At 58.6% G+C, this 170,590-nt stretch carries 159 protein-coding genes, 1 tRNA gene and 2 pseudogenes; 53 read left to right on the top strand and 109 right to left on the bottom strand.

All coding sequences use genetic code 11. The features are described 5' to 3' along the window. Positions 1–119: 119 nt before the first annotated feature. A complete protein-coding gene (locus VF684_RS11180; protein ID WP_440174230.1) occupies positions 120–305 on the bottom strand; it encodes a hypothetical protein in 186 nt (61 codons plus the stop codon). Positions 306–458: 153 nt separating this feature from the next. On the opposite strand from VF684_RS11180, the pseudogene VF684_RS11175 reads away from it, so the two are divergent. The 3 genes and pseudogenes from VF684_RS11175 to fdhF all read left to right on the top strand — a co-directional run bounded on the left by VF684_RS11175 (position 459) and on the right by fdhF (position 10,623). After that, positions 459–4,703: pseudogene (locus VF684_RS11175) on the top strand (ATP-binding protein). After that, entirely contained in the window at positions 4,696–5,907 is a 1,212-nt protein-coding gene (locus VF684_RS11170; RefSeq protein ID WP_376899997.1) for an EAL domain-containing response regulator, read from the top strand. Before VF684_RS11175 ends, VF684_RS11170 begins: the two are co-directional and overlap by 8 nt. 525 nt (positions 5,908–6,432) lie before the next feature. Next, positions 6,433–10,623 (top strand): formate dehydrogenase subunit alpha, encoded by a 4,191-nt coding sequence (gene fdhF, locus VF684_RS11165; RefSeq protein ID WP_376899995.1) that lies wholly within the window; start codon positions 6,433–6,435, stop codon positions 10,621–10,623. Between the two features lie 172 nt (positions 10,624–10,795). On the opposite strand, the gene VF684_RS11160 is transcribed toward fdhF, so the two are convergent. After that, positions 10,796–10,871: transfer RNA gene (locus tag VF684_RS11160), tRNA-Thr, on the bottom strand. Between the two features lie 89 nt (positions 10,872–10,960). Next, the gene (locus VF684_RS11155) at positions 10,961–11,701 is read right to left on the bottom strand and encodes a phosphatase (RefSeq protein ID WP_139440121.1); all 741 of its coding nucleotides are present in this window, start codon (positions 11,699–11,701) and stop codon (positions 10,961–10,963) included. Between the two features lie 463 nt (positions 11,702–12,164). Here VF684_RS11155 and VF684_RS11150 point away from each other — a divergent pair, with 463 nt between their 5' ends. The 5 genes from VF684_RS11150 to ruvC all read left to right on the top strand — a co-directional run bounded on the left by VF684_RS11150 (position 12,165) and on the right by ruvC (position 20,138). Next, positions 12,165–12,818 carry a TetR/AcrR family transcriptional regulator gene (locus VF684_RS11150; protein ID WP_005334507.1) on the top strand — a complete coding sequence of 218 codons (654 nt, stop codon included), beginning with the start codon at positions 12,165–12,167 and terminating at the stop codon, positions 12,816–12,818. 48 nt (positions 12,819–12,866) lie between these two features. Continuing rightward, positions 12,867–15,206, top strand: a complete 2,340-nt coding sequence (locus VF684_RS11145; protein WP_005353557.1) for an acyl-CoA dehydrogenase — start codon at positions 12,867–12,869, stop codon at positions 15,204–15,206. 167 nt (positions 15,207–15,373) lie between these two features. Next, a complete protein-coding gene (locus tag VF684_RS11140; RefSeq protein ID WP_201997998.1) occupies positions 15,374–18,436 on the top strand; it encodes an efflux RND transporter permease subunit in 3,063 nt (1,020 codons plus the stop codon). A gap of 15 nt (positions 18,437–18,451) precedes the next feature. Continuing rightward, positions 18,452–19,501, top strand: coding sequence for an efflux RND transporter periplasmic adaptor subunit (locus VF684_RS11135; protein ID WP_204381648.1), 1,050 nt, complete (start codon positions 18,452–18,454; stop codon positions 19,499–19,501). A gap of 115 nt (positions 19,502–19,616) precedes the next feature. Next, on the top strand, positions 19,617–20,138 hold the full coding sequence (gene ruvC, locus VF684_RS11130; RefSeq protein WP_005334512.1) for a crossover junction endodeoxyribonuclease RuvC: 522 nt from the start codon (positions 19,617–19,619) through the stop codon (positions 20,136–20,138). A 150-nt stretch (positions 20,139–20,288) separates the two neighbouring features. Here the strand turns inward: ruvC and ascL are convergent, their stop codons facing one another. The 28 genes from ascL to aopN all read right to left on the bottom strand — a co-directional run bounded on the left by ascL (position 20,289) and on the right by aopN (position 39,606). Beyond that, a complete protein-coding gene (gene ascL, locus VF684_RS11125) occupies positions 20,289–20,954 on the bottom strand; it encodes a SctL family type III secretion system stator protein AscL (RefSeq protein WP_021229960.1) in 666 nt (221 codons plus the stop codon). Then, positions 20,933–21,559, bottom strand: coding sequence for a SctK family type III secretion system sorting platform protein (locus VF684_RS11120; protein ID WP_139440118.1), 627 nt, complete (start codon positions 21,557–21,559; stop codon positions 20,933–20,935). Before VF684_RS11120 ends, ascL begins: the two co-directional genes overlap by 22 nt. Beyond that, complete coding sequence (ascJ, locus tag VF684_RS11115) at positions 21,556–22,296, bottom strand: SctJ family type III secretion inner membrane ring lipoprotein AscJ (protein WP_179831119.1); 741 nt, start codon at positions 22,294–22,296, stop codon at positions 21,556–21,558. Before ascJ ends, VF684_RS11120 begins: the two co-directional genes overlap by 4 nt. 6 nt (positions 22,297–22,302) lie before the next feature. Then, positions 22,303–22,641: a SctI family type III secretion system inner rod subunit AscI gene (gene ascI / locus VF684_RS11110; protein ID WP_005320806.1), complete on the bottom strand. Its 339-nt coding sequence runs from the start codon at positions 22,639–22,641 to the stop codon at positions 22,303–22,305. Beyond that, positions 22,641–23,195, bottom strand: a complete 555-nt coding sequence (locus tag VF684_RS11105) for a YopR family T3SS polymerization control protein (protein ID WP_376899991.1) — start codon at positions 23,193–23,195, stop codon at positions 22,641–22,643. The genes ascI and VF684_RS11105 overlap by 1 nt, the downstream gene beginning before the upstream one ends. Next, entirely contained in the window at positions 23,192–23,545 is a 354-nt protein-coding gene (locus tag VF684_RS11100; protein WP_139440116.1) for a YscG family type III secretion system chaperone, read from the bottom strand. The genes VF684_RS11105 and VF684_RS11100 overlap by 4 nt, the downstream gene beginning before the upstream one ends. Beyond that, positions 23,545–23,802, bottom strand: a complete 258-nt coding sequence (gene ascF / locus VF684_RS11095; RefSeq protein WP_040065226.1) for a type III secretion system needle filament protein AscF — start codon at positions 23,800–23,802, stop codon at positions 23,545–23,547. Before ascF ends, VF684_RS11100 begins: the two co-directional genes overlap by 1 nt. Further along, on the bottom strand, positions 23,795–24,007 hold the full coding sequence (locus VF684_RS11090) for an EscE/YscE/SsaE family type III secretion system needle protein co-chaperone (protein ID WP_005334536.1): 213 nt from the start codon (positions 24,005–24,007) through the stop codon (positions 23,795–23,797). Before VF684_RS11090 ends, ascF begins: the two co-directional genes overlap by 8 nt. Continuing rightward, the gene (gene ascD / locus VF684_RS11085; RefSeq protein WP_139440115.1) at positions 23,970–25,274 is read right to left on the bottom strand and encodes a SctD family type III secretion system inner membrane ring subunit AscD; all 1,305 of its coding nucleotides are present in this window, start codon (positions 25,272–25,274) and stop codon (positions 23,970–23,972) included. Before ascD ends, VF684_RS11090 begins: the two co-directional genes overlap by 38 nt. Further along, positions 25,271–27,124, bottom strand: a complete 1,854-nt coding sequence (ascC, locus tag VF684_RS11080) for a SctC family type III secretion system outer membrane ring subunit AscC (protein ID WP_167555771.1) — start codon at positions 27,122–27,124, stop codon at positions 25,271–25,273. Before ascC ends, ascD begins: the two co-directional genes overlap by 4 nt. Further along, on the bottom strand, positions 27,097–27,522 hold the full coding sequence (gene ascB / locus VF684_RS11075) for a YscB family type III secretion system chaperone AscB (protein ID WP_376899987.1): 426 nt from the start codon (positions 27,520–27,522) through the stop codon (positions 27,097–27,099). Before ascB ends, ascC begins: the two co-directional genes overlap by 28 nt. 15 nt (positions 27,523–27,537) lie before the next feature. After that, positions 27,538–28,353, bottom strand: a complete 816-nt coding sequence (gene exsD / locus VF684_RS11070; protein ID WP_376899985.1) for a type III secretion system negative regulator ExsD — start codon at positions 28,351–28,353, stop codon at positions 27,538–27,540. Between the two features lie 119 nt (positions 28,354–28,472). Beyond that, positions 28,473–29,288 (bottom strand): helix-turn-helix transcriptional regulator, encoded by an 816-nt coding sequence (locus tag VF684_RS11065; protein WP_021229949.1) that lies wholly within the window; start codon positions 29,286–29,288, stop codon positions 28,473–28,475. Positions 29,289–29,632: 344 nt separating this feature from the next. Continuing rightward, entirely contained in the window at positions 29,633–30,034 is a 402-nt protein-coding gene (locus VF684_RS11060; RefSeq protein ID WP_124928885.1) for a YscW family type III secretion system pilotin, read from the bottom strand. Next, positions 30,031–30,264: a T3SS regulon translocated regulator ExsE family protein gene (locus VF684_RS11055; RefSeq protein ID WP_005334547.1), complete on the bottom strand. Its 234-nt coding sequence runs from the start codon at positions 30,262–30,264 to the stop codon at positions 30,031–30,033. Before VF684_RS11055 ends, VF684_RS11060 begins: the two co-directional genes overlap by 4 nt. A gap of 2 nt (positions 30,265–30,266) precedes the next feature. Then, on the bottom strand, positions 30,267–30,710 hold the full coding sequence (locus VF684_RS11050; RefSeq protein WP_139440113.1) for a type III secretion system chaperone: 444 nt from the start codon (positions 30,708–30,710) through the stop codon (positions 30,267–30,269). A gap of 134 nt (positions 30,711–30,844) precedes the next feature. Then, complete coding sequence (gene aopD / locus VF684_RS11045) at positions 30,845–31,741, bottom strand: type III secretion system translocon subunit AopD (protein ID WP_139440112.1); 897 nt, start codon at positions 31,739–31,741, stop codon at positions 30,845–30,847. 12 nt (positions 31,742–31,753) lie between these two features. Further along, positions 31,754–32,926 carry a type III secretion system translocon subunit AopB gene (gene aopB / locus VF684_RS11040; RefSeq protein ID WP_139440111.1) on the bottom strand — a complete coding sequence of 391 codons (1,173 nt, stop codon included), beginning with the start codon at positions 32,924–32,926 and terminating at the stop codon, positions 31,754–31,756. Further along, complete coding sequence (gene acrH / locus VF684_RS11035) at positions 32,907–33,410, bottom strand: SycD/LcrH family type III secretion system chaperone AcrH (RefSeq protein ID WP_139430270.1); 504 nt, start codon at positions 33,408–33,410, stop codon at positions 32,907–32,909. Before acrH ends, aopB begins: the two co-directional genes overlap by 20 nt. A 9-nt stretch (positions 33,411–33,419) precedes the next feature. After that, positions 33,420–34,505, bottom strand: a complete 1,086-nt coding sequence (locus VF684_RS11030) for a virulence-associated V antigen (RefSeq protein WP_058058920.1) — start codon at positions 34,503–34,505, stop codon at positions 33,420–33,422. A gap of 9 nt (positions 34,506–34,514) precedes the next feature. Beyond that, a complete protein-coding gene (gene acrG / locus VF684_RS11025) occupies positions 34,515–34,799 on the bottom strand; it encodes an LcrG family type III secretion system chaperone AcrG (protein WP_005334559.1) in 285 nt (94 codons plus the stop codon). 39 nt (positions 34,800–34,838) lie between these two features. Then, a complete protein-coding gene (locus tag VF684_RS11020) occupies positions 34,839–35,294 on the bottom strand; it encodes an LcrR family type III secretion system chaperone (RefSeq protein WP_139440110.1) in 456 nt (151 codons plus the stop codon). Further along, the gene (gene ascV / locus VF684_RS11015; RefSeq protein WP_272868880.1) at positions 35,291–37,456 is read right to left on the bottom strand and encodes a SctV family type III secretion system export apparatus subunit AscV; all 2,166 of its coding nucleotides are present in this window, start codon (positions 37,454–37,456) and stop codon (positions 35,291–35,293) included. Before ascV ends, VF684_RS11020 begins: the two co-directional genes overlap by 4 nt. After that, a complete protein-coding gene (gene ascY / locus VF684_RS11010; RefSeq protein ID WP_153227440.1) occupies positions 37,389–37,739 on the bottom strand; it encodes a type III secretion system chaperone AscY in 351 nt (116 codons plus the stop codon). The genes ascV and ascY overlap by 68 nt, the downstream gene beginning before the upstream one ends. Continuing rightward, a complete protein-coding gene (gene ascX, locus VF684_RS11005) occupies positions 37,736–38,101 on the bottom strand; it encodes a type III secretion system protein AscX (RefSeq protein WP_440174222.1) in 366 nt (121 codons plus the stop codon). Before ascX ends, ascY begins: the two co-directional genes overlap by 4 nt. Further along, positions 38,098–38,469 (bottom strand): SycN family type III secretion system chaperone Acr2, encoded by a 372-nt coding sequence (acr2, locus tag VF684_RS11000; RefSeq protein ID WP_139440108.1) that lies wholly within the window; start codon positions 38,467–38,469, stop codon positions 38,098–38,100. Before acr2 ends, ascX begins: the two co-directional genes overlap by 4 nt. After that, positions 38,466–38,747 (bottom strand): type III secretion system gatekeeper subunit Acr1, encoded by a 282-nt coding sequence (gene acr1 / locus VF684_RS10995; protein ID WP_125609384.1) that lies wholly within the window; start codon positions 38,745–38,747, stop codon positions 38,466–38,468. The genes acr2 and acr1 overlap by 4 nt, the downstream gene beginning before the upstream one ends. After that, positions 38,728–39,606: a SctW family type III secretion system gatekeeper subunit AopN gene (gene aopN, locus VF684_RS10990; protein WP_042054058.1), complete on the bottom strand. Its 879-nt coding sequence runs from the start codon at positions 39,604–39,606 to the stop codon at positions 38,728–38,730. Before aopN ends, acr1 begins: the two co-directional genes overlap by 20 nt. Positions 39,607–39,795: 189 nt before the next feature. Between aopN and ascN the strand changes: the two genes are divergently transcribed. The 12 genes from ascN (at position 39,796) to VF684_RS10930 (ending at position 51,069) form a co-directional block, all read left to right on the top strand. After that, positions 39,796–41,118, top strand: a complete 1,323-nt coding sequence (gene ascN, locus VF684_RS10985) for a SctN family type III secretion system ATPase AscN (protein WP_005334580.1) — start codon at positions 39,796–39,798, stop codon at positions 41,116–41,118. Then, positions 41,115–41,576, top strand: coding sequence for a type III secretion system central stalk protein AscO (gene ascO / locus VF684_RS10980; RefSeq protein ID WP_376899979.1), 462 nt, complete (start codon positions 41,115–41,117; stop codon positions 41,574–41,576). Before ascN ends, ascO begins: the two co-directional genes overlap by 4 nt. 6 nt (positions 41,577–41,582) lie before the next feature. After that, on the top strand, positions 41,583–42,776 hold the full coding sequence (locus VF684_RS10975) for a type III secretion system needle length determinant (protein ID WP_440174219.1): 1,194 nt from the start codon (positions 41,583–41,585) through the stop codon (positions 42,774–42,776). Continuing rightward, complete coding sequence (gene sctQ, locus VF684_RS10970; RefSeq protein ID WP_376899975.1) at positions 42,773–43,699, top strand: type III secretion system cytoplasmic ring protein SctQ; 927 nt, start codon at positions 42,773–42,775, stop codon at positions 43,697–43,699. The genes VF684_RS10975 and sctQ overlap by 4 nt, the downstream gene beginning before the upstream one ends. Continuing rightward, entirely contained in the window at positions 43,696–44,349 is a 654-nt protein-coding gene (gene ascR / locus VF684_RS10965) for a SctR family type III secretion system export apparatus subunit AscR (RefSeq protein ID WP_376899973.1), read from the top strand. Before sctQ ends, ascR begins: the two co-directional genes overlap by 4 nt. A 1-nt stretch (position 44,350) precedes the next feature. Then, positions 44,351–44,617: a SctS family type III secretion system export apparatus subunit AscS gene (gene ascS / locus VF684_RS10960; RefSeq protein ID WP_005334586.1), complete on the top strand. Its 267-nt coding sequence runs from the start codon at positions 44,351–44,353 to the stop codon at positions 44,615–44,617. After that, entirely contained in the window at positions 44,614–45,402 is a 789-nt protein-coding gene (gene ascT, locus VF684_RS10955; protein ID WP_019446797.1) for a SctT family type III secretion system export apparatus subunit AscT, read from the top strand. Before ascS ends, ascT begins: the two co-directional genes overlap by 4 nt. After that, entirely contained in the window at positions 45,399–46,457 is a 1,059-nt protein-coding gene (ascU, locus tag VF684_RS10950; RefSeq protein ID WP_005334588.1) for a SctU family type III secretion system export apparatus subunit AscU, read from the top strand. Before ascT ends, ascU begins: the two co-directional genes overlap by 4 nt. A 137-nt stretch (positions 46,458–46,594) precedes the next feature. Continuing rightward, positions 46,595–47,545 (top strand): hypothetical protein, encoded by a 951-nt coding sequence (locus VF684_RS10945; RefSeq protein ID WP_139730784.1) that lies wholly within the window; start codon positions 46,595–46,597, stop codon positions 47,543–47,545. Next, positions 47,545–47,976: a hypothetical protein gene (locus VF684_RS10940; protein ID WP_323949969.1), complete on the top strand. Its 432-nt coding sequence runs from the start codon at positions 47,545–47,547 to the stop codon at positions 47,974–47,976. The genes VF684_RS10945 and VF684_RS10940 overlap by 1 nt, the downstream gene beginning before the upstream one ends. A gap of 249 nt (positions 47,977–48,225) precedes the next feature. Continuing rightward, entirely contained in the window at positions 48,226–50,358 is a 2,133-nt protein-coding gene (locus VF684_RS10935; RefSeq protein ID WP_139440102.1) for a hypothetical protein, read from the top strand. A gap of 255 nt (positions 50,359–50,613) precedes the next feature. Beyond that, positions 50,614–51,069: a DUF3142 domain-containing protein gene (locus tag VF684_RS10930; protein ID WP_341536349.1), complete on the top strand. Its 456-nt coding sequence runs from the start codon at positions 50,614–50,616 to the stop codon at positions 51,067–51,069. Between the two features lie 13 nt (positions 51,070–51,082). Here VF684_RS10930 and VF684_RS10925 read toward each other — a convergent pair whose 3' ends face one another. Together VF684_RS10925 and malX are read right to left on the bottom strand one after the other, a co-directional pair. Further along, complete coding sequence (locus VF684_RS10925) at positions 51,083–52,273, bottom strand: PatB family C-S lyase (RefSeq protein WP_204381647.1); 1,191 nt, start codon at positions 52,271–52,273, stop codon at positions 51,083–51,085. An 87-nt stretch (positions 52,274–52,360) separates the two neighbouring features. After that, positions 52,361–53,947, bottom strand: coding sequence for a maltose/glucose-specific PTS transporter subunit IIBC (gene malX / locus VF684_RS10920; protein ID WP_376899969.1), 1,587 nt, complete (start codon positions 53,945–53,947; stop codon positions 52,361–52,363). A gap of 291 nt (positions 53,948–54,238) precedes the next feature. On the opposite strand from malX, the gene VF684_RS10915 reads away from it, so the two are divergent. The 16 genes from VF684_RS10915 to VF684_RS10840 all read left to right on the top strand — a co-directional run bounded on the left by VF684_RS10915 (position 54,239) and on the right by VF684_RS10840 (position 72,168). Continuing rightward, positions 54,239–55,276 (top strand): Mal regulon transcriptional regulator MalI, encoded by a 1,038-nt coding sequence (locus tag VF684_RS10915; RefSeq protein WP_103252222.1) that lies wholly within the window; start codon positions 54,239–54,241, stop codon positions 55,274–55,276. A gap of 202 nt (positions 55,277–55,478) precedes the next feature. Then, on the top strand, positions 55,479–55,742 hold the full coding sequence (locus VF684_RS10910) for a hypothetical protein (RefSeq protein ID WP_376899967.1): 264 nt from the start codon (positions 55,479–55,481) through the stop codon (positions 55,740–55,742). An 824-nt stretch (positions 55,743–56,566) separates the two neighbouring features. Beyond that, positions 56,567–58,108: an HNH endonuclease gene (locus VF684_RS10905; protein ID WP_376899965.1), complete on the top strand. Its 1,542-nt coding sequence runs from the start codon at positions 56,567–56,569 to the stop codon at positions 58,106–58,108. 193 nt (positions 58,109–58,301) lie between these two features. Then, positions 58,302–58,817 (top strand): AAA family ATPase, encoded by a 516-nt coding sequence (locus tag VF684_RS10900; protein WP_376899963.1) that lies wholly within the window; start codon positions 58,302–58,304, stop codon positions 58,815–58,817. An 11-nt stretch (positions 58,818–58,828) separates the two neighbouring features. Then, a complete protein-coding gene (locus VF684_RS10895; RefSeq protein ID WP_376899961.1) occupies positions 58,829–59,605 on the top strand; it encodes a phosphotransferase family protein in 777 nt (258 codons plus the stop codon). A gap of 535 nt (positions 59,606–60,140) precedes the next feature. Further along, positions 60,141–62,048, top strand: coding sequence for a PTS fructose transporter subunit IIABC (locus VF684_RS10890; protein WP_204381645.1), 1,908 nt, complete (start codon positions 60,141–60,143; stop codon positions 62,046–62,048). A 576-nt stretch (positions 62,049–62,624) separates the two neighbouring features. Continuing rightward, complete coding sequence (gene uhpT, locus VF684_RS10885) at positions 62,625–64,031, top strand: hexose-6-phosphate:phosphate antiporter (RefSeq protein WP_204381644.1); 1,407 nt, start codon at positions 62,625–62,627, stop codon at positions 64,029–64,031. A gap of 206 nt (positions 64,032–64,237) precedes the next feature. Next, positions 64,238–64,543, top strand: coding sequence for a PTS fructose transporter subunit IIB (locus VF684_RS10880; RefSeq protein WP_033114409.1), 306 nt, complete (start codon positions 64,238–64,240; stop codon positions 64,541–64,543). Next, complete coding sequence (locus VF684_RS10875) at positions 64,543–65,310, top strand: PTS sugar transporter subunit IIA (protein ID WP_319919183.1); 768 nt, start codon at positions 64,543–64,545, stop codon at positions 65,308–65,310. The genes VF684_RS10880 and VF684_RS10875 overlap by 1 nt, the downstream gene beginning before the upstream one ends. Positions 65,311–65,428: 118 nt before the next feature. Beyond that, positions 65,429–66,307, top strand: a complete 879-nt coding sequence (gene rluE / locus VF684_RS10870) for a 23S rRNA pseudouridine(2457) synthase RluE (protein ID WP_376899958.1) — start codon at positions 65,429–65,431, stop codon at positions 66,305–66,307. A 95-nt stretch (positions 66,308–66,402) separates the two neighbouring features. Further along, positions 66,403–66,906, top strand: a complete 504-nt coding sequence (locus VF684_RS10865) for an NUDIX hydrolase (protein WP_204381642.1) — start codon at positions 66,403–66,405, stop codon at positions 66,904–66,906. A gap of 150 nt (positions 66,907–67,056) precedes the next feature. Next, entirely contained in the window at positions 67,057–68,163 is a 1,107-nt protein-coding gene (mnmA, locus tag VF684_RS10860; RefSeq protein ID WP_005353619.1) for a tRNA 2-thiouridine(34) synthase MnmA, read from the top strand. A 23-nt stretch (positions 68,164–68,186) separates the two neighbouring features. Then, positions 68,187–68,801, top strand: a complete 615-nt coding sequence (gene hflD, locus VF684_RS10855; protein WP_040065290.1) for a high frequency lysogenization protein HflD — start codon at positions 68,187–68,189, stop codon at positions 68,799–68,801. Between the two features lie 129 nt (positions 68,802–68,930). After that, on the top strand, positions 68,931–70,301 hold the full coding sequence (gene purB / locus VF684_RS10850) for an adenylosuccinate lyase (protein WP_440174213.1): 1,371 nt from the start codon (positions 68,931–68,933) through the stop codon (positions 70,299–70,301). Between the two features lie 139 nt (positions 70,302–70,440). Continuing rightward, the gene (locus tag VF684_RS10845) at positions 70,441–71,571 is read left to right on the top strand and encodes a ribosomal protein uL16 3-hydroxylase (RefSeq protein ID WP_201991911.1); all 1,131 of its coding nucleotides are present in this window, start codon (positions 70,441–70,443) and stop codon (positions 71,569–71,571) included. Positions 71,572–71,754: 183 nt separating this feature from the next. Then, positions 71,755–72,168 carry a hypothetical protein gene (locus VF684_RS10840; protein ID WP_279461797.1) on the top strand — a complete coding sequence of 138 codons (414 nt, stop codon included), beginning with the start codon at positions 71,755–71,757 and terminating at the stop codon, positions 72,166–72,168. A 96-nt stretch (positions 72,169–72,264) separates the two neighbouring features. Here VF684_RS10840 and VF684_RS10835 read toward each other — a convergent pair whose 3' ends face one another. The 9 genes from VF684_RS10835 to VF684_RS10795 all read right to left on the bottom strand — a co-directional run bounded on the left by VF684_RS10835 (position 72,265) and on the right by VF684_RS10795 (position 83,199). Beyond that, positions 72,265–72,804 (bottom strand): GNAT family N-acetyltransferase, encoded by a 540-nt coding sequence (locus VF684_RS10835; protein WP_042054434.1) that lies wholly within the window; start codon positions 72,802–72,804, stop codon positions 72,265–72,267. 6 nt (positions 72,805–72,810) lie between these two features. Beyond that, the gene (locus VF684_RS10830) at positions 72,811–74,463 is read right to left on the bottom strand and encodes a GNAT family N-acetyltransferase (protein WP_376899954.1); all 1,653 of its coding nucleotides are present in this window, start codon (positions 74,461–74,463) and stop codon (positions 72,811–72,813) included. Then, a complete protein-coding gene (locus VF684_RS10825) occupies positions 74,463–75,077 on the bottom strand; it encodes a glutathione S-transferase family protein (RefSeq protein WP_107683690.1) in 615 nt (204 codons plus the stop codon). The genes VF684_RS10830 and VF684_RS10825 overlap by 1 nt, the downstream gene beginning before the upstream one ends. A 36-nt stretch (positions 75,078–75,113) precedes the next feature. Next, positions 75,114–75,752 carry a pyridoxamine 5'-phosphate oxidase gene (pdxH, locus tag VF684_RS10820; RefSeq protein WP_005334637.1) on the bottom strand — a complete coding sequence of 213 codons (639 nt, stop codon included), beginning with the start codon at positions 75,750–75,752 and terminating at the stop codon, positions 75,114–75,116. 177 nt (positions 75,753–75,929) lie between these two features. Next, on the bottom strand, positions 75,930–78,056 hold the full coding sequence (locus VF684_RS10815; RefSeq protein ID WP_201912945.1) for a reprolysin-like metallopeptidase: 2,127 nt from the start codon (positions 78,054–78,056) through the stop codon (positions 75,930–75,932). Between the two features lie 306 nt (positions 78,057–78,362). Then, entirely contained in the window at positions 78,363–78,701 is a 339-nt protein-coding gene (locus tag VF684_RS10810) for a hypothetical protein (RefSeq protein WP_080768659.1), read from the bottom strand. Next, positions 78,680–80,644 carry a reprolysin-like metallopeptidase gene (locus tag VF684_RS10805; protein WP_279461794.1) on the bottom strand — a complete coding sequence of 655 codons (1,965 nt, stop codon included), beginning with the start codon at positions 80,642–80,644 and terminating at the stop codon, positions 78,680–78,682. The genes VF684_RS10810 and VF684_RS10805 overlap by 22 nt, the downstream gene beginning before the upstream one ends. A 252-nt stretch (positions 80,645–80,896) precedes the next feature. Then, positions 80,897–81,226 carry a hypothetical protein gene (locus tag VF684_RS10800; protein ID WP_005362007.1) on the bottom strand — a complete coding sequence of 110 codons (330 nt, stop codon included), beginning with the start codon at positions 81,224–81,226 and terminating at the stop codon, positions 80,897–80,899. After that, entirely contained in the window at positions 81,223–83,199 is a 1,977-nt protein-coding gene (locus tag VF684_RS10795; RefSeq protein ID WP_139440085.1) for a reprolysin-like metallopeptidase, read from the bottom strand. Before VF684_RS10795 ends, VF684_RS10800 begins: the two co-directional genes overlap by 4 nt. A 216-nt stretch (positions 83,200–83,415) precedes the next feature. Between VF684_RS10795 and VF684_RS10790 the strand changes: the two genes are divergently transcribed. Next, positions 83,416–84,627 (top strand): RsmB/NOP family class I SAM-dependent RNA methyltransferase, encoded by a 1,212-nt coding sequence (locus VF684_RS10790; RefSeq protein WP_139398667.1) that lies wholly within the window; start codon positions 83,416–83,418, stop codon positions 84,625–84,627. 81 nt (positions 84,628–84,708) lie between these two features. On the opposite strand, the gene VF684_RS10785 is transcribed toward VF684_RS10790, so the two are convergent. The 6 genes from VF684_RS10785 to VF684_RS10760 all read right to left on the bottom strand — a co-directional run bounded on the left by VF684_RS10785 (position 84,709) and on the right by VF684_RS10760 (position 91,966). Then, positions 84,709–85,092, bottom strand: a complete 384-nt coding sequence (locus VF684_RS10785; RefSeq protein ID WP_139440084.1) for a RidA family protein — start codon at positions 85,090–85,092, stop codon at positions 84,709–84,711. 69 nt (positions 85,093–85,161) lie between these two features. Further along, positions 85,162–87,456 carry a formate C-acetyltransferase gene (gene pflB / locus VF684_RS10780; protein WP_201997981.1) on the bottom strand — a complete coding sequence of 765 codons (2,295 nt, stop codon included), beginning with the start codon at positions 87,454–87,456 and terminating at the stop codon, positions 85,162–85,164. A 44-nt stretch (positions 87,457–87,500) separates the two neighbouring features. After that, entirely contained in the window at positions 87,501–88,709 is a 1,209-nt protein-coding gene (tdcD, locus tag VF684_RS10775; RefSeq protein ID WP_139730765.1) for a propionate kinase, read from the bottom strand. Positions 88,710–88,915: 206 nt separating this feature from the next. Continuing rightward, the gene (gene tdcC / locus VF684_RS10770) at positions 88,916–90,247 is read right to left on the bottom strand and encodes a threonine/serine transporter TdcC (RefSeq protein ID WP_139440082.1); all 1,332 of its coding nucleotides are present in this window, start codon (positions 90,245–90,247) and stop codon (positions 88,916–88,918) included. Positions 90,248–90,258: 11 nt separating this feature from the next. Next, a complete protein-coding gene (gene tdcB, locus VF684_RS10765; protein ID WP_005334660.1) occupies positions 90,259–91,263 on the bottom strand; it encodes a bifunctional threonine ammonia-lyase/L-serine ammonia-lyase TdcB in 1,005 nt (334 codons plus the stop codon). Positions 91,264–91,621: 358 nt separating this feature from the next. After that, the gene (locus VF684_RS10760; RefSeq protein ID WP_005353650.1) at positions 91,622–91,966 is read right to left on the bottom strand and encodes a Grx4 family monothiol glutaredoxin; all 345 of its coding nucleotides are present in this window, start codon (positions 91,964–91,966) and stop codon (positions 91,622–91,624) included. Positions 91,967–92,254: 288 nt separating this feature from the next. Between VF684_RS10760 and sodB the strand changes: the two genes are divergently transcribed. Then, positions 92,255–92,839 (top strand): superoxide dismutase [Fe], encoded by a 585-nt coding sequence (sodB, locus tag VF684_RS10755; protein ID WP_139440081.1) that lies wholly within the window; start codon positions 92,255–92,257, stop codon positions 92,837–92,839. 112 nt (positions 92,840–92,951) lie between these two features. Here sodB and VF684_RS10750 read toward each other — a convergent pair whose 3' ends face one another. From VF684_RS10750 to fliE, 39 genes are all read right to left on the bottom strand, one after another. Further along, positions 92,952–93,764, bottom strand: a complete 813-nt coding sequence (locus VF684_RS10750) for an MlaA family lipoprotein (RefSeq protein ID WP_005334673.1) — start codon at positions 93,762–93,764, stop codon at positions 92,952–92,954. 85 nt (positions 93,765–93,849) lie between these two features. Next, positions 93,850–95,118, bottom strand: a complete 1,269-nt coding sequence (gene ccmI, locus VF684_RS10745) for a c-type cytochrome biogenesis protein CcmI (RefSeq protein ID WP_139730764.1) — start codon at positions 95,116–95,118, stop codon at positions 93,850–93,852. Further along, positions 95,115–95,594 carry a cytochrome c-type biogenesis protein gene (locus tag VF684_RS10740; RefSeq protein ID WP_017788562.1) on the bottom strand — a complete coding sequence of 160 codons (480 nt, stop codon included), beginning with the start codon at positions 95,592–95,594 and terminating at the stop codon, positions 95,115–95,117. Before VF684_RS10740 ends, ccmI begins: the two co-directional genes overlap by 4 nt. A gap of 11 nt (positions 95,595–95,605) precedes the next feature. Further along, entirely contained in the window at positions 95,606–96,136 is a 531-nt protein-coding gene (locus tag VF684_RS10735) for a DsbE family thiol:disulfide interchange protein (protein WP_139440079.1), read from the bottom strand. After that, positions 96,133–98,088, bottom strand: coding sequence for a heme lyase CcmF/NrfE family subunit (locus VF684_RS10730; RefSeq protein WP_139440078.1), 1,956 nt, complete (start codon positions 98,086–98,088; stop codon positions 96,133–96,135). Before VF684_RS10730 ends, VF684_RS10735 begins: the two co-directional genes overlap by 4 nt. A gap of 82 nt (positions 98,089–98,170) precedes the next feature. Continuing rightward, entirely contained in the window at positions 98,171–98,662 is a 492-nt protein-coding gene (gene ccmE / locus VF684_RS10725; RefSeq protein ID WP_005334685.1) for a cytochrome c maturation protein CcmE, read from the bottom strand. Next, positions 98,659–98,865 (bottom strand): heme exporter protein CcmD, encoded by a 207-nt coding sequence (gene ccmD, locus VF684_RS10720; RefSeq protein WP_005353657.1) that lies wholly within the window; start codon positions 98,863–98,865, stop codon positions 98,659–98,661. Before ccmD ends, ccmE begins: the two co-directional genes overlap by 4 nt. Before the next feature lie 2 nt (positions 98,866–98,867). Then, positions 98,868–99,608 carry a heme ABC transporter permease gene (locus tag VF684_RS10715; RefSeq protein WP_376899947.1) on the bottom strand — a complete coding sequence of 247 codons (741 nt, stop codon included), beginning with the start codon at positions 99,606–99,608 and terminating at the stop codon, positions 98,868–98,870. Positions 99,609–99,778: 170 nt separating this feature from the next. Continuing rightward, complete coding sequence (gene ccmB, locus VF684_RS10710; RefSeq protein ID WP_139440076.1) at positions 99,779–100,447, bottom strand: heme exporter protein CcmB; 669 nt, start codon at positions 100,445–100,447, stop codon at positions 99,779–99,781. 4 nt (positions 100,448–100,451) lie between these two features. Then, positions 100,452–101,096, bottom strand: coding sequence for a cytochrome c biogenesis heme-transporting ATPase CcmA (gene ccmA, locus VF684_RS10705; protein ID WP_139440075.1), 645 nt, complete (start codon positions 101,094–101,096; stop codon positions 100,452–100,454). Between the two features lie 198 nt (positions 101,097–101,294). Next, a complete protein-coding gene (locus VF684_RS10700) occupies positions 101,295–101,672 on the bottom strand; it encodes a DUF2802 domain-containing protein (protein ID WP_162850469.1) in 378 nt (125 codons plus the stop codon). Between the two features lie 28 nt (positions 101,673–101,700). Continuing rightward, positions 101,701–102,189 (bottom strand): chemotaxis protein CheW, encoded by a 489-nt coding sequence (locus VF684_RS10695; RefSeq protein ID WP_005298836.1) that lies wholly within the window; start codon positions 102,187–102,189, stop codon positions 101,701–101,703. A gap of 69 nt (positions 102,190–102,258) precedes the next feature. Next, positions 102,259–103,131, bottom strand: a complete 873-nt coding sequence (locus VF684_RS10690) for a chemotaxis protein CheW (protein WP_088868756.1) — start codon at positions 103,129–103,131, stop codon at positions 102,259–102,261. After that, positions 103,128–103,922, bottom strand: a complete 795-nt coding sequence (locus VF684_RS10685; protein ID WP_005353663.1) for a ParA family protein — start codon at positions 103,920–103,922, stop codon at positions 103,128–103,130. The genes VF684_RS10690 and VF684_RS10685 overlap by 4 nt, the downstream gene beginning before the upstream one ends. Positions 103,923–103,926: 4 nt before the next feature. Next, complete coding sequence (locus VF684_RS10680; RefSeq protein ID WP_115521173.1) at positions 103,927–104,847, bottom strand: flagellar motor protein MotB; 921 nt, start codon at positions 104,845–104,847, stop codon at positions 103,927–103,929. A 2-nt stretch (positions 104,848–104,849) separates the two neighbouring features. Then, positions 104,850–105,587, bottom strand: a complete 738-nt coding sequence (locus VF684_RS10675; RefSeq protein WP_005343988.1) for a flagellar motor protein — start codon at positions 105,585–105,587, stop codon at positions 104,850–104,852. Between the two features lie 2 nt (positions 105,588–105,589). Continuing rightward, the gene (locus VF684_RS10670) at positions 105,590–106,705 is read right to left on the bottom strand and encodes a protein-glutamate methylesterase/protein-glutamine glutaminase (protein ID WP_107683674.1); all 1,116 of its coding nucleotides are present in this window, start codon (positions 106,703–106,705) and stop codon (positions 105,590–105,592) included. Between the two features lie 32 nt (positions 106,706–106,737). After that, complete coding sequence (locus VF684_RS10665) at positions 106,738–108,957, bottom strand: chemotaxis protein CheA (protein WP_374885698.1); 2,220 nt, start codon at positions 108,955–108,957, stop codon at positions 106,738–106,740. Between the two features lie 11 nt (positions 108,958–108,968). After that, a complete protein-coding gene (locus VF684_RS10660) occupies positions 108,969–109,709 on the bottom strand; it encodes a protein phosphatase CheZ (RefSeq protein ID WP_005353668.1) in 741 nt (246 codons plus the stop codon). Positions 109,710–109,721: 12 nt separating this feature from the next. Next, the gene (cheY, locus tag VF684_RS10655) at positions 109,722–110,093 is read right to left on the bottom strand and encodes a chemotaxis response regulator CheY (protein WP_005334709.1); all 372 of its coding nucleotides are present in this window, start codon (positions 110,091–110,093) and stop codon (positions 109,722–109,724) included. A 123-nt stretch (positions 110,094–110,216) separates the two neighbouring features. Beyond that, positions 110,217–110,936, bottom strand: a complete 720-nt coding sequence (locus VF684_RS10650; protein ID WP_107683672.1) for an RNA polymerase sigma factor FliA — start codon at positions 110,934–110,936, stop codon at positions 110,217–110,219. Then, on the bottom strand, positions 110,929–111,804 hold the full coding sequence (locus VF684_RS10645; RefSeq protein WP_013723550.1) for a MinD/ParA family protein: 876 nt from the start codon (positions 111,802–111,804) through the stop codon (positions 110,929–110,931). Before VF684_RS10645 ends, VF684_RS10650 begins: the two co-directional genes overlap by 8 nt. Position 111,805: 1 nt before the next feature. Further along, positions 111,806–113,230 (bottom strand): flagellar biosynthesis protein FlhF, encoded by a 1,425-nt coding sequence (gene flhF, locus VF684_RS10640; protein ID WP_005362047.1) that lies wholly within the window; start codon positions 113,228–113,230, stop codon positions 111,806–111,808. 16 nt (positions 113,231–113,246) lie between these two features. After that, complete coding sequence (gene flhA / locus VF684_RS10635) at positions 113,247–115,349, bottom strand: flagellar biosynthesis protein FlhA (protein ID WP_376899940.1); 2,103 nt, start codon at positions 115,347–115,349, stop codon at positions 113,247–113,249. 107 nt (positions 115,350–115,456) lie between these two features. Next, on the bottom strand, positions 115,457–116,587 hold the full coding sequence (gene flhB, locus VF684_RS10630; RefSeq protein WP_376899938.1) for a flagellar biosynthesis protein FlhB: 1,131 nt from the start codon (positions 116,585–116,587) through the stop codon (positions 115,457–115,459). Then, complete coding sequence (fliR, locus tag VF684_RS10625; RefSeq protein WP_064339691.1) at positions 116,580–117,377, bottom strand: flagellar biosynthetic protein FliR; 798 nt, start codon at positions 117,375–117,377, stop codon at positions 116,580–116,582. Before fliR ends, flhB begins: the two co-directional genes overlap by 8 nt. Continuing rightward, positions 117,374–117,643, bottom strand: a complete 270-nt coding sequence (gene fliQ / locus VF684_RS10620) for a flagellar biosynthesis protein FliQ (protein WP_040065332.1) — start codon at positions 117,641–117,643, stop codon at positions 117,374–117,376. The genes fliR and fliQ overlap by 4 nt, the downstream gene beginning before the upstream one ends. Positions 117,644–117,668: 25 nt before the next feature. Continuing rightward, the gene (gene fliP, locus VF684_RS10615) at positions 117,669–118,442 is read right to left on the bottom strand and encodes a flagellar type III secretion system pore protein FliP (RefSeq protein WP_005334729.1); all 774 of its coding nucleotides are present in this window, start codon (positions 118,440–118,442) and stop codon (positions 117,669–117,671) included. Further along, positions 118,429–118,809, bottom strand: coding sequence for a flagellar biosynthetic protein FliO (fliO, locus tag VF684_RS10610; protein WP_263716844.1), 381 nt, complete (start codon positions 118,807–118,809; stop codon positions 118,429–118,431). Before fliO ends, fliP begins: the two co-directional genes overlap by 14 nt. Continuing rightward, positions 118,806–119,198, bottom strand: coding sequence for a flagellar motor switch protein FliN (fliN, locus tag VF684_RS10605; protein ID WP_005298791.1), 393 nt, complete (start codon positions 119,196–119,198; stop codon positions 118,806–118,808). Before fliN ends, fliO begins: the two co-directional genes overlap by 4 nt. 49 nt (positions 119,199–119,247) lie before the next feature. Further along, entirely contained in the window at positions 119,248–120,318 is a 1,071-nt protein-coding gene (fliM, locus tag VF684_RS10600; protein ID WP_005334736.1) for a flagellar motor switch protein FliM, read from the bottom strand. A 7-nt stretch (positions 120,319–120,325) separates the two neighbouring features. After that, a complete protein-coding gene (fliL, locus tag VF684_RS10595; RefSeq protein ID WP_005334744.1) occupies positions 120,326–120,841 on the bottom strand; it encodes a flagellar basal body-associated protein FliL in 516 nt (171 codons plus the stop codon). A 57-nt stretch (positions 120,842–120,898) separates the two neighbouring features. Then, positions 120,899–122,833 carry a flagellar hook-length control protein FliK gene (locus tag VF684_RS10590; protein ID WP_376899935.1) on the bottom strand — a complete coding sequence of 645 codons (1,935 nt, stop codon included), beginning with the start codon at positions 122,831–122,833 and terminating at the stop codon, positions 120,899–120,901. Between the two features lie 67 nt (positions 122,834–122,900). After that, complete coding sequence (fliJ, locus tag VF684_RS10585) at positions 122,901–123,341, bottom strand: flagellar export protein FliJ (protein WP_005334746.1); 441 nt, start codon at positions 123,339–123,341, stop codon at positions 122,901–122,903. A 27-nt stretch (positions 123,342–123,368) separates the two neighbouring features. Next, positions 123,369–124,700: a flagellar protein export ATPase FliI gene (gene fliI / locus VF684_RS10580; protein WP_005334747.1), complete on the bottom strand. Its 1,332-nt coding sequence runs from the start codon at positions 124,698–124,700 to the stop codon at positions 123,369–123,371. 52 nt (positions 124,701–124,752) lie between these two features. Continuing rightward, complete coding sequence (gene fliH / locus VF684_RS10575; protein WP_139440072.1) at positions 124,753–125,577, bottom strand: flagellar assembly protein FliH; 825 nt, start codon at positions 125,575–125,577, stop codon at positions 124,753–124,755. Positions 125,578–125,645: 68 nt separating this feature from the next. Beyond that, entirely contained in the window at positions 125,646–126,707 is a 1,062-nt protein-coding gene (fliG, locus tag VF684_RS10570; RefSeq protein WP_005334749.1) for a flagellar motor switch protein FliG, read from the bottom strand. Continuing rightward, positions 126,700–128,409, bottom strand: a complete 1,710-nt coding sequence (fliF, locus tag VF684_RS10565) for a flagellar basal-body MS-ring/collar protein FliF (RefSeq protein WP_005334750.1) — start codon at positions 128,407–128,409, stop codon at positions 126,700–126,702. Before fliF ends, fliG begins: the two co-directional genes overlap by 8 nt. Before the next feature lie 62 nt (positions 128,410–128,471). Beyond that, the gene (fliE, locus tag VF684_RS10560; protein WP_005353687.1) at positions 128,472–128,789 is read right to left on the bottom strand and encodes a flagellar hook-basal body complex protein FliE; all 318 of its coding nucleotides are present in this window, start codon (positions 128,787–128,789) and stop codon (positions 128,472–128,474) included. Between the two features lie 154 nt (positions 128,790–128,943). Here fliE and VF684_RS10555 point away from each other — a divergent pair, with 154 nt between their 5' ends. Further along, complete coding sequence (locus VF684_RS10555; protein ID WP_193556820.1) at positions 128,944–129,855, top strand: AraC family transcriptional regulator; 912 nt, start codon at positions 128,944–128,946, stop codon at positions 129,853–129,855. 66 nt (positions 129,856–129,921) lie between these two features. Beyond that, positions 129,922–131,673 (top strand): amidohydrolase, encoded by a 1,752-nt coding sequence (locus VF684_RS10550; protein ID WP_376899932.1) that lies wholly within the window; start codon positions 129,922–129,924, stop codon positions 131,671–131,673. Between the two features lie 91 nt (positions 131,674–131,764). Here the strand turns inward: VF684_RS10550 and befA are convergent, their stop codons facing one another. The 3 genes from befA to VF684_RS10535 all read right to left on the bottom strand — a co-directional run bounded on the left by befA (position 131,765) and on the right by VF684_RS10535 (position 135,221). Further along, on the bottom strand, positions 131,765–132,550 hold the full coding sequence (gene befA, locus VF684_RS10545; RefSeq protein ID WP_118853507.1) for a beta cell expansion factor BefA: 786 nt from the start codon (positions 132,548–132,550) through the stop codon (positions 131,765–131,767). 213 nt (positions 132,551–132,763) lie between these two features. Continuing rightward, entirely contained in the window at positions 132,764–134,203 is a 1,440-nt protein-coding gene (gene pyk / locus VF684_RS10540) for a pyruvate kinase (RefSeq protein ID WP_005362071.1), read from the bottom strand. Between the two features lie 163 nt (positions 134,204–134,366). Beyond that, positions 134,367–135,221, bottom strand: coding sequence for a MurR/RpiR family transcriptional regulator (locus VF684_RS10535; RefSeq protein WP_440174231.1), 855 nt, complete (start codon positions 135,219–135,221; stop codon positions 134,367–134,369). A 347-nt stretch (positions 135,222–135,568) separates the two neighbouring features. Here VF684_RS10535 and glk point away from each other — a divergent pair. Next, positions 135,569–136,540, top strand: a pseudogene (glk, locus tag VF684_RS10530) (glucokinase); the annotation flags it as partial. A 206-nt stretch (positions 136,541–136,746) separates the two neighbouring features. Here the strand turns inward: glk and VF684_RS10525 are convergent. Then, entirely contained in the window at positions 136,747–137,247 is a 501-nt protein-coding gene (locus VF684_RS10525; protein ID WP_005334766.1) for an SRPBCC family protein, read from the bottom strand. A 160-nt stretch (positions 137,248–137,407) separates the two neighbouring features. Between VF684_RS10525 and VF684_RS10520 the strand changes: the two genes are divergently transcribed. Beyond that, positions 137,408–137,827, top strand: a complete 420-nt coding sequence (locus tag VF684_RS10520) for a GNAT family N-acetyltransferase (RefSeq protein ID WP_107683709.1) — start codon at positions 137,408–137,410, stop codon at positions 137,825–137,827. On the opposite strand, the gene VF684_RS10515 is transcribed toward VF684_RS10520, so the two are convergent. From VF684_RS10515 to VF684_RS10495, 5 genes are all read right to left on the bottom strand, one after another. Beyond that, complete coding sequence (locus VF684_RS10515; protein WP_042082504.1) at positions 137,817–138,335, bottom strand: hypothetical protein; 519 nt, start codon at positions 138,333–138,335, stop codon at positions 137,817–137,819. The two genes, VF684_RS10520 and VF684_RS10515, sit on opposite strands and share 11 nt — an antisense overlap. 10 nt (positions 138,336–138,345) lie before the next feature. Beyond that, positions 138,346–139,059, bottom strand: a complete 714-nt coding sequence (locus tag VF684_RS10510; protein ID WP_234879856.1) for a winged helix-turn-helix domain-containing protein — start codon at positions 139,057–139,059, stop codon at positions 138,346–138,348. A gap of 455 nt (positions 139,060–139,514) precedes the next feature. Further along, positions 139,515–141,041 (bottom strand): methyl-accepting chemotaxis protein, encoded by a 1,527-nt coding sequence (locus VF684_RS10505; protein ID WP_107683661.1) that lies wholly within the window; start codon positions 141,039–141,041, stop codon positions 139,515–139,517. 64 nt (positions 141,042–141,105) lie between these two features. After that, complete coding sequence (locus VF684_RS10500) at positions 141,106–141,837, bottom strand: substrate-binding periplasmic protein (RefSeq protein WP_005334783.1); 732 nt, start codon at positions 141,835–141,837, stop codon at positions 141,106–141,108. A 551-nt stretch (positions 141,838–142,388) separates the two neighbouring features. Then, on the bottom strand, positions 142,389–143,627 hold the full coding sequence (locus tag VF684_RS10495; protein WP_204381325.1) for a uracil-xanthine permease family protein: 1,239 nt from the start codon (positions 143,625–143,627) through the stop codon (positions 142,389–142,391). Positions 143,628–143,932: 305 nt separating this feature from the next. Here VF684_RS10495 and VF684_RS10490 point away from each other — a divergent pair, with 305 nt between their 5' ends. Together VF684_RS10490 and VF684_RS10485 are read left to right on the top strand one after the other, a co-directional pair. After that, a complete protein-coding gene (locus tag VF684_RS10490) occupies positions 143,933–145,360 on the top strand; it encodes a hypothetical protein (RefSeq protein WP_376899928.1) in 1,428 nt (475 codons plus the stop codon). Next, positions 145,357–145,698: an RT0821/Lpp0805 family surface protein gene (locus VF684_RS10485; RefSeq protein WP_204381326.1), complete on the top strand. Its 342-nt coding sequence runs from the start codon at positions 145,357–145,359 to the stop codon at positions 145,696–145,698. The genes VF684_RS10490 and VF684_RS10485 overlap by 4 nt, the downstream gene beginning before the upstream one ends. An 87-nt stretch (positions 145,699–145,785) precedes the next feature. Here the strand turns inward: VF684_RS10485 and VF684_RS10480 are convergent, their stop codons facing one another. Then, positions 145,786–147,501 carry an NAD-dependent malic enzyme gene (locus VF684_RS10480; protein ID WP_005334789.1) on the bottom strand — a complete coding sequence of 572 codons (1,716 nt, stop codon included), beginning with the start codon at positions 147,499–147,501 and terminating at the stop codon, positions 145,786–145,788. Positions 147,502–147,774: 273 nt separating this feature from the next. On the opposite strand from VF684_RS10480, the gene VF684_RS10475 reads away from it, so the two are divergent. Beyond that, positions 147,775–148,539 carry a substrate-binding periplasmic protein gene (locus VF684_RS10475; protein WP_376899926.1) on the top strand — a complete coding sequence of 255 codons (765 nt, stop codon included), beginning with the start codon at positions 147,775–147,777 and terminating at the stop codon, positions 148,537–148,539. Between the two features lie 87 nt (positions 148,540–148,626). Here VF684_RS10475 and VF684_RS10470 read toward each other — a convergent pair whose 3' ends face one another. The 10 genes from VF684_RS10470 to VF684_RS10425 form a co-directional block, all read right to left on the bottom strand. Further along, positions 148,627–149,037: a hypothetical protein gene (locus VF684_RS10470; RefSeq protein WP_013723543.1), complete on the bottom strand. Its 411-nt coding sequence runs from the start codon at positions 149,035–149,037 to the stop codon at positions 148,627–148,629. Between the two features lie 160 nt (positions 149,038–149,197). Continuing rightward, a complete protein-coding gene (locus VF684_RS10465; protein WP_376899924.1) occupies positions 149,198–150,169 on the bottom strand; it encodes a formate dehydrogenase subunit gamma in 972 nt (323 codons plus the stop codon). Continuing rightward, positions 150,166–150,825 carry a formate dehydrogenase FDH3 subunit beta gene (fdh3B, locus tag VF684_RS10460; RefSeq protein WP_005353752.1) on the bottom strand — a complete coding sequence of 220 codons (660 nt, stop codon included), beginning with the start codon at positions 150,823–150,825 and terminating at the stop codon, positions 150,166–150,168. The genes VF684_RS10465 and fdh3B overlap by 4 nt, the downstream gene beginning before the upstream one ends. Before the next feature lie 4 nt (positions 150,826–150,829). Continuing rightward, entirely contained in the window at positions 150,830–153,706 is a 2,877-nt protein-coding gene (locus VF684_RS10455) for a formate dehydrogenase subunit alpha (RefSeq protein WP_123172588.1), read from the bottom strand. A 23-nt stretch (positions 153,707–153,729) separates the two neighbouring features. After that, on the bottom strand, positions 153,730–153,933 hold the full coding sequence (locus VF684_RS10450) for a transcriptional initiation protein Tat (protein ID WP_058393425.1): 204 nt from the start codon (positions 153,931–153,933) through the stop codon (positions 153,730–153,732). Between the two features lie 99 nt (positions 153,934–154,032). Next, positions 154,033–154,650, bottom strand: a complete 618-nt coding sequence (locus tag VF684_RS10445; protein ID WP_042007396.1) for a TorD/DmsD family molecular chaperone — start codon at positions 154,648–154,650, stop codon at positions 154,033–154,035. A gap of 10 nt (positions 154,651–154,660) precedes the next feature. Continuing rightward, on the bottom strand, positions 154,661–156,412 hold the full coding sequence (locus VF684_RS10440) for a 4Fe-4S binding protein (RefSeq protein ID WP_376899920.1): 1,752 nt from the start codon (positions 156,410–156,412) through the stop codon (positions 154,661–154,663). 103 nt (positions 156,413–156,515) lie between these two features. Continuing rightward, complete coding sequence (locus VF684_RS10435; RefSeq protein WP_204381329.1) at positions 156,516–157,109, bottom strand: DUF3306 domain-containing protein; 594 nt, start codon at positions 157,107–157,109, stop codon at positions 156,516–156,518. Further along, positions 157,102–157,656 (bottom strand): DUF3305 domain-containing protein, encoded by a 555-nt coding sequence (locus VF684_RS10430; protein WP_204381330.1) that lies wholly within the window; start codon positions 157,654–157,656, stop codon positions 157,102–157,104. Before VF684_RS10430 ends, VF684_RS10435 begins: the two co-directional genes overlap by 8 nt. 368 nt (positions 157,657–158,024) lie before the next feature. Beyond that, positions 158,025–158,876 (bottom strand): DUF5677 domain-containing protein, encoded by an 852-nt coding sequence (locus VF684_RS10425; RefSeq protein WP_376900306.1) that lies wholly within the window; start codon positions 158,874–158,876, stop codon positions 158,025–158,027. 226 nt (positions 158,877–159,102) lie between these two features. Here VF684_RS10425 and VF684_RS10420 point away from each other — a divergent pair, with 226 nt between their 5' ends. Further along, positions 159,103–159,960 carry a formate dehydrogenase accessory sulfurtransferase FdhD gene (locus VF684_RS10420; RefSeq protein ID WP_204381331.1) on the top strand — a complete coding sequence of 286 codons (858 nt, stop codon included), beginning with the start codon at positions 159,103–159,105 and terminating at the stop codon, positions 159,958–159,960. Positions 159,961–159,975: 15 nt separating this feature from the next. After that, positions 159,976–160,842, top strand: coding sequence for a helix-turn-helix transcriptional regulator (locus VF684_RS10415; RefSeq protein ID WP_013723539.1), 867 nt, complete (start codon positions 159,976–159,978; stop codon positions 160,840–160,842). An 80-nt stretch (positions 160,843–160,922) separates the two neighbouring features. Here VF684_RS10415 and VF684_RS10410 read toward each other — a convergent pair whose 3' ends face one another. Together VF684_RS10410 and VF684_RS10405 are read right to left on the bottom strand one after the other, a co-directional pair. Then, positions 160,923–163,025, bottom strand: coding sequence for a sensor histidine kinase (locus VF684_RS10410; RefSeq protein ID WP_204381332.1), 2,103 nt, complete (start codon positions 163,023–163,025; stop codon positions 160,923–160,925). Between the two features lie 25 nt (positions 163,026–163,050). Next, positions 163,051–164,406 (bottom strand): sigma-54-dependent transcriptional regulator, encoded by a 1,356-nt coding sequence (locus VF684_RS10405; protein ID WP_204381333.1) that lies wholly within the window; start codon positions 164,404–164,406, stop codon positions 163,051–163,053. Positions 164,407–164,661: 255 nt separating this feature from the next. Between VF684_RS10405 and VF684_RS10400 the strand changes: the two genes are divergently transcribed. From VF684_RS10400 to VF684_RS10375, 6 genes are all read left to right on the top strand, one after another. Next, positions 164,662–165,504, top strand: a complete 843-nt coding sequence (locus VF684_RS10400; RefSeq protein WP_204381334.1) for a substrate-binding domain-containing protein — start codon at positions 164,662–164,664, stop codon at positions 165,502–165,504. 129 nt (positions 165,505–165,633) lie between these two features. Further along, a complete protein-coding gene (locus VF684_RS10395; RefSeq protein WP_019446238.1) occupies positions 165,634–166,335 on the top strand; it encodes an ABC transporter permease in 702 nt (233 codons plus the stop codon). Positions 166,336–166,369: 34 nt separating this feature from the next. Beyond that, a complete protein-coding gene (locus tag VF684_RS10390) occupies positions 166,370–167,065 on the top strand; it encodes an energy-coupling factor ABC transporter ATP-binding protein (RefSeq protein ID WP_204381336.1) in 696 nt (231 codons plus the stop codon). Further along, the gene (gene mobA, locus VF684_RS10385) at positions 167,037–167,681 is read left to right on the top strand and encodes a molybdenum cofactor guanylyltransferase MobA (RefSeq protein WP_204381337.1); all 645 of its coding nucleotides are present in this window, start codon (positions 167,037–167,039) and stop codon (positions 167,679–167,681) included. Before VF684_RS10390 ends, mobA begins: the two co-directional genes overlap by 29 nt. Next, complete coding sequence (locus VF684_RS10380; protein ID WP_279461764.1) at positions 167,678–169,441, top strand: bifunctional molybdopterin-guanine dinucleotide biosynthesis adaptor protein MobB/molybdopterin molybdotransferase MoeA; 1,764 nt, start codon at positions 167,678–167,680, stop codon at positions 169,439–169,441. Before mobA ends, VF684_RS10380 begins: the two co-directional genes overlap by 4 nt. A 62-nt stretch (positions 169,442–169,503) precedes the next feature. Beyond that, the gene (locus VF684_RS10375) at positions 169,504–170,562 is read left to right on the top strand and encodes an FUSC family protein (RefSeq protein ID WP_042054492.1); all 1,059 of its coding nucleotides are present in this window, start codon (positions 169,504–169,506) and stop codon (positions 170,560–170,562) included. The last annotated feature ends 28 nt before the right edge of the window (positions 170,563–170,590 follow it).

Raw genomic sequence — 170,590 nt, 5'->3', positions numbered from 1 at the left:
ATCCCCTATGCGGGGGGGTTGTCCACAGATCGTGGAAAAACAGAACAAATTTACCTAAAAAAATTCCTAATTAAAATCAGCGGCATTATAAGACGTTGTTTTAATTGAGAAGAATCAATTCATTCATTCAATTGATAAACCTTAGGTCTAAAGAACTCCACCAAACGTTTGGAAAGGGCCATCTCGCAAGAGGTGGCCCTTTTTGTTTGTCCATGTCCATGTTGTTTACCGATATCAAACTGGTTGGTTTTTTTTCCAATATCCCCCTTGAACTGGCCTTTGGCAAAAAAAATCAGGCGCATCACCGCGCAAGCTTTATCATCAGGTTGCCATCCCGGTACTAGCCGGACTCACAACCGCACATCGGCATGTCATGACCCAATATTGAGTAAATTGATGTTGGCCGCTGCATTTTAATGCACTTACAATATGCGCCCAATTCTGTTGGATTCCTTCTGATGCTCCGCCAATGTGATCGTCTATTCCTGTTTCTCCTGCTACTACTCTGGGGCGTGGCTGCGCACGCCATTACCAGTCTGAATGAAGACGAGTTTGATCTGTCTGAGCGCGCCTGGCTGTCATCTCACCAAGAGTTGGTCATCGGCATGCCGATGATGGGTGATCCTCCATACAGCTATAAGGATGCAGATCAACGTTTTACCGGCCCAGTCCCCGATATTGCGCAGCAGATTGCCAGAACGCTCGGGTTGACCCTGCGCTACAAGGTTTACCCCTCCTACGTGGATGCGCTAACCGGGCTTGACCACGGCGAAATCGACATACTGGTGAACGACCAGCCAAGCGAACAATGGCGCTCCAATATTGTCTCCCTCCCGTTTTTGCTCTCCATGCCGCGCGGCGTGCTGCTCAACAATGGCAAAACGAAGTTGTCACGACAGGATGCCCATGGTTTGCACTGGGTATGTGTCACGGGAGTCAATGCTTGCAGTGAATTGAAAAAACTGGGATTTCCTCGTGTGACCGAAGCAGAGAGTCGCAGCGAAGCGGCCTTTATGCTCAAAAAGCGCATGGCTGACACCTATCTTGCTGACATGCCGTCACTGGTGATGGTGAAAGATCAGCACCCCAAGGCTGGTTTCACCATTGCCACTCCGGAATGGGTAAGCGGCACGTCTCTCTCCATCAATATGCACAAGAGCGACCCGGCACTGGTCAGCCTGGTGAGCAAGGCATTCAACGAGATACCGGTTGAGGATCGTCGTCACATGCTGGCCGCCACCACAACTAGCCAACCTGCGGACTCAGGAGCGGTGAAGTCTGTCCAGTTTACCCCTGAGGAGCAGGAGTGGCTCAACCAGCATCCTGAGCTGACTTACGGCGTCTCCCCGGACTGGACCTCCATGAGCGAATTCAATTACCGGGGCAGGCTGGTCGGTTATGTGGCAGACCTGATGGCGCTGATGCAGCAAGTCTCCGGGCTGAAGTTCTCTCTGGTTCGCACCAATAGCTGGGGTGAAACCCAGAATATGCTGAAGCTGCGGCAGATCGATTTTATTCCGGCCATATCCCCCAACCACGATCGCGGCCAGTTTGCGCTGTTCACCCCCGGCTATCTGTTTGTCGATCGGGTCGTTATTGCCCCCAAACGCAGTGCCGATATCACCGATCTCTCACTGCTGCGAGGGAAACGGGTCGGCATGGTGCATGGCTCGCTGGATAAAGATCTACTGACCCACATCGGCGCCCATCCGGTAGAGGTCAACAATGACAACCGCTTGCTGGAGCTGCTGGACACGGGCGATGCCGACTACGTGATGGTCACTCTGCCATCCGTCAACAAACGGGTGAGCGAACGCTATCAGGTGGTCTATGCCGGCAAAGACTTGCGCCTGCCGGTCGCCATGGCCACGCGCAAAGATCCCATGCTGCAGCGGATCCTTACCAAGGTGCTCTATTCGATACCGCCGGAGGAGCTCAATAAAGTGGAGAGACGCTGGCTCTCCATGAGCGTGCAGACCGGCATCAATAGCGAAACAGTGCTGTTCTGGTTCGTAATGAGCGGCGCAACTGCCACCCTGCTGTTTACCCTGTTCTGGGCCTAGAACCGCACTCTGAAACGGGAGATCGTGCAGCGACAACGGGCCGAGAAGACGCTCAATGAGCAGTTGGTGTTTATCCAGACCCTGCTCGACTCCCTGCCCAATATGGTGGCGCTACGGGATCGCGATCATCGCCTGACCCTCAGCAACCGGGCATACCGCGAGCTGTTTGTCGGTGGTGGGGAAGAAGGTGATCGCTGGGGCTATATGACCGAGGACGAGCGGCAACAGATGTTGCGCGAGGAGCGTGCGGTCTGGGAAACCGGCGATATCTTCGAAGGATCGGGTTATACCCAGCGCGAGGGGGATGTTCCCCTTCACGTGGTCTACGTCAAGTTGCCCTATCGCGCAGCAGACGGCGCGATTCAGGGGGTGCTGACGGTATTGACCGATGTCAGTGCCCTCAAGGCCGCCGAAAACAAGGTGCGGGAAGTGGAGGGCAGACTGCGGGATATCACCGACAGCATGCCGGGTCTGGTTTATCAATATCTCTGGCAAGGGGCCGGCAAGGGGAAATTCCTCTATCTGTCCCAGGGGGCCAGCGACATTCTCGGGATGACCCACCAAGAGTTGATGGCAGCCGAGTCTGGCAGCGTGATCCTCGGCTTGAACGATGAGGCGTTGGCAGCCTTTATCGATAAGGTGGCCAAACATGCGCAAACCCTTGAGCCGCTCGATATGGAGGTGCTGGTGCCCTCTGTTCAAGGGGAGCGCTATATCCAGATCCGCGGCAACTTTGTGGCGCAACAGGGCCATGATCGCCTGCTCAACGGCGTGGTGCAGGACATCACCGCCATCAAGCAACAGGAGCATGAGCTGCGCGAGGCGCGCGCCGCGGCCGAGCAGGCGATGCAGGCTCGCAGCCTTTTTCTGGCCACCATGAGCCATGAGTTGAGAACCCCCATCTCGGGCATGCACGGCATGCTGGAGCTGCTGCGCATGAGCGAGCTCAATGATGACCAGCGCTATCTGCTGCGCAATGTGGAGAGCTCGGCCAACCACCTGCTCTATCTGGTCAACGATATCCTCGACTTTTCCAAAATCGAGGCGGGTCAGCTGCACCTCAATCGCCAATCCTGCCGTCTGCTACCCGTGGTGTGCGATGTGATCCGCGGCCATGCAACACTGGCCTACAGCAAGGGGCTGAAGGTCACGCTCCAGTGGGAGGATCAACTCCCCGACCTGGCCGATATCGATCCGGTCAGAGTGGGCCAGGTGGTTTCCAATCTGCTCAACAATGCGGTGAAGTTCACCGAGCAGGGCACCATTTCGATCCAGGTCAGCTATCAGGACCAGCAGCTGGTTATCGCGGTGACGGATACCGGCATCGGCATCGCCGAAGAGAAGCAAGCGCTGCTCTTTACCCCGTTCGAGCAGGTGGAATCCGATATCAATCGCCGCTTTGGTGGCACCGGTCTGGGCCTGGCCATCTGTGAGCAGTTGGTGAGGAAGATGGGCGGTACCCTGACGGTCAAGAGCCAGCTCGGTGCAGGGGCCTGTTTCCGCTTCAGCATCCCGCTGCTCAATGGCCTGTGGGAGCCACCCGCACTGGCGGGCAGCGAATGGTGGTGGCTGGGTAGCGATGCCGCCTTGCAGGCCACCATGGCACGGCTCGGCGCCCGGTTGAGCCCCCTCGAGATCCACCAGCTCACCGCCAATCTCGACGGCCTGCTGTTGGCGGAAGAGGCCGCGCTGGAGTCCAGTCTGGGGAGCGATTGGCACACCTTGCTGCAATCCGGCACTCTCAAGGGGGTCATCCTCTCCCCCCGCGAAGCGTTGCGGGGGCGCATGGGCTCGGAGAATTGGTGGCGCCTCGGCCAATCCCCCCTCTATCCGGATCTGTTGCTCGAAAGCTGCCGCGAACTGATCACCGGGCCAGCCGTGACCACCCATGCCGCCAGCATCGAAAAACTGGGCGGGCGGGTGCTGGTCGCCGATGACCATCTGGTCAATCGCGCCCTGCTGACCCGTCAGCTGGCGATTCTGGGGGTGGAGTGCGAGGTAGTGGAAGATGGCGAGAAGGCGTTGCACGCCTGGCAAACCCGGGATTTCGCCCTGCTGATCACCGACTGCCACATGCCGCACATGGATGGCTACACCCTGACCCGCCGCCTGCGGGAACAAGGGGAGCAGGCACCCATCATCGGCGTCACCGCCGATACCTCGGAGGAGGCGGCAGCCAATATGACGGCAGCCGGCATGAACGGCATGCTGTGCAAACCCTATTCGCTGGAGTCACTGCGCCAGATGCTGCTGCGGTGGTTGCCCGCGACTACGATCACAGAGAGAGTGCCCGCTCGACAGGCCATCAATCTCGACATGATCGGTCGCTGGCAAGATCTGTTTGGCGATGAAGAGATTGCCAAAAGCATGGCAAGGGAGTATCTGGCCTCCAACCGGAAAGATTGCCACGCTATGATGAGCGCGCTCTCCTCCGATGATAGCCAGGAGCTGGTGGAGATCGCCCACCGCATCAAAGGGGCAGCCAGAATGGTCGGGGAGCTCTCCCTGGCCGAGCAGGCGGCGCAACTGGAATCGGCGGCCCGCCTCAAACAGTTGAGCGAGCTCGCGCTGCTGACACAGAGAGTGGAAGAACAGATGAACAATATTGAACGTGAAATGGGATTGTGGCTCGATGAGTAGAACGGCAGACGAGTTGGTCATCATGGTAGTCGAGGATCACGGGTTTCAACGCAAGACCCTGATGCACCAGATCCGGGCGCTCGGTTATCAGCAACTGCTGGAGGCCGCAGACGGCATCGAAGCCCTGGCGCTCTGCCAGAGCCACGCTGTCGACATCCTGTTCTGCGATCTGCGGATGCCCGGCATGGATGGCATGGCGCTGCTGCGCCGCCTCTCGCTGGGTGGCTTTCGGGGCGGCATCATCCTCTCCAGCGCGCTGGAAGATGACGTGGTGGAGGCCGTGCTGCGCATGAGCGCGGCCTATGGTCTCCATGTGCTGGGTCGCATCGAGAAACCCTCCAGCCCGCAGCGGCTGCGCCAGTTGATCGACTCCTGGGCACCCAAGTCGGCCCCCTCGAGCAAGGACGATGGCCTCGTCCTCTCGGTGGACGAGCTCAAACGCGCCCTCGACAACGATCAGTTGCTGCCCTGGTATCAACCCAAGGTCGGCTTTGCGTCCGGCCAGTGGGTGGGGATGGAGGCGCTGGCCCGCTGGCAGCATCCGGAATACGGGCTGATCTCCCCCGGCATGTTTATCCCGCTGGCGGAAAACAACGGCCTTATCGACCAGCTGACCGATGTCATCATCAACAAGTCGCTGCAGGATTGCCATCTGTGGGGCCAGACCGGTCTCTCCCTCAATCTGTCGATGAATCTCTCAACCACCTCGCTGATTGAGGGAGATCTCTGCCACTTCCTGATCAACCAGTGCCAGCGTTGGGGCGTCAACCCCGAGCTGATCACCCTGGAGGTGACCGAAAGCTCGTTTGTCGAGGATATCGGCAAGGCGCTGGAGGTGCTGACCCGGCTGCGGATGCACGGCTTTGGCCTCTCCATCGATGACTTCGGTACCGGCTACTCCTCGATGCAGCAGCTGGCGCTGCTGCCTTTTACCGAGCTCAAACTTGATCGATCTTTTGTCGATCGCTGCTATGCCGACCCCTCCCGTCTGGCCATCATCGAGTCGAGCATCGAGCTGGCCCGCAAGCTGGGGCTGAAATCAGTCGCCGAAGGGGTGGAAGATGTGCAGACCTGGCAACTGCTGGCCAAGCTGGGGTGCGATATCTGTCAGGGCTTCTTCACCGCCCGCCCGATGCCGCGCAGCGAACTGCAGCACTGGCACCAGATCTGGCAAGCCCGACTGCCGACCCTGATATCCGGCTGATCTCCTGCGACCAACCCTTCGGGCCAACAGCGCGCCGACCGGCAACGTGAATGGCCGCCTTGGAAAAGGTGGCCATTTTCTTTATCTAGGACTCGCCACTCACGCATGCCCGCCCCCTATCCACCAACCTTTTATCCAACCGAGTGCCCCCCCTTTGCTCTGCATTCGCCGCATGCCTTGAGTCACCATTTATGCAAAATAAGTTGCATCACAAATGGTGCTACTGGCGGATCACGCCTACCGATAGCGAGAGCAGCCTCTCTTCTACCAGACTCATAAACTGACAATAAGACAATGAATCACTTGCTTTAAAAGGAATGGTTCTCAACGATGCGCCGAGCCGATGAGGTAGACAAGACAACCTGAAATCGTTTTCTCTTTTGAACAATAAGCTGTCTAAAATCAAATAAAGTTGTAAATAATCTTTGTTATGGTGAGCGTATAGCAAGCGGCCTCCCTGTCGCTTCCCCTGCTGGCTCCGCCAGATGCAGCATTTTCTGCGCCTTGAAAGCGAGTTATGACGCCATGATCACCATCACCCTCGATGGGGCTCAGTTGACGGTTGACCCGACCAGAACCCTGCTCCAGATAGCCAAACAGCACCAGACTGATATCCCCTCCCTGTGCGGTGACAACATCAGCGGCCCCAAGACCCCCTGCGACCTCTGCGTGGTTGAAATTACCAGTCTTGGCATCCGGCGCGCCTGCGAGACGCGCCCCGTGGCAGGGATGGTGATAACGACGCAAAGCGAGGCACTGAGCGCGCACCGCCAGCAGGCGCTCGGCCGCATCCTCTCGGATCACTACGCCGATTGCGAAGCCCCCTGCCAACGCGCCTGTCCGGCCGGGGTGGACATTCAATCCTATCTGCACCACATCGCCATGGGGGAGCACGAGGCGGCCATGGCCGTCATCAAGCAGACCCTGCCGATGCCCCTTTCCATTGGCCGGGTCTGCCCCGCTTTTTGTGAAGCGGAGTGCCGCCGCGCGCTGGTGGATGAGCCGCTGGCCATTCGTCAGCTCAAGCGCCATGCCGCCGATCTCGATCTGGCCGAGGTTGCTCCCTATCAACCGGCAAAGAAGCCCGCCAAGGGCAAGCGGGTGGCCATTATCGGCAGCGGCCCGGGCGGCCTCACCTGCGGTTACTATCTGGGTTACGAGGGGTTCGAGGTCGATCTGTTCGAGGCGATGCCCGAAGCGGGTGGCTGGCTGCGCTACGGCATCCCCGAATACCGGCTGCCCAAGGCGATCCTCGATCAGGAGATTGCGCTGATGTGCCAGAGTGGCATGCGGATCCACACCAGGCAGCGACTGGGCCACCAGATCACTCTCTCGGCGCTGTGCCGCGACTATGATGCGGTCTGTCTGGCGGTTGGCGTTTCCAAGGCGGTACCGATGGATTACCCGGGCAGCACCCTGGCCGGTTGTTATCTCGGGGTCGATTACCTCAAGGATCAGATGCTCACCAAGCGGCTCACCACTGGCAAGAAGGTTGCGGTGATCGGGGGTGGTAATACCGCCATTGACTGCGCCCGCACGGCGGTCAGGCTGGGGGCTGAAACCATCCTGATCTATCGCCGCACCCGCGCCGAGATGCCCGCCGAAGCCTACGAGATCGACGAGGCGGAGCACGAAGGGATGCGCTTTTTGATGCTCACCAATCCGGTAGAAAATCTGGCCGATGAGGCTGGTCGCGTCTGTCAGGTACGCCTCGAGAAGATGGCCCTCGGCGAGCCGGACGCCTCCGGTCGCCGCCGCCCGGAGCCCACTGGCGAGTACCTCATTGAAGAGTTCGATACCGTGATTGCGGCGGTGTCGCAGCAGCCGGATCTCAGCTTTATGGAAGGGGAGCCCCTCACCCTCCCCTTCACCCGCTGGCAGACGCTGGAATCCCACCCCGAGACCATGCACAGCGGCCACGGCAACCTGTTCGCCATCGGCGATCTGCGCCGCGGGCCCGCCACCGCCATCGAAGCGGTCGCCGATGGTCGCAAGGCGGCACTGGCCATCGATCAGTTCCTCCACGGTGACATGATCGACCCGGTTCGCCCTTTCAACGCCTGCAAGGCACCCACACTCAAGCAGGTCGATCCCGCCCAGTTTGCTCACCTGAATAAAGTCGCCCGTACCATCATGCCTCATCTGGCAGAGCAGGATCGCGAGGGCAGCTTTGCCGAGGTGGAGCGTGGGCTGAGTGATGCAGATGCCCGCAGCGAGGCCAGTCGCTGCCTCGAGTGCGGCTGTCAGGCCAACACCGATTGCGCGCTACGCGACTATGCCACCGAATACGAGGTCGAGCAGCGCGCTCTCGACACCAGTCAGTGCCAGAAGTTTGCAGTGGATAACAGCAGCGAATTTATCGTCTTTGATGCCAACCGCTGCATCGGCTGCGGCCAGTGCGTGCAGACCTGTGGTGAGCAAGCGGTGCAGGGAGTGCTGCACTTTGCCAAGCACAGCGATGGCACCCTCTCGAACCGCCCCCAGTTCGACACGGGACTCTCGATGGGCGACTCCCACTGCGTGCAGTGCGGCGCCTGTGTACAGGTCTGCCCTACCGGAGCCCTGGTGGATGCCCGCGACAAGTCGCAGGGGCGCACCGAACTGCTCACGCCGGTCAATACCATCTGCACCTACTGCGGGGTCGGCTGCGGTGTCACCCTCTACGTCGATGAGGCGCGCAACCGCATCCGCTATGTGGAGGGGAATCGCAACTCGCCGGTCAATCAGGGTCTGCTCTGCGTCAAGGGGCGCTTCGGCTTTGACTTTATTCAGAGCGAGGAGCGCCTCACCACGCCGCTTGTCCGCAAGGATGGCAAGCTGGTGCCAGCCAGCTGGCAAGAGGCCATCGCCCTGGTGGCCGAGCGTTTCACTACCCTGCGCCAGCGCTATGGCAGCGATGCGCTGGCAGGTTTCTCATCGGCCAAAACAACCAACGAAGAGAACTACCTGTTCCAGAAGTTCATGCGCCGGGAGCTGGGCACCAACAACGTGGATCACTGCGCGCGGCTCTGCCACGCCTCCACCGTTACCGGGCTGGAGGCGTCACTCGGCAGTGGCGCCATGACCAACGACATCCCGAGCATCGACCACTCGGATCTCATCTTCATCATCGGCTCCGACACCTCGGCAGCCCACCCCATCATCGGCTCCCATATCAAGCGGGCAGTCACCACGGGCAAGGCGCGGCTGGTAGTGGCCGATCCCAAGCGGATCGAGATGGCCGACCACGCCAGCCTCTATCTGGCCCACCGCCCCGGCACCGACGTAATGCTGCTCAACGGCCTGATGCAGCAGATCATCCAGAACAACTGGCACGACCAGGCCTATATCGCCGCACGAGTAGAAGGGTTCGAGGCGCTGCAAGCGGAGGTGCTCTCTCCGACCTATGCCCCGGACAAGGTGGCTCTTGTCACCGGCGTACCGGCCGAGCAGGTGATCGAGCTCGCGCGCCTCATCGGCACCGCCGAGCGCACTGCCATCTACTACTCGATGGGGATAACCCAGCACACTACCGGCCACGACAACGTGCGGGCCATCGCCAACCTGCAACTGCTGTGCGGCAACATCGGCATCGAAGGGGGTGGCATCAACCCGCTGCGGGGCCAATCCAACGTGCAGGGTGCCTGTGACATGGGGGCCTTGCCAAACTGCCTGCCCGGCTATCAGAAGGTGGCCAACCCCGAAGTACATGCCCGCTTCGCCGCCGCCTGGCAGCAGCCAGACTTACCGCGCACACCGGGCCTAACCCTCACCGAAACCATAGATGCCGCCTGTGCGGGCAGCATCAAGGGGCTCTATGTGATGGGGGAGAACCCGATGCTGAGCGATCCGGATCAGCATCACGTCATCGAGGGGCTCAAGCAGCTGGAGTTTCTGGTGGTGCAGGATATCTTCCTCTCGGAAACCGCCCAGCTCGCCAATGTGGTGCTCCCCTCCTGCTCCTTTGCCGAGAAAAGCGGCCACTTCACCAACACCGAGCGGCGGGTGCAGCGCATCTCCCCCGCCCTCAAGGCGCCGGGTGACGCGCGGGAGGATTGGTGGATAATCCAGCAGATCGCCAACGCCATGGGCGGCGACTGGCGCTATCAACACCCGCAGGAGATCACCGCCGAGATCTGCCGGGTAACCCCGCAATACGCCGGCATCCAGTGGGACAAGGTGGGAGCGCAAGGGCTACAGTGGCCCTGCAACGACGCGGCGCCCGAAGGCACTCGCCTGCTCCACGGCAAGCAGTTCACCCGCGGCAAGGGGGAGATGGTCGCCACCCCGTTCCGCTATGCAGCCGAACTGCCCGACGAGACCTATCCCATCGTGCTCACTACCGGCCGCCTGCTGGAGCAGTTCCACACCGGCACCATGACCCGCAAGACCAGGGGGCTCGACAAGCTGGCTGGCCCGCGGGTGATGATGAGCGTGGCGGACGCCGAGCGGATGGGCATCAGCAACAGTGAGCGGGTGAAGGTCACCAGCCGCCGCGGCCATATCGAGCTGCCCGCCTTCGTCACCAAGCGGATGCAACCGGGCGTGGTCTTTATCCCGTTCCACTTTGCCGAAGCCCCGGCCAACCGGCTCACCATCAATGCCACCGACCCCCACGCCAAGATCCCCGAGTTCAAGGTAGCTGCGGTGCGCATCGACAAGCTGGTGTGCCCGAGGCAAGGAGGGCAACACACCATGCAGGCGGAACCGGCCAAGCCAGAACCCGAGGTGACCTGAGGGGAATAGCGAGCGCCGCTTGGTTACCACCTGAGTGGCCACCTACCGGGTGTCTGGCCTGCCAACCCTTCCCCCTTGGCTTTGCGAGCGCAAAAGAGGGGGATGAGAAGGGGCCACCAACCAAAAAACACAAAGGGTTAGCTTCGCCCATAAGCTAACCCTTTGTGTTTTTTGGTGCCGATAAGGGGAATCGAACTCCTGACCTTCGCATTACGAATGCGCTGCTCTACCAACTGAGCTATACCGGCTTGTTGCTCTCCACATTCATAAAAAATGGCCGGCAAGTCAATTGAGGCAGCTCGATTTTATGAGTTGGCTCATGGTGTTAGCGCCCGATTTACAGGTCGGCAAACTCGGGGATATGGGCGCGGCCGCGGCTCTCGAGGAAATCGAGCAGGGCACGGGGGGAGCGCACCAGGAGCCGCTCTTGCGGGAAGCCCGCTTCGGTTACCAGACGGTGGCAGTGGCCAAAATCGCCAAGAGTAAATGCCACGTGGGAATCGGAGCCGAAAGTGAGATAGGCCCCCAGATCTCGCGCGGCTTCGACTATGGCACGGCAGTTGCCTTCGCTGCCCGGACGGGAATGAATGAAGGAGGAGTTGTTGATCTCCAGCGCCACCCGATAGTCCGCAGCCGCCTTGACCACCGCCTGAATGTCGATGGGAAATGCGGGGTTGCCCGGGTGGCTGATCATGTCGACCCGACCGCTCTTGATGGCGTTGATCATCGCCTGGGTGTGGGTAGCCTGATCGCAGGGAGGGAATACCTGCTCATGAAAACCCGCCATGATCATGTCGAGGCGCGACTCGTAACGCTCGGGAAAATCGATCTCCCCCTCCAGGTTTTTGATGTTGGCCTCGATACCCCGCAGGATCCCTACCCCATCCACCACTCTTGGCAGTATTGGCAAGTTGGCAAAGTGCCAGACATGAGGAGCATCGGCCATCTCGGGGCCGTGATCCGTGGTGGCAAACAGCTTGATCCCCTTGGCCCTGGCTATCGGCAGATAGTCGTGGATGGTGCTGTAGGCATGGGTGCTGGCAATGGTGTGAGTGTGGGTATCGACCGGGTACTTCATCTTCTCTCCCCTCATATTTTGAAAGGGCAGCATAGCAAAGAGCGGCAGCTTGGGCCACGCCAGTGCTTGCCACACTTTGTCACAAAATACCGCGAAGCTGACATAGTCTGAAGGACCCTGGCTGGCATACTGCCCCCGTCGATACATGCCTGAACTCGCATCGACAGTTTGCCGTCAGGATGACGCGAACTCACTTTCCCCACCGTCGCGCCCTGCGGCGGTTTTTTTTTGCCTGCAAACCGGTAACAAACGCGCAAAAAAAAGGCCCAACTAGCATGGAGCAGGTTGGGCGAGACTTAATGTTTAATTGCAGTGGCATAGATATAGAGTCCTGCTTTTTGACTAAGTTCCGCCCACTTTACTTTTTTCATCGAAAAACATTCCGCTAACACTCATTCACATTCTCTTGACACTTCACGTTATGAAACGTACTTTTTAAACATTCGTTTAAGTGAGGTGTCCAGTGAGTAAAATCGATACCAAAAACCGTATTCTCGACGCCGCTGAAGTGCTGTTTGCCGAGCGGGGATTCGCCGATACCTCTTTGCGTCTGATCACCAGTGAGGCCGATGTCAATCTGGCGTCGGTGAACTATCACTTCGGCTCCAAGAAGGAGCTGATCCAGGCGGTGCTCGACCGCTATCTGAGCCTGTTTATGCCCGATCTCGATGCTCGCCTGCGGGTACTGATGGAGCAGGAGCAGCTGACCCTGCTGCAACTGTTTGAAAGCTTTGTCGAGCCGCTGATGAAGCTCTCGGCGGTACGGGCCAACGGCCCGGCCATCTTCATGCAGCTGCTGGGGCGCGGCTATATCGACAGCCAGGGCCACCTGCGCCGCTTTATCACCGCCCACTATGGCCCCATTTTGCAGCGGATCACCCAGGCCATCTCCAAGGCCAATCCGGCTCTGTCGCCGGCGGATCTCTTCTGGCGCCTGCACTTCACCCTGGGCACCGTCGTATTCACCATGGCCTCCGCCGATGCGCTGCGCGACATCGCCCTGGCCGACTTTGGCCAGCAGCTCGATGTGGAAGGGCTGGTGCGCAACGTTATTCCTTATCTGGCGTCCGGAGTCGGGGCGCCCGTGGAGTCGACCAGGCTCTCCCTGGCCGTGTAACAACCAACAATAAATCAACGGAAACAGTGAAATAGAAGGAACTTCGGTATGATCACATTGCTTGTCCTGCTGGTGCTGGCGATAGCCGTTGTGCTCGGCGTACCCTCCATCCGTAAAAAGGTGGTAACCCGTCCGGTGTTCGGCATCTTCAAAAAGATACTGCCGCCCTTGTCAGCTACCGAGCGGGAGGCCATGGAGGCCGGCTCCGTCTGGTGGGATGGCGAGTTGTTTCGCGGCAACCCCGACTGGAAAAAACTGCACGGCTACGGCAAGGCCGAGCTGACCGCAGAGGAGCAGGCCTTTATCGACAATCAGGTCGAAACCCTGCTCGCCATGGTTGATGACTTCAAGATCGTCAACGAAACCAAAGACCTGCCAGAGCCGGTGTGGGACTATCTGAAGAAGGAAGGCTTCTTCTCCCTGATCATCCCGAAATCCTACGGCGGCCGCGAATTCTCGGCGATTGCCAACTCCACCATCGTCACCCGCATCGCCACCAAGAGCCTGAGCGTGGCGGTCACCGTCATGGTGCCGAACTCTCTCGGCCCGGGTGAGCTGCTGATGCACTACGGCACCCAGGCCCAGAAAGATTTCTGGCTGCCGGGGCTGGCCAATGGCAAAGAGGTGCCCTGCTTCGCCCTGACCGGGCCGGAGGCGGGCTCCGATGCAGGTGCCATTCCTGACAAGGGGATCGTCTGCAAAGGGATGCACAAGGGTGAAGAGGTGCTGGGTATTCGCCTCAACTGGAACAAGCGCTACATCACCCTGGCGCCGCGCGCTACCGTGCTGGGGCTGGCGTTCAAACTCTATGACCCGGAAAAACTGCTGGGTGACAAGGAAGAGCTCGGCATCACCTGCGCCCTCATCCCCACCAGCCACCCGGGCGTGCGTGTCGGCGATCGCCACTACCCCATGGGTCTGGCGTTCCTGAACGGCCCGACCTTCGGCAAGGATGTGTTCATTCCGCTCGACTGGATCATCGGCGGCCCGGATTACGCCGGTCGCGGCTGGCGCATGCTGGTCGAATGCCTCTCCGCCGGTCGCGGCATCTCGCTGCCTGCCCTGGGCACCGCTTGCGGTCATATGGCGAGCCGTACTGTGGGCGCCTACTCCTATGTACGCAAGCAGTTCGGCATGTCCATCGGCAAGTTTGAAGGGGTGCAAGAGGCGCTGGCTCGCATCGGCGGCCTCACCTATCAGCTGGAAGGGGCCCGTCGTATGACCGCAGGTTCCCTGGACTTGGGTCAGGCACCGGCCATCGTCACCGCGATTTCCAAGTACCACATGACCGAAATGGCGCGTCAGATCATGGATGACTCCATGGACATCCACGCCGGTCGTGCCATCCAGCTGGGCCCGAAAAACTACACCGGCTACGCCTACATGGGTATTCCGGTCGCCATCACGGTGGAAGGGGCCAACATCCTGACCCGCAACCTGATGATCTTCGGGCAAGGGGCTACCCGCTGCCACCCGTACGTGTTTGCCGAGCTGGAAGCGGCGGCCGACACCGACGTGGAACGCGGTCTCGAGAAGTTTGACGCCCTGCTGATGAAGCACATCGCCTTCGGCGCCGGCAACTTCTTCGGCTCCCTGTTCCAGGGGCTGACTCTGGGCCAGTTCAACAGCGCGCCGGTGGCCGGTGAAACCGCTCGCTACTACAAGCAGCTCTCCCGTATGAGTAAAGGGCTGGCGCTGTGCGCCGACGTCTCCATGCTGATGCTGGGTGGCGATCTCAAGCGCAAGGAGATGATCTCCGCCCGTCTGGGTGACGTGCTGAGCCACCTCTATCTGGCCTCCGCAACCCTCAAGCATTACGAGGATCAGGGCCGCATGGTCTCCGATCTGCCGTTCGTGCAGTACGCGGTGGAGCGCAACCTCTACCTGATTGGCAAGGCGTTCGAGGGCTTTTTCCAGAACTTCCCGAACAAGGTGGTGGGTGCCGTACTCAAGCGTGTGGTATTCCCGTTCGGCGTCGGTTACAAGATGCCGGCAGACGATCGCTGCCACGCCATCTGTCTGGCCATGATGAAGCCGGGCGAATTCCGCGACCGTCTGACCGCTCTCTGCTATGTAGGCAAGGACGAGGCGGATCCGGTCGGCCTGATGGAGCGTGCCTTCCAGGCCATGGTCGCAGTGCAGCCCTACGAGAAGAAGCTGGTGCAGGCCCAGAAAGAGGGCAAACTGCCCCGCAAACTGGCGCTGCCGGAGCTGGTTGCCGCCGCACTGGCCGGTTCCATCCTGAGCAAGGACGAAGCGGACAAACTGCTGGCCGCCGATGCCCTGCGCTACGAAGCGATTCAGGTAGACAACTTCGCCCCGGGCGAGCTGGAAGGCTTCTCCCAGCAAGCAAACAAGCAGCCAAACAAGGTCGAGCACGCCGCCTGATCCCTTGGCAAACCAGTACCAAACCGGCCCTCGTGGCCGGTTTTTTTGGTTGTTAACCATGCATTTACAAGCTAGGAGAATTCCAGTTAAATGCTTGAGTCCCTGTTGCAGGGGCTTTGGAAGCAAGGCCAGCGGAATGGCCGATAACAACAACTCAGGAAGAGTGAATGAACCTCGCCAAAACGGCGATCGAGCGCCCCATCTGGGTGGCGGTCTCGATCGTGCTGATTTTCCTGCTGGGCCTGCTCAGCATCCGGGGACTGCCGATCCAGCTGTTCCCCGACATCGACCGTCCACACCTCAACATCTCGGTGAGCTGGCGTTCAGCCTCGCCGCAAGAGATGGAGTCGGAGATCACCGACCCCATCGAGCAGGAGATGCAGGGGGTTCAGGGGCTCAAGAGCCTTGTCAGCAACAGCTATCCCGGCTTTACCGAAATCGACATGGAGTTTGCCCTCGGCACCGACATGCAACGGGCCCAACTCGATGTGATTTCGCGGCTGAACCGGGTCTCGGGATTGCCGGACAAGATTGGCGGCCCCTACGTCAACAACTACAGCAGCAACGATACCCTCACCTTCTTCTTCATCCAGCAGCTGCCCGGTGCCAAAGGGGGGATCGATGATCATCAGGCGCTGATCGAGGCGCGGGTCAAACCCGAGCTGGAGCGCATCGAAGGGGTCTCGACGGTCGCAGTCGAGGGGATAAACGAGCGCCAGATCCAGATCCGCTTCGACCCCTACCGAGCCGCAGAGCTGGGGGTGGAGATCCCGGTACTGGCCAGCCGGGCCACAACCGGCTGGGACGTGTCGGCCGGTACCCTCGACATCGGTCGCTGGGAGTACAAGCTGCGCTTCGCCGGTCGTTACGATGTCGAGTCGCTGGGGGACAAGGTGGTGGACTGGCGCGATGGCCTGCCCATCTATCTGCGGGATGTGGCGGAGGTAAGGGTGGCCAGGGAAGAGAACCCAGTGCTGCGGATCCAGAACGGCAATACCGCCATCGCCGCCCAGATCTTCAAAGAGAGCGGTGCCAATGCCCTGGCCTCCCTTGAGGCGATCAAGGCCCGGGTGAACGAGCTCAACCGCGAGGTGCTGGAACCGGTCGGGCTGCACATGGAGCAGTCGTTCGATGCCTCCCTCTACATCAATCGCGCCGTCAGCATGGTCACTGCCAACCTGGGGCTCGGGGTGCTGCTCTCCTGTGCCATCCTCTGGCTCTTCCTGCGCCGGCTCAAGGCGACCCTGATGATTGCCCTCGCCATCCCCATTAGCATCATGCTCACCTTCTGTCTGCTCAAGGTGATGGATCGCACCCTCAATATCATCTCGCTGGCGGGCATCGCCTTTGCCGTCGGCATGGTGCTCGACGCCGCCATCGTGGTGCTGGAGAGCATCTACCGGCGCCACGAGCGGGGGGATTTGAGCAAGGCGGAGGCAGCGCTTGAAGGCACCCGTCAGGTGTGGACGGCGCTGGTCGCCTCCACCCTCACCACGGTCGCCATCTTCCTGCCGGTGCTGCTGCTCAACGATGTGGAGGGTCAGCTGTTTGCCGATCTGGCGCTCACCATCGCCTGCGCCGTGACAGTCTCCATGCTGGTCGCCGTCACCGTGCTGCCTGCGGTGGCGGCGCGCTGGATGGGACATGAAACGCTGACCGATCCCTATGAGTCGCTGTGGCAGCGCACTACCCGTCATGTGATCCGCTGGACCTCGACCTCACGCCAGCGCTGGACGGTCATCACCCTGATGATGAGCCTGCCGGCCCTGGCCACCTGGGCGCTGCTGCCCAAGATGGACTATCTGCCGGACGTGAAACGGGACGCGGTGGATGTCTGGATGAACTTCACCCCCGGGGTCAATCTCAAGGCCCAGCGCGAAGAGGTGATCGATACCCTGATCGCCCGCCTCGCCCCCTACATGAAGGGGGAGAAAGAGCCTGCCCTCAAGAACTACTACATCTTGCGCTACCCGGGGGGCGCCCAGATTGGCGTGCGCCCCAAGGACGAGACCCGCATCAAGGAGCTGGAGAGCCTGTTGATGAAACAGCTGCTGGTAGGCATTCCCGACACCCGGGTGTTCGGCGGTCAGGGGTCGCTGTTTGGCGGCTTTGACAGCGAGAACGGCGTCTCCCTGCTGCTGCAGGGGGGCAACCTGCCCGAGCTCTATCAGGCGGCCCGTGCCAGCATGGGGATCCTCAGCAAGGACCTGCCGGGAGCACAGGTCCGGCCCGAACCGAGTCTCGACTTCACCGCTCCCGAGCTCAAACTGGTGCCGCAAGATCGACGTCTCGCCGAAGTGGGTTGGGATCGCACACCCCTGCCCACCATCATCCAGACCTTTGGCGACGGCTTGCGGGTCGGCGAGTATTTCGATGGCGAGGATCGGCTCGACATCATGCTGATGGGGCAGAGCTCCGCCAATCCGGACGAACTGAAGGCAGTGCCGCTGGCCACCCCCTCCGGGCGCATCGTTCCCCTTGGCGAGCTGCTGCGGGTGGAGCATGACATGGGCCCGGCCAGCATCTTCCGGGCCGATGGGCGGCGCAGCATCAGCCTGCAGATAGCGCCCCCGGCGGGTATGACCATGGAGCAGGTGATCGACACCCTGAAAAACCGCAGTTTTGCCGCCATCCGTCCCCTGCTGCCCGCCGGTGGCGAGCTGCGCATTGCCGGCAATGCCGACAGCCTGCAACAGGCGCTCGACAATCTGGGGACCATCTTCCTGTTTGCCGTGGTGATCCTGCTGGTGCTGCTGTGGGGAGTGTTTGCCTCCCTCAAGGATGCCCTGCTGGTGCTGCTCACCCTGCCCCTTGCCTCAGTTGGCGGCGTGCTGGCACTGCAACTGAGCGGGCTGCTGGTGCCGCTGCCGATGGATCTGCTCACCATCATCGGCTTTGTCATCCTGCTGGGACTGGTGGTCAACAACGCCATCCTGCTGGTGCATCAGACCCGCACCGCCGAGCGGGACGGCATGAGCCGTCAGCTGGCGGTGGCCGATGCCCTGCAAAGCCGGATGCGTCCCATCGCCATGACCAGCCTCACCAGCATCTTCGGCATGCTGCCGCTGATGCTGAGTCCGAGCGAGGGGAGTGAAATTTACCGCGGGCTCGCCACCGTCATTGTCGGCGGCATGAGTTGCAGCACCCTGTTTACCCTGATCCTGTTGCCTGCCTTCCTACGTCTCGGGGAGCAGGTGGCGATCCCACAACCCCTGCGCCAGCGGGCCTGAGCAAGGAGCTCATCGATGACACATATGATTACCCGAATGTTGGCTGGCGCGGTGCTGATTGCAGGCAGTGCGCTACCGGCATTAGCCGATCAGGGCAAGATGGTGACCCTGGCGGATGTGACCCAAGGGGATGCGGCCGCCAATATCTGGGTCAGCGGCACGGTGGCGAGTCGCCAGCAAGCTGCGCTAAGCGCCGAAGTGAGCGGCCGGGTGGAGTGGATCGCCGAATTTGGCAGCCGGGTCAAAAAAGGGGACGAGCTGCTGCGCCTCGACAGCGCGGCACTGCGCCTCTCGCTGGAGCAGGCCCGCGCCGAGCAGGCGAAATGGCAGAGCAACTTGCGCTTCGCTCGCGCCGAATCCCAGCGGATCACCCGGCTGCATCAGCAAAAGAGCGCCTCCCAGAGCCAGTACGACAAGGCCAGTTACGATGTGGAGCAGGCCGCGCTGGCCGAGCGGCTGGCCGCCATACAAGTGAACCAGATTGAAGAACAGCTGCGCCGCAGCCACATCTATGCCCCGTTCGACGGGGTGGTGAACAACCACTTCATCCAGCCCGGCGAGCATGTGGACGCGGGCGAGCAGGCGCTGGAGCTGGTCAACCCGGATCAGCCGGATATCCGCCTGCAGGCCCCCATTCTCTGGGCCCAGCAGCTGGCGCCGCAAACCCGGCTGCGGGTGGAGGGGGAACAGCTGAGCGGTCATGGCGTCTATTACCAGCGAGCCGCCAGCGCCGATCCCAAGTCGCGCCTCATCGAGCTGCGCCTCAAACCGGAAGCGGGCACCTTCATCATCGGCTCGCCGGTACGGGTTGCCCTGCCACTGGGGGATCAGCAGAGCATGCTGCTGCCCCGAGATGCCCTGGTGCTCGGCACCGATGGCAGCGTGGTCTATCAGGTGGCGCAGAGTGGCAAGGCGCTCAAGGTAAATCGGGTGCCGGTCACCGTGCTGTTTGGCGACAGCCAGCAGGTAGCGGTGAGCGGCGCCCTCAAGCAGGGGGATCGGGTGGTGGTGCGTGGCGCGGGCAGCCTGCAGGATGGCGACACCATAGAATTGTTCAAGGGGTAGCCACGCCCGACGCAGGCTGTCCAATCTTTGCCCGCTTGACCCGGGACATACAGCCAAACGGGCCACAGTTTGCTATCTTGGCGGCCATCACTCGCGTTTAGAGCAATCAACACCCATGAGCATTATTTTGGGCATCGATCCGGGATCGCGGATCACCGGATACGGGGTTATCCGGGTCGTGGGCGGCAAGGCCGAATACTTGGGCTCTGGCTGCATCCGCACCGATTGCGGCGAGCTGCCGGAGCGCCTCAAGCAGGTCTATGACGGGGTATGCGAGATCATCACCCAGTTCAAACCCACCGAATTTGCCATCGAGCGGGTCTTTATGGCCCGCAACGCCGACTCGGCCCTGAAACTGGGACAGGCCCGGGGCAGCGCCATCGTAGCCGCGGTCAACGCCTATCTGCCGGTGAGCGAATACTCTGCCACCCAGATCAAGCAGGCAGTGGTGGGCACCGGCGGCGCCGCCAAGGAGCAGGTGCAGCATATGGTGACCCATCTGCTGAAACTCTCCGCCACCCCGCAGGCGGATGCAGCAGATGCCCTTGGCGTCGCGCTCTGCCACCTGCACACCCGCCAGAGCCTGATCAAGATGGCCGGCCGCGCCAGCAGCTCGGTACGTGGCCGCTATCGCTGAGCCCTTGTCCACCCAGACAGCTCATCTCGGTATCGCTAAATAAAAAAACCGCCCCAGCTATCCGGGGCGGTTTTGCTTTAGCCGAGTAACAACCGGCGGGACTTGTCAGATAAATGTTCTCTCACGTAGCCGGCCATAGATTCAGCCGCCTTATTCAACCGCGGCATTCGCCCCGGCAAGTCGGGCCTGCTGTTCACCACGCTTTTCCAGCGCCGAGCTCATGGCGAGGGAGAGCGCCTCCAGCTGACCGTCAAGGCTGGCATCGATGATCCCCACCTCGGTCTCGAGGATGCAGCCCCCCTGATCGAGGCGGGCATCGGCGGAGATCTCGAGATAGCCGATTTCGGGGAAATCCTTGTGTACCCGGGCGATCTGGTCGCGCACCGCCTGCACCTGCTCGGGGTGAACCCGTATCGTCACCTGCTTCTGATTGCTCACCAGCGAGAGCGCCTCCCGCACCACCTTGAGGGTGAGCGCCACCTGATCGTAATCGTGCAGGATCTTGCGCACCGCCTGCAGCACCACCTCGCTCATCTGCTGCTCCACGGTGCGATAGTACCCCTGGCACTGCAACTGGGTCTGGTGGATCAGCACTGCCTGTTCGCGCCGAGCCTCGTCAATCCCGGCTTGCCAGCCAAGGCTCTTCTGCTCTTCATAGACGGCGCGGGCCTCGGCCACAATATCGGCCGCCTGGGCCCGAGCGGCCTCTACCAGCTCCTGTGCGCTCAGGTAGGAGAGGTAATCCTGGCTACGCAAAATACGCTGGCTTGGCGCCAGTTGCAGATGGTTACTCTTTATTTCAACAAATGGCAGCATTGGAGGGTTACCTGTTTGGCAATCTTGAGACAAAGCGCCCGGGCCAGTGGCAGCTGGTCAGCCGCCAAAGGCCATGATGGCCCAGGTGGCGCTAGGGGAAGTCGCAGGGTGAGACGGCGAGCCCAGTCGGGGTAGCCTTCCCCAGCAGCCGCCAGCCAGAACTGCAAGCCCGCCTCTTCCAGCACCCCCTCATCGAGTTGAGCGGGCAGAGGCTGCTGCCAACCCGCAGGCCAGGGGCCGATCAACAAGTCGAGCTGGGAGAGTACGGCTCTGTGCCCCTCCTCCCCCAGCAAAGCGATGATCTGGCGCAGCGTTGGTGCCAGCAAGCAGTGGCGGATCGCCTCGCCGTGCAGCACGGCCCCCAGACGGCGCAACAACAGCACCAGCTCACTTTGGGGAAACAGCGCCAATCCCCCCAGAGGCGCGGGCATCTCGTAGCCAATTCCCAATGCCAGCGCCTTGAGCAAGGCGCCGTTACTGGCTGGCAGCGTCCGCCACTCGGGCAAAAGTTTCGGCACCTGCGCCCAGGATGAGGGCAGGTGCGCCTCATGGAGATAACTGGCCGGGCAAAAGCGCAGCTGATAGGGGGTCAAACCGACCGTCATCCGCGACTCCGACTCCGGTGCCACATGTATTGCGCCAGGTTGCTGGTCACCACCAGCGCCAGCAACAGGGCAATCAAGCCGCCCAGCCGCCATTTTGAACCTTCGCTCACTTCAATGGAGAACAGCGAGGTATTGCGCGGCATCAACGGGCTCTGGCGCACATCGGCCGAGGGCACCAGCACCACGCTGATCCGGTCGTAGGCGAGCCCCTCGATACTGTTGTTGACCAGTTGCTTGATCTGCGGAATGTAGGTATCGAGCTGGATATCCGCCGCATGCTTGATAAAGACCGAGGCCGAGGCGGGAGAGGGTTTCTTGCTGATCCCCTCATTGCCTTCCGGCAGCACCACATGGACGCGAGCCACCAGCACGCCGTCTATTTCCGACAGGGTATTGGAGATCTCCTGCGCCTTGGCATAGGTGAGGCGAGCCCGCTCCTCGGTGGGCGAGGAGATGAGGCCATCCTTGGGAAACACATCCTGCAGAGTGGAGAAGCTCTCTTTTGGATAGCCCTTGCGTTTGAGGGTCTCGATGGCCTGCGCCACGTCGGACTCCTCCACCAGCAGCTTGATGCGGCCATCCTTATCCGGCTGCTTGTCCGAGGCGATCCCCTCGGTTTGCAGCAGCGCCAGCATCTCGTTACCCTCTTTCTGAGTGACTCCGGTATAGAGCTCCACTTTGCAGCCACTGAGCAGCAACGAGGCGCCGAGCACCCCCATCAGCATCGATCTCTTCACACTACCTCACTGGGTCTTCAACAGGGTTTCTACGTTCTGGCTCATCTTGCCCACTGTCTTGGCAATCAGCTCCTCCTGCATGGTGATCCGCATCAGCGACCACTGCATCTGCATCAGGCTGTTGGGATCATCCCCCGGGGTGGCCAGCTCGGCTTGCAGGCTCTGCTTGGCCTCGACAAACTGCTGCTTCAACTCCCCCAGCTCCCCGAGCAGAGAGCTCCCCATCCCCTGGGATGTGCTCCCCATCGCCTGTTCAAAACTGGCGACATGGGGCGAGGAGAGATCCACCGCTTTCAACTCATCCAGGCTGGTGACCACCGCCTGGGCAGACTGTGCAATTTCCATCACGCCTCCAGATCAAGTTTGTGCGAATTGCGCATCAGATTGTCGACCATGCCGTTGAGCGGGATCAGGGTCATCAGCTCGCGCCGGGCCAGTGCATCGAGGAATTGATGTCCCGCGGGCACGGCGCCCTGCCCGTCCCTGAGCTCGCTCAACAAGTTCAGCAACACCTTCTCGCGCCGCGACGCCAGAGGATCAAACTCCCGCATGGTTGCTCGCAACTCCGGCAGATCGATGGCATCCACCACCGGCGACTGGCGCTCGCCAAAACGCGCGATCAGCTTGTCGGTAACAGGGCCAAACAGCTGCTTGCCAATCTCCGGCGCCGGTTTGTCGCCCTGTTGGTAGATCTGCCAGAGCAGTTCACGCTTGGCGACTGGCGTCACACCGGCCAGCAAACCCTCAAGGGGGGCCCCCTGTTGCCAGCGTTCGAACAGATCCGGCTCGGGGGCTTTGGCCAGCAGTCGTTCAAACTGGCGTTGGGCCATGGATTCGGGCGGGGGGGGCTGACGCAGCGGCTGCTCTCCCCCCGGCTGGTCGCTGCCTTCAATTTTCATGAGGTCATCTGCTCGCGCAGGCCTGCGGCAAACTGTTGCAAGGCTGGCTGACCGCTCTGTTCCAGTCGCAGCAATCGTGCAACCAGCGCCTCCTGCTGACCGAGCCGCCACTCGCACAGGGCCAGCCAGGGTTCGATATCCGGTGTGCAGTGCTCGCCACCAAGCTGCAAAGCAGCCTGGTAATCCCCCCGGTTCATCAGGGAGGAGAGGCGAATGAGCGTTACACACTCGGTCATCTCCGGCGCCCCCGCCAGCCAGTCGGCGATGGTGGCCGCCTCCTGGTGACAATGATGGCCGGTACCAGCCAGCGCAAGTTCGGTCAGTTGTCGCTTGAGTTCAGGGTTCATCATCAAATCTTCTGCAAAATACCCTGCATCAGGTCTTTCATGGCCCGAGTCACGGTGGAGTTGATGTTGTAGATCACCGACCATTTGTTGATCTTGTGCTGCAGCTCGGCCAACAGCGCCGGGTTATCCGGATTGGTTTTCATCGCCTCAATGGCCTTGTTGACCTCGGTATTGGCATCATTGGCCTGCCCGGAGAGGTTCGATGCCACCTGATCGAGGGTGTTAGTAGTACCGTCTGCATACTTAAAGTAATCAGCCATGGTTGTGCTCCTTTATCTTGCCAATGATCGTGAGCCCCGCCTCGATGGCGTCGGCCTGTTGTTGCCACTCCCGATACTGTTGCGGGGTTCCCCCGCGCAGCAGTTGCCGTTTCACTTCACCCTGCGCCTGAACAAGCTGCTCATGCAGCTCACGAGCAAAGGCGGGATCAGCGCCGGACAGTCGCGCTTCCAAACTGGTCATCATGCCGCTCGGCTCCTTTTAATTTGACGATGTATTGCTGCTTGCCCTTGCTCACCACCACCGCATCGGGGCGAATAGCCAGCACCCGCACCCCGCTGGAGGTTGCGCCCCCAACCGGATAGCGCTGGTTGTCTGCCAGTACCACATAAGGCACCCGGCCAAACGAGACGCTGCGCACGTCGAACTCCAGCTCATCCTGACGCGGCGTTCTGGTCTGATTGATCAGCTCCAGCGTCGGGTGTGTACCGAACTCCCGGCGAAACTGCTGATTGACCTGCTGAAACTGGCCAAGTTGGCGCTCATCCAGCTGGCCGGAGAGTTCGAGTCGCCCACTCGCCTCACGCACCCGCAATGCACCAGCCAGCCCCTGCTCCTGCAGCAAGGCATCGAGACGCTTGCGATAGGCCCCGGCAATCTGTACCTGATTTTCAACCCCCAGCAGGCCGGGCACCTCCTGCTTGAGCAGAGATTCAATGGTGCTCCATTTGCTATCCTGCCCCTGAATTTCACCGCTGAGCTTGAGCCAGCCGGGCTCCTTGCCATTGCGGATCTGCAGTTGTTCATAACCCAGCTTCTGCAAGATAAAGCCGGCCCCCTGCCGCAGATCTTCCATGGTGCGCAGCTCCAGCCGGTAGTTGAAACCCTTGCTATCGAGATACTGCTGCAAGGCAAGACGCGCGCTGTTCTCATCGACGTAACCCGAGAGTTGCCACAGCTCGGGATCACTGCTGTTCAGCACCACCTGACGATAGTTTGGTGCGGCCAGAAAGCGCTTCAATGCCTGCTCACTGCGGGTGGATTCGTTCTCGTCGGCGCCATGCCACCAGCCCGTGCCGAGCAGCAAGACCACGGCGACCACCAGACTCAGGCAGAGGGCCCCCATCCAGACATCGGCGCCCGCTGCCCGCCGCCGCGGCGCACGAGAAGGAGCAACCACCGCCGCCAGTGCCTCCAGCTGTTCGGGTAGCGAACGACTGTTGTCACAGAAGCTCCAGAGCAGCGGGCCTGCCTCCAGGCGTGTTCCCGCCCTGAGCGTCTCTCCCGCGGTCAGGGCGACACCGTCCTGAGTCGGGGTAATACCGTCCGCCCAGGCTTGCAGGGTGATCCCTTCCCCATTCACCAGCAGTACCAGATGCTCGGGGGCCATCCCCTCATCCACCAGCACCAGATCAGCCTTGAGGGGATCGGAACCGATGACCAGACGCCCCTCCGGCAGAGGAACTTCTACCCCGCGGTTGAGCCCGCGATATACGCGGCACTTCCAGCTCATCGGGTCGCGCCCTCATTGCCCGCCTGCACACACCAGCTGGCGGCCGGTGTACATTTTTGATCCTTGTTCATTTCGACCAGACGCCACCCCAACTCATTGCCCATCCGGCACTGAGTGAGGGACGAGCTCTTGCCCCCCTGACGCAGCAGTTGCTGCACGTCACGGGCTGCAGCCAGCGGCTGGCATTGCGCGCCCCCCAGCACCTTGCCAAGGGAGAGACTCTGATTGGAGATCTCATCAGCCCCGAGCACCCCGGCTCGCAGATCCTGACCATTGCCGAGGGCCAGATAGTGGGCAATACCGTCATCAATCAGACGAGGCTCGATGATAAAGAGCCGCACCGAACGACGGGTCTGGGTGTCCTTGCTACGGAACAGTGCCCCCAGATAAGGGATGTCACCAAGGAAGGGCACCTTGCTCAGGTTCTCGCTCATCTCGTCGCGGTAGATACCGCCTATCAGCAGGCTCTGGCCGTGGCCGACCCGGGCGATGGTATCGACTACGGTGCGACTGATGGTAGGAATGCCATCGGCCCCCGCACTGTTGGGTTTCTGGTTGCCATCCTCGATGTGGAGGCTCAGGCTGATCTCGGGTCTGTCACCCATCTGGATCACCCGGGGCGTCATCCGCAACATGGTGCCGTAAGTGATCCCCTGTAGCTCGGCCACCCGCTCACCGCTGATCTTCACGTAATAGGTTTCGCTGTGGTCGATCACCGCCTGGGTGTTCTCCTGGGTCAGCAAGGTCGGGCGGGAGACCACCTGGGCATTGCCTTCGTTTTCCAGCAAGTTGACCCGGGCCAGCAGATAGTCGAGTCCTTTCGAATCCACCAGACTGCCGAGCGCGGCCCCCCCTTCGATCCCTTTGCGATCGCCGGTGGTCTTGATAATCACTTGCTGGTTGGAACCGGTGCGGATCCCCACTCGCCAATCCACCCCCAGCTGGGAGAGATCCTCGGCATTGATGTCGATGATGGAGAGCGCCACCTCAATGCGGGCAGCCGGTTTGTCGAGCGCGGCGATCAGCTTGCCGTACATCGCCATCCGCTCCGGAGCATCGCGCACGATCACCGCATTGAGGGAAGGATCGGCCTGCACGATGGCCTGACCGGAGGTGGCCGTCGCGGCCTTGCTACCCTCGCCGTTGACCATCTGCACGCCAGCATCGCTCAGCAGCTTGGCCAGAATGGTCGCCACACCAGGAGCCGCCACATCGGTATCGCGGTACTGGATGGAGCGATCTGTAGCCGAGGCGTACTTGAGGGGGAAGATCTCGATGGCCAGCGGCCCGGTCTTCTCGCTGCGCAGCTGGGATTGTTGCTCCAGTGCCAGCGCGGTCTGCTCGATCAGTTCAAGGTAACGGGGCGGGCCGGAGACATAGACCAGCCGGTTATCCGCATCGGGGCGCCAGCCAAAGCGGGGCTCCCAGATCCCGGCTCGTTGCAGCGCCTGCTTGAGTTCTGCAGCGCCAGTCTGCTCAAGATTGATGAGACGGGACTGCACTTCGCTGTTCTTGAAGACGTAGAGCACATTGCCGTCGTAGTACCAGACCAGGTTGTAGAGGGAGGAGAGCTGCTGCAAAAAGGCGAGCGGCTCGTCATGCTCAAACTGACCGTTGACCTGATCGTTGACCTTGTCGCTGACCACCACCGAGACCTCGTAGTTGGCACCGAAGTTGACCAGCACGTCGCGCAGACTCTCCCCTTCAGCCACATAGCTGTAAGGCATGGGCACCCAGTCCAGCTCCTGTGCCATGGCGGGACGCTGCCACGCCATCACGGCGAGGCAGATCCACAACAGGGGACGCAGCAGGGGTTGCACACTCAAGGGTGCCATATCATCTGTCTCCATTGGGGGGCCAAGGCGGCCTCGGTCAATTGGGGTTCCAAGCGCTCCAGCAGGGCGATGTGCTGGCTCAGGCGCTCCGCCAGCAGCGCCTCATCGAGCCACTCCAGCGCGAGCCGCGCCTCCAGCTGCAAATTGCCAAGATCGTCCAGTACCAGGGCATGGGGGGCATGACGGCCCCAGGCCACCACCTGTTGCAACAGACGCTTTAGCAGCGCCGGATCATGGGCCTCATCATCATTCCTCTGGCTGCTTGCAAGCGGGGTACTCAGCAGCAATTCACCGTTTCTGGGGGTCAGAAAGAGGGGATAACCATCGATCCGCAGATGGTACTTTCCCTGTGCGTCGGCAATAAAAGGCCCTTGGCCAAGGTTTGCGGCCAATCGATTCAGTAGCGTTTGCATAGTTCCTCGGGCTATCTAGGGCGCAGGAGGCTGCCAGTAGAATTGATCCTGACCCAGGGCAATGCCCCGGCCGGCCAGCCACTCATGCAGGGTTAGGGCTGCCTCGTCCTGATGGGGCAGAGCCTGCAGGGCATGCCAGAATGTGCCGAGCTCGAGCGGTACCGGCATCAGGTGAACCGGGTCCCCCTCCTTGCTCGTTTGCGCATACCAGGCAGGCCAAGCCAGCTGGAGACGTGTCTCACAATCAGTCTGCAGTCGGGTGAGCTCCTGCTCGCGCTGGTTCAACTGCTCAAGCTGATCGGCGATCCGGCTCTCCAGATCCGCCGGTACATCGACCACGGTCTGCCAGAACACAGCCTGGGCATTGAGCTGGCGGCGCATCACCTGCAACTGCTCCAGTTCGTTAAGCCAGGCGCCGTAAAGTGGTTCAAGACGCTGAACCCACCAGCGGTGCAAGGGATAGAGCACCCAGTGCCACAGCAAGGGACGATCCGCCAGATTGATGCGATCCCCCAGCTGCTGCATCCAGTCACAACGCTCACTGCCTGCCAGCCGCAAGATCTGTTGCAGCTCCTCACGCGAGACGGCCAGCGCGGCATCGAGACGGCGCTGAAACCAGATGGAGCCCAACAGACTCTCCAGTCGGGTTCTTGGCAACAGTCGTTGCAACAGGGCCATCTGCTGCGAGGTGATCACGCCGGCATCCTGATAACGGAGCACGGACAGCTGGCCGACCAGACGATCCCGACTCAGGGTATCTGGCTGGACAACGGTAACCCGACGACCTGCAAACAGGCCCTGGTTAGGTGAATGGTGATCTTGCTGACTCATGCTATGCCTTGCTCATCTTGCTGCGGGCAATAATGGAATGATGTTTCGATATGCTGGCTATTCTATCCATTGCCTCGCTCCGCGGCTTATAAAAAACGTCAGATTATTTTAGTCCGGCGTTAATCTGTGCCGTGTCGGGCACGGCTTGGCGTACAGCCAAAACGACGACGATAACTCTGGGTAAAATAGGATTGGCTGGAGAAACCGGCCTCCATCGCAATATCGACGATGCTCATTTCACTATTGAGTAATAACTGATGAGCGAAAAGGATCCGCCTTTCACTGATCCAGGCTCGTGGAGAAACACCATATATCGAGCCAAACAGCTCCTTGAAAGTGGTCAATCCCATACCGAACTCTTTGGCGAATTCGCTGAGCTTCCACTCCATCAGATAGTGCTTTTCCATAAACTGTTGCAACCGCTCGACCTGGCGATTGCTCAGCTGGCGCAAAATAGACATCAGTTGAGGCCCCTGTTCGCCAAACGCGAGCAGAAACAACAACTCTTCGGTGCGTAATTGGGCAAGTGCGGGGGGATGTTCATGTTCGGTCAACCCGCGCAGCCCCTGAATACATTGGGTCAGCAAGGGGGATGAGTGAAACGGCAACAGCGTGGGGGCCATCCCCTCCAGCCGGGGGACTTCACTCAATAGTGAACCAAAACGTTGCAAGAAGCCTTGCAAAAAGGAGTTTGACAGAGGTAGCCAAAGCAGGCAGCAGGGGCCGTCACCGGTACAGACCGCGTAGTTGCCACGGCGCACGAACAGAAGTTCGTTGGGGGATAATTCATAGGTATCGGTACAGTCCTGCCACTTCATCGATCCTTCCAGGAGAATATAAATTCCCTCTTGCGGATGTTCGATAACGTTAAAAGCAGACATGCACCACTGGAGCAGGGCCATATCGCCCTTCTCTGTGGTAGTAATGCCCTTCATGTTTTATTTTCCTGAATCTGCGTGTAGTACCAGTAACACCTCCGGAAGCGGGTCGCTCTCGGGTGCTTTATTATTGCTGTTATTTTTATTTATTATTTTGTAATCAAGTCATTCGCTGGTGAATTCAAAAATTAATCACCATTGAAATGAGGGGGGATCCTACAACAGTCACAAGCAGAAAAACCAGCCTAAAATTAGAGCTAACACACTATTTATCCAGTGCGACGACTCATACTTAATGGTGTGCTTACAGCAAAAGATACTTCGTTACAAAAAGAAACCTTCAATCTTAACTGACAAATTAATAAATGATTGATTTGAGGCTTTTTATTTAAACACAATCATTACTGACATTGTGGATAACAAGCTTTTGGCTGCAATTGAATAACCATTTTTTTGTCATTAAAAATCTTAAAAACTTTCTGCTGACTCATAGCCTGTACCGCGGTGCCATCCATAAATCGCAAGCGGGCACGCAGATAGATCTCCCCTTCCGCCAGTTGCAGAGGGGTCAAACGCAGATCAAACAGCAATGGCAGCATGGTCACCTCATAACGGGTGGCTGCCACTTGCAACGGACGCCCCCCGATCATGCTGAGCACAGCCACCTCCACTGTCGCCGGACGTGGCAAGGCTTGCGGGAAATGCACCTCGCCCTTGAGTTGCTGTTGCGATGGCTTCAGCTCCGGGGTGGTGACACAACCGGCCAGCATGGCCGACAACATCAGTGCCAGCAGACCTCTCATAACACTCGGATCCGCCGCTCACTCAGCGGTGTGTGCTCACCCTGCTGCAGTCGCTGCAGCGCCAGCTCCTGGACCTGATTGAGGGTAATGGAGCGTCGCAGCAGTGCCGATAGGGGAACCTGGCTCGCACTGGCTGACCGGGCACTCACGGTTCTGCCTGCAAATGCCCCTACCTTGCCCGCCTCTGCCCCATGCAGGGCCAGCGCACCTTGTGATTCCTGAATCTTCATGGTTATACCCGCACTCCCATCACCTGATCACTGCTGCCTGCCTCCCGAGTACCGGGTTGCAGCAACTCCTGCCAGAACTCGGCATGCTCCAGCATGCTGGCGAGACTCTCTTCAAGGTGCGCCAGGGTCAACCGGCTTGCCGCCATCTGGCGATAGAGTTGCACCGTCAGACTCTCTTCATCGAAGCCGAAGTGAAGATTGAACTGATACCAGTGACGATTGAAGCTGGCCAATTGACGGAAAATCCCCTCGCCCACCTGATGCAGCTCGGCCACGTCAGCCTGCAACACCAGCTGATCCCGCTCCGGCACCAGGATCAGGCTGAGTTGCAACTGCTCGTCAAAGCAGAGCGCCGCAACCCCCTCCTGATTCAGAGCCAGAGATGGCAAACCATATTTGGTGGCAAATTCAGCGAGCAGTCGATTGATGATGACAGTTACATCCATGATTTCCTCCAGCAGAGAGGAAGGCATGTTAGCCTGCCACCGCCATGCAGGCTGTCACTCAAGGGCGGCACTTTTAAGAAAAATGGCCGGAAAACAAAAAGGCGCCCCAGTGGGCGCCTTGATTGCCATGACGTTTATGCAACGCCGAATGCCGCTTTCCAGGCCTGATTCTGGCTCTGGGAATACTGCTGCATCAGTTGCAGCAGATCTTTCATAAAGTTGGCATTGAAGGACATATTGTCCTCGGCCTTCTGCTTCTCGGTCTGACTGATGGTCGCCTCGACCTCGTCTTCTTTCGCATTGGCCTGGCTGTCACCCTGCGCCACCTGCACCGCAGAGTTACTCATTTGCCCCACAGACTGGGTTACGCTGTTGAACACCTGACCACGCTGGGTATTGCGGTCAAATTTCTTGTCCAACAACTGCTTCGCGTTACTGTCTGCAACTTGATCCTGTTTCCAGACTTTGCCCACATCAGCACGGTCAACCTGTTGGCCCTGCTTGCTCAAGCTATCAACCTTGGCGTCAATCAAGGCATCGCGACCGGCAATCTTGCCATCAAGGGATTGTTGCTGCTTGATAGCCTTGGCGCCCTTGCCCAGGCTGATCCCACCCATAATGGCAGAGAACCCCGCCATCACGCCGGAGACCACCGCCATAGCGATCATCAGCTTGGCGCCGTGGCGCATCTCGTCAACCTGTGCATGCTGGCTACTGATGACCAGCTTGTTTTCGATGTCCCGAACCTGCAACCCCTCTTCACGAGCCTGGCGGGCCAGCTTGAACAGCAAGGACATCATATCCATCGCACTGTCCAGCTGCGCAACCATCTGGGTCACCCCTTTAGTATCAAAGGGGATGGATGGGCGTGGCAGAGTAGGAACGCTCTTGTTCTCTGACCCTTGCGGGCGAGTCGAAACGGCAGCCTCATGGGCCGTGGCCGCACTGCGAACCTGCTGCGCCTCACCGGCTTGCACCTCGGTCAGCGGGGCGGTACGGGTCACACCATTTGCATAATCACTGTTAATCATGGTCGGAACTCCTTAGATAGCGGCAGGTCTGCGGGCCAGGTTGTTCATCATGTCGCCCTTGGCATTGATCATCTGGAAGATCATCTCCATGGTCTGCTGGAACGCTTCGAGCATCTGGGCTATCGCCTCCTTGAGCTTGTCGATAACCCCTTGCAACTCGGTCATCTCGCTCTTGCTCAAGGCAAGATCAGCCTGAGCATCGAGCGACTCGGACTCTTTCGCCGACTGGACCGTTTTGGCCACGCCACTGCTCACATCAATGAGGATATCGGCACCCTGGATGGCCAGTTTGGCCACTTTCTGCACCTTGTCACTCACCTTCACCGCCTCAACGGTTGCTTTGGCACCAAATTTGGCGGCCACTTCACCCGCCTTGGCAGCGATTTTGGCGGTAACATCCGCGACCTTGCCACCAATCTTGGCGCCCAGTTTGGCAATCGCACCACCAATGGTCGCGCCGAAACTGACTGCGGCTGAAATCACTGCCAACGCAATCTCTATCCCCATCAGGGCTGGCCCCAGCTTCTCCATCACCTCCTTGGAGATAAGGCCATCAGCGGCGGCCTGCTGCACGGCCATATTGACCACACCAACGACGCCGGCCGCGATCATCAGGGCACCGGCGGCAGCACCAATCCCGGTTGCCACCATGATGGCACCGATCACCAGCGAGGCGATGGCACTGAGCCAGCCAAAAATCTTGCCAAAGATACCGGCCTTCTTGGCCTCCTGGGCACTCTCTTCTGCCTCTTTGATCTTCGCCTGGTTCTCGCCGATCTTCTTCTCGTTCAGCGTGCGAGCTTGCCGGATATCATCAAGCTTCAGCTTGGTCTGGGTCTTCTCCAGATCGCTGGTGAGCTTGCCCAGCTCAATCTCGAACGCTTCGGGCGAGGTAAAGGCTGCGGTCACCAACCCGGAGGTGTGCGGCAGAATCAAGCGGGTGTTCTCTTTCACCAAAGCCACCAACTTGCCAATTTCACCAAGTTGCTGCGCACTGACCTGGCTATTGCTTACCGCCAGTGGTGCGTTTAGCGAGACCCCTGACTTGCGGGCCTGACCGGTGACTTGCACCGTTGCGGCATCGAGCCGTGTTTCACTGCGAGGTTGGGTTACGGGCGCCAGGCCCGCAACATCACCAGTGTTTCCCAGCGGGGAAACCTGTCTTTCATTGCTGATCGGGTTCATCTTGCAGATCCCTTCTGATTGCGATGGCTTCCAACATGACCTTGGCGCTTGCCGCCAGGTCTGCCTGCCGGGGATCTGTGTCCGCCAGCAGTCGGGCCGAGTGGAAGCCACTCTCGGCCCCGTTCAAATCACCTTGTTGCAGCCGGCACTCGGCAGCATGAAACGGGAAACGGGGATCGTTCAGGTCGAGCATGGCGCCAAAGCTGTAGCTCTGAACCGCCGTTTCAAACTCCCCCATCGCCTGACGGCAGGCACCCAGCCCGAGGAAATAACGCGGCTCGTAGTGATCCAGCATGCAGAGGGCCTGGAAGATCTTGTGAGCATCCTCCCACTTGCCAGCCTGATACTGGCCAAAGGCCAGGGCATAGAGCTGCTCCAGGGTGTCCCCCGAGATATCCTGCAGCATGGCCAGGGTGCCACCGTCAGCCATAAAGGCTTCCAGCTCTGCTTCATATTCCGGGGTCAGGGTGGTGTCGGTCTGCATGATCTCTCCTCAAATTGCGCCAAGAATGTCGCGCATGATGCTGTCGTATTTCTGGATAAAGCGGTTGAGTGCCTCGATGGCGGCGTTGTAGCGCGAGCTGACGTCGTTGAGGCGGGTGGTCTTTTCACTGACCTGATCGTTGAGCGGGCGAGAACGGTCGCTCACACTGGTGGAGAAGTTGCCAAGCTTGTTGTTGTCCTTGTCATAGCTGTAGCTGGCTTCGATATTTTTCATCGCGCCGCTCTTCTTTTGATCACTTTCGAGGAACGTTTTAACTGTGATGACCTGCGTGGCTACGATCTTCTCAAAATTGGCTTTTTTACGCTCATAATCGGCCTTGGCCTCACCCAGCGTTTTGGGGTCGAGGCTGGCAGACGTTACTTTTTCCAGCTCATTTTTAGCGTTGGTGAAATCTTGCTGTGCTTTTTGCACCGCCCCATCGGTAAACATTTTTGACAACAGTTTGAACTCTGACCCATCCATAAATTCGGCCAGAGACTGATAGCCATAGAGCTTGTAATCCAGCAGATTGAAATTGGTGTTGAAGGTCTGGCTGGATGCCGCAGAGAGCACCTTGTTGATCTCGGACTGGATCACCCCGTAGATCTTCAGCTCAGCTGTCATCTCTGCCAGCTCGTCCCGCAACCCTTTACGCTGGTTGTCCTGAAACGCCATCACCCCGGTAAAAGTCGTGATGAGATCGTCATCGATGCGATCCATGGTCAGCGCACTGAGGGAGAGCAGCATAAATTCAGGGACGGTCCAGTGGGTGACTGGCGGGGTTTGTTTTTCTCCCCGCTCGATCATCCCCTTGATGGCGGCAATGGCCGCATCTTGCCCCCCACGGAACTGGCCCTGCGCCCAGACTCCGTTGATCGAGGCGGGATCCGTCAGATAGGCAGCCAGCAACTTCTCCAACTGCTCCTTGGTCAGTGGTGTCGGCAGATCAGTGCTGATGGTGATCTTGCCCTTGAGCAGCTCGACCAGTTCGGCCAACTTGGGGTTTTTATTGCCCGGCAATGCGTCCAGCGCTTGTCCATCAAGCCAACCGACGAATGCGCCAGGGTTGGTGTTGTAGTCAGGGATAGTGCTCATCACGACTCCTTAAATCATCAGTCCGCGCATCATGGTGGGACGGCGACTCTTGCGGCCCTCTCCCGGCTGTGCCGGCAGTAACGCCTGCCTGCGCTGGATCTCAGCCAGCAACTCCTGCTCGGCCACGGCCACTTGCTCGGTCGGCGCATCGAATAGCAGCTGACAGGTCTGATCCGAGAGAGCGAGGCCAGCCAGCATCTCTTGCAACAGAGCGTTGCGGTGATCGCTGTCGGCAATGGCCTGCTCTGCCTGCGAAATGGTCTCGCTATGGTCGGCAAAACGCGGTTGTTTCATCTTGGCTCCTATTCTATGAGGCCCTTTTGGACATGCCTGTCACGCAAGGCCGTGCTTTTGTCGTTTTCGCATATCTCGCAGGGAACACACCTGCTCGGCGGCCAGCATGAACCAGCCGGGCTCGGGTTCGCAGGCTCCCGTCCAGCGCAGGTAGAAGCGCCCGAGCCGCTCACCGCTCAGGCTACTGCCGCGAAAGACATCGACGTTGCCGTAGAGGAAATGGCCCGGACCGAGTACAGCCAGAGTGGCTTCGGCCAGCAGATAGAGGGCGGCAAAGGGATTGGCCAGTCCAGCCCACTCCCCCTCTCGGCGCACCAGCAGGATCCAGACCCGTCGGGTTGCAGGATCAAAGCGCCAGGCGAGATAAATTTGGCGATAGCAGAAAGCGTGGCCGAGCTGGATGGGGGTTGCCCCCAGATGGTGAGGTACCACCGCCACACCCCTGGCTTGCAGCCAGGGGATCAGGGGGTCAGAGGTTAACGGGTTCCCGCTCACAGGCAGACCCTCCCGAGGGGCTGGATATTGATCTGCTGGGTCAGCTCCTGATAGGAGAGCACCGGCAGGGCGTGATAATCCCCTTCAATGAGCTTGCGCACATAGCGGCGGATATCCATGGAGACAATCAGCACCGGCTTGTTCTGCATCTGGGCCAGATCACCGACGGTATGGCGCACCTGATCGAGGAAGCTCTGGGTAATGGTGGGATCGAGCGCCAAGTAACTGCCCGCACTGGTCTGGCGAATGCCGCCGCGGATCTGCTCCTCCACCTGCTGATCGAGCAGATAGGCAGGCAAGATGTTGTTGCCGTTGGCGTACTTGTAGCAGATGTAACGCTTGAGGCTGCTACGGATGTACTCGGTGAGCTGCACCACATCCTTCTCTTTCTGGCCCCACTCCACCATCGCCTCGAGGATGGCGCGCATGTTGCGGATGGAGATATCCTCCCCCACCAGCCGCTGCAAAATTTCGGTCATTCGCTGCAGCGGGATGATGCGTTGCGCCTCCTTGACCAGCTCGCCATAGCTCCCCTCCATCTGCTCCAGCAGGTAGCGGGTCTCCTGAATGCCGATAAAGTCCTCGGCATATTCCCGCAGCACATGGGATAGATGCCAGGTCACCACCTGATCGGTGGTGAGGGTGGCCAGCCGTGACTTCTCCAGCCGCTCCTGATGTTCATTAGCGACCCACAAAGTCGGTTGTCCCGGCAGTAACGGCGCCCCCTCTTCGTAGGGGATCCCCAGCAGATCGAGCTGGGAGGCGCTCTCCTGCACCAGCTGATGGCCCGGTCGCAGCAGACCGCGGGCGACCGGTACTTCCTGCAGCTGGATCAGGTATTCGCCGGGCCCCATCCCCTCGTTGAAACGCAGGTGAATACCCGGGAAAGGGACCCCGAGATCGAGATAGAGGGCGCGGCGCACCCGCACCAGTTCGTCGTTGAGGGCAATCGCCTCCAGCTCGGCCTGCAAAGCAGCATCCACATCGATCAGGAGCGGCACCGTCATGGCAAACTCCTCCTTCTCCCCCAGCTTGCCCCGCGGCTTGCTGCCCGGTTTTGGCTTGCTGCGGGCAGCCGGGGCCCCGGCCCCCTGCGCCAGCACGGCAGGAAGATCCTGGCTGTTGCTGCTCTGCGCCTTACGTTGTCGCAAGCCGATAAAGTAACCGCCCGCAGTGACGATGGCCGCCAGCGCAAAGAAGGTGATCATCGGGAAGCCCGGGATCAATCCAAACAGCACCAGCAGCAGACCGCCGATCAGCAGCGCCTTGGGCTGGGCCACCACCTGGGCACCGATATCGGTCCCCAGATCGGAGGACTCCTCGGAGGAGACCCGGGTCACGATGATCCCCGCAGTGATGGCGATCAGCAGTGCCGGCACCTGGGAGACCATGCCATCACCCACCGTCAGGATGGAGTAGAGCTGCAGCGCATCGGCGGCGGACAACCCCTTCTGGGTCACCCCGATGGTGACGCCACCTAGGATGTTGACGAAGATGATGATGAGGCCCGCGATGGCGTCCCCCTTCACAAACTTCATGGCGCCATCCATGGAGCCGAACATCTGGCTCTCCTTCTCGATGACCCCGCGGCGATCCCGCGCCTCGTGCACGTCGATCACCCCGGCGCGCATGTCACCGTCGATACTCATCTGCTTGCCCGGCATGGCATCGAGGGAGAAGCGGGCACTCACCTCGGCGACCCGCTCCGAGCCCTTGGTGATCACCAGAAACTGGACGATGGTGATGATGAGGAAGATGACGATCCCCACCACCAGATTGCCCCCCACCACGAAGTTGCCGAAGGTGTAGACGATCTGCCCCGCATCGGCCTGCAGCAGGATCATCCGGGTGGTACTCACCGACAAGGCAAGCCGGAACAGGGTGGTGATCAGCAGCACCGCCGGAAAGGCGGAGAACTGCAGCGGCGAATTGATATAAACCGCCATCATCAGCAGTACCACCGAGATGGTCATGTTGATGGCAATCAGGATATCGAGGGCCACCGGCGGCAGCGGCAGGACCATCATAAAGACGATGGCCAGCAGCAGGATCGCCAGCATGATGTCCTTGCGCTCGCCTATCCGGCGCAGCAACTCAAGGGAGCGTTGATTCATTCTGCTCTTCCAGTTCGAGGTATTGTTGATAGGCAAAACGGGCTTCATCCAGCCGCCCTGCCAACTGGCAGGCCCGGCTGCGGCAGAGCCAGAGCGGGCCGTCGGCCTCCCCTTGCAGCATCAGCTGATCGACATGGGCCAGCGCCGCCTCCCCCTCCCCCTGTTTGAGCAGGGCCACCAGCAGGGTCCGTCGCCCTCCCTGATGGTCGGGGTGGATCTGCAGCAGGGCGGCCAGCAGGACACACGCCTTGTCAGGGTGGCCATATTGCAGTTGCAACCAGCCGGTGAGCAGCAGCGCATCCTGCTGCTGTGACGTAAGCACCATGGTCATACCTTGTGCAGCAGATGAAGGGTCATCTGCATCAGTTGTTCATCGGCGTGCATCTGTTCGAGCAGCGCAGCGGCCGCTCGCAACTCGGGGCTCTGCCCTTCTGCCAGCACACTGCGCAGCCCCTGCATCGCCGGATTGAAATCAACAGGCCGCAGCAAGTCGTGAAAGCCGCGATCCGGGGTGGCGAAATCGAGCAGCGCCCGATCCGCCAGCCGCTCGGGGTAGAGGCGGCTGATATGGGGTTCTATGGACTGGCCATCGGGCAACAGGGCATAACGCCCCGGCAGGCTGCGCTCCTGATCGTCAAGAGAGATGGCGCTAAGCTGCTCGATCCCGATATGCGCGGCAGTGATCCGGCTCATGACGCCAGCACCTCTCGCTGCAGCCGGGTCAGGGTGGTCACTGCCTGATGGAGCTGGGGCTGAGTCACGGCCCGCTCATCCAGGGTGACGAAGAGGATAAGCTGATCCTCCCCCAACCAGCCGCTGCGCACCGGCAGTGCCGGCCCTTGCACAGCGGCAGTCAAGGTCATGGCGCGGCGGATCGCCTCGCCACTCTGATGCCATGGCACGGCGCGGGCCAACCAGAGGGTCAGTTGCCCCTGATGGCGCTCCAGTTGCAGAGTGCCGCTCTGCTCCAGTTCAAGCTGGATCAGCGAATGAGGGTTATCCCCTATGGTGATGCCCAGATCCTGGCAAAACTGCACCAGCAGGGGTTCAATCCAGTTCATGACGACTCTCCAGACAACTCATCCTCTTCCCGCTCGATGGCGTTATCGAGCGCCCCCTGACAGCACTGCAACAGGTTCTGGCGCTGCTCCTCCTCACTGAACAGCTCCACCGGCAGCAGGCGGATCAGCCGCTTGAGCTCTTGATAGAGCAGCACCTGCTGGCGACACTCTGACAGCTCAAGAGCCACACCGACCTGCTCCACATCCCGCACGCTGGCCCAGCGTTTCTCCACCAGGGCGATCAGATCGCCCATCAGATCAGAAGGCCCGTATGCCATGGGCCGAGCCCTCCTTCACCCGTTGCCACAGCTCGTCCACTTGCGCCGAGAGAGTGTTGAGCAGCCGCAGCTTGTGCATGTCGCTCATCACCCGCTCCAGCTTGACCGGATCGAGCCAACGCTGCTGGCTGTCGAGATCGGCGCTCAGGGCCTTCATCATGAAACCGGTCACCTTCTCCAGCGCACCGTTGCCAAAGCGGCTGTGAATATCGCGCCAGGCGGCAGAAAGGGCACGGTAGTCCTGCACCGCATCGCGATAGAGATCCCGTAGATCCTGCTCGGCTCCCACGCCCGCTTTGGCCGCTTCGGCCGCGGGGCCGGTAATGCGCGCCCCCAGCACGATGGCACTGCCCTGCTCGTCCGCCAGCTTGGCCAGCGCCTGCTCCACCAGCGCCAGGGTGCCCTGCATCTCCGGTCGTCCGGCGAGGGCCTTGCGCGCCTGACAGAGCGCCTCGAACTGCTCGCTCACCTCCCCCGAATAGCTCTCGAGGTAGGCCAGCAGCTGGGAGAGGTTGGCCAGCCGACCGCTGCCGAGGTGGCTCACCATCTCCTTGATCTTCTGCTGGCGCTCCAGCTCCGGCACCTTGTCGAGGTAGTCCCCCACCAGCGCCTCTATCTCGCTGATGCGGGCGTGGCTGTCACTCAGCTTGCGCTTGGCGAGCGAAAGCTCAGCGCGCTCGGAAAAGACAAAGGTGAGCTCTTCGGCGGCATCGGCCAGCGACTGGGCGGCACTGGCCAGCACGACCCGCTCCCCCTGAAATTGCCCACCCTGCAGGGGAGCCTGACGGGATGCGACCTCTGCTCCGCGCAGCTCGGGCTGGGCGGCAGGGGCATAGGGGTTGCTCTGGATAATGGCCATGGAAACTCCCGTGACGAATGGATTGACGAGGATGGCATTATAAAAATCGCCCTCGCCTCCCTATGCCAAAATCGGCCGTGAATTTTTAGCCCGCCCACAACGGTTTTCTAAAAAGTCCCGACTCGCGCTGAAATCCCCGTAGCCCCCCATCCCCTATAGTGGCCACCAGTTTCAATGGCGCAGATTGTTATGACCCTCTCCCTCGACCACATTCCCGGCCAGCTTCGTCATGCCATCGACGAGTGCCGCCTGATCCAGATCCGTGGCCGGGTCACCCAGGTGACTGGCACCCTGCTCAAGGCGGTCGTCCCCGGGGTGCGGATCGGCGAGCTCTGCCATCTGCGCAACCCTGACAACACTCTCTCCCTGCAGGCAGAGGTGATCGGCTTTGCCCAGCATCAGGCCCTGCTCACCCCCCTTGGCGAAATGTTTGGCATCTCCTCCAACACCGAGGTGAGCCCGACCGGCGCCATGCATCAGGTCGGGGTCGGCGAGCATCTGCTCGGTCAGGTGCTCGATGGCCTCGGCAACCCCTTTGGCGGTGGCCATCTGCCGGAGCCCGAGGCCTGGTACCCGGTCTATCGGGATGCGCCCGCTCCCATGAGCCGCAAGCGCATCGCCGAGCCCATTTCGCTCGGTATTCGCGCCATCGACGGCCTGCTCACCTGCGGTGAGGGGCAACGGATGGGGATCTTTGCGGCCGCCGGTGGTGGCAAGAGCACCCTGCTGGCGTCGCTTATTCGCAGCGCCGAGGTAGATGTCACCGTGCTGGCGCTGATCGGTGAGCGAGGCCGTGAGGTACGCGAATTTATCGAAGCAGACCTGGGTGAAGAGGGACTCAAGAAGGCTGTGCTGGTGGTGGCCACCTCGGATCGTCCCGCCATGGAGCGGGCCAAGGCGGGCTTTGTCGCCACCTCCATCGCCGAGTATTTCCGAGATCAAGGCAAGCGGGTACTGCTGCTGATGGACTCCGTCACCCGCTTTGCCCGTGCCCAGCGGGAGATTGGTCTGGCCGCTGGCGAGCCACCAACCCGACGGGGCTATCCGCCGTCGGTGTTTGCCGCCCTGCCCCGCTTGATGGAGCGGGCCGGTCAGTCAGACAAGGGCTCCATCACTGCCCTCTATACCGTGCTGGTAGAGGGGGATGACATGACAGAGCCGGTCGCCGACGAGACCCGATCCATCCTCGATGGCCACATCATACTGTCGCGCAAACTGGCGGCGGCCAACCACTACCCGGCCATCGACGTGCTGCGCTCCGCCAGCCGGGTGATGAACCAGATCATCGAGCCCGAGCATCAGGCTCAGGCCGGTCGACTGCGCAGCTGGCTGGCGAAATATGAAGAGGTGGAGCTGTTGCTGCAGATAGGCGAATACCAGAAAGGGCAGGACAAGGTGGCCGACGAGGCGATCGCCCGCATCGAGACTATTCGCCAGTGGCTCAGGCAAGGCACTCATGAACCCAGCTCACTGCCGGAAGCCCTCTCGACTCTGGAGGCGCTGACCCGATGATTGGCCGCCTGCAACGAATAAAAGACCTGCGGCTGGATCGGGCCGAGCAGCAGCTCACCGCCCAGCAGGCTCGGGTGCAACTCGCCGGCGTCCGCCAGCGCGAAGCGGAGCAGGAGAGTCTCGACTATCGCCAGTGGCGCCTTGCCGAAGAAGAGCGGCTATTTGCCATCTGTCAGGCGGAGCAACTCGATCGCAAGGGGCTCAAGGCGTGGCAACAGCAAGTGGCGCTGCTGCGGGAGAAAGAGGCCCAGCTTGAACAAACTGCCGCCGAGCAGGCCGAGCGGGTCGCCGAAGAGCGCATCCGCTTGCAGGAGCGCCAGCAGGCGGTACACCGGGCCCGCCAGCAGCAACAGAAATTTGCCGAACTACACCGTCAGGAGCAGGCCTCACAGCAAGCCCTGCGTGACTACAACGAAGAGCAGGAACAGGAAGAGTTCCGCCAGCAGATCAGGATGTAACGAGTCATGAACCGAATCCTCCCGATACAGGGCACAGTGACAGCCCGGGGCGATACCCAGATGGCTGAAGCCAATCGGTCGCAACAGCAGCGTTTCGAGCAGGCAATGCGGCTTGAATCGGATCAAAAGGCACCCGACAAGCACAGGGCGAATGGCCAGAGCAAGACCCAGGAGCCTCGGCCTCAGCAACTATTACAGACGCAGCAGCAAAAAAAACAGGCAACCGATACGGTCCGGCAGTCTGATATTGCTGCTTCTCACAGCCAGCCAAAGCATTTACAGACACAACAGCTCATCACAAGAAAGGCATCCGGTTTATCCACCTTCCCGGAGGTGACCGAACGTGACCAGAAGGAAATCGAGAGCAAAAGATCGCAGCAAGTGCGGGATGCACAAGACAACGTGCACGAGGGCGGAACCAGAGATGTGGCGCTACCCGCCCCGGAAAACGCCTGTTCAGTGCCTTCATCAATGTTGAATACACCGGCCCCTCGCCCCCTCCTCGAGGGAGCTGGAGATTGGGCACCAGAGAGCGCTCTGTCAGCGATACCCTCTTTGATGAAAGAGCCATTGCACCACCCCGAGCAAAAAGAGAGTGGCTCGCGACAACATGATCTACAAACAATCGGGATCGCAGCCGGTATGGCGCTGCCGCTGAGCTCAGATCAAGCCACCCTTCAACAAGGTGAAGCCTCTCTTGCCCAAGTCTTCGAATTCGCCGAACAAAAGGTCTCCAACAGCGACACTGACTTCAATGCGCTCACTCTGAACGACGAGATACCCGAAGCCAGTGGTCAACCGATCCCCCCACAGGTGAAAACCCCAGGGGATCTGCAGCTCGCACGGCTGGCACCTGCCGAAAGTAATCGGGAACTGGGTCAGCTGCTGGAGCGACTGGCGGTGGATATCTATCAGGAGCTGGGCCGCCCGGAGCGTCCGCCGCTTCTGCGCCTGACATTGCCACAGCTGGGCGATCTCTCCATTCGCATCGCTCACCACCATGGCGAGCTGCAGATCGAGATCCTCGCCACGGCGCAAGGTGAGCTGCTGCTCAATCAGGGGCGCAGCGATCTGGTCGACCGCCTGCAACGGCTCTATCCCGGCGAGCGGGTCGCCCTCGATCTCTTCGGCCAGCCCGACAGTGAACAGGGCTCGCGCCATAAACGATCCATCTACGAAGAGTGGGATGCCGACGCATGACACCGATTGCCCTCACCTCCGCCTCGCTGGCGGAGTTGACTTTACAGCAGACCCTGAGCCAATACCGCCAGCACTTTAGCTGGAGTGGCGGCGAGCTTCTCCTCGCCATCGGTTTGCCGCCTGCGACACTCGATACCCGGCTGCAACTGCAGTGGCAGGGGCTCTCTTTGCCGCTGTTGTGCAACGGCGCAGAGCTGGCGCACTGGCTCGCACCAGTTCTACAACAGGCGGCACTGTTCAGTCTGCCCGAGCCACTGCAACTGGCGTTGATCGAACGGCTGGGACAACCCCTCGGTGGCCTCAGCTGCTCGGCGCTGACCCAACCGGAGAGGAACGTTCAGACCGATGAGCCCGCCCTGCAACTGCTGTTGCAACGGGAGGGGGCAAGTCTCGCTCTCTGGCTGCCGCAGCCCGAGCCTCTGCTGAGCAAGTTGCCACCACGACCACAGCAGCAGCGGCTGCCGTTGCCCCTCACCCTCTCCCTGCAGTGGGGCGAGATGGGGCTGACCATGGATGAGCTCGCCACTCTCGCCATCGGCGATGTGCTGCTGCCGCCGCCCCATCCGCAGCTCGGCCAGCAACTGCTGATCTGTGTGGAGGGTCGCCCCTTTGCCTACTGCCAACCCCATCAACAACATCTGGAATTGACTGCCATGCACAACGCTAAACCCGCTGACCCCTTCGGCCCGACCGAGCTGGAGCAACTGCCGATCCAGGTGAGCTTTGAAGTGGGCCGCCAGACGCTGGACTGGCACACTCTCACCAGCCTGCAACCGGGCGCCCTGATCGATCTTGGCACACCCCTCGATGGCGAAGTGCGCATCATCAGCAACGGCCATTCGCTGGGAGTGGGCCGACTGGTGGAGATCCAGGGTCGCCTGGGTGTACGGGTCGAACGCCTCGACAACGAGTCACAGTCATGATCCAGTTGCCAGACGAGCTAAACCTTATCGTCGGGCTGGCACTGCTGGCCCTGCTCCCCTTTATCGCCGTGATGGCCACCTCCTTCGTCAAGCTGGCGGTGGTCTTCTCGCTGCTGCGCAACGCCCTCGGGGTGCAGCAGATCCCCCCCAACATGGCGATGTACGGGCTGGCGATCATTCTCAGCATTTATGTGATGGCGCCGGTCGGCTTTGCCACCCTGGATTACCTGCGCCAGAACGAGGTGTCGCTGGCCAAATCCGAATCTGTGGAAAAGTTCCTCGATGAGGGGATTGCCCCCTACCGCGACTTTTTGAAAAAGCAGATCAAACCGCGGGAGCACGCCTTCTTTATCGACAGCACCAAGCAACTCTGGCCCAGCAAATATGCCGACCGGCTGGAGCCAGACAGCCTGCTGATCCTGCTGCCCGCCTTTACCGTGAGCGAGCTGAGCCGCGCCTTCGAAATCGGCTTTCTGATCTACCTGCCCTTTATCGCCATCGACCTCATCATCTCCAACATCTTGCTGGCGATGGGGATGATGATGGTCTCCCCCATGACCATCTCGCTGCCCTTCAAGCTGCTGCTGTTTGTGCTGCTCGATGGCTGGGCCCGCCTGACCCACGGGCTGGTCATCAGTTACGGAGGCTAGCATGAGTCACGCCGATATCCTTCACTTCACCAGCCAGGCGCTCTGGCTGGTGCTGATCCTCTCGATGCCACCTGTGCTGGTGGCGGCGCTGGTGGGCACCCTTGTCTCTTTGCTGCAGGCACTGACCCAGATCCAGGAGCAGACCCTGGGCTTTGTCGCCAAGCTGATCGCCGTGGTGATCACCCTGTTTGCCACCACCGCCTGGCTGGGTAACGAGCTCTACAGCTTTGCCGATATGGTGTTGTTCAAGGTGCCGCAGATCCAATGACGCTGGAGAGCCTGCAGGCCCAGATGCTGGCCTATACCCTGCTGCTGCCGCGCTTTATCAGCTGCTTCGTGATGCTGCCGGTGCTGAGCAAACAGATGCTGGGAGGGGCGATGATCCGCAACGGCGTGGTCTGCTCGCTGGCGCTCTACGCCTACCCCACAGTCGCCGACACCTTGCCGGATCAGATCGACGGCATGGCGCTGGCCATGCTGATCGCCAAGGAGGTGCTGCTCGGCCTGCTGATCGGCTTTGTCGCCGCCATCCCCTTCTGGGCCATCGAGGCGAGCGGTTTTCTGATCGACAACCAACGCGGCGCCGCCATGGGCTCCCTGTTCAACCCGAGTCTCGGCAGCCAGACCAGTCCCACCGGTCTGCTGCTGACCCAGACCCTGATCACCCTCTTTTTTGCCAGCGGCGCCTTTCTCGCCCTGCTGGCCGCCCTGTTCCAGAGCTATATCAGCTGGCCGGTGGCGCACTTTTTCCCCACTATCGACGAGCAGTGGGTCAACTTTTTCTACAGCCAGTTCAGCCATATGTTGCTGCTCTGCGCTTTGCTGGCGGCGCCGCTCTTGATCGCCATGTTTCTGGCCGAATTCGGGCTGGCGCTGATCAGCCGCTTCGCCCCTTCACTGAACGTCTTCGTGCTGGCGATGCCGATAAAAAGCGCCGTCGCCAGCCTGTTGCTGGTCATCTACATCAAGCTGATGATGGATCACGCCTATCAACAGGTGCTGGCAGTGATGGATCCGCTGCAACTGCTGATCCCCATTCTGGAGGCGCGATGAGCGGCGAGAAGACCGAACAACCCACCCCCAAAAAGTTGCGGGATGCCCGCCAGAAGGGGCAAGTGGTCAAGAGCAAGGAGGTGGTCTCCACCGCCATCATCCTCAGTCTGGTGGGCATGCTGATGGCGATGTCCGACTACTACCTCGAACATCTGGGCAAGCTGATGATGATCCCGGAATCCCACATCAACCTCCCCTTTACCCAGGCGCTCAACCATGTGGTGGAGAACCTGATGCAGGAGATGGCCTATCTCTGCATTCCGCTCCTCGCGGTCGCGGTGCTGGTGGTACTCGCCTCCCACTTCGCCCAGTACGGTTTTCTGCTGAGTGGCGAGTCCATCAAGCCCGACATAAAGAAGATCAATCCGGTGGAGGGGGCCAAGAAGATCTTCTCCATCAAGAGCCTGATGGAGTTCGTCAAATCCCTGCTCAAGGTGAGTCTCCTGAGCCTCTTGGTGTGGGTCACCATAAAGGGCAATCTGCAAGCGATGCTCCAGTTGCCCGGCTGCGGCATGAGCTGCATCACCCCGGTGCTGGGGGGCATGCTGGGCCAGCTGATGGCGGTTTGCGCCATGGGCTTTGTGGTGATCGCCATCGCTGACTACGCCTTCGAACACTACCAGCACATCAAGCAGCTCAAGATGAGCAAGGACGAGGTGAAGCGGGAGTACAAGGAGATGGAGGGGAGCCCCGAGATCAAGAGCAAGCGCCGCCAGTTCCATCAGGAGTTGCAGTCGAGCAACATGCGCGCCGACGTCAAGCGCTCCTCGGTCATCGTCGCCAACCCGACCCATATTGCCATCGGTATCCGCTACGAGCGGGGAGAAACCCCGCTGCCGGTGGTGACCCTCAAATTCACCGATGCCCAGGCGCTGCAGGTACGCAAGATTGCCGAAGAGGAGGGGATCCCGGTGCTGCAACGCATCCCGCTGGCCCGTGCCCTCTATCGGGATGCCCAGCTCAACAACTACATTCCCGCCGACCAGATTGAGGCGACCGCCGAGGTTCTGCGCTGGCTGGAGCAGTGGCGCCAGAGCGAAGGGCCACAGTGGTAGGGCAGCACGCTGCCCGACTGGCCAAACAAACTGCGCAACACGCGAAAAACTGACAAATCCCCGACCGCTCCCTGATATAGCGCGCCGTCACGGCTCGGTATCATTCCCTTATCGTCAACCCTGTCGGGAATCACATCATGGCCTTACCAGCAATCGGTGGACACATTCACCTCAACCGCCCAGCCTCACCCCAACAGACAGAGGCCAGCCCGCTGCTGGCCAAGGGTAACGAGCTGTTCGAACAATCCGTCAAGCGCGGCATCGGCCACTTCCAGAGCAGCGATCTCAAGCAGGTCATCAGCGCCCTGCGCCAGTTGCAAAGCGCCCCCGATAGCGGCAAAGCGCAGCGGGTGCAGGATGCAATCCAGCACTGGGAGCAGCACCACCCCAAAGAGGTGGCAGCACGCGGCGCTCGTCTGACTGAACTGAAGCAGGCCCTGGCAGAACAGGGTGCCATCACCAGAGCCGCCCCGCGACATGAACCGAAAGTGATGGCGGGTGGCACCCAGGCCCTGCTGCAAAAGAGCATGGCCGGACTGGAAAAACTGGGCAGCTACGCCTGCACCGACGCCCAGACCTTTGTCCAGCCGAACAACCCGAGCTATCAGAAGATCATCGGCAAACTCAACGCCTTCGGGCAGGATCCCCAGCGCCTGGCGGCCAACCAGCGCGCCAACAACAGCGCCAATATGGCCGCCATCCAGATCACCAGAAACAAGCAGCCACTCTCGTTGCGCACCATGGAAAACATCGCCAAAGCGGTGGATGACGCCAAGGCCGGTTGCTGCTCGACCCTGGCCTATTCGGCGGCGGCCGAACTGCTGCGCCACAACAGTGACCAGCGGATCGAAGTGCTGGCCCATCGTGGCGCACAGGGTCACGCCCAGACCCACTGCTTTGTGGTGATTGGCCGCGCCGAAGGGAGTGAACTCACCAAGCCGGAAAGCTGGGGGCCACACGCCAAGGTAGTCGACCCCTGGGCCGCAACCATAGGGGCGCCACTGGTCGGTACCCCTGCCCGCCCCCCTATAGCCAACCTGTGGCCGCCCACAGAGTCGGTCTTTGATAACGCCCATCGGGAGGATTAATGATGTTCCATGCCATGCTATCAACCCTCGTTCGCCAGCTATCCCTGCCGCAGGAGTGCCTGCACGAAGAGGGGCTGGATCTGCAGGCGGGCCCCTTCAGCCTCCATATTCGCGAGCGGGATCAACTGGTGACCCTGTTTATTCCGCTGGGGGATATCCAGACCCCCTCCCTCGCCGCCATGGCCGACTGGCCTGTGCTGCAACTCAGTAGAGACAGCGAGCAGAGCACCCTGCTCTGGTGTCGCGAGTGGCTGGACAAGCTGGATGTGGATCTCCTGACAGATATGGTCAGCCGCATGCTGCATCAGGCTGAAGCCCTGACCCAAGGCACTGCACTAGCAGCTACCGAGCTCAGCGAGCTCAGCGAGCCAGCAATCGAACCAGCCATGTCACGCCCGAACAACGCTATCCCGACGACCATTCGTGCCTGAATTTGGCGTAGGTTGACAACTGAGCACAGCGCAACCAACACGGGGCCATCACTGATGGTCCCGTTTTTATTGCAGGCCTAACAACGTAAGGCCATCAGCATTCTGTTATCTGCTTGAACGCCCATCATAAACCACTGAAAGGTTGTCGATTGCAACCCACTTGCGTACTATTGCCAGCCATTGTGCTTCAGGCTTCTTGGCTCGTGATTCAAGGAGTTGTCACTCGGCAGATAGTGGATACCGCCTCTTATGAAGATCTTGAAATACTGTTCGGCACTGGCACTCACGCTTGCTGCTTTTCCTTCGGTTGCCTCATTCGACCAAGACGGGTGCAGTTTTTGGCTGACAGACTGTCCATTGCCTGCTTATCCGCTTTTCCTTTCCGAAAATGACACCAAGAGCAACTTGCTGATGCTGCTGGCTGACAAGCAGCGACTCTCCCTCCCCTTTATACTTCCGGCCGATCCGGCCAACGAACGCGATATGGAGCTCTTCTCTCTGCAACGCCTGCCACTTCCCGACGAGTTGGAAGGCCCGGAACTGCGTGAACAGCTGGTTAGCCGGCTCACCGCCCATGACGCCTCGCTCCCGGCTTTGCTGGAACACTATGCTGGTCGGGATGCTCTTTACGGCCGAGCCATTTCCAACTCGCTGCAATCTGTCAGTCAATTTCTTGATGCCCTTGAGCAGAGTGACCTGTCACCTACCGAGCGCACGCTTCTGCTCAAAACCCGCTTACAGCTCCTTGGTCAACAGGAAGATAGCCCCCAGTCTTCCGACGTCACAATGAGCGAGTCTGCCAGGGAGTGGCAGGCTTATCTGGATGCGGCCCGCCACTTCTACGAAGGTCATTTCTCCGAGGCATTGACCGGCTTTATGGCTCTGCAAGGGGCAAAAGCGCAGTGGGTTGCCGAAACCGCGAACTATATGGTGATGCGAACACACCTTAATGCAGCGGTGAAAGATGCTCAGAGCGAGTATGGTGATACGGATTTCACCAAGAGTGATAAAGAGGCGCTGAAACAGGCCATGACACAGGGGCAGTCGTATCTGGCGACCTATCCGCAAGGCCGTTACATCAGTTCGACCAAGGGGATGTTCAGACGCATCAACTGGATGGCGGGTGACCAGGCTTCATTGCGCGATAACTATAGCGAAGCGATAGCCGCTGACCACTCCCTGCCGGAACTTGAGGCGCTGGTTAACGAAATAGATCTCTCTTTGCTGAGCGCAGATGCTTATCGAAATGAACTCGCCTACGAGGATAAAACTCAGCCTGAGCTGCTGTTTATCAATGCACTGCGTGGCCTCAGAACTGGCTATGACCAGAAACGCAACTGGAGTGACGAGCAGATCGATGAGGCCATCCAACAGCTGCAAGAGACGGGTAAAACGGAAGAGGCTACCTATCTGCAAGCTTATCGATTGCTGCAGAACCAACAGTTTGATGCTGTACTGGCGCTGTTGCCCAAAACAGAAGGACAAAACGCATCAACCCTGGCGTTTAGCCGCCAGTTGCTGCGCATCTGGGCACAGCAAGGAATGAAGGCGTTTGACCAGGCAGAGCAAGCCCTGATGACGCTCGTAGCGGCACCTCTCACTCAAGCCCAACAGGCATTCGTGGAAAACATGCTGGCAGATCAGTGGGTACGTACCGGCAATACTGCGGCCATTTTCAACAAAGAGAGCCCTGTCACTCAGTTGCGGATACGCACCGTCGTGTTAAAACAGTCGGCAGATCCGGACGTGCTTCGTCAGCAGGCTCGGCAGGCCACAAGCGCCTTGGAAAGACAAATCGCCCTGCATACCTTGCTGGTGAGAGACCTGATTGCAGAGGATTACGCAACGTTCCTGAAAGACGTGACACTTATTCCGGCCGACTACAAGGAGGCTACCCCACCCAAGGATGAACCATGGCAACCGGTACCCAACAGAGATGTGCTCTTGTCAGCATTCAAGTGGGGAGGTGAAGGCACACCGCAGGGCTATTACTGCCGTGATTTGGCCTCCACTCTCGGCACACTGCTGCAACACCCCGGAGACGGACACGCACTCAACTGCCTGGGTGAATATCTGCGCAACAAGGATCCCGCGATCAATTTGTGGCAAGGAAAAGAGATGGTTTGGGGATTGTCAAAACCTGAGTCAGCCACCGCACCAAGTAGGCTAAAGCTATATCAGGCCGTCATGGCCAACCCTAAAGCCGAGCCCGAAGACAAGAGCTATGCCCTTTATAGAGCCATCAACTGCTACGCACCATCAGGCTACAACGGGTGTGACGATCAGGAGCTCCCCAAGAGCATGCGGCAAGCCTGGTTCAACACGCTCAAGCAACGTTATGGCAACTCGGTATGGGCCAAATCACTCAAATACTACTGGTAAACCATGCCCCAGCCCCTCGTGCCTGGCCTGCTAATTCTGTTATCGACACTTGCTGCGCCACTTAAGGCAAATGTCGATGCCAACAGCTATGACGCATTCTGGCTCTGGTCTGCCACCCGACATCAGCCAGTCCTGGCACAGGCAACCACCCTCTATTTGCATCAGGGTGAGATCCTGAACAGGCCATCCGGCCCCCGTTTTATCAAACTGGGGCGCGCTCCAACGCCACTTCAGACCGAACAACTCTGGCTTGTCGTGAGAGTGAATACGCTGCCGCTCTCTGCCGATCACAAGAAGTTGCTGGTCAGGCTGTATCAGGAGTGGCGCAAGGCCGGAGCCAAAGTAACGGGTATTCAGATCGACTTTGATGCAGCCACCCGCCAACTGGATCGTTACGCCACCTCTTTGCAGCAGTTGCGACAAGTGTTGCCGGCAGAGTGCAAGCTCAGCGTAACGGGCCTGCTCGACTGGGCCAAGACGGGGGATGTGGCGCAACTCAACAGCCTTCCGGTCGATGAGATAGTCATCCAGACCTATCAGGGAAAACATACGGTACCGGGTTACAGCGCCTATCTACCCGCCATGATGCAGCTCACCATTCCATTCAAGGTTGGTCTGGTGCAGGAGGGCGAGTGGGAACCCTCGTGGCAGGCAAAGCTTGCGACCTCCCCCCACTACCGGGGGGAGGTCGTCTTCTTGATCAATCGCTAGTCCAGGATATCCCTTACTCCACCTCCCCCAGCGCACCGATCAGGGCGTCGAGTCCTTGATCTACTTTCGAGCGCGGGCAGCCGACATTGAGGCGGATATAGCCTGTGCCTTCCGGGCCATAGGTGTCACCGCGCATGATGGCGACCCGGTATTTCTCCACCAGCAAGGTTTGCAGCGCATCCATCCGTTCGGGGGAGTCGATGCCAAGGCCGCGCAGATCAATCCAGGCGAGATAGGTTCCCTCGGGCACCCGATAGTCGATGGCGGGGAAGGCGGCATTGAGCCGCGCCGCTACATGGGCGAGGTTGCCGTGCAGATAGCTTTTCAGGGCATCTAGCCAGGCTGCGCCGTCCCGATAGGCGCTGATATGAGCCAGCACGCCGAGAATGGGCGGCGATGAGAGGCCGTGGGCCGCTTTGAGCCGCTGCAGATAGGCGGTCCGCGCCGCTGCGTTGGCAATAAAGGCGTAGGCGCCGCCAAGGGCAGGAATATTGAAGGATTTGGAGCCCGAGCTCACCAGCGCCCAGTGATCGTCCGGCGCTACCTCGCTCCACGGCAGGTAGCGGGCAAAGCTCACATCCATATGGATGTCGTCCGAGATGACCTTGACCCCGTGACGCTGGCAAATGTCGGCCATCCGGCCGAGCTCATCCCGCGTCCAGACCCGGCCGGTGGGGTTGTGGGGGCTGCAGAGCAGCAAAATCCGGCAATCGGGGCGAGCCGCTTGCTGCTCGAAACATTGCCAGTCGATCTGGTAACTCCCCTGCTCTTTTTTAAGCGGACAGGGCAGCAGCACCCGATCGTTGGCAGCCAGCATATTGCCGAAGGCGTCGTAGGCGGGGGTATGCACCAGCACCCCTTCCCCCGGCGCCGACCAGAGGCTCACCAGCTGGGCAATCACATAGATGACCGAGGGGCCGTAAACCAGCGTCTCGGGGTCGAGGCTCGCGCCGTAGCGGTGGGCAAACCAGTCGCTCACCGCCCCCTTGAAGTCGTCGTGATTCCAGCGGCTGTAGCCAAATACCCCGTGCTCAAGGCGGGTGGCCAACGTCTGGCGAATGCAGGGGGCGGTCTCGAAATCCATGTCGGAGATGGTAAAGGGGAGCAGATCGGCATGGCCAAAACGGTCGGCTACATAGTCCCACTGAGTGCAGTAGGTGCCGTGGCGGTCGACCACACGGTCGAAGTCATAAATATCGTGCATGAAGTTTCTCCCTCCATAAACAGGAGACATATTGGGAGAGGCAAACAAGGGGGGCTTGCGCCCCCCGTTCGGATCTTATTGGCCGGTTCAGGCCCCCATCAGGCTCTGCAGCTGGTTTTTCACCAGATGGACCTGCGGGCCGATCACCACCTGCAGGTTGTGCTCGTCGAGTTTGATCACCCCGATGGCGCCGTTTGCTTTCAATACCTTGTCATCGACCCGGCTCATGTCCTGCACCGACATCCGCAGGCGGGTGATGCAGTTATCGAGCGCAAGGATGTTATCGGCACCGCCCAGGGCGTTAAGGATGATTTCACCGTTGTAACCGCTGTTGCCAGCCTTCTTGCCTGCGGGCTGGGCAGTCTCGCTGGTTTCAATCTCGCGGCTCTCTTTTTCACGACCAGGGGTTTTCAGGTTAAAGCGCACGATGGCGAAGCGGAACACGCTGTAGTAGATGGCAAACCAGATGGCGGCCGCGACCGGCACCAGATACCACTTGGTGGCGGTGCCTTGCAGCACGCCGAACACCAGAAAATCGATGAGGTTGCCGTCGGTGTTGCCAATGGTGACCCCAAGCAGCCCCATGGTCATAAAGCCGAGCCCGGTCAGGATGGCGTGAATGACGTAGAGCACCGGCGCCACGAACAGGAACAGGAACTCGAGCGGCTCGGTAATGCCGCCGATGACGCAAGCCACCACGCCGGAGACCAGCAGTGCCTTGATCTTGCCGCGATTTTCCGGGCGGGCGCAGTGATACATGGCGAGCGCCGCGCCCGGCAGGCCGCCGAGGAAGGCAGGCATCTTGCCCTGAGAGAGGAAGGAGGTGGCAGAGACCGAGAAGCCGGTGGTGTCAGCGCAGGAGAGCTCGGCGTAGAAGATATTGAGGGCGCCGCTCACCTCGTGACCGCATACCAGCTGGGTGCCGCCCGCTTCGGTAAAGCGGATCAGCGCCACCAGAATGTGGTGCAGGCCGAGCGGCAGCAGCAGGCGCTCACCGGTACCGAACAGAAAGGGGCCGAAGGGACCGGCGTGGGAGATGAGCGCTCCGATACCGTTGATGCCGGCGGCAAACCAGGGCCAGGCGAACGGCACGACCAGACCGACTACACCCAGCACCAATACAGTGATGATGGGCACGAAGCGGGCGCCGCCGAAGAAGGCGAGCGCATCGGGCATCTTGTAGGTGTAGAAACGGGCGTGGAGCTTCGCGACGATCACCCCGACGATGATGGCCCCCAGAATCCCGGTGTCGATGGAGCTGATGCCGAGGATCGATTTCACTCCGTAGGCCTTCTCCGCGGCCGCGTCACCGATGACGTTGGCCACGGTGAGGTAGAAGTTGATGGAGAGGTTGAGCGCCGCATAGCCGACGAAACCGGCAAAGGCCGCGACCCCCTTCTCTTCTCGCGCCAGTCCGAGCGGAATGGCCACCGCAAACATCACCGGCAGATAGATAAAGGCCACCAGCCCCACCTTGGTCATCCAGAGGAACAGCAGTTGCAGCACGGTATTGTCGAGGAAGGGCATGCTCTGCTTGACCGCATCGCTGGTGAGCGAGCTGCCGACACCGAGCAAAATACCCGAGAAGGCCAGCAGGGCGACCGGCAACATAAAGGTCTTGCCGAGGCTCTGCAGGAACTCCCAGATAGTGGATTTGGCTTGAGGCTTGGCCATGAAACGGCTCCTTGTGAATAGACAGCAATATCTGCGGCTGCCCTCCCCCGCTCGAGGCAATCTCGACGCAATCTCGAAGCAAAAGGCGCGGGTCAGCATCAGGTTTTGCTGAATGATAAAACGTTTTATCAACTTACAAGTGCCGACAGGATCACAGAATAAGGGGGCTGGCTGGCAGCAGGATCCAAATTTGTGAGCCGGATCGGCCAGATGGTGATGTAACGTTTCACTTGGCAACCCAAGCAGGTATGCTGGGGCCTCACTCTCAACTGTCCGTCGTCCGTTCGCCCTATGTCGCCCAAATCCCTCTCTGCCAAAGCCACCAAGATCACCGATGTCGCCCAGCGGGCGGGAGTGTCGGTCACCACCGTCTCCATGGTGCTCAACGGCAAGGGGCGCATCTCCCCGGCCACCGCCGAGCGGGTGCAGCAGGCGATAAAAGAGCTCGACTACGTGCCCAACAGCGCCGCCGCCAACCTGCGCAGCCAGCAGTCCAATCTGGTGGGGCTGATCCTGCGCGACATCACCGACCCCTTCTATACCGAGGTGACCGCCGGGGTGAGCGAGGTGCTGGAGCAGCAGGGCTATCTGCTGTTTCTGACCCAGTGCGGTCACAGCCCGGAGCGGCTGCAGCAGAGCATCCACTCCCTGTCGCGCCAAGGGGTGGCGGGCATCATCTTCAATCCGGTGCGCGGCGCGGCGGCCAAAACCCTGGAGACCCTGCTCGACTCCGAGCTGCCGGTGGTGTGCGCCGCCCGCTCCTACTATCGGGATGACGTGGACTTTATCGGCCCCGACAACACCCACGCCGCCAAGCAGGCCACCACCTACCTTATCGAGCAGGGCCACCGCCATATCGCCTATGTCGGCGGGCGGGCCGACTCCCTCACCCGTGCCGAGCGGATCGGCGGCTACTGCGCCAGCCTGTTGCAATATGGCCTGCCCTTCAAACCGGAGTGGGTACTGGAGTGCGAGCGCACCCAGCGCAGCGCCGCCGATACCATCGCCCAGCTGCTGCACCAGCACCCCAAGGTGACCGCCGTGCTCTGCCACTACCCCGAGGTGGCGCTCGGCGCCATCTATGGCGTCGAGGCGAGCGGCCGCACCGTGGGCAAGGATAACTACATCGGCCAGCAGGTGGCCCTGCTCGGTTTTGACGATGTGGCGGAAGCCGAACTCACCTCCCCCGCCCTCACTTTCGTCAGCTCACCGGCCCGCGAAATCGGCCGTCAGGCGGCAAAACGACTGCTGACCCGGATGCAGCAACCCGAACTCGCCCCCAACCGCCATATCATCACCCCCAATCTGCAAAAGCGGGAGTCGGCCTGAACTGGCTGGGCGCCCGAGCTCGCCCCACCCGCCATATCATCATCGCTCACCAGCAAACCGCAGAAGCGGGCATCGGCCTGAGCTGGCTGGGCAAGCCTGCAGCAGCGCAAAATGTGAGGTTGTTCACTGCGCTGGCAAGGAGATATTGAGAGCCAAGTGGAGAGGAATATGATGGGCGTCCACTCTCTTCACGAGCCCATTTATGAGCAACCCGCACGACCAGAATCCGCCGACTGAAATCCACCGCTGTAACAAATGCGGCGAGCGTACCCGCCATATCGTGGTGCTGGTGCCACGGGATCACAGCCAGGATGTGATGCCCAAAGACCCGCGCAAAGCCTTCTGGCAAGCCTTTACTTCCAGCAGCATCACCAACTGGGCGTTTGGTGAAACACTGGCCTACCAGACCACCCATGTAAAACATCTGATCTGCGAACGCTGCGGGGAGAAGTTTCTGGAGTATTGAGTGACGGTTGTACCCGGCAAGAAATGAAGCTCTGCTTACGATCGCTGCGCCAAGCGGTCAGATAACACCCTGTTAGTGAGCAATTTATTGATCTTTGGCAGGTTTTTGCCCGACTGCGGTTTTACCCTGCACCTCTCTCGATTAATATGCCCCACTTGGCAACCACTCTTGCAGAGATAACCCTGTGCAGCCGTTTCGCCATCCACCACATCGCCGGATAACCGCAGCAGGCTGGAGGCTGTAATCCACGGGCGGTAGCGTGGAATTTTGCTCCCCAATAAGATGGATGTACAAGCCCTGTAACTTTGCCACCATTGAGGAGATAGAAACATGGGGGCATTACTGTAAAGAACGCCCTCAGATAAAAAGTCGTTTTTGAACGAGCGCAGACACTCTGGATAATTAGAAAGGTCATCAATAAGACTCTATATATCCACACTGATGTAATTTAGGACTTACAAATAACCTTCAAAAGAGGGTAGTTTTGGCCAGCGTGCCCGCGTAGGCATAAGGTATGAATAGCAAGCTTCGCTTCAAATTAATTAAAAATATATATTAAAAATACTACCATGAGTGGTTGGAAGATGTTTGCCAGAGGCAGTAAAATTATTTTCTGCAAAAGAAAAAATTAGAAAACAACAAGGCGGAAATGACAGTGCGGTTAACCCCTTTATTACAAACACATTGTTGTTCAAAGACATTTAATCAAACCAAATTCGTTCCTAATTAAAAATGTTTCCTAAAGATTAAATCTGACTTAATTAATACTTTTATATTAGTAGCCTAGCGAAAATTTAAAATAAAACTTTAATATGGTGATATAAATGCCAAATGTAAATCTAGATGCTTTGATTTCAAGAGAAGATTTTGAAGTTATTGATAATGCATCAAATGCATCCTCATTTAACCAAAATGTAAGTGTGAAAGATTTAGAGCGCGGAGAGTTTTTCTATGCTGGCTTAAGAAAGCCTGACTTTCAACGTGAAACTTCAGATTGGAGTGATGACCAACTTTGTGAATTCATCCAGAGCTTTATCGATGGCGATTTAATACCTGCCGTAATCTTATGGAATTCAGGTCCATATAACTTCGTTATTGATGGTGCTCATAGATTTGGAGCATTAATCGCTTGGATAAACGATGACTATGGAGATGGAACTATCTCACAAAAATTCTACAACAACGAAATAGATGATGAGCAACGAGAGATAGCCAATAAAACCAGAGAAAAAATAAAAAGAACAGTCAAACCATATAGTGATTACAAACAGGCGATTATAAATAACCTAGATGGTGATCAGGATATGTTGCGAAAGGCTCTTAGTCTAGGCAGAACATCCATTCAACTACAATGGGTCACAGGGGGTTCAAAAAAAGCAGAAGAATCTTTTTTCAAAATAAACCAAAAAGCATCAAAAATAAATGAAACAGAAATTGAGTTATTGAGATCCAGAAGAAAATCTTTTTCCATTGCTTCAAGGGCGATCATTAGAGCAGGAAATGGACATCAGTACTGGTCAAAATTTTCACCGGAAAAAATCATAGAAATTGAGTCTATAGCAAAAGAAATTCATGAACTAATTTTCCATCCCAAGGTTGCTGGTCCAGTAAAGACATTAGACCTTCCTCTGATAAAAAAACATAACGCCCCACAAACTAATAGTTTTATTTTCGATTTAGTAAAAAAATGCAATAAAATTTCTGGGAAGACTGATTCTATAGTGGATGATACCGATGGTTCAGAAACCATTAATCACCTTAAAAACGTTTTGAAATTTCTTCGAATCATTAACTCATCACATCCTTCATCATTAGGATTACACCCTCTTGTATACTTCTACAACAAGAGAGGGAACCATATATATTCTGCGATTCTAGCATGGGTCGATATAATAGCAGATATAAATAAAACCAAATCATCTTTAGCTTCTTTTTTACATATAAGAAATAGATTGGAGTCATTTTTAATTAAATATAAGCACTTTATTTCAGGCATAAATGCAAAGTATGGGAGTGGTTTAAAAAGTAACAAGCACATTCACAAGGTAATGTTAAAAATCATTAGAATGATGCAGAAGCAAGAGACTGATGAATATATTGTTGAGCAAATTCTTTCTGAGTTTTCTTTTTTATCCCGTAATGATGAGATAGAAATTACATCTAGTAGATTCTCAGGGGAAATAAAATCTCAAATTTACATTCAGGAGTCATTACCAAAAAGTATGATATGCGCGCATTGCAAAGGTTTTGTTCATACAAATTCAATAAGCTTTGACCATATTCAACGAGTTCGAGATGGAGGAAAGGGAACTGCATCTAATGGTGCACTAATGCACCCATACTGTAATACAGGTGCTAAAAACTAAAATTTTTTCATTTAACGTCACAAACTATTTAGCACATTACCCAACAACTAAAACGAGGGCTGTAAATATCCAGTGAAGAGTATTCATATATTCGCGTAATCAACACCATCTCGGTAGAGGTGCAATAAGCACAGCGTATTGCACCTCTATTTTTCAGCCTCCAGATATCTGTTCCAGAAAAGAGCCCCCAGAGATGAAACGTATTCTGATTATTGGCAACTCGGGATCGGGCAAAAGCTGGTTGGCGGCGCAGCTGGCTGAACGGTTAACTATCCGCGAGGTCAATCTGGACACCATTGTCTGGCAACCGGGCGGGTTTAACCAAAAACGGCCCCAGCATGAGATTGACCATGCCATTCAGACACTTATTCAAGAGCAATCATGGGTGGTCGAAGGGGTATTTGGTGCCCTGGCCGAGCAACTGCTTGATGCCGCTGATACCCTGCTCTTTCTGGATCTCGACTGGTCTGTATGCCGTGATTCGCTGCTGTTGCGCGGCTCGGAAAGTGCCAAACAGCGCGATGCAGTGGCAGCTGAAAAGAACTTTCAACAACTGCTGGTGTGGGCATCGGAATATGGGCAGCGAGCCGGTAAAAGTTCCCGCCAATTCCATCACGAGTTGTTTGATCGATTCCCAAACGACAAGCACCATTTCACGACTCGCACAGAGGTAAATAGCTATCTCACGCAACTGACCACTCATAGCTAACGGGGTAGAGGATGACGCAACAGGAGTTGGCGAAAATGGGGGGCGCTTCGGTAAATATCCAGCTGCTGGATGGCAAGCCCTGTATCAGAAAAAGCGGCGCATCGCCTGTCGAGCGCCATTTCTACCAACGCGCCGCACTGCATTTGAGCGGGCTCAACACTCCTACCCTGCTCAAGGTCGAAGGGGAGACCCTGTTCCTTGAGCAGATCCCTCATCCGGTCACGCTCACGCAGCTGCACCACAACGAACAATCCTTTGCTCAGCTGGCCAGCCTGCATAACGCCAACTATCAGCCCGACTTTGCGGTTAAAACTCACGGCTGGTCGCTCGCCGACACCAACGAGGCGCTCTCTGTACTCTGTCTGCCGGAAGCGGTAAACGAGAAGATCCGCCATATCCAGCAAATTGGCCACGAACTATTCGAGGAGTCATGTCTGATTTCGGGGGATAGCAATGAGGGCAACTGGGGCACCCGCGACAATGGTGAGCTGGTGTTGTTTGACTGGGAGCGATTTGGTTATGGCAGCCCGGCCATCGATCTGGCCCCGCTGGTGCCGCGGATGGGTTCGCTGGCTGAGTATGAAACCATCATTGAACGCTATCTGCGCCACAGTTCGCTGCTCTCTGGTGACCGGTTGCTGCGCCATCTCGTCATGGCCAAGTGCTGGCTGATTATTGAAGTCACCAATCTGCTGACCAGAAGGGAGAAGCCGCAGGCACAGCAATATCTGGAGTGGTATCGGCAACAAGTTCCCAACTGGCTGGAGTCGGTGGCGCATATGGTGTAATCCGCAGGTTTGAATAGCGAAGCGTATTCGGACGTTCGCGTTATCATCTCTCTCTTTTCAGCCATCCCTCTCTTGCCACCACACTTTCTTCCCAAACAACGCCCCTCTGCGCTCGCCCAGCCAATGCGATTGGCCTCCGCCATCAGGCGCATAAAAATCCTAATCCTCCCGGTGAAATGGCGACTTTTTGTGAGAATGGTCACATCTGATGGCGCCGTTTAACCACATATAAATCCAGACTCCACTGATGATTAATTTATTGATATGGCGTATTACAAATCTAATGGCGAGCCTGAAATCAATGCATTTATCTGTTTTTAAAGAAAAAATTAATGGTTTTCTGAAAATGGCGAGTCCTGCCTGAAAACGGGATCTTCATCACACCGCGTTTTACTGCGCACAAAAATCCAGTGATCAGCACATTTGTCCGATAGGGAGGGTGCGGGCGAGCCGCGATAATGATCAGGTCATTTTTATCCAGTACGTCGATACGTACTCACGCATAGCTTCCGCCACCGGAAGCGGGGAGAGCGCCATGATAACCACCTTGATCAATGAACATCTGATCAATCTCGATTTGAAAGCGACGCGTAAGGAGGAGGTCTTCACCGAGATGGCCCGCCTGCTGGCGTCGCAAGGCAAGGTCAGCGACGAGCAGGCCTTTATCAAGGATCTGTGGGCCCGCGAAGAGCTGGGCAACACCGGCTTTGAAGAGGGCGTGGCCCTGCCCCACGCCAAGAGTACAGCGGTCTGCAACCCGGCGGTCGCCATCGGCATCAGCCGCAACGGCATCGACTACGGCGCCGAAGATGGCAAGCCGTCCCACATTTTCTTCATGATCGCCTCCCCCGATGGCGGCGCCAACCACCATATCGAGGTGCTGGCCGAGCTCTCCGGCAAGCTGATCGAAGAGGGCTTTATCGCCAAGCTGCTGGCGGCCAACACCCCGGCCGATGCGCTGGCGCTTCTGCTGGCCAAGAAAGAGGAGCAGAGCGCGGCCCCGGCCACCAGCAAAGGCTTTATCATCGGTGTCACCGGCTGCCCGGCCGGTATCGCCCACACCTATCTGGCGGCCGAGTCGCTGGAGCGCGCCGCCAAGGAGCTCGGTTATGAGGTGAAGGTGGAGACCAACGGTTCCATCGGCGTCAAGAACAGCCCGACCGCGGACGAGATCGCTCGCGCCAGCGCCATCGTGGTCGCCTGTGACAAGCAGGTGGACATGGCCCGCTTCTCTGGCAAGCCGCTGATCAAGACCGGCGTCAAGGCCCCCATCAAGGATGGCAAGGGTCTGATCGAGCAAGCCCTGAAAGCCCCCGCCTATGTGGCTGGCAAAGAAGATAAAAAAGGTGAAGAGAAGAGCGCGGGCGCCAGTTCCGATCTCTATCGCTACCTGATGAACGGCGTCTCTCACATGATCCCGTTCGTGGTGACCGGCGGTCTGTTGATTGCGCTGGCGCTGGCCATCGGCGGCAACCCGACCCCGAGCGGCATGCAGATCCCGGAAGGGAGCATGTGGAACCAGATCCTCAACGTGGGCGTGGCCGCCTTTACCCTGATGATCCCCATTCTGGCGGGCTATATCGCCTACGCCATCGGTGATCGTCCGGCACTGGCACCGGGCTTTATCGGCGGCTGGATCGCCAACAACGGCAGCTTCTACGGCGCTGACGCCGGTACCGGCTTTATCGGTGCCATCATCGCGGGCCTGTTGGTCGGTTATCTGGTGCGCTGGATTGCCACTCGTCAGTACCACAAGATGGTGCAACCGCTGGTGCCGATCCTGATCGCCCCCATCGTCGGGTCGCTCTTTATCGCTGCGGTATTCATCTTCATCATCGGCGCTCCCATTGCCGACATGATGACTGGCCTCAACGCCATGCTGCTCTCCATGAGCGGTGGCAGTCTGGTGCTGCTGGGTATCGTGCTGGGTGGTATGGCTGGTTTTGATATGGGTGGCCCGGTCAACAAGGTGGCCTTCCTCTTCTCCGTCGGCATGATCGCCTCCGGTCAGACCCAGTTTATGGGTGCCATGGCCTGCGCCATCCCGGCTGCCCCCCTTGGTATGTCGCTGGCTACCGTACTCGGTCGCAAGCTCGGCATCTTTGACGAGTCTGAAATCGAAGCGGGCAAAGCCGCTGGCGCAATGGGTCTGGTGGGTATCTCCGAAGGGGCTATTCCGTTTGCCGCCCGTGACCCGCTGGCCGTCATTCCGGCCAACGTGCTGGGCAGCATGACCGCCGCTGTGATGGCCTTCCTGTTCGGCATCACCAACAGCGTTGCCCACGGTGGCCCCATCGTGGCCCTGCTGGGTGCCGTCAACAAGCCGCTGCTGGCCCTGCTCTGCATGATCTGCGGTGCCATCGTCACCGGCGTGGTGGCGGTTGCCCTGAAAAAACTGCGGGTCAAGAAGAGTGACGAAGTGACCCTGGCCAAGGCGGCCTGAGTGCCCCCTCGCCATCGCGGCTCGTAAAACATGACAAGAGGCCACCCCACGGGGTGGCCTCTTGTTTTTGGGATGGCAGGCGGGCCTTTCCCCAATATCGCCACCTGAGAATTGGTGGTCAATCAGCCCTCTTCCTCATCTATCCCTTCACCTCTCCCCTTGCCTTTCCCTGGCTCCCTTCTGGCCTATCCATCCCACCAGCCCAGACCTCACACAGAGCGCCAAACTGGCTGAAATGACAGCAATCTGGCGTCAGCGGTGTGATGTTTCTCACGCTTTGTCCGCGAAAGCGCAAAAACTAGGAAAATTTCCTAGCCCCACTAGGGATGGCTCTCAAGCCATTTTTTGCCCCTCTTATTAGAGTCACCCCACCTGATGTCGTGACCCGCACCGCGACGGGCAATGCGCCCCGTCATCCCGTGCAGGGCCCGGGTTTATATGGATGGAGCGTCGAGCGCAGCAACGGCTGACAGCCCCGACGTTCCGTTCCCCCTTCCGTGGCGTGACCTCGAACAACCTATCTACAAATGAGGGGCGCGGCGGAAATACCGTCTATCTCGCAGAGGATGAACGAAGATGTTGAAATTGCTCCAACAGGTCCGGGTCCCCACCCTGGACCTGCCGGTCGAAGCCCGGCGCAAGCTCTGGTTCAAGCCGTTTATGCAATCTTATCTGGTTGTATTTATTGGCTATTTGACCATGTATCTGATCCGCAAGAACTTCAACATTGCGCAAAATGACATGATCCAGGAGTACGGTCTCTCCATGACCGAGCTTGGCATGATCGGCCTTGGCTTCTCCATCACCTACGGGGTGGGCAAGACCATCGTCTCCTACTACGCCGATGGCAAGAACACCAAGCAGTTCCTGCCGCTGATGCTGATCCTCTCCGCGCTCTGCATGCTGGGCTTCAGTGCCAGCATGGGCGGCACCGGTTTCAGCCTCTACTTCATGATCTTCTTCTACGCCCTGAGCGGTTTCTTCCAAAGCTGTGGTGGCTCGTGCAGCTACTCCACCATCACCAAGTGGACCCCTCGCAACAAGCGCGGCACCTATCTGGGCATGTGGAACCTCTCCCATAACGTGGGCGGGGCCGGCGCGGCCGGTGTGGCGCTGTTCGGTGCCAACTACCTGTTCGATGGCAACGTGCTCGGCATGTTTATCTTCCCCTCCATCATCGCGCTGATCGTCGGCTTTATCGGCTTGCGCTTTGGTAGCGATTCACCGGAAGCCTATGGCCTTGGCAAGGTGGAAGAGCTGTTTGACGAAGTAGCGAGCGAAGAGGATATCGCCACCGAAGAGCAGAAGCTGACCAAGTGGCAGATCTTCGTGAAGTACGTGCTGCTCAACAAGGTGATCTGGCTGCTCTGCTTTGCCAACATCTTCCTCTACGTGGTGCGTATCGGTATCGACCAGTGGTCCACCGTCTATGCCCACCAGGAGCTCGGCTTCTCCAAAGATGTGGCTATTCAGGGCTTTACCTTCTTCGAAGTGGGCGCTCTGGTCGGCACCCTGATGTGGGGCTACCTCTCCGATCTGGCCAACGGCCGTCGTGGTCTGGTTGCCTGTGTGGCACTGGCGCTCATCATCGCCACTCTGGGTCTCTACCAGCACGCCACCACCCAGTTCATGTTCCTGGGCTCCCTGTTCACCCTGGGCTTCCTGGTGTTCGGTCCGCAACTGCTGATCGGCGTGGCCGCCGTGGGCTTCGTACCCAAGCAGGGCATCAGCGTGGCCGATGGCGTCAAGGGCACCTTCGCTTATCTGATTGGTGACAGCTTCGCCAAGCTGGGTCTGGGCATGATTGCCGATGGTACCCCCATCTTCGGCCTGACCGGCTGGACCGGCACCTTCGCGGCGTTGGACATGGCAGCAGCCGCCTGTCTGGTGCTGATGGCCTGTGTAGCAATTGCCGAAGAGCGCAAGATCCGCCGCATCAAGCGCGAGCTGAAAGCCGCCGAACTGGCGGCCCAGACCGCCTGATGGTCATCACAACAGACGCAGATTGTTCAGGGCTACCCACACGGGTAGCCCTTTTTGTTTAGCCAAACTAAATACTCAAGTGGCCCTTTTGCGCCATTTTTGCGGCCCAAAGCCCTATCGAGATCCCACTTTTGGCCGGGGCTTTTGGCAAAAAATCCCTGCCGGCGTTATCTTGTTGGCCCCTCGTTTCGCACAGTTCAGAGCCAATGAAGATCATTGCCGTCACCGCCTGCCCGACCGGCATCGCCCACACCTATATGGCAGCCGAAGCGCTGCAAAAAGCCGCCGCCGCCCTCGGCCTCAAGATCAAGGTCGAAACCCAGGGCGCCATGGGGATGGAAAACTCCCTCACCGCCCGCGACATCGCCAGCGCCGATCTGGTGCTGATCGCCTCCGACATCGACATCGAGCAGAAGGAGCGTTTCCTCGGCTGCCATATCCATCGGGTGAGCCTCGAAACCGTGCTGCTCGATGCGCAGGCGGTGCTGAGATCACTGCCCCGGCCCAGCTGATGCTAAGCCGCGAGATCACCTTCTACTGCCATCAGGGGATGAGCATTGCCCGCACCAAGCAGCTGAGCCGGCTGGCGGGGATGTTCAAATCCTGCATTCGCTGCGCCAACCTCACCCGGCGCCAGACGGTTATCGCCAGCAATCAGCTCTCCCTGCTCACCCTCGCCACCCAGCCCGGCGATCTCTGCCAGCTGCAGATCGAAGGCAACGACGCCGAGCTGGCCCATATGGCCTTCACCTGCTGGTGCGGCGAGCTGGGTCAGCCGCTGGTGCGCCCCGCCAGCGCTGCGCTGGCCGAGCTGCGACTGGCAAGCGCCCTGCCCGACTACCACTTCGCCCTGCGCCAGCTGGCTCACAGTCCCGCCACTCTGACCAAGAGCGAGGCGCTCGAGCATCTTATCGACCTGCTGCCCGCCGAGCTAGTCGGCGACAGAGCCGCGCTGGAGGAGGCGATCAGTCGGCGCGAGCAGATCGCCGCCACCATCATCTGCCCGGGCCTCGCCATGCCCCATGTGCTCTGCGAGGGGATAAGCCAGCCAGCCCTGAGCCTGCTCAGCAGCCCGGCCCCCATCGAGTGGGGTTCGCAGCTCGGGCCGGTGCAGACCATCATCCTGCTGGCGGTGCCAACCGGCTGCGGGCGCGACACCCTGCTTCCCCTCACCCGGCTGGCCCGCGCCCTGATGGACGAAGTGATAAGCGGCGCCCTGCTGCAAGCAAGCTCGGCCCCCGCCAGACAAGCCATCGTGATTGAAAACCTGCTAGGTTGACCCTCGGCCGAAAGCTGCCAATTTTCCCGGGATATCTTTACCGACACCTCCCATTCATCCTGCCGTCAGCCCCCTGTGGTACACTCGCTGCCATTCCCACTTGCCAATCCGCTATCCGATGAAATCTGCCCGCTCCCGACTCTCGCTGCCAAACCGTCCCGCCCGCGATGGCGCCCCCCGCTCTGCTGCCCGGCCAGCCGAATCCCGCCACGTTGCGGCGCGCAAGCCGGAGCTGGCCCCCGAGGATCGCAAGCTGCTCCTGCTGAACAAGCCCTACATGGTGCTCTGCCAGTTCACCGACGAGGCGGGCCGCGAGACCCTCAAGGATTACATCAAAGAGCCCGGCATCTACGCCGCTGGCCGGCTTGACCGCGACAGCGAGGGGCTGTTGCTGCTCACCAACGATGGCAAGCTGCAGGCACGCCTCACCCAGCCGGGGGAGAAGACCCCCAAAACCTACTGGGTGCAGGTGGAAGGTATTCCGAGCGAGGAGCAACTGGCTGCCCTGCGCGCCGGTGTCGAGCTCAACGACGGCATGACCCTGCCCGCCGGGGCGCGCATCATGGATGAACCTGCGGTGTGGCCGCGCAATCCGCCCATTCGCGAGCGCAAGGAGATCCCCACCTGCTGGCTGGAGATCAAGATAGTGGAGGGGCGCAACCGGCAGGTGCGGCGAATGACCGCCCATATCGGCCACCCCACCCTGCGCCTTATTCGCTACGCCATCGGCGACTGGACGTTAGATGGTCTGGCCCCCGGCGAGAGCCGCGCCCTGCCCGCTCCCGAGCTGGCGCCCGCCCCGCGCCGGGCACAGGCACCCAACAAACCGCGCAGTCAGGGCTCGGGCAGCAGCCATCCGCACGCTTCCCAACCGACCCGAAGCCCCCATGGCCAGGGCCAGGGGCGCGACAGCCGTGACACGAGCCCGCGCCCGGCCAATCGCAGCAGTGGCCGTGGCACCGCGCGCCGACCGGCCCGCAGCAAACCCCAGCAATAACACGCAGCCCGCTGGCAATAGAACAGTAAAGAACCGAGCTGAATCGAGCCCCTGCTTCGGCCGGGGCCAAACCGGTAATGAGACAAGGAGTCCTTATGAGCGATCACCTTCCTGCATCGCAGGAGAAAACACCGCACGAGCGCATGCAGGCCAGATTGACGGTCGCTGCGCTGGTGCAGTGGCAGGGCCGCTTTCTGGTGGTGGAAGAGGAGATAAAAGGCCAGCGCCGCTTCAACCAGCCCGCCGGCCATGTAGAGGCCGGTGAAGATCTGCTCACCGCAGCCTGCCGCGAGCTGAAAGAGGAGACGGGGCTGACCGCCACGCCTACTTCCTGGCTTGGCACCTATCTCTACAAACCGGCCGACAGCGAGGCCACCTATGTGCGCACCGCCATCATCTTCGACCTTGAAAAAGCGCCGGGTCAGCACCATCCAGAGGATCCTGACGGCGATATCCTCGCCTGCCACTGGCTCACCCTGGAGGAGATCGCCGAGTGCAAATCGGCACTGAGAAGCCCGCTGGTGTGGCAATGCATCGAGGATTATCTGGCGGGAACACGCCTGCCGCTCTCGGCGCTCAAGGCCTTTATCCAGAGCTAGGGACAGAGCAGGCATCCGCTGGCAATCGCCACAAGAAAAACGATTTCCTGCCGCAAGGTTCCTGATGGGGACAGTGGCATGGAGATGTGACCGGGGGCGCAAAACTCTGGTAGAATACGCCCCGTTTAAACGAACTGGTAACTTCGACTAATGACAGACAACAGCCAAATCAAGGTGATCGTCGGCATGTCCGGCGGCGTGGATTCTTCCGTCTCGGCCTACCTGCTCCAGCAGCAGGGCTATCAGGTCGAAGGCTTGTTCATGAAGAACTGGGAAGAAGACGACACGGACGAGTACTGCTCTGCCGCCCAGGATTTGGCTGATGCCAAGGCCGTCTGCGACAAGCTGGGGATGAAACTCCACACCATCAACTTCGCGGCCGAGTACTGGGACAATGTGTTCGAGCATTTCCTCGAAGAGTACAAGGCTGGCCGCACGCCGAACCCGGATATCCTGTGCAACAAGGAGATCAAGTTCAAGGCGTTCCTCGAATTTGCCGCCGAAGAGCTGGGTGCCACCTACATCGCCACCGGCCACTATGTGCGCCGTGACGACAGCACCGGCCGCCCGCGCCTGCTGCGCGGTCTCGATACCAACAAGGATCAGAGCTACTTCCTCTATACCCTGAGCGAAAAGCAAGTGGGTCAGAGCCTGTTCCCGGTTGGCGATCTGGAGAAGCCGGAGGTGCGCCGCATCGCCGAGCAGCTGGATCTCATCACCGCCAAGAAGAAAGACTCCACCGGTATCTGCTTTATCGGCGAGCGCAAGTTCAAGGACTTCCTGGCCAAGTTCCTGCCCGCCCAGCCCGGCAAAATCGAGACCGTGGATGGCAAGGTGATCGGTGAGCATCAGGGTCTGATGTATCACACCCTTGGCCAGCGCAAGGGGCTCGGTATCGGTGGTCGCAAAGATGCCACCGAAGAGGCCTGGTATGTGGTCGACAAAGAGGTCGAACGCAACGTACTGGTCGTGGCGCAGGGTGAACATCCCCGCCTCTACTCCGATGGTTTGATTGCCAGCCAGCTGCACTGGGTGGATCGCACCCCCATTCGCGAGCCGCGTCGCTGCACCGTCAAGACCCGCTACCGCCAGCAGGATATCCCCTGCCTGATCCAGCCCATCGACGACGAGACCATCCGGGTCATCTTCGACGAGAAACAGGCTGCGGTCACCCCGGGCCAGTCCGCCGTCTTCTACGACGGGGAAGTGTGTCTGGGCGGCGGCATCATCGAACAGCGTTTCAGCCATCCGGTTTGAGCCAATAGCAAAAGGCAGCATACGTGAGCGATAAATTCCAAGACAGAACCATGGCCTTTGCCGGCATCTGCCAGGCGGCCGCGCTGGTCCAGAAGGTGGCCCGCGACGGCAGCTGTGACGAGGCCGCCCTGCGCGAGAGCCTCTCCAGCATTCTGGTGACCAACCCGAGCCACCCGCTCGAGGTGTTCAATAACACCCATCTGGCCATTCGCGACGGCTACCGTGCGCTGGTCGAGCAGCTGGGTGCCGACGGCAGCCAGAAGAATGCCGAGCTGACCCGCTATGTGGTGAGCCTGATTGCGCTGGAGCGCAAGCTGGCCAAGCGCAAGGACATTCTCAATATGCTGGGTGAGCGGATCAGCCAGATCGGTCGCCAGCAACAGCACTTCGATCTGCTCGACGAGCAGATTTTGGCCAACATGGCGAGCATCTACAGCGATCTTATCAGCCCCATCGGGCCGCGCATCCAGGTGGCGGGTACCCCGCTGTTCCTGCAGCAACCGCTGGTGCAGCACAAGGTGCGCGCCCTGCTGCTGGCGGGCATTCGTGCCTGCGTGCTGTGGCGCCAGCTCGGTGGTAGCCGCACCCAGATCATCTTCGCTCGCAAGAAGATGGTGGAGCTGGCCAAACGTTACTAATCATCGGCTCGCGCGCGGGCAAGCGAGGTCAACATCAGGGTGAACAGCCGCACATCCGCCCTGACGACGACTCAGCCCCACGCGCGAGTGGATACGGATCCCCCACACAAATCATCAGGAGTTCACCCCATGGAGCTGTCCGCGCTGACTGCTGTTTCCCCGATTGACGGTCGTTATGGCGACAAGGCCGATGCCCTGCGCCCTATCTTCTCCGAATTCGGCCTGCTGCGTTTTCGCGTCGAAGTCGAGATGCGCTGGTTGCAAAAACTGGCCAGCCACGCCGGGATCCCGGAAGTCCCTGCCCTGAGCGCGGCTGCCAACGCCCTGCTCGACGGCATCGTCAGCAACTTCAACGAGAGTGACGCCGCCCGCATCAAACAGATCGAGCGCACCACCAACCATGATGTGAAAGCGGTGGAGTACTTCCTCAAGGAGAAAGTCGAAGTGAACCCGGAGCTGGCGGCTGTCAGCGAGTTCATCCACTTCGCCTGCACCTCGGAAGACATCAACAACAACTCCCACGGTCTGATGCTGAAAACCGCCCGCGAAGAGGTCATCAAGCCTTATTGCGAGAAGCTGATCGGCGAGATCAAGCGTCTGGCCCATGAGTACCGCGATATGCCGCTGCTCTCTCGCACCCACGGCCAGCCGGCGACCCCGAGCACCATGGGCAAGGAGATGGCCAACGTCGCCTACCGTCTGGAGCGCCAGTACAAGCAGATCATGGCGGTGGAGATCCTCGGCAAGATCAACGGCGCAGTCGGCAACTACAACGCCCACATCAGCGCCTATCCGGAAGTGGACTGGCACCAGTTCTCCGAGGAGTTTGTGACTTCCCTCGGCCTGACCTGGAACCCCTACACCACCCAGATCGAACCGCACGACTACATCGCCGAGCTGTTCGACGCCATGGCCCGCTTCAACACCATCCTGATCGACTTCGACCGCGATGTGTGGGGTTACATCTCCCTGGGTCACTTCAAGCAGCGCACCATCGCGGGGGAAATCGGCTCCTCCACCATGCCGCACAAGGTCAACCCCATCGACTTCGAGAACTCCGAAGGCAATCTGGGTCTGGCCAACGCCGTGTTCCAGCATCTGGCGAGCAAGCTGCCTATCTCCCGCTGGCAGCGTGATCTGACCGACTCTACCGTACTGCGCAACCTGGGTGTGGCGGTGGGTTACTCCCTGATTGCCTATCAGGCGACCCTCAAGGGCATCTCCAAGCTGGAAGCCAACGACGCCGCCATGGCCGCCGATCTGGATGCCAACTGGGAAGTGCTGGCCGAGCCGATCCAGACCGTGATGCGCCGCTACGGTATCGAGAAGCCTTACGAGAAGCTCAAGGAGCTGACCCGTGGCCGCCGCGTCGATGCCGAAGGGATGCGTACCTTTATCGACACCCTGGAGTTGCCGGAAGCGGTCAAGGTCGAGCTGAAAAAGCTGACCCCGGCCAACTATATCGGCGACGCCCAGCGTCTGGTCGATCTGCTGAAGTAAGCCAACTGGCAGTGACGAAGGGGCCCTGTGCACGATACGCCACAGGGCCCCTGTTATTTTCCCTGCCACGGCAGGATCCCGAGTGGCTTTTCCCAAGCCCGCCTTGGGCAAAACCTCTTTGCGAGACACGAGAAACAGCATGTACGAACTCAATCTGGATATCGCTCACTTCCTCGAGCACTACTGGCAGAAGCGCCCGCTCCTTATAAAGGGTGGCTTCAAGGACTTTCAGGATCCCATCAGCCCGGACGAGCTGGCGGGTCTGGCCATGGAAGAGGTGGTAGAGTCCCGCCTCGTCACCCGTTTCGACGGCAAGTGGGATGCCGCTCACGGCCCCTTCGAATCCTACGACCATCTGGGCGAAGAGAACTGGACCATTCTGGTACAGGCTTGCAACCACTGGGCTCCCGAGGTGAACGAGCTGGCCGTACCGTTCCAGTTCATCCCGGGCTGGCGCTTTGACGATGTGATGGTGAGCTTCTCCACCCCCCATGCGGGTGTCGGCCCCCACATCGACAACTACGACGTCTTCATCACCCAGGGCCAGGGCAAACGCCACTGGCGGGTTGGCGATGCCAAGCCGCTCAACGAGTTCGCCGCCCACGCGGCACTGCTGCACTGCGAGCCGTTCGAGGCGATCATCGACGTCATCATGGAGCCGGGTGACATTCTCTACATTCCGCCCGGATTCCCCCACGAAGGCTACGCCATCGAGCCCTCCATGAACTTCTCGGTGGGTTTCCGCGCGCCGGATGCCAAGGCGCTTATCTCCTCCTTTGCCGATCACCTGATCGACAACGAGGTGCGTACCGAGCGTTACGGCGATGCAGATCTCAAGCCCCGCGCCCGTCACGGCGAGATCCAGCCCCACGAGCTGCACCGTCTGCGCGAGCTGATGCAGCAGGCTCTCGATGACGAGACCCTGTTCAAGGAGTGGTTCGGCACCATGATCTCCGAGGCCAAGCACGATCTGGACGTCAATCCGGTCGAGCCAGACTACAGCGCCGAGGAGGTAGCCGACCTGCTGACCCAGGGCGAGCCCGCCATCAAGGTGCCGGGTCTGCGCACCGTCTGGTTTAGCGGCGAGAGCCAGCAGTGTTTCATCGACGGCGAAGCCTGGACTCTGCAGAGCGAAGACGCGGCAGCCATTTCGCTCCTGTGCGACAAGGACATCATCACTCAGGCCGACATGGTGGAGCTGGCCGATCAGGCCGGTTTCCTGCAACTGCTGACCCGTCTGGTCAACCGCGGTTACTGGTTCTTCAACTGATCCGGCGGTAAGCGAAGGATAAAAAGGCGCCTTATGGCGCCTTTTTTGTCACTCAGATGCGGTTCAATTAACAATCGATACGCGAAACTGAACCCACTCTTGATGAACCGACAAGTGGTGATTTATTGAGCTAACATGGATGAGTATCATGCGTCCATCCCTGTTCACAAGAGAAGCGCCACCATGCAAATCACCTCCCGGCCCATGCCGCTGCCCGATTACGGCAAATCCCCCTCCTCTCACGCAGTCACGTCCGAACAGGTCAATCAGGCCCGTAACGAAGCGCTGATCAAGAAGGATGAATTGCAGGCACAGAGCGAAGAGAAAGCAACGGCTCGCAGAACCTTGGCGGTCTCTTATACGGCTAACCAGCAAGATAAAGCCGTGGTGGAGCGCTACCTGGAGGCCAGCGGTCAGGAGAGCGACAGCAAGTCGGGCCCGAACACTGCTGAACTCTATCAGGCGACCAATCGCTACCAGCGCCAGCAGAATCTCAGCGACTACATGCAATTCCAGCAGAGCCCGCTCGCCCAACAGATGGGTGACATGGTGGGCGAAGATAATCGCAAGGGCACCCAGCTCGACATCGTTGCCTGAGCCAATTTGCTCGAATAAGCCCGGCAGGGACCAATACAAGATGAAAAAGCCCTCGATGAGGGCTTTTTCGTTATAGCTTGTCGCTGCAACTTCTCGCTAGAAATGGGACTCTTCTGCCTGCGCGTCCGGCAGCTCGTCGGGAAGTTCATCAAACAGCGGGTGATAGAGCACCTCACCCTGCACACCCGCAAAACCGCGCTCCTGCAGCTCCATCGCCATAAAGCAGTCGGCAGGCACCTCATAGATGCAGTGCAGGCCAAACTCGCTAGCCGGGCGGAAACCGAAACGGCTGTAATAGGCCGGATCCCCGAGTACCACCACCCCTTTCCAGTCCATCTCAAGCGCCGTATCAAGCCCTTCACGGATAAGATCAGAGCCAATCCCCTGACCTTGCCAGTCGGGATGAACCGCGACCGGCGCCAGACCGAGCCAGGGCCCTTCCATGCCGTTAATGGTGATCGGGCTTAGCATCAGGTGCCCCATGAACTCGTACTCTTCCTCTTCGACCATGGTCACCACGGCAGCGCCACATTCGCGCAGGCGGTTGACCAGTTCGGCCTCATCGGAACGACCGAAGGCGGCACTCAGCAGCTCATAAACCGGCAGCATGTCACCGGGGCGCTCGGTTCTCAACATCTGGTATTACTCCTCGTACAGCAGAGCAGGCATTATTCCACACAACGGCTGGTCATTCTGAGTACCTTTGTCCAAAAATGGGAGGGTGCACTCAGGAAAACGAGCTGCAAACTGCTGCTGCAAGGCGGTTAGCGTAGCCGGGGTGACCCTGTTCATCGCCTCCCGGTAGGCCAGCCAGAGGGCGGGAGCCTCCCGCGCCAACCGCTCAAAGGTCAGTTCGGGCGTTTGATGCCAACAGCCATCCAGCTCATCGACCAGCTCCGGCAGCTCCACCAGCAGCCGTAACTGCTGATAGCGTATCTGCGGCGAGTCACAGTTGCCGCCCAGCGCCTGCGCCATCAATTGGTTGAACCAGTGGCGCCGTGATGCGCGCTCCTCGCGGCTGAGCAGGTCGGGCCCTTGACGCTGCAGCGCGGCCAGTTGTAGCAGCCACGCCAGCCCCTGTTCATCCCTGTCTTTCAGCAAGACGCCGCCAAGATGGGACAACTGCTCCGGTTCGGCCTGCTCCAGCAGATCGACGGGGTAACAGTGCAGCGCCAGCAACCTCTCAAGATGCGGCGGGCAGCGCATAGAGCAGGACTCCTCCCCCGCGCCCCTCTCATCCACAAAGAGCGAGATGGCGAGCTTGCCGTTGGCACTCTGCCGATTGGTCGTGGCGGGAGCCCACAGGATCACCACAGCGATCCGCTCATCAGCCAGCCAGCAGGCAATCTCCTCGGCCAAGGAATTGGGTAAGGAGGGAGCGCGATCCAGTCGCCAGTAACTCACCTCACACGGCTGGCGACCACTGATATGGCGCCGCCCGCGATAGTGCATGCCCACTTTTGCCATCACCCGGCCGGAGGCTAAATTGTCTGGCATATGGCGAGCCGTCAGTGCAGGCAGTTGCAGTTGGTCAAAGGCGAACCCCTTGACTAAACCTGCGGCCCGGGTCGCCAGACCGCGATTTTGCCAGGGCACGCCCACCCACCAGGCGAGCTCGCCATTCCAGTGCAGGGAGATCACCCCAAGCAACGCCGCACCTTGCTCCTCTGGCAAGGTGATGGCCCAGCTCCAGCCAAGGCCAAGCGCCGCTTTGCGCCAGCTGAGCGCCAGCCAGTCGCGGGCCCCCTCCGGCGGATAGGGGTGAGGAATATTGAGGGTGTAGCGCGCCAGCGCCTCGTCGCTGCAGTAGCGCACTATCTCGCGCTCATCCTCGCACTCATCGGCGGCCTGCAGTGGTCGCAGCACGACGCCAGCGGCGTGCGAATCCTCGGCCAACGTCGGTATCATCACGCGGCGCGCCAGCAGGCGATTGAGCACGGCGCCCAAATCGGCCTCGGGGGTGAGCGGCAGATCGGCCCCCACAGGACCAAGGGTAAGCAGACCCTGCTCTCTGGCGAGGGTCAGTAGCGAGGTGGAGGCACTGATCAGGATCTGGCGGCTGGGATCAACATGAAAATCCGCCAGCAGATCCCCATCGAGCCAGGCAGCCAGCAGAGCCCCCGGGCAGAGCACCCCGTCAGGAGGACTGCTCGCCCAGGGAGCATCGGTTTGATCGAGGGCGGCGGCCGCCTCTTTGCCGAGCAGCAGGTGCCAGCGATGACCTTGCTGCTGCCAGTGCAGCAACAGCGCAGCCCACTGCGGTTGCCACAGACTGGCCTCGATCAGCAGTTCCATCAGCTGGCCTGACAGGCCGCTGGCAGCGTCAGGTGACGGGGATGGGCTTCGATACGGGCGATCCAGCTACGGATAGCGGGCCACCCCTGCAGAGAGAAGATCCCCTCCTCTGCCACATGGGTGTAGGCATAAAGGGCGATATCGGCGATGGTCGGCGCATCACCGCACAGGTAGGGGCTCTGTTTCAGCTGCTGCTCCATTACCGCCAGCGCCTTCTCGCCACCGGCTTTCAGACCGTCGAGCCGCGCCTCCTGCGACTCGGGTCGGCCGAGATAGTGAACGATAAAGCGGGCCACCGCGATGTAGGGCTCATGGCTGTACTGCTCAAAGAACATCCATTTGAGCACCTCGGCCTGCTGGCGCGGATCGGTTGGCCACAAGGCGCTGCCGTGCGCCAGATAGAAGAGGATAGCGTTGGATTCCGCCAGCGCATCACCCTGGCCAATCTCCAGCACCGGGATCTTGCCGTTGGGGTTCATGGCCAGAAATGCGGGGGTACGGGTATCCCCCGCCTGAATATCCACCTCTACCCACTCAAGGGGCAGCTCCAGCCAGCGGGCCAGCAGCCACACCTTGTAGCAGTTGCCGGAACGCAGATCACCATACAGACGCATACACACTCCTTGTGAAAACAGATTCGAATAGCGCGCTCAGGGAGCCAGACGCTCGATATGCCAGCCATCCCCGTCGCGGGTGTAGTAGAAGCGGTCGTGGAGCCGGTGCTCGCCCCCCTGCCAGAACTCCACTGTCTCGATCACCACCCGGAATCCGCCCCAGAAGCTCGGCAGCGGCACTTCGCCATTGGCAAACTTCTGCTTGAGCTCGAGGAACTTGGCCTCCAGCACACCACGGGCCGAGATGCGGGTCGACTGCTTGGAGACCCAGGCAGCGATCTGGCTATCCTTGGGACGGCTGTGGAAATACTTCATCACCTCGAAAGTGCTCATCTTCTCCACCCGACCGGTCACATGAACCTGTCTGTCCAGCGTGTGCCAGGGGAAGAGCAGGCTGATACGGGGATTGCCTTCCAGCTGCTGCGCCTTACGGCTGCCCATGTTGGTGTAAAAGACCATCCCCTGGGCGTCGTAGTGCTTGAGCAGCACGGTGCGCTGCCAGGGCTGACCTTCGGCATCCACCGTCGCTACCACCATGGCGGTGGGATCGGTCAGTTTGGCCTCACAGGCCTGCGCCAACCACTTCTCGAACAGCGCCAGCGGCTCGGCCGGCAGATCGGCCCGGTGCAACCCGCCACGGGTATACTCACGGCGCAGATCAGCAACATCCATCATCTTGATTTTCCTTCAAATAAATAATGGTTCCACGACCATCAAGAGAGTGACGCAGGCATTGTGCGCTCGATAAAGCGACCTTGTAAACCATACAAAAAAAGCGAAGAGGCTAACGCCTCTTCGCTTGGTTCATCAATTTACCAAAGATGGGTAATCTCACCCTTGGGTTATCTTGGTTTAGTAGCTCATGATCTCACGACGACGCAGCAGCGCGGCAATACCAAGCCCCAACAGCGCGAACAGACCGGTCGAACCGCCGCCACCGCCGCCATTGCTTTCAGGCTGGGGAGCTGGTGTATCACTGCTCTTGGTCGCCAGTTTTGGCGTAATGGCATAGAAGATATTGTCGCTACAGGCCAGCTTGAGGCGAACAGCGCTGCCAGCATTGGCCGGAATGGTTACCTCATGAGCGCCATTGTTGCTCACGCCATTGACCAGCGGCTGCCAACTCTTGCCTTCATCGTTGCTATAACTGATATCGACCCGCTGGCAGTTGATGCGGCCACCGTCGGTTCCAGCTACTTGCCAATTCACTGTGGTCGGGCTACCAACCAGAATACGCTGGTCAGGGGCTGGCAATATCTTGAAGGTTTGTGAACCTGTATCGACCACCTCGACCGAGGTCTCACCATAGGCGCCACCGCCTTTGCCATCACGGGCGACCAGACGGAAGTTAAGGGTGCGCGGCACATTGACCCAAACATCACCTTTCTCAGCTTCCCCTTTTAACTGGGTAGCCAGCGAAGGAAAGTGACGAACCGGGGAAGTGGTCGGCGCGGCGTAACGATACAGAGGGCCGGTTGCAAGGCGACCGGAACTCAATTGATCGCCACTCGTCGTTCCATCCCCCAGATCGACCTGTTCCCAAGTATAGGTAAGGGTATCACCGTCAATATCATTACCCTTGCCACTCAGGCTAAATGCCACCCCTTTGGGGATCACATGTTCTGCTGGCACATCGGTAATTTCTGGCGCCTGATTATCGCCATTTTGGTTCGGGATAGCAGTGCCACAACGTGAGGAAAAAAGAGGAGCAAGTGCCGATGGTGCACCAAAAAAACGGATCTCACTCTTCTTTGCTTTAGCTTCACGCTTGTTTATATGCTCGAGCATCAGCTCAATCGACTTGCTATGAAAATAGGCATCGCTGTTGAGCTGTATATTTTGCTCCCCCATCATCCCCGCATAAGCCATGATGGAGCTACCACTGCCAGGCTCCCATGCCATGGATGACTCTCTCTGTCCCTTATCAGCGTTATAGGTATGGTCAGCTCCAAATTGATGACCAATCTCATGCGCAACAAAGTCAATAAAAAAAGCATCTCCAACAGGATTTTTGTTTCCTGTAGCAGCGTTAGACCTATATGAATAATATAAATCTATATTGTCACATAATGATCCTAGATGCGCATCCCCTTCATTTTTTTCCACTTGCGTCACTACATGACCAATATCGAAATAGCCAAGCTCATTACTACTCAGCTTCTCTCTCTGAACCGCTGTATTTATTGTGCTGATGTTTTTAAATTTAGGATACTTACCGTTAACAAAAGGGTCATCAACAGGATTTTCGAATATAATATTGTCATTCCCCTCTGCCAATACAAAACGAACCCCTAAGTCCCTTTCATATACCTCGTTTAAACGATTAGTCAAGGTTATCAGTGATGCCAATGCTTGGGCTTGGCCACCAAAAAACCTGGTATATGAACCAGTAGTAGAGAATGCAATGCTGTACTGGGTAAGCTCTGGCTTGCTATAGCCAGCCTCGTTACGAGCCGCTTCAGTTTTGTGTGCTAACTTTTTTTTCAGCTCTGGCTTTTCGATGCTCTCCTTGATATTCTTGCCATTTATTGAATGTGCATCTTTTTTGTAATAGACAGCGTAGGCACCATTACGCTGAATATCGACAAATATCTGCTCACCGGCATGCATAAACATGCCGTTAAAACCACGCGGAGAAATATCAAAACGACCGGTATTGCTGGGGGTGCCCACTTCATGTCCTTTATAGGTCATGATATCTGGGTATTTTGCTGCCAGCGCAGGCGGTAATACGGAATAGGCTTCCAATTCATATTGCACCATCTTGCCATCAGGCAATGGTAGCGTAATCACGGTTTGGCCCAAGCGCAGATTTTCTAAAAAATCCGGTTCTACCTCAAAGATATTGTATGCGCGAGCCCTTACAGGTTCATCGGCCTGCTTGCTACGTTTTTCGACCATATGCCATGGGGATGCCAGCGCGATATTGGCTGACATTGCGATGACAGCTGAGATTGCATTTATTGTGAACTTCATCATTATTAATCACCTGACTGAACAGCCGGCGAGAATAACGTGACGCAAGTCACAATTCAACTTTTCCAATAAAAATTAAATGAATTTTATTTCATTTAAAATCATAAGGTTAGTGAGTTATAGTTTATAAGCAGCTCATTTTGTTAGCATTTTCAGCAGTTCTTTTTAATAGAGTTAAAACTCCAAAAAATAGTATATGGGGGCTCATATGTGAGTCATCGAATCACTCCCATGAGACTATCACTATGTTTGGAATATTAGAGTTATAACTCCAATCATGCCGATTTACACGCCGTTGTTGTACAGCCACTATGGCCTTGAAATTGCCTCCGGCATGCACCTTTCCAGCATCTGTCGGTTATATCGGGTGGCATAGTCAATCCGCTGCTCAAACTCCGATTCCTTGCCCATCTCAATGACATCACCGAACCCTTTCAGATAACGGACTCCGCACCGGGTTCTCGCTTCTGCTTGCAATGACTCCACAACCCCCGGAGCCATACCGCCGCGCCCGCCACGCACGATGAGCCGATAATCCTGAGCAGCAAGACTTTCATCTATTGCCTCGGTCAGTGATGCGGCCACAACAGGCGCTGCGCAGATATATAGAAACAGCAAACTGACGGCTAACCGTAATACCTGCGCCATCCGGCTGCCCCTCCCATCAGGAGGATCACGATAAGATTCACTGCACCACCACCACCGCCGCCACCCGCATTGTTGTCGGTAATGACAGTTGCACTTTCCGTAGTGGCAGACGCATTACCTCTTATCCCATTGATAGAGAAAAAAATATTATTGCTGCATGCCAGCTTCAGCCTGGCCGTGCTGGTCAACGGTGCAGGCAACACCACACTGGCCGAACCGTTATTGGCAAGCCCGCTTGCCAGCGTAGTCCAAGTAGAACCACCATTCTGTGTCAGTGCCAAATCCACGCTGGGACAATTGATAGGAGGCTGATTGGTCCCGGCAACATTCCATGTCACTAGCTGAGTACTACCCGCCACCATGGCGCCGATCTGCGGAGCTGTGATGGCAAATGCCGCGCCGGTATTGATCACCTGAACCACCATTTCATCACTGCTCACCGCCCCCTGACCATCACGTACGGTAATGCGGAACTGGAGATTGCGATTGGTCGCAGGCCACGCCTCTCCTTTAGCCAAGACACCCGATATCAGAGAGCTCATGGCGGGCAATGTTCTACGGGGATCCGATGTTGGTGAAACAAAGCGAAACAGCGGGCGGGTTCCATCATCCACCATGGTTGCCACGCTGTAGGATGCATTGCCAAGATCAACCTGCTCCCAGGTGTAACTGAGGGGATGACCATCCAGATCCAGCGCACTACCGACAAGAGTGAAAGGCGTATTGGCGGGGATCACCCTATCGCCCCCCGCATCCACAACCGGCGCGTTATTGGCAAGCGCCAGGTCGGTGCCGCAGGAGGGCAGAGAGGCCATCAGAGCCCGCATCTGCTCGCTCGACTTGCTGTGAAAAAAAGGTGTGCTGTTAACCTGCAGATTCTCCTCACCACAGATCCCGGCATAGGCCATGATGGTCGAGCCACTGCCCGGTTCCCAGGCTGAGCTAGCCTTGCGACCCGTGGCACAACTGTCGGCCATGCCATTGAAGGAGTGCTCTGCCCCCAGCTGGTGCCCCAATTCGTGAGCCACATAATCAATAAAAAACGCATCACCGATAGGCTGTGAGCCTCCGGTCATGCCCCGTGAACGGCTGAAAGGGTTGCATAAAGATCTCAGGGTCGCCACCCCGCCGCCTGATGTAGCCAGCAGATGGCCCAGATCAAAAGAAGGATTGAGCAACCCCCCCTGTTGGGTCTGGTTGATTGCGATATCCTGGGTCGAGTTGGTGAAAGGATCCATCGCAGGATCGGTGAAAATCACATTATCCGTATCAGCTGCAAGCTGAAACTCGGCCCCCACATCACGGCGATAGACTTCATTGACCCGATTAAGCAGTGTTGCAATGGCCGAGAGTGCTGCAACCTTGGTACCACCGTGATACTGGGTATATTCCCCGGTTGCCGAGATGGCGATAGTGTAGCGCTTGCGCAAATTGCCATCGACCAGCACAGCTCGCTCACGCTCGATACCATGAGGATCAATCACCTGATCCACATCCTGTCGCCGCCAGGCATCTTGCTGTTCATAAACGGCATAAGAGAAACCGTCCTGAAGCGGATCGACATAAAAGATACGCCCCTGATGGGTAAACATAGCGTGAAAACCATGTGTGGTGACATCAAATCGGCCTGTATCCGCCGCCCGATCGATAGCCTTCCCACTGTAAGTATTGATAGAAGGGTAGCGCTGGGCCAAAGGCTCCGGTAGCAAGGCATTGGGATGAACATCAAACTGCACCGTAGTGCCATCCGGCAATGGCAAGGTCAATACACTGGCGAGATACCCGGGTTCAAAAGGCTTGTCAGGAACCACCACTCTGACCTTTTCAGCTCGCACATCATAGACCCCTCCCCTTTCCAAGTTTTCATCCATGAAGGTCCACTGTGGTTCTGCTGCAACCTGAACAGACAAACTGGTGATAATCACCGCAATGCCATGCTTCATAGAGCCTCCTTGCCCTACCTTGGTGACAACAAGTATGGTGCAGCGTCAATTGACAATCTGCGTGACAGACAGAAAAGAACATTCGCACAAAACTTCTGTCACGCTGAAAAATCGTGCTACACCCGCCTCCCCATCTCAGGCAATACAGACTGGCCCCATTCAACAACGGAAAAAAGTGAAGGCGCTATTGGCGCCTTCACGGATAGATAGGGGGATGAGTATCCCCTCCATTTGGATTGGTTCGTTGGTGTATTACTGCTTGCCAGCGCCCGATGCTATTGGGCAATGAATCACCATACGCTGGTTGTACTCGCTGGCGTAAGCACTCAACTTGGCATGTATCTCTTGCTGACCGGGCCTTATCACATCGCCCAATCCATCCAGATAACGCTTGCCACAGCGCGCCTTGGCCTCTGCCTGCTGCTCGGCTGCAATACCGGGGGCGAACTCTCCCCGCCCGGCTATCACTATCAGGCGGTAATCCTGCCTGGCGAGGTTTGCACTCAGCTCCTGTTCCAGCGTGCTGGCATCGGCCTGACAACCGCCGAGCATGGCAAGCAGCAACAGAGGGACTCCCTTCATATGCGCCTCCGTTGCCAGCCAAGCAGCGCCAGAGCCAGCGTCCACAATCCGAGCGCCCCGCCACCACCGCCGCCACCTGAAGTCGAGCCACCTTGCACCAGAGGCAATTTGAGGGGACTGATGGCAAAGAAGATATTGTCGCTGCATGCCACTTTCAGCCTGACGCTGCTGGTGAGATCGGCAGGCAACGTTACCGTTGCTGCGCCGTTATTGGGTTGTCCGGCGGCAAGCATTGTCCAGCTTACGCCTTCATTCTGGGTCACCGAGATGTCCACCTTGCTGCAACTGATCGGCGCCACAGTTGTGCCCGCCACATCCCATCCCACTGCCTGACTGGCCCCCGGAGTGAGAGTCACCCCGTAAAACGGGTTGGTGATGCGAAATGCCGCACCGGTATTGATCACTTGCACTTTCATGTCATCACTGGCAACGCCACCCTGACCATCACGCACCGTCAGTCTGAAATTGAGATCCCGGTTGGTAGTCGGCCAGGCCTCTCCTTTGGCAAGCGTGCCGGAGAGCAGGGATGGCAAACTCGGCAGGATCCGCTCCGGCGATGCCGTGGGAGAGACAAAACGAAACAGCGGCCGGGAGCCATCGTCAATCATGGTGGCGGCACTACTCGATTCAGTACCCAGATCGATCTGCTCCCAGTTGTAGAGCAGAGAATCATTATCCAGATCTCCACCAGCCCCTTTTAACATAAAGGCCGTATTGGCAGGGATCACATAGTCCCCCCCTGCAGCTGCCTGCGGGGCATTATTGCTCAACGCGAGTGTGGTTCCACAAGTCGATACGGTCGCCATGTGCGCACGCATCTGCTCGATGGACTTGCTATGAAAATAGGGGTCGCTGTGAGTCTGAATATTCTCATCACCACAAATACCGGCATAGGCCATGATGGAGCTGCCACTACCAGGCTCATAGGCTTGACTCGCAACCCGGGTACCAGCACCGCAACTCCCGGTAGTGCCGTTGAAGGTATGATCAGCACCAAACTGGTGGCCAATTTCATGAGCCACATAGTCAACGAAGAAGGCATCTCCCACCGGTGTGGGTGAACCCGACATCCCACCAGACTTCTGATTGGTGCAGAGCACTGCCAATCCGGCCAGACCGCCGCCATTGGTATTCAGGACATGGCCGATATCAAAATTACCGAGCTGCATATTGGTAAAGTAATAAGCCTGTACCCCGATATTGGTCTGCGCATCCGAATTATCATTGGCAAACAAGTCGCTGGCCGGATCGGTAAAGATCAGGTTGTCATTGCCACTGGCCAGCACGAATTCGGCGCCCACATCCCGTTGATAGACCTGATTGACGCGGTTGAGCAAGGTCGCAATCGCCGCCATGGTAAGCGCTTTGGAGCCACCGTGGTATTGGGTAAATTCTCCTGTCGCCGAAATGGCAATGACGTAGCGCTTGCGAACATTGCCATCCACTTGCACCTTGCGCACCAGTTTGCTGAGCTTGAGCCCTATCACCTCATCTGCAGCCTCTTCCAATCGACTATGGGCATCCTGCTGGTAATAGATGGCGTAACCTTCGGCATTGCGCAGCGGATCGACAAACACCATCCTGCCCTGATGGCTGAACATGGCGTGGAAACCTTGCGGCCCCAGATCGAAGCGCCCCGTCTCTATAGGATGCGCCGGGTTGTGACCCTTGAAGGTGCGGATCTGCGGATACTTGGCGGCGAGATCTGCAGGCAGCAAGTCGTAGGCTTCCAGAGCAAAGGTGACCTCCCCCCCATCGGGCAACGGCAGGGTCAGCTCACTCGCCCCGGCTTGCAGCCCGGCAAAATAGTCGAGCGGCACCTTGGCCACCCGAAACTGATTGGCCCGCACCTCATAACCTTGCTCCGCAGTCGCTCTGGCGGCTACCGTACTCCACTCGCTGGCCATCAGGCTGGTTGACCCCAACAAACTGGCCACCAACAGGGCCAACGAACACTTACTGGTCACATGCATCTTTGTCATCCTTGTAGCCATGCACTTTTTTGAACCATTACCGGCATCATTATCCCGCCGCATCAAGAAGCCCGGCGCCACTGTTTCAGCCACTCACTCTATGGGGAGTGTTGCGCCAACCCCGTCTAACCCCTATCATTGCGCGGATTTGTCAATTTTAGAACTGCTCCTCTTCACAAAGGTGCGGTTCATCTTTATCTGGCCAAGGTTAATCTCATGCTCAAATCCCCACTGTTGCCCCGTTTCGGGGATCTGGTCGTTGCCATTGTTGACGATGTGCTCGGTCAGGGTCTTACCCTCGACCGCGCCTATGCCCGTCACTTCTCCGGCATCGAACTCAAACCGCAAGAACAGGCAAGGATTGCCCTGGTCACCGGCGACCTGCTGCGCCGTCTCAGTCTCTATTGTTTCCTCACCGGTATTCAGGTGCGTCAGGCCGAAAAGAATGTCTGGCCACTGCTGCACAGCTGGCACGCTTTCCACAAAATTGCCCAGCCCAACAACCCGACCCTGGATCGCTTCAATGAAGAGGCATTCCGCCGCCGTCTGACCGAGGCGAAGAAGAACCCGGTATTGATGGATGGTTGCCCGAGCTGGCTGGAGAAACTGGGTAGCGAGCAGCTGGGTGAAGCCTGGCCTGCCGAGCGTGCCGCCCTGGCCTGGATGCCCAAGCGCTACCTTCGGGTCAACACCCTCAAGTGCACCCGTGATGAGCTGCAAGCCATTCTGGCCAAAGAGCATGTCACCACAATTCCGGTTGAAGGTGTGGAGACTGCCCTGCAGGTCACCTCCGACGCCGCCCTGTTCCGCACCAAGGCCTTTGCCGATGGTTGCTTCGAACAGCAGGACGCAGGCTCCCAGCTGGTTGCTGCTGCGCTGGAAGTTACCCCAGGCATGCGCGTTATCGACGCCTGCGCCGGTGCCGGTGGCAAGACCCTGCATATCGCCGCCATGATGCAGGGTAAAGGCCGTCTGCTGGCAATGGATGTGGAAGAGTGGAAGCTGGAGAACCTCAAGCAACGCGCCCGTCGTGCCGGTGCCCACAACGTGGAGACCCGGGTCATCACCAGCAGCAAGACCGTCAAGCGCCTCAAAGAGAGCGCCGACCGCGTACTGCTGGACGTGCCCTGCTCCGGTCTAGGCGTACTCAAGCGCAATCCGGATGCCAAGTGGCGTGATACCGCCGAGCGTCTGCCGGTGCTGGTCGCGCTGCAAGAAGAGATCCTGCAGCGTTACAGCCAGATGGTGAAAGTCGGCGGCCTGCTGGTCTATGCAACCTGCTCCATCCTGCCCGAGGAGAACCGCCAGCAGGTGGACAAATTCCTCGCCGCCAACGAAAACTTCCGTCTGCGTGACGATCACACCGTGAGCCCGTCCGAGACCGGCTTCGACGGCTTCTACATGGCTCGTATCGAACGGATCGCCTGATCTGCCCGATGACCATATAGACAAAAGCGGCTGCCATTGGCAGCCGCTCTGTTTTGGCTTGCTGACACACTCCCGATGGGGTTACAGCGCAGCAATCGCCTCTATCTCGATCTTCACATCCTTCGGTAACCGAGCCACTTCCACGCAAGAGCGCGCCGGATACATGGCATCGTGCTCGGTGAAGAAGTCGTTGTAGACCTGATTCACCGCAGCAAAGTCGTTCAGATCCGAGACAAACACCGTAGTCTTGAAGATATTGCGCACCTCGCCACCTGCCGCCTCGACAATCGCCCGAACGTTTTGCAGGGAGCGCAGTGTCTGCGCTTCGATACCCTCCGCAATGTCACCGCTTACCGGGTCCAGCGGGATCTGGCCGGAGGTGTAGAGGATGTTGCCAATCCGTGTGGCCTGCACATAGGGGCCGATGGCGCCCGGCGCCGCCTTGGTAGTGATAACCTGTCGCATCTGTTACTTCCTCGTGCTGACAAACAAAAAGTAGGCCCGGAGCAAGCCTGCTCACCCCGGGCATCAGAGTTACATCATGTTGGTGAAAGTTCTGGAGATGACGTCCTGCTGCTGCTCGCGGGTCAGGGCGTTGAAGCGCACCGCATAGCCGGAGACCCGGATAGTCAGGCTGGGGTACTTGTCCGGATTGTCGATGGCATCCAGCAGCATCTCGCGGTTCATCACGTTGACGTTGAGGTGCTGACCCCCTTCCACATCACGCTCGTGATGGAAGTAGCCATCCATCAGCCCCACCAGATTGTTCTCGCGATTGGCGGGCTCCTTGCCGAGCGCCCCCGGCACGATGGAGAAGGTGTAGGAGATCCCGTCCTTGGCATATTTGAACGGCAGCTTGGCCACCGAGGCGAGCGAAGCAACCGCCCCCTTGCGATCCCGACCGTGCATCGGGTTGGCCCCCGGCGCAAACGGCGCACCGGCGCGGCGGCCATCCGGGGTGTTACCGGTCTTCTGGCCATAGACCACGTTGGAGGTGATGGTCAGGATCGACTGGGTCGGCACCGCATTGCGGTAGGTCGGCAGCGCCTGGATCTTCTTCATGAAGCGCTCGACCAGATCGCAGGCGATGGAGTCGGCCCGCTCGTCATTGTTGCCGTACTGGGGATACTCCCCCTCAATCACAAAATCGACCGCCAGCCCGTCAGCATCGCGCACCGGCTTGACCCGGGCGTACTTGATGGCCGCCAGCGAATCGACCGCTACCGACAGACCGGCAATGCCGCAGGCCATGGTGCGATAGACGTCGCGATCGTGCAGCGCCATCAGGGAGGCCTCATAGCTGTACTTGTCGTGCATGTAGTGAATAAGGTTGAGCGCGCTGATGTACTGCACCGCCAGCCAATCCATAAAGCTGTCGAGGCTGGCCATGACGGTGTCGTAATCCAGCACCTCGTCCATGATGGGCGCCACTTTCGGGCCAACCTGGATCTTCAGCTTCTCGTCCACCCCGCCGTTGATGCAATAGAGCAGGGTCTTGGCGAGGTTGGCGCGGGCACCGAAGAACTGCATCTGCTTGCCGATCACCATGGGGCTCACGCAGCAGGCGATGGCGTAATCATCGCTCTCGAAGTCGGTGCGCATCAGATCATCGTTCTCATACTGCAGGGATGAGGTATCGATGGAGACGCGGGCCGCATAGGTCTTGAAGGCCCGTGGTAGCCCTTCCGCCCAGAGGATGGTGAGGTTGGGCTCGGGCGCCGGCCCCATGGTCTTGAGGGTGTGGAGGTAGCGGAAGGCGTTCTTGGTCACCAGAGTACGGCCATCCAGCCCCATGCCACCGATCACCTCGGTCGCCCAGATGGGATCGCCGGAGAAGAGGGAGTCAAACTCGGGGGTACGCAGGAAGCGCACCATGCGGATCTTCATGATGAAGTGATCGACCAGCTCCTGAGCATCCTGCTCGCTGATGAGCCCCGCCTTTAGATCCCGCTCGATATAGATGTCGAGGAAGGTGGCGGTACGACCGAGGGACATGGCCCCGCCATTTTGCGACTTCACCGCCGCCAGATAGGCAAAGTAGAGCCACTGGACTGCCTGCTGCGCCGTGCGCGCCGGCCCGGAGATGTCAAAGCCATAGCTGGCCGCCATCTGCTTGATCTGCACCAGTGCCCGCTTGTGCTCGGCCAGCTCCTCGCGCTGACGGATCACCTGCTCCAGATTCTCGCCACGCTCGAGGGCCGGTTGCAGATCGGCAAACTGCAGCTCCCGCTCATGGATTAGATAATCTATGCCATAGAGCGCGACCCGACGATAATCTCCGATAATGCGACCACGGCCGTAACCATCCGGCAAACCGGTCAAAATTCCCGATTTTCGGCAGCGCAACATCTCGGGAGAGTAGACGTCGAACACGCCCTGGTTATGGGTTTTGCGCAATTCGCTGAAGGTATATTCAAATTCGGGATCCATCTCCCGGCCATATGCTTCAAAAGAGCTGCGGATCATATTTACGCCGCCAAACGGGTGCAGCGCTCTTTTAAGGGGCTTGTCGGTTTGCAGGCCAACAATCTTTTCCAGCCCCTGCTCGATATAACCCGGCCCGTGGGCGGTGATTGTGGTGGCAATATTGGTATCAAAATCAACAGGCGCGTGGGTGGCATTCTCGATGCGGATCCCCTCCATCACCTTGTTCCATAAAGTGGTGGTCGCTTCGGTTGCATCTGCTAAAAACTGTTCGTCACCTTCATAGGGGGTGTAGTTCTGCTGGATAAAATCACGGACGTTGATCTCGTGCTTCCAGTTTTCACCGGCAAACCCTTGCCATGCCTGACGGAATTTATCCTGATCCAATTGCATATCAACTTTCATCAAATAAACCTCATTCACTACTCATGACACTACAGTGGAAGATGTCAGACGCACTCGGCCTGACGAACCAGCTGCCCCAGACGAATGGCATCCAGCGCGATCATTTTCTCTTCATTGGTGGGAATAACCGCCGCCAGCACCATGGACTCTGCCGCCGAAATAACCCGGCAACCCTCGCTATTGGGACGCTGGTTAAACGGCTCGCTGATCGCTACGCCAAATACCTGAAGTCGTTCGCATACCAGCTTTCTGATAAAGGCCGAGTTTTCGCCGATCCCGCCGGTGAAGATAACGGCATCCAGCCGGCGCAATGAGGTGGCATGGCCGCCGATATGGCGGGCAATACGATGGACAAAAGCGTGAATGGCCAATTTTGCCCCGGGATGTCCTTCGTGATAGGCAGCTTCCAATACCCGCATATCCGAGGAGAGCCCCGAAATACCCAGCAGGCCGGATTGCTTGTTCAATACCCGCTCGATATCCTCGATGGATTGGCCGGTCTTGCTGGCGATATAGGCCAGCGCGCCAAAATCGATATCGCCGCTGCGGCTGCCCATGATCAACCCCTCCAGCGGCGTCATCCCCATCGAGGTATCAACGCTCTTGCCATCCTGTACCGCACAAATAGAGGCGCCATTGCCCAGATGGGCAATAACCAGACCGGCATGCTGCTCATCCAGCCCCATGAATACGCAGGCCTGCTCGGCCACATAGCGATGGGAGGTGCCATGGAAGCCATAGCGGCGCACGCCGTAATCCTGCAGATATTGGTAAGGCAGTGCGTAGATATAGGCTTCCGGCTTCAGGGTCTGATGAAAGCCGGTATCAAATACCGCAATCTGGGGCTGGTCGGGAAATAGCTGGCGGGCGGCCATCACGCCGCTCAAATTGGCGTGGTTGTGCAGCGGGGCCAAGGGTGACACCTGCTTGATTTTCGCCAATACATGTTCATCAATAATCACGGCTTCACTAAATTCACTACCACCATGAGCAATTCGATGACCCACCAGTGCAATGGCATCCAGCAGATCCCGTTTTTTCAATTCCGCCGCGATGGCAGCCAATGCACAGGTGTGGTTATTTTCAGCTAATGACATTGCGGGCTCTTTACCCACTTGCAATTGGGGATGGGCTGTCTCAATACCATCCGCTATACCGTAGATCACCACCTCGCAGGTTTTACTATCCAGTACCGAGAATTTTACCGACGAAGAGCCGCAATTGATAACCAGAACCAACGAATCAAACTTCATTACATCGCCTCGATATTTATGATGTCGAGTCACTGCAGTCAGAGCATCTTTGCCAATGTGTTTGGTGGTCAAACAATGGATAGCCTTGCCCTAGGCCCAAATAATTGGGCCAACGAAGAACCGGTTATTGCGCGCTTCTGACTGCGCCATGCAGACCCTGCCAAAGGGTCAGGGTCTGAATGGCTGATGACTTGCAGAAAAGGTTTTCAGAACAGCTTGGAAACAATATTCAGGATGGTCAGCACACCGATGATGGTGACAAACAGGTTGCTGGCCTGACCTTTATATTTTGCCAGTGCCGGGGTCTTGCTCACCGCATACATCGGCAGCAGGCAGAGCAGAGAGGCGATAATTGGCGCACCCATTGCTTCAATCAGGTCAAGGATGTTGGGGTTCACATAAGCGACCAGCCAGGTGGAGCCCATGATGAACAACATACTGATCATGTTCAGCTTTTTCAAAGAGACCTTGTTCTTGTCACCTTGATAGCCAAAGCGGAGGATCAGACCATTCAACCCTTCCAGCGTCCCCAGATAGTGGCCGAAGAAGGATTTGAAGATGGCAACCAGCGCAATAATGGACGCCGCATACTCCAAAGTGGTGGCAAACGCAGACTTGCTGCCCGTCATTGAGGAGAAGTGGTTGGCCAGATAGGAGAGCACCGGAATGTTCTGGGCTTTGGCTTCCGCCATATTTTGCGGTGACAGGGTAAAGAGGCAGCTGAAGGCAAAGAACATCACCACGGCCACCATCAGCATGCTGGCACCGGAGATAATCTTCGAGCAGCGCTTCTCGGTAAAATCACGACCGAACTCCTGCTCATACTCTTCCCGTTTGGAGACGATGAAAGAGGAGACAATCGGCGAGAAGTTAAAGGAGAAGACCATGATGGAGATCCCCAGCCAGACGGTAACCAGAATACCATCGTGACCAAACATCGATATCTCGCTCAGATTGACCTGATCAAAGACGGCACTGTTCCAGTACGGGACGAGGGAGAGAGAGATAACGATCAGACTGGCAATAAAGGGAAAGACCAGATAGCTCATCACCTTGACCATCAGATCTTTACCGAAGTAGATCACGAATGCCATCAACATCAACAATGCCAGTGCAACCACACCTCGATTAAGCGGAACCAACTGTAGTTGATGCTCCCAAAATGCCATAAAGGTATTGGTGATCGTCACACCATATATCCACAGCAGTGGGCAGATGGCAAAGAAATAGAGGAAGGTAATTACTACTCCACCCATTTTGCCAAAATGCTCTTCAACGGTCTCGGTAATATTTGCCGATGGATTACTGCCAGAAAGACATAATCTGGCTAACGCTCTGTGGCAATAAAATGCAATGGGGTAAGCCAGCACCAGCATGATTAATATTGGGATCAGGCCACCATATCCGGCCCGGATTGGAAAGAACAAGACACCCGCCCCGATAGCAGTACCGAACAGACCTAATCCCCATGTGGTATCCGATTTACGCCATGCACGCGTATTCTCTTTACTGCCGGTGACAACACTGTCTAATATCATGGCTGCATTCCTTACAGGCTAAATTGACGAATATTGTTCTGTTCGATAATTTCGGCGATCCGGGTAAGATCAATATTGCCACCCGAAATAATGCTGACGGTCTTTTTACCTTCGACATAATGTTTCAGCTTGCCACTGAGCAGCGCTGCCGAGGCCAGAGCTCCCGCCCCTTCGGTAATCACCTTGTTGCGCTGAATAAGGTCAACCATGCTATGACGAATATCATCCTCGGTGACCAGTACAATATCATCCACCAATTGTTTGACGATTTCGAAGGTCAGTGAACCGGGTCTTGCCACATCACAGCCATCGGCCAGCGTGCTGCTGGTTCTGTGATTGGTCATGGTACCGGCATAGAAAGAGGCCGCCATACCGTGCACATTCTCGGATTGCACACCAATCACCTTGATAGTCGGATTAATAGATTTGATAGCCATGGCAACACCGGCAATCAAACCACCGCCACCGATCGGCACTATGATGTTATCGACATCATACAAATCTTCGATAATTTCCAGGCCAATGGTGCCCTGGCCGGCAATCACTTTTGCATCGTCGAAGGGGGGGATAAATACGCGGCCTTCCATCTCCACGATTTCGCTGACTTTGGCAATGGTGTCATTGAAGCTATTTCCATGGAGGATCACTTTGGCTGAATAGTCACTGGTTGCAGCAATTTTTGATTTGGGGGCACAGCAAGGCATGACCACCTTGGCATCAATTCCCAACATAGCACTGGAGAGTGATACACCTTGGGCATGATTGCCCGCCGAGCAGGCGACAACACCTTTTTGTCGGTCTTCCAGACTTAATGAACTGAGTTTGTTGAAGGCGCCACGAATTTTAAAAGAGCCTGTACGTTGCATGTTTTCAAGCTTGAGGTAAACCTCGCCATGGCAACGTTCGCTGATGTAGTTAGAGGGTAGTTGCGCGGTCTTGTATATATGATTGGTCAGTCTTTTTTTGGCTTCAGTAATATCATGAAGACCAATGGGCAGATTGCTATACATCTTCATCGCAAATCTCTTTTTATTTATTAATTTGTAGGGTTTGATTTCACAGGACGAAGCGATACTAGGTTCTATCACTTGCAATTAATGTGAGCATAAACACAAAAAAATCTACAAAAAGACTGCGTTACGGTGAAATTATCAAAAAATGTGATGGCAGCAACACTTGAATCCAAATGGATTAAAAAAAGTAATCAGATATTGGAAAATAATATAATTAACAACTCCAAAACAAAGCCGTAAAGATTAGATTTTTCAGGGCAATTGCGTTGCTTTTGCAACCGGCAATCAGTTGCTTGCCTGCCAGAACCGGGACAATAAAAAAGGGAGCCTATAAGGCTCCCTCTCGACAACACAGAACCGATTACTCAGCTGCAGCATCATCTTTCTTGTACTTGGCAGCAGTCTCTTTGATCAGAGCCTGCAACTCGCCAGCCTGGAACATCTCGATCATGATGTCACAGCCACCGATCAGCTCACCTTCAACCCACAGTTGGGGGAAGGTCGGCCAGTTGGCGAATTTTGGCAATTCGGCGCGGATATCCGGATTCTGCAGGATATCAACGTAGGCAAACGGCTCGCCGCAGGACATCAGAGCCTGGGAGGCCTGGGCAGAGAAGCCACAGCTGGGTAGCTTGGGGGAGCCCTTCATGTAGATGATGATGGGGTTGTCAGCCAGCTGCTGCTTAATCTTTTCAATAGTTTCCATAGGTGCCTCACTAGAGCGATTTCGGCGGCCATTCTACTGCAATCTTGCCCGAGCACAAACTGACAAAGGGGTGACCCGGCTCGAATTGTGCAAAGAACCCACACAGGATTGATCGCGATCATGGCGCCAATCAAGAGTTGTTAGGCCATCTTTGATACTGCTACAATCCCTTGGCTTTGGGCTACCCAGCCCCATCATTTTAAAAACAACTCTTTTCACATATAGAAAAGAGTACGCAATGTCTTGCAACCGTCGCCTTCGCACGGTCCAGCCAATGGAGAGTAGAAAATGGCATTCGAACTTCCCGCTCTGCCCTATGCAATCAACGCTCTGGAACCGCACATCTCCCAGGAAACTCTGGAATATCACCACGGCAAGCACCACAACACCTACGTGGTCAACCTGAACAATCTGGTGCCGGGAACCGAGTTTGAAGGCAAGTCTCTGGAAGAGATCATCAAGACCTCCAACGGCGGCATCTTCAACAACGCCGCCCAGATCTGGAACCACACCTTCTACTGGCACTGCCTCACCCCGAATGGCGGTGGCGAGCCGACTGGCGCCCTGGCTGATGCCATCAACAAGGCATTTGGCTCCTTCGCCGAGTTCAAAGATGCCTTCACCAAATCTGCCATCGGCAACTTCGGTTCCAGCTGGACTTGGCTGGTGAAGAAAGCTGACGGCTCTCTGGCTATCGTCAACACCTCCAACGCTGGCTGCCCGCTGACTGAAGCCGGTACCACCCCGCTGCTGACCGTTGACCTGTGGGAGCACGCCTACTACATCGACTTCCGCAACCTGCGTCCGAAGTACATGGAAACCTTCTGGGCTCTGGTTAACTGGGAATTCGTGGCCAAGAATCTGGCTGCCTAATCAGCCTCGCTTGCCAAAACGCCCCGCACTGCGGGGCGTTTTTTTATCTCGATATGGCTGCGTAAATGAATAAGGCGCCCGCAGGCGCCTTTTACATATCGAGATGACCCGCTTACTGATCCAGCTCGTCCATGTATTCATCCAGATTGGCATCGTCAGCCTGCTCTTGCTGAGACGCTTTCAGCTCGGTCTGCTTACCCGTCACCTTGCCCTGGTTATATTGCAGGTAGAAATCCTTGGTCAGCGCATAAGGATCGAGTGAGTTGTCGATGATCCGCTCCTGATCGATCAGCTTGGCACGTGTGCCCAAGCCATCCAGTGCCCAGTGTGCGACCTTCATCGGGAAGGTCAACAGGGCATAGGGGAAGTAGAAGCTGTCAATCGCATCGCCAACCAGCTCCCGGGTGGTAGTCGGGCCGTAGACAGGCACCATGATGTAGGCACCATTACCGATATCGGCCCTGCCCAGCACTGTGTCCATCTCCAGCTTGTTACGCTCAAGACCGGCATGTTTGGCCACATCGAAGATACCCAGCAGACCGACCGTGGTGTTGAGGGTAAAGCGCCCCAGGTTGGTGCCCGCCCCCTTCAAATCGCCGGTGATCAGATGGTTCACCATGCTGCTTGGCTCATCAAAGTTGGCAACAAAGTTGGCAATGCCATCCTTCACCCCGACCGGAATGTAGCGGGCATAGGCATGTACCACAGGACGTGCCACATAGGGCTCCAGCACATCATAGTTGACCGCCCACATGGCCCGGTTGGCTCCCTGGAAGGGATCGCGCGGATCGGCCGCCGTACTGGTGGCACCCGGATTATTCATGCCGGGATTGAGATCCAGACTCTCTGGGCCAGGCTTGGGTGGGCCACCGGCACAGCCAGCCAGCAAGAGGGCTGCCAGTATGGCCCCTGAACGAAGATACATATGATTGTCCTGACGTTTTATTTTGATTTATCAGAAGTATAGATAACCCGGCTCCTATCCAGGAGCCGGGTTATCCAAAGGCATATTAGAGGGCGTGATCGATACGGATGTCAATCGGAGCAGCAGGGATCTCGGCCGTCTTGACCGGCACGGATACCCCTTCGAAGGCTCCTTCCTTGTTCATCACATTGCCACCGCGCGAGAGACGTGCCTTGAACTGCAGCTCCGGATAGGCCGCCAGCTTGCTGCCTTCCATCATGGCATCGCCATCCCCTAGTGACAGGGTAACTGGCAGGGTTGGCCCTGCGATACGCTTCACGGCGATGGGCATGGGCGGCCCGTTGGGCACCACGGCAAAGACGAAGAGATGGGCATCTTCCGGCATCTGAATGCCCGCCGCCAACGTGACGTGGATGGGGAATTCCCCCTCCTTCACCGCCAGCGGTTGTCCCTCAACTGTGCCCGCTTTGGCTGCGCCTGAATTCGTCACCTCGATGCCGCGCTGCTTGAGCTGCGCGCGGGCATACTCCATGGAGCGCTCGACCATCACGTAACGAGGAGTGCCTTTCTCGATGAGTGGCAACATCGCCTGCCAGCGAGCCAGCGCGGTCTGGAAGTCCTCTTTTTGCAGCGCCATAAAGGCATAGACGGAACGCGCTTCAATATTGTCCGGATCCTGCGCGATAGCAGCCTGCAACAGGGCATCCGCTTGCGCCTCATCCCCCGTCATCATCAGCGCCTGCGCGTAGGGTACCGCCACCAGCGATTTCTGGGGAGCCAGCGTGTAGGCCCGCTCCAGCGCCTCGCTGGCCATCTCGGGATCATTGCCATCCAGCGCCAAGCGTCCCAGCAGCAGCCAGCCACGGTAGTCGTTCGGTTCATCCTTGAGGCGGGTACGCAGTGCCAGCGTGAAATCCAGCAGATCCTGCTCGGTCACCTGGGCATCGCGTTCCACCAGAATACGGTTGCTCAGCTCGCCAAGACGGCTGCTGGCATCTTGCCAGCGACTCACCTCTTGCCAGGAGCCCAACTTGTAGTAGAGCCCCAGACTCACCACCAACAGCACCAGCACACCCGGGATCCAGATCAGACTCTTGCCACTGCGGGCAGTCTGCTCCACATCGGGAATATCATCCAAGAGGCTTCGTTGCAGCTCGACCAGCGAGTCGGACTCCTCAGCCAAGACACCCTGCTCGCGCTCTTCACCAATCTCCAGCAGCCGCTGGCGATAGAGCTGTTTGTTGAGCGCCGAGCGACTGATGCTCTGTTTGCCTTCACCACGCCACAGCGGCACGACGAGCGCCAGACTCACCAGCACCAGCAAGCCCGCAATCACTATCCAAAAAGCGGTCATTGTTTCTCTTCCTCTTTGAGCAGCTCGGCCAGTCGGCGCTGCTCCTCCTCGCTCAAGGCGTTATCCAGTTGTTTTTTCACCGCAGGGGGCCGGCGGCTGCGCATCACGACCACGGCGCCACCGATCAGGATCACCAGCAGCGGGCCGAGCCAGAGGATCAGAGTGGAGGCCATCAGGGGCGGGTTATAGAGGATAAAGTTGCCGTAACGGGCCACCATGTAATCCACGATCTCCTCTTTATCCTTGCCCTCGCGCACCATCTGGTAGGTCTTGTCGCGCAAGTCCTTGGCTAGCCCCGCATTGGAGTCGGCGATATCCTGGTTCTGGCACTTGGGGCAGCGCAGCTCCTTGGTCAGTTCGCGAAAGACCTGCTCCTGATTGTCGTTGTCGAAGGTGTAGACATCGATAGCGGCCATGGCCGGCGCTTGTACCACCCATCCCAGCAACAGCAGCAGGGAAGCAATAAATACTCTCATCAAGACTCCCCTCACTTCATGGCATCAAAGATGGGTTTGAGGGTCGACGCCCAGTTCTCGAGGTTGATATCCCCCACGTGGCGATACCGGATGATCCCATTGCTGTCGATAAAGAAGGTCTCCGGCGCGCCATATACCCCGAGATCCAGCCCCAGCATGCCGTCCGGATCATAGAGGTTGACCTGATAGGGGTTGCCCAGCTCCGCCAGCCACTTGATCGCCTTGTCGCGCTCATCCTTGTAGTTCATGCCGATGATGGGAATACCCTGCCCCGCCAGCTGTTTGAGGTAGGTGTGCTCGCCGTAGCAGGTGGGGCACCAGGTGGCCCAAACGTTGAGCAACATGGGGCGACCGGTCAGGATACTGCGATCGTGCTGTTTGTTCAGATCGTAAATGTCCTGCAGGGTGAACACCGGTACCTCTTTGCCCACCATCACGGACTCAAGCTTGGTGGGATCGGAGTAGAGCCCTTTGAACAGGAACACAGCCCCCAGCAAAAAGACGATAAAGGGGATTAAAAACAACCAGGTCTTTTTGTTCATGCCTTGGCCTCCTCCTCACGACGGCCGAAACGGTAACGCTTGTCGAGCATCGCCAGCACGCCACCAATGGCCATAAAGACGCCGCCGAACCAGATCCAGCGCACGAACGGCTTGTAGTAGATCCGCACCGCCCAAGCACCGTTGTCGAGCTGTTCCCCCAGCGCCGCATAGAGATCGCGGGTGATACCGGCATCGATGGCCGCTTCAGTCATCGGCATCCGGCTCACCTTGTACATCCGCTTCTCGGGCTTGAGCAGGGCGACCTGCTTGCCATTGCGGTGCACTTCCAGCACGCCCTTGAAGCCATCGTAGTTGGGGCCGTTCTTCTCTTTTATCCCGGCAAAGACGAACTCGTAATCGGCAAAGTGCACCCGATCACCCGCCTGCATCCGCAGATCCTTCTCGATGCTGTAATTCTGGGTGCAGGCGATACCTATGATGCTGACAGCCAGCCCCACGTGGCCGAGGATCATGGCCCAGTGGCTGTTGCCAAGCTTGCGCACACCGACTGCAAAGCTGTGCTTGTGGGTCGCTCGCGCCCAGGTCTCCTGCACGCTGGTGACGATGATCCAGGCGCCCAGACCAATCCCTACCGCCGCCCACGGCTTGAAGGTTTCGGCAAAGAGCAGCGGCAACAGCAAGGCTGCGGCCAGACTCAGCACCAGTGCCAAGACCACCTTGCCTTTGAGTTCCCCCAGCTCCTGACGACGCCAGCGAAACAGCGGGCCAACCCCCAGCAGCAGGGCAAACGGGATGATCAGCCAGCTGTAGATGTGGTTGAAGAAGGGAGTACCGATAGAGATGCTCCCCAGCCCCAGCTCCTTGTGCACCAGCGGCAGCAAGGTACCGAGCAGCACGGTCAGCAGACCCGCCACCAGCATGATGTTGTTGCAAAGCAGCAAGGTCTCGCGGCTCCACAGCTCGTGTTTGCCGTGGCTCTTCACCTGCGAGCCTTTAAAGGCAAACAGCAGCAAGGATGAACCGATCACCGCCAGCAGGAAGCCGAGAATAAACAGGCCGCGGGTCGGGTCGGAGGCAAACGCATGGACCGATACCAGCACGCCGGAGCGCACCAGGAAGGTACCCAGCAGGCTCAACGAGAAGGCTGAGAGGGCCAGCAGCACGGTCCACGCCTTGAAAGTGGCGCGCTTCTCGCTCACTGCAAGCGAGTGCAGCAGAGCGGTGCCCGCGAGCCAAGGCATAAACGAGGCGTTTTCTACCGGATCCCAGAACCACCAGCCGCCCCAACCGAGCTCGTAGTAGGCCCACCAGGAGCCGAGCACTATGCCGAGGGTCAGGAATACCCAGGCCGCCATGGTCCAGGGGCGCGACCAGCGAGCCCAGGTCGCATCGAGACGGCCGGTCATCAGCGAAGCAATGGCAAAAGCAAACGCCACCGAGAAACCCACATAACCCATGTAGAGCATCGGCGGATGGAAGATAAGACCCGGATCCTGCAGCAGTGGATTGAGGTCACGACCATCTACCGGGAAATAGGGCAAGGTGCGGGTGAAGGGATCGGAGGTGAACAGCACGAAGGCAGTGAAGCCGACCGAGATCAGCCCCAACACGCCGAGTACCCGCGCGACAGCATCGAGCGGCAGACGGCGGCTGAACATGGCCACCGCCGCAGTCCAGCCACCCAGGGTCAGTACCCACAGCAGCAGGGAACCTTCGTGGGCGCCCCATACGGCGGAAATGCGATAAGCGAGCGGCAGCAGGCTATTGGAGTTAGTGGCCACATACTGCACGGTGAAGTCGTTATCGATAAAGGCCCAGGTCAGGCAGAGAAACGACAGCAGCAGCAGCAAGAACTGGGCATAAGCGAGCGGACGGGCCGCCGACATCATGCCAAGACGCCCCCAACTGGCGCCCAGTAGTGGGTAGCTCCCCAGCAGCAGGGCAGTGGCAAAGGCCAGGATCAGCGCAAACTGACCTAATTCCGGGATCATGAAGGCATTCCTTTCAATTGAACGGTGACAACAGCCGCACCACGCACGGCAGGCAAAGCGGAAAAGGCAAACACCAGAGGGATCACTGCTTGGCTCCCTTCAACTGCGCCTCGGTATACTCCGGCTTGAAGTGCATGCCGTTGGTGGCATCGGCCACTTCCGGCGGCATGTAGTTCTCATCGTGCTTGGCCAGCACCTCGAACGCCTCTACGGTCGTGGCATCCTTGAGGGTGCCCTGGGCAACAATCCCCTGCCCTTCACGGAACAGATCCGGCAGGATGCCGTCAAACTCGACCTTCACCAAATGACCGCCGTTATCCACCAGCTTGAAGGCAACCTTGAGGCTCTGGGGATCCCGCTGTACCGACCCCGGCACGACCAACCCACCGATGCGCAGGCGCTGTCCCTCTTCCGGCTTGATCTTGTCCGGCCCCTTCCCCTCCACCAGCTCGCTCGGGGTGTAGAAGAGGTCGATATTCTGACTGAGGGCGTAGAGCACCAGCCCGCTGACGGTCGCCAGACCCAGGGTGATGGCAAGAATGATGGTGAGGCGTTTTTTGCGTCTCGGGTTCATAGGGTGTTCTCCATCTGCTGGGCCGCCTTGCGACGGGCCTCACGCGCCTGTTTGCTGCGCAACTCGGCGAGCAAGCTGCGGGTTTTCATGCGGGTAGAAATGATGATGCCGACCAGACACACCAGCGTCAGGCCAAATGAGAGCCAGACATAGAAGGCGTAACCGCCCATCGCCATAAAATCACTGAAAGACGCAAAGTGCATGCTTACTTCTCCTGCTCTGCAATCTCTTTGACCCAGGGGCGATGCCACTCCCGCATCAAGAGTTCATTGCGAAAACGCATCAGGGTCAGGGCACCGAGAAACGCGGCAAACGCGAGAATCATGATCAGCAGCGGCCAGAGCATCTCGGGTGAAATGGAGGGTTTGTCAAATTTGGTGATGGTGGCCCCCTGATGCAGGGTGTTCCACCACTCCACCGAGTAGTGAATGATCGGCAGATTAATCACCCCAACCAGTGCCAGAATGCCGGCCGCACGGCCAGCGATCACCTTGTCGCTGAAGGCGTTGTAGAGAGCAATCACGCCGAGGTAGAGAAACAGCAGGATCAGTTCAGAGGTGAGCCGTGCATCCCACACCCACCAGGTTCCCCACATGGGTTTGCCCCAGGCGGCACCGGTAAAGAGGGCAATAAAGGTAAATACGGCGCCGACCGGCGCAATGGCTGCAACCGTCATGTCCGCCATCCGCAGCTGCCACACCAGGCCGATAAAGGCGGCCACCGCCATGGTGGAGTAGGCCCCCATGGAGAGAATGGCGGAAGGCACGTGGATATAGATGATCCGGAACGAATCTCCCTGCTGGTAATCCGCTGGCGCAAACGCGAGGCCCCAGACAATACCGATCACAAACGAGAGCAGACTAATCACCGCAAACCAGGGCAACAGCGTGCCTGCCAGCTGATAGGCACGCTCCGGTTTGGCATAAGGGTGCAACCATTTCCACATAGCTCACAAAACCTTTTTGTTATTAATCGTTTGGCGAGGCCTACCATACCGACCGCAGGGCAGCATCAAATACCCCGAAAGCAATAAGCGGCACTCTACTTGATCCATCGCAACATTATTTTTTGTAAAAAGACTCCGTTCGGAGCCAAATCCGGTTCAGCTCACGGCCATCAGTTGAGGCTGACCCGCAACGCCGCCGACACAGCCAGCGGTGTCAGTGTCAGAGCCCCCACCAGCATGGCGGCCAGAATGGCAAGCTGCCCGCCATAGGGCAAGCTCATCCCCGCGGCATCGATGGCTGAGGTGGCAAAAATCAGTACCGGAATATAGAGCGGCAGGATCAGCAGACTGAGCAGAACCCCGCCTTTGCGCAGTCCCACCGTCAACGCGACCCCGACCGCGCCGAGCAGGCTCAATACAGGAGTGCCCAGTGCCAGCGTCGCGACGACAGCCAGATAGGTGTTCATATCCAGCGACAGCAAAATCGCCAGCAAGGGAGAGATCAGCAGCAGCGGCAAGCCGGTCAGCAGCCAGTGAGCGACCACTTTCGCCAGCGCCAGCAAGCCCAGCGGGTGCGGCATCAGCATCATCTGCTCCAGCGCGCCATCGGCAAAGTCGTCGCGAAACAGCCGCTCCAGCGACAACATGGCCGCCAATAGCGCCGCCACCCAGATAATCCCCGGGGCAATACGGGCCAGCAGTTTGGGCTCCGGGCCAATGCCTAACGGAAACAGGGTGATGACGATGAGGAAAAACCAGAGCGGATTGAGAATATCGGAACGCTGGCGCAGAGCCATCAGCAGTTCACGGTGAATAAGGTGAATAACAGCGCGCAACATGGCGTTACTCCTGCAATGTCGAGGCGAAGGGGGTCAACGAGATAGTCTTCAGCCGTCCCTGCATCAGGGTCAGATCCTGATGGGTGGTGAGGATCACCATGCCGCCCCGCTCGGCGTGGGCCAGAAAGAGCTGTTCGAGCACCTTGACCCCCTGCTTGTCGATAGCGGTAAAGGGCTCATCGAGGATCCAGAGTGCCGCTTTTTGTGACAGCCAGAGTCTGGCCAGAGCCACCCGGCGTTGCTGACCGGCAGAGAGTTGCCCGGTCGGGTTCTCTTCAAACCCGGCAAGCCCTACCCGGGCCAATATCAGCCACAAGTCAGTCTCTGTTTGCTGCGGGTGATGCAACTGCTGGTAGAACTTCAGGTTTTCAAAAGGGGTCAGCGCCGCTTTGACGCCCGGCTGATGGCCGAGATAGAGCAGATTGGCATGATACTCATCACGACAGTGACGAATATTCTCCCCATTCCAGCACACCTCACCGGCAAACGGCTGCGACAGCCCGGTCAACAGCCGCAACAGGCTGGTCTTGCCGACCCCGTTGGGCCCTTCAATTTGCACCAGATCGCCGGGTGCAACAGAGAAAGAGAGGTGTTCAAACAGAGTGCGATCTTCGCGCACGCAGCTCAGATTGTTAACTTGAAGCAGCATGGGGATTTTTTCAGAGAAAATGAAGCGGTCTGCATCTTAACACAGTATTGGAATACGTCTTTTCAAAGATGCAACAATTGAACTGACTGGCGACCGGGATCACAAAGAAAATGCGGTAGAAACCATCCGCTCAACGCAGCTGGGGGACAAGCGGCTGCACGCCATAAAATTCAGGAAGGCAATTGCCTTCCTGAATCATCAAGAGCGACCTTTTCGCAACGATATCAAGAGCTCAGCCTCTGCCTTTGGCAACTCGCACTCACTCATGACTTCATCAAGATCGGCGCCCAGTTCGACCATCTTTGCCGCTCGGCTGTAGAGCCTGCGTTCGGGATCCTGCATGGTCAGCTCTTGCTGGCGCTCATTGACCTGCTGCATCGCCCCTTCCACCGACTGCAGACGCTGCCCCATGCCAATGGCACCGGAATGGAGTTCCATCATCTGCTTGCGCAAGCTTTCCAACTGACCTTGCAGCGTTGCCACACTGGCCTCGGACTCCTGCTTGCTGCGCTTGCTCTTGAACCAGATATAAGAGGCAAACGCCAAGGCAATCAGGGACATCCCCAAGGCAACCATCTCGATTATCAAAACATCACCTTACTTATCAGAGGGAACCGATATCTTCCCACTCTTCATCGGAGAGCAGCTTGTTCAAGTCAACCAGGATCAGCAGTTGCCCATCGCGGTTGCTCACCCCCTGAATAAACTTGGCGCTCTCTTCAGTACCGACCGCAGGTGCCGCATCGATCTCGGAAGAGCGCAGATAAACCACTTCTGCCACGCTGTCGACCATGATGCCAATCACCTGCTTCTCGGCCTCGATGATCACGATCCTAGAGTTTTCACTCACATCACCGGAAGGCAGACCGAAACGGGAACGGGTATCGATGACAGTCACCACATTGCCACGCAGGTTGATGATCCCCAGTACGTACTCAGGCGCACCCGGCACCGGTGCAATTTCGGTGTAGCGCAACACCTCCTGAACCTGCATCACATTGATGCCGTAGGTTTCGTTTTCCAGTTGGAAGGTTACCCATTGCAGCACTTCATCTTCGGCCAGATTCTGTGCAATATTGCGCTTTTCTGTCATGTTTTTATTCCTTTTATGAAAACGTCTACTGCTAAAACTAGCAATAAAACAGCTCGATTGCAGAAGTTATCAGCGACCTTCTATGTTAACCCCACGCTCCAGCAACAGGAGCAGTTCGCGGACGTGTAACAGGGCACACATTTTTTCTTTGACCATGCCCGCCAACCAGGGGCGCTTGCCCTCCTGATGGCGCCATTTCACTTGGTCACGGTGTAACAATTCAGTCCCTTTGAGATGATGGCAGGCTAATCCCCACGGCGATTCACCAAGCATAATCAGATACTTGTAATCATCCATCTCAAGATGCTGACCCGGCATGACCCACTGGGCAGTATCGACCACATTCATCTTCTGCTCGCGAGAGGTCATGATCCCCTTGTACCAGCCAGGCTGGCCAAACAGGGAGGTGATCTCGCCCAGCTGATGAATACCACCCAGCTCGGTCAACGGCACCGCAAACGTCACGCCCGCGACTTCAAAGAAAAGGGCCTGAAACTCTTTACCGGTATCGATATTTTCCCAGGTAACAGGTTCACTGGCCTCGACCGGAGCAACCTCCAGCGCTGTCTCGGTCAGGATAGTAGTATGGGGCTCCGCAACCTCGGGGAGCAGCACCTCCGCAGGCCACTCAGGCTCCACCGGCAACAGTGACTCCTCCGCCACAATCTCCAGCGGTGCGGTGAGTGTTATCTCCTGAGTGAAGGCGTCATTCTCAAACTGGACTTGTCCCACCTGAGCTAATAGCTCACCGAGCTGGGCAAGCCGTGGATCGCTTTCGAGGTATGGTGCGGCGACTACCTCGGGGACGCTTTGGGGCTGACGTTGCAACTGTAAAACAGGGGCAGATTGAACCTCTTCCACCTCATCCAGCACCAGTGGCTCATCGAGCAGCAGGGAGTGGAAATAGTCATCCATCGCCCGTACTTGAATGGTATCTCTCATGCCGTCACCTCATGAACCCGTTGCCGCTCAAGGGCATCAAGATGGTTGAGCAGCGTTTCATATGCATAGGTTCCACGACTCCCGGGAGAATAGATAGACGGGGGGATATGCAGCAAGCTGGCATCCCGAAACTTGGTATCAATAGGGATCACCGCATTCCACACCGAATCTCCATATTGATCCTTGATCGACTTCAAGGTCATCAGAGAGGCACGGGTGCGCTTGTCGAACATGGTCGGGATCACGGTATAGCGGAACTTGTCACGCTTGGAACGCTGCATGATCTCGAATGTTTTCATCATCCGCTCCAACCCCTTGAGGGCCAGAAATTCTGTCTGGACAGGCACCAGAATGCGATCGCAGGCAGCCAGCGCGTTGACCATCATCACCCCCAGTACTGGCGGGCAATCGATCAGCACGTAATCATATTGCTCCTGAATGCGCAGCAGTGCCCGCTTCAGTACCAGTCCCATCCCCTCACGATTGCCCATCACCCGATCAAGGGTCGCCAAGGTAATAGATGCTGGCAGTAAGTTGATATTTTCGAACTTGGTCTTGAGCGTCAGTTTATTGACAAGCTCGGCTGTCGGTTTGACAGCTTGAAACAACTCATAGAGGGTTCCATCCAGGCGATCTGAATCAAAATCAAGATATGCAGTCAGCGAAGCATGGGGATCGGTATCAATCAACAGCACCCGCTGGCCACGCTGGGCCAGGATCCCCGCAAGCGAGACCACTGTGGTGGTTTTACCCACACCACCTTTCTGGTTGGCAACCGTCCAAACAATCACTGTATCAATCCTGCCTTGTTGTTATGCGTATGCCACCACCGGGCAAGGTGATCACCTTTATCTCTCCTGCATCCACCGCCTGTTGTACAGCAGGAACCGGTTCGGCAACTACCGTAGGCGTTGCAACCACAGGTGCCGGCGGCACCCAGGCAAATTTGGAGATAGCGACCACAACCTTGCGATTCTGCAGTCTGCCCTGCTCGCTGCCGTTGTCAGCAAAGGGGGAAAACTCGCCATATGCCTCGAACGCCAGACGCTGAGGGGCGATCCCATCGGCAATCAAGCCATTGAGTACCGCCTCGGCCCGAGCAGCAGAAAGCGCCCAGTTAGAACGATAAATTTCATTATTTATCTGTTGGTTATCGGTATAACCCCGAACCCTTACATAGTTATCGACCGGTTTGAGAATACTTGAAAGAGTATTAATGACCGGTGCAGCGTTTGGTCCCAAAAAGGCACTGCCGCTGCCAAACAACAAGCCGGAACTGAGTTCAACCGTCAGCCAGTTCTCATCCTGCGTCAGTTTGACGATACCGGCATCCACCAGCGAGCCCATACTCTGTTGCAACTGCATATCAAGTTTCGCAAGTGTCGTGCCATCTTGCAGTACTGGCACTCCAGAAATGGGAGCAACTGAAGGAGAGGGGGATGCTGGGCTTTCCAGCAATGATGGAGAGGCAGATACCGGGTTATCCAGCAGGGAATTACCCTGCCCTTCAAGCAAGCCATTGCCGCCAGACTGCATGACACTGAACGCCTGGCTCATACCATCAATCACCGCGCGATACTTGTCCTTGTTCACCAGCGCAACAGAGTAAAGCACCACGAACAAAGCAAAGATCAGCGTCATATAATCGGCATAGGAGACCAGCCAGCGGTCAAGATGCTCGCGACCCTGCAAGTGCAACCGATAGCGCTTGCGCATGGCTACTCTCCTTTCAAATAGGCCCTGAGCCGGCGTTCAACCTGCAAGCCGTTTTCACCATGGGCGATAGCCAGCAGCCCCTCCAGGGTCATCTCCTGAAAGAGTGCATAGTGATAGTGAAATGCGCGTAGCCGGTTGGCGATAGGCAGGTAGATGAGGTTGGCAAACCCCACTCCATAGATGGTTGCCACAAATGCCACTGCGATACCCGCCCCCAGCGCTGACGGGTCTTCGAGATGAAACATGGCCTGGATCAGGCCCAGCACGGCACCGATGATCCCGATGGTCGGACTGTACCCCCCCATGGCTTCAAATACTCTGGCGGCATGTTCATTGCGCTCCTGCTCGATATCGATGTCCGCTTCTAGCAGCATACGGATATCCTCTGTGGATACCCCATCGACAATCATGCCAAGCCCTTGACGGGTAAAGTTGTCTTCCTCCTGCTCCGCCTGATTTTCAAGGGCCAGCAGCCCTTGCTGGCGCGCAAAGACGGCCCATGACTGCAGCCGTTCGGCCTGGGTCGCGAGATCTTGGCGGGGAGGGGTAAAAATCCATAACAGCTGGCGCAACGCCAGCAGGATGTACTTGGCTGGAGTCTGCAACGTGACGGCACCGACGGTACCACCCAGCACGATCAAAAAAGCGGGGCCGTCCACCAACGTCAACAGGGAGCCGCCATGCCACAGTTGGGCAATGGCAATAGCCCCCAATGCCAGGAGCAGACCGAGCAAGCCCATGATTAGCGCCCCAACTCAACCAGAATACGCTGGGCCACCTTGTCCAGAGGAAGTGATTCGCTGGCAATCCCCGCTTTGGCTACCGCTTGGGGCATACCATATACCACGCAGGAAGCCTCATCCTGAGCCCAGATGGTTGATCCCTGCTCTTTCAGCAGTCTGGCGCCATCACGGCCATCAGCCCCCATACCGGTCAGCACAATCGCCAATACCTTGTCGGCATAGGTTTTGGCCGCAGAGGCAAAAGTGATGTCCACACAAGGCTTGTAATTGACCTTGTCGTTGCCATCCACGATGCGAATGCGGGCCCCTGCACCACGACCTTCCAGCAGCATCTGTTTGCCACCGGGAGCAAGATAGGCATGCCCTGGTTTAAGCACATCGCCATCTTCCGCTTCCTTGACGCCAATCTGGCATAACCCGTTGAGACGGGCAGCAAACGCGGCAGTAAAAGTGGCTGGCATATGCTGGATAAGCAGGATGGGATGGGGAAAATCCCCCGGCAACTTGGTCAGCACATTTTGCAACGCAACAGGTCCGCCGGTAGAAGTGCCGATCGCCACCAACTGATAACTCTTGCCACTGCGCTTGAATGAAGCACTTGGCACAGTACGTTGCAGGTCAGGCTGACGATCTGAAGTTCTGGGCACAGTGCTGCCCAGAGGAGCACGAGCAACCGGTTCAGGTGCTTTGGGGCGAGCAGCGGATGTCATCAGGAAGCGCTTGCGGGAGATCTCCTTCACCCGTTGTTGCAACAGTCTGACCGCTTCATCTTTGTCTCTGGCAATGTCCTCAAACTTCTTGGGCAAGAAGTCTAGGGCACCAGCGTCCAGCGCATCCAGCGTAGCCTTGGCCCCTTCATGGGTCAGGGAGGAGAACATCAGAATGGGGGTTGGGCACTTGGCCATGATCTCCCGCACCGCACTGATGCCATCCATCACGGGCATCTCGATGTCCATGGTGATCACATCAGGGCGCAGTGACAGCGCCTTGTCCACCGCCTCACGTCCATTCTGGGCCGTATCAATCACCGTCAGCATGGGATCCTGATTGATGATCTCGCTCACCCGACGGCGAAAGAAGCTCGAATCGTCGACAACTAATACCTTGACTGCCATTGTTGTTTTTCTAACTCCTTGGGCCTGAGCTATTAATGTCTACGCGCATATGCTTTGAGCAGACTCGGCACATCCAAAATAAGAGCAATTCCGCCATCACTGGTAATCGTCGCCCCGGCCATACCCGGCGTACCTTGCAGCAGGTTATCAAGAGGCTTGATCACAACCTCTTCCTGACCAATCAGGCTATCTACCACAAACCCGATTTGCTGAGTGCCAATCTGCACGATCACCACATGTCCGGTATCCTGGCGTGAACGCTTGTTAGCGCCACGAATCAACCATTTGTGCAGATAGAAGAGCGGTATCGCCTTCTCTCGCACAATGATGGTGAGCTGGCCATCAACCATGTTGGCCTTTTTCAGATCCAGATGGAAAATCTCATTCACACAACCAAGGGGAAGTGCGAAGGTCTGCTCACCCACTTCCACCATCAGAGTCGGCAGAATGGCTAGCGTCAACGGAACCTTGATTTCGAGACGGGTACCTTTCCCCCAAGTGGAGTCGATGTGCACCGACCCATTGAGGCTGACAATGCTGGTTTTAACCACATCCATTCCGACACCACGGCCAGAGATATCGGAGATCTCGGCCTTGGTTGAAAAGCCCGGGGCAAAGATCAGGTTATAGGCATCGTTGTCGCTCATGCGAGCGGCAGTATCTGCATCCAGAACACCGCGACTGATTGCGATGGACTTGAGTTTCTCAGGATCCATCCCAGCCCCATCATCCTCGATGCAAAGCAGGATATGATCGCCTTGCTGGGAGGCGCTAAGGGTGATCGTCCCTTGCCGCGGTTTGCCCGCTTTCTCACGAACCTCCGGCATTTCGACCCCGTGATCGCATGAGTTGCGAACGAGGTGAACCAGAGGATCGGCGAGCGCCTCCACCAGGTTTTTATCAAGATCGGTCTCTTCGCCCACCATCACCAGCTCAATCTCTTTCTTGAGGGTTCGGGCCAGATCACGCACCACGCGCGGGAAACGACCAAATACCTTCTTGATTGGCTGCATGCGGGTTTTCATCACCGCCCCTTGCAGGTCAGCCGTTACCACATCCAGATTGGCAACCGCCTTTGACATCTCTTCATCATTGCTGGCAATCCCCAGGCTCACCAACCGGTTACGGACTAGTACCAACTCACCTACCATGTTCATGATGACATCGAGAGTCTTGGTATCCACCCGCACCGTCGTATCGCTTTGCACGGCACTGTTTTCTGCTGGCGCAGGCGCAGCCTTGGCGGCAGGCGCTGGTGCCTTGGCTGCTTCGGCAGGTTTTGCGGGGGCAGCCGGTGCTGGTTTGGCTACAGGAGTGACCGGTTTGGGCGGAGTCACCGCGGCAGGTGCGGCAGGTGCGGCAGGTGCGGCAGGTGCGGCAGGTGCGGCAGGTGCGGCAGGTGCGGCAGGTGCCAGAGTACTCTGAGGCCCTTGGCCACGGCCATGTAATTCATCAAGCAGACGCTCAAACTCATCATCATCGATAAGTTCGTCCACCTCTTTTTGCACCGACTTCAGAGGATTCACCTCTGGCGCCCCCATGTGCTGTCCCTGGCCATGGAGCTGGTCCAGCAAGGCCTCAAACTCATCATCGGTGATATCGCCAGAGCCACCCGCTATCGGGGCTGCTGCAGCCGCCTTAGTCGGAGCCCCACCCACGCCGTGGAGCTCGTCCAACAGACGCTCGAATTCGTCTGCAGAAATTTCATCGATCGAGCCGCCGCCATTGACAGGAGCAGGCTCACTGCTGATGGCTGCGGGTTCAACGATTTCTGGAGCAACTTCTTCAACAACTACCGGTGCTGCAGGTTCAGATTCTACAGCCGCAGCCGCACTGGTAGCCGTGCGCAGTTGCTCTTCCCCTTCCGGCTTGCACAACTCATGGAGGTCATGAAGCAAATCATCTGACGCAGGGCTGGGTGCTTCGCGATTTTGAACCTGGGCGAACATGACATTGATGGCATCCAGCGCTTGCAGGATCACATCCATCAGCTCCGCAGTAACGGTTCGCTTGCCATTACGCAAGATATCGAACACGTTTTCCGCACCGTGGCATACATCAACCAGTTCACCAAGCGACAGAAAACCTGCCCCCCCCTTCACGGTATGGAAACCGCGAAAGATAGCATTCAACAGGTTCTTGTCATCGGGCCGCTTTTCCAAGTCGACCAGTTGTTCAGACAACTGTTCCAATATTTCGGATGCTTCGACCAGAAAGTCTTGCAGTATGTCTTCATCAACTTCGAAGGCCATGCGTCACTCCATTAGAATCCCAAGCTAGACAGCAGATCGTCCACATCATCCTGACCATTGACCACATCGGCACGAGCCTCGGGGTTCATGATAGGGCCCTCTGCTTCAATCCCGTTGACAGGAATACTACGAGTTGAATGCTCAGCAGAAGCCTCACCAAACATGGTCAGCATTTCTATTAATTTTGTTTCAACTTCCTGAACAAGCTTGATGACCTTGCGGATCATCTGACCTGTCAAATCCTGAAAATCTTGTGCCATCAGGATTTCTGTCAGCAGTTGCCGTAATTTATCGGCATCAGACTCTGAAGCCTTAATAAAATCATCAAGTTGGTGACATAAGGATTTGAACTGCCCCACGCTCATGTCACGAGACATCAGGGCATTCCAGTTCGGCATCACCAGCTGGATATTGTCATTCAGGCGATCCGCTATCGGCAAACTGGCTTCCACCGCATCCATTGTGCGATTGGCCGCTTTATCGGTCATATCGATAACGTAGCTCAAGCGCTCCCGAGCATCGGGAATATCATGAGTAGCCAAATCGGGAATACGGGGATCGAGGCGAAACTCTTGAAGTGAATCATGCAGTTGTCGGGTCAGCTGACCTACTTTTTCAAACAGATCGGCTGCGTTGGGGGCACATACTTCGGCAAGCAGTTCATCGGCCAGCTCAAATTCGCCTTGCTCCAGATGAGCAACAAGCATCCTTGCCTGGTCGAGCGAAATCATTGCTCTCGTTTTGGCCATCATCCCTGCAGCTCCTTAGCCAATTCGTTCGAAAATTTTGTCGAGTTTTTCTTTGAGCGTTGCTGCGGTGAAGGGCTTGACGATGTAACCGTTGACGCCAGCTTGAGCGGCTTCAATGATCTGCTCACGTTTGGCTTCAGCGGTTACCATCAGTACCGGCAGATGCTTGAGCTTCTCATCGACACGGATGGCTTTAAGCAGGTCAATACCTTGCATGCCTGGCATGTTCCAGTCGGTAACTACAAACTGAAAATCACCATTTTTCAGCATCGGCAGCGCTGTATTGCCGTCATCCGCCTCATGGGTATTGTTGAATCCCAAGTCGCGCAGCAAGTTCTTGATAATCCGGCGCATCGTTGAAAAATCGTCAACAATGAGGATTTTCATGTTCTTGTCCAAAATTCCCTCCTAAATAGCCACCAGAGTGGCTCACTTACATGATGCTAAAAACGGGTTGTGTCGTGCGGATTATGCCTTAGAGTTTCATCTCAGTGTAGCCAGTACAAACACTTATAGATGCCAATCTCTCAAACGAGCACGCAATCTGTGCATTGCCTGACTGTGGATCTGGCTCACACGCGACTCGCTGACATTCAAAACCTCGCCAATTTCACGCAAATTCAGCTCTTCATCGTAGTAAAGAGAGAGAACCAAAGCTTCTCTCTCTGGTAGACGACCAATTTGCTCGGATAATTGAATCTGAAATCGCTCGGCAGCCAATTCATCGAATCCCGAGCCTGAAGAGGCATCATCGGGGTTGCCGATCACATCCTCGCTGACCCCCAAATCTTCGATGCCGATAATTTTGCCGCAGGAGACGTCTTGCAGCATCGCATGGTAATCAGCGATGGAGACCCCCATCTCGGCAGCAACCTCGGTATCTCGCGCGTCACGACCGTGCGTCTGCTCGACATTCTCGATCGCTTCTGCAATAGCCCGACTGTTGCGATGCACAGAGCGGGGTACCCAGTCACCACGCCGGATCTCATCCAGCATGGCGCCTCGGATGCGGATCCCGGCATACGTCTCGAAGCTGGCCCCCTTGCTACCGTCAAAATTGCGGGAGGCTTCAAGCAGCCCAATCATACCTGCCTGGATCAGGTCATCCAGCAAGACACTGCTGGGCAGGCGAGCCAACAAATGCTGGGCAATTCGCTTGACCAGGGGAGCATGACGCTCCACCAGCACATAGGAATCCTGATGACGCAAGTACGCTTGGGCTTTATTCACGGGAACCTTCCTGTGTTGTGGCCGGTTTCTGCAACAAATTTTCCAGGAAAAACTCCAGATGGCCGCCCGGCTGGTTGGGAACCGGCCAGCTCGCCGCCTTGTTGGCAAGGGCCCGGAACGCCAGTGCGGCCGGCGACTTGGGAAACGCCTCGACAATCAGCTTCTGCTTGCGCACGGCGGCACGCAGATTGGTGTCATAGGGTACACAGGCGACCAGCTCCAGCGAGGTGTCGAGGAAACGATCCGTGACCCGGGTCAGTTTGGCAAAGAGCTCCTGCCCTTCGCGCAGACTGCGCACCATATTGGCCACTACCTTGAAACGAAACACGCCGTGATCCTTGGAGAGGATCTTGATGAGGGCGTAGGCATCGGTGATGGAGGTCGGCTCATCACAGACCACCACCATGATGTCCTGAGCTGCTCGGGTGAAGCTCAGCACCATGTCGGAGATCCCCGCAGCCGTATCCACCAGCAGGATGTCGACCTGGGTTTTCATCTCGCTGAAGGCACGGATAAGCTCGGCATGCTGCACCGGAGAAAGCTCGACCATGGACTGGGTGCCCGAGGTCGCAGGCACGATCATCATGCCGTAGGGACCTTCGACGATGATATCGTCGATGGTGCATTCACCCGCCAGGACATGAGAGAGGTTGCGATGAACCCGCAGCCCCAGCATGACATCGACGTTGGCCAGACCCAGGTCGGCATCCAGCACCATCACCCGCTTGCCTTGGGCGGCCATGGCTCCGGCCACGTTCAGGGTCACGTTGGTCTTGCCCACGCCACCTTTACCACCGGAAACGGCGATTACTTTTACTCGATTGTTTTGACGCATTTTGCGCAGACCACTCGCCTGATCCATATACATGTTACTCATAAAACTCCGAATCTTCGGCCTCGCCAAAGCCTGCGCCCCAGAAATAAGGCTCCTCTGTTTCTCGCTCCAGCGAGCCCATGGCAGCCCCAACGAGCTGCGCCGCATTGGCAACCTGAATATCTTCCGGAACCCTTTGTCCGTCAGTGATATAGCTGATGGGCAATGAATTCTGGATACACACGTTAATCACTTCGCCCAGATTCAGACTTTCATCCAATTTGGTAAGTATGCAGCCGCTTAATGGAATACGCCGGAAATGGTCAACCGCCTCCTGCATCACCCGACGCTGGGAAGTTGCCGACATCACCAGATAACTGCGGATCCGCACCTTGGCATTCTTGACCAAGGTATCGAGCTGCTCGGTCAACCGGATATCCCGTTGGCCCACCCCGGCCGTATCGATCAGTACCAGCCGACGGTGGCGGAACTGATAAAGGGCATTGGCCAGCTCTTCGGCATCACGCACCTGCCGTACCGGGCAACCCATGATGCGGCCATAGGTCTGCAGCTGTTCATGGGCACCAATCCGGTAGTTGTCGGTGGTGATCAGCGCCACCTGCTCGGCGCCATACTTCATGGCGAAACGGGCAGCCAGCTTGGCAATGGTGGTGGTTTTTCCCACCCCGGTCGGGCCAAGCAGTGCAACCGCGCCGCCCTGACGCATGATCTCGTCCTCACTGATCTTGAGCTGGGCCGTCAGCACTTCGGCCAACTGGGCCATCGCCTGATGGATGGACATATCTTCGGGGATCAGTCCCGCCAATTGATCGGCAAAGGCATCATCAAAGCCCAGTTTCTTGAGCTCCTTGATCAACAGGGCCCGCATCGGTTCGCGGCGCTCCACCTCTTGCCACATCAGCCCGGAGATCTGGTGCTCCAGCAATTTACGGATGCTGGCCATCTCCTTGCGCATCCCTTCCATCTCCTGATCCCGCTGGGCAGGTTGAGGGGGGCGCTGGCCGGACGCAACCCGGGCCTTGGGCTTGGCAGGTTCGGGAGCTGCGCCCCACTGCCCCTGCTCGGCCAATGTTCTGGGCGCTGCATTGGCAGCGGCCAGACCGGCCGATTGGGTATTGCCCAGTGGCGCCCCATTGCCCGGCTTGAGCTTCTGCTGGCGCGCCAGCAAGGCGGCCAGAGTATCGGCATAATGTTCGTTCTGCTCCTTCGCCGGCGTCGGCTCGGGGCGGATCATCTGCCGAGCAGCAGACGAAATATTGACGCTCTCATCGTTCAGCTGACGGCGAACCGGCGCATCTTTGGGCCCCGGAACCTGGGATTGATAATCGACTGCGGCGACTATCTCTACCCCTCCGGTGACCTTCTTGTTGGACATGATGACGGCGTCAGGCCCGAGAGTCTCCTTGACCTCGGCCAGAGCCGTTCGCATATCCTTGGCAAAAAACCGCTTAATCTTCACCCGTCGTCTCCGCTAACTAGTTCTGCCCTACCGCACTGACGATGCGGATCTGCTTGTCGTCGGGCACTTCCTGATAAGACAGAACGCGCAATCCAGGAATGGCATTCTTGACAAATTTCGCCAGGGTATTGCGCAAGATCCCCGATGTCAGAAGCACGGCCGGTTGGCCTTCCAATTCTTGTCGTTGAGTGGCTTCCACCAGCGAGCGCTGCATCCGCTCTGCCAGACCCGGTTCAATACCGGCACCATCACCGCCACCAGCCTGCAGGGATTGATGCAATATACGTTCCAATTCCGGCGCCAAGGTAATCACCGGCAGCTCGGGATCGGGGCCTGCAATCTCCTGCACAATCAGGCGACGCAGGGCAATCCGGCAAGCGGCCGTGAGCACTTCCGGATCCGGACTGCGCGGCGCGTATTCAACCAGGGTCTGCAGGATAGTGCGCATATCGCGGATTGGCACGCCTTCATTGAGCAAATTCTGCAATACCTTCACAAGGTTACCCATGCTGATCACTTCCGGCACCAGCCCTTCGACCAGCTTGCTCTGATGTTTGCCAATCATGTCGAGCAGCTGTTGTACCTCGTCATGACCCAGCAACAGAGCCGCATGGTTGGTCAGGATCTGGCTCAGATGGGTAGCCACCACGGTCGCGGTATCCACTACCGTATACCCCAGCGTCTGTGCCTGAGAGACCATCTCCTTGGCAACCCAGACCGCTTCCAGCCCGAAGGCGGGATCCTGGGTCGCTATCCCCTGGATCTGGCCGAACACCTGCCCCGGATTGATGGCCATCTCCTTATCATGGTAGACATTGGCCTCGCCGGTACTGACCCCCATCAAGGTGATGCGGTATTGGTTTGGCGCCAGATCCAGGTTGTCGCGAATGTGGACGGCCGGGACCAGAAAGCCCAGCTCTTGCGAGAGTTTCTTGCGCACCCCTTTGATCCGGTTGAGCAGTTCGCCACCCTGATTGCGATCCACCAGCGGGATCAGCTGATAACCCACTTCCAGCCCGATGATGTCCACCGGCATCACATCGTCCCAACTCAGCTCTTTCTGCTCATGGGGTTGCTCGGCAGTAGCAGGCAGCAACTCACCTTTGGCCGCTTTGGCGGCTGCCAGTTTCTCGCGGCGCAGCAACCACCAGGCGCCAGCGGCAGCGAGAGCCCCCAGACTCAGGAAGGCGAAATGCGGCATCCCCGGCACCAGCCCCATCATCAGCAGAATCCCGGCGGAGATGATCAGGGCTTTGGGATTGTCAAACAGCTGGCCTAGTACTGCGGTACCCATGTCCTGATCGGTATTCTGACGGGTCACTATGATGGCGGCGGCGATGGAGAGCAGCAGGGAGGGGATCTGCGCCACCAGACCGTCACCGATGGCCAACAGGGTATAGATCTCGGCAGATTCGCTGAAAGTCAGCTGGTGCTGCATCATCCCGATGATGAAGCCGCCGATGATGTTGATAAAGAGGATCATGATGCCCGCAATGGCATCCCCTTTGACAAACTTGGAGGCACCATCCATGGAGCCGTAGAAGTCAGCTTCCTGGGTTACATCCTGACGACGCTTCTTCGCCTCTTCCTGATTGATGAGACCGGCGTTCAAATCAGCATCGATGGCCATCTGTTTGCCCGGCATCGCATCAAGGGTAAAACGGGCACTCACTTCCGCGATCCGCCCGGCACCCTTGGTGATCACCACAAAGTTGATGATCATCAGGATGGTGAAAACGATGATGCCGACCGCATAGTTGCCGCCGATCACCACGTTACCGAACGCCTCGATCACATGGCCGGCCGCCGCACTGCCATTGTGACCTTCCAGTAACACCACTCGGGTCGAGGCAACGTTCAACGCCAACCGTAGCAAGGTAGCGAGCAGCAGTACGGTCGGGAAGGCAGCAAATTCCAGGGGGCGGCGGGTATAGACGGATACCAGCAGCACCACGATGGAGAGGGCAATGTTAAAGGAGAAGAGCACGTCCAGCATCAGCGGCGGGATGGGTAACACCACCATGCCGAGCGCGGCCAATACCAGCAGAGGGGTACCAAGGCCTTTGCCCAATACTCCCCGGTACTCTTTGAACTGGCCCAATACTGCCTTGAATTCCATCGCGCTTCTCAATTTCAACCTGCTGGTGCCAGATTAAAGCAAACATCAAGCCAACAATACAAGACATTGAAATGCAATGGATTTATTTTGACTACGTCAGAACTTTGTCATTTGCGATATTCGGTCGGAATGGGGAGATCTTTAGCCAGTGGCTGGGGACGGCGCCCCTGACCACGACGGAATTTCTTGAGCTGGAAGACATAGGCGAGCACCTGGGCAACCGCCGCAAAGAGTCCTTCCGGGATCTCGTGGCCCAGCTCGGTTGAGTGGTAAATAGCCCGGGTCAAGGCTGGTGACGGCATGATGGGGATCTCGTACTCTCTGGCTATCTCCCTGATCTTCATTGCAATTTCATCTGTTCCTTTGGCCACAACCTTGGGCGCGGCACCTGGTTTACCCGCATCATACTTGAGCGCTACCGAGTAGTGGGTCGGGTTGGTGATCACCACATCGGCCTTGGGCACATCCCCCATCATCCGGCGCATCGCCATCTGCATCTGCAACTGGCGGATCTTGCCCTTTACCTCTGGCTTGCCTTCGCTGTCCTTGAACTCGTCCTTGACCTCCTGTTTGGTCATCTTGAGCTGACGCATATGGTTCCACTTCTGGAACGGCACGTCGATGGCAACGATGGGAAGCAGAGCGCAACAGAGGATGATCAACATCCAGAGAAACAGCTCCAACGCATCGATAATACCGCCGGGAAATCCCTCCATGGAGAGGTTGAGCAGGTGATTGAACTGACTGGATAGCATCCACCAGGCAAACAGGGTGATGAACACCACCTTGGCGATGGATTTTACCAGCTCGATCAGCGACTGCACCCCGATCATTCGCTTGATACCGCTGAGTGGACTCAGCTTGCTCATCTTGGGCATCATGGCTTCGGTGGAGAAGTTCATCCCCCCCATCAGGGTGTTGCCGATAAAAGCGGCAATCGCCACCAGTGCAAACAAGAGTCCCAGCGGAAGCACCAGTTCCCCCAGCAGCGCCGGCACCATCGCGAACATGGCATTGGGATCGAAAGCCTGCTCCCTGTCCAGAGTAAAGCCCATGGTAACAACCTTGATCATGGCCGTCGCCAACGAGCCCTTGAGCATCAGCAGGCCAAATACCGCCGAGAGCAGGACACTGGCGGTCCCCAGCTCTTTTGAACGTGCAATCTGCCCTTTTTCACGGGCCTGTTGCAGTCGTTTGCCCGTGGGTTGTTCGGTACGTTCCTGGTCGGTATCAGCCATGAGCGCCCCCGAAGCACTGGGTGTTGATCAACTCGCAGCTGACCTCCTGCACCCGCTCCCACATGATGTCGAAGTGGCCGAGGAACCCGCCGATAGTGAGCCAGAGGATCAGCAGACCCGACATCATGCTGACCGCAAAACCGATACTGAAAATGTTGAGCTGCGGCGCCGCCCGGGTCATGACGCCAAAGGCGAAATTGATCAGCAGCAGGGCGACGATGGCAGAAAGGGCCATCACCAGTGAGGCCTGATACATCACACCGAGAAAACCGATCAGGGTGCGGATGGCGGGCAAGGTGAGTCCGCTGTCCGACACTGGCAAGGTTTCAAAGCTGAGGATCACCAGTCGCAGCATCACCAGATGACCATCCAATGCCAGAAACACCAGGGTCGCCAGCATCAGATAAAACTGACCCACCACGGGGGCCGACTGGCCATTCATCGGGTCCACCAGGGTGGCAAAACCCAGACTGGTCTGCATGGCGATGACCTGACCGGCCATCACGAAGCTCTCCATCAGAAACTGGGTCATCAGGCCGAGGGCAATACCGATCAGCAGCTGCTGACCCAATACCAGAAAACTGCCGGCAGAGAAGAGTTCGATAGGGGGCATTTTCGGAAGCAGCGGGGCAATAAGAAAGGTGATAGCAAGAGCCAGCCCCATCCGTACCCGCGCAGGCGCAAGGCGGCTGCCGAACACCGCCATCACCATCAGCAGACTGCTCACCCGCGCCAGCGGCCAGAGGATGGAAGACAACCACTCCATGATCAGAGCGGTTGTGTAGGTCATCCCACCACCTCGGGGATTTGATTGACCATCAGTACAAAGAAGTCCATCAGACTCTGCAGACCCCAGTGAGCACCAGCACCCAGCGCAAACAGTGTTACGATGAGACGGGGCAGAAAGCTCAGGGTCTGTTCGTTGATGGAGGTGGCCGCCTGAAAAATGGCTACCACCAGCCCGATAGCGAGGCTGGGCAGGATCACGGCGCTGACCATGATATTGACCAGCCAGAGCGCCTCACGAAAGACGTCGACAAAGGTTTCAGGACTCATGTTCGGGCTCCTTGCGCTCGACCGGCTAACCGGCACCCAGTCCGAAACTGTTGGCCAATGACCCCAGAATGAGGTTCCAGCCATCCACCATCACGAACAGCATCAACTTGAAGGGCAGAGAGACGATCATCGGCGAGAGCATCATCATCCCCATCGCCATCAGGATACTGGCGACCACCAGATCGATGACCAGGAACGGCAAGAACAACATAAAGCCTATCTGGAAGGCCGTTTTCAGCTCGCTGGTGACAAACGCAGGGATCAGCACCCGTAGCGGCACATCGGCAGGTTTCTCCACCTGCACGTTGGCGATCTCCATAAAGGTGTTGAGATCCTTGATCCGGGTCTGGGCCAGCATGAACTGGTGGATGGGCAACTCGGCCCGCTCCAGCGCCTCCTTTGCCTGAATGGTCTCGGCCAGATAGGGCTGCAACGCCTCATCATTGATGCGATCCAGCACCGGTGACATGATGAAGAACGACATGAACAGGGCGATGCCGATCAACACCTGGTTGGAGGGACTCTGTTGCAGACCTATCGCCTGGCGCAAGATACCCAACACCACAATGATGCGGGTAAACGAGGTCATCATGATCACCATGGCCGGCAAGAAGGAGAGCGCGGTCATCAGCGCCAGCACTTGCAGGGTCAGACTGTACTCCTGAGAGCCATCCCCCATGGTCTTGACTGTCACCGCGGACATGGCGTCCTGTGCCAGCGCAGGCCAGGAGCAAAACAGTGGTATCAGCAGGCTGACCAACAGCCCCGTTTTCAGCCATAAGCCGTTAGCTTTTTTCATGCTTGCCCATCAATTTGCCAAGCTGCTGGGAAAACGCCTGCGGCTGGTTTTCGTCCAGCGGCTCCTCCAGCCGGTAGAGAAAGTTGACCTGCTGCGGTGTTACGCCGACCAGCAGTTGCTGTTCGCCCACCTTGACCACCAGCAGCTTCTCTTTGTAACCCACCGGCAACGAGGCGATGACCCGCATCTGGCCGCCCCCCATGGAGGTCGCCAGCTTGCTCTTCTTGAGCAGAAAGCCCAGCACCAGAATGAGACCGATCACCATCAAACTGGAGAGCAACCAGGAGCTCAGACTAGGCACGTTGGCAGATGCCGCTGTCTCGGCAAAGGCCGGAACAGGCAGCAATAACAACAGGAGGCGCATCATTTGAGCTTCTTGATCCGTTCAATCTGGCTTATGACGTCGGTCAGGCGAATACCGAACTTGTCGTTTACCACCACCACCTCGCCGTGAGCGATCAGGGTGCCGTTGACCAATACGTCCAGCGGCTCGCCAGCAACCCGATCCAGCTCCACCACCGAGCCCTGGTTAAGCTGCAACAGGTTGCGGATGCTGATCTGGCTGCGGCCCACCTCCATGGCGATAGTGACCGGAATATCGAGAATGGTGTCGAGCTTGCGACGCTCCTCGGCACTGATGGGGGCATCATCTTTCAACTCTTCCAGCGGGGCTGGCTTGGCTTCCGCCGTCACCTGCTCCTCCAGAGCCGCAGCCCAGGCATCAGCCATCAGATCCTCTTCCTCAGTTCCGCTCATCTTGTTTCCTTATGCTACTTCGTGACCGTTTACCGTAATAAACCGTCAATTATCGCTGTTGATCTTCGATACTGCGCTCGAGCTCTTCCAGCTCGGCCTCGCCATCAATTCGTACCCCGCCCCGGGTCACCAGATGCATCTCCGTCTTGACCCCTTCCGGACGTTTGAGCTTGTCGGTGATCTTGAGCGCCACATTATCCTTGGTGCGGCCCATCTTGGCGTGGAAAGTGGGCAAGTCCTCCACAAAAACCAGCAAATTTTCCGGCATATCGACCGGAATGATATCGCCGGGTCGCAGCTCCATCAGTTCACGCAGGGTGAGTTCGGTCTCCAGCAGCTTGGCCCGCAGCTCCACCTTGACGTCCATGATCTCGTCACGCAGCGCCTTGCTCCAACGTACATCGGTATCCCCCTTGTCACTCTGCACACCGGCGTCCAGCAGCTCGCGGATCGGCTCCAGCATGGAATAAGGCATCGCCACGTGGAAGTCGCCGCCACCACCGTCGAGCTCGATGTGGAACGAGCTGACCACGATTACCTCGGTCGGGCTGACGATGTTGGCCATCGCCGGGTTCACTTCGGAGTCGAGATACTCGAACCCCACGTCCATCACCGGCGCCCAGGCATCCTTGTAATCCTCAAACACCAGTTTGAGCAGCATCTGGATAATGCGCCGCTCGGTCGGCGTGAACTCGCGCCCCTCAATCTTGGCGTGATAACGGCCATCGCCACCGAAGAAGTTCTCCACCAGAATGAAGACCAGTCGGGCCTCCATGGTGATGAGCGCCGTCCCCTTGAGTGGGCGGAAGCGCACCATGTTGAGACTGGTCGGCACAAACAGGGTATGAACATACTCGCCAAACTTGAGCATCTGCACGCCGTTTATCGAGACCTCGGCGGTACGACGCATCATGTTGAACAGGCTGATCCGCATATGGCGGGCGAAACGTTCATTCACCAGCTCCAGCGTCGGCATGCGACCACGGACGATGCGGTCCTGAGAGGAGAAGTCAAATTGGGCTACGCCGGGGTCTCCAGCGCCGCCTATCTCTTCCTCTTCGACATCATCGACACCGTGCAAGAGGGCATCAATTTCGTCCTGACTTAACAGATCGCTCACGCTTCACCTACTGCATTACAAAGCCGGTAAACAGCACTTGTTCGATAACGGGGGAAGAGACCAGGTCCTTGAGCACCCGACGGCACTCTTCCAGTGAATCCTTGCGCAGCTTCTCCTTGCCTTCAAAGGTCATCAGCTGTTCGGCACTGGCTGCGCTGAATACCCGCAACAAGGTGCCTTCAATCAGGGGGATATTCTGTTTGGCCAGCGTCTCGTCGGCGGTGCCGCGCACCATCAGCTGGATCTTGATCTGCACCAGTCGATCTCGCTGGGCACCTGCGACGTTGAAGACAAAGGGGCGCGGCATACCGACATAGAGGGAAGGTTTAGGCGCTTCCTCCTTGGGTGCAGCCTCGGCACCTTCCGCCGCTTCAGCGGGCGGTTTATCGGAGCCGGAGAGCATCAGGAAGGCGCCAGCACCACCACCGCCCAGCAAAATTACCGCCAGGGCAATGATAATGATCAGCTTCTTTTTCTTGCCCGCAGCCGGGTCTTTTAGCGTCAACTCGTTATCGTCAGCCATCCCTTGTCCACCCTAGTCTCAAACTTGTTCGATATCATAAACTTACTCGGGATTGCATCAAGCATAGAAATCAATTCCGGAACCGTTTGTCGATTCCACCAGCAAACTGGGGTTGGATGTGGTGAGTTCCCCTTCAACCAACCCGTTACCGGACCGCGGCTGACCACTACTCTGCCCCTGCTGCCCCTGCCCGTTAAAGGTGGGCTGGCCCTGTTGCTGCTGTTGTTGCGACTGCTGCTGCACCTGCGTCTGACCAAGCTGGATCCCCTGCCCTGCCAGCATGTCACGCAGCCGGGGCATCGCCTGCTCCAGCATCTCGCGGGTCTGGCCATGTTGTACCACAAAATGGACGTTGGCCTGGCTGTCAGCTCCCATCTGGATCTGGATCTTCATCTTGCCAAGGCCGAGGGGGTCGAGCTGAATTTCCGCCTGTTGCAGTTTCTCGGCCAGCATCACATTGACCTTCTGGTGCAATTCGGCAGGCGCTTCCTGACTGGCCAGTTTCAAATGGGGTAAATTCTGCGGCTCACGGCGCAGCGTAGTCTCAGCGGCGGGCGCCCGGCTATCGGCTACCTGTGGCTGAGTCTGGCTGTTCTGGCCATGCTGAACGGTCTGGCTCGGGCTGCTCTCACCGCTCGATGTCGTCGCAACCAGGCTCTTCTCCGCCTCACCGGCCTTCGGTTTTACCTCAAGCGAAACCGCTTTTCGCACCTCGTCGGTACCCGTCACTTCCATCTGTTTGATGCCGGCTGAAATGGTCGACAGCGGTGCTTGCGGCCCCTGAGATTCAGCCTGTGCCAACACCTGCTGCGGCGCCACCATCACGGGGGCGGCAGCGTTATCGGTCGGAGTCGTCGCATTTGTCGTTACGCTGCTCTGGGCTGCGGCACTTTCTGCGACACTTTGCGCCGTCGCCACCTGCGCCGAACCTTGATTAGCGGCGGTGGCTGGCTGCTGGCTACCCTCGGCGGCACCCTTTTCTGCCCCCTTGCCAGTTGCACCACTGCCCTCAGCTGTAGCTGTAGCTGTAGCTGTAGCTGTGCCAGCCTCAGGCTGCTTGAGCGCCTCATTGAAGGCCTTGAGGGCGGCCCCCTGAGTCGCGGCTTGCGTTGCCTGCCCCTTGTTAGTCAAAGCATTGCTGGCGGCGAGATCGGATTTGCTGTCGCCAGCCTCTTTTGTTGCGAGTGACTCAGCGGATTTGGTGGTGCTTGCCGACTCATCGACCGGCAGCACCTTGGCCAGCTGGGTCATCCGCTCTGCCCCCGTGATGGGCTTGGTGTGCTTGCCATCTGCCCCGAGGGTTTCGCCCTTGGCAGAGGCTTTCTCCCCGGTCTGCCCATCCGCAGTGGTGGCGGCATCTTCACCTTCAGAGGAGAGAACGACAGCAGAGGCATCGCCCTTCGCCACCACTCGCGCCGCTGAGGAGGATACGGTGGTTTCTGAAGTCGAGTTTGCGGTCGTCGCCAGCGGCGACTGCGCCCCGGTCTGACCGGCAAGCTGGCTGGCAATTCTGGCAGCGGCAGGGGGCTGCTCGCCTTCATCAAGCGCAATCCCCTCCTGCTCACCCTCTTGCGGCAACGGATTGCCGTCTACCGCAGTGGCGCTCTGTTGGGCCGCCACCGCCAGCTGGGTTGTCACTAGCGAGGTATCGAGCTTGAGGGAGTCTTGCAGGCGCAGCAGAAAGTCGGTAGCAGGGACCTCCTCCGCCTTGTTGTCGGCGTCAGGATCCTCCTCCTTGCCGATCTCCTCTTTGGGAGAGGCGCTCTCGGTCGCCAAAGATTTGGCTGATCGGACATGGTTACCGCCCTGAGTGGCCTCGGCGGCGCCCTGTTCGCTGTTCCGGGCCTTGGCAATCAGGGTGGCGAAATCCCCCTTGCTGTCGCTGCCGGTTCCCCCATCGATACTTTTGCTCTCGACGGAACCGCTCAGAGGCGCTTTGTCCAACCCGTTGGCCGGACCCGAAGGCGTTTGTGTCAACAGTGTCTGCATCATGATGAGATCCCTGAATTCTGGTGGCCCCCAAAGAGATAGCCGCCGACAATGTCCATATCAAAGCAAGTTACAGGCCAGATTGATGAAAGCGTCGCAACATGGCGTACTCATCCAGCATCTTCTGCTCCTGACGCTGGGCTTTCTGCTGCTCGCGACTAGCCTGCTTCTCCAACAACAGCTCTACCGCCTTGCGCCGCTGCTGGGCCGCCAGCCACTCTTCACGGCGCTGTTCCAGCGCCTGACGCACCTGCAACACCCCTTCGTACTGCTGGGTCGCTGCCTGTTCGAGCTTGTTGATAAAGGCGTGATACTGGGTGTTTTGCTGGGGTGAAATCCCCTGCAGGCCGCGATCGGTCCACTGCTGGTGATAGATCTGGCGGTACTGGTTGAGGGCATTTTGCTGATCCATGAACAGCTTGAGATCCTGCTGCGCCTTCACCAGTGCCAGCGCACACTGCTGCTCCGCTTCCACCAGCCGATCGGCCAACAATACCAACCCTTTACTCATCGTCGACCTCTCTGTTACCGACCATCATCAGCGCATCAATGGCATCGCCACCATCTGCAAGGCTTGCAGGCCATCATCGTAGTGAATGACCTCGCGCATCCCCTGCTGCAAGAACTGATCCAGATAGGGTTTTTGAATGATGGCGCGGTCAATACGCGGATCGGAACCCTGACTGTAGGCACCGATGGTGATGAGATCCCGGTTCTGCTGATAGAGGGAGTAGAACTGCTTGAGGGTGCGCGCCAAATCCATATGTTCCGGCGAGGTCACCATGGGCATGACCCGGCTGATGGACTTCTCGATGTCGATAGCCGGATAGTGGCCCGCATCGGCCAGCTCGCGCGACAACACTATGTGGCCATCGAGGATCGCCCGCGCCGCATCGGCAATGGGATCTTGCAGGTCATCCCCCTCGGTCAGTACGGTGAAGAATGCCGTGATGGAGCCCTGGCCGTCACTGCCGTTGCCCGCCCGCTCCACCAGCGCCGGTAATTTGGCAAACACCGAGGGCGGATAACCCTTGGTCGCCGGCGGCTCGCCCACCGCCAGCGCGATCTCACGCTGGGCCTGAGCGTAACGGGTGAGGGAGTCCATCAAGAGCAACACGTTGAGCCCCTGATCGCGAAAATACTCGGCGATGGCCAGCGCCGTTTCACACCCCTTGAGCCGCATCAGCGGCGAGGCATCGGCGGGAGCCGCCACCACCACGGAGCGGGCTCGCCCCTCCTCTCCCAAAATGTCTTCGATAAACTCTTTTACTTCCCGACCCCGTTCACCGATGAGGCCGACCACCACCACATCCGCCACCGAGCCACGGGTCATCATGCCAAGCAGCACCGATTTGCCGACACCTGAACCGGCAAACAGCCCCATCCGCTGGCCCTGCCCCACCGTCAGCACGGCATTGATGGCGCGTACCCCCACGTCCATCGGCTGATGGATCGGGCGGCGAGAAAGCGGGTTGATACGGTGCTGGGCAAACTGCACGGTCTGGGAGGAGAGAATGGGGCCGAGCCCATCGAGTGGCTGGCCGATGCCGTCGATGACTCGACCTAGCAGGTTCATGCCGACCGGAATGCCGTGCTCTTCGGTGATGGGCACCACTCGGGCACCGGGGATCACCCCCTTGAGCTGCTCGCTCGGCATCAGATAGAGGCGATCGCCAGAAAAACCGACCACTTCAGCCTCCAGCGTCCCATCAAGGGTATCGATGCGGCAGAGGGCACCGATGGCGGCACGGCAGCCGATGGCTTCGAGGGTCAGCCCCACCACCCGGGTCAATTTGCCGGCGACCGGTGGTTTGGGGGCGCTGTCGCGTACCTTGTACCCTTGCAACCGGTTCAGTAGCGAGCCGCTCATCTGGCCTCCTGAGAGCTAAAAAGTGCAGCCGGACGGCAACGTCCGGCATCGGTTATGGGCGTGAGTCCTGCGAAGCCGGTTTCTGCGACGCATTGTCCCGCAAGAAGTTGCGCAGCAACTGATCGATGCGCGCGGAGAGGGTCAAATCGATGCTGGAGAGCTCGGTAGCCAGTTGCAGATCGCCGGGGGAGAGGGTGGGATCGCTCTGCAATCGCCAGTGGCGCTTGGCGCACTCTTCGGCGCCAAATGCCTGTTCGATTCGCGCTATATCGTCGGGATGCAGCATCAAGGTCACCCCCTGTTCGGCGGCGGGCAGCAACGCCAGCCCCTCTTTGAGCGCCTCCAGCAGAATGCGGGGGGAGGTCTCCGCTTCGTGACGAATAAGCGCGCGGGCCAGTTGCATCACCAGCGAGACCAACTGCTGCTCCACCGCCTGATCCAGCTCGTTAAGCGGATTGGCAAGGCGCGCGGCGAGCCCCTGCCAGTGGGCGATCTCCTGCTCCACCAGCTCGCGGCCCATGGCCAGCCCCTCCTCACGCCCCTGTTCGAGACCGGCAGAATGACCCTGTTGCAATCCTTCCAGCTTGCCCTCTTCCATCCCCTTGGCATAACCGGACTCGCGTCCCTCGGCCATCCCCTCTTCCCAGGCGGCTTGACGGATCGCTTCAAGCTCTTCGGCGGTGATGCTGGGGGTCGGCTCCTGTTCGGGCTCCGGCTCCACCACCTCCTCTTCCTGCTGATACCAGTCAGGGGCCAGGCCAAGAGCATTGGTGGGGGCCCCCGCCTCTATCTCGACCTCCATCTCGGGCCAGCCCCAGGTCTCAACCCGGGCATCATCGCCCTCGGGGCGCACATAACCACGCAGTTTGTTATTCATGCTTTGCGCGGCTCCTCACCACTGCCTGATGCGGGCTTGGCATCGCAACTCTGTTTATGGGCCATGGCTTAGAGGAACTCCTCGCCGCCACCGGCACCCAGCATGATTTCGCCGGCATCCGCCAAACGACGGGCGATGGAGAGGATCTCTTTCTGGGCCGCTTCCACTTCGGAGACCCGGATCGGCCCCATGGCCTCCAGATCGTCCGCCAGCATTTCGGCCGCCCGTTTGGACATGTTCTTGAAGATCTTCTCGCGCATCTGATCGTCGGAGCCCTTGAGGGCGCGTTGCAGCAGATCCCCCGGCACTTCCCGCAGCATGGTCTGGATGCCGCGATCGTCCACATCGATGAGGTTCTCGAACACGAACATCAAATCCTGGATCTGCTGGCTCATCTCTTCGTCCGACTCGCGGATGGAGTCCATCAGCTGGCCTTCGATATTGGTATCCAGATAGTTCATGATGTTAGCGGCAGCCTTCAGGCCGCCCATCTTGGCTGCCTGGGCACCGGCCGCACCGGCGAACTGTTTCTCCATGATGTCGTTCAACTCTTGCAGTGCCGCCGGTTGTACCTCTTCGAGGTTGGCGATACGCATCACCAGATCGAGGCGCACCTGCTCCGGGAACTGGCTCAGGATCTCGGCGGATTGCTCCGGCTCCAGATAGGAGAGCACGATAGTCTGGATCTGCGGGTGTTCGTTCTGGATGATGCTGGCCACCTGACGGGCATCCATCCACTTGAGCGAATCGAGGCCGCGGGCGCCGGAACCGAGAATGATCTGGTCCACCAGATTGCTCGCCTTGTCCTCGCCAAGGGCCGCCACCAACGCCTTGCGCACGAAGTCTTCGCTGCCGATACCGATGTTGGTGTACTTCTGGATATCGTCGATGAATTGACGGTGCACCGCCGCCACCCGATCGTGACTGAAGTCGGACATGGAGGCCATCGACATACCGAGCCGCTGCACCTGCTTGGGCTCGAGATGACGGAAGATCTGGGCGGCATCCTCTTCATTGAGGCTCAGCATCAACACCGCAGCCATCTCCATCCCCGACATCTGGTCGAGGATCTGGCGCTGACTGTCGGTGATGTCATTGCCGGTGACTTGACTCTTCTTTTCTTCAGGCATCTTTGTTCGTTACCCATTCTTTAATGACCTGAGCGGCCAGATCCGGCTCGTTCGCCACCAGCGCACGTACCGCCTTGAGCAAGTCTTCGTCACGGTGCAGATCCGGCAGTTTCAGCTGGCCATCGCGTACACCAAATACCTGATCGTTCTCGACTTGTGCTGACAGCAGACTCAACTCGTCGTCGCCACCCAGTACGGTGTGGTTGTCGAAATCCACTTCCCCTTCCGGTTTGGCATCCGGGTAGAGCAGTCGCTTGAGCATGGGGCGAACCACGGTGACGATCAAGACGATGATCACCAGTACCGAGGCGGCAATTCGCACCGCACGCCAGAACCAGGGCTGATCGTAGAGCGGCACTTCGGCCACGGTATCCAGTTCTGGGCGATTGAACGGAATCGCGACCACCTCAAGGGTATCACCACGGGTCACATCAAAGCCAAGGCCACCGCTCAGCAAACGGCGCAATGTATCGAGTTCTGCCTGGGTGCGCGCCTCACGGGTCACTGCCCCGTCGGCACCGGGTACCGCTTTGTAATCCACGGCAACCGAAACAGTCATGCGGCGAATGCCCCCCATCTGGCGACGGGTATGGCTGACGGTGGTATCCAGCTCGAAGTTGCGAGTCGCCTCTTTGCGGGAACGGCCAGAAGCGGCAGCGCTGGCACCATCACCACCGGTCGCCTCCTCGGGAATATTGGAGGCGGCAGGGGGCTGGTTGGAGAGTGCACCAGGCACACCACCGTTACTACCGCTGGCGCTGTTCTCTTCCATGGTCATCTCGGAGCGCACTGCAGGCAAGTCAGGGTTGTAAGTCTTGCGGGTCTGCTCCTGCTGGGAGAAGTCGAGGGAGAGATCCACTTCCGCCGTATAGTTGTCGGCCCCCAGCACCGGGATCAGGATGGCGTCAATTTTTTGTTTGTACTCCAGCTCCTGCTTCTGCTGCATGGCAAACTCTTTGCGAGTCTGGGCCGAGATCGGGTCTTGCGAGCCGGAGTTTAGCAGGCGGCCATTCTGGTCGGTGACGGTGACGCGGGTCGGCTCAAGGCCATGTACGGCGGAGGCGACCATATCGACGATGGAGTCCACCTCCCCCTGCCCCAGCGCCGCCCCCTTCAGGTTGAGTACCACGGTGGCACTGGGTTTGCGTTCGTTGCGGGCAAACACGTTGTCTTTCGGGATAGCCAACAGCACCTGGGCCTTGGCCACATTCTGGAACTGCTCGATGGCGCTCGCCAGCTGGCGCTCGCGGCTCAGCTTCAGACGTTCACTCTCCATCCGCTGGCTGACGCCGAAACTGGAATCTTTGAGCAGGATATCTTCACCACCGATGTTGCTATCGGTGGCATTGGCAAGACCGGCACGGGTCAGGGCCAGCTGGATAGTGGGGTAGCTTTCAGCGTTGACCAGCACGCTCTTGCCATCCACCTCATAGGGGATCTTCTGCTGATCGAGGAAGTCGAGAGTCTTCACCAGCTCCTGGGTGGTGTAGGTGCCGAGGGGACGCATATCCGGCTCCTTGCCCCACAGCAGGATAAACACCGCAATGGCCAGACAGATGGCAAGCCCCAGGATCAGTGTGATTTGCCGCAGCACATCGGTGTTGGACAGGAAGCCCAGCGCCGAACTCTTCTGCTCATTTTCATCGAGGGCGGCGGTGCCCTCATCGTTTATCAGCAGATCGCCGTTTTGGTCAGTAGCCACGATTTATGTCCTTATTGCTGACATGTTCATGATGTTCAGTCGTCATGGTTTATTGGCGTCGCTTATACCGGCATGTTCATGATGGTCTTGTAGGCATCGACCATCTTGTTGCGCACCTGTACCGTGGCTTCAAAGGCGATGGACGATTTTTGGCCCGCGATCATCACCTCGGCCAGATCCACCGACTTGTCACCCATATCGAAACGGGTACGCAGATCATTGGCGGCGCCTTGCAGTTCGTTGACGTTGCCAAGCGCCTGTTGCAGTAGCAGACCAAAGTCGGAGGTTACCTGACGACCGGGTTGTGCCAGCGGCGTTGCGCCTGCTTCGATCTTGAGCGCCTGCATCTCTTGCATCAGGCTGCTTGCACTAATTTCCATTTTCCATCCCCAGACAAATCATTGACGCTGGCATGCAACAAGCAATTAGAGTGCCAATGCGTTAAAAACGCGACTAGGATGAGTGGCCAGACCAGGCCGGACGGGTTCGACAACGGCAGGTGGCTCTGATTAAATCCGACTCTGACGCCCACTTTTGCTGGCTGGCAAGGAGTCCGCTCTGGATTATCGCAAACCCGTGTTCAAGGCGATGGACTACATCAGCCACCATCTGGATGACAATCCGGGCCTGGATGAGGTCGCAGCAGCGGCAGCCATCTCCACCTTCCACTTCCACCGTATTTTCAAGACGATGGTCGGCGAGACCATTGCCGGATTTACCCGGCGCCTGCGTATGGAACGCGCTGCCCGTCGCTTGCTCGCCTCTCCCCAGAGCGATATCACCACCCTCGCACTGGCCGCCGGGTTCTCCAGCTCCCAGAATTTCGCCAAGGCCTTTCGCCTGCACTTCGCCATGAGCCCCTCGGAATACCGCCAGCAGCAGGGGGGAAACTGGAAAAGCAAGATTGGAAACGATCCCCTTCCCTTTGACACCTATGATGGCCTGGTCATGCACCCGGTCACCGAACACCCGGGTCTGTTGCAGGGGGCAAGCGTCAGGCAGATGCCCGCCCGGCGCGTGGCGTACATGCGCCGCCTGGGCCCCTATGGCAAAGAGACCTGCGAGCAAGCTCATCGGGATTTGCTCGCGCTGTTCGCCTCAGACGAGGCGATGACACCGGCGGGTACCCTGAGTCTCTATTGGGATATCCCCGATATCACCGATGAGACCCGTTGCCGTACTGACGTCTGCATCGAGCTGGGGCCAGAGATCCCCGCTGGACGCCAGTTAACCACCCAGACCATCGCCGCGGGACCCTATGCGGTTTGTCAGTTTATCGCTCGCGGCGATCAACTGGTCGCCTGCTGGGGGACGGCGTTTCGCTGGGTAGTGAGCCAAGGGCTGAACTGCGACGATCGCCCGTGTTACGAGCAATACCACGCAGGCACGGACTCCGACCGGGATCATTACGTGTTTGATATCTGTATCCCGCTGATCAACCGATAAGCCGATACCTCATTTCCATTTACCCACTTCGGTGCCTTCGGGCACCGAAGCGACGGAGTCATGCCCATGAATATCAAAACGCTGTTTCTCGCCAGCCTGCTGGTAACGCTTCCCGCTGCCGCCAATGCCCAGTCACAGAGCCAGACACTGATCTTTGGCGGCACCATCTACAGTGGTGATCCGACGAACCCTCACCCGGAAGCGGTCGGCATTGAAGGTAAAAAGATCGTGGCAGTCGGCAGCTATCAGGAGGTCAGCGCCCGCCTAGGCCACCATGCCAAGCGTCTTGATCTGAAAGGAAAGTACCTGATGCCGGGGCTCATCGACAGCCATGTTCATGCGGCATTTGCCGGTTTTCAGGGGATGACGGTTAACTTTCCTGACGCCATGAGTGAGGTTGAGCAGGTGCAGCAATTTCTGACCCGCAGCAAGGATGATCCCCGCCTGACACTGGGCGATGTAGAGCTATACAGCAATGTCTCCCTCGACTACTGGCATCAGCTTCCCCTGCTCGATCAGGTGTTCAATGGCCCGCAATACCGGCAGATCCCGGTAGTGCTTGCCGGTTCGGATGCCCACACCGGTTGGGCCAATCAGGCCATGCTGCGCAAGGCTGGCCTTGATACCGACACCCTTGCCGGTCGTTATGCTCCGCTGAAAGGCAATTTTGGCCTCACCCCATCCGGCAAGCTCAATGGCTTTGCCTCGGAAGGCGGCTGGGATGCCATCCTCAAGGCGCTGCCCCCCGTCAGCGACGAGACGATTGCCAGTGCCATCATGACTGCCGCCAAACAACTCAATCAGGTGGGCATTACCGCCTGGATGGACCCTATCAGCAACATTCGCCCCCTCGCCCCCATCTTCAACGCCGAGCCGGATCGCCGCGATACCGGCCTGCTGCCGGCGTACAGCATGCTCTCCCGGGAAGGCAAGCTGACCGGACATGTGTCCGCACTGGCACTGGTGGGGATACATGCATCACCCGCCATCATTGATGACGTATTGGCGCTGCAACAGCAGTTTCAAGATGCCCCGGACGTTAAACTGGTGGGGATAAAGATCCTGCAAGATGGTGTCATCGAGTATCCATCCCAGACCGCCAAGTTGAGCGAGCCCTACCTCAACCGTCCCGGTTACAGCGGCAAGGACGATCTGGACAAACAGCGTTTTAACGAGCTGATCCGCACCGCGGATGCCCATCAACTTATCGCTCACTTTCATGCCATCGGCGATCGGGCCGTCCGAGAATCCCTCGATGCCATCGCCTATGCCCGGACCCACAATCAGGATCACCGCTTGCTGCACAGCATCACCCATCTGGAGGTGGTGAGCCCGGCCAGCATTGCCCGTTTCAAACCGCTCAATGTGGCCGCATCGATGCAACTCTTGTGGGCCGGTAAAAACGTGGCGACCACCCTGCTGCTTGAAGGAAAAGTGCCCCCGGCACTGCTAGCCCGCCTCTATCCGGCAGGCAGCTTGCTGCAAAGCGGCGCCATTATCGCCGGTGCCAGTGACTGGCCGGTCTCCAGCCCCAACCCTTTCCTCGCCATGTATACCGCGATCACTCGTCAAGGGGATCTTGGCTTGCTGCCCCCCGCCAGCGAGCAGATCAGCCGTCAGGCCATCTTGCAGGCCTATACCCTCAACGCCGCCAAGGTAATTGGACGGGAGAAAGAGATTGGCTCCATCAGCGCGGGCAAGAGTGCTGACCTGATCTTGCTGGATCGCAATCTGGAACAGGTAGCAAGCGAAGAGCTCAAGGAGACCAAGGTGCTCTGGACCATGTTCAAGGGCAAGCAGGTCTATTCAGCCCACTGACACCGAGAGAACAAACAGGCCCGCACTGCGGGCCTGTTGGCAAGATCACGACAAGCGCATGGCGTGCAGTGAGCAACCGATAACGACAGGATTAGCGGCTCGTTTCAGTCAAGTCCTTGTCAATCCAGTATTTGGAGCCGGAGATATTGGCATCGAGCAGCAGGCCCTTCTCACCAATCTGGTAGATGGCCATGCCGCCATTGTATTTGGCTGTCAGTTCGGCGCTCTCCTTGCCGGCCACCACGCCCACTTCGGAAGTGGCCTCCCAACCCTGGGTCACGAAGGCATCAAATCTGGCCTTGTCTTCAAACAGGATCACCTGCTGATAGAACTTGCCACCAATCCCGGCCGCCAGACCTGCGCCAAACATCTTCATATAGGTGTGCTTGCCGGTTTTGCGATTGACTGCCACCCCGGCCCCCTGATTGGTATGCAGCATCAGGGAGAACTTGCGCGAATCGAACACTGCATAGCCATAAGCCTTGTCAAACAACAACTTGGCTGATGGCTGCTCGTTGAACAACCGGATCAGCGCAGTGTCGGCCATGGTATTGAGCGCGCTCCTCGCCTCTTTCGCCGTCTTGGGGTTGAGCATCTCGTTGAGCTCCTTGTCGGCCGCCTTCAGCCACTCCTTGCCGGTCGCGATGCTCTTGTCGGTCCAGACCCCGGCGGTATTGAAGGCATCCTCCCCCCAGGCCGAGATGGAGGCCCAGCTCTTCTTGGAGAAATCGCTGACATCCTGCCACACCTCCTTGCTGGTCTCGCTCACTGCCGCTCCGAGATCGGACGCTGCGGCCTTGAGCTTGGCCCAATCGGCATAACAGGGTGAGAAGGCCAGACTCAGTGACAAGGCCAGCAACCAGTTACGCTTGTTCATTTTTTCACTCCCGTATTGTCGAGTGTCTGGGTTACCTGGGACGATCACCTACAACAGGCTACCCGCTGAAAATCACTCCCGCATTATCGGAAGGGGAATCCGGTTAAGCAATCATTGAGTCCTGTTTATCCCGCTACAGCCCGATAGCGGTTAACAAAAAGGCTGCTCATCAAAGAGGAGCAGCCTTGTTAAGCACAGTAAAACCGGACGGGCTTATTCGACCATCATCACCTTGCAGGTGTTGGTACTACCCACGGTTTCCATCTTGTCACCGTGAGTCAGCAGCACCATGTCGCCGCTCTGCAGCAGCCCCTTCTCCTTGAGCACGGCCAGCGCATCGCGGCACACTTCGTAGACCGGTTTGGTCTCGTCACCGTCAAACATCACCGGAGTGACGCCACGGTAGAGATTGGTCCAGGCCAGGGTCTTGTTGTGGGGAGACATGGCGAAGATCGGCAGACCGGAGCTGATACGGGACATCAGCAGCGGCGTGGTGCCGGACTCGGTCAGTGCCACGATCGCCTTCACCCCTTCCAGGTGGTTGGCCGCGTACATGGTGGACATGGCCACCGCCTCTTCTACCGAGGTGAAGGTGTAGCTCATGCGGTGGTTGGAGACGTTCAGGCTCGGGTGCTTCTCGGCACCGACACAGACGCTCGCCATGGAGGTCACGGTCTCGATGGGGAACTGACCGGCGGCAGTCTCGGCGGAGAGCATCACCGCATCTGTACCATCCAGCACGGCGTTAGCCACGTCCATAACTTCTGCACGAGTCGGCAGCGGCGCATTGATCATCGATTCCATCATCTGGGTCGCGGTGATCACGACGCGGTTCAAACGACGGGAGTGGCGGATCAACTTCTTCTGTACACCAACCAGCTCGGGGTCACCGATCTCGACACCCAGATCGCCACGGGCGACCATCACAGCATCGGAACCGAGGATGATGTCTTCCATCGCCTCATCGGTGGCGACGGTTTCGGCGCGCTCGACCTTGGCCACGATCTTGGCATTGGAACCGGCTTCGCGGGCCAGCTCGCGGGCGTAGCGCAGATCATCGCCACAGCGCGGGAAGGAGACAGCCAGATAGTCCACATTCATGCGGGCAGCAGTCTTGATGTCTTCCTTGTCCTTCTCGGTCAGGGCCGGAGCGGAGAGACCGCCCCCTTTCTTGTTGATGCCCTTGTTGTTGGAGAGCGGCCCGGCCACGGTCACCGTGGTGTGAATGCGGGTACCTTCAACCTGCTCGACCTTCAGTTGCACACGGCCATCGTCCAGCAGCAGGATGTCGCCCTGTACCACATCGTCTGGCAGGCTCTTGTAGTCGATACCGACCTGCTCCTGACAACCTTCACCCTTGCCGAGTGCAGCGTCGAGAATAAACTTGTCACCGATGGCCAGATAAATTTTGCCATCCTTGAAAGTGGAAACACGGATTTTCGGGCCTTGCAGATCACCCATGATGGCGACGTGACGACCGAGCTTGGCAGCAATGTCACGCACCTGATTGGCGCGCAGGATATGGTCTTCAGCAGTACCGTGAGAGAAGTTCATCCGCACCATGTCGGCCCCGGCGCGGATGATCCCTTCGAGGATCCCTTCGCGGTCGGTAGCCGGACCGAGTGTGGTTACAATCTTTGTACGTCTAGGCATGAAAGACTCCAATATGAAGTTGATATGACTTGAGATTCTGCCCCATCAAGCCCATGGCTCGATGCACCCGTTTGCAAACCATCTGGGTGGTTTTTGTTATTAAATTACAATACTACACCAAGGCGGGTGGCATAGACAGTCGGGGGCCGGAGCCCCCGACGGTTCAGGAAGAGTGCGGGGTTTCGAAGCGGGATTCGCGCAATCCCTCTTTTACTTTCTTCAGATTTTCGCGAAATTTCATCCCCCGGCGCAGGGTAAAACCGGTCGCCAGCACATCCACCAGAGCCAGCTGGGCGATGCGGGATGCCATCGGCATATAGACATCGGTATCTTCCGGCACATCCATGGAGAGCACCAGATTGCACTCGCGGGCCAGCGGGGAGTCCTTGGCGGTCATACCGATCACGGTGGCGTCGTTTTCGCGGGCCAGCGCGGCGATTTCGACCAGCGCCTTGGTGCGGCCGGTGTGGGAGATCAGCACCACCACATCCCCTTCGCTGCTGTTGATGCAGCTCATGCGCATCATGACGATATCGTCAAAGCTCACTACCGGAATGTTGAAGCGAAAGAATTTGTTCTGGGCATCGCGGGCAACGGCGGAGGAGGCGCCAAGGCCGAAGAAGCTGATCTTCTTGGACTGGGTCAAGATATCGACGCAGCGGTTGATGGCAGAGATATCCAGGCTGTTTTTGGCGGCATCCAGACAAGCCATGGTGGATTCGAAGATCTTGGCGGTGTAGGTATCCGGTCCATCTTCCGCTTCCACATGACGATTTACGTAAGGGATGCCATTGGCCAGGCTCTGGGCCAGATGGAGTTTGAAATCAGGAAAGCCCTTGGTATCGAGACGGCGGCAAAAGCGGTTGACGGTCGGTTCACTGACATCGGCCATCTTGGCCAGAGCGGCGATGCTGGAGTGGATGGCGGTCTGGGGAGACGCCAGGATCACCTCGGCAACCTTGCGTTCTGATTTACTGAAACTTTCCAAGTTATTCGTAATTTTATCAAGGGTATTCATCATCACCACCAGGCGTTTTTGTAATTTAGCTTCAGTGTCTTTGCACTCAATCTACGGCTAAGCAAGTTTCCATTCAAGCTAAGGACTATACAAGACAAGCGGTTATCGCAACTAACGCCTGCCATACAAAGTATGACTCATCTCTAATTATTTCGTACTTTTCGTTACAAAACGTCACCTTGCCATGAAAGCGCTTACAAATGTTGCAAAGCAACAACACTGTGAGCAGGCGCACGTTTGTATCGATCCGGCGAGTGAGCAAGCCTGAGCTCGGATAGAATGGGCCGTCATAATCCAACAATAATCTCGGGACACCAGAGTCGTCCCCATCCTGTAACGAAGGAGTTGTTATGCAGCATACCCATGCGCTGGTCGGCGATGTCGGCGGCACCAATGCGCGTCTGGCCCTGTGTGAGCTGGCCACCGGTACTATCTCTCAGGCAAAGACCTACTCAGGTCTGGCCCATCCCAGCCTTGAAGCCGTGGTACGCCTCTATCTGGAAGAACACAAGGTTCAGGTAGCTGAAGCCTGCATTGCCATCGCCTGCCCCATCAACGGTGACTGGGTTGCCATGACCAACCACAGCTGGGAGTTCTCCATCAGCGAGATGCAGAGCAATCTCGGGCTGGCACGCCTGCAAGTGATCAACGACTTTACTGCGGTCTCGATGGCGGTGCCGGTATTGGCTGAATCGGATCGCATCCAGCTTGGCGGCGCCGCGCCGGTAGCGGGCAAGCCCATCGCCATCTATGGTGCGGGCACCGGCCTTGGGGTCGCCCATCTGGTCAAGGCGGGTGAGCAGTGGCTGAGCCTGCCGGGTGAAGGTGGTCATGTGGATTTTGCTGCCAACACCGAAGAGGAAGATGCAGTGCTGCAAGTAATGCGAGGCGAATTGGGCCATGTCTCGGCAGAGCGTTTCCTCTCCGGCCCAGGTCTGGTCAATCTCTATCGCGGGCTGGTGAAATCCGATGGCCGTGAGCCTGAGCCATTCGCCCCCAAAGACATTACCGAGCGCGCACTGGCTGGGGAGTGCCTCGATTGCCGTCGCACCCTGAGCCTGTTCTGCGTGCTGATGGGCCGCTTTGCCGGCAATCTGGCCCTCAATATGGGTACCTTTGGCGGCGTCTATATCGCAGGCGGCATAGTGCCGCGCTTCCAGGAGTTCTTTACCGGTTCCGGTTTCCGGGTCGCCTTTGAAGACAAGGGGCGCTTCAAGTCCTACCTCAAGGAGATCCCGGTGTTCCTAATCACCCATGAAGGGCCGGGGCTACTCGGTGCGGGCGCTTACTTGCGCCAGTCGATGGGGATCACTATCTGATTAAAGAGGGGAACGAGGCGGGATCATCCATGGTTCAGCCTCGATTCAGTGTGAATGGCATAAAGTAGCCGCACGTAACCAAGAGGGTTGTGCTTCACAAGGAGTGGAAAGCGACTCTCATCCGCTGGATACGTTTGTCACCTGACAAGCCTGAACTGTTTCAACCGGCCTTTTGGCCGGTTTTTTTTTATGTCTGATATCCGGGATTACTGGGCCAGCGCCTTCAGCTGCGCCTTGTCGGGAGGATTGTTCCAGTCGATGGGACCGTGGGTAAAACGGTACTGCAACCGTGGCAGACTGGTCTCCAGCCACTCTTCTCGAAAATAGGCATAACCCTGATCCCAATCCGGATCATTGGCCCAACCACTCTGCAGGAAGTAGAGGCGAGTACCCTGTCCTTCCGGCACAAAGCGCAGGCAAACCTGGGTCTTTTGCTGGCGGATATGGGGTAGGCTGGGTGGGAAATTCCAGCTGAAACTGAGCAAATCATAGGGCATGACGGCCATGACCCGGCACCCTTCGCTGCCACGTTCACCCAGCGGGGCATCAGGCCTGAAGTAGATCTCGAAAGGGCCATTCGGTTCGGCCACCATCAAACATTCGGGAGCCAGAAAACTGCGCAGACCGCTTTCGGTAGTCCAGGCGTGCCAGACATCGTCTATGTGCGCCGGCACAAAAATGTTGCCTTCAATCAGTTTATTGTCCATAAATCAGCGATCCTCAAGCCATCCATACAAGGGACTCCGGCAGTATAGCCCCATGGCAAATACAATGGACAGTGCTTAATCACACCCTTGTCATTTGCATCGATTAACCTGCCGCTGTGCAGCTGCCTCAATGAACATTGGCTTGATCCGGGAGGACATCATGATCCGGCTCATGGAAGAACACGACATTCCCCAACTGGCCCGGCTGTTTTTAAAGAGCCGCCGCCACACCTTTCACTGGGTAGATCCCGCCCGTTTCCAACTCGAGGATTTCGAGGAACAGACCAAAGGTGAACAGGTGTGGGTAGCCGAACAGGGGGACAATATCTGCGGCTTTATCGCCATCTGGCAGCCCGATCACTTCGTCCATCACCTCTATGTGTCAAGCGACTGGCACGGTCAGGGGATAGGACGCGCCCTGCTGGAGCGGGGCCTCGCTGATTCGCCGCACGGCTCGCTCAAGGTTGCGACTCGCAACACGGCGGCAGTAGCCTTCTACCATCGGCTGGGCTGGCAAAACAGTGATGAGACAGGCCACTGCGAGGTCACCGGCCCTTGGTGCAAGTTATTTAGAAACTAGCGGGACGCCCGGCAACTGCGCTTTGTGGTTGAACAGGTACCAGCGGTGCCGGGGGGAAGAACCAGCGATAGAGATCGAACCAGCCATCTCGCTGGGCAATCACGACCTCATGCACCGGATCGCGCTGGAAGATCGCCACCTTGTTTTCAGTCAGCGGCACCCAGGCATAGTTGACCAGCGCATATTGCGACTGGATCAGGTTGTACTCATTGAGATAGGAGTCATCGTTACCCGATTCGTGCAGTTGGGTACGACTGTCGATGAGGTAAACAAGCTGGTTGAAGAAGGTAAGTTGAAAACCGGTCACCCGCCACTTCTCCCTGGTCGCCTCCTCCTCTTCGATCACGGTAATTTTGCCCCAGCGGCACACCCCGTGATAGTTGACTCCATTGGCTGACATTTTCAGGTCGTAATGACAGCCCAGACTGTTGATAAACATCCCGACCACAAACAGCAGCACGACAAGCAGTGGCAACAGCAGCAAGGTATTTTTCAGCGTTCGTTTCATCAGAGATCCCTTACAGCGTTTTTTCGAGCTCTTTATAGGAAAGCACGCGAACCTGGTGGCCGGAGACCAGCACCAGCGATGCCGGCTTGACTGGTGGCACGTCGCTCCGTGCCTCCATCTGGCAAACAACGCCGGTCGGCGAATCGGTGCAGTGCACATGGAGCCACTCGAAATGGAGATAGCTGGCGACAAACGCCACCAACACAGCCAGTAGCAGATTGACGTACATCAGGCCCCTTGCCAGCATTGGCCGCCCGATACCGCTGAGAAAGGCAAGTTTGGCGCGCTCACCAAAAGAACGGGGAGCCGCAGGCTCTTTGATGACCTCGTGGTCGGAGCTTGGTGATGTCGACGGTGGCTGCGCAGCCGCTGCAGGCGTGGGCTCGCTCATCGGCTCGGGCAAGGGCTCACTATCTGTTGGCAGTGCCTTGCCGTAATAGCTCTTCATCTTGCAGTTCAGATGCAGGGAGTACCCTTTTTTCGGGGTACTTCTGATATCCAGCGTCTGGGGGGATGAGGCGAAGTGGCGGCGAATATTGGCGATAGCCACGTTCAGGGAGTTGGGGCTGATGGGGCGACCCAACCAGCCGATTTCGAGCAACAGATCCTTGTCGCACACCTCGTCATGGTGATCGAGCAGATAGCTGAAAATGAGGCTCTCTGCCGATGACAAGCGCACCACCCGGGCGCTTTGCAAGTTGTCCTTGTCGGCACAGAAGATCAACTCTCGCCTTTTGACATCAAAGACATAATCACCGAAGTGATAGGCTGATATGTTATTGCCTGGCGCAACCCCCGTCATACCAACCACCTGTTATTTGCATTCATCATGAAGAAGATGGGATTCCACACCTGATAAAGCCAGATGGCGGCTCAGGACTCGCTGTAATTAAACGAAATTCTAAAGGGTCGAGATCAGCGGCACAATAGATGCAGGCAGGCATGAGCGGGGAAAATGAAAATATGCGTCCAGCGCTGTCGGACTGCGTATCGGGCAGAGCATGATGCCGCGAGTTTCGCGTATCACGATCACGCCAATCTCAGCTAAACAGTGACATGGGCATGACGAAAAACGCTGCTGGACAAGGCCCCTTGCCCCTCACGACATCTCGCAGCGCCTCACAATAAAGGGAACCTTACCTGCCCCGCAGGATGATCCAACGGGGCGAAGTGAACTGACTAGACCCGAAACTGCTTAAGCAGGGTGTCGAGTTGGGCCGACAGCTGCCGCAGATCGCTGCTGGCTTCGGCAACCTGTGCCACTCTGGCTGCACTCTCGCTGTTGAGCGTTGCAATCCGGTTGACGCTGTGGCTGACCGCCTCCGCCACCGAGTGTTGTTCTTCCGATGCCTGGGCGATATACATGTTCATCTCGCGGATCAGGCTGACCTGATTTTTAATCTTCTCCACCGATATCTGCACATCTGCCGCCTCGATGCCGGCCCGGGATGCCTTCTCCTGACTCTGTTGCATCCCGGCCCCGACATTCTGGGTCGCTTGCTGCAACCGCTTGATACTGGCACTGATCTCCTCCGTCGACTGGCGAGTACGGCCCGACAAGGTGCGTACCTCATCCGCCACCACCGCAAAACCGCGCCCCTGATCACCCGCCCGCGCCGCCTCAATGGCCGCGTTGAGGGCAAGCAAATTGGTCTGCTCGGCAATGCCGTTGATCACCTCGATGATGGTGCCAATGCTGCTGCTTTCGGTCGAAAGGGTGCGCATCAGGGTGGCGACTCGCTCCACCTCCCCCACCAGTTGATGGATGGCCTCATTGGCATGGCCCGCCAGATTGTAACCCTGCTCCACATAGAGGTTGGCCTCATCGGTGGCGCCAGAGGTTTTCACCGCATTGCCAGCCACTTCCTGCACAGCCTGACTCATTTCGGTGATGGCGGTGGCGACTTGATCCAACTCGGATTGCTGGGCGTCACTGCCTACCCGGGTATCTGCCGAGAGGGAGTCACAGAGTTCGGCGGTTTGCAACACACCGGCAGAGAGCTCGTTGATCTCCGCCACCATCTCCTGCAACTTGGCAATAAAGTGGTTGATGTTGGTGGCCAGCGCGCCCATCTCATCCTGACGGCTGATCTTCAGACGCCGGGTCAGATCCCCCTCTCCTTTGGCCAGATCAAACACCGCCTGATTCATCTGATGAAGTGGTCTCAGCACATTGCGATGAATCAGCACCATCAGCAACGCGATGATGCAGAGATCGAGCACCAGGATCTGCCAGACGGTGGTGATCAACTGCTGGCGCAGTTGGGCCTGAATGGCGGCATCACTGGTTTGCACCAGCAATCGGGCCACGGTGTTTTTCTGGCCGCTGTCGTCATAGACCAGATCATATCCCCCATAGGCAGCGGTATCGGCAGGCATGGCTGTCACGGGGGCAATGCTCCCCGCCGTGTCACGGGCAAACCCGGCTACCAGCTTGTCCTTGTTGACCACCAGCAACGCACTGAGTATATCGGCCGCCAGCTCGGACTTGAGCGATGCCTCGATAAAGGCCGATTCATAATTCCACAGCGGGCCGGGCAGGGAGAGCTGCAGCCGACCGATGGCCTGTTCGACCAGCGCACTCTGTTTGCTGTAGCTCTCCGCCTTGACTGCGTGGTAGTTGTAACCGCCAAACAACACCAGTAGCAGACTCACCGACAGGGAGGTCAACACGGCAATCCTGAACGTCAGACTTTTCCAATCCATGGTTTCCTCCCGGTTTTACGGCAGCCGGCGCAGTGCCATTGAGCGGCACTTGCTATTGGTGCTGTTACTGGTACTTGGCATTGATCTTGTCGATGGTGCCATCCGCCTTCATGGCAGCGAGGATCTCGTTGAGCTTGGTGATGAGCTCATCGGGCGTATCCTTGTTAAACGCCAAGCTCATCTGGGTTTCCTTGAACACGAAGACCGGCTTGGGTGAGGCCACCTTCTCCTTGCTGGCCAGATAGGGCGCCAGATACTGGCCGGTTGCCCAAAGATCGATGCGGCCCGCCTCCAGTTTCTTCACGTTGGCGGTATCGTTGGCCGCCAACTGCAACTTGGCAAATCCCTGGGCCTTGAGATATTCGGCGGCCGCATCACCGTTATAGCCACCCACCGAATACTGCTTGGCATCTTCCAGCGACTTGACCGTGATATTGGCGGTCGAACTGGAGAAAAACACCCAGTTGTTATTGACCAGCGGCCCTACCCACTTGAACAGTGCTTCCCGCTCCGGAGTGCGGGTCGTGGAGTAGAGGGCGGTATTGGGGGTGCCGAGGGTATCTTCGTACGCCCGTTTCCAGGGCATCAGGGTCAGCTTGTATTCGACTCCAGCACGCTTGAACAGCTCTTCGACCACCTCGGTCGACAGTCCGACAATCTTGCCCCCCTCTCCCTGCATGTTGAATGGCGGGTAATCCTCGGTCATCACGTTCAGTGGCGCAGCCTGAACAGCGCTTATCGCCATCATGGAAGAGACTGAAAAAATTGCACTTTTCCACAGCAGTTGATAGTTCATTGTAACCTCGCTTTGCTTGCCATTCATCCCTGAACATCCGCCGTTACCGATGGCGGTGCACGTTTAACCCGCTGGGGTCATGCCGGCTTTCACGGCTCGCCGCCCACCCATGTGCAGCAGCAAACAGATCCGGATTTTGCCTGTGCGCAACGAAACGCAACCGGCGAGGGAGGCTCACAACAAATCGAGGTGGAAACATGCCAGGGCAGCATAAGGGGAGTGTGGAGTGGGGCGGATAAGCCTCTGCCATACAACAGCGCCGTGGCAAAGAAGAAGCGCATCGTTTTATGACAGGGGTCTGGGAGAGAAATGATATAAAACGCCAACATCCATTTTCCCATACTGCTCGAGGAGACCTCAGAGCCAAACCTGTCCTTTAGCTAAGGTCACGAAAAGAGATACGTCAAATGAGAATGCTAACCCCCTCATCTGCTTCCAGATTAGATTCCAGATGAGCTCCGCCGAGCCAAAAAGTGGCGCGAGATACCCGAAAAACAGAAGGCCACCGCGAGGTGGCCTTCTCCAAATCAACAATAAACGTCTGGTGGAACTCAGTCCTTGGCCGCGTCCATCACACCCTCTTCGGAGTGCGCAGGCAGGATCAGGTTGAGCAGGATGGCGGCAACAGAGGCCAGACCAACGCCGGCCAGCGCGAAGTCGCCAATCTTCATCTCCAGCGCACCGACACCGACGGTCAGCGTCACGGCGACGATGGCGATATTGCGTGACAGTCCCAGGTCCACCTTGGATTCCACCAGCGTCTTGAGACCGATGGCGGCGATGGATCCGAACAGCAGCAGCATGATACCGCCCATCACCGGTATCGGGATGGAGGTGAGCAGCGCATTGAACTTGCCAAAGAAGGCCAGAATGATGGCAAACACCGCAGCCCAGGTCATGGTGACCGGATTGAAGTTGCGAGTGATCATCACGGCACCGGTCACTTCGGCGTAGGTGGTCACGGGTGGGCCACCGATGAAACCGGCAAAGCAGACGCCAATGCCGTCACCGGCCAGCGTACGGTGCAAACCCGGCTCCTTGGTGTAATCCTTGCCAGTCACGCCACCAATCGCCAACACACCACCGATATGCTCGATACAGGGGGCGATGGCTACCGGCAACATGAACAACGCAGCAGCCCAGTTGATCTCCGGGGTTTCGAAGTGGGGCAGCGCCAACCAGGGGGCGTTCACCATGCCATCGAAACTCACCTGACCCATGAACACCGCCGAGACATAACCGGCAATCACGCCGCACAGGATGGGGATCAGCTTGATCCACCCCTTGCAGAACACAGCTGCAATCAGGGTGACCGCCAGCGAGATACCGGCCAGCGTCAACGCAGTCCCCGCAGGTACTACCTGCTCACTACCGGCACGGCCCATCGCCATGTTGCAGGCAACCTGCGCCACAGAAAGACCGATCACCATGATCACCGGGCCAATCACCACCGGGGGCAGCAATTTGTGCACAAAGCCCATCCCTTTTGCCCGGATCAGCGCAGCCAGAATGAAATACATGAAACCGGCGGCAAACAGGCCAAACATGGTGGATGGCAATCCCCAGGTCTGGGTGGCGTAGATGATGGGAGCGATGAAGGCAAAGCTGGAACCGAGGAAAATCGGGACCTGGCGACGGGTGCAGAGCTGGAACAACAGGGTGCCCACACCGGCGCCAAGCAGGGCCATGGAGGGGTTCAATCCGGTGAGCAGGGGCACCAGAACCATGGCACCGAAGGCGACAAACAGGATTTGCAGCCCGGCGACACTTTGCTTGACTAAGGAAAACATGGATGTCCTTAATTTTTTGATAACTGATGGGGATATTTATCACTTTTCAGTTATCACAAGACTTTTTCAAGGCACAAAATGAACACAAATTCGTCACTTGTTACCTTTTACTGCTTGGGAAGGGCATGAAACTGGCTTTTTAGGCGGGATTCGTTGCTACAAGCATCGAGTATGCGATTTTACGCATTATTGTGACGAACGCCAATCGTTTTTCCATCATGTTTATTGTGTTCATGGTCAAAAATGCCGCCGCCAGGGGGCGCTCTATAATGGATCCTGTGAATCAAGATGGACAAGGAGTCCCCATGTCACAACCCCCATTCAAGGCCAGCCAGCGCAGATTGCTTATTGGCTCGGCCATCGCACTCGCCCTGTTTGCAAACCCGTTCAGTTATGATTTCGCCCACAATGAGTGGCAAATGAATCAGGCCTATGCCAAGTCCTGCTTTATCGCCGGCACTCGCATCACGATGGCCGATGGCTCCACCCGCCCCATAGAGACGCTCCGGGTCGGTGAACGAGTGCTGGATCAACACGGCGGCAGTAACCGGATCCTGGCGATCGAACGGGTCATTCTGGGCAAGCGCAGACTCTACGGGATCAATGATCTGCCCCCGTTCTTTACCGCAGAGCACCCTCTGCTGACCACTCGGGGCTGGGCGGCCATCTCACCGGCCATGACCCGAACCGAAAACCCGCAACTGGCGGTGCTGCCGCTATTTACCGGCATGCAGATAATGTGTCGCCCGGCACCTGCCATGGTGACGGGCAATCTGGCCCTGCAAGCCCAACCGGAATTACTGCTGGTTGAGTCACTCTGCTGGATCGAGGCATCTCCCACTACCGCACTCTTCAATCTGCTGCTCGATGGCAGCCACAGCTACATCGCCAATGAGCTGATCGTTCACAACAAAGATGGCGATGGTGGCAGTGGGGGCAACAGTGGTGGAGGCAGCGACAGCGGCGGAGGCAGCGACAGCGGCGGAGGCAGCGACAGCGGCGGAGGCAGCGACAGCGGCGGAGGCAGCGACAGCGGCGGAGGCAGCAACAGCGGTGGAAGCAGCAACAGCGGTGGAGGCAGCAACAGCGGTGGAGGCAGCGACAGCGATGGGGGCAGCGACAGCGATGGGGGCAGCGACAGCGATGGGGGCAGCGACAGCGATGGGGGCAGCGACAGCGATGGGGGCAGCGACAGCGATGGGGGCAGCGATGACAGTGGCGGCCAAGGCGAGCATGCCGGCGGAGAGCAGCATGGTGGAGGTGAACGGCATGCTGGTGGAGAAAAACATGCAGGGGGAGAACGCCATGGGGGTGGCCGCGGATTTGGCAATGGCGTTGATGACAACGGCGTAGATGCCGTTGATGCCAATGGCAACAAGCTCAGAGGTGACGGCACTGTCGATGACAACGGTGTGGATGCTGTCGATGCCAATGGCAACAAGCTCAGAGGTGACGGCACCATCGATGACAACGGCGTGGATGCCGTCGATGCCAATGGCAACAAGCTCAGAGGTGATGGAACCATCGATGACAACGGCGTGGATGCCGTCGATGCCAATGGCAACAAGCTCAGGGGCGATGGCACGGTCGATGACAACGGTGTGGATGCCGTCGATGCCAATGGCAACAAGCTCAGGGGTGATGGCACGGTCGATGATCGCCAGCAAGTGCTTACCGATGAGCAGGAGCGGGCGCTGCTCAACAACGGTTTTCGCCAACAGGGGCAACCATGATGCGATATCTGTTACCACTCTTCCTGCTCGGCCTCACTGGCTGCGCCACGGTCGACACTCCGCCGCTTTACCATCAGATGGATAAGGCAGATGTTCAACTGGCCAATCAGGCCCTTGCCAAAGCGCTGGAAACCCGCACCAAAGGGCAGAGCCTCACCTGGTTCAATCCGGCTAATCGTCACGCGGGTAGCGTCACCCCGCTACGCACCTTCCGCCATACCAGCGGGGAGTGGTGTCGCGACTATCGCGAGCAACTCTATATCGGCAAGGCGAGCCAGCAGTGGCAGGATACCGCCTGTCGCAACCAGCAAGGGCGCTGGCGGCCATTGCGAACTTAGTGAATGCCACGGGGTAAACGAAAGGGGGTAGCAGCGCTACCCCCTTGTCATCTTTACCGATCCGCTATCCGGGCGGTGAATACGCGGTTATACCCGACGATAGGGCAGGTAAACCGGCTCCCACATGTGGTTGAGGATATGCTGCTGCAGATCCTGACCGATTAGCGGGTGGGAGGGATCCCGGCGCACGATATCCTTGAGCACGGCGGTCGCCACATGCACCGAGATGCTGCGAAGCTCGCGAATGCGGGGATAAACGGCCCCTTTCGCCAGATCCACCTCACTCACGCACTCAGCTAGCGCAAAGGCGGCGGTAGTGAATACATCGGGCGTGATCTCGCGGAGCTGGCTGACGATGGCCGCCAGACCTACACCGGGGAAGATAAAGACGTTATTGCCCTGCCCGACCCGAAACTCCTGCCCCTCGTAGCTCACATCCTTGAACGGGCTGCCTGTCGCGACAATGGCTTTGCCCTTGCTCCAGCGGTAGATATCCTCCGGCAGCGCTTCACAGTTGGCGGTCGGGTTGGAGAGCGGGAACACCATGGGGCGCTCGCAATGCTGCAGCATCAGCTGGATATGCTCTTCCTGGAAGGCACCGCCCGAGCCGCTGGTACCCAACAACACGGTAATGGGTACATGACGCAGCACATCGGCCAGATTGGCCTTGCCGGGCACCTCGGTATCCCAGCCCGCCAGCAGCAGCCCCGGCTTGGCGTAGCGACGCTTGTACTCGTCGAGCCCATCCCGGTTGTCGCACACCAGCCCCTGGGTATCCAGAATGTAGATGCGATCGCGGGCCGCCTGCGGATCCATCCCCTCGCGGATCATTCCCGCGCAGATCTGATCCGCGACGCCAACCCCACCGGCGCCAGCGCCGTAGACCAGATAGTTCTGCTGACCCAGGGTCTCCCCCTTGACCTTGACCGCGCCGATGATACCGGCCAGCACCACGGCACCGGTGCCCTGAATGTCATCGTTGAATGACGGCAGTGACTGCTGGTAGCGGGCCAGATTGTTGAAAGCATTGGATTTGCTGAAGTCTTCCCACTGCAGCACGGCGTTGGGGAAGTGGCGCTTGACCCCCTGCACGAACTTGTCGATGAACTCTTCGTACTCCTTGCCGCGAATGCGCTTGTGGGGGCGGCCCAGATACATGGGGTCATCGAGCAGTTTCTGGTTGTCGGTGCCCACATCCAGCGCGATGGGCATGCAGCAGGCGGGGTGAATACCGGCCCCCAGGGTATAGAGCGCCAGCTTGCCGATGGGGATCCCCATGCCGCCAACGCCCTGATCGCCGATCCCCAGAATGCCCTGGCTGTCGGTGACGACTATGATGCGGATCGATTTAGCATCGAAGTGACGGGCCTGACTGCCCATGTCATCCACGTTGTCCGGGGTGATGTAGAGGCCGCGCGGCTTCTGGAAGCGGTGGCTGAACTCCTGACACGCCTTTCCCACGGTCGGGGTATAGATGTAGGGAGTCATCTCCTCCACATGGCGTGACAACAGGGCATAGAATAGAGTCTCGTTGCGATCCTGCAGGGCACGCAGGTTCTGGTACTTCTCGATATCGCTGCAAGCGCTCTTGAACCCCTCATACACTCGCTCGAGCTGGGCTTCAAAAGTTTGCACCTGAGGCGGCAGCAAACCATCGAGATCAAAATCGGCCCGCTCCTGTTCGGTGAAGGCCGTGCCCTTGTTGAGGTATCGATTGTTAAGCAGATCAGTGCCGGTCAGTGCAACGGGGCGAAAATCCTGTCCCTGTGCATCTTTCCACAGCAGATATTGTCCGGTAGCCATAGTCATTCTCTTTGATTTACGTGAAATTGCCGTTCGGCAGGAGAGCAAGACTCATAATGAAATCAATCATATGACGTTTACTCGATCGGTTTTGTGAGCTTGGGCATACCCTGCGGCCAAAATAGGCGCCGGCGACCCCGGCGAGACAAATATCCACGGCAAGGAATGAGACTCATGTTAGCATTGCGGGCAACCCAGCCCCTTTCACCGCATCATAGCCGGGAGTGACCTGATGCCCTCGCCTCTGCCAGCCTGCGCCCCCTTCTTCCTGCTATGCGCCTGATCCCGCTGCTTGCTCTGTGGTTGTTTCTGGCCTGCCAGTCGGCTCTCGCCGCACCGGGCCGGGTGCTCAACATCATCGTGGGTGAATGGCCCCCTTTCGTCTCCGAGCAGTCAAAACAGCACGGTCCAGTGGCCCACCTTATCAGCGATCTGTTCAAGGAGGCGGGCTATGAGGTGAAGTTCCACTTCGCCCCCTGGGGCCGGGTCTATTCGCTGGCGGCCAACAGCCAGCTCTACGACGCCACCGCAGTCTGGATGCACAAAACGGAGCGGGAGCAGGATTTTCTGTTCAGCGAAGCGGTGCTGCAGGAGCAGTTTGTCTTCTTCTCCCTCAAATCACGGCAGCTGCAAGCCGAGCGCCTTGAGCAGATCATCGGCATGCGGTTGGGGGGCGATATCGCCTACAGCTACGGGCCCGAGCTGGACAAGATGGTGGCCGATGGCAAGGTAACCCAACAGAAAGTCACCGACGTGAAACAGAATTTCGGCAAGCTGCTGCGCGGACGGATCGACCTCTATCCGCAAGAGCTGCGAGTCGGTCTGGCCGAGTTGCAGAGCCAGCTCGACCCCGCCAGCGCAGCACTCATCACCCACAGTCAGACCCCTTTTCTGCGCAACGACAGCTTCGTGATGTTCCCGCGCAAGATGCCGGATTCAGCCAAACTGCGGGTTCAGTTCAATCAGCAGTTGCAGCAGGCCATCGCCAGCGGACGTTATAAGCGCTACTTCGAACTGCTTTCCCGGGGGGACTATTAACCTTGGCGAGGCAAAAACAGAAAGGATAAAACAACGGTGGCGGCCCTTTGTGGCCGCCACCTCTGTGATGCTTGTCAGCGGCCGGCATTAGCCGCTGATGCCCACCTCCAGCTTGAACGGCGTCTTGGCCTTGCTGCTCTCGGCCGCCCCCATCTGGTAGACCCGAATGGTATAAGTGCCCTTGGCGGGCAGGGTCGCCTCAAAGTTGTTCCCTTCGGTAGAACCGATAAACATCGCCTCCCCCTTGCTGCCTGGCGGCAAAATATTGAAGTAGGGCTTGCCGGTCAGGATCACCACCATGCTCTGCCCCTTGTTGGCCGTCAGCTTGTAATCAAGGGTCTGGCTACCCTGAATGGTGCCGTTGATAGTCGCCCCTGACTCCCCCTTCTTGAACTGCACCTGCTGGGTCTTGATCCCGTCAGCCGCCTGCGCCACGCCCGCAATACCACCGAAGAGCGCAGATGCACATACCGCTGCCAGCCATGCTTTTCTCATCATTTGTCATCCCTTGTGTGAATGGACCCCCCTGTTACTGTTGCTCAAGGTGGCCCAAAAAACCATCGCCGTTTGCGGCATCGCTCAATCAATTTGCCATCACGATCGACCCGCCATCAAAAGGGGCGCCGCAGCGCCCCTTCTCTTTACTCTTTGTCGACCATCAGCTTGATTTGCCCGCCTTGGGCTCATCGAGGGTGTGCTTCACCTCTTCATACCAGAGGTCGTGGTGCTCCTTGGCCCAGGTCTCGTCCACCTCGCCGGTCACCATCCCCTCCAGCGCCCCTTCCAACTGGAACAGACCCATGTAGATATGGAAGATAAAGCCGCAGATAAGGATCAAGGCGCCTACGATATGGATGAAGCTGGCCCACTCCATCTGACGGCGCAGCTGGCCGAAGATGGGGAAGTCCAGAAATAGTCCGGTCGCCACCACAATGCCGCCAAACCAGATGAGCAACCAGAAGATCGCCTTCTCGCCGCCGTTGGAGAAGCCCGCCGAAGGATGGCTTCCCTTGTGCTTGCCAAGCATGCCACCAAACTTCATGAACCACTGCACATCCACCATGTTGACGATGTTGTGGCGGAACCACTTGATGAGCACCCCCATCAGGCAAAGGAAGAAGAGCGGCCCCACGTAGTTGTGGAACACCTTGGCAAACCAGATCCAGTTCTCCCACACCCCGAGGCTCACCACCGGCTTGATGAAGTACTTGCCGTAGATGATGGCCAGCCCCGACCCGGAGAGGGTCAGAAACATGGCCGCCGTGGTCCAGTGCAGCGCCCGATCCAGCCGGCTCCAGCGCTTGAGCTTGCGCCCGGTGCGCGGTTTGGAGAGCTTGGTCTGCCCCACCACCCAGTACATCAGGCCACACATGGCGAGCGACCCGAAAATGGCGATGGCGCCGAGCGGCGACACCCACTTGGTCTTCACCTCGAACCAGAGCTGGCCCGGCACCGAGATAAGTACCCCGTGCTCCGGCGAGCGGGAGGTGGTCACCCCCTCCTGCCCATCCTTCACCGCCCGCCAATAATCGGCGCCGGCAAAGCCGACCGCCTCTTTCTGCGCATCAGCGAAGCCGGGCGCGCTGAACAGCAGCAAGGCCGTCAGCAGCGCTGTCAGCCAGTGTCTCATTGGCCATCCTCCTGCTTGCCAAGCTTGAGCCCCTTGCCTCTGCCATCGTGAGGTTTGCTGGCGTCGCGATAGAGCGCCTGTTCATCAGCCCCCCAAGCTGCGTGAGGAGCACCGCGATAGGCAACCCGCTCGCGGAAGATGTCGGAGATAACCTGCGCATCCCCCGCCAGCAGTGCCTTGGTGGAGCAGAGCTCGGCACACATGGGCAGCTTGCCCTCGGCGATGCGGTTGGCACCGTACTTCTGGCGCTCTGCCTCGCTGTGATCCTCTTCCGGGCCGCCGGCACAGAAGGTGCACTTGTCCATCTTGCCCCGATCGCCAAAGGCAGCGGTCTTCGGGAACTGGGGCGCCCCAAACGGGCAGGCAAACAGGCAGTAGCCGCAACCGATGCAGAGATCCTTGTTGTGCAGCACGATGCCGTCGTCGGTGTGATAGAAGCAGTCGGCCGGGCAGACCGCCATGCAGGGGGCGTCGGTGCAGTGCATGCAGGCGACCGAGATGGAGGTCTCCCCCGGCAGGCCGTCGTTGAGGGTCACCACCCGGCGGCGCTGGATGCCCCACTCGAGGGCATCGTCGTTCTCGTTCTTGCACGCCGTCACACAGCCGTTGCACTCGATGCAGCGCTTGGTGTCACACATGAATTTCATTCTGGCCATGGGATCAGGCTCCTACTTTGCGAAAACGGCACAGGGTGACCTTGGTCTCCTGCATCTGGGTGACCGGGTCATAACCATAGGTGGTGACTATGTTGACCGACTCCCCCAGCACATAGGGGTCTGACCCTTCCGGATATTTGGATCGCAGATCCTTGCCCTCGAAGTGGCCGCCGAAGTGGAACGGCATAAAGGCGAGCCCCGGTTTGACCCGCGGGGTCACCAGCGCCTTCACTTTGACCCGGCCCCCTTCCGGCCCCTCGACCCACACATCCTGACCGTCGCGCACCCCGACATCGTTGGCATCCGCCGGGTTCATCTCGACGAACATCTCCTGCTGCAATTCAGCCAGCCAGGGGTTGGAGCGGGTCTCATCGCCGCCCCCCTCGTATTCGACCAGACGGCCCGAGGTGAGGATGATGGGGAACTCCTTACTGACATCCTTCTCCTGCACCGAGGCGTACTGGGTCGGCAAGCGCCACAGGCTCTTCGAATCAGGCCAAGTGGCGTAGTCAGCCAGCAAGTCGCGGCGCGGGGTATAGAGCGGCTCGCGGTGCTTGGGCACCTGATCCGGGAAGGTCCACACCACGCAGCGCGCCTTGGCGTTACCGTAGGGCACGAAGCCGTGCTTGATGGCGACCCGCTGGATACCGCCGGAGAGATCGGTCTTCCAGTTCTTGCCCTCGGCCTCTTTCTTCTCGGCCTCGGTCAGCTCATCCCACCAGCCAAGCTGTTTCATCAGGTCGGCAGTGATCTCGGGATAACCGTCTTCCACCTCGCTCCCTTTCGGCCAGGAGTCTTCGGCGAGCAGCGAGACGCCCTGATACTCGATGCCGAAGCGGGCGCGGAAACCGCCACCCCCTTCCGACACCGGAATACTGGTGTCGTAGAGGATATGGCTGCCGGGGTGCTTCATCTCAGGGGTGCCCCAGCAGGGCCAGGGCAGACCGTACACTTCGCCACTGACCGGGCCGCCCTCGGCCTTGAGGTTGGTCTTGTGGAAGGTGTGCCAGTTCTGCTGGTGCGCCTTGAGCCGCTCCGGGCTCTGGCCGGTGTAGCCCACACTCCACATGCCGCGGTTGTATTCGCGGGTGATGTCTTCCAAGAGCGGCTGGTTATTCTCCACCTTGATGTGCTTGAAGAGCTCATCGGCAAAACCGAGCTTCTTGCTCAGCAGATACATGATCTCGTGGTCGACCTTGGATTCGAACAGGGGTTCTATCACCTTGTCACGCCACTGCATGGAGCGGTTGGTGGCGGTCACGGAACCATAGGTCTCGAACTGGGTGGTGGCCGGCAGCAGGTAGACGCCGTCGGTGCGATCGTTCATCACCGAGGCGACGGTGGGGTACGGGTCGACAATCACCATCATGTCGAGCTTTTGCATCGCCTTCTTCATTTCCGGGCCGCGGGTCTGGGAGTTGACCGCATGGCCCCAGTAGAACATGGCGCGGATATTGGAGCCCTGCTCGATGAGATCGGCGTTCTCCAGCACACCGTCCACCCAGCGGGAGACCGGAATGCCGTTGTTGTTCATCGGCAGCTTGCCGTTGTAGGCCTTGTTGTCAAAGCGCGCCTTGATCCACTCGTAATCCACATCCCACACCCGGGCCCAGTGCTTCCAGGAGCCCTCTTCCAGCCCGTAGTAACCGGGCAAGGAATCGGAGGTGACGCCAAAGTCGGTGGCACCTTGCACGTTGTCGTGACCACGGAAGATGTTGGTGCCCGCCCCGCTCTTGCCCACGTTACCGAGGGCCAGTTCGAGGATGCAGTAAGCGCGGGTGTTGTTGTTACCTGTGGTGTGCTGGGTACCGCCCATGCACCAGACCACGCAGCCGGGGCGGTTGTCGGCCAGCAGTTTGGCGGCGCCATAGACCTGCTGCTCGTTGAGGCCTGTCACCCGCTCTACTTCGGCCGGAGTCCAACGCGCCACCTCTTTTTGCACCTCATCCATGCCGTAGACGCGGGTGCGGATGAACTCCTTGTCTTCCCAGCCGTTCTTGAAGATGTGCCAGAGCATGCCCCAGATAAAGGCGACGTCGGTACCCGGGCGCAATGAGAGGTACATGTCCGCCTTGGCGGCAGTGCGGGTGCGGCGCGGGTCGACCACCAAAATCTTGCAGCCGTTGCGCTCTTTGGCCAGCAGGATGTGCTGCATGGCGACCGGGTGGGCCTCCGCCGGGTTGGAGCCGATAAACATGATCGACTTGCTGTTGTGCATGTCGTTCAGGCTGTTGGTCATGGCGCCGTAGCCCCAGGTGTTGGCGACGCCAGCGACCGTGGTGGAGTGGCAGATCCGCGCCTGGTGATCCACGTTGTTGGTGCCCCACAGGGACGCCATCTTGCGAAACAGGTAGGCCTGCTCGTTGGAGTGCTTGGCGGAGCCGAGCCAGTAGACGCTGTCGGGGCCGGACTCCTTGCGCAGGCGCAGCACCTCGTTGCCCACCTCTTCGATGGCCTGATCCCAGCTGATGCGCTGCCACTTGCCGCCCACCAGCTTCATCGGGTACTTGAGGCGACGCTCGCCGTGGCCGTGCTCGCGCAGGGCCGCTCCCTTGGCGCAGTGACCGCCAAGGTTGAAGGGGTGATCAAAGGCCGGCTCCTGACCGGTCCAGACGCCGTTCTGCACCTCGGCATAGACGCCGCAGCCCACCGAGCAGTGGGAACAGATGGTGCGCTTCACCTCGACCGGCACCCCGGCCGCCACGGTTTTGGCCTCGGCCCGCTGCATCATGGCCGGTGCCAGCCAACCGGCGGCCACGGCGCCACCGGCCACCAGACCCGAGTTGACCATAAAGGCGCGGCGGGTCAGCCCCTGACCGCGAATGGCCTCATTGCCCTGCTCGCCCGCCTGGGGCTGCTCGGCACGTTTTGTCAGTTTCATGAGTTCTCCTTCACTGATCCGGCTCAGTCGGTGCCGCGCAGGGTGCGATAAAAGTCGTGAACATGGGGGGTCTCCCGATAGCCCTTGTCAGGCTTGGTATCGTGGGTCAGCACCTCTTTGCCCACCACCCGGCCGGTGGCACCGGCCAGCACGCCTATGGTGGCGACCACGCCAACTCCCTTGATCAGATTGCGGCGGGACGGGTCTTTCAGCTTTTCATCGCTCATTCTTGTGACCTCTGTTTTTGTAATTTCCGGCGCCTGCGCGCCAGCTTCGCGTCCAATGGATATCTCATCTGCTCGTCTTGTTATGCATAGATAGGGGCGTCAACCCGTCACCACGCAGGCGCCAAACGGCAGGCGCAATTCGTTTTCCAGCTTGAAGAAATCTTCGGCAAGGGCGCCGACCGCCCGGTAGAAGCTGCCCCCTTTCGCCTGTTGCTGATCGCGGCAGCAGGCAAGTACCCAGGGGGCAAGGTGGCGCTCATAGAAGCGGTTGCGATCCGGGTGCTGCTCGGCAATCAACACCGCCATTACCTCACAGAGGGCGGCCAGATGATCTTCCGGCTCGCACACTCCGCTCTGGCGCTCGAAACCCAGCGACTGCAGATCTGCGCGCAGCACCGCCAGCGGCAGCTCCATCAATGAGCCGGTGAGATACCAGGAGGCAAACGGCACGATCTCCCCGCGCCCCAGCCCGATAAAGAGATCCTGATACTCTTCGGCAAGCTCGTTTTCGTGGTGGCTGCTGGCCGCCAGCTGCACCAGCCCCAGCCCTCTGGCAAAGGGGCCCGGCATAGCCTGCAACCCTTGCAGCCAGGCGAGCTGTTCACCACGGGGGGCGGCGCGCCAGAGGCTTGCCAGCAGGGCGTAGAGATCGGCGCTGCTCTGTTCCAGTTCGGTCATGGTCAGTTCGCCAGCCTTTTCGTTATGTTGTTCACTCATCACTGGCCCCTCATACCTTGAGCTGGGAGACGGGATCCGCCGCCAGCGCCGCAAACACATCCTTGACCCGACAGTCCTCGCACATCAGCAGCCGCTGGGCGGCCTCGTTCTGGAAGTGGGAGTGACCGGCCAGTTTTTGCTGGATGCGGCGGATCATCGAGGCGGGCGCGAACGGCTTGGAGCAGCGAATGCAGCAGGCAGCCTCTTCGGCTTTGAGGCTCTGCACGGCGCGGCGCGCCTCGGGCACAGGTTGCAGACGGGGCGTAAGCACGATGGCCTGCTCGGGGCACGCCTTTTCGCACATGCCGCACTGGATGCAGTCCTGCTCGATAAAGTTGAGGCCGGGCGTGTGCCCAACCGCATGCAGGGCGCGGCTCGGGCAGACCGCCACGCAGCCCATGCAGAGGGTGCAGTCAGCTTCTTTCAGCTCCACACTGCCGTAAGGGGCGCCGTGGGGCACCGCCAGCGGCTCGCGGTTCCCTTCGTTGGCCTGCCAGAGGGCATCGAAGGCGGCAAACAGGTTTTCCCGTTTGTCCCCTTTGAGCGGCTTCTCCAACAAGGCAACGGTTGGCAGGCCGGAGATCGGCTTATCTTGTTCGGCATCCGGGTTAAACAGGGCGATGCGATCGGCAGCGAGACCGGCCCCCGCCAACAGCACGGCGGCGCTCGCCAGTTCCCGCTCAACCAGTGCCCGCACACTTGCGGGGGCGTCATCGCCCAGCGCAATGCGCACCGCACTGGCGCCATAGGCGAGTGCGGCGAACCAGCTCTCGATGCCTAAACTCGCGCTCTCCTCCACCCAGACCGGCAGCCAGTTGGCAGGCAGGCGGGTGAGTTCGACTTCAACCCATTCGCGCTCGTTTTCACCGGCGATCAGCAGTCGAGGCGCTTCGCCGCCCGCCTCCCGATAATGCTTGAGCAAGCGCAGCAGGTAGTCGCCGCTGGTGTTGGCATCGGGCTGATGATAGGTAATCGCCCCGGTCGGACAGGCAGAGGCGCAGCTACCGAAGCCCTGACAGAGATGGGGATCGATCTGGATGCGACCATTGATGGGCTTGAGCGCATCGGTCGGGCAGACATCGAGGCAGCGGCTGCAACCGGGCACGCCGCGGGCGGTAAAGGCGCAGGCCTCGGGGTCGAGGCGAAAATAGCGCGGCTTGTCGAAGATACCGGTCAGCGCGCAGATCTCGACAAGCCGTTCGGCCAGCCCTTGGTCATCGGCAAGATGCAGATAACCGACCGGCGGGCGCTCCAGCGCAAAGAGCGGGGCGCGGCCCAGATCGGCCACCAGATCAAAGTGCGGTTCGCGTGGCTGTTCACTAACAGCAGCCGCTTGTTGTGGAAAGCAGAGCGCAGCCAGGTTAACCCGCTCACCCTGCCCATTGAGGCCAGTGAGCTGGAACTGGCCGAGATACCCTGTCAGGCTCGGCTCGCGCAGGGTCAGGGCCGCGAGGGATGCGGTGGCATCGAAAATGGCTTCGAGATCGGCCGCCTCGGCGTCATGCACCGCTTCGGTCACCAGCAGGGTGGGCTTTACCCCGGCAGGCAGCTGGCTGGCGGCGCGGCGAATGCGATCTTCCGGGCCGACCAGCAGCAGGCGCCCCTGACTCCGGTAAGAGACAGTGGCCGGGATCAGGTTGTCGGTCTTGACCGTATGCTGCAGGGCATAGGCGCGCGCGTTATGCTCGGCCGCCCCCGCCTCGCGGGCTAGATTTGGGGCCAGATTTGGGGTCAGATTTGGCAATGTTTGTTCAGTGCTCACATACGCTCCTGTGCGCGCCACCTCATGGGATGGGCGCTTGTTGGTAAGCCGAGAGAGCAAGAGGCGAGCCAACTCCCCCGGAAAAAAAGTGACTGACAGGGAGTCAGGATCCTGAGGGTTCCATTCCCCCACCTTTGGTTGGGACATTTTGTCCACCAGAGGAAACCAAAATGTCCCGATCGTCGGTGTGGGTTTGAGAATGGTTATCAGCCAGCTCGTCGGCGGCAGGTTCGCTGGCAACCGCCCCCGGTTCGGCGGATCCGCTGGCCGGATTGGCCGATTCGCTCTCCGGGGCGGTTACCTGATCCACCAGCCAGTTGCGCAGCCCGGCAGTCAGGGCCGCGGGCAGCAATTCGGGCTGGCTGAAATCCTGGGTGTAGTCGTCGAGCCCATCCGGTTTGTGGCTGCGAAACATGGCCCGCAGCGTCTCCTTGTCGGGGAGTTTGGCCTTGCCCGGCTGGGCTGTTGTTAGCGGCGGTTCGCCACTCTCGGTCCCCTCAACGGCAAGGGATTCACAGCTCCCCTTGTCAGTACTGACTACGGGGCTATCCATCGCGGCATCTGGAGTTTCAGTTTCGCCGCTGCCTTCGATGGGGGCGGCAACCGCCTCGGGGCTAACCTCTTCCCGTGGCTGCAATGCCTGATGCTTGCGCGCCTCACTCTTGCGAGACGACCAGCGTTTGAGGAACTCACTCATGGGCGCGATTTCCGCTGTCACTGCCACGCTCGCGGCCATCGGGGCCGGTGGCTTTCACGGCGCCGCAGCTGGCTTGATCCTGGCTATCGACTCCCAGCTGATCCTGCGCCCGTCCCTTGCCCTTTTTGCCCTTGCGACGGGCCTCCAGCAGCTCGCCATGGCGACCGATAAAGGCTTCCACCCAAGCTTGCAGCGCTTCGGGCAGCGGGCAGGAGAGCACCTGCCGCTCGCCATCCATATAGGCGGCGGCCACGGTCTGGCTCAAGGTCAAGCCATCGGCCACAAAGCCACTGTCCACGCGGCTTCCGGTGACAAAGAGACGGGGCGAGCCGGAGCTCAAATTGAAGCGATAATCCCCCCGCTCATCGCGAAACAGGGTAAGGGGCAAGGCACCTGCAGCCTCGGGCTCGGCGGGATGAAGCGCCGCAATCTCGAAACGGCGGCTCTGCCAGCGGCCAACCTGGCTGTCGATGGCCTTTAACTCCAGTTGCAGCCAGCGCTGCGGGGGCAAGGTATTGGTTGTCTCTTGCACTGTCACGGCTCCCATCAGAAGGTCTCTGCCGCACCGCCCTCCCCCTTGAACCACCCCGTTCGGGGCGGATCACGGCAGGATCTTCAGGGCGGCCACGGCCATCAATGGGATAAGACATAGCAAGAGTGGGGCCAAGGCCGGTTTGGTCGACGCTTGGGGCTTTGATGCGGGTTGGCGCGGGCGTAGGTTGGTGCAGAGCGCAGCGAAGCCCAACATGCGGAGTAAAACCAATCAGCCTGTGTATCTAATCGAGGGAGTGGCAATAATCGAATATGCCTGAATTATCCGATTATTGCCTTGATAAGAATGTTCGCGGTAAACATTGAGCGTCACTTTGTTCAGCGCCAACCTACTATTTAGCCCAACATGTTAAATATTTGTTGCTATTCACCATATTCCACTTCATAAAAATCATTTCCAGCCAATTCTATCTCTTCGAATAGTTCATGATATGAAGATTTCATATCATTTATGAAAGCCATATCACCACCACAATGCTTCATCAAAAAAATTGTCCGTATATCAGAAAGAACACAGATATCTGATATAGCTCGAGCTATATGGGCCAATTTGACAACCTTACGTCGATCCGGCTCTCGAGTATCTCGCTCCCAAATCATTCCAACACCATCAGCATCTTTATGAATTAAATGGCTGCTCATTCCAAAATTATATGATAAATGAACCAAGTCAGAGAGCACTTTATCTTCACTCTTGGAAAAACAGTTAAGAATTTCACTGAATGACCACTTTTGCTCGAGAAGACTACGACTTTTCTTGTTTGAACCATGCCTAATATTTTCAATATCTTGTTGATCTAAAATTAGATCTTCCATTGCTTTCCATTTAGGAACGCAATATCCATTTGCTGCTGTTAAAAATGAGCTTGCTTTATCACTCCTTTTAATTGAAGCATATTCAGGAAGCACAAACCAATACTCTTTAGCTTTCTCTAAGATCTCATCATCAGAGCCTTGCAACATATATACATACTTAATTACACCTTCAGATATGGAACGCAGTATTATCTCTGCATCCCACTCCAACCCCTCCCTTAAAAGGATAAGTGAACTTTGGCTGCTAAAATGACATGATAAATACAATTGACTACTAACGAATCTAACGAGAGGTTCCATTCCTTTATAATCCAAACTTAGGAAGGGTTTACAGTAATCAAATTGGTCCCCAATGTAATGACTAGCAAGTGCACTCCATTTTTTAAGATAACTCTCCATCACTACCTATACCTCACCATAAAAAATTAGCTATCAATTTAAATAACCAAAAGCGAGCGAATAACTAAGAATATTTTATTTATATAGTCATGTTCTTAAAAATATTTGTCCAGCTAATATTACTAACAAACCGAATATGCCAGCTGCACCGCAAAGAACTTTACGTTCTGGAACAAAACTTGCTGTACCCCTCCCCTTAGATCCCGGCAACGGTCGCGAGGGGCCCATGACACCGACCTTTATCAAAAGTAATGCTGCCGCCCAGCTCACCATGGCCGTCGAGGTGATGGATGAACAGGGCACAATCAATACCCGCCAAATCGCCTGTGAGCGGCCACTGACGGTCTACCTCAACTGGAAGGAAATCGTAACCCTGATGACGCTGGGGGCCCGCCCCGAGGCGCTGGTGCTGGGTTATCTGAAAAATCAGGGCTTTATCGAGGATATTTCGGCCATCGAGTCGGTGATCGTCGACTGGGAGAGCGAGGCCGCCGCCGTGGTGAGCAGCCAGCAGGCCGCCGATCTCGACAAATCCTTGGAGAAGAAGACGGTCACCTCCGGCTGCGGTCAGGGCACCATGTATGGCAGCGTGATGAAGAAGCTCGAAGGGGTGGTATTGGCGGCGCCCGAGCTTAAACAGAGCACCCTCTACGCCCTGCTCAAGGCGCTGTCGGCCCATAACGAAACCTACAAGATGGCCGGTGCCGTGCATGGCTGCGCCATCTGTCGCGGCAGCGAAATCCTCTCCTTTGTCGAGGATGTGGGGCGCCACAATGCGGTGGATACCCTGGCGGGCGAGCTATGGATGCGCGGCGAGAGTGGCCATGACAAGATCTTCTACACCACCGGGCGGCTCACCTCGGAGATGGTGATCAAGGTGGCGCAGATGGGCATTCCGGTGCTGCTGTCGCGCTCCGGCGTCACCCAGATGGGGCTGGATCTGGCCCGCCAGCTCGGCATCACCATGATTGCCCGCGCCAAGGGGCGCCACTTCGAGGTATTCAGCGGCCACGACCATATGGTGCTGGACGAGAAGCCGCCGGTGCTGGCGCCCAGTCCGGCCGGTCGCGGGATGCGGGACTAAGCCATGAACGAGTTTATGAACGTGAAGCAGGTGGCGGAATACCTCGATCTCAACGAGAAGAAGGTCTACCAGCTCGCCAACGAGGCGCGCATCCCCGCCACCAAGGCGACCGGAAAGTGGCTGTTTCCCCGCTCCCTGCTCGATCGCTGGCTGCTCGGCAGCTGCCACGAGGGGGTGATGAACGACCGGCTGCTGCTGGCGGGCTCGGACGACGTGCTGCTGCACTACGCCAGCAGCCGCTTGGCCCAGCAGCTCGGCACCCAGGCACTGGTGGGCTACACCCCGTGCGGCACCCGTCAGGGGCTGGCGATGCTGGCGCGCGGCCATGTGGATCTCTGCGCCATCCACTGGGGGCAGGCCGAAGAGGCCCACCTGCGCCACCCGGCGCTGGTGCAGCAGTATCAGGGCCACCGGCAATGGGTGATCGTTCATGGATTCAGGCGGGTGCAGGGTCTAGTGCTGCGCCAGGGGCTGCAACCCAAGGAGGCAAAAGAGGCGCTCGACTGGCGCTGGGCCATGCGTCAGGAGGGGGCTGGCAGCCAGCGCGCCCTGCAGGAGTGGCTGCAAACGCAAGGGGAGTCGCTGACCCGGCTGGAGCGCACCCTCGAGGTCAACAGCGAGCGGGAGCTGGCCGCCGCCATCAGCCGCGGCGATGCGGATGTCGGGCCCGGCGCCCAGAGCACCGCCACCGAGTTTGGCCTCGGCTTTATGCCGCTGTCGCAGGAGTGCTTCGATCTGGTGATGCCGCAGGGGGTCTTCTTTCGCACCCTGCTGCAACAGCTGATCGGCTGGCTGCAATCCCCCGAGGGGCGCGAGCTGGCGGCCCGCCTCGGCGGCTATGACCTGACCCAGAGCGGCAAGCTGGTGTGGAGCCCGCAGTAAATAACCACTCACCCACCGACAAAACAGCCCGCTAACCATGTTGACGGGCTGTTTTTATCACGGGCCTTTTTATAACAGCATCAATCGCTTGTCTCACGCCCCTCGGCATTGAGCGCAATGCGCCACCCTTCCAGTTTCGCGGGCTCGCTACCGCTGGGCAGCAGGGCGTGGCTGCGCAGCCGCACGGTAAAGCAGCTCCCCTGCCCCGGGGTGGAGTCCACCAAGAGCTCCCCACCCCAGCGGCTGATGATACGGTGGCTCAGGGCCAGCCCCAGACCGGTGCCGGTGGCGCGAGTGGTGAAGAAGGGGTCGAAGATCTTGTCGATAATGGCCGCCTCGATGCCGCTGCCGTTATCGATCACCCGCACTTCTGCCCCGCGCAACTGACCGAGTTCATCGACCCAGTCGCGGCTCTCGACCCGGATCTCCCCCTGCTCTCCCAGCGCGTGGCTGGCGTTGACCAGGAGGTTGATCAGCACCTGTAGCAGCTGCTGACGATCCGCCTCGATGGGCTGCTGGGCCTTGAGATCGGCCACCAGCTCCACCTGCTGCTGACGCAGGGCGGAGCGCACCAGGGTCAGGCTCTCCTCGATGATGGGGTTGAGGTGCTGCCACACCGGTGCGGTCTCGTAATCGCCGGGGCGCGAATATTGCAGCAGGCTGCGGGTGATGGCGCGAATGCGCTCGATCTGGGCCAGCACCAGCGCCAGCTCCTCGCTGACCGGCTCGGCCGCCTCCCCCAGCTCCAGCTTCATCAGCTCCACATTGCCGAGGATCACCGCTAGCGGGTTGTTGATCTCGTGGGCCACCCCGGCGGAGAGCTCGCCAAGGGCCGCCAGCTTCTCGCTGATCAGCAGCTGCTGGCGCGCCTCGGTCAGCATATGGATATGATCTTCCAGCTCGGCGGTCTTGAGCTCGAGGCTTTGGGTACGCTCGGCCACCTTCTGCTCCAGCTCATCGGCACTGCGGGCCATCTGCTGCTGATGCGCTTCCTGCCTGTCCAGCATGGCGTCGAACTGGCGACCGAGCTGGGCCAGCTCGTGGTCGGGATCGAGGGCCAGCGGGCCGATGCGAGCCGACTCCCCGGCCTGCACCTGCCGCACCACCTTGTGCATCCGCTCGATGGGGGAGAAGAGATCCCGCGCGCCGCGATAGACCAGCAGGCCGGAGAGCAGCAACAGCAGCACTACGCCGGAGCCCAGCTCCACCAGATTGGTGAGGTAGGTGCGGATAATGGGCCACTCGAGAAAGCCCACATAGAGCATGCCGAGCCGCTCGCCCCTGGCTCCCAGCAGCGGCTCGTAACCCGAGACATACCAGGCATCGTGGACGAAGGCGCGGTCAACCCACATCTCCCCTCGCCCCAGTACCTTTTCGCGCACTGGCGGCGAAACCCGGGTGCCCACCGCCCGACCCACCTGACGGCTGCTGCTGACCGGCACGTTGGTGCTCACCCGCAGATCGTCGAGAAACAGGGTGACGGTGCCAACACTGCCATCCGGCAGGGTGTTTTTGGCAAACACCTGCCCCTTGAGCTCATCCACCAGCCGGGTGCTGCCGTTGACAAGCTCGCCCCCCTCCAGCACGGCCCAAAGGGAGCCGTCGCGGCCCATCACAGGGGTCAGTGACAGGCTGATCAGTCCCCTGTCCTCAACCACCCTAGTGCCATCCCGTTGCCACAGCACGGCCCGCTTGGCCAGTTGCGGGGAGAGGGTGAGCATCTCCTGCTGCGACCAGACCACGAAGTGGCTGACGCTGCGTCCGGCCGTGAGGGCGGCACGCTCCTGCGCTGTCAGCTGATCCAGCTCGGGGCCACGGCGTAAGCGCAGAAAATCGAGACCATAGTTGGCCGCCAGCGGCATCACCCAGTCATGCAGCTGATCCGGCGATTCCCGCAGCCGAAGCTGAAAAGCCCAAGCATCACGCAGATGCTCGAGATGCTCGGTCTGGCGCTGCTGCTGCACCGTGATGGCGTGGTGGGCCACCCCAAGATCGCTGCGCACCGTGGTGAGCAGGTTCTGCCAGCTGTAGGTGAGAGTCCAGTAGAGGGTGAGCGCGATCATGCCCACCAGGGTGAGCATGATGGGCACCGAAGTAAGCAGCAGCAGGCGCCAGCGCACTTTGGTGCGCACGCAACGGGGCAACAAAGCACGCATGCAGCGGGAGAGCAGGGTCAGTTTCATCGCCACCCCATCCAGTCAGCCTTCCTCATTCGATGGCCCACTCCTTGAATTTGCGATCCAGCGTCTTGCGCGCCACCCCGAGCACCCGGGAGGCGGCCGACTTGTTGCCATCATGGCTCGCCACCACCTGCAGGATGTGGGCTTTTTCCACCTCCGCCAGCGGCCACGCCAGCGGATAACCCTCCTCGCTCGCCCCCTGTTCGGCCGGCTTGCTGCTCTGCCAGTAATCCGCCGGGGGCTTGCCCAGCAGCAGGCAGCGCTCGATAAGGTTGCGCAGCTCCCGCACGTTGCCGGGCCAGGGGTAGGCCTGCATCGCTACCACATCCTCGTGGGTCCAGCTCAAGGAACCCATCCCCATCTCGGCGGTGAGCTGGCGGGTAAAGTGGTGCACCAGCGCGGGGATATCGTCGACCCGCTCCCGCAGCGGGGCAACCGGCAGCGCCACCACGTTGAGACGATAGAAGAGATCTTCGCGAAAGCGGCCCGCCTCCACCTCGGCCTTGAGGTTGCGGTTGGTGGCGGCGACGATGCGCACATCCACCGCCAATTCGCGCTCGGCCCCCACCGGGCGGATGGCCTTCTGCTCCAGTGCCCGCAACAGGGAGGCCTGCATGGCAAGGGGCATCTCGCCGATCTCGTCCAAAAAGAGCGTGCCCTGATGGGCGACCCGGAACAGGCCGTCGCGCCCCTTGCGGGCGCCGGTAAAGGCCCCCTGCACGTGGCCGAACAGCTCGCTTTCGAGCAGCTCCGGGGCGATGGAGGCGCAGTTGAGGGGCACAAAGGCCCCCATCCGGCCGGAGAGTTGATGCAGGGCACGGGCCACCAGCTCCTTGCCGGTGCCGGACTCCCCCTCCACCAGTACGGCGGCATTGGAGGGCGCCACTCTGGCGATGAGCGTCTTGAGCTCGCGGGTCTTGGCACTGTCGCCAATCAGGGTGGGCGGGAAGAGCTTGCTCACCTCCCGGCGCAGCAGCAGGTTCTCCCGCTCCATCTGGCGGCGCTCGATGACTCTGTCCACCGCCTGCACCATCTGATCGAGGTTGAAGGGCTTGAGGATAAAGTCGCTGGCGCCGAGGCGCAGCGCCTTGAGGGCGGTATCCATATCGCCAAAACCGGTCATGAAGATGATGTCGCTGCGGCGAGTGGCCGGGTCTATGGCCTCGTGCCACTCGATGCCGGAGCGCCCCGGCAGCCGGATGTCGGCGATGATAAGGTCGAAGTGAAGGCGGCAGCGCAGGGCTTCCGCCTCCTCCACGCTGGCGGCAGTCTCAATCTGGGCAAAACGCTTGGCCAGCGCCTTGGCCAGAAAGCTGCGCATGCCGGGCTCATCGTCAACGATAAGCAGGGAGAGGGCAGACCAGCGGCTGGGAGGGAGTGTCATGGAAAAAAGTACCTCGGATGCACGTACGGTCGGTGAATGTCCCGATAACCGGAACCTTAGTGGGACATTTTGTCCTTACCGTATCAAAAGCACCAACACCAATTATTAAAAGCGATAACAAGCTCACCTAATTGATTCTAATAAGCTTCTGTTTTTAAACGGCAAACCGTGAATGCAGCGGCAAAGGAACAGTTTGGCACCCTGCTTGCTTACTCTTGCCCTCTCCTCATCCACCCTGAAAAAAGTTGCATCACGATGACGATAAAAACCAACCTCAAACGTTTTGCCCTCTCCCTCGCCGCCAGCCTGCTGATCGCCGGCGCGGCCCATGCCGAAGCGGATACTAATGCCACAAAAGCGCCGATCCGCCTCGCCACCACCACCAGTACCGAGCAGTCCGGTCTGCTGGGCTGGCTGCTGCCCCAGTTCACCAAGGAGACCGGTTATCCGGTGCAGGTAATGGCGGCCGGTACCGGCCAGAGCCTGAAGATGGGCGAGAATGGCGATGCGGATCTGGTGATGACCCACGCCCCCTCTGCCGAGAAGAAGTTCGTCGATGCGGGCTTTGGCATCGAGCCGGTACACCTGATGTACAACGACTTCGTTATCGTCGGCCCGGCGAAAGATCCGGCGGGTCTCGGCAAACTGCACGACGCAGCCAAGGGGCTGCAAGCCATCAAGGAGCAGGACCAGACCTTTATCTCCCGCGGTGACGAGTCCGGCACCCACATCAAAGAGAAGACCCTGTGGCAAGCCGCAGACATCAAACCCGAGTTTGCCGGTTACAAATCCATCGGCCAGGGGATGGGCCCGACCCTGACCATGGCCTCGGAGCTCGGTGCCTACACCCTGACCGACCGCGGCACCTGGCTCGCCTACCAGAGCAAGCTGGATCTCGCCGTGCTGCTGGAGGGTGACAAGCGCCTGTTCAACCCCTATCAGGTGAGCCTGGTCAACCCCAAGCGCTACCCGGATCTCAACACCGAAGGGGCCCGCACCCTGAAGAACTGGCTGATCTCCGAGCATGGCCAGAAGCTGATCGGCGACTTCAAGGTAGCCGGTCAGGCGCTGTTTGTGGCGGATGCCAACGGGAAATAATGGCAACCCTGACCCCTGCGATGACCTTGATGGCCCTCCCCCGGTTCGCTGAGGGAGGCGCCTGATGCCGACCCTGCTCGACATGACCGTATTGACGGCCCTCGCCCTGCACGATGAGAAAGAGGTCTGATGCCGACATTGATCGACACGACATTGGCGGCCCTCGCCCTGCTGTTCAGTGGTGACACCGAACTGTGGCAGGTGGTGGGGGTCTCCTTCTCCGTCTCCTGCATCGCCCTGCTGCTGGTGCTGCTGCCCGCCTTGCTGCTGGGCTTTGCGCTGGCCTATCTGCCGCTGCCCGGCCGCTGGCTCTGGCTCTCCTGCATCAATACCCTGCAATCGGTGCCGACCGTGGTGATTGGCCTCTTGCTTTACATGCTGCTGTCGCGGGCCGGCCCCTTTGGCGACTGGAAGCTGCTCTTTACCCAGCAGGCGATGGTGGTGGGGCAGATGCTGATCGCCTTTCCGGTGATCGCCACCATGGCTCACGCGGCGTTTGTCCAGAGTGACCGGCGCGCCTGGGAGACTGCCCTGACCCTGGGGGTCTCCTGGCCCAAGGCGCTGATCGGCCTGATGCACGAGTGCCGCTTTGGCCTGCTGGCCGCCATCATCGGCGCCTTCAGCCGTATCGTCACCGAGGTGGGCTGCTCCATGATGGTGGGGGGCAATATCCTGCACTTCACCCGCAATATCCCCACCGCCATCGCGCTGGAGACCCAGAAAGGGGCCTTCACCCAGGGAGTGGCACTCGGCATAGTGCTGCTCACCCTCGCCCTCTTGCTCAACCTGCTGCTGACGGCCTGTCGCGGCCACAGCTATCTGAAGAACTGACCATGCGCCCACTGCGTATCAACAGGAGTACCCCATGGCCCTGACCGCCTACCAGCTGACGATGCGCTTTGGCGAGCGCCAGCTGTTCGAGATTGACCGGCTCGCCATCGCACCGGGGGATGCCATCTGGCTGCATGGAGCCAACGGGGTGGGCAAGACTACTTTGCTCAAGATCCTGGCGGGGCTGCTGCCCCCCACCCGCGGCCATACCAATCTGCCAGGGCGCTGGCAACAGCGGATCAACCGGCTGCTCAAGCGGGATCTGGGGCCGGGCCGGGTTACCTATCTGCACCAGACCCCCTATCTGTTCGATCGCACCGTGCACGACAACGTGGCCTGGGCGCTCGATAAACAGCTCGGCAGCGAGATCCGGGTGTTCGAGGCGCTGCGCCGGGTCGAGCTGGAAGGGCTGGCGCGGGAGCACATCAGCATTTTGTCCGGTGGCGAACGGCAACGGCTGGCGATGGCCCGTGCCTGGGCACTGCAACCTGCCTTTCTGCTGATGGATGAGCCCACCGCCAATCTGGACACACATTCGGTTGCCCTGATGGCCGCATTGGCGCAAGATCTGCGGGAACATGGCAGCGGCCTGGTCGTCATCAGCCACCAGAGCAACGCATTGACCTCCCTGTGCGAGCGGCAATGGACCCTCGCCCGTGGCCAGCTGCAAGAGACGACCCCTTTAAAAATCATCGAGCGACATGACTTCAAAAAACGACAGCCACTCTGATCCCGTTGCCGTATCAGCAGTGATCCTGGCAGGAGGCCGCGCCACCCGGATGGGGGGCGAAGACAAGGGATGGGTAGCACTGGCGGGACGCCCTCTTATCGACCATGTTTTGGCGCGCCTGCGCCCCCAGGTGGATGAGGTGCTGATCAACGCCAACCGCAGTCAGGCCCGCTATCAGGCGCTGGCCCCGGTCATCTGCGATGACAACAACGACTATCTCGGCCCGCTGGCGGGCATGCAGGCGGGCCTTGCTGCCGCCCGTCACGACTGGGTGCTGTTTGTCCCCTGCGATGGCCCCGCTCTGCCGCTGGATCTGATGAGCCGCTTTCGCGCCGCCCTGACCCCGGATACCGAGCTGGTAGTGGCCCACGACGGCGACTGGCTGCAACCCGTGGTGGCCCTGCTGCACAAATCCCTGCTCCCCTCCCTCACCGCCGCGCTGGCAGAGGGTGAGCGCAAAATCGATATCTGGTTTGCCCGCCACAATATGGCGGTGGTGAGCTTTGCCGATCAGCCGGATGCCTTTATCAATCTCAATAGCCCTGCCGAGCTGGCCGCCTACGAGGCCCGTCTGCTCGCCACGGCTATCGACCCCCAACAAGGAGTCACCTCATGACCCCGGCCCCCACTCTTCCCCTGCTCGGCTTCGCCGCCTGGAGCGGCACCGGCAAGACCACCTTGCTGGAGCAATTGATCCCCCTGCTGGTGGATCGCGGCCTGCGCATCGGGGTGCTCAAGCACGCCCACCACGACTTTGATATCGACCAACCGGGCAAAGACAGCTATCGCCTGCGCAAGGCAGGTGCCCAGCAGATGATGGTCGCCTCCCGTCGTCGGCATGCTCGTATCATTGAAACTGAACTGGCCGAAGCCGATTTTCGCCAGCTGCTGGCCAGCTTCGATCAGACAGAGCTCGATCTGCTCTTGGTCGAGGGGTTCAAGCACGAACACTTCCCGAAAATCGAGCTGCACCGCGCCGAGATTGGCAAGCCGCTGCTCTTCCCCGAAGACAGCGACATCATCGCGCTGGCCAGCGATCAGCCCCAACAGAGTGGCGAACAACAGCAGACAAGCCTGCCCCGACTCGATATCAACGATCTGGCGGCTATCGCCGACTTCGTCTGCCGCTGGCTTGACGGCTGCCAGAGCAAGGAGCCGGAGGCGGGCAAGGGCTTTCTCTCGGTCGAAGCGGCCCGCAACGCCATTCTGGCGGCCCTCACCCCGAGCAACGCCTGCATCGATAAACCGCTGGCCCAGTGCCACGGCGCCGTGCTGGCGGCCGATCTGGTGAGCCCCATCAATGTGCCCCCCCACGCCAACTCGGCGATGGATGGCATTGGCCTGCGCAGCGACGACCTCGCCGCCGGTCGCTGGCAATTGGTGGGGGAAGTGCTGGCGGGCCAGCAGCGCCACGAACCGGTGCTGGCCGGTCAGGCGGTGCAGATCATGACCGGCGCCCCGCTGCCCCCCGGTGTGGATACCGTGGTGATGCGGGAAGAGACGCTGATTGAAGGTGAGTGGGTCACCGTCACCGCCCCGATCCGGGCAGGGCAGAATGTGCGCCTGGCCGGGGAAGACCTCGCCAAAGGCGCGGTCGCCATCCCGGCCGGTACCTGGCTTGGCGCCCCCCAGCTGGGGCTGGCGGCATCACTCGGTCAAGCCAGTCTCACTGTGCGCACCCCGCTGAAAGTGGCGCTGTTCAGTACCGGTGACGAGGTGCAGGCCCCGGGCGAGCAGCTCGCCCCCGGCCACATCTTCGACAGCAACCGCTTCACCCTGATGGCCCTTATCCGCGCCGCCGGTTGCGAGGTGATCGACCTTGGCATCATTCCCGATGACAAGACCATTCTGCGCCAGCAGCTGGAGCAGGCCGCCGCCAGCGCCGATCTGGTGTTGAGCTCGGGCGGAGTCTCGGTAGGCAATGCCGACTTTATCAAGCTGGTGCTGGCAGAGCTCGGCCAGATCGATTTCTGGCGCATCCAGATGCGGCCGGGCCGCCCGCTCGCCTTTGGCAAGCTGGGGCATACCCCCTTCTTCGGCCTGCCGGGTAATCCGGTAGCGGCGATGATCTGCGTGCTGCAGTTTGTCGAGCCTGCCATCGCCCGCTTGCAAGGCAAGCGGTGGCAGCCGCTGCGCCTCTCGGCGCTGGCGGACGAGAAGATGAAGAGCCGCCCGGGGCGCACCGAGTTTCTGCGCGGCATCTTCCATCAGGACCGTAACGGCCAGCTGCGGGTGCGCACCACAGGGCCACAGGGCTCGGGCATTCTCAGCTCCATGGCCGATGCCAACTGCCTGATTGAAATCGTACCGGACCAACCCGGGATCGCCATTGGCGAGCGGGTCTGGATCCACCCCCTGCAGGGACGACTGGCCTAAATCCCGGCGGGGCGTCGGCCGGATGCACGGCGCCCCGTCACCCACCTGACAGGAGGCAGACCGTGCGTCTTGATGCCCCCCTCTCCCGACTCGATCTGCTGGTCTATGGCCGCTACCGGATCGTCCATGGCCTGCGCATTGCGCTCGCCTTTATGCTCACCTTTCTGCTGACCCGCGAGCTGAAACTGCCGGAGAGCACCTGGCCGCTGATAACCTTGGTGGTGGTGATGGGCCCCATCTCGTTTTGGGGCAATGTGCTCTCCCGCGCCCTGCAGCGGGTGGTGGGCACCATCTTCGGCGCCAGTTGCGGGGTGGTGGCGCTCTATCTCGAGATCTACTCCCTGCCACTCACCCTGATCTGGTGCGGGTGCATCATGTTTCTCTGCGGCTATCTGGCCCTCGGCAAGCGCCCCTATGTGGGGCTGCTGATCGGCATCACCCTGGGAGTCACCATGGGGGCCATGCCGGGGGACATAGAGACGGCGCTGTGGCGCAGTGCCGACGTGATACTGGGCTCCCTGCTGGCGCTGCTCTTTTGCAGCATCTATCCCCAGCGGGCCTACAGCCACTGGCGGCTGCAACTGCACCAGATCCTGCAGCAGTCGGGGCGGCTCTATCACACTCACCTCTCCCCCAATGTGCTGGAGCGCCCGCGCCTCAAGCACAATCTCTCCCAGTTGCTGGCACAGACCGGCAAACTGCGGGCCCTTCTGGCCCCTGCGGCCAAGGAGACGCGCCACAGCGTCGCCCTGTTTGATGCGGTGCAGGTCACCATGCGCAACACCCTCTGCACTCTTGAGATGCTGGCCAACACCTACTGGAACGATCGGGAGAGCCACTTCCTGATGCAGAGCACGGCTGCGCTGCAAGCCTGCCATCTGGCCACCGAGGAGGCGATCAACCAGCTTGCTCTGATGATGCAAACCGGCGATGGTCGCGGCGCAGATGCCGCCATCGCACGCCTGCACGAGGTGGCGACCCAGGTATCGCTGCCGCCCAACGCAGAGGCAGCCATCAATGGCTACCTCTGGCTCAACGTTCAGCTGACCGAGCAGCTCACCCACCTGCGCCGCCTGCTGGGGCTGATCCTCACCCCGCCCCATCGCAAGCAGCCCGACTAGGCCCAATGCAAAACGCCCCGCAGTTGCG

Origin of the sequence: Aeromonas sp. Lyrl_2, assembly GCF_051948815.1 — a bacterium.
GTDB classification, from domain to species: domain Bacteria; phylum Pseudomonadota; class Gammaproteobacteria; order Enterobacterales; family Aeromonadaceae; genus Aeromonas; species Aeromonas veronii.
This window is presented reverse-complemented; position numbering and strand designations above follow the sequence as displayed.

Bases quoted from the DNA above. Each gene is read 5' to 3' on its own strand.
- VF684_RS10800 (WP_005362007.1), bottom strand. From the start codon at position 81,226: ATGAAGGGAGTCCCTCTGTTGCTGCTTGCCATGCTCGGCGGTTGTCAG.
- ccmD (WP_005353657.1), bottom strand. From the start codon at position 98,865: ATGCACTTTGCGTCTTTCAGTGATTTTATGGCGATGGGCGGTTACGCC.
- tdcC (WP_139440082.1), bottom strand. From the start codon at position 90,247: ATGATATTAGACAGTGTTGTCACCGGCAGTAAAGAGAATACGCGTGCA.
- purB (WP_440174213.1), top strand. From the start codon at position 68,931: ATGGAGCTGTCCGCGCTGACTGCTGTTTCCCCGATTGACGGTCGTTAT.
- VF684_RS10730 (WP_139440078.1), bottom strand. From the start codon at position 98,088: ATGATCCCGGAATTAGGTCAGTTTGCGCTGATCCTGGCCTTTGCCACT.
- aopB (WP_139440111.1), bottom strand. From the start codon at position 32,926: ATGAACCCGATCAGCAATGAAAGACAGGTTTCCCCGCTGGGAAACACT.
- VF684_RS10400 (WP_204381334.1), top strand. From the start codon at position 164,662: ATGACGATAAAAACCAACCTCAAACGTTTTGCCCTCTCCCTCGCCGCC.
- fliO (WP_263716844.1), bottom strand. From the start codon at position 118,809: ATGATGCGCCTCCTGTTGTTATTGCTGCCTGTTCCGGCCTTTGCCGAG.
- VF684_RS10845 (WP_201991911.1), top strand. From the start codon at position 70,441: ATGTACGAACTCAATCTGGATATCGCTCACTTCCTCGAGCACTACTGG.
- ascC (WP_167555771.1), bottom strand. From the start codon at position 27,124: ATGGAGACAGATGATATGGCACCCTTGAGTGTGCAACCCCTGCTGCGT.
- fliE (WP_005353687.1), bottom strand. From the start codon at position 128,789: ATGGAAATTAGTGCAAGCAGCCTGATGCAAGAGATGCAGGCGCTCAAG.
- flhB (WP_376899938.1), bottom strand. From the start codon at position 116,587: ATGGCTGATACCGACCAGGAACGTACCGAACAACCCACGGGCAAACGA.
- VF684_RS11145 (WP_005353557.1), top strand. From the start codon at position 12,867: ATGATCACATTGCTTGTCCTGCTGGTGCTGGCGATAGCCGTTGTGCTC.
- VF684_RS11120 (WP_139440118.1), bottom strand. From the start codon at position 21,559: ATGACGGTCGGTTTGACCCCCTATCAGCTGCGCTTTTGCCCGGCCAGT.
- VF684_RS10660 (WP_005353668.1), bottom strand. From the start codon at position 109,709: ATGATGGCCAAAACGAGAGCAATGATTTCGCTCGACCAGGCAAGGATG.
- VF684_RS11140 (WP_201997998.1), top strand. From the start codon at position 15,374: ATGAACCTCGCCAAAACGGCGATCGAGCGCCCCATCTGGGTGGCGGTC.
- fdh3B (WP_005353752.1), bottom strand. From the start codon at position 150,825: ATGGCCAGAATGAAATTCATGTGTGACACCAAGCGCTGCATCGAGTGC.
- VF684_RS10905 (WP_376899965.1), top strand. From the start codon at position 56,567: ATGCCAAATGTAAATCTAGATGCTTTGATTTCAAGAGAAGATTTTGAA.
- ascY (WP_153227440.1), bottom strand. From the start codon at position 37,739: ATGACCATGGTGCTTACGTCACAGCAGCAGGATGCGCTGCTGCTCACC.
- ascV (WP_272868880.1), bottom strand. From the start codon at position 37,456: ATGAAGCCCGTTTTGCCTATCAACAATACCTCGAACTGGAAGAGCAGA.
- VF684_RS10550 (WP_376899932.1), top strand. From the start codon at position 129,922: ATGAATATCAAAACGCTGTTTCTCGCCAGCCTGCTGGTAACGCTTCCC.
- VF684_RS10485 (WP_204381326.1), top strand. From the start codon at position 145,357: ATGATGCGATATCTGTTACCACTCTTCCTGCTCGGCCTCACTGGCTGC.
- VF684_RS10405 (WP_204381333.1), bottom strand. From the start codon at position 164,406: ATGACACTCCCTCCCAGCCGCTGGTCTGCCCTCTCCCTGCTTATCGTT.
- VF684_RS11030 (WP_058058920.1), bottom strand. From the start codon at position 34,505: ATGAGCACTATCCCTGACTACAACACCAACCCTGGCGCATTCGTCGGT.
- VF684_RS10695 (WP_005298836.1), bottom strand. From the start codon at position 102,189: ATGACAGAAAAGCGCAATATTGCACAGAATCTGGCCGAAGATGAAGTG.
- sctQ (WP_376899975.1), top strand. From the start codon at position 42,773: ATGACACCGATTGCCCTCACCTCCGCCTCGCTGGCGGAGTTGACTTTA.
- VF684_RS10450 (WP_058393425.1), bottom strand. From the start codon at position 153,933: ATGAGCGATGAAAAGCTGAAAGACCCGTCCCGCCGCAATCTGATCAAG.
- VF684_RS10475 (WP_376899926.1), top strand. From the start codon at position 147,775: ATGCGCCTGATCCCGCTGCTTGCTCTGTGGTTGTTTCTGGCCTGCCAG.
- exsD (WP_376899985.1), bottom strand. From the start codon at position 28,353: ATGAGTCAGCAAGATCACCATTCACCTAACCAGGGCCTGTTTGCAGGT.
- tdcB (WP_005334660.1), bottom strand. From the start codon at position 91,263: ATGAAGATGTATAGCAATCTGCCCATTGGTCTTCATGATATTACTGAA.
- VF684_RS10825 (WP_107683690.1), bottom strand. From the start codon at position 75,077: ATGCGTCTGTATGGTGATCTGCGTTCCGGCAACTGCTACAAGGTGTGG.
- VF684_RS10735 (WP_139440079.1), bottom strand. From the start codon at position 96,136: ATGAACAAAAAGACCTGGTTGTTTTTAATCCCCTTTATCGTCTTTTTG.
- VF684_RS10690 (WP_088868756.1), bottom strand. From the start codon at position 103,131: ATGAGAGATACCATTCAAGTACGGGCGATGGATGACTATTTCCACTCC.
- ascD (WP_139440115.1), bottom strand. From the start codon at position 25,274: ATGAGCTGGAAGTGCCGCGTATATCGCGGGCTCAACCGCGGGGTAGAA.
- rluE (WP_376899958.1), top strand. From the start codon at position 65,429: ATGAAATCTGCCCGCTCCCGACTCTCGCTGCCAAACCGTCCCGCCCGC.
- VF684_RS10490 (WP_376899928.1), top strand. From the start codon at position 143,933: ATGTCACAACCCCCATTCAAGGCCAGCCAGCGCAGATTGCTTATTGGC.
- VF684_RS10430 (WP_204381330.1), bottom strand. From the start codon at position 157,656: ATGGGAGCCGTGACAGTGCAAGAGACAACCAATACCTTGCCCCCGCAG.
- ascN (WP_005334580.1), top strand. From the start codon at position 39,796: ATGACCCTCTCCCTCGACCACATTCCCGGCCAGCTTCGTCATGCCATC.
- ccmE (WP_005334685.1), bottom strand. From the start codon at position 98,662: ATGAACCCGAGACGCAAAAAACGCCTCACCATCATTCTTGCCATCACC.
- VF684_RS10535 (WP_440174231.1), bottom strand. From the start codon at position 135,221: ATGAATACCCTTGATAAAATTACGAATAACTTGGAAAGTTTCAGTAAA.
- VF684_RS10590 (WP_376899935.1), bottom strand. From the start codon at position 122,833: ATGATGCAGACACTGTTGACACAAACGCCTTCGGGTCCGGCCAACGGG.
- ascS (WP_005334586.1), top strand. From the start codon at position 44,351: ATGAGTCACGCCGATATCCTTCACTTCACCAGCCAGGCGCTCTGGCTG.
- pdxH (WP_005334637.1), bottom strand. From the start codon at position 75,752: ATGATGGATGTTGCTGATCTGCGCCGTGAGTATACCCGTGGCGGGTTG.
- VF684_RS10420 (WP_204381331.1), top strand. From the start codon at position 159,103: ATGACACCGACCTTTATCAAAAGTAATGCTGCCGCCCAGCTCACCATG.
- uhpT (WP_204381644.1), top strand. From the start codon at position 62,625: ATGTTGAAATTGCTCCAACAGGTCCGGGTCCCCACCCTGGACCTGCCG.
- VF684_RS10665 (WP_374885698.1), bottom strand. From the start codon at position 108,957: ATGGCCTTCGAAGTTGATGAAGACATACTGCAAGACTTTCTGGTCGAA.
- mnmA (WP_005353619.1), top strand. From the start codon at position 67,057: ATGACAGACAACAGCCAAATCAAGGTGATCGTCGGCATGTCCGGCGGC.
- VF684_RS10520 (WP_107683709.1), top strand. From the start codon at position 137,408: ATGATCCGGCTCATGGAAGAACACGACATTCCCCAACTGGCCCGGCTG.
- VF684_RS10940 (WP_323949969.1), top strand. From the start codon at position 47,545: ATGATGTTCCATGCCATGCTATCAACCCTCGTTCGCCAGCTATCCCTG.
- mobA (WP_204381337.1), top strand. From the start codon at position 167,037: ATGACTTCAAAAAACGACAGCCACTCTGATCCCGTTGCCGTATCAGCA.
- fliL (WP_005334744.1), bottom strand. From the start codon at position 120,841: ATGGCTGACGATAACGAGTTGACGCTAAAAGACCCGGCTGCGGGCAAG.
- fliG (WP_005334749.1), bottom strand. From the start codon at position 126,707: ATGCCTGAAGAAAAGAAGAGTCAAGTCACCGGCAATGACATCACCGAC.
- VF684_RS10380 (WP_279461764.1), top strand. From the start codon at position 167,678: ATGACCCCGGCCCCCACTCTTCCCCTGCTCGGCTTCGCCGCCTGGAGC.
- VF684_RS10835 (WP_042054434.1), bottom strand. From the start codon at position 72,804: ATGTTGAGAACCGAGCGCCCCGGTGACATGCTGCCGGTTTATGAGCTG.
- fliN (WP_005298791.1), bottom strand. From the start codon at position 119,198: ATGAGCGGAACTGAGGAAGAGGATCTGATGGCTGATGCCTGGGCTGCG.
- VF684_RS10880 (WP_033114409.1), top strand. From the start codon at position 64,238: ATGAAGATCATTGCCGTCACCGCCTGCCCGACCGGCATCGCCCACACC.
- fliR (WP_064339691.1), bottom strand. From the start codon at position 117,377: ATGACCTACACAACCGCTCTGATCATGGAGTGGTTGTCTTCCATCCTC.
- acrG (WP_005334559.1), bottom strand. From the start codon at position 34,799: ATGAAACAACCGCGTTTTGCCGACCATAGCGAGACCATTTCGCAGGCA.
- VF684_RS10795 (WP_139440085.1), bottom strand. From the start codon at position 83,199: ATGCATGTGACCAGTAAGTGTTCGTTGGCCCTGTTGGTGGCCAGTTTG.
- VF684_RS11090 (WP_005334536.1), bottom strand. From the start codon at position 24,007: ATGATGACCAGTTTGGAAGCGCGACTGTCCGGCGCTGATCCCGCCTTT.
- ccmA (WP_139440075.1), bottom strand. From the start codon at position 101,096: ATGCTGCTTCAAGTTAACAATCTGAGCTGCGTGCGCGAAGATCGCACT.
- ascT (WP_019446797.1), top strand. From the start codon at position 44,614: ATGACGCTGGAGAGCCTGCAGGCCCAGATGCTGGCCTATACCCTGCTG.
- VF684_RS10525 (WP_005334766.1), bottom strand. From the start codon at position 137,247: ATGGACAATAAACTGATTGAAGGCAACATTTTTGTGCCGGCGCACATA.
- flhA (WP_376899940.1), bottom strand. From the start codon at position 115,349: ATGGAATTCAAGGCAGTATTGGGCCAGTTCAAAGAGTACCGGGGAGTA.
- VF684_RS10515 (WP_042082504.1), bottom strand. From the start codon at position 138,335: ATGAAACGAACGCTGAAAAATACCTTGCTGCTGTTGCCACTGCTTGTC.
- VF684_RS11100 (WP_139440116.1), bottom strand. From the start codon at position 23,545: ATGATGAACCCTGAACTCAAGCGACAACTGACCGAACTTGCGCTGGCT.
- pflB (WP_201997981.1), bottom strand. From the start codon at position 87,456: ATGAAAGTTGATATGCAATTGGATCAGGATAAATTCCGTCAGGCATGG.
- VF684_RS11135 (WP_204381648.1), top strand. From the start codon at position 18,452: ATGACACATATGATTACCCGAATGTTGGCTGGCGCGGTGCTGATTGCA.
- tdcD (WP_139730765.1), bottom strand. From the start codon at position 88,709: ATGAAGTTTGATTCGTTGGTTCTGGTTATCAATTGCGGCTCTTCGTCG.
- cheY (WP_005334709.1), bottom strand. From the start codon at position 110,093: ATGAAAATCCTCATTGTTGACGATTTTTCAACGATGCGCCGGATTATC.
- acrH (WP_139430270.1), bottom strand. From the start codon at position 33,410: ATGCAGACCGACACCACCCTGACCCCGGAATATGAAGCAGAGCTGGAA.
- ascU (WP_005334588.1), top strand. From the start codon at position 45,399: ATGAGCGGCGAGAAGACCGAACAACCCACCCCCAAAAAGTTGCGGGAT.
- VF684_RS10865 (WP_204381642.1), top strand. From the start codon at position 66,403: ATGAGCGATCACCTTCCTGCATCGCAGGAGAAAACACCGCACGAGCGC.
- VF684_RS11170 (WP_376899997.1), top strand. From the start codon at position 4,696: ATGAGTAGAACGGCAGACGAGTTGGTCATCATGGTAGTCGAGGATCAC.
- VF684_RS10915 (WP_103252222.1), top strand. From the start codon at position 54,239: ATGTCGCCCAAATCCCTCTCTGCCAAAGCCACCAAGATCACCGATGTC.
- VF684_RS10810 (WP_080768659.1), bottom strand. From the start codon at position 78,701: ATGGCGCAGGTATTACGGTTAGCCGTCAGTTTGCTGTTTCTATATATC.
- VF684_RS10480 (WP_005334789.1), bottom strand. From the start codon at position 147,501: ATGGCTACCGGACAATATCTGCTGTGGAAAGATGCACAGGGACAGGAT.
- VF684_RS10500 (WP_005334783.1), bottom strand. From the start codon at position 141,837: ATGAACTATCAACTGCTGTGGAAAAGTGCAATTTTTTCAGTCTCTTCC.
- VF684_RS10830 (WP_376899954.1), bottom strand. From the start codon at position 74,463: ATGGAACTGCTGATCGAGGCCAGTCTGTGGCAACCGCAGTGGGCTGCG.
- VF684_RS10645 (WP_013723550.1), bottom strand. From the start codon at position 111,804: ATGTATATGGATCAGGCGAGTGGTCTGCGCAAAATGCGTCAAAACAAT.
- VF684_RS10390 (WP_204381336.1), top strand. From the start codon at position 166,370: ATGGCCCTGACCGCCTACCAGCTGACGATGCGCTTTGGCGAGCGCCAG.
- VF684_RS10740 (WP_017788562.1), bottom strand. From the start codon at position 95,594: ATGAGAGTATTTATTGCTTCCCTGCTGCTGTTGCTGGGATGGGTGGTA.
- VF684_RS10435 (WP_204381329.1), bottom strand. From the start codon at position 157,109: ATGAGTGAGTTCCTCAAACGCTGGTCGTCTCGCAAGAGTGAGGCGCGC.
- VF684_RS10805 (WP_279461794.1), bottom strand. From the start codon at position 80,644: ATGAAGCATGGCATTGCGGTGATTATCACCAGTTTGTCTGTTCAGGTT.
- sodB (WP_139440081.1), top strand. From the start codon at position 92,255: ATGGCATTCGAACTTCCCGCTCTGCCCTATGCAATCAACGCTCTGGAA.
- VF684_RS10410 (WP_204381332.1), bottom strand. From the start codon at position 163,025: ATGAAACTGACCCTGCTCTCCCGCTGCATGCGTGCTTTGTTGCCCCGT.
- fdhF (WP_376899995.1), top strand. From the start codon at position 6,433: ATGATCACCATCACCCTCGATGGGGCTCAGTTGACGGTTGACCCGACC.
- VF684_RS11060 (WP_124928885.1), bottom strand. From the start codon at position 30,034: ATGAGAGGTCTGCTGGCACTGATGTTGTCGGCCATGCTGGCCGGTTGT.
- fliH (WP_139440072.1), bottom strand. From the start codon at position 125,577: ATGAATAACAAACTGCGTGGTTATGTGCGCCCCGAGGGCGATGATGCC.
- fliI (WP_005334747.1), bottom strand. From the start codon at position 124,700: ATGAGCGGCTCGCTACTGAACCGGTTGCAAGGGTACAAGGTACGCGAC.
- VF684_RS10875 (WP_319919183.1), top strand. From the start codon at position 64,543: ATGCTAAGCCGCGAGATCACCTTCTACTGCCATCAGGGGATGAGCATT.
- VF684_RS10470 (WP_013723543.1), bottom strand. From the start codon at position 149,037: ATGATGAGAAAAGCATGGCTGGCAGCGGTATGTGCATCTGCGCTCTTC.
- aopN (WP_042054058.1), bottom strand. From the start codon at position 39,606: ATGGCCATTATCCAGAGCAACCCCTATGCCCCTGCCGCCCAGCCCGAG.
- ascB (WP_376899987.1), bottom strand. From the start codon at position 27,522: ATGCAAACGCTACTGAATCGATTGGCCGCAAACCTTGGCCAAGGGCCT.
- VF684_RS10945 (WP_139730784.1), top strand. From the start codon at position 46,595: ATGGCCTTACCAGCAATCGGTGGACACATTCACCTCAACCGCCCAGCC.
- VF684_RS10395 (WP_019446238.1), top strand. From the start codon at position 165,634: ATGCCGACATTGATCGACACGACATTGGCGGCCCTCGCCCTGCTGTTC.
- ascO (WP_376899979.1), top strand. From the start codon at position 41,115: ATGATTGGCCGCCTGCAACGAATAAAAGACCTGCGGCTGGATCGGGCC.
- VF684_RS10890 (WP_204381645.1), top strand. From the start codon at position 60,141: ATGATAACCACCTTGATCAATGAACATCTGATCAATCTCGATTTGAAA.
- VF684_RS11050 (WP_139440113.1), bottom strand. From the start codon at position 30,710: ATGGATGTAACTGTCATCATCAATCGACTGCTCGCTGAATTTGCCACC.
- pyk (WP_005362071.1), bottom strand. From the start codon at position 134,203: ATGCCTAGACGTACAAAGATTGTAACCACACTCGGTCCGGCTACCGAC.
- VF684_RS10425 (WP_376900306.1), bottom strand. From the start codon at position 158,876: ATGGAGAGTTATCTTAAAAAATGGAGTGCACTTGCTAGTCATTACATT.
- VF684_RS11055 (WP_005334547.1), bottom strand. From the start codon at position 30,264: ATGAAGATTCAGGAATCACAAGGTGCGCTGGCCCTGCATGGGGCAGAG.
- VF684_RS10670 (WP_107683674.1), bottom strand. From the start codon at position 106,705: ATGGCAGTCAAGGTATTAGTTGTCGACGATTCGAGCTTCTTTCGCCGT.
- VF684_RS10785 (WP_139440084.1), bottom strand. From the start codon at position 85,092: ATGCGACAGGTTATCACTACCAAGGCGGCGCCGGGCGCCATCGGCCCC.
- VF684_RS10840 (WP_279461797.1), top strand. From the start codon at position 71,755: ATGCAAATCACCTCCCGGCCCATGCCGCTGCCCGATTACGGCAAATCC.
- ccmB (WP_139440076.1), bottom strand. From the start codon at position 100,447: ATGTTGCGCGCTGTTATTCACCTTATTCACCGTGAACTGCTGATGGCT.
- VF684_RS10675 (WP_005343988.1), bottom strand. From the start codon at position 105,587: ATGGGCTTGCTCGGTCTGCTCCTGGCATTGGGGGCTATTGCCATTGCC.
- VF684_RS10700 (WP_162850469.1), bottom strand. From the start codon at position 101,672: ATGGTTGCCTTGGGGATGTCCCTGATTGCCTTGGCGTTTGCCTCTTAT.
- ascI (WP_005320806.1), bottom strand. From the start codon at position 22,641: ATGGAAATTGCACAGTCTGCCCAGGCGGTGGTCACCAGCCTGGATGAG.
- VF684_RS10495 (WP_204381325.1), bottom strand. From the start codon at position 143,627: ATGTTTTCCTTAGTCAAGCAAAGTGTCGCCGGGCTGCAAATCCTGTTT.
- aopD (WP_139440112.1), bottom strand. From the start codon at position 31,741: ATGATTAACAGTGATTATGCAAATGGTGTGACCCGTACCGCCCCGCTG.
- VF684_RS10935 (WP_139440102.1), top strand. From the start codon at position 48,226: ATGAAGATCTTGAAATACTGTTCGGCACTGGCACTCACGCTTGCTGCT.
- acr2 (WP_139440108.1), bottom strand. From the start codon at position 38,469: ATGAACTGGATTGAACCCCTGCTGGTGCAGTTTTGCCAGGATCTGGGC.
- ascR (WP_376899973.1), top strand. From the start codon at position 43,696: ATGATCCAGTTGCCAGACGAGCTAAACCTTATCGTCGGGCTGGCACTG.
- ccmI (WP_139730764.1), bottom strand. From the start codon at position 95,118: ATGACCGCTTTTTGGATAGTGATTGCGGGCTTGCTGGTGCTGGTGAGT.
- VF684_RS10815 (WP_201912945.1), bottom strand. From the start codon at position 78,056: ATGATGAAGTTCACAATAAATGCAATCTCAGCTGTCATCGCAATGTCA.
- befA (WP_118853507.1), bottom strand. From the start codon at position 132,550: ATGAACAAGCGTAACTGGTTGCTGGCCTTGTCACTGAGTCTGGCCTTC.
- VF684_RS10790 (WP_139398667.1), top strand. From the start codon at position 83,416: ATGCTCAAATCCCCACTGTTGCCCCGTTTCGGGGATCTGGTCGTTGCC.
- ascX (WP_440174222.1), bottom strand. From the start codon at position 38,101: ATGAGCCGGATCACTGCCGCGCATATCGGGATCGAGCAGCTTAGCGCC.
- fliQ (WP_040065332.1), bottom strand. From the start codon at position 117,643: ATGAGTCCTGAAACCTTTGTCGACGTCTTTCGTGAGGCGCTCTGGCTG.
- acr1 (WP_125609384.1), bottom strand. From the start codon at position 38,747: ATGGCATACGGGCCTTCTGATCTGATGGGCGATCTGATCGCCCTGGTG.
- VF684_RS10415 (WP_013723539.1), top strand. From the start codon at position 159,976: ATGAACGTGAAGCAGGTGGCGGAATACCTCGATCTCAACGAGAAGAAG.
- VF684_RS10895 (WP_376899961.1), top strand. From the start codon at position 58,829: ATGACGCAACAGGAGTTGGCGAAAATGGGGGGCGCTTCGGTAAATATC.
- VF684_RS11155 (WP_139440121.1), bottom strand. From the start codon at position 11,701: ATGAAGTACCCGGTCGATACCCACACTCACACCATTGCCAGCACCCAT.
- fliJ (WP_005334746.1), bottom strand. From the start codon at position 123,341: ATGAGTAAAGGGTTGGTATTGTTGGCCGATCGGCTGGTGGAAGCGGAG.
- VF684_RS10505 (WP_107683661.1), bottom strand. From the start codon at position 141,041: ATGGATTGGAAAAGTCTGACGTTCAGGATTGCCGTGTTGACCTCCCTG.
- VF684_RS10445 (WP_042007396.1), bottom strand. From the start codon at position 154,650: ATGAGTGAACAACATAACGAAAAGGCTGGCGAACTGACCATGACCGAA.
- ruvC (WP_005334512.1), top strand. From the start codon at position 19,617: ATGAGCATTATTTTGGGCATCGATCCGGGATCGCGGATCACCGGATAC.
- VF684_RS10900 (WP_376899963.1), top strand. From the start codon at position 58,302: ATGAAACGTATTCTGATTATTGGCAACTCGGGATCGGGCAAAAGCTGG.
- VF684_RS10975 (WP_440174219.1), top strand. From the start codon at position 41,583: ATGAACCGAATCCTCCCGATACAGGGCACAGTGACAGCCCGGGGCGAT.
- VF684_RS10750 (WP_005334673.1), bottom strand. From the start codon at position 93,764: ATGTATCTTCGTTCAGGGGCCATACTGGCAGCCCTCTTGCTGGCTGGC.
- VF684_RS10925 (WP_204381647.1), bottom strand. From the start codon at position 52,273: ATGCACGATATTTATGACTTCGACCGTGTGGTCGACCGCCACGGCACC.
- VF684_RS10760 (WP_005353650.1), bottom strand. From the start codon at position 91,966: ATGGAAACTATTGAAAAGATTAAGCAGCAGCTGGCTGACAACCCCATC.
- VF684_RS10715 (WP_376899947.1), bottom strand. From the start codon at position 99,608: ATGTGGAAATGGTTGCACCCTTATGCCAAACCGGAGCGTGCCTATCAG.
- VF684_RS11105 (WP_376899991.1), bottom strand. From the start codon at position 23,195: ATGAAAATTGAAGGCAGCGACCAGCCGGGGGGAGAGCAGCCGCTGCGT.
- VF684_RS10910 (WP_376899967.1), top strand. From the start codon at position 55,479: ATGAGCAACCCGCACGACCAGAATCCGCCGACTGAAATCCACCGCTGT.
- fliP (WP_005334729.1), bottom strand. From the start codon at position 118,442: ATGAAAAAAGCTAACGGCTTATGGCTGAAAACGGGGCTGTTGGTCAGC.
- VF684_RS10455 (WP_123172588.1), bottom strand. From the start codon at position 153,706: ATGAAACTGACAAAACGTGCCGAGCAGCCCCAGGCGGGCGAGCAGGGC.
- malX (WP_376899969.1), bottom strand. From the start codon at position 53,947: ATGGCCAAGCCTCAAGCCAAATCCACTATCTGGGAGTTCCTGCAGAGC.
- VF684_RS10465 (WP_376899924.1), bottom strand. From the start codon at position 150,169: ATGAGACACTGGCTGACAGCGCTGCTGACGGCCTTGCTGCTGTTCAGC.
- VF684_RS10680 (WP_115521173.1), bottom strand. From the start codon at position 104,847: ATGCGCAAGCGCTATCGGTTGCACTTGCAGGGTCGCGAGCATCTTGAC.
- ascF (WP_040065226.1), bottom strand. From the start codon at position 23,802: ATGGCTGATTACTTTAAGTATGCAGACGGTACTACTAACACCCTCGAT.
- ascL (WP_021229960.1), bottom strand. From the start codon at position 20,954: ATGCTGCCATTTGTTGAAATAAAGAGTAACCATCTGCAACTGGCGCCA.
- VF684_RS11065 (WP_021229949.1), bottom strand. From the start codon at position 29,288: ATGAAGGGCATTACTACCACAGAGAAGGGCGATATGGCCCTGCTCCAG.